145 protein-coding genes, 1 tRNA gene and 6 pseudogenes (1 of these 152 running past the window's edge) are annotated in these 164224 nt (G+C 33.2%); 103 read left to right on the forward strand and 49 right to left on the reverse strand.

Annotated features, from left to right (window positions below):
• The 3 genes from secY2 to AC2D8K_RS02190 form a co-directional block, all read right to left on the reverse strand.
• On the reverse strand, positions 1 to 580 hold the beginning of the coding sequence (gene secY2, locus AC2D8K_RS02180) for an accessory Sec system protein translocase subunit SecY2 (protein ID WP_484697928.1). The gene continues 632 nt to the left of window position 1, outside the view; 580 of the gene's 1212 nt are visible here — the first part of the coding sequence; its start codon is at positions 578 to 580; its stop codon lies beyond the left edge, outside the window.
• 122 nt (positions 581 to 702) lie between these two features.
• The gene (locus AC2D8K_RS02185) at positions 703 to 4527 is read right to left on the reverse strand and encodes a lectin-like domain-containing protein (protein ID WP_484697929.1); all 3825 of its coding nucleotides are present in this window, start codon (positions 4525 to 4527) and stop codon (positions 703 to 705) included.
• A gap of 108 nt (positions 4528 to 4635) precedes the next feature.
• The gene (locus AC2D8K_RS02190; RefSeq protein WP_398575063.1) at positions 4636 to 4887 is read right to left on the reverse strand and encodes a KxYKxGKxW signal peptide domain-containing protein; all 252 of its coding nucleotides are present in this window, start codon (positions 4885 to 4887) and stop codon (positions 4636 to 4638) included.
• A gap of 515 nt (positions 4888 to 5402) precedes the next feature.
• Between AC2D8K_RS02190 and AC2D8K_RS02195 the strand changes: the two genes are divergently transcribed.
• The 8 genes and pseudogenes from AC2D8K_RS02195 to AC2D8K_RS02230 all read left to right on the forward strand — a co-directional run bounded on the left by AC2D8K_RS02195 (position 5403) and on the right by AC2D8K_RS02230 (position 12179).
• On the forward strand, positions 5403 to 6092 hold the full coding sequence (locus tag AC2D8K_RS02195; protein ID WP_124228023.1) for a class I SAM-dependent methyltransferase: 690 nt from the start codon (positions 5403 to 5405) through the stop codon (positions 6090 to 6092).
• Entirely contained in the window at positions 6092 to 7645 is a 1554-nt protein-coding gene (locus AC2D8K_RS02200) for an ABC transporter substrate-binding protein (protein ID WP_124228024.1), read from the forward strand. Before AC2D8K_RS02195 ends, AC2D8K_RS02200 begins: the two co-directional genes overlap by 1 nt.
• A gap of 1 nt (position 7646) precedes the next feature.
• A complete protein-coding gene (locus AC2D8K_RS02205; RefSeq protein WP_484697931.1) occupies positions 7647 to 8606 on the forward strand; it encodes an ABC transporter permease in 960 nt (319 codons plus the stop codon).
• Positions 8599 to 9369, forward strand: coding sequence for an ABC transporter permease (locus tag AC2D8K_RS02210; protein WP_124228026.1), 771 nt, complete (start codon positions 8599 to 8601; stop codon positions 9367 to 9369). The genes AC2D8K_RS02205 and AC2D8K_RS02210 overlap by 8 nt, the downstream gene beginning before the upstream one ends.
• A gap of 8 nt (positions 9370 to 9377) precedes the next feature.
• Positions 9378 to 10121, forward strand: coding sequence for an ATP-binding cassette domain-containing protein (locus tag AC2D8K_RS02215; RefSeq protein WP_242238578.1), 744 nt, complete (start codon positions 9378 to 9380; stop codon positions 10119 to 10121).
• Positions 10096 to 10722 carry an ABC transporter ATP-binding protein gene (locus tag AC2D8K_RS02220; RefSeq protein ID WP_124228028.1) on the forward strand — a complete coding sequence of 209 codons (627 nt, stop codon included), beginning with the start codon at positions 10096 to 10098 and terminating at the stop codon, positions 10720 to 10722. The genes AC2D8K_RS02215 and AC2D8K_RS02220 overlap by 26 nt, the downstream gene beginning before the upstream one ends.
• A 125-nt stretch (positions 10723 to 10847) precedes the next feature.
• Positions 10848 to 11270: a MerR family transcriptional regulator gene (locus AC2D8K_RS02225; RefSeq protein ID WP_242238577.1), complete on the forward strand. Its 423-nt coding sequence runs from the start codon at positions 10848 to 10850 to the stop codon at positions 11268 to 11270.
• A gap of 61 nt (positions 11271 to 11331) precedes the next feature.
• Positions 11332 to 12179 (forward strand): annotated as a pseudogene (locus AC2D8K_RS02230) (aldo/keto reductase).
• 79 nt (positions 12180 to 12258) lie between these two features.
• On the opposite strand, the gene isaB (AC2D8K_RS02235) reads toward AC2D8K_RS02230, so the two are convergent.
• Positions 12259 to 12801: an immunodominant staphylococcal antigen IsaB family protein gene (gene isaB, locus AC2D8K_RS02235; RefSeq protein ID WP_124228030.1), complete on the reverse strand. Its 543-nt coding sequence runs from the start codon at positions 12799 to 12801 to the stop codon at positions 12259 to 12261.
• 340 nt (positions 12802 to 13141) lie between these two features.
• Between isaB (AC2D8K_RS02235) and AC2D8K_RS02240 the strand changes: the two genes are divergently transcribed.
• Positions 13142 to 13705: a PepSY domain-containing protein gene (locus AC2D8K_RS02240; protein ID WP_002466898.1), complete on the forward strand. Its 564-nt coding sequence runs from the start codon at positions 13142 to 13144 to the stop codon at positions 13703 to 13705.
• A 64-nt stretch (positions 13706 to 13769) separates the two neighbouring features.
• Here AC2D8K_RS02240 and AC2D8K_RS02245 read toward each other — a convergent pair whose 3' ends face one another.
• The gene (locus AC2D8K_RS02245; protein ID WP_002451435.1) at positions 13770 to 14126 is read right to left on the reverse strand and encodes a DoxX family protein; all 357 of its coding nucleotides are present in this window, start codon (positions 14124 to 14126) and stop codon (positions 13770 to 13772) included.
• A gap of 394 nt (positions 14127 to 14520) precedes the next feature.
• Between AC2D8K_RS02245 and pbp4 the strand changes: the two genes are divergently transcribed.
• The 3 genes and pseudogenes from pbp4 to AC2D8K_RS02260 all read left to right on the forward strand — a co-directional run bounded on the left by pbp4 (position 14521) and on the right by AC2D8K_RS02260 (position 17567).
• The gene (gene pbp4, locus AC2D8K_RS02250) at positions 14521 to 15759 is read left to right on the forward strand and encodes a penicillin-binding protein PBP4 (protein ID WP_242238576.1); all 1239 of its coding nucleotides are present in this window, start codon (positions 14521 to 14523) and stop codon (positions 15757 to 15759) included.
• A 626-nt stretch (positions 15760 to 16385) separates the two neighbouring features.
• Entirely contained in the window at positions 16386 to 16814 is a 429-nt protein-coding gene (locus AC2D8K_RS02255) for an Rrf2 family transcriptional regulator (protein ID WP_124228032.1), read from the forward strand.
• A 115-nt stretch (positions 16815 to 16929) separates the two neighbouring features.
• Positions 16930 to 17567: pseudogene (locus AC2D8K_RS02260) on the forward strand (NAD(P)-dependent oxidoreductase).
• Positions 17568 to 17623: 56 nt separating this feature from the next.
• On the opposite strand, the gene AC2D8K_RS02265 reads toward AC2D8K_RS02260, so the two are convergent.
• Complete coding sequence (locus AC2D8K_RS02265; RefSeq protein ID WP_124228033.1) at positions 17624 to 18289, reverse strand: M15 family metallopeptidase; 666 nt, start codon at positions 18287 to 18289, stop codon at positions 17624 to 17626.
• A gap of 338 nt (positions 18290 to 18627) precedes the next feature.
• Between AC2D8K_RS02265 and pflB the strand changes: the two genes are divergently transcribed.
• From pflB to AC2D8K_RS02305, 8 genes are all read left to right on the forward strand, one after another.
• Positions 18628 to 20874: a formate C-acetyltransferase gene (gene pflB / locus AC2D8K_RS02270; protein ID WP_484697933.1), complete on the forward strand. Its 2247-nt coding sequence runs from the start codon at positions 18628 to 18630 to the stop codon at positions 20872 to 20874.
• 20 nt (positions 20875 to 20894) lie between these two features.
• On the forward strand, positions 20895 to 21650 hold the full coding sequence (pflA, locus tag AC2D8K_RS02275) for a pyruvate formate-lyase-activating protein (RefSeq protein WP_124228035.1): 756 nt from the start codon (positions 20895 to 20897) through the stop codon (positions 21648 to 21650).
• Positions 21651 to 21855: 205 nt separating this feature from the next.
• Positions 21856 to 22728 (forward strand): hypothetical protein, encoded by an 873-nt coding sequence (locus AC2D8K_RS02280; protein WP_484697935.1) that lies wholly within the window; start codon positions 21856 to 21858, stop codon positions 22726 to 22728.
• Positions 22729 to 22868: 140 nt separating this feature from the next.
• Complete coding sequence (locus tag AC2D8K_RS02285; protein WP_124228037.1) at positions 22869 to 24263, forward strand: YfcC family protein; 1395 nt, start codon at positions 22869 to 22871, stop codon at positions 24261 to 24263.
• A gap of 257 nt (positions 24264 to 24520) precedes the next feature.
• Positions 24521 to 24802, forward strand: coding sequence for a lactococcin 972 family bacteriocin (locus AC2D8K_RS02290; protein ID WP_124228038.1), 282 nt, complete (start codon positions 24521 to 24523; stop codon positions 24800 to 24802).
• Positions 24803 to 24850: 48 nt separating this feature from the next.
• On the forward strand, positions 24851 to 26815 hold the full coding sequence (locus AC2D8K_RS02295; RefSeq protein ID WP_484697936.1) for a DUF1430 domain-containing protein: 1965 nt from the start codon (positions 24851 to 24853) through the stop codon (positions 26813 to 26815).
• A gap of 2 nt (positions 26816 to 26817) precedes the next feature.
• Complete coding sequence (locus tag AC2D8K_RS02300) at positions 26818 to 27138, forward strand: YxeA family protein (protein WP_124228040.1); 321 nt, start codon at positions 26818 to 26820, stop codon at positions 27136 to 27138.
• Positions 27135 to 27764, forward strand: coding sequence for a putative bacteriocin export ABC transporter (locus AC2D8K_RS02305; protein ID WP_124228041.1), 630 nt, complete (start codon positions 27135 to 27137; stop codon positions 27762 to 27764). The genes AC2D8K_RS02300 and AC2D8K_RS02305 overlap by 4 nt, the downstream gene beginning before the upstream one ends.
• A gap of 122 nt (positions 27765 to 27886) precedes the next feature.
• Here the strand turns inward: AC2D8K_RS02305 and AC2D8K_RS02310 are convergent, their stop codons facing one another.
• From AC2D8K_RS02310 to AC2D8K_RS02335, 6 genes are all read right to left on the reverse strand, one after another.
• Positions 27887 to 28789 carry a hypothetical protein gene (locus AC2D8K_RS02310; RefSeq protein WP_124228042.1) on the reverse strand — a complete coding sequence of 301 codons (903 nt, stop codon included), beginning with the start codon at positions 28787 to 28789 and terminating at the stop codon, positions 27887 to 27889.
• 22 nt (positions 28790 to 28811) lie between these two features.
• The gene (locus tag AC2D8K_RS02315; RefSeq protein ID WP_124228043.1) at positions 28812 to 29489 is read right to left on the reverse strand and encodes an ABC transporter ATP-binding protein; all 678 of its coding nucleotides are present in this window, start codon (positions 29487 to 29489) and stop codon (positions 28812 to 28814) included.
• Positions 29490 to 29504: 15 nt separating this feature from the next.
• Positions 29505 to 30425, reverse strand: coding sequence for an ABC transporter permease (locus tag AC2D8K_RS02320; protein ID WP_124228044.1), 921 nt, complete (start codon positions 30423 to 30425; stop codon positions 29505 to 29507).
• Complete coding sequence (locus AC2D8K_RS02325) at positions 30422 to 31588, reverse strand: ABC transporter permease (RefSeq protein WP_124228045.1); 1167 nt, start codon at positions 31586 to 31588, stop codon at positions 30422 to 30424. The genes AC2D8K_RS02320 and AC2D8K_RS02325 overlap by 4 nt, the downstream gene beginning before the upstream one ends.
• A 152-nt stretch (positions 31589 to 31740) precedes the next feature.
• Positions 31741 to 33225, reverse strand: a complete 1485-nt coding sequence (locus AC2D8K_RS02330) for a DUF6583 family protein (protein WP_124228046.1) — start codon at positions 33223 to 33225, stop codon at positions 31741 to 31743.
• A 103-nt stretch (positions 33226 to 33328) separates the two neighbouring features.
• Positions 33329 to 33940 (reverse strand): DUF5067 domain-containing protein, encoded by a 612-nt coding sequence (locus tag AC2D8K_RS02335; protein WP_124228047.1) that lies wholly within the window; start codon positions 33938 to 33940, stop codon positions 33329 to 33331.
• A 430-nt stretch (positions 33941 to 34370) separates the two neighbouring features.
• Here AC2D8K_RS02335 and AC2D8K_RS02340 point away from each other — a divergent pair, with 430 nt between their 5' ends.
• The 6 genes from AC2D8K_RS02340 to AC2D8K_RS02365 all read left to right on the forward strand — a co-directional run bounded on the left by AC2D8K_RS02340 (position 34371) and on the right by AC2D8K_RS02365 (position 37526).
• Positions 34371 to 34829 (forward strand): DUF1433 domain-containing protein, encoded by a 459-nt coding sequence (locus AC2D8K_RS02340; protein WP_124228048.1) that lies wholly within the window; start codon positions 34371 to 34373, stop codon positions 34827 to 34829.
• Between the two features lie 317 nt (positions 34830 to 35146).
• On the forward strand, positions 35147 to 35620 hold the full coding sequence (locus tag AC2D8K_RS02345) for a DUF5083 family protein (RefSeq protein WP_124228049.1): 474 nt from the start codon (positions 35147 to 35149) through the stop codon (positions 35618 to 35620).
• A 14-nt stretch (positions 35621 to 35634) separates the two neighbouring features.
• Entirely contained in the window at positions 35635 to 36009 is a 375-nt protein-coding gene (locus AC2D8K_RS02350) for a cystatin-like fold lipoprotein (protein WP_002451416.1), read from the forward strand.
• 17 nt (positions 36010 to 36026) lie between these two features.
• A complete protein-coding gene (locus AC2D8K_RS02355; protein WP_124228050.1) occupies positions 36027 to 36416 on the forward strand; it encodes a DUF4064 domain-containing protein in 390 nt (129 codons plus the stop codon).
• Between the two features lies 1 nt (position 36417).
• Positions 36418 to 36810, forward strand: a complete 393-nt coding sequence (locus AC2D8K_RS02360; protein ID WP_484697938.1) for a DUF5084 family protein — start codon at positions 36418 to 36420, stop codon at positions 36808 to 36810.
• A gap of 50 nt (positions 36811 to 36860) precedes the next feature.
• On the forward strand, positions 36861 to 37526 hold the full coding sequence (locus tag AC2D8K_RS02365; RefSeq protein ID WP_124228052.1) for a DUF5079 family protein: 666 nt from the start codon (positions 36861 to 36863) through the stop codon (positions 37524 to 37526).
• A gap of 209 nt (positions 37527 to 37735) precedes the next feature.
• Here the strand turns inward: AC2D8K_RS02365 and AC2D8K_RS02370 are convergent, their stop codons facing one another.
• Positions 37736 to 39199 carry an alkaline phosphatase gene (locus AC2D8K_RS02370; protein ID WP_124228053.1) on the reverse strand — a complete coding sequence of 488 codons (1464 nt, stop codon included), beginning with the start codon at positions 39197 to 39199 and terminating at the stop codon, positions 37736 to 37738.
• A 351-nt stretch (positions 39200 to 39550) separates the two neighbouring features.
• Here AC2D8K_RS02370 and AC2D8K_RS02375 point away from each other — a divergent pair, with 351 nt between their 5' ends.
• From AC2D8K_RS02375 to AC2D8K_RS02385, 3 genes are all read left to right on the forward strand, one after another.
• Positions 39551 to 40531: an amidohydrolase family protein gene (locus AC2D8K_RS02375; protein WP_124228054.1), complete on the forward strand. Its 981-nt coding sequence runs from the start codon at positions 39551 to 39553 to the stop codon at positions 40529 to 40531.
• A gap of 15 nt (positions 40532 to 40546) precedes the next feature.
• Positions 40547 to 41143 carry an isochorismatase family protein gene (locus AC2D8K_RS02380; protein WP_124228055.1) on the forward strand — a complete coding sequence of 199 codons (597 nt, stop codon included), beginning with the start codon at positions 40547 to 40549 and terminating at the stop codon, positions 41141 to 41143.
• Between the two features lie 143 nt (positions 41144 to 41286).
• Entirely contained in the window at positions 41287 to 42981 is a 1695-nt protein-coding gene (locus tag AC2D8K_RS02385) for an ABC-ATPase domain-containing protein (protein ID WP_124228056.1), read from the forward strand.
• Between the two features lie 83 nt (positions 42982 to 43064).
• On the opposite strand, the gene AC2D8K_RS02390 is transcribed toward AC2D8K_RS02385, so the two are convergent.
• The 3 genes from AC2D8K_RS02390 to AC2D8K_RS02400 all read right to left on the reverse strand — a co-directional run bounded on the left by AC2D8K_RS02390 (position 43065) and on the right by AC2D8K_RS02400 (position 44313).
• Positions 43065 to 43412 (reverse strand): hypothetical protein, encoded by a 348-nt coding sequence (locus AC2D8K_RS02390; RefSeq protein ID WP_124228057.1) that lies wholly within the window; start codon positions 43410 to 43412, stop codon positions 43065 to 43067.
• A gap of 198 nt (positions 43413 to 43610) precedes the next feature.
• Positions 43611 to 43964, reverse strand: coding sequence for a DUF4064 domain-containing protein (locus AC2D8K_RS02395; protein ID WP_484697984.1), 354 nt, complete (start codon positions 43962 to 43964; stop codon positions 43611 to 43613).
• Between the two features lie 175 nt (positions 43965 to 44139).
• Positions 44140 to 44313 (reverse strand): hypothetical protein, encoded by a 174-nt coding sequence (locus tag AC2D8K_RS02400; protein ID WP_185291338.1) that lies wholly within the window; start codon positions 44311 to 44313, stop codon positions 44140 to 44142.
• A gap of 151 nt (positions 44314 to 44464) precedes the next feature.
• Here AC2D8K_RS02400 and AC2D8K_RS02405 point away from each other — a divergent pair, with 151 nt between their 5' ends.
• The 4 genes from AC2D8K_RS02405 to AC2D8K_RS02420 all read left to right on the forward strand — a co-directional run bounded on the left by AC2D8K_RS02405 (position 44465) and on the right by AC2D8K_RS02420 (position 47814).
• Complete coding sequence (locus AC2D8K_RS02405; RefSeq protein WP_124228058.1) at positions 44465 to 45133, forward strand: response regulator transcription factor; 669 nt, start codon at positions 44465 to 44467, stop codon at positions 45131 to 45133.
• Between the two features lie 89 nt (positions 45134 to 45222).
• Entirely contained in the window at positions 45223 to 46131 is a 909-nt protein-coding gene (locus tag AC2D8K_RS02410) for an ABC transporter ATP-binding protein (protein ID WP_049425580.1), read from the forward strand.
• Between the two features lies 1 nt (position 46132).
• A complete protein-coding gene (locus tag AC2D8K_RS02415; protein WP_124228059.1) occupies positions 46133 to 46888 on the forward strand; it encodes a hypothetical protein in 756 nt (251 codons plus the stop codon).
• Positions 46889 to 46905: 17 nt separating this feature from the next.
• Positions 46906 to 47814, forward strand: coding sequence for a sensor histidine kinase (locus tag AC2D8K_RS02420; protein ID WP_484697941.1), 909 nt, complete (start codon positions 46906 to 46908; stop codon positions 47812 to 47814).
• 66 nt (positions 47815 to 47880) lie between these two features.
• On the opposite strand, the pseudogene AC2D8K_RS02425 reads toward AC2D8K_RS02420, so the two are convergent.
• Both AC2D8K_RS02425 and AC2D8K_RS02430 read right to left on the reverse strand, forming a co-directional pair.
• A pseudogene (locus AC2D8K_RS02425) lies at positions 47881 to 48542 on the reverse strand (ABC transporter ATP-binding protein).
• A 14-nt stretch (positions 48543 to 48556) separates the two neighbouring features.
• Complete coding sequence (locus AC2D8K_RS02430) at positions 48557 to 49606, reverse strand: ABC transporter permease (protein ID WP_107533073.1); 1050 nt, start codon at positions 49604 to 49606, stop codon at positions 48557 to 48559.
• 210 nt (positions 49607 to 49816) lie between these two features.
• On the opposite strand from AC2D8K_RS02430, the gene AC2D8K_RS02435 reads away from it, so the two are divergent.
• Positions 49817 to 50845, forward strand: a complete 1029-nt coding sequence (locus AC2D8K_RS02435; protein ID WP_107533072.1) for an SDR family oxidoreductase — start codon at positions 49817 to 49819, stop codon at positions 50843 to 50845.
• Positions 50846 to 50907: 62 nt separating this feature from the next.
• Here the strand turns inward: AC2D8K_RS02435 and AC2D8K_RS02440 are convergent, their stop codons facing one another.
• Both AC2D8K_RS02440 and AC2D8K_RS02445 read right to left on the reverse strand, forming a co-directional pair.
• A complete protein-coding gene (locus AC2D8K_RS02440; RefSeq protein WP_124228063.1) occupies positions 50908 to 51765 on the reverse strand; it encodes an SDR family oxidoreductase in 858 nt (285 codons plus the stop codon).
• A gap of 78 nt (positions 51766 to 51843) precedes the next feature.
• Positions 51844 to 52851, reverse strand: a complete 1008-nt coding sequence (locus AC2D8K_RS02445) for a HoxN/HupN/NixA family nickel/cobalt transporter (protein ID WP_124228263.1) — start codon at positions 52849 to 52851, stop codon at positions 51844 to 51846.
• 201 nt (positions 52852 to 53052) lie between these two features.
• On the opposite strand from AC2D8K_RS02445, the gene AC2D8K_RS02450 reads away from it, so the two are divergent.
• Positions 53053 to 53262 (forward strand): zinc ribbon domain-containing protein, encoded by a 210-nt coding sequence (locus tag AC2D8K_RS02450; protein ID WP_002466596.1) that lies wholly within the window; start codon positions 53053 to 53055, stop codon positions 53260 to 53262.
• Between the two features lie 193 nt (positions 53263 to 53455).
• Positions 53456 to 54358 carry an EamA family transporter RarD gene (gene rarD / locus AC2D8K_RS02455; protein ID WP_002451384.1) on the forward strand — a complete coding sequence of 301 codons (903 nt, stop codon included), beginning with the start codon at positions 53456 to 53458 and terminating at the stop codon, positions 54356 to 54358.
• A 69-nt stretch (positions 54359 to 54427) separates the two neighbouring features.
• Here the strand turns inward: rarD and AC2D8K_RS02460 are convergent, their stop codons facing one another.
• Together AC2D8K_RS02460 and AC2D8K_RS02465 are read right to left on the reverse strand one after the other, a co-directional pair.
• A complete protein-coding gene (locus AC2D8K_RS02460) occupies positions 54428 to 55846 on the reverse strand; it encodes an anion permease (protein WP_484697942.1) in 1419 nt (472 codons plus the stop codon).
• A gap of 201 nt (positions 55847 to 56047) precedes the next feature.
• A complete protein-coding gene (locus AC2D8K_RS02465) occupies positions 56048 to 56524 on the reverse strand; it encodes a DinB family protein (protein ID WP_124228065.1) in 477 nt (158 codons plus the stop codon).
• 196 nt (positions 56525 to 56720) lie between these two features.
• Here AC2D8K_RS02465 and AC2D8K_RS02470 point away from each other — a divergent pair, with 196 nt between their 5' ends.
• The 3 genes from AC2D8K_RS02470 to AC2D8K_RS02480 are packed head-to-tail and all read left to right on the forward strand — an operon-like array spanning position 56721 to position 58418.
• Positions 56721 to 57047 (forward strand): PadR family transcriptional regulator, encoded by a 327-nt coding sequence (locus AC2D8K_RS02470; RefSeq protein WP_002466587.1) that lies wholly within the window; start codon positions 56721 to 56723, stop codon positions 57045 to 57047.
• A gap of 2 nt (positions 57048 to 57049) precedes the next feature.
• The gene (locus AC2D8K_RS02475) at positions 57050 to 57829 is read left to right on the forward strand and encodes a hypothetical protein (protein WP_124228066.1); all 780 of its coding nucleotides are present in this window, start codon (positions 57050 to 57052) and stop codon (positions 57827 to 57829) included.
• Positions 57830 to 57854: 25 nt separating this feature from the next.
• Complete coding sequence (locus AC2D8K_RS02480) at positions 57855 to 58418, forward strand: tubby C-terminal domain-like protein (RefSeq protein WP_484697944.1); 564 nt, start codon at positions 57855 to 57857, stop codon at positions 58416 to 58418.
• Between the two features lie 52 nt (positions 58419 to 58470).
• Here AC2D8K_RS02480 and pcp read toward each other — a convergent pair whose 3' ends face one another.
• Entirely contained in the window at positions 58471 to 59109 is a 639-nt protein-coding gene (pcp, locus tag AC2D8K_RS02485; RefSeq protein WP_124228068.1) for a pyroglutamyl-peptidase I, read from the reverse strand.
• 173 nt (positions 59110 to 59282) lie between these two features.
• Here pcp and AC2D8K_RS02490 point away from each other — a divergent pair, with 173 nt between their 5' ends.
• From AC2D8K_RS02490 to ulaA, 4 genes are read left to right on the forward strand one after another with little or no spacing between them, the layout of a single operon-like run.
• Complete coding sequence (locus tag AC2D8K_RS02490) at positions 59283 to 61235, forward strand: BglG family transcription antiterminator (RefSeq protein ID WP_124228069.1); 1953 nt, start codon at positions 59283 to 59285, stop codon at positions 61233 to 61235.
• Positions 61236 to 61679, forward strand: a complete 444-nt coding sequence (locus tag AC2D8K_RS02495) for a PTS sugar transporter subunit IIA (protein WP_124228070.1) — start codon at positions 61236 to 61238, stop codon at positions 61677 to 61679.
• 1 nt (position 61680) lies between these two features.
• Positions 61681 to 61965 carry a PTS sugar transporter subunit IIB gene (locus AC2D8K_RS02500; protein ID WP_047211259.1) on the forward strand — a complete coding sequence of 95 codons (285 nt, stop codon included), beginning with the start codon at positions 61681 to 61683 and terminating at the stop codon, positions 61963 to 61965.
• Between the two features lie 12 nt (positions 61966 to 61977).
• A complete protein-coding gene (gene ulaA, locus AC2D8K_RS02505) occupies positions 61978 to 63330 on the forward strand; it encodes a PTS ascorbate transporter subunit IIC (RefSeq protein WP_124228071.1) in 1353 nt (450 codons plus the stop codon).
• Between the two features lie 68 nt (positions 63331 to 63398).
• On the opposite strand, the gene trhO is transcribed toward ulaA, so the two are convergent.
• On the reverse strand, positions 63399 to 64361 hold the full coding sequence (gene trhO / locus AC2D8K_RS02510; RefSeq protein ID WP_002451377.1) for an oxygen-dependent tRNA uridine(34) hydroxylase TrhO: 963 nt from the start codon (positions 64359 to 64361) through the stop codon (positions 63399 to 63401).
• Between the two features lie 333 nt (positions 64362 to 64694).
• Between trhO and AC2D8K_RS02515 the strand changes: the two genes are divergently transcribed.
• Positions 64695 to 65666, forward strand: coding sequence for an SMP-30/gluconolactonase/LRE family protein (locus AC2D8K_RS02515; RefSeq protein WP_124228072.1), 972 nt, complete (start codon positions 64695 to 64697; stop codon positions 65664 to 65666).
• Positions 65667 to 65726: 60 nt separating this feature from the next.
• Here the strand turns inward: AC2D8K_RS02515 and AC2D8K_RS02520 are convergent, their stop codons facing one another.
• Complete coding sequence (locus AC2D8K_RS02520; RefSeq protein WP_002451375.1) at positions 65727 to 66242, reverse strand: YceI family protein; 516 nt, start codon at positions 66240 to 66242, stop codon at positions 65727 to 65729.
• A 222-nt stretch (positions 66243 to 66464) separates the two neighbouring features.
• Between AC2D8K_RS02520 and AC2D8K_RS02525 the strand changes: the two genes are divergently transcribed.
• Both AC2D8K_RS02525 and AC2D8K_RS02530 read left to right on the forward strand, forming a co-directional pair.
• Complete coding sequence (locus AC2D8K_RS02525; RefSeq protein ID WP_124228073.1) at positions 66465 to 66995, forward strand: VOC family protein; 531 nt, start codon at positions 66465 to 66467, stop codon at positions 66993 to 66995.
• A gap of 49 nt (positions 66996 to 67044) precedes the next feature.
• On the forward strand, positions 67045 to 67857 hold the full coding sequence (locus AC2D8K_RS02530; protein ID WP_075778287.1) for an alpha/beta hydrolase: 813 nt from the start codon (positions 67045 to 67047) through the stop codon (positions 67855 to 67857).
• A 59-nt stretch (positions 67858 to 67916) separates the two neighbouring features.
• On the opposite strand, the gene AC2D8K_RS02535 is transcribed toward AC2D8K_RS02530, so the two are convergent.
• A complete protein-coding gene (locus AC2D8K_RS02535) occupies positions 67917 to 69482 on the reverse strand; it encodes a YfcC family protein (protein ID WP_075778286.1) in 1566 nt (521 codons plus the stop codon).
• A 246-nt stretch (positions 69483 to 69728) separates the two neighbouring features.
• Entirely contained in the window at positions 69729 to 71987 is a 2259-nt protein-coding gene (locus AC2D8K_RS02540; protein ID WP_454911767.1) for an ATP-binding cassette domain-containing protein, read from the reverse strand.
• A 380-nt stretch (positions 71988 to 72367) separates the two neighbouring features.
• Between AC2D8K_RS02540 and lip the strand changes: the two genes are divergently transcribed.
• Positions 72368 to 74611: a YSIRK-targeted triacylglycerol lipase gene (lip, locus tag AC2D8K_RS02545; RefSeq protein WP_484697946.1), complete on the forward strand. Its 2244-nt coding sequence runs from the start codon at positions 72368 to 72370 to the stop codon at positions 74609 to 74611.
• 302 nt (positions 74612 to 74913) lie between these two features.
• Positions 74914 to 75240 (forward strand): cell surface protein, encoded by a 327-nt coding sequence (locus AC2D8K_RS02550; RefSeq protein ID WP_484697948.1) that lies wholly within the window; start codon positions 74914 to 74916, stop codon positions 75238 to 75240.
• 107 nt (positions 75241 to 75347) lie between these two features.
• On the opposite strand, the gene AC2D8K_RS02555 is transcribed toward AC2D8K_RS02550, so the two are convergent.
• From AC2D8K_RS02555 to AC2D8K_RS02565, 3 genes are all read right to left on the reverse strand, one after another.
• A tRNA-Ile gene (locus AC2D8K_RS02555) sits at positions 75348 to 75437 on the reverse strand.
• Between the two features lie 113 nt (positions 75438 to 75550).
• Positions 75551 to 75682 (reverse strand): hypothetical protein, encoded by a 132-nt coding sequence (locus AC2D8K_RS02560; protein ID WP_002452383.1) that lies wholly within the window; start codon positions 75680 to 75682, stop codon positions 75551 to 75553.
• A gap of 50 nt (positions 75683 to 75732) precedes the next feature.
• Complete coding sequence (locus tag AC2D8K_RS02565) at positions 75733 to 75876, reverse strand: hypothetical protein (RefSeq protein ID WP_002452382.1); 144 nt, start codon at positions 75874 to 75876, stop codon at positions 75733 to 75735.
• A 379-nt stretch (positions 75877 to 76255) separates the two neighbouring features.
• Here AC2D8K_RS02565 and AC2D8K_RS02570 point away from each other — a divergent pair, with 379 nt between their 5' ends.
• On the forward strand, positions 76256 to 77425 hold the full coding sequence (locus tag AC2D8K_RS02570; RefSeq protein WP_124228078.1) for an MFS transporter: 1170 nt from the start codon (positions 76256 to 76258) through the stop codon (positions 77423 to 77425).
• A 52-nt stretch (positions 77426 to 77477) separates the two neighbouring features.
• Here the strand turns inward: AC2D8K_RS02570 and AC2D8K_RS02575 are convergent, their stop codons facing one another.
• Complete coding sequence (locus AC2D8K_RS02575; protein WP_124228079.1) at positions 77478 to 79013, reverse strand: bifunctional metallophosphatase/5'-nucleotidase; 1536 nt, start codon at positions 79011 to 79013, stop codon at positions 77478 to 77480.
• A 39-nt stretch (positions 79014 to 79052) separates the two neighbouring features.
• Positions 79053 to 80168, reverse strand: a pseudogene (locus AC2D8K_RS02580) (DNA-binding protein); the annotation flags it as partial.
• Positions 80169 to 80458: 290 nt separating this feature from the next.
• Between AC2D8K_RS02580 and AC2D8K_RS02585 the strand changes: the two are divergent.
• The 6 genes from AC2D8K_RS02585 to AC2D8K_RS02610 all read left to right on the forward strand — a co-directional run bounded on the left by AC2D8K_RS02585 (position 80459) and on the right by AC2D8K_RS02610 (position 85457).
• The gene (locus tag AC2D8K_RS02585; protein ID WP_002452378.1) at positions 80459 to 81415 is read left to right on the forward strand and encodes a phosphate/phosphite/phosphonate ABC transporter substrate-binding protein; all 957 of its coding nucleotides are present in this window, start codon (positions 80459 to 80461) and stop codon (positions 81413 to 81415) included.
• A gap of 175 nt (positions 81416 to 81590) precedes the next feature.
• Entirely contained in the window at positions 81591 to 82364 is a 774-nt protein-coding gene (phnC, locus tag AC2D8K_RS02590; RefSeq protein WP_075778281.1) for a phosphonate ABC transporter ATP-binding protein, read from the forward strand.
• A gap of 1 nt (position 82365) precedes the next feature.
• Entirely contained in the window at positions 82366 to 83166 is an 801-nt protein-coding gene (phnE, locus tag AC2D8K_RS02595; RefSeq protein ID WP_002452376.1) for a phosphonate ABC transporter, permease protein PhnE, read from the forward strand.
• On the forward strand, positions 83163 to 83978 hold the full coding sequence (gene phnE / locus AC2D8K_RS02600) for a phosphonate ABC transporter, permease protein PhnE (RefSeq protein ID WP_124228081.1): 816 nt from the start codon (positions 83163 to 83165) through the stop codon (positions 83976 to 83978). The genes phnE (AC2D8K_RS02595) and phnE (AC2D8K_RS02600) overlap by 4 nt, the downstream gene beginning before the upstream one ends.
• A 236-nt stretch (positions 83979 to 84214) precedes the next feature.
• The gene (locus AC2D8K_RS02605; protein ID WP_107546415.1) at positions 84215 to 84982 is read left to right on the forward strand and encodes a tyrosine-protein phosphatase; all 768 of its coding nucleotides are present in this window, start codon (positions 84215 to 84217) and stop codon (positions 84980 to 84982) included.
• A 133-nt stretch (positions 84983 to 85115) separates the two neighbouring features.
• Positions 85116 to 85457 (forward strand): hypothetical protein, encoded by a 342-nt coding sequence (locus AC2D8K_RS02610; protein WP_124228082.1) that lies wholly within the window; start codon positions 85116 to 85118, stop codon positions 85455 to 85457.
• Between the two features lie 55 nt (positions 85458 to 85512).
• Here the strand turns inward: AC2D8K_RS02610 and AC2D8K_RS02615 are convergent, their stop codons facing one another.
• From AC2D8K_RS02615 to AC2D8K_RS02630, 4 genes are all read right to left on the reverse strand, one after another.
• A complete protein-coding gene (locus AC2D8K_RS02615; protein WP_075778279.1) occupies positions 85513 to 85839 on the reverse strand; it encodes a cysteine protease inhibitor staphostatin B in 327 nt (108 codons plus the stop codon).
• Between the two features lie 39 nt (positions 85840 to 85878).
• Positions 85879 to 87069, reverse strand: a complete 1191-nt coding sequence (locus tag AC2D8K_RS02620) for a C47 family peptidase (protein WP_484697950.1) — start codon at positions 87067 to 87069, stop codon at positions 85879 to 85881.
• Positions 87070 to 87157: 88 nt separating this feature from the next.
• Complete coding sequence (locus AC2D8K_RS02625) at positions 87158 to 88108, reverse strand: trypsin-like serine peptidase (protein WP_124228084.1); 951 nt, start codon at positions 88106 to 88108, stop codon at positions 87158 to 87160.
• Positions 88109 to 88392: 284 nt separating this feature from the next.
• Positions 88393 to 89265, reverse strand: coding sequence for a hypothetical protein (locus AC2D8K_RS02630; RefSeq protein WP_484697951.1), 873 nt, complete (start codon positions 89263 to 89265; stop codon positions 88393 to 88395).
• A gap of 282 nt (positions 89266 to 89547) precedes the next feature.
• Between AC2D8K_RS02630 and AC2D8K_RS02635 the strand changes: the two genes are divergently transcribed.
• Positions 89548 to 90024, forward strand: coding sequence for a peptide-methionine (S)-S-oxide reductase (locus AC2D8K_RS02635; protein ID WP_124228086.1), 477 nt, complete (start codon positions 89548 to 89550; stop codon positions 90022 to 90024).
• A 32-nt stretch (positions 90025 to 90056) separates the two neighbouring features.
• Here AC2D8K_RS02635 and AC2D8K_RS02640 read toward each other — a convergent pair whose 3' ends face one another.
• Entirely contained in the window at positions 90057 to 90416 is a 360-nt protein-coding gene (locus AC2D8K_RS02640; protein ID WP_124228087.1) for a hypothetical protein, read from the reverse strand.
• Positions 90417 to 90430: 14 nt separating this feature from the next.
• On the reverse strand, positions 90431 to 91483 hold the full coding sequence (locus AC2D8K_RS02645) for an LLM class flavin-dependent oxidoreductase (RefSeq protein WP_124228088.1): 1053 nt from the start codon (positions 91481 to 91483) through the stop codon (positions 90431 to 90433).
• 246 nt (positions 91484 to 91729) lie between these two features.
• Here AC2D8K_RS02645 and AC2D8K_RS02650 point away from each other — a divergent pair, with 246 nt between their 5' ends.
• Positions 91730 to 92905 (forward strand): MFS transporter, encoded by a 1176-nt coding sequence (locus AC2D8K_RS02650; protein ID WP_124228089.1) that lies wholly within the window; start codon positions 91730 to 91732, stop codon positions 92903 to 92905.
• Between the two features lie 163 nt (positions 92906 to 93068).
• Positions 93069 to 93755, forward strand: coding sequence for a flavin reductase family protein (locus AC2D8K_RS02655; RefSeq protein ID WP_002452037.1), 687 nt, complete (start codon positions 93069 to 93071; stop codon positions 93753 to 93755).
• 106 nt (positions 93756 to 93861) lie between these two features.
• On the opposite strand, the gene AC2D8K_RS02660 is transcribed toward AC2D8K_RS02655, so the two are convergent.
• The 6 genes and pseudogenes from AC2D8K_RS02660 to AC2D8K_RS02685 all read right to left on the reverse strand — a co-directional run bounded on the left by AC2D8K_RS02660 (position 93862) and on the right by AC2D8K_RS02685 (position 99687).
• Positions 93862 to 94236 (reverse strand): MFS transporter, encoded by a 375-nt coding sequence (locus AC2D8K_RS02660; protein ID WP_260390671.1) that lies wholly within the window; start codon positions 94234 to 94236, stop codon positions 93862 to 93864.
• A 73-nt stretch (positions 94237 to 94309) separates the two neighbouring features.
• The gene (locus AC2D8K_RS02665) at positions 94310 to 94882 is read right to left on the reverse strand and encodes a TetR/AcrR family transcriptional regulator (RefSeq protein ID WP_484697954.1); all 573 of its coding nucleotides are present in this window, start codon (positions 94880 to 94882) and stop codon (positions 94310 to 94312) included.
• A 212-nt stretch (positions 94883 to 95094) separates the two neighbouring features.
• Positions 95095 to 96021 (reverse strand): glycine betaine ABC transporter substrate-binding protein, encoded by a 927-nt coding sequence (locus tag AC2D8K_RS02670; RefSeq protein ID WP_049423205.1) that lies wholly within the window; start codon positions 96019 to 96021, stop codon positions 95095 to 95097.
• Between the two features lie 23 nt (positions 96022 to 96044).
• A pseudogene (locus AC2D8K_RS02675) lies at positions 96045 to 98538 on the reverse strand (MMPL family transporter).
• 246 nt (positions 98539 to 98784) lie between these two features.
• A complete protein-coding gene (locus tag AC2D8K_RS02680; protein ID WP_185291339.1) occupies positions 98785 to 98958 on the reverse strand; it encodes a hypothetical protein in 174 nt (57 codons plus the stop codon).
• A 300-nt stretch (positions 98959 to 99258) separates the two neighbouring features.
• On the reverse strand, positions 99259 to 99687 hold the full coding sequence (locus AC2D8K_RS02685) for an organic hydroperoxide resistance protein (protein ID WP_124228091.1): 429 nt from the start codon (positions 99685 to 99687) through the stop codon (positions 99259 to 99261).
• A gap of 231 nt (positions 99688 to 99918) precedes the next feature.
• Between AC2D8K_RS02685 and AC2D8K_RS02690 the strand changes: the two genes are divergently transcribed.
• A complete protein-coding gene (locus AC2D8K_RS02690) occupies positions 99919 to 101922 on the forward strand; it encodes a cell wall anchor protein (protein WP_124228092.1) in 2004 nt (667 codons plus the stop codon).
• A gap of 63 nt (positions 101923 to 101985) precedes the next feature.
• Here the strand turns inward: AC2D8K_RS02690 and AC2D8K_RS02695 are convergent, their stop codons facing one another.
• Positions 101986 to 104043 (reverse strand): amidase domain-containing protein, encoded by a 2058-nt coding sequence (locus AC2D8K_RS02695; RefSeq protein ID WP_462883325.1) that lies wholly within the window; start codon positions 104041 to 104043, stop codon positions 101986 to 101988.
• Between the two features lie 260 nt (positions 104044 to 104303).
• Here AC2D8K_RS02695 and AC2D8K_RS02700 point away from each other — a divergent pair, with 260 nt between their 5' ends.
• Positions 104304 to 107162, forward strand: a complete 2859-nt coding sequence (locus AC2D8K_RS02700; protein ID WP_484697955.1) for a YhgE/Pip domain-containing protein — start codon at positions 104304 to 104306, stop codon at positions 107160 to 107162.
• A 331-nt stretch (positions 107163 to 107493) separates the two neighbouring features.
• Here AC2D8K_RS02700 and AC2D8K_RS02705 read toward each other — a convergent pair whose 3' ends face one another.
• Positions 107494 to 107997, reverse strand: coding sequence for a hypothetical protein (locus AC2D8K_RS02705; protein WP_124228095.1), 504 nt, complete (start codon positions 107995 to 107997; stop codon positions 107494 to 107496).
• Positions 107998 to 108109: 112 nt separating this feature from the next.
• On the opposite strand from AC2D8K_RS02705, the gene AC2D8K_RS02710 reads away from it, so the two are divergent.
• The 7 genes from AC2D8K_RS02710 (at position 108110) to AC2D8K_RS02740 (ending at position 115573) form a co-directional block, all read left to right on the forward strand.
• On the forward strand, positions 108110 to 109345 hold the full coding sequence (locus tag AC2D8K_RS02710; RefSeq protein ID WP_124228096.1) for an ArgE/DapE family deacylase: 1236 nt from the start codon (positions 108110 to 108112) through the stop codon (positions 109343 to 109345).
• Positions 109346 to 109501: 156 nt separating this feature from the next.
• Entirely contained in the window at positions 109502 to 110068 is a 567-nt protein-coding gene (gene isaB / locus AC2D8K_RS02715; protein ID WP_484697957.1) for an immunodominant staphylococcal antigen IsaB family protein, read from the forward strand.
• Positions 110069 to 110173: 105 nt separating this feature from the next.
• The gene (locus tag AC2D8K_RS02720; protein ID WP_124228098.1) at positions 110174 to 111016 is read left to right on the forward strand and encodes a M23 family metallopeptidase; all 843 of its coding nucleotides are present in this window, start codon (positions 110174 to 110176) and stop codon (positions 111014 to 111016) included.
• A gap of 139 nt (positions 111017 to 111155) precedes the next feature.
• Positions 111156 to 112676, forward strand: coding sequence for a M4 family metallopeptidase (locus tag AC2D8K_RS02725; RefSeq protein WP_484697958.1), 1521 nt, complete (start codon positions 111156 to 111158; stop codon positions 112674 to 112676).
• Between the two features lie 314 nt (positions 112677 to 112990).
• The gene (locus AC2D8K_RS02730) at positions 112991 to 114061 is read left to right on the forward strand and encodes a CapA family protein (protein ID WP_462883323.1); all 1071 of its coding nucleotides are present in this window, start codon (positions 112991 to 112993) and stop codon (positions 114059 to 114061) included.
• A 267-nt stretch (positions 114062 to 114328) separates the two neighbouring features.
• The gene (gene argF, locus AC2D8K_RS02735) at positions 114329 to 115336 is read left to right on the forward strand and encodes an ornithine carbamoyltransferase (protein WP_124228101.1); all 1008 of its coding nucleotides are present in this window, start codon (positions 114329 to 114331) and stop codon (positions 115334 to 115336) included.
• Between the two features lie 24 nt (positions 115337 to 115360).
• Positions 115361 to 115573, forward strand: a complete 213-nt coding sequence (locus AC2D8K_RS02740) for a hypothetical protein (protein ID WP_124228102.1) — start codon at positions 115361 to 115363, stop codon at positions 115571 to 115573.
• A gap of 135 nt (positions 115574 to 115708) precedes the next feature.
• Here the strand turns inward: AC2D8K_RS02740 and AC2D8K_RS02745 are convergent, their stop codons facing one another.
• Positions 115709 to 117349, reverse strand: a complete 1641-nt coding sequence (locus AC2D8K_RS02745) for an alpha-keto acid decarboxylase family protein (protein WP_124228103.1) — start codon at positions 117347 to 117349, stop codon at positions 115709 to 115711.
• Between the two features lie 184 nt (positions 117350 to 117533).
• On the opposite strand from AC2D8K_RS02745, the gene AC2D8K_RS02750 reads away from it, so the two are divergent.
• The 3 genes from AC2D8K_RS02750 (at position 117534) to AC2D8K_RS02760 (ending at position 119963) form a co-directional block, all read left to right on the forward strand.
• On the forward strand, positions 117534 to 117983 hold the full coding sequence (locus AC2D8K_RS02750) for a MarR family winged helix-turn-helix transcriptional regulator (RefSeq protein ID WP_484697961.1): 450 nt from the start codon (positions 117534 to 117536) through the stop codon (positions 117981 to 117983).
• 236 nt (positions 117984 to 118219) lie between these two features.
• Positions 118220 to 119683, forward strand: coding sequence for a poly-gamma-glutamate hydrolase family protein (locus AC2D8K_RS02755; protein ID WP_124228105.1), 1464 nt, complete (start codon positions 118220 to 118222; stop codon positions 119681 to 119683).
• Between the two features lie 178 nt (positions 119684 to 119861).
• Positions 119862 to 119963 (forward strand): SE2200 family small protein, encoded by a 102-nt coding sequence (locus tag AC2D8K_RS02760; protein ID WP_484697963.1) that lies wholly within the window; start codon positions 119862 to 119864, stop codon positions 119961 to 119963.
• Between the two features lie 82 nt (positions 119964 to 120045).
• On the opposite strand, the gene AC2D8K_RS02765 is transcribed toward AC2D8K_RS02760, so the two are convergent.
• On the reverse strand, positions 120046 to 121500 hold the full coding sequence (locus AC2D8K_RS02765) for an alkaline phosphatase (RefSeq protein WP_124228106.1): 1455 nt from the start codon (positions 121498 to 121500) through the stop codon (positions 120046 to 120048).
• A gap of 254 nt (positions 121501 to 121754) precedes the next feature.
• Between AC2D8K_RS02765 and AC2D8K_RS02770 the strand changes: the two genes are divergently transcribed.
• The 23 genes from AC2D8K_RS02770 to AC2D8K_RS02880 all read left to right on the forward strand — a co-directional run bounded on the left by AC2D8K_RS02770 (position 121755) and on the right by AC2D8K_RS02880 (position 149115).
• Complete coding sequence (locus tag AC2D8K_RS02770; protein ID WP_002452059.1) at positions 121755 to 121913, forward strand: hypothetical protein; 159 nt, start codon at positions 121755 to 121757, stop codon at positions 121911 to 121913.
• A 21-nt stretch (positions 121914 to 121934) separates the two neighbouring features.
• Positions 121935 to 122600: a response regulator transcription factor gene (locus AC2D8K_RS02775; RefSeq protein ID WP_124228107.1), complete on the forward strand. Its 666-nt coding sequence runs from the start codon at positions 121935 to 121937 to the stop codon at positions 122598 to 122600.
• 5 nt (positions 122601 to 122605) lie between these two features.
• Positions 122606 to 123502, forward strand: a complete 897-nt coding sequence (locus AC2D8K_RS02780) for a sensor histidine kinase (RefSeq protein WP_124228108.1) — start codon at positions 122606 to 122608, stop codon at positions 123500 to 123502.
• Positions 123503 to 123605: 103 nt separating this feature from the next.
• Positions 123606 to 124352, forward strand: coding sequence for an ABC transporter ATP-binding protein (locus tag AC2D8K_RS02785; RefSeq protein WP_124228109.1), 747 nt, complete (start codon positions 123606 to 123608; stop codon positions 124350 to 124352).
• A gap of 5 nt (positions 124353 to 124357) precedes the next feature.
• Positions 124358 to 126364, forward strand: coding sequence for an FtsX-like permease family protein (locus AC2D8K_RS02790; protein ID WP_124228110.1), 2007 nt, complete (start codon positions 124358 to 124360; stop codon positions 126362 to 126364).
• A 122-nt stretch (positions 126365 to 126486) separates the two neighbouring features.
• Positions 126487 to 127488: a DUF4064 domain-containing protein gene (locus tag AC2D8K_RS02795; RefSeq protein ID WP_484697967.1), complete on the forward strand. Its 1002-nt coding sequence runs from the start codon at positions 126487 to 126489 to the stop codon at positions 127486 to 127488.
• Between the two features lie 343 nt (positions 127489 to 127831).
• Complete coding sequence (locus AC2D8K_RS02800) at positions 127832 to 129016, forward strand: hypothetical protein (RefSeq protein ID WP_049423172.1); 1185 nt, start codon at positions 127832 to 127834, stop codon at positions 129014 to 129016.
• The gene (locus AC2D8K_RS02805; RefSeq protein WP_002452066.1) at positions 129016 to 130131 is read left to right on the forward strand and encodes an MFS transporter; all 1116 of its coding nucleotides are present in this window, start codon (positions 129016 to 129018) and stop codon (positions 130129 to 130131) included. Before AC2D8K_RS02800 ends, AC2D8K_RS02805 begins: the two co-directional genes overlap by 1 nt.
• 243 nt (positions 130132 to 130374) lie before the next feature.
• Positions 130375 to 131151: a zinc ribbon domain-containing protein gene (locus tag AC2D8K_RS02810; RefSeq protein WP_002452067.1), complete on the forward strand. Its 777-nt coding sequence runs from the start codon at positions 130375 to 130377 to the stop codon at positions 131149 to 131151.
• A gap of 180 nt (positions 131152 to 131331) precedes the next feature.
• The gene (locus AC2D8K_RS02815) at positions 131332 to 132063 is read left to right on the forward strand and encodes a phosphoadenylyl-sulfate reductase (RefSeq protein ID WP_124228112.1); all 732 of its coding nucleotides are present in this window, start codon (positions 131332 to 131334) and stop codon (positions 132061 to 132063) included.
• A gap of 282 nt (positions 132064 to 132345) precedes the next feature.
• Positions 132346 to 134196 carry an assimilatory sulfite reductase (NADPH) flavoprotein subunit gene (locus tag AC2D8K_RS02820; RefSeq protein WP_124228113.1) on the forward strand — a complete coding sequence of 617 codons (1851 nt, stop codon included), beginning with the start codon at positions 132346 to 132348 and terminating at the stop codon, positions 134194 to 134196.
• A gap of 18 nt (positions 134197 to 134214) precedes the next feature.
• On the forward strand, positions 134215 to 135933 hold the full coding sequence (locus AC2D8K_RS02825; RefSeq protein WP_124228114.1) for an NADPH-dependent assimilatory sulfite reductase hemoprotein subunit: 1719 nt from the start codon (positions 134215 to 134217) through the stop codon (positions 135931 to 135933).
• 31 nt (positions 135934 to 135964) lie between these two features.
• Complete coding sequence (gene cobA, locus AC2D8K_RS02830; RefSeq protein WP_124228115.1) at positions 135965 to 136732, forward strand: uroporphyrinogen-III C-methyltransferase; 768 nt, start codon at positions 135965 to 135967, stop codon at positions 136730 to 136732.
• Positions 136733 to 136791: 59 nt separating this feature from the next.
• Entirely contained in the window at positions 136792 to 137409 is a 618-nt protein-coding gene (locus AC2D8K_RS02835) for an NAD(P)-binding protein (RefSeq protein ID WP_124228116.1), read from the forward strand.
• A 15-nt stretch (positions 137410 to 137424) separates the two neighbouring features.
• Positions 137425 to 138324: a sulfite exporter TauE/SafE family protein gene (locus AC2D8K_RS02840; protein ID WP_484697971.1), complete on the forward strand. Its 900-nt coding sequence runs from the start codon at positions 137425 to 137427 to the stop codon at positions 138322 to 138324.
• Between the two features lie 20 nt (positions 138325 to 138344).
• On the forward strand, positions 138345 to 139523 hold the full coding sequence (sat, locus tag AC2D8K_RS02845) for a sulfate adenylyltransferase (protein ID WP_124228118.1): 1179 nt from the start codon (positions 138345 to 138347) through the stop codon (positions 139521 to 139523).
• Between the two features lie 16 nt (positions 139524 to 139539).
• Positions 139540 to 140139 (forward strand): adenylyl-sulfate kinase, encoded by a 600-nt coding sequence (gene cysC, locus AC2D8K_RS02850; RefSeq protein WP_484697973.1) that lies wholly within the window; start codon positions 139540 to 139542, stop codon positions 140137 to 140139.
• Between the two features lie 176 nt (positions 140140 to 140315).
• A complete protein-coding gene (locus tag AC2D8K_RS02855) occupies positions 140316 to 141539 on the forward strand; it encodes an ArgE/DapE family deacylase (RefSeq protein ID WP_124228120.1) in 1224 nt (407 codons plus the stop codon).
• Between the two features lie 361 nt (positions 141540 to 141900).
• On the forward strand, positions 141901 to 142650 hold the full coding sequence (locus tag AC2D8K_RS02860; RefSeq protein ID WP_002452077.1) for a CHAP domain-containing protein: 750 nt from the start codon (positions 141901 to 141903) through the stop codon (positions 142648 to 142650).
• A gap of 321 nt (positions 142651 to 142971) precedes the next feature.
• The gene (gene nrdD, locus AC2D8K_RS02865; RefSeq protein ID WP_484697976.1) at positions 142972 to 144810 is read left to right on the forward strand and encodes an anaerobic ribonucleoside-triphosphate reductase; all 1839 of its coding nucleotides are present in this window, start codon (positions 142972 to 142974) and stop codon (positions 144808 to 144810) included.
• A gap of 2 nt (positions 144811 to 144812) precedes the next feature.
• Positions 144813 to 145376, forward strand: a complete 564-nt coding sequence (nrdG, locus tag AC2D8K_RS02870; protein ID WP_107546609.1) for an anaerobic ribonucleoside-triphosphate reductase activating protein — start codon at positions 144813 to 144815, stop codon at positions 145374 to 145376.
• A 450-nt stretch (positions 145377 to 145826) separates the two neighbouring features.
• On the forward strand, positions 145827 to 147119 hold the full coding sequence (locus AC2D8K_RS02875; RefSeq protein ID WP_185291340.1) for an anaerobic C4-dicarboxylate transporter family protein: 1293 nt from the start codon (positions 145827 to 145829) through the stop codon (positions 147117 to 147119).
• A 373-nt stretch (positions 147120 to 147492) separates the two neighbouring features.
• Positions 147493 to 149115 (forward strand): BCCT family transporter, encoded by a 1623-nt coding sequence (locus AC2D8K_RS02880; protein ID WP_124228122.1) that lies wholly within the window; start codon positions 147493 to 147495, stop codon positions 149113 to 149115.
• Positions 149116 to 149154: 39 nt separating this feature from the next.
• Here the strand turns inward: AC2D8K_RS02880 and cudC are convergent, their stop codons facing one another.
• The gene (gene cudC, locus AC2D8K_RS02885) at positions 149155 to 149709 is read right to left on the reverse strand and encodes a choline uptake/conversion transcriptional regulator CudC (RefSeq protein ID WP_124228123.1); all 555 of its coding nucleotides are present in this window, start codon (positions 149707 to 149709) and stop codon (positions 149155 to 149157) included.
• 342 nt (positions 149710 to 150051) lie between these two features.
• Here cudC and betB point away from each other — a divergent pair, with 342 nt between their 5' ends.
• The 10 genes and pseudogenes from betB to lqo all read left to right on the forward strand — a co-directional run bounded on the left by betB (position 150052) and on the right by lqo (position 164192).
• A complete protein-coding gene (betB, locus tag AC2D8K_RS02890) occupies positions 150052 to 151542 on the forward strand; it encodes a betaine-aldehyde dehydrogenase (RefSeq protein ID WP_002452083.1) in 1491 nt (496 codons plus the stop codon).
• A gap of 135 nt (positions 151543 to 151677) precedes the next feature.
• Entirely contained in the window at positions 151678 to 153387 is a 1710-nt protein-coding gene (gene betA, locus AC2D8K_RS02895; RefSeq protein ID WP_002452084.1) for a choline dehydrogenase, read from the forward strand.
• A gap of 145 nt (positions 153388 to 153532) precedes the next feature.
• A pseudogene (locus tag AC2D8K_RS02900) lies at positions 153533 to 154704 on the forward strand (M20 family metallopeptidase).
• 17 nt (positions 154705 to 154721) lie between these two features.
• Complete coding sequence (locus AC2D8K_RS02905; protein ID WP_145506352.1) at positions 154722 to 156110, forward strand: MFS transporter; 1389 nt, start codon at positions 154722 to 154724, stop codon at positions 156108 to 156110.
• Between the two features lie 140 nt (positions 156111 to 156250).
• On the forward strand, positions 156251 to 156460 hold the full coding sequence (locus tag AC2D8K_RS02910; RefSeq protein ID WP_049423144.1) for a sterile alpha motif-like domain-containing protein: 210 nt from the start codon (positions 156251 to 156253) through the stop codon (positions 156458 to 156460).
• A gap of 35 nt (positions 156461 to 156495) precedes the next feature.
• Positions 156496 to 156969 (forward strand): antibiotic biosynthesis monooxygenase family protein, encoded by a 474-nt coding sequence (locus AC2D8K_RS02915; protein ID WP_484697981.1) that lies wholly within the window; start codon positions 156496 to 156498, stop codon positions 156967 to 156969.
• 160 nt (positions 156970 to 157129) lie between these two features.
• A complete protein-coding gene (gene mbcS, locus AC2D8K_RS02920) occupies positions 157130 to 158719 on the forward strand; it encodes an acyl-CoA synthetase MbcS (RefSeq protein WP_075778477.1) in 1590 nt (529 codons plus the stop codon).
• 242 nt (positions 158720 to 158961) lie between these two features.
• Entirely contained in the window at positions 158962 to 161592 is a 2631-nt protein-coding gene (ppdK, locus tag AC2D8K_RS02925; protein WP_002452090.1) for a pyruvate, phosphate dikinase, read from the forward strand.
• Between the two features lies 1 nt (position 161593).
• A complete protein-coding gene (locus AC2D8K_RS02930; protein WP_002452091.1) occupies positions 161594 to 162418 on the forward strand; it encodes a pyruvate, water dikinase regulatory protein in 825 nt (274 codons plus the stop codon).
• Positions 162419 to 162692: 274 nt separating this feature from the next.
• On the forward strand, positions 162693 to 164192 hold the full coding sequence (lqo, locus tag AC2D8K_RS02935; protein ID WP_484697982.1) for an L-lactate dehydrogenase (quinone): 1500 nt from the start codon (positions 162693 to 162695) through the stop codon (positions 164190 to 164192).
• Positions 164193 to 164224 lie beyond the last annotated feature (32 nt).

Below are 164224 nucleotides of genomic sequence, written 5' to 3' on the forward strand. Positions count from 1 at the left end.
TTCCACCGATGATCATCGTTTGGGTATCCAACAATTGAAGATGCTTATTTTGAAACATTGATTTGATAATACTAACTAATACGATAGGTGTTGGACCTGCGATACCATAAACAGTATTTTGATCAGCTAACCACACGAGTAACATTGTTCCGGCTACTAAGATAAGTAACATTAAAGGGAAATTAGCGTGATGAATCATGCCCTTATTAATGTACTCACTTAAGATAAAATACCCTTGAATTAATGCTAATAAAATAGTGAAAAAACGTTCTTTATAGCTACGTTCTAGACGTGTTTGTTTTTGACCTTTCTCCATATTTCGATAGGTCAGTAATGTCATAATAATCATCGTTGTAAGCCAAGGACTTAATCCCAATGAGAATAGGTTGAGTGTTGTAATATCTCCACCGACATTTGAAATAGCTAAATCAAGAAATTGATTCGTATGTTGCGCTGATGATTTCATATCAGCAATTTTAATATTACTACCCAATATGTATATGAAAATGATCATTAGAGTGAAAAGAATACGTTTATATAAAATTTTATATTCGATATTTTTAATGTTTTTAATATTCATCAATTTCCCACACTAATCCTTTTCTTTAAATGATTATAAAGAGGCAAAAGCACCCATTATTTTTTGAGTAATCAATTGAGTACTTTAGAAATAACAATGCTTCTGCCTCTATTTTATTCTAATTAATTATTGTTATCTTCTTTGCGATCTTTTTTGTCTTTTCTAGATTTTCTAAATATAGCTAGACCGAAAATTAATGATAATAATCCTGATAGTAAACCTTTAGATTGATTGTCATCTTCACCAGTGTCAGGTAATGCTTCTGAATGAGGTTTGTTGTTGTCATGATGTTGTGCCTCAGAAGTTGGATGCATTGGTGAAACATTAGTTGATTCACTAGATGATGCACTCATGCTATGTGACATAGACTGAGATGTGCTGTCGCTTGTAGAAGCGCTTATGCTCTGACTATGAGATGTACTTTCACTTGGTGTTTCGGACGTAGACATTGATGCGCTATGACTGTTTGAATCACTGCCACTTACTGATTGACTAAATGAGTGACTATGACTTGGCGTATCCGATGTACTTACACTAGCGCTATCTGACGTGCTATTACTATTTGAGTCACTGTTACTTGTTGAATCACTAATAGAAATACTATTCGTATGGCTATGTGATTGACTATCAGAAGTAGACATGCTTGCACTATCAGATGTCGACGTGCTCGTTGAGTCACTTGTAGAAATACTGCTACTTTCTGAAGTAGAAGTACTAGTGCTAACAGAATCACTTAGTGAAGTACTACCGCTTGTAGATGAGCTATCAGAAAGTGACGTACTCGTTGAGTTACTTGTTGAAGTACTACTACTTTCTGAAGTAGAAGTACTAGTGCTAACAGAACCACTTAGTGATGTACTACCACTCATAGATGAGCTATCGGAAAGTGACGTACTCGTTGAGTTACTTGTCGAAGCGCTGTCGCTTAACGAAGTTGAAGCACTTGTACTTTCAGATCCGCTCAATGAAGTACTACCGCTTGTAGATGAACTGTCACTTATTGAAGTCGACGTGCTAGTTGAATCACTAGTTGAAGTACTGCTACTTTCTGAAGTCGACGTACTAGTACTTTGAGAATCACTTAATGACGTACTACCACTTGTAGATGAACTGTCAGAAAGCGAAGTACTATCACTTAATGACGATGATGCACTTGTACTTTGAGAATCACTCAATGAAGTACTACCACTTGTAGATGAACTGTCAGAAAGTGAAGTACTTGTTGAATCACTTGTCGAAGTACTACCACTTGTAGACGAGCTATCAGAAAGCGAAGTGCTAGTTGAGTCGCTCGTTGAAGTACTGTCACTTAATGAAGTTGAAGAACTAGTACTTTGAGAATCGCTTAATGAAGTACTGCCGCTTGTAGACGTACTATCACTTAACGAAGTCGAAGTGCTTGCGCTTTGAGAACCACTTAATGACGCACTTGTACTGCTAGAAGTCGAAGCACTATCACTTGCAGATGTACTAGAAGAAGTAGAATCACTCGCACTCGTCGAAGCACTTGCGCTATCACTTAATTTACTACTAGTACTTGTCGACGTGCTTGCACTTTGAGAACCACTTAATGACGCGCTTGTACTCTTAGAAGTCGAAGCGCTCGTCGAAGTCGAAGCACTTAAACTGTTGCTTTTCGAATCGCTCAATGACGTACTTGTACTGTTCGAAGCCGAAATACTATTACTGTTTGATGTACTGTTAGAGGTACTTGTACTAGTTATAGTAGACGTGCTTTCGGAGTTGGATAGTGAATCACTAGTTGCATTACGTTCTATATTCCATGTAAATGTTTTAGTTGTTGTATTGTTACTTGCATCTTTTGAAGTAACTGTCACAGTATAACTACCTAATTGTGATGGTGTACCACTTACTGTTTTAGTAGATGGATCATATGTTAATCCTGGAGGTAACCCAGTTACTGTGTCAGTCGTTGAACCACTATTATCACTTGTATTGATAGTGACATTGTTAATAGGTGTGAACACTTGATTAGACTGATTACCGATATCAATCACAGGATTAGTAGTATCTACGACATTGATAGTGAAAGTAGATGATGATGAATTACCTGCTTGGTCTACTGAAGTAACCGTCACCGTATTATTGCCTAATTGAGTTGGCGTACCTGTGATTGTATTTGATGTTGAATCATAAGATAATCCAGCAGGTAGTCCAGTGACAGTATTAGTTACTGTTCCGGTACCGTTATCTGTACTATTCACTGTGATTGGTGAAATAGGACTATTAATTTCTTTAGTTTGATTCGTCATATTAATTGTTGGCGCTTTAACATCTTTATAGAAGATGGTGATAGCTTGACCAGCATTAGTTAACTTAACTGTTTTATTTGTAGCATTGTATGTCGGTGCATATGTACTATCTACATTGACTAACTGATAACCCTTAGATGTTAAGTTACTTTGTTGATCATCAATGTTTACAGTATTATCAACATCTCCAGCCAATGTTTTAGGTGGAATGATTTCTTTACCAGTATTAGCATCAACATAGTGCACTTGTGCTGTAGCAGATTCTGTATAGGTGAATGAGTCAATTTGAACTTGTTGTAAATTTCTTACACCACCTGTAGAAGCAGTCATAGATAAAGAAAAATTGGTATTGTTACTTGCTTTAATCCAATCTGAAATGTTTCTTGTCCATGTTTGACCAGCATACGTGACTGTCATCACTTTTGTATCACCATTATAATCAATGACGAAATCTTGGAAGGTACCGTTAGGTTGTGTTGTTAATTTCGCTGCGTTTGCTGTCTTAGTGCTATCCGTATATGTCGATGCGACACCGCTTGAGTTGGTTGTTACAAATGCACCGAATGCGCCTCCGCCTGATACATTCGCAGGGTCTTTATTGGCACTAGCTGATGCGTTTGGTTGAGAGGTATTATGATAACTATCTAGTTTAAATCCGAACGCATTATTTAAGCCCCCGATACCTAAAGCTGCACCTTCTTTACCGATTTGGCCTAAAGTACCAGGTGAGAAAGCAAATCCAATTCCATCTCCGCCAGTAACGCCATCAGGACTAAAACCTTCATAACGCGTTCCTAAGTTAACTTTACCAGTGAAGTGGAAACTCTTATTGGAGTTGATTTTAGTACCAAGTGAAATGGCACCTTTTTGACTACTTGCATCAGGTGTCAGTGTAGCGATACCAGTGTTTTTATCAAAAGTTGCAGAACCAACTGTTGTGAAATGGTCGGTAAAGTTATTTTTATCAACAACAACTTGTGATGTTGTTGGTGCAATAGGTGTTGGTGTTGCAGCTGATGCTAAACGATTGACCGCTAATCGACTAAAAGCACGTACTTTAGTAGTATTAGTTGGTTTAGTAGACTCACTTGCAACGGGTGCTGTGACTACACTTTCAGAAGCAGTATGTGTCATTCTTTCATTCACATAGGACGTTTGATTTGTAATCGATTCACTTTTAACAATGTTATTTTGATTAGATGATGATTCACTAGTTGTAGCATTGTTTGGTGTTTGACTATCTTTACTTTGTGTTGATGATTGAGACTGACCTTCATTCGTATCTACTTTAGATTTACTAGACGTACTTTGTTGTTGGTCTTGTGAAGTAGATGCAGATTTCTGTGATTGTGTATCAGTTGATTTGTCGTTAGTAGAAGATGTTGTACTTTTAGCATCTTTACTATCGCCTTCACTTTCACTAGATGTCGTACTATTATGTTCTGATTGATCTTGCTTGGATGATTGTTCTGAGTGGCTGTCGTTATGTGATTGATCGGATTCACTTTGTTGTTCAGTTTGATCTTTCACACTCTCACTTGATTGTGTGTTTGATTGATCACTTTGACTATCTGTAGATTGAGTACTATCAGCATTGTTATTTTTTTTCTGAACTTTGTGTTTTTTCTGAGGAAACCGATTCGCTATTTGAAGGATTTTCGTTGGTGCTTGCATGTTTAAGTTCTGTTGAATTTTGATTTGCAACAGCTTCACTTTGCGTGGAAAGTTCTGAAATTATAGGCAATTCAGAAGCCGCCATAGCTTGATGATTATGTAACATATTCACTGTAAAAGCACCGCACCACCAGCTATGGTTGTAGCTTTTATAGCATTTCTTTTTACGAAATTACCTTTGTCTTGTGTTTCATCAGGACCTTCACTTGTGTGATTAGAAAAGATAGGTAATCCCATGATTTGCATGAGTTTAATTTCTTTGATACCTGATTTAATCCAGTGTTTGCCTGATTTATATAATTTAACCCGTGATTTTTCTTCTTCTAAACTGTGTTTTAAATTTCTTTGTCTTTTTGACATTGAACCATACTCCTTTTAAATGTTGCTTTGTAAGAATGGGTTAGTCTCAATGTAATAATACACTAATAAATAACTTCAATATTACAATACAAATATACCACATATAAAGAATAATAAATAATAATATTATTTGGAAAATAAATTTGTTACTTTTTGGTAACGAATAGAGCTAAATTAAATAATATTGTGTTAGCAATGTTTCTGTCGACAATTATAATTAAGCTAAATGTTTTTGAGAAAACTTATTTTTATAAATTTGCAAGTAAATAGGAAAATGTTTGATAAGGGCACACTCCGGTTTGTATGAGGTCAATCTGACATCGGTCTTAATGATTGTAATATAAAGATAAATGAACTTAATAAGTCTTCAAAGCCTAATTGATATGCTGTCATGCGATCAATTAGGCTTTTTTAATTAATTTAATTGTGGCTATAAATTTATATTGTATTATTTACTTTTTTATAGTAATCTTTAAAACGAAATAATTACGATTTGAAAGGTTAAGGATAATAATATGGGAAATACATACGATATTTGGTGGAAAAAGGGAGAAGAAACGGATGATGATATGGCAAGGGACCATCAAGAGTCTTGGCAAAGAATCATTCAGATGCTTGATCCAGTCCATATTAAGGGACAAACAATTTTAGACTTTGGTTGTAATCAGGGCGGCTTTTTACGCCAACTTTATCAAACATATGAATTTGATAAAGGAGTGGGTATTGATTTAGCTTACAACTCATTAGAAAAGGCGAACACATTAAAAGAACAACTCCCCCTCGAATACTTTTTAACGGATAAGCCTCAAACGACAGGATATAAGTTTGACACAGCTATAAGTACGTCAGTGTTATATCTCATTGAAGATGTCCCTCAACATGCAAGAGATTTAAAAGCTGTTTTAAAAGAAAAGGGTGTTTATTACGCCACATTTGCAGATCATACGAATAATCCAAGTAGATATTTTATGAAAGAAACCATCGATAAATATGGTGCGACGCCATCTCAAGATCATTCATTAAAACATATCGTTGATAGCTTTGTCGCAGAAGGTTTTGAAGTAGCAGTGATAAAAGAAAGCGTACCTGACGTTATCAATCTTACAAACTATAGTGATTTTTATTTATCTCCGAGTGACTATTTACGTACATTATTTGAAGAATCATTTTTAATTAAAGCTACATTGAAAGAAGGAACAAAATAATGAAAAAGGGAATATTATTATCGGTGGTAACTACAACGACGTTACTACTAGCGGGTTGTTCAAGTCATACTAAGGATGATCACAATATTAATGTGTCATTACCAACAGAGGCGAAAGCAGATAAATTAGATGCACAAGGTTATGATGCTGCGATGCCGGTTTATAGTGCAGTATACGATTCACTTGTTCAGTACGATAAGAAGAAAGGCATCAAAGCAGGTTTAGCAGATCGATGGAAAGTTGATAACTCAGGAAAAGAATATGAATTTCATTTGAAAGAAAATGTGAAATTCTCTGATGGGTCCAAACTAAATGCTAAAGCAGTTAAATTTTCAATTGACCGTGCTAAAAAGATGAATAAAGAAACAACTGTTGAAACATTAAAGCAATTAGATCAAGTGGTGGTAAAAGATTCACAAACAGTACAGATTAAATTGAAACAACCGTCTAATCAGGTGTTGAATGAACTAACACAAGTGAGACCGTTGCGTATTATGAGTCCGCATGCGGTTGAAGGTGGCAAGGTCGATGGCAAGTTTAAGAAGGCAATTGGTACTGGTGCATTCGTTGTAGACAAAGCAGGTAAGGAAAAAAACACAATGAAACCGAATAAGTATTACAATCACGAGCATCCAGTTAAATACGACTTATCTTTCCAAACGATAGAAGATGGTGATTCTAGAAATTCAGCTATACAGAGTGGTTTTGTAGATATTTCTGGTGGTTCATTAGGAATGTTATCAGACCAACAATTAAAACAAGATAAGAAAAATAAAGATTTAACAATAGAAGACCGACCAAGTACAGTTAGTCATTTTATGGCCTTTAATCCAGATCATAAGACATTAAAAGATACCAAAATAAGAGAAGCAATAAGTAAAGCCATCAATACAAATCAATTATCAGATCAACATATGCGCGGCATTTTCCAAAAGGATGTTCAATATGTAAATGATAAGAACCAACAACAGCATGACTATAATATTAAAGATACTGAAAAAATTCTTAAAGAAGAAGGCTATAAGAAAAATCATAACGGCATTTATGAAAAGGATGGTAAACCATTATCATTCAATCTTGTTATTCAAACTGCAGAATTTCCAAATTGGAAAGATAAAGCAGAACAAGTTCAAGATCAATTGAAAAAAGCAGGTATCGAATTAAAGATTAAAACATTAGATTCGCAATCGTATTATGACACGTTATGGACGAAAAAAGACTTTGATCTCATTTTCTATAGAACTTACTCAGATGCCTTAATGCCTTATAACTTTATGAATTCAGTATTTAAAAATATTGATGGTAAATCAGGGGTGCTTGCAAACGATAAAGTGTTATCAGAGAAGTTAGATGCTTACCCTAAAAAGATTAACCGTGATGAGCAACAACAGGCAATGGATGATATATTTAAACATTTTAATAGTAGTTATTATGGTGTGCCGATTGCTTATCCAAATGAAACATTTGTGACGAGTCATAAGATTGAATCATTTAAATTCTCAGGTCTTACTGATGCGCCTATCGACTATAAACATCTGAAAGTTAAGCAATAAAATGTTTAAACGTACTTTGAAATTATTGCTGTACTTATTTATGAGTTCATTCATTATATTTCTGTTAGTGGAAAAGACATCAGGAAATCCTGCCATCTTGTATTTACAAAGACATGGGTACACACATATTTCCCAGGAAAATATAGAAGCAGCACAACATCAACTAGGTCTAGGTCATCATATGATATTAAGGTATCTAGATTGGGTTGTACATGCTTTTACAGGGGATCTTGGTTATAGCTTTAGTACAAGTGAGCCAGTGACTTCTATGATTATTCAATCATTAACGCCTACATTGACATTAATGATAGTAGCAACGGCCATTTTATTACCGTTAGGATTCGCTATTGGTTATGTGGTTGGCGTCAATCCAGGTCATAAATGGGGGTTAATGCTTAGAAGTATCGCTCAAATCTTAACCTCAATGCCGGAATATTGGTTGGCGATATTATTCGTGTATTACTTTGGCATTCGCTTGCAGTTGTTACCTTTTGTAGGAAGCAGTACGTGGTTACACTTTGTGCTACCTGTTACAGTGCTAGTCATAGTAGAAGGTTGTCATATTATTCTAATGACAGCACATTTAATGGAAGGAACGCTTAAAAGTGATGCTTACCAATTAACCTTATTACGTGGTTTTAAACTAAAACATCGAATCTATGTGCAGATTAAAGATATTATCGCACCATTAATAACGATCATGATTAATAGTATGATTCATTTGTTTGGTAAGGTTGTTATCTTAGAAGTGATTTTTAGTATGTCAGGTATAGGCAAATTATTGATTACTGCAATCAATCAACGTGATTACCCAGTAATTCAAGGTATTATCATGATAGTAATTGTCGCAATTATGATTACGAATTACTTGGGAGATATACTAATGATTAAGAATGAACCTCGAATTCAGAACAAGCAATTAACTCAACCTAATATAGAAAGGGTGGGTAATCATGAATAAACATAAATCTGTATATATAATAGTAGGTTTTATATTCATGATGATTGTAGCTATAGTTGTTAGTTTGATACCACAACAGTTGAATGAAGCATTAGGATTACGTCCACCTAGTTTCAATCATTTATTAGGAACAGATCAGTTAGGTAGAGATTTTCTATTGCGTCTTATCCAGGGAAGTATCGTGACGATTGGATTAACGATAACAGTTATTGTGTTAAGTATCGGTATAGGTTTAATACTAGGATTAATTGCAGGTATAGAAGGACGTTGGTTTGATAAAAGTTGTATGTTTTTAGCGGATTTATTATTAGCTATCCCATCGTTTATTATTGCTTTAGTCGTTTTAAGTTTAGTGAGTGATTCAATGCTAGGATTACTATTTGCACTTACAATAGGATGGTTAGGACGCTACTTACGTTACTTTAGAAATTTAACTAGAGATTTACAAAAGCAACCTTTTATTACTTACGCAGTATTAAGTGGTAATTCTAAGATGAAAACAACATTGGTGCATACTATTCCTCATCTAATGAGTAATATACTAGCCCTAATTACTGCAGATATAGGTAAAATTATGTTAAGCATTTCAGGGTTAGCCTTTTTAGGACTAGGGATTAAGCCACCCACACCTGAATTAGGGACAATATTATTTGATGGTAAGAGTTACTTTAGTGCGGCGCCGTGGTTATTCTTCTTCCCGGGACTACTATTAGGAGGTTATGCTTTATTATTTCAAATGCTCAACAACAAAATAATGAAATAACTGACTTTGTGAGTGTCGATCGGTTAAGTGTTTTTAACAATGCGCGCACATTATTAAATTCAATTTCTGTAGATATTCAAAAGGGTGCGTTTCATTGTGTTATAGGTGAAAGTGGTAGTGGGAAGTCCTTGTTAATTCGTACAATATTAAATATGACTTCTTCAGAATTATCGTATCAAGGGCAAATTGATATCAATTTGGCCAATGTTGATGCAGTGTTTCAAGATACAACGAGTAACATGTTTCAAAATATTCCCCTTGATAAACACTTTGATATGTTATATCAAGCGCAATCATCGAAGTTGACCAAGTCAGAGCGACGTGTGCAGTTGATTGAAATGATGACAGCTTTTGGTTTAGAAGAACCACAACGCTTATTAAAATCTTATCCTTTCGAATTGAGTGGTGGTATGGCTCAAAGAGTTGCGCTAATGATGGCATTGATTAGCAAGCCTCAATGTTTAGTTTTAGACGAACCTCCAAGTGCACTTGATCAGAAAAATAGTCGAAAGGTAATGCGTTATCTTTCGAAGATAATGAAGGAAAAACAGATGACGATGATATTTATCACACATGATCTTAATTTAGTAGAAGATTATGCGACACATATTAGTATTATGAAAGAAGGTCATCTCATAGAAAATGGTACTGCTAAGGAGATACTTCAGCATCCCAAAGACGATTATACGAAGAAATTAATCGACATTGCGCATAGGAGAAAGCAATATGCTTACAATCAAACAACTGTCTAAAAGTATTCAACATCAACCAATTTTAAAAGATATAACATTAGATTTAACAGAAGGTCATTTACTGATATGTGGAAAAAGTGGTAGCGGGAAGTCTACTTTAGCGAAAATAATAGCTGGATTAGATTTAGATTATACTGGCCAAATCAAGTACAATGGCATTTCAAGAAAAGACACTCAAACGAAAAAATGGATGAAACAGATTCAATATGTACCACAATATCAAAGCAATACATTAGATTATCGAAAAAGAGTACGTGATATCTTATTAGCCCCGTTAAAAAATTATCATTTTGATCCGTCAACTTATCAAGAGAGAATCGCGGCAGTGCTTAAACAATGTATTCTACCTCAGTCTATTTTAGACCAACGTGTAAGTACATTGAGTGGTGGCCAATTTCAACGACTTTGGATTGCTAAAGCACTTATTATAGATCCGCAAATATTAATACTTGATGAAGCAACTACGAATTTAGACATTATTAATGAAGAAACGATTCTCAACATGCTAAAGGAATTAACACAAATTCAATTGATTTTCATCTCACACGATCCTTACGTGATAGATTATTTTAAGGGTCAGAGACTCGACTTGGATTTATAAAATTGATTGAGCCATATTGTAGTGAACATGATTCACTATGATATGGCTTTTTGTATGAAAAAAGGATTGCCCTTGAGCACGCTCCATAGTTTACAATGTTTGTAACAGAAGTGGAGGTCATAGTCATGAATACAAAAGAAGTTGTCGAATTGATGGATATTTCTCAAGATACTTTAAGATACTATGAAAAGGTAGGCGTGATTCCACCAGTTGAACGTGATAAAAATGGATATCGCATCTATCAAATGAAAGATTTAAATTGGATATACTTAGTTAAGCATTTAAGACAAGCTGGTGTAACGATTGAATTGCTCGTTGAATTTTGCAGATTAGGTCAATTACCTAAAGATGAGGCGGTTCAAAACCAACAGAAAGAAGTACTCAACAAACAACTTGAAGAATTAGATGAACATTTGAAGGCCATTCACAATGCAAGAGAATTATTAAAATATAAAATTGAAACGTATGATGACCATATTGCCAAAATCAATGATGAAGTGGCTCAAGAATATAATTTGAAAAAGATTTGGGAAAGTAAAAGACAATAAATTTGCTATTGAGTGCACTCCATAGTGTAGGGTGTAGTTATAAAGAGTAGAAGGTTTTCATATGAAAACAATTAAAATAAACGAAACAATTGAAATTCCGGCATTAGGATTTGGTGTGTTTCAAATTCCACAAGAACAAACAAAAGACGCCGTAGTTAATGCGATTCAAGCAGGATACCGTCATATAGATACAGCTCAAAGTTATATGAATGAAACAGAAGTAGGCGAAGGTATTAAAGCATCTGGTATTGATAGAAGCGAATTATTTGTTACTACAAAAGTATGGATTGAAAATGTTAACTATGAAGATACATTAAAATCAATCGAACGTTCTCTAGAAAGATTGCAATTAGATTATATTGATTTAGTATTAATTCACCAACCATATAATGATGTTTACGGATCTTGGAAAGCATTAGAAGAGCTACAAGAAAATGGAAAAATCAAAGCGATTGGGGTATCTAATTTCGGTGTTGATCGCGTTGTTGATCTAGGTATTCATAACAAAGTGCAACCTCAAGTGAACCAAATTGAAATTAATCCGTTCCATCAACAAGAAGATGAAGTACAATCACTTCAAAAAGAAGGTGTACTTGTTGAAGCTTGGGCACCATTTGCTGAAGGGAAAAAAATTTATTTAGTAACGAAACGTTACAAAATATTGGTGACAAATACGGTAAATCAATCGCACAAGTTGTACTACGTTGGTTAGTAGAAAGAGACATTGTTGTCTTAGCGAAATCAGTTAATCCAGAAAGAATGAAACAAAACTTAGATATTTTTGATTTTGAACTAACAGATGAAGATAAAGCACAAATCACAACATTAGATAGTAACGATAGTCAATTCTTCTCACATGCAGATCCAGAAATGATCAAAGCATTAACAAGTAGAAGACTCGACGTATAATATATACAAAAGAAAGGGACATCCTGAGAATGGGGATGCCCCATTTTTATATGCTTTTATTTTACTATTTATATATTAATTATGCGCCTGATCCGTCAAAACCTATTATTACTGAAGTGACTTGTCCATTTTTTTGTATAAAGGATACCGGAGTATGGTAAAAACCTGTTTTTGGACTTTTAAGTTCATAAGTGTCAGTGTCTGGATGTTTTTTACCTCGTACATCTGTCATTTCTTGAAGATCATTTCCATAAACAGATTTTAATTGTTTAATCGTAATATTATTGACTTTGATGTGTACAGATGTTGCTTGTTTTTTACCAGGTTTAATAGAAGAAAATGATTGGTCATATTTAGTGAAATAATTTATTTTAGACGTAGTGCCACTTAAACGAACAATTTTTGTACCATTGAAAGTAACATTTCCATATTTTACGGCATTTTTAAAGTTTTTATTTAGTAAGAATGATCCGTCATTATTAACATAACCTTTATAATTATAATAAGGTGTTGTAGCGGCATGTGCATCTTGATTAGGATTTACATCTAATGAGGCTCCGACTCCGAATACTGTTCCGATGGCTAAAGTTGATGAGACAATTGCTTTGGCAGTTTTATTCATGCGAATCTCCCTCTCATTTTTAGTTGAATCGTTAAAAAAGTAAAATGTTACGATTCAATGACGATATTACAAAACAATTACATCAATTTCAAATGTATAAATAAATTTGATTTTATACACATATATACATAGTTAACATAAGTGTTAATGGCATAATTTAAGGTATTAGTAAAATGTATAAGGGTAATAAAAAGAGAGTTTAAATCAAATAATGAATATTAATTCATTATTTTTTGTTTATTAACGATATTTTTACAATATATTAACAAAACTTTAAAAGAGGTTTCTTTATATTGGAAGCGGGAATGAAAAATTATCTAATATAAAGGAGAGATTAGTAATGAAACATACTAAAACAATAGCTTTATTATCATCAGCAGCCATTTTATTAGGTGCGTGCGGTAACGGTGGGAGTGATTCTGCTTCAAATAAGAAAGATGAAGGTACGAAAGACGCCACTGTAGCGGTTAAAGATATTAAGACAAAGCCTGAAGATGCAATTAAAAAGGCACAACAAACATATAAAAACCAAGATTTAAAAGATATTTCTTATGAGAAATCAAATGGTGACTGGGTCTATAAAGTAGAACAACAAGACACGAAAAATAATAAAGAGTCAGAAGTTATCATCAATGATAAAGATAAAAAAGTGATTCACAAAGAAACTGAAAAAGGTGAATCTAATCAGTCTAATGACACATTTAAATACAGTGATGTGAAGAATTATAAAGATGCTATTAAATCAGCGCAAAAAGACTTTGATGGAGATGTGAAAGAGTGGTCATTATCAAAAGATGATGGCAAATTAGTATATAACTTTGATCTACAAAAAGGTAAAGAAAAGCATGAAGTGACTGTCGATGCTAAAACTGGAAAAGTATTAGACAATCAAAAAGACGATTAAAATAAATCCTCTATATGAAGATCAATCCTGGGACATAAGTAAAATGTCTCAGGCTTCAATTTTTTTAATATATTTCCAATAATTTCTTCCAGTTATAAGAAACCATAACCGCAATGCTCATAACTAGTAACAAGATGACGAGTTCAGAAGCCATGTAACCTTGTGATAAGTGTACTGTAAATAGGGCGCCTAACATAATGACGATAAATCCAGCAGCAACGTAATTTGAAAATAATCCGATAATCATTAAAATACCACCGATAAATTCAAATAATCCTAATATAATTCCTAAAAATGCAGGGAATCCTAACCCAGACATCATTTCCATAGGCTCTTTAAATCCGCTAAATACCTTTTGTGATCCATGTATTGTAAATGTAATACCTAACATCAGTCTAATTAATAGTAATCCTAAGCGCATAAATACTTACCCTCCCTTTAAATATATTTTATATACTCGATATGGTTAGTATACTACAATAAGATTATTTTCAATGCAACCACGTATTTGATTTTTTGAAATAAATTCAAAGGCATTGCATATAGAAGTAGTAATAAAGCTTTTAAGAGGACGCATGATGTCCGGTTCAAATGATTAAATTAATAAAAACGAATAAATTTGATTTTGATTTTAAATTGGATATAAGTTTGCGTTATAATACTTATGCGTATGCAATATACATATAATTAATTTAATTTGAGGACTTAAAAGTGTTTTGTGCGAAAAACGTTAATGACTTCAGTAATGTATATTAATGCAACTTACATCTAGTTTTAAGAATGATTGCGTAAAGCAAACTAAAGGGGGAGCATCGTTGAAAAAAGTTTTTACCAGTTTAATGATGATTATGATGTGTTTAGTCTTAATATCGCCAACTGTTTTTGCTGAACAGTCTCCAGTCGATGTTGCTAAACAAGAACATCAAGATATTGATAAGCAATACAATCCAAAAGGGATGATCGTAACAACTAAAGATGGTCAAATACTTTATGATTATCATGGAAGTACTCAAGTTGATCCGGCATCTACTACTAAATTGATGACGATGAATTTGGTTTATGATGATATTAAATCAGGCAAAATTAAAATGAATGATAAAGTGAAAATTACATCACGATATGAAAAAATGTCAGAATTACCTAATTTAACTACATTTCCACTTAAAGAAGGAACAACCGTTACAATCAATCAATTATTGAAGCAAGCTGCATTAGAATCAAGTAACGCTGCGACATTAGTATTGGCAGAACATATTGATGGTAGTTCTTCGAAATTCACAGATAGAATGAATCAAAAAGCTAAAGATTTAGGTATGAAGGATACAACGTTCACGAATCCAAGTGGTGCTAATAATAAAATATTAAAACCATATGAGCCAAAAAGTTATAAAGATGATACAATTTCACATACAACTGCACGTGATATGTCATTATTAAGTAATCATATATTGAATGCACATCCAGATGTTTTAAAAATTACAAAACTATCTAAAGATAAGCAGTCAAATCAAGAATTACATAATACCAATACATCATTACCTAATGAAGCAGATGGTATGAAAGATGTTGATGGTTTAAAAACAGGCACAAGTGACAATGGATACAATTTAGAATTAACTGCTAAACGAAATCATTTAAGAATCGTAACAGGTATATTTAATGTTAAGCCGTACCCTGATGAACAAGCGAAGCATGCCCGCCAAAAACTGGCGAATGCTTTAACTGAACATGCATTTAAGCAATACGATTACCGTAAAGTCATTTCAAAAGGTGAGCATGAAATAGATGGTAAAAAATACGAAGTGAAAAAAGATTTATATGATTTAGTACCTAAAGAAAAAAGTAAATATCAATTAAAAGTGTCTGACGATAATCAATTATATGTAGATTACAATCGTCAATTTATGAAAGGACATAAAGCGCCTACTGTGGAAGTCAAACCTACGACACATTGGGGCATGATTTTTCTATACGTATGTATGGCAATTGCCGGACTTGTATTACTAGGTATGTTGACCATCATAGGTATCAAAATTTATTACAAAAAGTTTTAATCAAATGATGACGTATAAAACATACTAAGATTAGCTATGAAGAAATCTATGACAATAGATTTTTCATAGCTATTTTTTATAGTTATAGAGAGTGGGATAGAAATAATAAAGAACTACTAATCATTGATTATGTAGTGGTTCTTACGCATTAGCCACAGCTAATGTGTACTTTAAAATAGGAATACATGAGTGAAACTCATGCATAAGAAATACTAATTTCTAAAGAAAAAGTATTTCTTTATCGTTGTCCATCCCCAACTTGCATTATCTGTAGATTTTCTTTTCGAAACTCTCTACGTTTGGGGCCCGTCCCCACGGCAAGGTTGACTAGTAATGAAAAAGCTTGGTACATTAGACCGTCTTTGTAATTTATTACTTAGACGGTTTTATGCATGAACTTTAGTTCATGTATGCCTCTAAAGATTAATTTGAACACATGAGTCAATACGCATGTGTAAGTCATTCTAATTTCTATAAGAAAAAGAATGACTTTACAGTCAACTACTGCCTAAATATGAATGTAACTTGAAATATATTTATGTCCCAGCCTGTTTTTTAATTTAAAAACCATTCAAATTGACAAAAGATATAAGTGTAACTACAATGGTTACAGGAGGTTAATTCATTTGAAAATTAGTAGTAGATTTACAGTAGCAGTACATATATTATCTTTAATTCAAATAGAGTCCAATCAAGAGCTATCATCAAAATATATAGCTGGCAGTGTTAATACTAACCCTGTTGTTATTCGACGAATTATTGGCTATCTTAAACGTGCACAATTAGTAGATATGTATCGTGGCAATGGCGGTCTATACTTATTAAAACCGTTATCAGATATTACATTATTAGATGTATATCATGCTGTAGATGTGGTTGAAGAAGGACAATTGTTTCAGATACATGAAGACACGAACGTGAACTGTGTGGTAGGTGCTAACATTCAAGGGGTGTTAGAGATTATATTAATGCAAGCACAAGATGCTATGGAAGGTGTTTTGGCGAAAGTGACAATGAACGATATCGTTAATCAAGTATTGCAACATAACAAATAGCGTATTCGTTATTTGACTTTATGTAACTGTAACTGTTACAGTTACATTTACATAAACGATAAACATATTTCAAAATGTAATTAATCTTAAAAGAGATAAACGGAGGAGTTTAACAATGAAAATAGGAATTATAGGCGCTTCAGGTAAAGTAGGACAACTTGTTTTAAAAGAAGCTTTAGATAGAGGACATCAAGTAACTGCCATTGTAAGAAATGCATCAAAAATAACAAATACGGAATTAGAAGCATCGAGAAAGACATTCATGATTTAACAACTACAGACATAGCATCATTTGATGTTGTTGTTAATGCTTTTGGAGCACCATTAGGCGATTCAAAAGGACATATCAATGCAGGCCGTCATTTAATTGATATTTTAAAAGGAACAGATACAAGAGCGATTATTGTTGGTGGTGCCGGAAGTCTATATGTTGATGATGCACATATAGTTCAATTAATCGATACACCAGAATTTCCAGATATTGTTAAACCTACAGCAAGTGGTCAGGGACAAAACCTTGAAGAATTACGCAACTCAGAAGGTATAACATGGACATTCCTTAGCCCTGCTGCAGAATTTGATCCAGAGGGTGTTAGAACAGGTCATTACCAATCTGGTAAAGATCAATTAATTGTTAATTCTGAAGGAAATAGCTATATCAGTTATGCGGATTATGCCGTTGCATTAGTAGACGAAATTGAAAATCCTCAACACATCAATGAACGCTTTACTGTTGTGGGAGAAGCAAAATAATAGAATTAAAAAGGCTGAGATACTCATTCCTCATGAATATCTCAGCCGTATTTTTATTATTTTTTAGGATATAAACCTAAATAAGATTCTAAACTTTGGCCTGAATCTTTGACTTCTTTGGCTTTCTCTTTACCTAAATAGCGTAAATGCCATGGCTCATATTGATAGCCAGTTTCATTTTCTTTGCCTTTACCGTATCTAATAATAAAGCCATATTCATCTGCATGGCGTTTAATCCATTGACCTTCTTTGGTTTTACCAAAACTGCGGTATAGGTTTTTATCAGACCCTTGTGCACCCACATCGAATGATAAACCAGTTTGATGTTCTGAATGACCTGGTTTAGAGCTATATTTATTAGCTGCTTTTTCACCGTCTCTAGCTTTATAATTATTGAATAATTGAATTTGAGTTTGATAGCTTCTGAAGCCACTAATTTTGTATAGATTGATATGATCTTTTTTCGCATCAGCAATCATTTTATTTAGTGCTTTCACTGCTTTAGGATTTTCCCCAGGATTATAGTCTTTTGGTAATTTAATTTGCTTATTCACCATTAAGATACCGTCAACATAAGTTTTACCATCTTTTTTAACTTTCTTGTGAGATTGACTCTGATTACTATCTTGCTTGCTCGCTTCATTTTTACCTTCAGAATGATGATTTGAACATGCTGATAGTACTAGTAATCCCATCAATAGCACAGTCCACAACTTTTTCATATCACACAAAACTCCTTTTATATTGTTAACGTGATTTACCAAATAACCAACTAATTGTACACGAAATAAGTTTAACATATTTTATTAGTATAATAATGGTATATAAGAAATGAATTCATTTGATTTTTATGTAAGTATTTTAATTTTGAATTTATGATATTTATAAATCTGTTATGTAACAGTGAATAAAAATGTAATTCTGTATTAATTTAAGATACAGGTTCGCTAATCAGCCATATTTTAGTTGAAAATTAGTCATAAATAATGTGAAAATAATCACAATAAACATGCTACACTACATGTGAAAACGTTAACAAAACGAAATGGAGGCGAACAGTATGTTAGAAACAAATCATCATACTAGTGCTTGGCAAGGTTTTAAAAATGGTCGTTGGAATAGACATGTAGACGTGAGAGAATTTATTCAACTAAATTATTCATTATATGAAGGTGACGATACCTTTTTAGAAGGTCCAACTGAAGCAACATCAAAATTATGGGACCAAGTGATGCAATTATCTAAAGAAGAACGTGAACGCGGTGGTATGTGGGATATGGATACGAAAGTAGCATCCACAATCACATCACATGACGCTGGATATTTAGACAAAGATTTAGAAACAGTTGTCGGTGTGCAAACAGAGAAACCATTTAAACGTTCAATGCAACCGTTCGGTGGTATTCGTATGGCTAAAGCAGCATGTGAAGCATATGGTTATGAATTAGATCCAGAAACAGAAAAAATCTTTACAGACTATCGTAAAACGCATAACCAAGGAGTATTCGATGCATATTCCAGAGAAATGTTAAATTGTCGAAAAGCTGGAATAATTACAGGATTACCAGATGCATATGGCCGTGGACGTATCATCGGTGATTATCGTCGTGTGGCGTTATATGGTGTTGACTTCTTAATGGAAGAAAAACTTAAAGATTTTAATACGATGTCTACTGAAATGTCAGAAGATGTGATTAGATTAAGAGAAGAATTATCCGAACAATATCGTGCCTTAAATGAATTAAAAGAACTAGGACAAATGTACGGCTTTGATTTAAGTCGACCAGCTACGAACTTTAAAGAAGCAGTTCAATGGTTATACCTAGCATATCTTGCAGCAATCAAAGAACAAAATGGTGCTGCTATGAGTTTAGGACGTACATCAACATTCTTAGATATTTATGCTGAACGTGATTTGAAAAACGGTGACATTACAGAAAGTGAAGTACAAGAAATTATCGACCACTTCATTATGAAATTACGTATCGTTAAATTTGCACGTACACCAGACTATAACGAATTATTCTCTGGTGATCCAACTTGGGTAACTGAATCTATCGGTGGTGTAGGTATTGATGGTAGACCATTAGTTACGAAAAACTCATTCCGTTTCTTACATTCATTAGATAACCTAGGTCCTGCACCTGAGCCAAACTTAACTGTACTTTGGTCAGTAAGATTGCCTGAAAACTTCAAAATCTATTGTGCAAAAATGAGTATTAAAACAAGCTCAATTCAATATGAAAACGACGATTTAATGCGTGAAAGCTATGGAGATGACTATGGTATCGCATGTTGTGTATCAGCAATGAAAATCGGTAAGCAAATGCAATTCTTCGGTGCTCGTGCTAACTTAGCTAAAACATTATTATATGCCATCAATGGTGGTAAAGATGAAAAATCTGGCAAACAAGTAGGTCCAAGTTATGAAGGTATCCATTCAGACGTATTAGATTATGATGACGTATTTGAGAAATTTGAAAAAATGATGGACTGGCTTGCAGGTGTATACATTAATTCATTAAATATCATTCATTATATGCACGATAAATATAGTTATGAACGTATTGAAATGGCGTTACATGATACAAATATTATTCGTACGATGGCAACAGGTATTGCTGGATTATCAGTAGCAGCTGACTCTTTATCAGCAATCAAATATGCACAAGTAAAACCTATCCGTAATGAAGAAGGTCTAGTTACAGACTTCGAAATCGAAGGCGACTTCCCTAAATATGGTAATAACGATAGCCGTGTGGATGATATCGCAGTCGATTTAGTTGAACGCTTCATGACAAAATTACGTAGTCATAAAACATACCGTGACTCAGAACATACAATGAGTGTATTAACAATAACATCTAACGTTGTTTACGGTAAGAAAACAGGTAACACACCAGACGGTCGTAAAGCAGGCGAACCATTTGCACCAGGTGCAAACCCAATGCACGGTAGAGACCAAAAAGGTGCATTATCTTCATTAAGTTCTGTTGCTAAAATTCCTTATGACTGCTGTAAAGACGGTATCTCAAACACATTTAGTATCGTACCAAAATCATTAGGTAAAGAAGAAGACGCTCAGAATAAAAACTTAACAAGTATGTTAGACGGCTATGCAATACAACATGGTCATCACTTAAATATCAATGTATTTAACAGAGAAACATTATTAGATGCAATGGAACATCCAGAAGAGTATCCACAATTAACAATCCGTGTATCTGGTTATGCAGTTAACTTCATTAAATTAACACGCGAACAACAATTGGATGTCATTTCACGTACATTCCACGAAAAAATGTAGAAAAATAAGGTGGGAGCAAAATGCTTAAAGGACACTTACACTCCGTCGAAAGTATGGGCACAGTCGATGGACCAGGTATTAGATATATATTATTTACACAAGGTTGCTTATTAAGATGTTTATATTGTCATAATCCAGACACTTGGAAAATCAATGAACCATCTAGAGAAGTTACTGTAGATGAAATGGTTAATGAAATATTACCGTATCAACCTTACTTTGATGCATCTGGTGGTGGCGTGACCGTAAGTGGTGGCGAGCCATTACTACAAATGCCATTTCTAGAAGCGTTATTCAAAGAACTACAAGCAAATGGTGTGCATACGTGTCTTGATACCTCTGCAGGATGCGTCAATGATACACCAGCGTTTAACAGACACTTTGATGAACTACAGAAACATACAGATCTTATATTATTAGACATAAAGCATATTAATAATGAAAAACATATTAAATTAACAGGCAAACCCAATACACATATACTCAAATTTGCCCGTAAATTGTCAGATATGAAACAACCTGTTTGGATTCGTCATGTCCTAGTACCAGGTATCTCAGATGATAAGGAAGACCTCATCCAACTTGGAGAATTTATTAATTCTCTAGATAATGTTGAAAAATTTGAAATCTTACCCTATCATCAACTCGGCGTGCATAAGTGGAAAAATTTAGGCATCCCATATCAATTAGAAAATGTTGAACCACCCGACGATGAAGCGGTCAAAAGAGCCTACCATTACGTCAATTTCAAAGGGAAGATCCCAGTTACATTATAAAAAGATATAAACCCATAACACTAAACACCCTTCACAAACACATCAGTTCCTTATTGGAATTGGTGTGTTTTTAATTATTCAAATATCTTTGTAAAAAGAATAATATGTGAAGTTATTAAATACAATATTCTGAATTGTCTTGATATTAATAAGTGTTTTATTTACATTTATATTAATAAATATATTTTTGAAAGGAGTCATTTTGATGAAAAAAATTTTCGTATTAAGTTTATCAGCATTCCTAGTTTTGGCAGGTTGTCATTCAGGTGAAAAATCGAACGCAACAGATAAGAAAGAAGAAAACAAGCAAGCGTCTAAAACAAATGATAGTAATAAAGAAAAACAAGATAATAAAAATGAAAACAAAAGTACGTCAGTGACTCAATTATCAGAAAAGAAAAAATTAGCATTAGCATTTTATGCTAACGAAGCAGATCAATATATGTTAACTAAAAATGAAATCCTAACAGGCATTTATGAGTATAAAAAGGGATCTGAAGTTGAGAAAAAGCAAATGGAAGATCTAATGCTAGAGAAAGAGGATTCTATAAAAAATGCACCCGAAGGCATGAAGTTTTATCAAGTATATCCAACGAAAGGTCAGTTTGCTTCTGTTATTGGTGTAAATAAAAATAAAATATTTATAGGTAGTACACAAGGTGCATTAAATGATTATGCTTCTTTATCTAATGATGGTAAGGAACTAGATATTAATCAGTTATATAAAGCGAATAAAGATAATAGATCTTTACCAGAAATGGAAAAGAAAATACAAATCGTTGATAGTGGTGCAGCACAAAATGCAGATGATCCAGATAAAAACGCTGCTAATACGATGGCACATATGAGAAGCCAAATTTATAATGAAATCAGTGAATTTGATGGCGAATTAGATAATAAAACCTACCTTTGGGATAACATCCGTCTCGACAACGATGGTAATTGGACAGTGAATTATCGTAATCATGATGGGGAAATCATGGGTACATATAAGAGTGAGAAAGATAAAATAATTAAACTCGATCAAAATGGTAATAAAGTTAAAGAAAAGCAAATGAGTAATCAATCAGAAGAATAATGAATCGATGAAGCGTTTAGTGACATATCAAGGTTACTAAACGCTTTTTAAATTTCTAAATAAATTATTGTTAATTTTCTGAAAATAGGGTATCGGTATAAAAATATTAACTTCAATGATTTAAAAAGGGGATTAATTATATGAAAAAAGAAAAATCGAAGAAGTTCAAATTTAAAACACCTCATACGTATGCTTTATTATTAATGGTTATTATATTTGCTTGGATAATGACTTATGTGATACCAGCAGGAGAATATGCACGAGAAAAGAAAAGTGGTCAAACAGTAGTTGTTTCTGGTTCTTATCATGAAGTTGCGAATCAGCATTTATCATTTTTAGATATTTTTAGAGCAGTGCCAGAAGGTTTGGTAAGTGGCGGTGAAATTGTATTTTATGTATTTTTAGTAGGCGGTGCATTTGGGATAGTTCACCAAACAGGTGCATTTGAAAATGGTGTGAACAAAGCAATGCGTACATTAGGCAAAGCCAATTTTTTAATGATTCCACTGACGATGACGGCCTTTTCAATTTTAGGGTTTTCTATCGGTTTATCAGAGGAGACGATTATTTTTGTACCTATAGGAGTGTTGATTGCTCGTACACTTGGTTATGATGCATTAACAGGTGCAGCGGTAGTCATATTAGGAGCCGGAAGCGGATTTATGGGTGGTATGCTTAATCCGTTTACTGTTGGTGTTGCGCAAAAAGTAGCTGAGTTACCATTGTTCTCTGGTTGGGGATTACGTACGATTATATACGTCTTTATACTCACTGCAGCTATTACTACAGTCATGCTTTACGGTCATAAAGTTAAAAAGAATAAGTCGAAGAGTATTGTTTATGAGTTGGAAAAAGAAGAAGGACAACTTAATACAGAAATTGAATATCAACATTTTAGTAAGAGGCAAGCTTTCAGTCTAGCATTGATTCTTGGTGCGATTTTATTTAATGTATTTGGTATTTTTAAGTATGATTGGACGTTTACACAAATGAGTGCCAACTTTCTATTGGCTGGTATCGTAGCTGGATTAGTCGCTGGACTTGGATTTAACGGAACATTTGATGCACTAGTTAAAGGGATGAAAGATATTCTCTATGGTGCTTTAGTCGTGGGTATTGCTAAAGGGATTGTCGTGTTATTAGAAAATGGTAAAATCATCGATACGATTGTACATGGTATGACAACACTATTATCTGACGTACCTGCTTCATTAGTCATCATGGTGATGTTTGTTTTACAATTTATATTGAATTTCTTTATTCCGTCAGGCTCAGGACAAGCTTTAACAACAATGCCACTCATGATACCTATTTCAGATTTACTACACATTAATCGACAAATTACAGTGCTAGCCTTCCAATATGGAGATGCCATTAGTAATATTTTATTCCCGACATCAGCGACACTGATGGGTGCTTTAGCAGTTGCGCGCATTTCATATACACAATGGCTAAAATTTGCATGGAAACTCATTGTTGTATGGATCATTATCTGTGCAACAGCAATGTCCATTGCACTGATGATAGGTTATTAGATATTCTATAGTAATTGTATAAATTATGGATATAAGATGCATAGATAAATAATTATAGATACAGTACATGGAAGTCTGCGGGTTGTCTGTCGTAACACTTCGGATAGTCTATAAATATCGTCATTTGAGTAAGTGGGGTAGAATAAGCCCCACTTATTAATTTATAAGTATTACACTTATAGTAATTAAAATGTTTGCAATTATCAGAATATTCTGTATATTAAACATAGGAACATCTTAAGAAAGGGTGATTCAGCATGAAAAATAAAGTTTTAGGTCTTTCATTATATTTAAGTTTAGCACTAGGTATTTCAACAGTGACATATGCTACAGCATATGAATATGCTCATGGTGGTACATGGAGTCATGGTGTAGGTAGTAAATATGTTTGGTCTTATCATAGCAGTAAAGGTCATGGGTCGACTGCTATAGGAAAATATGAATCATATAGTGGATATACTAGACCAGGTATTAAAGCTAAAGCCTCAGCCACGAAAACATTTTGGGGTATTAATAAAGCATACTATAACGTCTATTAAGACATTTAAATTTAATAAAAACATTAATACATCATAAGAGGTACAACAATGAAATGGTTTAAGATCACATTAGACGGTACGATATTACTATTAATATCGACACTTTTGTTTTTGTATACATATAAAGAAAATGAACAATCGTTACCGAATAGTAAATATTTAGTTGAAGTGACTGAATGGAACCACAAATATAATAAACAAGACATTTTTAATACAATCACAAAGTTTGCTGAAAAAGAGCATATCGCCATATATAAAGTAATGCCTAATTATCAAAATAAAAAGATAAATAAAGATATATATGTTTTTAACCCAACTCAACAAACATCAATCCATTCCTTTAATTCTACACAAAAGTATAACTATATCAATGAACAAGCGCTTATTAAAAGAGATGTAAAAGGCGATTATATTATTACTGATCATCTGTTTAATGATAAAGAACTAAAAGGTATTTTGAAATCTAAAGGTGTCACTATCGAAACTTATCATCTTGATAGGGTAATGATGGTCATAGGATTTATCACTGAAATGAATTTAACTATTCCAATTATCGCATTATTGTTAGTTTACTTGCTTTATTATATTTATGACAAAAATATCCATTTTAAAGAATACGCAGTAAAAGCATTACACGGTTATACATTACCCAAAATGATTTTTGAAAATTTCGGATTAAAAAGTACTTATTGGATAATATTATTTATCATTCAAGTCATAATCACTAATACGATACTTTTATTATTAAATTATAATGGTAACTTAAAATTATACATGATACGGCTAAGTGTGATTACCGGTACTTTTATCCTTATAATCAGTTTAATCAATTTATGGACTTATCTCATTTTATTAAACCTGAATATCGCTAATATGATTAAAGGAGAGCAACATTTCAAAACAATACGTCTGATCAATACCTTTACCAAGGGTATTTTATTAGCACTATTAGCTATCGTCATTATTCAAAACATGGTTGTTATTACAGATTTGAATAAAATAAAAGAGATAGAAAAATATTGGAAAATATTAGATGATTATTACGCAATTGAATTTGCTCCTTCAGCGGGAAATGAAGATGTTCAAAACAAGAGAATGATTGCTTCACATCAACTTATCAAAGACAGTGAAAAGCACAATAACACCATTTTAGTTAAAGTAAATAATCCTCAAAGTGTTAAAAATAATTATTCTCCATATGAAGGTAATGTCATGTTTGTGAATCAAACATTTTGGAAGCTATATAACAAGTATTATCAAACGGGACTATCGTTACCAGATAATAAAAATATGGTAGAAATTTTATTACCTAATCAATATAGGTATTCATTAAAAGACGTAAAAAAGGAATATCAAGAGTGGTTCCATACTTTAAAAGATAAGCACAATAAAGATGGTAAGTTGAACATTTCTTTGACTAGTAGGGATAACTATCAAATCTTTTCCTTTAACAACCGTGAGATAAAAGATTTAATGCTTATATCTGCACCAATCATTATCAATGTTCAATCTACAGATTTATGGGATGATTTTTACTATGCCATGATGAGTCAAGGTGGTTATTTATTTAAGGATTATGATGCTTTAGTTAAAAGCATTAAAAAATATAACCTAGAAAATGATGTGAGTGGTGTTACGAATTACAAAGATATCATTATGGAAGAATATGGAGACAACAATATTAAATTAGTGATTTATCTTTTTTCTGAAATGATTATTGCCATTACTACCGTCATTATTATCATTTTTGATGTGAAGTATTACTTTGATCAAAACAAAAAGCGTATTTTAATTGAGAAAATTCATGGGTACTCGCCTTTGCGTTCCAATTATAAATATTTATGGGTAAGTAACTTATTTCTTATTTTTGTAGGACTCTTAACTTACTATTGTTTTAGTTCATTATATTTAATGCCCATATTTTCTCTCTTAATTGTCTTTCAATTATTATTACAATTATTCACTCTCCGTCATTTTGAAAAGCAATCACATCAAGTCATCAAGGAGTTATAATTATGAAGTATATTACTACATTATTGATCGTATTAATTGCATTTTGTATGATTGTGTTCACTTTTGTACACCATCCTATTATTGACCGATTTAATCCGTTACTCAACATGGAAGGCGACTATGCAAAAGTACCTAAAAATACACAGTATTATGAAAACATAACTGTATTCGATAAAGATGGTAAAAAGTTGGATTACAAGCTTACTTTCAATGGCTTTGATTCTGAAAGAGAATATGCAAAGGTAACACATAAAGGACAATATGTTAAAAAAATGACATATGTCAATGAAGCAAATGTTCCAAAAGAGGTTAAATCCCAATGACCATACGCATCAATCAATTATCAATAAGTAAAGGTAATCACCATATATTCGACGGTGTCGATTTAACATTCGAATACGGGAAATCATACGCTTTAATCGGGGCGAGTGGATGCGGTAAATCAACTTTGTTAAATGCTATTGCGGGTATTGAAAAAGTAGACAAAGAACAAATCATATTTGATGGTCAAGTACCAAAGTTCAATGCCAAATTTTATAGAGAACAACTAGGATATTTATTTCAAAACTATGGTTTAGTAGAAAACCTATCAATAGATGGAAATTTAGACATAGGACTTACCTATAAAAAGATGTCCAAAAAAGAAAAAGAGGCATTAAAATTAAAATATTTAAATCAATTTAGCCTAACAAATAATAGAAAAAGAAAGATATACACATTGAGTGGTGGAGAACAGCAACGTGTTGCTTTAATAAGGATGATATTAAAAGAGCCAAGCATTATTTTGGCAGATGAACCAACGGGCGCACTAGATTCAAAAACAGGACAAGCCATTATTAATACATTACTCAATTTAGTTGATAAGGATAAAGTTTTAATCATTGCAACACACAATATGAATATTGCCTCCCAATGCGATGAAGTGATTGATTTAACAAAATTAGCATAATTTGAAAATATTTCTAATGATTAAAGAAAATCCTCAACTTGAAATACAAGTCTCTCAGAACTAGTGAATCATACTAGTTACATGGGATTCTTTTAAAACAAGTTGAGGATATTATTATTATATTACTCGGCGTCTTTTATGCCTTCTTGCATAGCAATATAAGCACAGTTACCAAAGTCAACTTGAGCTTGTTGGAATGGTAAAGTATTGACACTAATGACTTTATGGTTTTTGTGTTTATCATGTATTAAAGGAGAGAAGTTATAATACGCTAAGTAGTTGGGATGTTCGTCATCTTTGCTACTGTCTAGAAACATGGAAACATTAGTGATTGGAAGTGCTTTGTATTTCATTTGAGCTACACTATAAGATACAGGGTGTGGATTTTCATGCGATATTAAATCGTTTAATTTCTTAATTTTTTCTCCGTCTTTCTGTGATATAGCATCTTTAAAAGAAACGTGGTATAAACCTGGTTCTACTGATGCATATACTAACTTACCGTCTTTGTATTTTGTTAAAATTTCTGTATAAAATTCTGGGTAATTTGTGTCACGAACTTTTTCTTTAGAACCGGTGACATACCAATAATTTACTTGTTTAATACCATCTTCACCTGAGTCGATTTTTTGTCGTTTGACACCTTTCTTATCTTTGAAAAATGCGTCAACGTCATTAACAGATGAGCCTTTAGACTCCTTAGTATATTTATAATCAGCGAGTTCAACTTTATCCATTAATTTTTTATAGTCTTTCCAACCTTGCATACCTTTTTCATTAGTGAACGTTTTTTCTGTCATTATTGGATCTAATTTATCAAGGATTGGCACAGATTGATATTTACTATATTTTTTCTGAGCTATTTTATAAGCTTCGGTATTATCATCGTATTCTTTAAAACGTTCACTTTTACTTTTAGCCTCAGATTTATGATGGTCTTCTTTGTTTTTTGAATCATCTTCATGACTACAACCAGTTAAACTCAAAGCAATTACCGAAATAAAAATACTCATTAATTTTTTCATAAGTTTTTCCCCTTTTATTAAGTTATGAATTGAGTGCATTTTCATCATTTTCATAAGTCATCCCTTTGTCTTCGAGAACATGTCGATAGAATGGATTTTGACCGATAATTTTAATGTGGTCAGCTAACACTTCAACCTCATCTAAATGATGTGTGGTCATAATAATTAAACATTGAGATTTTAATTGTTCTAATAAATGATGGATATCATATCTAGATTCGAGATCGATACCGACAGTTGGTTCGTCTAGAATTAAAATCTTAGGTTGGCTAAGTAGTCCGATTAATATATTGATTTTTCTTTTATTACCACCAGATAGCTTTGAAACTTTAGCTTTGGTTTCATCAAAATTAAGTTGTTTTAAATAACTTTGAATCGTTTCTTCTGATATTGGATGTTCACATAATGATTTGAAAAATTGAATATTCTCTTCAACTGTCATATGTTCAAATAATGCGATGTCTTGTGGTACATAACCCACTAATTGTCTGATTTGACGTTTAGTTAATGCCTTTCCAAAATATTGAATGCTACCTGCATCGACCTTTTCAATACCAGCAATTAAGCGTAATAACGTAGACTTACCTGCACCATTTTCACCTAATAGAATCGTGATGAGATTGTTCTGAAATGACATATTTAGTGAATCGAAAATGTGCTTCTTCTTATAATGTTTTGCTACGTTTTGAACGTCTATCATATTTATCACACTCCTTTATAATTGAATCCATATATAAATCACACTTAATATGATGGCATACACGATCGCCATAAATAGACGATGACTTAAGACATTTACTTTAAATAGAAGTAGTGCCATACCAAACTCGTAAACTACTAATATAATGATTGATTTCAAGTAAAACCATATACTCAAAGGTTGGTGCATTCCTATACTAATGAGCACTAATATACAAAATAGAATAATGACATGTGTAATGATATAGGTACTATAAAGTTTAAGTTGACTATGATGAGTCAGAAATAATCGATGAAGTGGTGCATCTTGCTTAAGACGTTGATGTAATAGAATTTGAATCACACTGACCCATATCACAACGGCAAATACAATGCCGATAGAGATAGATTGATTGGCATTATGATTGATGGCATGCGTAGTCATTTGTGATTTGGGTGTGTCTTTGTTGTATTGCTTTTGAATGTCTGACATTGTTTTAGGTTGTTTTGTATCACTTAAATGTTCATATATAATATTTGGAATTTGTTGTTCATATAAGGAACGACTTATGATTTCAATGGCTATACTACCTATGAAATCATCACGTCCATATAACGGCAAGGCAGCCTTTAAATTGTTGTCTTTAAGTTTGCGATCAAAGTCTTTAGGAATTTGTAGGCTTGCCATGACTTCCTTTTTCTTTACTAAATCATCGATATAAAAGTCGTCTTCATTTAGTTGACGAAGATCAACATATTTACTTTGATTAATTTGATGTATGAGTTGCTTAGATGATTGGGTATGACTCATATCTTGTACTGCGATTGGAATTTTAAACGTTTGGTTTGCAGATTTTTGACCCAACCATAAGGCAGTTAATGTTAAGACAATCGTCAATATCAAGATCAAATAAGCTAGCCATTGTTTTTTAATCACAAGTTGAATATAAGGTTTCATCGGCGATACCTCCAAACAAGTACAAGTATTAACATCACAATCAATACAACCAAACTAGAATAAAAAGCAGGGTGTGTATCTAAAATGTAATTATTTAATGTAATTTCTAGCATCTGATTAGTGACTAAACTAAATGGTTGACTGACTATCATATTATTAAATATATGTTGGAAGAAAATGGTTGGGACAGTGATACCAGAAAATCCAATAATTATGATGCTTAAACCGACTTTTAATAGTAGATTCAACCATGATTTAGCTAATAAATCGATTATGATTAAGCATAAAATTATCATTGTTACAAAGTATAGTAATTCAATAGTTACTGTAGGCCAATTGTAATTTCTAAAGGGACTATCTAGTGTATGATGAATCCAAATAAATCCTATAGCTGACCATAGTAACGTGTAAAACCAAGCGATAAACCCACGGACAAGTGTGAGTTTCTCATAGGAAAAGTGAAACATTTGTAATCGCTCTTTTAATGCAGATTCTTGGTTCATTTTAAGTACAGTATAGAGTGAGAGACATAGGATATATATTGAAAGTAAATAACCAGTCACCACATAATAACTACCAGTGTCATAGATATTGATAGGTTCATAATCGAAGGCACCAGTACGATTGAGACCTGTAAATAGCATGTCAGTCATCGTCATTAATGTCTCATTGTCAGAAGGCTTATCCGCAAGATGAGTGAAACTTAGAATACCTCCCATTGATAACATTAAGCGGTCATACACAGAATGAGTGAGTTGGTTAATTACTACACTTTTAGTGGACTGTTTGTCATATGTATAAACTGAAATAGGAAGACTGCCGTTTTTATAAAAAGCCTTTGTCATACCTTTATCAAAGACGAAATAGCCCTGTAATTTCTGTTGTTGCAACAATTGATGCGCTTGATGTTCATCATATTTTTTCAAAGAGACGTTTTTTCCTAAGTGACTCCCTTTACCTACAGACCCTAAAATAAGTTGCGTTTCTTTGGAGTGATCCTTGTCGACGATACCTATCTTGAAAGATGATTGATCTTGGTTAAGTTGTTGTAGAATTGTTAGTGTCGTGATTAAAGCTATAATCATCAGGAATAAATATAAAAATAAATACCACTTCTTCAATAAAAAAGAGTGGTAGATGTGAAACAATTTTAGTATTTTCAAATAACCACTCCTATCAAAAGATATTAAAATGGGGCGGGAATATATCCCACCCCGTATGGTTGTATTGGCTACGATATCCTATATTGAAATGGATAGGGGTATGAGCCAATCAATAGTTTGAAAATGCATTTGATATATCATTCTCTAGCTACCTAATCTTCTAATTTTTTAGTTATTTTTTTGAAATTATCTTTATAACTTTTATTGATTTCTTTGGCTAGTTTTTCTTTGTCTTTTTCAGATAAATCATTAAAATCTTTAGCACCTTTTGTATCAAAGTCAATTTTTTCTTTTAATTTGGTATCTGCATTTAAAATGATGTTAATAGGTTCATTTTCTATTTTAAACTCTACATTAAGCTTCTGTTTTTGTTGATTATTCTTTGTATCAGTATCTAAATTATTTTCATAGTCAATATCATAGTTATCTGTACCATCATCTATAGTTACAGTACCAGCATCTTTACGTTTTGAATCACTTTGGGTCTCTTTATTGTCGATATCAAGTGTATAGCGATCATAGTCAATACTGCTTGTTAATGTGTATTTATCTTTGTAAGTATCATCTTTTTTCTTAGATGTACCTTTAATTTCAAAAGTATTATCATTACCAGACACTTTGTAATCCACTTTTAAATCATCATCAATTTTATTTGTACCTTTGATAGTGATTTTTTTGTCATCTGAATCAGTAATAGTAATATCTCGTTTTAATATTTGGTGCTTTTCTTGATAAATTTTAGATTCGATTTTAGGGAAATCTTTATCTTGAGCATCCTGTGCATCTTTGAGTGCATCTTTTATTGATTTGTTATACTCTTTTTCATTCATGTTTGAAAGTCGTAAAAGTTCTTTGTCATTCTTTGCTTTTTTTAATGCGGCTACTGTTATTTTCTTAGCTTTTTCTCTACTAATAGTTAATGTGACAGGTTTAATCTTTTTAGATTCGCCGTCAATTTTGACCTTTCCTTTATCGCCTTTTTTGAAATCATCTTCATCTAGCTTATCCGCGATTAAATCTGTATAGCGTTTAGTTATTTTGTCAACATCATCTTGTCGAGTTTGCAATACACCTAGTTGATTATTCAGGTTGAAATTAACATTTGAATAGCCTTTATCTTTAAGTTCGGATGCATCAACATCTTGTAATTCAGCTAATCCATCAATGATTTCGGAGTTTTTGATACTATAAGTATCTTTGAAGAACGGTGATTGATAATATTGATTTTTATCATCAGCACTAGTTTGGAATTTACCGATTTCTTCATCAACGATTGTAGGTGACAAACTGACAGTACTTTTCTTACTTTTAGGATCATGACCAACGGTACCTTTAAGTTTTGTACCATCTACTACAGATTTAGGTAATCCAAGATCTTCGATAAAATCTTTAGAGGCATCTGCAGTAACCTCGAATTTAGATAAGAATGAATTATCGTTATATTTTTCTTGGAATTTCATTTCATTTTCGAAACGATCATTTACATATGAATTTAAGTTCTTAGCTGTTTTCTTTTCACTTAATAAATATGTATTCTTGGGTGTATTAGTAATAAAAGCATATACGCCCCAAGCTATTCCCAGTACAAGTAATAATCCGACCACGATAGGTAAGATGATTTTAAGTTTCTTCGACATATCGTATCCTCCCAAAATTTGCTGTTATCCCCAATTAGAATTGATTTATTTAACAAAAGTGGCCAAATAATTGCGAACAATCTATCCAGCCACTTTACTTGTATTATTTTAACTTGATTTCCTTTTTAGCAAGATTATCGTTGCTATAATCGTTAGGATCTTTAACCTTTAGTGTTACAGGTGTTTTAGTATCTTTTAATTTGTAGAATTTAACTGCTTTAACTTTACCGCCTTTATTAATTTCGTCAGTATCGTTATCGCCGTATTTTTTATCTAATTCACTATCGTAAGCATCCCCAGATCTTAATTCTCTTTTAACATCTTTAGAATCTTGGTAAGCTTCAAAGCTTAGATCGAATGCTGATGATGCCGTTACATCTTCTTTATCAGTTTTCTTTTTAACACCATAAACAATAGCAATATTTGGTTTGTCATCTTCTGCATATTTACTTGCATCAACGATTTCAGTATCTAAAATTTCAATGTCAAAATCTTTACTCGTTAATTTATCATTTTCGAATTTAGAGTCAGATTTCTTTTTATCATCGTCAGAAGAATCAACTTTAACAGAATCAGTTTTACCAGAATCTTTCTTGCTTTCAGATGATTTGTTTGATGAATCACTATCTGATGAGTCTTTAGAAGAATCATCTTTACCACCACATGCGGCTAATACTAGTACTGACGCAAATAGTAAAGCTGGTAATTTTTTCATAATTAAACCTCCCAATATTATAAAATGAATAGTGTGTAATGAAAATATTCACTTATTAATATTAAATGAATAATAAAATAATGAATATTTATGGTAATTAGTATAGCATTTAATTGTTGCTAAAGTAATACTTTATTTCAAAAAAAATTACGTTAAAATATGTTTATAGACTGAATGAATAAAAATAAAATAATTAGTTTTATTTTAAAATATAATAATCGTTATTTTGAATTTAAATACAGTAAATTCAATAGCGTTAAATTTAATTTTGGGTAATGTAATTGAGGCATTTCTAGATAAATATCTAGATTAAAAAGATCATTCGTTATGTTGATAATTTAATAAGCTTAATACATTTAGTTGATTGCTAGAATGGTTTAAAAAACTTGTAAATATCTAATTATGATTTATTAATTCAAGGAGGATAAATATGAAAAGGTTCGCATTAATACTGAGAATATTTGCTATTTTAGTTCTCGTTGAAATTATCATTTTTATAGGTGCATTGTGTACTCATTTATATTTCCAACATCAATATATACAGAAAGAAGAGAAACGGATTGAATTGTTTTTAAAATATAACTTTAAAAATATTAATAGTACAACAGTATATAAGAGTAATAGTGATTCACCGCTAGGAAGTTATCATATTATCGTTCGTATTAATGGGGAGAAAAATAAAGAATTAAATTATGATGGTGAATGCGGGAACTATAAACCAAAATTCAATGGAGAGGAGTATATTTTAAACGGTAATCTAAAAAAGAAGAAAGCAAATAGAAAGATAAAATTAGTAAAAGATATATTAAAAGAAAAAAATACCAATTCTGTTAATGATGCCTTAAAGAAATTAAAATCGGAAGGTGAACAACATGAAGAGAATAACTAAGAGGAAGACATTAATGCTTATTGCTATTCTATCAACAATAATGAGCAGTTTCGTTATATTGATAACTGTGGGGAATATACTATTTATATTTGGTTGGGGATTATTTCCATATTGGACGCCTATTGCATCTACAATTGTTGTCTTCGGCAGTTTTATATTATCTTTTTCACTAAAATATATTAAACATAAATATCTAAAGTTTTTCTTTTCAATACATATAATCGCTAATTTTCTATTATTTTTTGTAAATATAATGTCAATTTGCTCAGTACAATTAATTTAAGCAATTTAAAAATATGATTTTTTGAGGGGATAATATGAAAGATATTAAAAAGATAAATAAAATGTTTTTTTCGTTTGAGATTATTCCTTTTATTATGTTTGTTTTGTTAATGTTTGCACCGATGTTAGCAGAATTAATGAATAATCGCTTGCAGTACGGTTGGGATTTTAGTGATAAAGTTGCTTTATATTCTTATATTTCAATTATGAGTGTATATGTTATTACCATATTGTTAGAAATTATTTTTTATTTTAAAATACTGAAAAATTATCAATATGATCAAACAAATGTTGAATTAGCCAATAGAGTTAAAGTCACAAAGGTATTGTCAATTTTATATATGATTCCAGGTTTATATGCGATTCCATTTTATTTTAGATTTTTACATGTTCGCTCATTTAGAGAAAATAAAAAGTCGGGACAACCTGCTTATCATTTTTGGGAATGCTTTATAAAACCTGATAGAAAACCATTTGAGTTGAAAGACATTTTTACCAAAAACCGTTGATTAAGGAGTTAATAATGGAAAAACTAATTTTAGGTGTTTTAGTTATATTGATAAGTATATTGAATAGTGGTTGTAGTGATAATCAAGAGGAAAACAAATATCAAAGTAAAATAAATAAAATTATGGAAATTCAGCAAGAAACACATAAAGAAATGGTAAAAAAAGATGATGAATTCATACCAGAATTTGATAAAGATAAAGTAAACACATACGTATTTGATGAAGGTAAACTTATTATAATAAGTTATAAAGCATTCAAAAATAGTGGTAATCTGTTTTTTATACCTTATGTATTTAAAGATGACAAAATATACTATAAAGAGCATTTCGACGCAGAAACATATGTTAAAGAACATAAAGCTGATTATAAAGATATCAAAGTAAACTGAATTATAGGAGAGAGAAAATGGAAAAATTAATTAAAGTGACGTCTTTAATTGGCGTTATCATTCAAAGCTTTTTAACATTATTGTTTTTATTATTTTTAATTTTATCAGCTACAGGCATTATACAACCGGATTTAACTACAACAGTTAATGGAAAGGAAACAGTACAAAGTCCAGAAACAGCTCAAGCAACATTCGTTACGGTATTTGCCGTTTTATTTGTTATTTCTTTAGTTTCAGATTTATTAGGTATTTTCGCTATGAAAAAGTTATTTGTTAATAATAAAATGAGCGGTATTTTGCATATTATTGGAGCAGTGATCAGTGCTAATCTATTAACATTTATTGTTTGGTTAATCAGTGGTATTTCTATCTTAAGTTATAACAAAACGAGAAAAGAAGTGTCGTAGTATGAAATATACTTGGTGGATACTTTTAACAATTGAAGGTATTTTAAGTTTAATAAGTGTATATGGATTTATTCTATGTGTAGGTAGCTTTGGAATGGTAGCACTGAATGTTATGTGGTTATTTGTCTACACACCACATAAAAATTCAAAAGCACTTGAATCTGTATCAAAACCAACGATATATTTGTCAATCATTGGAACATACGCTTTCATAACGTTGATGTCCATTCTATATTACTTTGTAATGAAGACTGATTTTATGGAAATAGGTTTAAAATTATATGGAGAAACATTTAATATATTAGGATTACCATTATTTATCATTGGCATTGTTTTATTTACTATTGGTACATGGTTTGTATATAAAATACAACAATCACGATTAAGACAATAAAATGAATAGAATGTGAATTAGGACGTTACATAGCATAGGGATGGAGAGAGATGGAAATGAATTTACAAAAAAGATCAATAGAATCAATTCAACATTCACATTTAATAGGATTATCATTAGTGAATTTCATTATTTTTGCATTTTACTATTTTATATATGCAGGTCCAGGTATAAAAGGGAATATGCCTTTATATATGAAAATATATTTAATAGGGTCATTACTATTATGGTTGCTTCTTTATTTACAAGAACGCGAATATATTTTTAAAGATTATAATCGAAAAAATTATAAGTTCAGAGTTGCAATATATATGACCATCAATTTGCTTTCAGGGTACAACATTCCATTTTTAATTAGTTCTGCTTATGCTTTTTATTTTGCAGATTCTCGAGAAGATACTTTTACTTATTGGTTATTAATTTGCGGACTCATAATAGTTTCTGCTATAGGTCTATTCTTCTTTTGTTTAGGAGAATTTGAAATGTTTGGTATCCAAAGCGGTAGTTTTATTAGAATGTTTGGAATTCTAGTTATCTTATTATCTTTTGGACTATTGTTATATGTATCATTAATTGTTCCGGTTGATTCTGAAGAAAATAGAACGATTTGGATGGGGATGATAATGCTCTTTTGTAGTCATTTGTTAATTGGACGAACATATTTTTATCTTGGTCTGTTAGAATATGATATTAAGGAAGAAGGATTAAATTTATAGGTATTATAATTATTAAATTTTGAATTCTCAAAGCTTTAAAGGTTAAAAATAGAGTTTTTTAATTAATACATTAACCCTCATACAATAAGAACGCCAACTACCACAATAAATCATGGTAGTTGGCTTTTTTGATATTTAACAATAGTAATTAAGACAGATTTCTCAATGATATTGTGGCATGGGAATAAGTTATGCTATTTTATTTCATTCTATGATGATGTGACGTCACTGCTAAAGAAGTCGAATAGGTTTTTAGGTTGATCTGTGTTATCGACATTGCCTTCTAAGAAGTCTGAACCTGGCCCGTATGCGTATGTGTTAACGTCTTCGCCAGTATGACCGTATGTTGTCCAACCTGTTCTTGATTTGTCGTTAATAGGTTTTTGGATAGAGTCTTGTAGTTTGCCTTGTTGTTTTTCGATTTTTGGATCGTCTTCGTTTTTGGCTTTATCTTTTACATCTTTTAATTTATCTGCTTCGTCTTTGATTTTATCTATTTGTTTAGACTTCACGTCAAAGCCATATCCGTTCTTGATGACTTTTTCTAAATCTTTACCCTCTGCAATTTGTTCTGTCATATGTGCACCTGATTTGTTCATTTTATGAATAGCATCAGGATTCCATTTATATTCTTCCCCACTACCAATTGTCATACCACCAGTTGAATGGTCTGCCGTTGCGATAACTAAAGTATCATCACGATTTTCAGCGTATGACATTGCATTTTCAAATGCTTTGTTGAAACCGTCCATTTCTGACATGACACCTGTGACATCATTAGCGTGGGCTGTTTTATCGATTGAAGCACCTTCTACCATTAAGAAGAAGCCGTTATTATTTTTCTCAAGTTTATTTAATGCACTTTGTTGCATATCAGCTAACATCGGATTTTTCTTAGGTGCATCGATTTGTAGTGGCATGTTCTCTTCTGCAAATAGACCTAATACTTGGTCGCTTTTAGACTTAGCTAATTCATTTTTATTTGATACGACGTCATAACCGTCTTTTTTGAATTTTTTATCTAGGTTTCCATTTTCTTTACCAAAGTATTTAGAGCCACCACCAAGAAGTACATCTACTTTATGTTGGCCGTTGATTTTATCATTGTAAAATTGTTTAGCAATTTCATCTTTTTTATCACGGTCGTCAACATGTGCAGCATATGCAGCGGGTGTAGCGTCAGTAATTTCCGCAGTCGAAACTAATCCCGTAGACTTACCGCTTTCTTTTGCTTGTTCTAATACTGTTTTTTGAGCTTGTTTGTTATTATCTACACCGATAGCACCATTAAATGTTTTCTTACCAGTACTAAGTGCTGTACCAGCAGCTGCTGAGTCGGTAATATTTTCTTTATCATCATCGTTATGTACGCGCATTGTTCCTTTAAGATAGTTGTCGAAAGCTGTTTTATCCATCTCTTTAGTTTTAGGATTATCAGCGTAGTAACGGTAGGCTGTATTAAATGATGGTCCCATGCCATCCCCAATTAAGAAGATTACATTCTTAGGATTTTTAGTATTACCCATGGCAATGGCTTCGCTATTGTTAGCATTTTGACTATCTGGTGCTTGACCACCTGCTGAAGCTAGTATTGGATGACTTGTGCTAAATAAAGTCGTCGTTAAAATTGAACCTGCAATAGTCATCTTTCCCCATTTTGAATTTAAAAACATATAAGCGTTCCTCCCAATATTATATATAATTGTTACATTAATAGGATAAAATAATTAAATTGATTTGAAGTAATTAAGTTAATGTTTTGTAAATTCATATTAAATTCCAAGGATGTAAATATACATTTGTATTAATGCATCATTTTATATTTGATGATTTTATAAAGAATTTCAATCGTTATAAATATGATTAGATCAATAATATGGACTACTAACATTTAGTAAAGTATTGAAAATTAAACCAACCCAATTATTCGCGTTATCATTGGGTAAGCGTTATAATTCATTTGATTTAAATATAAATGTAGTTTGAGGTGTTTTATATCTCTTGCTGTAAGGAGGCTTTTTTATATGACTCAATCTAAACCAGTCATTGCTTTTGAAGAACATTTTGTTATAGAGGAGTTAGATTCTTTTAAAGATGAAGATCCTAATGGTCCACATGCGAAAGCGGTAGCACCTATCATGAACCGTTTGAAGAACTTAGGTGACAATCGTATTGCTGAAATGGATGAAGCGGGTGTGGCAAAACAAATAGTGTCTTTAACTGCACCTGGTACACAACAATTAGAGAGAGATGAGGCAATCCAACTGTCTACTAAGGCAAATAATTTACTTGGTGAAGCAGTTCAAAAGCATCCTGAAAGACTTGCTGGATTCGCAACGCTACCCACCATTGAGCCAGAATTAGCCGCACAAGAATTAGAGCGTACTGTGAATGAATTTGGATTTAAAGGCGCGATTATAAATGGCCATACATTAGGAGAATATTTAGATCATCCTAAATTTGAAATAATCTTTGAAAAGGCTGAACAATTAAATGTACCTATCTATTTACATCCAGCCATTCCGCCTGACAATGTGATCGATACGTATTACAAAGGTAATTATTCAAGTGATGTTGCAATGCAATTTGCTTCTGCTGGATGGGGTTGGCATATCGAAACAGCTATTCACTTAATTCGCATCGTGTTGAGTGGTACATTTGATAAATATCCCAATTTAAAAATAGTGACAGGACATATTGGGGAAGGTGTATTATACGCACTTCAAAGATTGGATACTTTAATTCCACCACAATTGTCTCATCTAAAGAAAAAAGTCAGTGATTATCTTAAAGAGAATATTTATTATTCAATTTCTGGTTATACTTATGCACCACCATTTATGCAAATGTATGAACAAGTAGGTGCTGATCATATTTTATATTCTAGTGACTATCCATATGTTTCTATGAAAGATACATTAGATTTTGTTGATCAATTAGATATCAGTGAGGAAGATAAAGATAAGATTTTATACAAAAATGCACAGCAATTATTTAATTTATAGAGGAGTATGATATTAATGGATAATCAATTAGAGCCACTTAATCCTAAAAACGTAGCATTTATAGCTGTAGATTTACAGAAAGATTTACCGATGACGTATCACCCCTATCCATACGCTACAATCACTGAAAATGCGGGTAAATTAGCACGTGCATTTGAACAAGCAGGTGCATTGAATGTCTTTTTCAAAGTTGGTACTACAGATGGTAAGGATATGTTAAATCCAATTGCCGATAGAAGTATGGTGGCTAAAGGAGCTGCTGATATTGGTGACCGTCAAAAATTTGATCAGTTAACACCTGAATTAGATTGTATTAAGCATGCACTCCGTATTACAAAACATCAATGGGGTAGCTTTTATGGTACGGAATTAGATTTACAATTAAGACGTCGCGGTATAGATACTATTGTCTTAAGTGGTGTTGCGACAGGTTTCGGTGTAGATACAACAGCTAGAGAAGCGTATCAACATGGGTATCATATTATTTTTGCTGAAGATGCGATGGGCGCATTGTCAGCACAAGAATATGAGTATGAAGTAAACTATATATTCCCATTCATGGGGCGTGTACGTAAAACAGACGATATTATTAACGCAGGTTGGTCAGAATAACGTCAGTCTAAAATAGAATAATAGAATCAAAACAAAAGTCATTTTTAGTTTTATAGCTAAAGATGGCTTTTATGTGTTTAGTGGAAAATGGCTATCGGGTAGTATGAATGAATAGATGATTCAAATACTAAGGAGAATGATTAATGAAACAAGCACAAGACTTAAAAAAGACATTATTTCAATTAGATGGTCAAAAGTACGGTGCTTATAAACGTATTAAAAATGTCTATGATTTTAATGACTTTCAATTAGCCATTGATCATATACAAGTGGATCCATATGCGCCGCCATCTAAAATAAGATTAATCATTGATAGAGATATTGTAGGGATACCAGATAAATATTTAGATTCTGAAGATAAGCGTGTAGCTGTTGCTGACTTTTTAACAAGAAATGTCGCACATGTATTGAAATCGTTAGTTTCTAAATCAAAGGGACAACACAAATTATTGATAGATCGTTGCGGTCAAGAAATGTTGAAAAGAACATCAGTAGTAATTAACAACAATAATATAGAGGTGCGTCTTGAGGTAGGTCTTCCAGCTGCAGGACGCAAAATATTAGGCAAAGCTGCAGCAACAACACTGACCGAACTATTACCTCAGCTTGTATCTCAGGCACTTAACTATCAACAAATTGATCAAGCATCTTTAAAACAACAGGTTGAATTAAAATTAAATCAAACTTATATTAGAGCGCAACTTGAGCAACAAGGACTTATCGCATTTGTAGCTAATGGTGCCATATTACCGAGGAAAAGTGGTATATCTGATGGACCAATGTCCAAGGCTAAATCATTTATAAGTCCTAAGTCATTTGAGACGACTATGCATGCGCCGTATGGTGAAGCGGTGAAAGGTATGGGAATACCTAAAGGCATTACCCTTATTGTGGGTGGTGGCTATCATGGTAAGTCAACATTATTACAAGCGTTAGAGAGAGGTGTCTATGACCATATTGCAGGTGATGGACGAGAATATGTTATTACCAACGACAGTGCCATGAAGATTCGCGCTGAAGACGGTCGTAGCGTTGAAAAAGTTAATATACAACCATTTATTGATCATCTACCAGGTAAAAAAGACACAAGTCAATTTTCAACAGATAATGCAAGTGGTAGTACATCACAAGCCACCAATGTGATGGAAGCACTTGAAGCACAATCCAAGGTGATGTTAATTGATGAAGATACTTCAGCTACGAATTTTATGATTCGTGATGGCCGTATGCAAAAGTTAATATCGCTCGAGAAAGAACCCATTACACCATTTTCAAATAAAGTGAAACCATTATATGATGACTATGATGTATCGACTATTTTAATTGTAGGTGGATCAGGCGATTACTTTGAAGTTGCTGATCAAGTACTGATGATGGATGAATATATACTCAAAGATGTCACTGAAGAAGCTAAGGCAATAGCGCATTCCACTGGATATGAACGAGATATGATTTCACAACAATCATTTGGTAACATCCCGTCAAGAGTACCACTTACGTCAAGTTTTACTAAAAAGGGTAAAGACGGTCGATTAAAAGCAAAAGGCCAACATGCAGTGATGTATGGTAAAGAAGCGATTGATATATCTGGATTAGAACAATTAGTAGATGATAGTCAGACTAATTGTTTGGCAATGATGTTAGATTATATGCAACGTCATAAGGTGAATAACGAGCAGACGATTGTAGAGATAATCGATGCAGTTTATCAATTGATTGACGAACAAGGGTTAGAAGCTATGTCACATCATCATGGTCATCCAGGTAATTTAGCCTTACCACGTAAACAAGAATTGATAGGTACGTTGAATCGCTATAGAGGGTTGCGTATCAAATAGATAATATAAAAATAAGACAATGCGCATGTGTCTAGAAGTACGTGAAGTACTTAGATAACATGCGCATTAATGTATGATAGAAGTTATTTAATAAAAGGTTTGTTGTCATTATATTCTGCTTCAGTCATCAATCTACTTTTTCGTTGGATACCGTAATCTTCTTTGAAACAGTGCTCTCCTACTTTTAAATAGGGTACTACAGTTGCTCTGAATTTTACTTTTTTATAAAGAAGTGAAAAACCAATGTCATAATATTTTTGCCTCTCAAACAACCATATATGGTCAATCATAGCGCCATTAATTTGGACATCTTTGACATTGCGCAAATATGGAATATCGCGATTCAATTTATTTTTATAGCCCACATATTCAACTCTACCAGTGACTACGACATTTTTATTACGAAATGGTCTTAATTGTTCCCTAATCATCTATGTTCCCCTTAAAATATCACTTATTAATGAAATAATATCACAAAATTATAAAAAGTGATCAAATATCATTTGGTATAAATAAAAAAGTAGTGCTATTGAAGTGATTTGTGCTATTGATTACATTTGATGTTGTAGGGAATATTAAATTAATTAAAAAAACCTTCATCGGATAAGTTGATGAAGGTCAGTGCGTTGTTATTTTCGAATTAAAGCTAGAATACCAGCAACTAAAATTAAAATACCTGATAAGATACCAAAGAAACCGATAAAGATGAAGTTTAAAAGGCCACCAATAACTAATAAAACACCCATTAAAACTCTTTTCTTATTGATGATACAACTTAAGATTAAAGTGATAATACATGTAAGGATGACAGCGACACCTAGTCCGAAAACTTGTCCGCTATCTGAAGCTTCAAATTCATTACCGATACTACCCACCATAATCGCAAATAATCCACCAAGCATACCGAAAATACTTCCCATAATACCTAGAATCATTTCCGCTACTCGGTTTGTTGGTCTTTCAAACTGATAATTATCCGTTATGTCACCTCGTTATTTTTCATAACTTAAATATATACTATTAAAAAAATTAAATAAATAGTTTTGTAACAATCTTTTAAATATTAAATACTTAATTTTAACAAAAACATTCAAATCACAAAAAGAAGTTGGACGCATTTTAATAATGTGTCTAACTTTATTTGAAAAACGATTCGTTTTAACTATGATTGTCTTTAAACGCTCTAACAAAATAATAAATACTAATACATGCGATAATAAGAAATGGAATAAATACAGATAAACTAAAACCATGGATGATATTCCAAACAATCATGACAATTGCTAATAAACAGACAACCACACACGCTAACATTTCAATTTTACGTAGCATGATGTATAACCTCCAATGTATTTAAAACATGGTATTGTAAATATATAATGATTCTAATAGTTTAATTATAAAGTAATTTATAATGTTGTTAAAATAATTAAATATGAAAGATTACTCATTAAAAAGTTATAAAGAAAAGGTAGGTCTTAATATGTCATATAACGCATTAATCGTTGAAGATGATATAGATATAGCACATATTTTATCTTTAACTCTTACAAAGATGACGGTACATACAACTATTAATTATTCAGGTCAAGAAGCGCTTCAAACATTAAAAAATAATCAATTTGATTTAGTGATTTTAGATTTGATGTTACCAGAATTAAGTGGTGAAGAATTGCTCCCATATATAAAAGAAAATACATATAGCAAAGTTATAGTTATATCTGCTAAGACTGATGTAGAAGAAAAAGTAAAACTATTAGATTTAGGTGCAGATGATTATATGACTAAGCCATTCGATGCTAAAGAAGTAACAGCTCGTGTTTCAGTTCAACTGAGAAATTTAGATAACAAACCTCAAATGGAGCAACTTAAATGGAAAAATCTTACTTTGGACATTAGTAAGTATCAAATGTTCTATAAAGATACTGAAATTAATTTAACTAATTCAGAGGTCGAGATTATGAAGTTGTTAATGCAATATCCTGAGAAGGCATTTTCAAAGCAAAAGATTTATGAATCCATACAAGGTATTTATTTAGGTGATGACAATACCATCAATGTACATATATCTAATATTAGAAAGAAGATAGCGCTGCATACAACTGAAACATATATACAAACAGTGTGGGGGATTGGGTTTATGTTGATCTAAAATCTTTATGATTTCTTTATATTTTACTTAAAGGAACTTAAGGAATATTTCGTTATGTTAAGTGTAAGAATAGCGAAGGAGATGATTAAATGAATCCAGTCTTACAAACAAAGCAATTATCTAAAAAGTTTAAACATGACTATGGGTTACAACCTACCGATTTCAATCTTTATGAAGGAGAAATATGCGCGATTATCGGACGAAATGGCGCAGGTAAATCGACGTTATTTAAATTAATTGCGAATCAAATTCATCCTACGAGTGGTAGTATCAAATTGTTTGGAGAAGATGGCTATAATATTAATAATCAGGGGCGAAAAAGAGTAGGATTTATGATTGAAACACCAGAATTTATATCTAATTTTACTGCTTATCAAAATCTATACTATTTTAGTATTCAACGTGGTGTTACGAACAATGAAAAAATAGAAGAAGTATTAACGCTAGTGGGTTTGAAGAATATCACTAAAAAGGTAAAGCAATATTCATTAGGAATGAAGCAAAGGCTTGGTATAGCTTTGGCTTTATTGACAGGGCCAGATATATTAGTACTAGATGAACCGATTAATGGATTAGATGCACAAGGTATTAAACGTTTTCGAGATTTAATTTTAAAATTAAACGAAGAGAATGGAATTACAATATTAATATCTAGCCATATTTTAAATGAACTACAACAGCTTGCGTATCGATTTGTATTCATTGAAAAGGGTGAAATTATTGAAGATATAAGCAAAGAACAAATGCTCAGTAAAGGGAAGCGTCAATTGATAATAAAAGTTGATAAACCTGAAAGCGCAGTAAGAATATTAGAAGAACATATTGAAAATATTAAATATAAAGTATTGCATAATAAAGAAATTGTTATAGAACCACCCAATATAGAAAGTAGTGATATTAATCAGTTACTACTTAATAATAATATCGCAGTTGAAGAATTCAAGATTGAAACAACGAATTTGGAAGATTATTTCTTGAATAAGGGAGTGGAAAAATAGCATGATTAATTATATGAAAAGTGAGCTTTATAGAATATTTCATAGTAAAGGATTATATATATATTTAATTGTTTGTAATGTTCTAATGATACTTGCGGCACTCACATTATGTTATTTTGATAAAACGGAAAATAATTTTCCTTATGGTAATGCTAAGTTTTTCTATACTAATGTTATTACAGCTGGATTACTCATCTTGGTTATTGGTGCATCCATGAATATGTTAGTGAATAGTAAGCAAAACAAAGCTTTAAATAAAATTTCAATTTCTTTTGATACAGCAGTTGCATCTATTTATTGGGGCAAATTTATAGTTTATATCCTGAGTTTCTCAGTTTTATCTCTTATTAGTACTGTTGTAACAGTTATATTAGGTATCACATTATTTGATTTTGATCAAACAGCACTCACGAATTATTTAATAGCGTTAGTTAATATGGCTCCTATTGTATTTGGTGGTCTCGCTCTAGCCCATGCTATTAATAGTTTTAAAGCTAATCTTGCAATAGTTATCATTATTATTAGTATTTTTTACTATCAATCGGCAATGATATTACAAGTATTGACGATGATCAGTCATAAATTTGATGTTATTTATGATAATTCTCCAACAGAGCTATTTAATCAAAACTTTAAAGCATTTATGCAGGAGTCAAGTCAGTTTGGGATTCATTATTGGTTAATAGGTGTATTATTAGGATTGATGTTTTTAATGGTAGGTTATTTAATTTATAGAAATAAAGAGTTTATAGACTAATTTAAGGAAGTTATTAAATGATAATCAGTATTATATTAGCGCTCATTCTTGTTGTTATAATTTATAAATATTTATTGTTGAAATATGATATGACTCAATTAACGAAACAATTGAAATATATAAAACATCATATTAATTCGAATCAAATTATTCGAACTAATACTCATCATAAACATTCAGTTAACCTGATTAATGAAATCAATGATGTGTTAAATGCAAAGAGAAAAGAAGTTGTGAAATATAAGCAACAGGAATTACTGTTAAATCAAGAGATTACCAATATATCTCATGATATTCGAACACCTTTAACAGCTATTAAAGGATATGCTAACTTTATGCAGGAGATTGAAACAATAGATGAAGTCAATCGTTATGCTAAGGTGATTAATAGTAAAACAGATAACCTTATCAATATGGTGGATCTATTTCATGAAATGACTAAATTAAATTCAGGAGATTATGCTTTAAATATACAAGAAATTAATATTGATGAATGTTTAAAAGAACAATTTTTATCGTATTTCAACCAATTTGATAACAAGTCTATTAATGTATTATTTAATGAGGATGGTACGCACTTAGTCAAAGCTGATCGAGTATGTTTAGAACGGATTATCAATAATTTAATATCAAATATTCTTAAATATGGTAAGACATATGCGAAAATTAAAGTTTTCGATAACAAAGACAGGGTGCTTATTGAAATACAAAATGATACTGATGAACCATTAAGTGATGGTGATCAAACTAACTTATTCAAAAGATCTCAAACACTTGATGCCAGTAGACATAATGGTAGTACGGGATTAGGTTTATACATGGTTAAGCGATTAGTAGAAGTACAGAATGGTAGAATTACAGCTGCTTACCAAAATAATCAGTTCTATATATCTATTGAATTGCCAAGAGTAAATAGACAAAAATAATGAAAAGATGTAAAAATAAATTAAAACCTGTTCTCAACAACGTCGTTGGGAACAGGTTTGTTATTGTTATTGGGCTTGTAACACACCGTCTTGCATGTGATAGACTTTGTCGCAGAATTGGGTTAATCGCTCGTCGTGGGTAACGATGATGCATGTTTTGTTTCGCTGCTTTGTTTGATGTTCTAAGATTTTCATAACGGCCATCGCGTTGTCTTATCTAACGAAGCAGTGGGTTCATCGGCCAATATGATTGATGGGTTAGTATAGATTGCTTTGGCAATGGCAACACGTTGCTTTTGACCACCTGATATTTCACTAGGGAGTTGGTTCTCTATTTCGGTGAGGCCTAATTGATTTAGTAAATCTTTATATTCATCTTTATTGAGTACATCTTTTTTATACTTTTCAAGTAACTGAAATTGTTGTTTAACCGTTAAAAATGGTACTAAATTAGTGGATTGTAGAATAAATCCAATTTCTTGAATTCTAATACGGGCAAGGGCCTTTTGTTTTAATTGGGTAATATTTTGTTGATTAATCCATATGTCACCCGTAGTAGTTGTTTGTAATGCACCTGCCATTGTTAAAAAAGTGCTTTTCCCAGAACCAGATGGCCCTACAATGGCGATGAGTTCGCCTTGATTAAACGACAAATCAGTTGATTTAACAGCTTCTATCGTTTGGTTACCATCTTTAAATGATTTTGTGACAGCTTTAAATTGTAACATCTGCATACTCCTTTCTATCCAATTGCTTTCAATGGATCAATTTTTCTAATAGATAAGACTGAAAATAGACTTCCTAATAATGAAATAATGATGAGTACTACACCAAATATAAGTAGTGTAATCATATTAAACTGTATTGGAACAGCATCAGGCAGGATAGTGCTTGTTAATAATGTTAGTATCAGTCCAATTGCCGTACCAATCAGTGACAATATAAAGGTTTGTGCTAATACCATTTTAGCTAGATAGGTATTAGTGAAGCCTTGTGCTTTTAAGACGCCGAATAGATTTGTCTTTTGTAGCGTCATGACATATAAGAACACACCGATAACCGTTGCTGAAATCACAAATAGGAAAGAAATCATAAAGTTTAAAGTTAGATTTTGAGCTTTATAACCCGGTAAATTTTCAATAAATGCATTGATAGATACGCCTTCTAAATCACTATCGAGTTTATGATCTTTCCAATTTTTATCTTTCACGACAATGGCATTGGTTTTATCTTTTGATAGCGCTGGATTGATCTTTTCAATCGTTTTGTTATTAGAAAAAATCACTGGTGATGCATTGTACTTCGCACTTTCTGTAATACCTACGACCTTCAATTTTTCGTCTGATTGTGACAATGATAATGTATCGCCAACTTTGAATCCTTTATCTTTAAGGGTTTGGTCAATCACCACTTCATTGGTCTTTTTTACTTGATGCCCGTCAACTAATTTTGGCACTAAAAATGAATGAGATGTCACACCGAAGAGTAAGGCATTTTCTTCTTTTTGTTTATTAGAAACGATGACACCTTGTTGTTTCAATGGTGTTGCTTGTTTGAAGTCGTCTTTCACTTTGGATTGATCAAATACAGATTGTTCTACAGTTTGATTGGCATCTTTGTTTAAAATAATAGCGTCAGCATGCCATTTTTCAATGCCTTCTGTATTCATTTTGATTAACCCGTTTGCCAGTCCAGATAATAAAAATAATAAATAGCTAATGAGTACTAAAATCCCAATAATTAAACTGAACTTAAGTTTGTTTCTTTTAATTTCATTCCAGGCTAAGAACATTAGGTTGTATCCTCCTTTGTAAATAGATAAGGCCGTTGTATAGCTTATCGTGATTAGATTACTTTAAGATACCATTTTTTGCGCTTATTTCATAAAATTTCGGTTGATTTAAAATAATAACAAAACATTGGTAATATTCATATAATTAGTTGAATGTCATATAACCTGTTATAATCAAAGCTCAAATAAGTTAACCTGAGGAGGTTAAATATGAATGAACAAGTCTTGGTCACAGGTGGTAGCGGGTTCTTAGGAATGCGTATCATTAGTGAACTATTAAAAGATGGCTATGAGGTACGTACGACGTTACGTTCTTTAGATAAAAAGAAACAAGTAATTAAAACATTAAATGATCATCACATAAAAACTGAAAAGTTATCATTTGTAGAAGCGGATTTATCAAAGGATGAACATTGGAATGAAGCGATGAAAGATTGTAAATATGTATTGAGTGTCGCTTCACCAGTATTCTTTGATATTCCAGAAGATGAAACGGAAGTCATTAGACCAGCGATTGAAGGTATCCAACGAATTTTGAGAGCAGCGGAGAAAGCGAATGTGAAACGTGTAGTGATGACGTCAAACTTTGGTGCTGTCGGATTTAGTAATAAAGACCAATCTAGTATCACTACCGAAGAAAACTGGACAAACCAAGATGAACCGGGATTGTCAGCTTATGAAAAATCTAAGTTATTAGCAGAGAAGGCGGCATGGGACTTTGTTAAGAATAAAGATAATGATTTAGAATTTGCGACGATAAACCCTGTAGCAATGTTAGGCCCATCATTAGATAGCCACGTATCGGGAAGTTTTAATATTATTAAAAATTTAGTCGACGGGTCATTAAAACGTGTGCCTAATATCCCATTAAATGTAGTTGATGTCAGAGATGTGGCGCGTTTACACATTTTAGCGATGACTACACCTGAGGCCAATAACCAACGATTTATCGCCACGGCAGACGGACAAATTTCAATGCCAGAAATTGCCCAATTAATTAAACATCAACGTCCTGAATTAGCTACTCAAACATCTACAAAGAAATTGCCTAATTTTGTATTAGGTTTAGGTGCGAAGTTTAATAAAGAGGCTAAAGAAGGTAAATTGTTACTTGATATGAATAGAAATGTAAGTAACGAACACGCTAAATCAATACTTGGTTGGCGCCCAATTGGAACACAAGAAGAGGCAATTCTAGAAGCGCTTGATAGTATGGCTAAATATAACTTGATTAAATAAATTAAAAAAGCAGTAGTAGGTCAGTGTTTAAAATGACTTACTACTGCTTTGATGTTGTATATCTATTTTCCTAATAATTTAACAACACGACGTTGTTGTTCTTTACCCGTTGGATCAGCTTGTGTTTTGAGTTCGGTAAATGCTTCAGACCAGTCTGATGTACGAGTACGAATAGGTGGTTCTTCCATTTCTAACGTATTAAGTATGACGATAGCGACTTCTTCAGAAGTTTGAGAGGACCCCGTGCCATAATTCTCTTTAAGACCGCCTAAGTATGAATCAAGGATTGGCTTGTACTCATCATCTTTAAGACCACCCGTAGACTGTAGTTGTGCCATCACATTATTTGTGAATTCTGATTGAATGCCACCTGGTTCGATGAGAGTGAATTTAATATTGAATTCTGGTTGAACGTAACTAGCCATCGCTTCCGTATAACCTTCCACACCGAATTTAGTTGCACAATAAATTTCGTTAAATGGTTGGCCTACAAGACCGCCAACAGAAGATATATTAATGATACGTCCGTCTCTTTGATTTCTCATATATGGTAAGACTGCTTTTGTCATACGAATGACGCCCATTAAGTTTAAATTCAATTGCCACATGATTTCATCATCTGATGCGAGTTCCGTTGTTTTAACAAAGCCAGCACCTGCGTTATTAATAAGGATATCAATACGACCTTCAGTATTGATAATGTCAGTAACGACTTGATTGATATGATCTAAGTTAGTAACATCTAGTTGTTTGACTTCTAAGTCGATACCGTCTTGCTGTGATAATTGCATGAGTGCATCTTGCTTTTCTAAATGACGCATCGTTGCGTATACTTTATATCCTTTTTTAGCCAGTAGTGAAGCAGTTTCTAAGCCTAAGCCTGTTGAAGACCCAGTAATTAATGCGATTTTTTTATTCATGAACGAATTCCCCGATTGTTATTTTTTAAATCTTTAGTTGCGATAAGTTTACGTGGTTATCAATGGAATAGCAAAGATTTAAGACCAACGTTGCTCAACTTTTCCGAATTTCCAAATCAGTGTTGAAATCAACCATGTGATTAAGAACAAACCAACCAAAATATAACCTAAATAGTCAAATTGAATGGATTGAATTAGTGACCAAAAGCCACCTGATAACGCCAATTTATCAGCCATAATTTGTAACAACTCTATTAGGCCAATTATTAAAGCTGCGATAACTGAAATGGTTGTAATTGTAATGTTGTAATAGATTTTACGAATAGGATTAAAGAATGCCCAGTTGTAGGCAGATTTCATCACTACACCATCTAAGGTATCTAATAAACTCATACCCGCCGCAAATAAAATAGGTAATGATAAGATACCTATAAATGAAATAGCTTGTTGAGAAGCACCAGATGATAACGCGAGCAATGCAATTTCGCTTGCTGTATCAAATCCTAAACCAAAGAGGAAACCTAATGGTAATACGTGCCAACTTCTACTGATGACTTTGAAGTAAGGTCCTACAAATCGAGTGATAAAGCCTCTAGATTCTAATAGCTCATTCACTTCCTCATCATCAATGCCCTTTTGTTTACGTAATTTCATAAATAATTGAACTAGAGATACTAGAATAATTAAATTTAAGATACCAATTAGAACTAAGAAAAATCCGGAAACTAACGTGCCAATCGTACCACCTATGTCTTGGAAATGGGGTAATTCACTTTTAGCCCATTTGACTGAGATACCTAGTAATACAGCCATTAAAAATACGACTGTAGAGTGACCGATTGAAAAGTAGAAACCGACACCTACAGGATCGCGACGTTGTTGTAATAACTTTCTAACTGTATTATCGATAGCAGCAATATGATCGGCATCGAAAGCATGACGTAAACCTAACGTATATGCCAATATACCCATGCCAAATAAAATATGATGATCTTTACCTACAAACCATAAAAAGCTAAATCCAATAATGTGTAGTAAGATGACAATACTTATGTATGGTAACCAACTTAATGATTGTCGTTGCATTGATTTCAAAATAATACCCTCTTTCTGATAAACGCATAGAAAATTTTATTAGTGTAACAAAAATGTTATGCCGAAAATAAATTAGTTTTAATTATTATTTAATTGATATTACAACGAAATAAGGTTAATAGATTAAACGTTTGAATGATTATATTGTCAGGTATAGATTAATGACAAGTTTTTAAATAAGGGGGATGACAAATGGTTGAACATCAAGGGTGTGTTAAATGCGGACATACTGAAGTCGAAGAGGGCACACTTTCTGCAACTGGTTCAGGGCTCTCAAAAGTTTTCGATTTACAACATAATAATTTTATAACGATTACTTGTAAAAATTGTGGTTATACGGAATTTTATAAAGATGATAAGAATAGAAAATCAGATATCATTGATCTCTTTTTCGGTGGCTAGTGACTGACTATGAGTCCTTAAATATACTATCTTTAATCATTGATAATGAGTATATGAATGAACATCCCAATTGTTGAATTAAGCGTTCAATATGTTGGGGTGTATTTTTATAAACAAACTATTGTTTTTCTGATTCATTTATTAGTAGACTGATATTATTATAACGATTGAGATGTGTGAAGGGAGGACTTTGATGAATAATGAATATAAAAAAGGCATATTTTTCGCACTAGGCGCATATGTTTTATGGGGCATTTTGCCTATATATTGGGAACTGATTCATCATATTGGTGCATTTGAAATTTTAGCCTTTAGAATTATCTTTTCAGCGATATTCATGATTTTTATTTTAATCATTGGCAAGAATCAAAGGCAAGCATTTATTCGAGATGTGAATCAATTGGTGACACATCCTATACAACTTGTAGCCATCGTCGTTGCTGGTTATGTGATAACGATTAACTGGGGAACGTTTATATGGGCAGTGACGAATGGGCATGTATTACAATCTAGTTTAGGTTATTATATTAATCCGTTAGTGAGTATCTTATTAGCGCTTATTTTCCTAAAAGAACGATTTAATAAATTTGAATGGTTAGCGATTCTATTTGCATTTATTGGCGTACTATACATGACACTGAAAGTAGGAGAATTCCCAATCGTGTCACTCATGTTGGCATTTTCATTTGGGATTTATGGATTATTGAAAAAGGTCGTCCATATCGATGCGATTAGTAGTATTACAGTAGAATGTATTGTCACGGCTCCTGCAGGATTAATTTATGTAGGGTACTTATGGCAACAACATCAACTTAGCTTTGGTATGAACATGTCATCTTTCTGGTTATTATTCTCTGGTGCGATTACAGCGATTCCTTTAATACTATTCTCAGCGGGCGCAAAACGTATTCCATTATCTTTAACAGGGTTCATCCAATATGTTGGACCGACCATTATGTTTGTTTTAGGTATCTTCTTATTTAACGAACCGTTTGATATCAATCAGTTGATTACGTTTATATTTATTTGGATAGGTATTGTGTTATATAGTACATCTCAATATTTAAAAATGAAAAGAAGACCAATTACAGAATAAGAAAAATCATCACCTTTACCCAAGAAAATGTGGTATAGGTGATGATTTTTTAAATTGATATTGAATTGATTAAAATATACCGATTAATTTCATCCATAATGAGCCTAAGCCAATCCAGATGATAAAGTAGACGAATCCTAATACGATATTCATTGTCCACCAACGTTTTTGTGTGATATAGCCTGAGCCATAAAGAATAGGTGCTGGACCACTACTATAGTGTGTTGTTGACACTAATAAGTTACCGAAGAACCCAAGGATTAAAGCACTGAATAATGGAGGTGCTCCGGCTGCGACTGCCACGCCTAATAATGCGGCATACATTGCACTGACATGTGCAGTTGCACTTGCGAATAAATAATGTGAATAGAAGAAAAATAGTATAAGTAACACAATGACAATTGGCCAACTTAAACCATGTAAGCTATGTGCAATCAATTGACTCAACCATGGAATAAATCCTAGTTGGTTTAACTGATCTGCCATGAGTACAAGTACTGAGAACCAAACTAATGTATTCCATGCGCCTGTTTCATTTAAAATATCTTTCCATGTTAAGACACCTGTAAGTAACAGTAATGCTAACGCAATAAACGCTGTTAATGTTGCATCAACATGGATAAAGCTACCTGTTACCCATAATGCTAATGCTACGATAAAGATACCTGTCATGAATTTTTCAGCAATGGATATAGGTCCCATATTGGCTAATTCATTTTCAGCCCACTGTTTGGCATTGGGTGTTTCCTTTACAGTAGGTGGATACATTTTATAAATAATAAATGGAACGACGATTAAGGATACTAGTCCAGGTACAAGTGCAGCTAAAAACCAATTCATCCACGTAATATGTACATGCGCAGTTTTTTCGGCTAAGTTTTGAGCTAGTGGATTACCTGCCATTGCAGTTAAGAACATTGCTGCTGTAATGAGGTTACCTTGGAATTCAGTGAAGATGAGAAAGGCACCCATTTTACGTTCTGTACCGTCTTTAGGACTTGAACCAAATGATTCAGACAGTGATTTAATAATAGGGAACATAATACCACCGGCACGTGCAGTATTACTTGGTGTAGCAGGTGCTAATATTAAATCGACACCCACTAATGAATAAGCTAAGCCCAAGGTCTTTTTACCGAACAGTTTGACGAATTGCAGTGCGATTCGACGACCTAAACCCGTTTTAACAAAGCCTCTTGAAATGAAGAATGCCATAGCAATAAGCCATATACTATTATTACCGAAGCCTTGGACAGCGGTCTTAATATCTACAACACCAACCAATACGGTTAACGTAAATCCAATAATAGATACGGCGCCAATGGGCATAGGTTGTGTGATACAAGCGATGATTGTAGCGACAAATATCGCAAACATATACCATGCTTGAGCATCTAGTGCATCTGGTTTGAAGGGGGTTAATGCCCATATGAGTAAACCAACTACAATAGGAAGAATAAACTTTTTGTATTTTACATTATTTTCCAAGATGAGTTTCCTTCTTTCTTTCTATTAGGAGATTCATTAATACACCACTAGGATAATCCTATTTATAGTGAATGTACAGAGGGTTTGAGTAATTAATTGAGAATCATTTTCGGTGATTTAGGACATAAAAAAGGACCTCACTTAACAAGTGACATCCTTTAAATGGTGATAACCTGAACTGTTGATTTAAGTACCAGATTATCAAAAGTATTGTTGTTTTATAATACGTGCCATTTCTTCAATTTTACCAGCGTGAAGCGGGATATGAATGGCATTTAACATTAATAGACCTTCCACTGTGGAGAATCCTGCAATGGGTTGATCTAACGTTTGCGCCAATTGTTCATCTGTTAATTGTCTTGCACGTTTAGGAATAGTTTGAATATCTTTTAAAATCTCATCGATACTCGGCACACCACCTTCAATTTGAGGCCAGTCAGCTGGTTTAGATCCAGGCGCAAATAGTTGTCTATAGCGTTCTAAATCAACCACATGTTGATTGCCTTTAGATAATGCATTTTCAAAAACAGTTAATACATGACCGAATTGCCAATGTATATTATTAGGAAATACGTCACTATCTTGATCTAAAATATCTTCAACTTTCCAACTATCATACATATTTACTAAATAATGAACACCCGTATCTATAACATCATAAACCGTATTCGTCATCATCCATCTCTCCTATGTATAAAAAATATACTTAATCGTTCTAATTGTGTTTACCCAGAATCATCATATCTTAGACATTACAAAATGAGTGTGATTGATAGTGAATAGTATGAAATGACTATCTTTTATTGTAAGATAGTTGACAAGAATAGATTTATGACTATCTTATATTATAAGATAGTAGTCGGAGGCGTTGATGATGTCAGTATCAAATCAAATGATGAAAGGACTGCTAGATGGCGCAATATTAGGATTAATAGCTAAAGGTGAAACATATGGTTATGAAATATTAGAAAAATTGCATGCCCATCAATTTCCTGAAATTAGTGATGGAAGTATTTATCCTGTACTCTTACGTTTGAGTAAAAAAGGATACGTAGAAACAACAGTTCGTAAATCTGATAATGGTGGGCCTAAAAGAAAATATTATACGATTACAGAAAGCGGCAAAGTAGAGTTAGCAGCATTTCAAGAGAAGTGGAAGTATTTAAACTCAGGTATGAATAATTTATTCGGGAGTGAATAGTTATGTTGAGTAAAGAATCGGAAAATTTCTTGGACAAATTAAGAGTCGAACTTCTTTTTAGAGGAAAAGACGAAGATGAAGTGAACGAGATAGACGATGAATTGCGAGATCATTTACTGACTGCTGAACAAAATGGTGAAGATGTACGTCCTATTATTCAGACGCCTGTAAAATCATATGCAGATCGTTTTGCTAAAGAAATGACATTGACACAGGGATTATATAAATATGTGATGTACTTTATAGTATTCTTATTGGCCATTTTTATGATACCTAGAATGCTTGATCAAGGTACGTTTGATGTGTCAGTATCACTCCTGCTTTATATTATAGGTGTATTCATTTTAGGTGTGGTTGTACAACTCGTAGTGATGAGGAAAGCGTTAGTTCGATGGGGAGATAAGAAAGAATCTTACATTGTGATCATAGGATTTGGTATAGGTGTTTATTTATTGATGATAGCTGGCGAATATTTATTAAGGCATTATCCAATCTATACTATGATTAAATTATCTAATATACAAAGTTTAGCGATTGGAATCATTTTACTCATTTTGACAATGATTGGTTGCTTTATAGTTAAACAGAAGATTTTCGCATTTATTATTTTAATAGTGTCTGCACCTAACTTAATTGCGCACCTTTTCACTGGAAGTATGAGTGGTAATCGTGAAACATTTATTATTATTTCCTCGGTGATACTGTTAATGATTAGTTGGGGATTCATAGGTTATTATATTTATAAGCTCTGGAAATTAAGAAAAGAAGATAAACGTGAATAATTCTATTAAAAGAGGTGGCAGTAGGATGTATAAGTATAAAAAGAGGAATCCTTTTTCTACCCAATCATCTCTAGTTTATGATGAAGGGAACCAACATATTGTTGATATACAGAAAGTTTTTCGTAATCCATTTGAAAGAATCGTAAGTATTGTCACATTATCTTTAAGATTTAGAAGATATGAATTGAGGAATTCAGCAGGAGAAATCATTGTCGAAGCTAGTGCAAAGTCTGTGTTAGAGGGTAAACATTTCGAGTTGTATTATCACGACAAGGGCAGCACACAAAAGATTTTATTTGATAAGAAAAGTAGTGGAACAAAGGATACGTATGGCATTATCAAATTAAATAATCGAATTTTAAATATATATGCCGATGAAAATAATCAGACGCACATGAAAGATGCTAAATTAGATCGTGATATTGCATATTGGAAACAAGTTGGAGACTACGCAGAAATACGTGGTGGAGAAGATCGGTTTTTTGAAGATCATAAGATCTTGTGCATTGCGATACTTCATATCTTTGCAGTGAATCATGTCTATACACGTCATAAAGGATGGTCAATGATAGGACCGCCTACGATATAAAAATTAGCCAAGAATGATAGGAGTAGGTCATTCTTGGCTATTTTTATATGAATTAATGTGTCTCACCTAAAGGGATTTTGATGTCATCATTTCTGTCAATTGCTCCGATTGCTGCGATTAAACCTTTAACAATTGTGTCCAATGACAATGAGGGTGATTGAGATGTTGATTCGACTTGTTCAGGAATATAGGGCACATGAATGAATCCGAATAGCAGGTTTGGAAAGCGTGTAGCATTTAAGTAACCGAGTTGATATAAAATATGATTACATACAAACGTACCTGCACTGTTTGATAGTTTTGCAGGGATGCCTTGTTGTTTGATATTTTCTGTCATTCGTTTAACAGGTAAATTTGAAAAATAAGCTGGTGCACCCTTAGGTTGTATAGGAATATCGATAGGTTGTTGTCCTTCATTATCAGCTATTCTGGCATCATCTATATTGATACCGATACGTTCAGGGGTGATTTCGGCACGCCCACCGGCTTGACCTACTGCAACGACGGCGTCATATTCTCCGCAATCTAACGCTTGTTGTATGACATTCATCACTTTATGAAAGACAGTTGGCACTTCTAACTTTGTAATATCATGTTGTCCGATATGGTCAGGCAATTGCTTAACCGCCTCCCAAGAAGGATTAACTTGATTGCCCTCAAATGGATCAAATCCAGTAACTAGAATCTTCATACGCCCACCTCAATAAATTAACATTTATTAAATCATAACACGATTAAGTATGGTTTAAGAGTATTATAGAATGAGTTAAATCTGATATGCATAATTGCGGATTTGAATATGAAAAGAATTTCACATCTAACCCTAAAAGAAATCGCTTACAATATAGATAGGAGGATTAAATATTGTTAAGTAACAGACAAACTAAAATTTTGTATTTCTTGTTGAAAACAGAATCATTTGTATCAATTGCCAGGTTAGCTGAAATGTTTGATATCTCACAACGTTCTATACAATATGATTTACAAAATATTGAAAGTTTTCAAGACAATAAACAATTCGTATTAATGAGGCATAAGTCATTAGGCGTAAAAGCTAAAACATTGGATCAAAAAATTTATGATTCGGAACTTGATAATTTATCAGAAATAGTTCATTTAACTAAAAACGAACGTAAGACAAATATACTGATTACACTTTTTGAAGCGACACAACCATTGTCATCTAATCATTTAGCAGAATTAATGAAAGTATCGAGACGAACGATTGTGAATGACCTTAAATTAGTACAACAATGGTTGGCATCTTACCATTTAGAAATGAAGTATATTCAAAACAAAGGATTTATTATCAATGGAGAAGAAGAAGCATTAAGACAAGCTTATGCAAATATAGTTAAAAATTATTTCAAAATGACTGTGCCTTATTTTCAAGATAACTTATTTTCTGAAGAAGAGTTAGCGATTGTGAGAAAAACGGTCATAGAAACGTTAAACGAAGAAGATTATCGACTCGTTCAATCTGCAGTAGATGGTTTAGTTTATCATATTATCATTGCTATACACAGATTGAAATTAAATTACTCAATCGATGTTCCAAAAGAAGAATATGAAAAAGTATGTGATACGGTTCAATATCGTATTTCACAAAAATTGAAAAAGAATTTAGAAATTAAATTTGATATTCAATTCTCTGAATCGGAAGCTATTTTTATAACATTACATTTGTTGAGTTCCAAAATTTCTAGTATCAAGGAAAATAATATAAATACTGGAGAACTAGAACAATTTTTAAATGAACTTATTAAACAAGTTAGCGTAGAAATAGGTGTAGATTTAAGAGAAAATAGCAAATTATTAAATGGTTTGATTGTTCATATACAACCTGCAATTCATAGAATGAAATTTAATCTGGTTGAGAAGAATCCTTTGAAAGAAGATATTAAAAAACAATACAAAAATGTTTATGACATAGTGAAGAGAAATATCCATGTCATTGAAGAAGCTTATGACATATCATTTACAGAAGATGAAATTGCATATATGACAGTGCACTTTGTATCAAGTATAGAACGCATTTCCACACAAAAAAGTAGTTATATCAAAGTAGTATTACTTTGTGGCTCTGGCATTGGAACCTCTCAATTACTGAAAAGTAAATTAGGCAATTTGTATCCTGAATTTGACGTGATTGATGCATTTTCGATTTATCAAATTGATGAAGAAGAATTGTTGAAAAAGGGTGTCGACTACATTATTTCTACAGTAGATTGTCATTTTGATGAAATACCAGTTGTTACGGTTGATACCTTTCTTAATAAAAGTTCAAGAGATCAATTGAACCAAATTGTGAATCAATATAGAGAATCTAAAGTCGTTCAATTAGAACAAATAGGAGAAAACCTTAGAGAACTATTACCAGAACACAGAATAACTAAAACTGAACATATGATTAATAAAGATAGGGCGATATATCAAGTGTCTGATTTATTATTACAAGATAATATTATTAAAAGTAGATATGCAGATGCGATTATAAAGCAAATGGAATCGTTTGGACCTTATATGGTAATTAGTCCTCATATAGCATTATTACATTCTGATACCACTTATGTTCAAAAAGGTGCTGGATTTGCAATGACATATGTAGACAACGGTATTCCATTCGGTCATCAGAAATATGACCCAGTTAAGGTGATTATTGTCCTAGCAACGAAAAAACCACATTTACATCTCAAAGCATTAGGACAATTGAGCCAACTATTAACGGATGATATTAAAAAGAAAGCTTTTTTAGAAGGCAATATACAAATGATAAATCAATATATAAATGAAATTTCAGAAGAAAGGATGAATTGAGTGACTTTAGATATTTTGACAGAGGACAAAATAGTTATAAAGGAAAAAGTATCGACTTGGTCCGAAGCTATAGAAATAGCAGCACAACCTTTATTAGATAATCATAGTATTAATAATAATTATGTAAGTGCAATGATAGAAAGTGTGAATGAAATGGGACCATATATTGTTATTGCACCAGAGATAGCTATTGCACATGCAAGGCCTGATAATAATGTAAAAGAAGTTGGATTAAGTCTTTTGAAACTTCATCAACACATTAATTTTGCTGAAGATAGTCATTATGCTTCACTCATTTTTGTCTTGAGTGCAATTGATAATACATCACATTTAACTATATTACAAAGTCTAGCAAGCGCATTAGGAAACCAAGCAATTGTAAATCAATTAGTGCAAGCTGAAAACAAGGAAGACATTTTAAAATTATTAAAGGAGAATGATTAATATGAAAATTTTAGTAGTATGCGGACACGGTTTAGGAAGTAGTTTTATGGTTGAAATGAATGCACAAGAAGCTTTGAAGAATTTAAATGCACCTTCGGATATTGAAGTCGAACATAGTGATATTATGACTGCTAGTCCAGAAATGGCAGACTTATTTATATGTGGTAGAGATTTGGAAGAAAATGCAGAACGTTTAGGTGATGTATTAGTTCTAGATAATATTTTAGATAAAGAAGAATTACAAAATAAATTGGAAAGTAAATTGAATGATTTAAATATGATTTAGGGAGGTGGACATATGAAAGCCATATTAGATTTTATAGTAGATATTTTAAGTCAACCAGCTATATTAGTAGCGCTTATAGCATTTGTTGGATTATTAGTTCAAAAGAAATCTGCTTCAGCAATTACTTCTGGTACGATTAAGACAATGTTAGGTTTCTTAATTTTAAGCGCAGGAGCTGAAGTTGTTTCTAAATCTCTTGAACCATTTGGGAAAATATTCCAACATGCATTTGGTGTTCAAGGAATCGTACCCAATAATGAAGCTATTATTTCGTTAGCTTTAAAAGATTATGGAACTACTGCAGCGCTTATCATGGTATTTGGTATGATTTTAAATATATTAATTGCTCGTGTTACAAATCTTAAGTATATATTCTTAACAGGACATCATACGTTTTATATGGCAGCATTTTTAGCTATTTTATTAACTGTAGGTCATATAAAAGGATATTTAACTGTAGTGATAGGATCAATAATTTTAGGATTAATTATGGCTATATTACCAGCTCTTGCTCAACCAACAATGAGAAAAATAACTGGCAATGATCAAGTCGCATTAGGTCATTTTGGTACTATTAGTTATTGGGCTGCTGGTGAAGTTGGTAAATTATTCAAAGGGAAATCTAAATCTACAGAAGATATTAAATTTCCTAAAGGTTTGAGTTTTTTAAGAGAAAGTACAATAAGTATTTCCATTACAATGGCATTGTTATATTTTATTGCTTCTTTATTTGCTGGAGTAAACTATGTAAATAAAATAAGTGATGGACAAAATTTTATAGTGTTTTCTGTAATACAAGGTGTTACATTCGCTGCAGGCGTATTTATTATTTTAACAGGAGTAAGGTTGATACTTGCAGAGATTGTACCAGCATTTAAAGGGATTTCTGAAAAAATTGTGCCTAACTCTAAACCTGCATTAGATTGCCCTATTGTCTTTCCTTACGCACAAAATGCAGTATTAATTGGATTCTTTGTAAGCTTTATTACTGGTGTTATCGGTATGTTTGTATTGTTTTTATTTGGTGGTGTAGTTATTTTACCTGGAGTAGTTGCACATTTCTTTTTAGGTGCTGCTTCAGCAGTATTTGGCAATGCAAGAGGTGGTATAAAAGGTGCAATTGCAGGGTCAGCTTTAAATGGTTTGTTAATAACATTTTTACCATTATTATTCTTACCTTTCTTAGGAGAACTTGGACTTGCATCAACAACATTCTCTGATACCGACTTTTTAGCTGTTGGAATTGTATTTGGTAACATCGTCAAGTTTACTGGTATCATTGGGGCTATTATCTTTATCGTTGTTATTGCTACAGTAGCTATATTATTAAAAGGGAAATCAGATAAAAGAGTAGAACAGTTATAAACCCAATGACTCAATAAAAAAACAGGTCGTAAAACGTATCGTTTTACGGCCTGTTTTAAATATTTTAATTATGCGTGTGCATGTTCTGGAACGTCTTTGAAGTTTTCTAAACGACGTTCCCATTCTTCATCACTAATATCATGTGTTGCAACGTAACGGTTGCGTTCATGTTTTGCACAGTCGTATGAGCATGCGCCTAAATATTTTTCTTCATTTTCTTCTGAAACAAGGATTTGTTTGTTACATTCTGGGTTGGCACAATTGATATAACGTTCGCAAGGTGTGCCGTCGAAATGTTCTTTACCGACCACTGTTTTCTCAACTTGGTTAACATCTACGCTAATACGTTCATCGAAGACATACATTTTACCATCCCAGTATTGGCCTTTGGTTTCTGGGTCTTTACCATAAGTTGCGATACCGCCGTGTAATTGACCAACGTTTTCGAAGCCTTCTTTAACTAACCAGCCTGAGAATTTTTCACAACGAATACCACCTGTACAATATGTGACAATGTTTTTACCGTCTAATTTGTCTTTGTTGTCGCGGATCCAATCTGGCAAGTCTCTGAAACGTGTAATGTCTGGACGCACAGCACCACGGAAATGACCTAAATCAAATTCGTAATCATTTCTAGCATCTAAGATGACTGTATTTTCATCTTCAAGTGCTTCTTTGAATTCTTTTGGTGAGTAGTATTTACCAGTTGTTTCACGTGGATCTACATCTTCTTCTAAATCAAGTGCAACAATTTCTTTTCTTGGACGTACGTGCATTTTCTTGAATGTGTGACCTTCAGCTTCGTCAATTTTGAATGTCATATCTTTAAAACGTTCGTCTGCATGCATATGTTCAATATATTTGTCTGTATCTTCTTTAGTACCTGATAGTGTACCGTTGATACCTTCTGTTGATACTAAGATACGTCCTTTTAAGTTATTCTCTTTACAGAAGTCTAAGTGTTCTGCAGCAAATGTTTCGGGATCTTCAATCGTTGTATATTTGTAATATAAAAGTACTCTATAATCCATTTTCTATTCTCCTCTAATCTCTTAATCTATGTGTTTTACATCATTATTTATGCATTGTTAAACGTTTCATTAATGTCTACGTATTTTTACACCATTATAATATTGTACCAAAATTAGCAAATGATTCAATATCTAAGCTTATAAATCATTCAAGTGACTGAGTATTTAAATGTATTTTACTAAGATATAAAACTGACAAAATAAGGCAATAATGATTTGAAAATGTTCTTATGTCACAGTATCAGTAAATGGGTTATATCCCTCAATGACTTTAAATTTAATTTCAGATAAAATAGTGATGATATCATTATATATGAAAGAAGGGGTATGAAAATGGAAAATAATGGTTTACCAACATTAAAGTATGAAGGACTATCGGCTAGTGTGGCGCCGATTGTTTCGGAAAGTGAATTGCAAACAATAACAGCGGAACCATGGGTGGAAATCTCGGATAAAGGATTGCAACTTGAGGGCTTAAACTTTGATCGTGATGGGCAATTATTCTTACTCGATGTCTTTGAAGGTAATATCTTTAAAGTTAATCCTGATACTAAAGAAGTGACACGTCCATTTAAATCGAAAAAAGAAAATCCAGCAGCTATTAAAATTCATAAAGACGGTCGATTATTTATATGTTATCTAGGGGATTTCAAATCGACAGGTGGCATATTTGCTACAACTGACAAAGGAGAACAATTTGAAGAGATTATTTCAGAATTAAATACGGAATATTGTATTGACGATATGGTATTTGATCGTAAAGGTGGCTTTTATTTTACTGATTTTAGAGGTTATTCAACTCATCCGCAAGGCGGTGTGTATTATGTATCACCAGATTTTCAAAAGGTGATACCTGTGATTCAAAATATTAGTGTCGCAAATGGTGTAGCCTTAAGTACAGATGAACGTGTGCTTTGGGTGACAGAAACGACTACGAACCGATTACACCGTATTGAATTAGAGGAAGATGGTGTGACAATTGCACCGTTCGGCGCGACGATTCCTTATTATTTTACTGGTCATGAAGGTCCAGATTCTTGTTGTATTGATAGTGATGATAATTTGTATGTTGCGATGTATGGACAAGGAAGAGTCTTAGTATTCAATAAAAAAGGCTATCCTATTGGACAAATTTTAATTCCAGGTCGAGATGAAGGTCATATGCTACGCTCTACGCATCCACAATTTATTCCCGGTACAAACCAACTTATTATTTGTTCAAATGATATTGAAATGGGTGGCGGATCGATGTTATACACGGTAAATGGATTTGCGAAAGGTCATCATAGTTTTCAATTTCATTAAATAAGAGTATGAAAAAAACGGTTTTCTACGTATATGTAGAAAACCGCTTTTTAATATATATTAGTCTTGAATAGAAAATTCTGCTGAAACTTCGAATTTTACTTCTCTACCTAACATTACGCCACCAGTTTCTAATGCTTGGTTAAAGCTAATGCCATATTTTTCTCTATCGATTTTACCAGTTACGATGAAACCTGTTACTTGTTCACCGTTCATAGGATTTTTACTTACGCCATTATATTCAACGTCGAATTTTTCTTCGTGTGTTTCGCCTTTGATTGTTAAGTCGCCAACAACACTATTTTCACTTACTTCTTTAGATACGAAAGTGATTTTGTCGAATTCATCAGTACCGAAGAAATCGCCTGTTTTTAAGTGGTTGTCACGGTCTTCGTTACCAGTATTGATTGAAGCAGGATCAATTGTTGCAGTTGCTTTTAAAGTACTTAAATCGTTAATATCGCCTTCAACGTTAACGTCGAATTTTTCGAATGCACCTTTCACCTTTGAAACCATTAAATGTTTGATTTGGAAATCTAATGCACTGTGTACGCTATCGAATGTAAATTGAGTCATAATTAACTCCTCCGTTTTCTCTTTTTAAATATATCATTTATATTTGATATAAAGAATATACCATGTTGGTTATAGAAAAGCAAACTTTTTATGATTAAATCTTCAAAATGGCATACCTTTACTACTCTCGAGTATATTTAACTCTTAAATGTGTCGAATGAAAGCGTAATGGGAAAATTTATAAAGAATGGAAAATTATTATAAACAGGGGTGTTATTGAAGATGAGTATCACAAGAGATATCAATCATATTGGGTTAACAGTTCCAGACATTGAAGTAGCGACAGAATTTTTCAAACAAGGATTAGACGGGAAAGTGGCTTATGACAGTCAAACACAAAATGATAGCCCTAGAGAGGGTGAGTTTGTTGAAGAGGTGTTAGGTCTTGAGAAAGGTGCCAAAATTATTAAAAAAAGAATGATGGTTTTTGGTAATGGTCCAAATATTGAACTATTTGAATTTAAAGATGCATCACAACAACAAGCCGTATCTTTACAAGACATAGGTTTTACTCATCTTTCATTCTATGTAGATCACTTTGATAAAGCTTTGTCACAAATCAAACGTGCAGGTGGACAACCTATATCTGAACCTCATCTAAATACACGTTATGAAGATACGAAAGATAATCAAACGGTTTATGTTAAGACACCGTGGGGAAGCTTAATTGAGTTACAAACGATACCAAATGGTTATTATTATCCTCCTGATAGTGAAGCTGATGTATTTATTCCGAATAAAATTGATGATTGATGTCATTATTGTTCGAAAGTGGGTATAAGTGGACTAAAGGGGGATGACAATGAATTATATTAAATACATTCAATCAGCAGACGGTACTAACCTATATGCGAAGGTCAACGAGGTATCGGAACCAAAGGCCAATATCATTGTTGTTCACGGTTTAGCTGAACACCTTGAACGTTATGATCATATCACGTCATTTTTAAATGATAATCAATTTAACGTCATTCGTTACGATCAACGTGGACACGGTCGTTCAGAAGGAAAACCTGTATATTATAGTAATAAAGATGAAATTGTGGAAGATTTAGATGCAATGATTCAATTTGTGAAAGAAACATATAAAGGTAATGTTTATCTTATTGGACATAGTATGGGCGGATATACAGTTACATTATATGGTACAAAACACCCTGGACTTGTCGATGGTATTGTCACTTCAGGTGCATTAACACGTTATAACCTGAAATTATTTGGAGAACCTGACCGTAGTCAACCAGAAGATAAATATTTACCGAATGAACTTGGTGATGGTGTATGTTCAGATGAAGATACGATTCGAAAGTATGAATTAGACGATTTAGTAGCTAAAGATATCTCTTTTGGATTAATTTATACATTGCTTGATGGCGTCAAATTATTAAAAGCACAAGCAGCATCGTTTACTGATCCTATATTGATATTACATGGCAAGGAAGATGGACTTGTGAGTTATCAAGATTCTCTTGAATTGTTTAATGATATTAGTTCCGAACATAAATCAATGCATATTTATGATGGACTAAAACATGAAATATTTAATGAATCATCATATAATCAAAGTATTTTCCAGGAAATAGTAGACTGGTTAAACCATCATGTATCACAATAAAATGAAACCGGGATAGTGCTATGAGGGCACATATCCCGGTTATTTTTATATTAAATCGATTAATGTAATAAAACTTGTGCGACTAACATGCCACCACCAAATACAAGTACAAAGACGACAACAGGCCATACAAAACGGAACCAGTGAGAATAACGCATATTGAGCATTTGTAATGTTGCCATGACTAAACCTGTTGGTGCTAAGAATAGCATTGCATATTGTCCAAATTGATAGGCAGATACAATAGTATATCTAGGAATACCAACTGTATCAGCTAGTGGTGCGAAAATAGGCATCGCTAACACAGCTAATCCAGATGATGATGGAATAATAAATCCTAAGAAGAAGAAGATAAATAATAAAGCGATAATAAATAATGGACCTTGAATATGTTCTACGAGTGAAGAAGAAAAATGTAAAATCGTATCTGAAATGCGACCATTATTTAATACTAAGTTAATGCCACGTGCTAATCCGATAATGAGTGATACCCCAACTAAACTGGAAGCACCTTTGACAAATTCATCTACGACACCTTGTTCACCTAAACCATTAGGGCCAGTTGCAGTGAGTAGCATGATAATAATGGTAAAGATAAGGAATGCAGAAGCCATTGTTGGGAACCACCAACCTTGTGACATCACACCCCATACCATGACTGGGAAAGGTATCACAAAGAGTAGTAAAATTAATTTTTTACGCATTGTAAATGATTGTTGTGTGGTATCGTGCTGCATCACAGACCATTGTTGATCAAATTCGTCTTTGTCTTCGTAACTATAAGACGCGGTAGGATCTTTTTTAATTTTTTTACTATACCAATAGAGGTAACCAATAACAAATAGTGCTCCGATAATACAACCAGCAATACGCCAATACAAACCTTCAGTAAATGTCGTGCCGGCCGCATTAGATGCGATGACGACTGAGAATGGATTAATCGTAGAGAAGGTCGAGCCCATCGAACTTGCTAAAAAGATAGCCCCAACACAAACAATAGAGTCATAACCCATAGCTAAAAAGATAGGGACAAGTATAGGATAGAAAGCCACAGCCTCCTCCTCAATACCACATAAAGTACCACCTAGAACCATTAATATAGATACAAAGAAGATTAATAAAAATTCTCTGCCTTTAGTCTTTTTAGTTAGTGCTAGTAAGCCAGATTCAAATGCACCACTAGCTTGAACGACACCAATTAAACCACCGAGTACTAAGATGAATACCATAATATCAGCAGCTTCAATTGTACCATTTACCATACTACTCGTAATATCAGACAAATGAGCAGGGTGTTGATCTAAGCGCTCATATGTATTGGGAATGGATACAGGTTTATTAATTGCACCCGAAGTAAATTGGTCAATATCAATTTTGACACCCATTTTATCTAGTTCTTGCTGTGTAGCTTTGTGTGTTTCAACTTTACCTTGCGGACTTTCGACCTTTAATACATGATCATCATAAGATAATTTAGAATAAGAGCCTGCTGGAATCATCCAAGTTGCTAAAACAGCTAAAATCGTTAAGATGAATAAAATTGCAAATGCACCAGGCATTTTTAACTTAAACTTTCTTTTTGGTGAAGATGTATGACCATCGTTCATCGTGTGTTCCGTTTCCATTAAATCTCCTCCCTATACATACTTTGTTAGTGAATAATTATAAATAAATATACATATAATTTCAAACAAATTAAGCATAACATTAATTATGAAAAATAATGAGGAAAAATTAACATTTACAAAGAAAAAATAATTAAGAATTAATGAAACTCAATCCCTCTGACTAAGCTATTATTAAATCATGTTGCCTAAAAATAACCAGTACGTTTTTGTCTTCACGTACTGGTTTCGTCTGCCGTTGATATACTATTGTTCGATATATTTTCTTAGATGTTTAGCGGTTACAGATTGTTCAACATCAAGTAAGCCCTGTGGTTCGCCGCTATAAAGGAGTTGTCCGCCTTTATCACCTGCATAGGGACCGATATCAATAAACCAATCCGCTTGTGTCATCATCGTTAAGTTATGCTCGATTAGGATTACTGTGTTACCTTGATCAATCAAATGGTTGAAACATTCGATGAGTATTGGAAGGTCGTCTTCATGAAGACCTGTCGTAGGCTCATCAAAAATAAATATGGCATCATGTACCGTTTCTGTTAAATATTTACTCAATTTAACACGTTGTATTTCCCCACCAGAAAGCGTATCAAGAGATTGTCCTAGTGTCATATAATTTAAGCCAGTATTTGCTAAAGCTTGTAATGGTTGAACAATGTGTTTATCGTTTTTGAATTTTTCAATGGCTTCTTGGACAGTTAACGATAATATATCGGCGATAGAGTAGCCATCCACTTTAGCTTCTAGTACTTCGGGACGATACCTTGTACCGCCACACATTTCACATGTTTGAGAGAAGTCAGGCATAAATGCCAACTCCGTTTTAATAATGCCCTTACCGTGACATTCGGGGCAGGCACCTTCAGAATTATAACTGAACATACTTTTCTTAAGGCCAGTTTGTTGACTGAAGAACGCGCGCACGTCATCAAAGATATTTAAATAAGTTAGCAAGTTTGAACGGTTTGATGCGTGGGCAGGTTTTTGGTCTATGAAAATCGCATGGCTATCTTTTTCAAATGCTGATGTAATTAATGAACTTTTACCTGAACCTGCTACACCAGTTACGACAGTCATTGCATGTTTAGGCAATTGCGTTGTGATATGTTGCAAATTATTTTTAGAAATATCATTAATCTCTAACATATCATTGTTTGATCTAATGTCATCTTTTAAAGTATGTGTACGATGAAGTGCTTGGCCGGTACTCGTTTGAGATTTGAGTAAATCTCTATAAGTGCCTTCAAATGTAATCTCACCACCATCTTTACCAGCTAATGGTCCAATATCTATAACATGATCGGCGGTCTTTATAACATCAGGGTCATGTTCTACAACAAGTACTGTATTACCTTTATCTTTTAAAGATTGTATTAAGTCGTTAATACGTTGAATATCCTCAGGATGAAGTCCCACACTTGGTTCATCGATAATATAGACAAGGTCACTGAGTGGACTGTTCAAATGTCTGATGAGCTTAATTCGCTGTGATTCACCACCAGATAAAGATGTAGTTTCTCGTGATAAAGTTAGGTAGTTAAGACCAACATAGCTCAATGATTTAAGTTGTTGTTTGAGTGGTTCGATAATAACTTGTGCTTTGGTCGATTCAATCGTTTCTAAAAATGCTAAAGCATCATCAATTTGTAAATCGGTAAAATCAGCGATATTCATACCATTGATTTTACAACTTAATACTTTGTCATTAAGTCGTTTGCCTTGGCATGACGGACAAGCATGTTGACTTACAACACGTTCAATATCTTTCGCAAAACGCTTCTTTTCAAAGTTATCATTTAATAAAAAGGAACGTCTAAATCTATGAATTAATCCTTCAAACTTTGCAGTTCTAGGCCAATTAGCTGGCGGATTTTTAAGTTTTGTTGGTTCTGTGTATAAGAACGTGTCCAATTCTTCTTTAGTATAATCTTTTAATTTTTTATCATTATCAAACAAACCTGTATATAAATAACGTTTTCCTCTCCAACTGTCAGGACGAAATGATGGAAAGTTAATCGCATCTTCATTTAAAGATTTATCAAAATCAAGCAGTTCATTTAAATCAATATCTTCGACATAGCCTAAGCCTGAACATGTTTCGCACATGCCTCGTGTATTATTAAATGAAAAGACATCTGAGTACCCGACAAATGGCTCGCCAATACGCGACCATAATAAACGTACAGAAGCATAAATATCTGAAATTGTACCTACTGTAGAACGCGAATTTCCACCTAAGCGTTTCTGATTAATAATCATTGCAACGGGTAGATGTTGAATTTGATCAACTTCCGGTTTGGAATATTGGCTTAATTGATGTTGGATATAACTCGAATAAGTTTCATTAAGTAAATGTTCAGATTCGGCAGCTAATGTATTAAATACTAGGGAAGACTTACCTGAGCCGGAACGCCCTGTAAATACAGTTAATTGATGTTTAGGAATGGTGACATTGATATTTTTTAAATTATTTTGTCTGGCACCAATGACTTTGATATCTGACATGTGTTTCACCTCTTAATACGATATTACCCTAATATGTATTTTCAATTCGTTATGGATATGTATTCAAACACATTCATTTATCATTAGATCAAGTGTGTATAGTTACAAAAAGATAAAATTTGTATAGAATTGGATTTGATTATTGACTTTTCAGACAAATTTTTGTAACATTTTAATCAATTACTAGTTAAAGTAAGTGCAAATGATGTCGAAATTTTTTATTTTAATATTATTGTAAGCGCTTACCAATAAATGAAAGGATGGTTCTTATGAAAGCTTGGTTTACAAAATTAATTGAGTTTTTACACGTGCAATTGTCAATTTATTCATTTAGTTATTTAGGATTGGTTTAAAAATTAAATAAAATAGAGGTGCCGAATATGAAAAATAGAGAAAATAAATATAGTATTCGTAAATTTAGTGTAGGAACATCTTCCATTTTAATCGCAGCATTATTATTTATTGGTGGAGGTTCTGCTCAAGCAGCTGAAAATCAAGATAAGGGAAATGTTGATTCAGAAGCACAACAAGCACAATCTATTGGGGAACAACAGGGAAATGATGTTAAAAATGAACAAACAAATCAATCTAGTGAATTAAAAAAACAAAACGATAGCGTTGAAGCACAAAATGACAATCAACAAGATGCAACACCAACAAGCTTACATAAAGAAACATCTGAGAAAGATACTACACAAACGTCACAAGACAATATTGAAGAGAAACAACCAAAAGATGCAACAGTAGAAAGTGATCAATCAGTTGACCAAGTACAACAAGATGTTAAAACAGCACCTAAAGAAAAAACAACAGAAGATCAAGCAACAAAGTCTGTTGAAAAACCAGATACTACAACGCCAAATCAAAAAGACAAAGCTAATGGTAAAGCAGTAAAAGAAGAAACGCCAACGCCTAGTCCAAAGGCGCGAGATAAAGCATCATCAACTCAAACACATCAACATGATGTAGATCCAGAATTTAATAGCAGACATAAAGCTTCACAAGTGGATCCAGAATTTAGTCATAAGCAAGCGCAAAAGAAAGCTGATGTAGATTCAGAGTTCAATAAAAATCATAAAGCGCAACAAGTAGATCCGGATTTCTCTCGTCGTCATGCTACAGAAAAAGCGACTCATGCTACTGTGAATAAAGAAAAATCGGATGCCACAATTAATCAAAAAGATCAACATAAAGTGACAGCACAATCAGTTGATCAAACAGCAACAGCTCCGAATCAAACTGATTCATCTCAAAAATCAAAACAAAAGCAACCTGTCTCTCTTGATCAATTAGAAAAAGATTCACCATTATTATCAAAAGATAATCCAAGTAAAAAAGATAAGGAACAAAAAGACGGTTTACAAGCACTGAAATCAAACTCAGTTGCTACATTAAATAATCAGTCTAAAAATAAAGTAGCTGTAGCAGATAAAGATCAAACAAATAAGAAAGCCAAACAACAACAGTATAAAAATCATGATCCAATCATTCTCGTTCATGGATTTAATGGATTCACTGATGATATCAACCCAGCTGTCTTATCACATTATTGGGGCGGCGATAAAATGAACATTCGCCAAGATTTAGAAGAAAACGGCTACAAATCATATGAAGCAAGTATCAGTGCCTTTGGTAGTAACTATGACAGAGCGGTAGAACTCTACTACTATATCAAAGGTGGTCGTGTAGATTACGGTGCGGCACATGCTGCGAAATATGGACATGAACGATATGGTAAAACATATGAAGGTGTATATAAAGACTGGAAACCAGGACAAAAAGTACATTTAGTTGGTCATAGTATGGGTGGACAAACGATTCGCCAACTTGAAGAACTTTTAAGAAATGGTAACCAAGAGGAAATTGAGTATCAGAAGAAACATGGTGGTACAATTTCACCATTATTCAAAGGCAATAATGATAATATGGTTTCTTCAATTACAACACTTGGTACACCACATAATGGTACACATGCTTCAAATTTATTAGGTAATGAAGCGGTTGTAAGACAGATTGTTTATGATATTGGTAAAGCCTTTGGTAATAAAGATTCAAGAGTCGACTTTGGTTTATCTCAATGGGGCTTAAAACAAAAACCAAATGAATCATATATCGATTATGCTAAACGCGTGAAAAATTCTAATTTATGGAAATCACAAGACAATGGTTTCTATGATTTAACTCGAGATGGTGCAACAGACTTAAACCGTAAAACATCATTAAATCCAAATATTGTTTATAAAACATATACTGGTGAGGCAACGCATCCATCACTATTTGGTAGACAAAAAGCAGATTTAAACATGTTCTTACCATTTATTTTAACTGGCAATGTGATTGGTAAAGCAAACGAAAAAGAATGGCGAGAAAATGATGGACTTGTATCTGTGATTTCTTCACAACATCCATTTAATCAAAAATATACACAAGCAACAGATAAAAATCAAAAAGGTGTTTGGCAAGTAACACCAACGAAACATGATTGGGATCATGTTGACTTTGTTGGACAAGATAGTTCTGATACAGTAAGAACTAGAGAAGAGTTACAACAATTCTGGCATGGTCTAGCAGATGATTTAGTACAAAGTGATAAGCTAACATCTGAGCAAAAAGCACAAGCATAAACAAAAACGCTATACGTTAAATAGAGAAAGGAGCATACGCTATGACTGCAGATTTCTTCCAATTAATCGGATCATTCTTCAAAGTATTAAAAGAATTATTTAAGTAATATATAAGTAAAGTACCTAACATGCTTTATGAGCATGTTAGGTACTTTTTTAATGTAAAAAGCAATTGAATTTAAATATATAAATTTAAAAAAGTAAAAAATATGTAAAGAAATATAAAAATAAATGATTTAATTATAAAAAGTTGTTATGATAAAGATGTGTCAATAATTCACTTTTGGAAGGAGATTTTAAAAATGAAAAAAATGACAATGTTAGCAGGTTCGGTACTAGCAGGTACACTCGCAGTTGCAGGTGTATCTGGTGTGGCAGATGCAAGCTCAGTACATAAAACTGCCAAACATCAACAACAAACAACTCAAGGTGACCATCCTTATGGTGGTATTGCTCTTAAAGGTATGTCAGAGAAACAATATGAAGAATTAGAAAAGAGATTACCGAAAGCAAGTGAAGTATCAACTAAAGAATATAATCAATTACTTGATAAAGAAACACAACGCATTGCAGATAAATATAATGTGACGATTCATGCACCACAAAAAACATTCCATCCACATCAATAATTCATAAATAATAAGGCGTCTCGCACAATGCGAGACGCCTTTATTGGTAAATAAAAAAGAGCTGAGACATAAAGAAATGCCTCAGGTCACAATAATACATTCAGTAGCGGAGGGAGAAGGATTTGAACCAACGCGAGCACGAAGCTCCTACCAATCATAAATGATTGGCCTCTTAAGCCAGACTTGAGTATCCCTCCAAATCAATTAACAGTATATAACTATCTATAGTAAATGTAAAGATAAATAGATTAAAATATTAAATATTTGTAGAAACGTGCAATATTCTATAATAATCAATTTAATTTTATAGTTAAATCAATCCTTTAACTATACGAATCAAGCCATAAATGAGTTCAGGTATACTTTGAAATAGAATTTCATAGGTTGTCTCTTTTAGAATGTCCACTTTTCTTCTTTTACCATTTTTATTTTTTGTTGCCAAAATCTATCCCTCCAGTTAAGCATCATCATAATAAAAGTTAAATGCACACTTTAAAACAATGAACGAATTAGACGCATAAGACCACCTACCATTTCAGGTAAAAAGTTAAACATGTCTGCCCAAAATGAGTTTTTAGTTTGTTTTTCATCTTCCGCAATTACTTTTTCGTCTTGCTGGTCTTGTTGAGATGTCATTGTAGTTACCCTCATATTCATCGTCGTATTGCTTCCATTTCATTATAACGTTCATTTAGCATCTATCATAATAAGATGGGGTTATATGGGCTAGTCCAATCCATTTCATATTTGTCACATGATTGTCAAAATTTAATCATATACATGATGATGTATAGAGATTCAATTTACAATGAAATGATATTAAGACGATAGTGCTTTAGAATGCCTAATCCCAAATTGTCTTAATCTTAATATAATGAAAATGAAATGAAAGCTTATGAAAACTTGTATTGAAGAATTCGAGAAATTTCTATATACCTCTTCACGTTGTTCAAAATCTTTTGTAGTATAGCACTCATGTTGATTTTTTGAACGAAACAAAAAGAGGGAAGCAGTGATGAGAGAGAATAAAATGATGTTTTTTATTTTTATGTTAGGTACGTTTACTGTTGGTATGGCTGAATATGTTGTCACAGGATTGCTTACACAAATATCTGATGACATGCATGTATCTATTTCAAGTGCGGGACTGCTTGTGAGTGTTTATGCGATTAGTGTGGCAGTGATTGGTCCATTCATGCGTATATTTACGATGAAAGTCCATGCGCATCGCCTGTTACCTGTGCTTGTAGCTATATTTATCGTGAGTAACTTAGTAGGAATGTTAGCGCCTAATTTTAATGTGCTTTTATTATCAAGATTAATGTCTGCAGCTATGCATGCACCGTTCTTTGGCGTTTGTATGAGTGTAGCAGCGGCTGTTGCACCACCAGCTAAGAAACCGCAAGCAATTGCCTTAGTTCAAGCGGGTCTAACGATAGCAGTCATGATTGGTGTGCCGTTCGGATCATTTTTAGGTGGCTTGGCTAATTGGAGAGTTGTATTTGGTATTATGATTATCTTAGCAGTGATAACGATGTTAGGTATGATGAAGTTTACACCACACGTTTCATTAAGCACAGAAGCCAATATTTCTAAAGAATTAACCGTATTTAAGAACCCACACATTTTAATTGTGATTTCTATCATCGTATTTGGTTATTCAGGTGTGTTTACAACTTATACGTTTATGGAACCAATGATTCATGAGTATGCACCTTTTAAAATAATTGGATTAACCGTATGTTTATTCTTATTTGGACTAGGTGGTGTAATTGGTAATTTAGTTACAGGTAGTGTACCAGAACACGCTTTAACTAAATATTTATTCTATACGTTCTTCTTATTATTTATAACCATTATCTTATTCGTTACTTTTGTTCATTATGCAGTATTATCATTACTCATTTGCTTCTTATTTGGTTTTGGAACATTTGGTACGACACCACTATTAAATAGTAAAATTATTTTAAGTGCACATGAAGCACCATTACTAGCAAGTACGCTTGCTGCTTCCATATTTAACGTAGCTAACTTTATTGGTGCTATACTTGGTTCAATATTATTATCAATCGGATTACCATATATGACGATTACGTTCATATCTGGTGGCATTATTATATTAGGTATCATACTCAATACTGTAAATAATGTTTACGAGAAAAAGCACATATCATTTCATAACTAATTGAAAACCCTGTTCGACACATGATCGAGCAGGGTTTTCTCATATTTTATCATTACGTTTCAACTTTAAAATTGACGACCTCAGGAATATGAGAATTTGAATGTTCTTTAAGGTAATCGATAATTAATTGCGCACCGTCAATCTGGATATCTTTAACAACTGGTGCGTTGGTGTACATATCATATTGACCACCACCCACTGAACGATAATTATTCACACAAATTGTATAGGTCTTATCAAAGTCTAATGGTTCACCATTGAATTGAATATGTGCTACACGTTGTCCTCGGGGTTGACCAGCATGAATCGTGTAGCTTACACCAGCGAATATATCATAATTAAAATGTTGGGGTTTCGGTTCCATAAAATCTTTACTGATAGTGATTTCTTCATGAATAACATCAAAATATTCAGCAGAGCGCTCTATTGCAGCTTTAATATCGGCACCACTCACACGTAACACTTTAAATGTATTTGGGAAAGGATAATTGTTAATAACATCACGCATTGTAACGTGTTTTGTAAAACCAGTTGCTGAATCAAATAAGGCTGTACATGCCATATCGGCGCCACTCTTAGCTAATAAGACATAATTTAAAAAATTAATAAATGGATGTGGTGCTACACGAGCATAAAATGCATCATCCACAATCATTTCATTAGGTAGTTCAGCAATCTGGGTATCGAGCCAGTCTTCTAATTGGCTTCTTAAATAGCGATCATCTTCATTAATAACAAAGTCATCATCATCGCTAACCGGTAACAAACTACATGACGCAATGCGTTCATGAGTGTCATCGTTGAAATTCAGAACGACTTTGCCTATAGATCGACCTCGTGTACCAGGTTGGATGACTGCCGTTTGGTTGAATAACGTTGCGATATCTCTATGTTGATGACCTGTGATGAATATATCAATATCATCACAGAAGTGTTTTAAAATCGCATAACCTTCATTCTCACCTGTTTGTGCTTCGGTAGGGTCTCCAGTTTCTAAATCGTTTTCAAAGCCACCGTGATAACTCACGACAACGAAGTCTGATTGGCGGCGTACTTCGGGTAGCCAACGTTGTAATGTCGTTACGGCACTTTCAAAGGTGAGTGACTGGATGTGTTCAGGTTGTTCCCAATGAGGGATATACTGCGTCGTTAATCCAATCACGCCAATTGTTTTACCATTAACATCGAAATAGTGAATGCCCTGATGCGTGAGTAATTCACCATTCTCAAAGATATTAGCACATAACACCGGATAGTTTAGACGATTCAATGTATCTTTCAAATAAGGTAACCCGTAATTGAATTCATGATTACCTAGTGTACCAAAGTGAAAGGACATACGATTATAGAAATTGACTAGAGGCTGACTATTCTTGATATGAGAGACGAGATAATTACAAAATGGTGAGCCTTGTAAAAAATCGCCATTATCTATTTTAATATGATGTGCGTAATGTTGTTGGTCTTTTTCAATCAAATGATTAGCCAACAATAAGCCCATAGGTAGGTATTGGTCTCTTTTGGAGAAATCTGTTGGAAATATGTAACCATGTATATCGCTCACTACGTAAAACGCAAGTTGTTCCATAAAATATCACTCCTCTTGTTGATCATCTTATGCGGGTTAATCTGTTTGGGTATTGTGTTGATGTTGACTTCCATAACTGCCAGCTTTAAAGGTTGAAGGATCATACCATTTATAACCTGATGGTGGTTGAGACCAAGGTTCCTTTTCAGGTTCAGTTGACTGTTGAGGCTGTTCAAACTGATGTAACGTTGTTTTACGATCCAGTTTGATTATACTATCTTTTAAAGATGTTGAAGTATCTTCTTTACTCATCCATTGAGTAATGTTAGTTAATAATTTTCCATTATCTTCTTCATGAAAACCATTGTATGTTTTTTTATTTTCACCGGTATCTTCACGTTTGTATTTTGGTGAACGATCTTCTACTAAGGAGGAATCTCCGATAAATACTGCTTTTCCTTTACCTAGTTTAGAAATGGCAACATATGGACCTTCTTCAACACCGCCATTATTGTACACCCCTTGATCGACAGCATGGGACCATTTATGTTTAGACGATAAATGCGAAGGTGTGTACACGATACCTTTAGCTTTATTAGGGTCAGTAATAGCTAGTGTACAACCTGCATGCATCGATACAGAATCGATCCCTTTGGTAATGCCCATACTTTCGTCTGATGACACTATATTTTTAGTATTCATATCTCCAAGGGCATTATAGCGAAAACGTACACCAAATTGATTAGAAAGCCAATCAGAACTTTTAACATCTTGCATTGCTTTAGAATGCTTCTCGTCATTTGTCATACCTTTAGACATATCATCGAAAGCGCCACGTCGATAACCATTCATCGCTTCCGAAGAATCAATTCTATTTAAATTTCTATCTGCATTATAGTGGTCTGATATGAAAACAACTTTACCACCTTGTTTTACATAATTAGCAATAGCTTCTTGTTCGCTTGTCTTAAATGGTACATTTGCTTCAGGGATGACTAATATCGCTGCTTGATTTAATGTTTGTTCATCGATATTGGCTTGGCCATCAATGTCTTTAACTTGATAACCCTGTGATTTAAATGAATCAGCATAATCAGAAAAAGCACCGTCACTTGTCCAGTCAGCAGCGCCCGCTGTTTGTGCATGTGATCGATCAAATAATACTGTTGGTTCATCTTTAGACGTAGGATTGGTTTGAGCTAATGTCATAGGCATAGCAGTGAAGAGGCTGCTTGCTAATATGGATGAAACTACAATACTTTTATATATTTTTCTCATAAATGATACTCCTTTAATAATTTTTTCTAATTATGAATTATAGAATATCGACGTTTACATTGTGTGGTATTTAATAAAATTTACAAAACCTTTAAGCGTATTTAAAAATGTGTTATTAAAATTCATTTTAATATAATACAAATTTACTTTAATATGTGATAATCTATAAGTGTAATTTTATTATATACATATTACACCAAATACGTATAAGAAGGGACAGTTATTAGATGAAAAAATTGAAGTATTTATTGATTCTTGTTTTATCAGTCATTATGTTTACGGCAGCATGTGGAAATTCAAGCTCTTTAGATAATCAAAAGAGCTCTGACAAAGGTTCAGATTCTAAATCTGGAGATTATAAACCAAAAGAATTAACGGTACAATTCGTACCTTCACAAAATGCAGATAAATTAGAAGCGAAAGCGAAACCACTTGAAAAACTTCTGTCTAAAGAATTGGATATGCCAGTTAAAGTATCCGTTTCTACCAACTACAATACAATTGTAGAAGCCATGAAATCTAAAAAAGTAGATGTCGGCTTCTTACCTCCTACAGCTTACACATTAGCACATGATCAAAAAGCAGCAGATTTATTATTACAAGCACAACGTTACGGTGTGAACAAAGATGGTTCACCTAACAATAAACTTGTGGATGACTACAAATCAGAAATTTTAGTAAAAAAAGACTCAGATATTAAAAGTTTAAAAGATTTAAAAGGTAAGAAAATTGCTTTACAAGATGTAACTTCAACGGCAGGTTACACATTCCCATTAGCTACATTAAAAGAAGAAGCGGGTATTAATGCAACTAAGGATATGAAAATCGTGAACGTTAAAGGCCATGACCAAGCTATCATTTCATTATTAAATGGTGATGTAGATGCAGCAGCCGTATTTAATGATGCACGTAATATTGTTAAGAAAGACCAACCAGATGTATTCAAAGATACTAGAATTTTAAAACTTACGGATGCCATTCCGAATGATACGATTTCTGTAAGACCAGATATGGATAAAAAATTCCAAGATAAGTTGAAAAAAGCATTTAAAGATATTTCAAAAACTAAAGAGGGACACAAAATCATTAAAGAAGTATACTCACATGAAGGTTATACTGATACAGATGATTCTAAATTTGATGTTGTTAGAGACAATGAAAAAGCAGTTAAAGATATGAAGTAATGCATACAGAGACTACATTAATAAATGAAACGCGTCATATTGATGCAAATATAGTTCAAATGACTTAAACAAAGTACATGACTTTGAAATGCTAAGTGTTGAATTGGATAAATTATTGGGAGAGGATGATATTCAATTCACCTTAGTATTTCTTTGTAAAAGAAAGGTGTCAAACATGAGTCAAATAGAATTTAAAGATGTCAGTAAGGTTTATCCTAACGGGCATGTCGGATTAAAAAATATTAATTTAGAAATAGAAAAGGGAGAATTTGCGGTTATTGTTGGCTTATCTGGGGCAGGTAAATCTACGTTACTTAGATCAGTCAATCGTCTCCATGATATTACCTCTGGGGAAATTTTCATTCAAGGTCAATCGATAACGAAAGCACGAGGTAAAGAATTACTTGAAATGCGCCGCAACATTGGTATGATTTTCCAACATTTTAATCTAGTCAAACGTTCTAGTGTATTAAGAAATGTATTAAGTGGGAGAGTAGGCTATCATCCGACATGGAAAATGGTACTTGGGTTATTTCCTAAAGAAGATAAGATTAAAGCGATGCATGCACTTGAGCGCGTAAATATTTTAGATAAATATGATCAACGTTCGGATGAACTTTCAGGTGGACAACAACAACGTATTTCAATTGCGCGTGCCTTGTGCCAAGAATCTGAAATCATATTGGCAGATGAACCTGTAGCATCATTAGACCCCTTAACAACGAAACAAGTTATGGATGATTTAAAGAAGATCAATCAAGAATTAGGCATTACGATTTTAATTAACTTACACTTTGTCGATTTAGCAAGAGAATATGGTACTCGTATTATTGGATTACGCGATGGTGAAGTGGTCTATGATGGGCCTGCTTCTGAAGCGACAGATGACGTCTTTAGTGACATTTATGGACGAACAATTAGTGAAGATGAAAAGCTGGGAGTGAATTAGTATGACCGCACCAGTACAACAGAATTATGATACATATTTAAAGCGTAAAATGTCGCTCAAGACAAGTTTTACATTTGTATTACTCATTGTGTTAATTGTTTGGAGTTTTATTTATACAGGTTTTAATGTTGGGGACTTAATGGTTGGCTTACCTCAAATAGGTGATTTGTTTGCCCAAATGATTCCACCTGATATGAGCTACTTAAGTCAAATTACACAACCCATGTTAGACACAATTAGAATGGCGATTGTTAGTACTGTATTAGGAAGCATCGTGTCTATTCCAGTTGCATTATTATGCGCCAGTAATATAGTACAGAAGAAATGGATTAATATACCTGCACGATTTATTTTGAATATTGTCCGTACGATTCCAGATTTACTACTTGCGGCGATATTTGTTGCTGTGTTTGGTATTGGTCAAATTCCTGGTATTTTAGCGTTATTTATTCTAACGATTTGTATCATTGGTAAGCTATTGTACGAATCTTTAGAAACGATTGACCCAGGTCCTATGGAAGCGATGACGGCGGTAGGTGCAAATAAGGTGAAATGGATTGTTTATGGTGTAGTGCCACAAGCGATATCATCATTTGCCTCATATGTACTTTATGCATTCGAAGTGAATATACGTGCTTCAGCTGTGCTAGGTTTAGTAGGTGCGGGTGGTATTGGATTATTTTACGATCAAACGTTAGGTCTATTTCAATATCCGAAAACAGCTACGATTATTTTATTCACGCTGGTTATCGTAGTCATCATTGATTACGTTAGTACGAAAGTGAGGGAACAACTCGCATGACGACTAAAGAAACGCAATATCCATTACACACTAAAAATCATCGCAAAAAGTTGATTAAACAGTGGCTCATTGCAATTATAGTAGTGAGTATTATTATTTGGGCTTTTTCAGGTGTGCCTAGTTTAGAACTCAAAAGTAAATCTATTGAAATATTAAAAGCGATTTTTAACGGTTTGTTTCACCCAGATTTAAATTATATTTATATTCCTGAAGGCGAAGATTTATTAAGAGGGTTATTAGAAACATTTGCTATTGCAGTAATTGGTACTTTTATAGCGGCCATTATTTGTATTCCGCTTGCATTTTTAGGTGCTCAAAATATGGTGAAGTTACGACCTGTTTCAGGAATAAGCAAATTTATACTTAGTGTTATTCGAGTATTTCCAGAAATTGTCATGGCATTAATCTTTATTAAAGCAGTAGGCCCTGGCTCATTTTCAGGTGTTTTGGCACTCGGTATTCATTCTGTTGGTATGTTAGGTAAATTATTAGCAGAAGATATTGAGAGTTTGGATTTTAGTGCCGTAGAATCTTTAAAAGCAAGCGGTGCTAATAAAATGAAGACGTTAGTGTTTGCAGTTATTCCCCAAATTTTACCATCATTTTTATCATTAATCCTTTATCGATTTGAATTGAATTTACGTTCTGCTTCGATTCTTGGTTTAATAGGTGCAGGCGGTATTGGGACGCCACTGATCTTTGCAATTCAAACACGTTCTTGGGATCGTGTAGGTATTATATTAATTGGACTAGTAGTCATGGTAGCTATCGTTGATTTGATTTCTGGTGCAATACGTAAACGTATCGTTTAAATAAGCAGATAGGCTAGAGTTTCTCATTATGGGAAACTCTTTTTTTATGAAGCATTTTTTTAATAGAAAATCTCATTTAAGGATGAAAATATAGTTAGCAATCGAATATATATTCATAAGTCATCGTGGTATAATAATATTAAATAAATATTTTATATAATATGTTTTGATGTTGTAAGGATATACTAAATGTTTAAACACTATTATATATGATTAAATGACGGAGATGACAAATCATGATCGATATTCATAACCATATATTGGTTAATATGGATGATGGCCCAAAAACTAAGCAAGCAATGATTCAATTGCTTATTCAAGCTAAAGAGGAAGGTATCACAGGCGTTATAGCTACACCGCACCATCTAAACCCTAAATTTAACAATAGCTTTCAAAACGTTTCTTTAAAATTAGCAGAAATGAGAAAGATACCAGAAATTAAAGACTTAGGTATCGAATTATTTCCAGGTCAAGAGGTAAGGCTCACAGAAGCAATGATTAAAGAAATTGAGTATGGCAGTATACAAGGATTAAATAAATCACGATATTTATTGATTGAGCTACCGTTTGGTGATGTGCCTGATAATGCTAATCGACTGTGTCATGAATTGCAATCTTTAGGATATATACCAATCATAGCGCATCCAGAACGTAATAAAGCAATTGCCAAAAACCCTTATCTCTTATATGAGTTGATTTGTAACGGGGCATTGAGTCAATTGACAGCGAGTTCATTGTTAGGTGATTTCGGTAGAAGTGTTCAAAAATTATCATTACGTTTTATGGATTGCCATTTAGCACACTTTATAGCATCGGATGCACATTCTGTAGAGCATAGACCATTCGCCTTAAATCAATTGTTTGATGAACGAAAGTTAATACCTTATAGAAATAAAATAGAAGAAATGATTGAAAATGCCAAAGCCATCGTGAACAATGAAGTGGTTTATTCGGATAGACCATGTGAACCAGAGATGGTGAGACGATTTCTAAGATGGTTTTAAGAATAAATTTAAAGGAATAATGAAAAATAATGTAGACAATACTCATAAATATAATGTATAAGGTTAAACGAAGAGTGGTAAGGATGAATAACCTGGGAAATCAATTAACCTTTATAATGAAGAGGTGATCAAGATGGAAGATAATCAAAAAATAGTTAACGATAGAACAAGTAATGTATTGGGTTCATTAAGTTATTTAAGTATATTCTTTGCACCTGTACTTTTTCCAATTATTGTTTGGATCGTTGCAGATGCACCTGCATCAACGTACTCTAAAAAAGCGTTATTAAACCATGTTATGTCTTGGGTTTGTATGGTTTTAGCCATTATTTGTTTTGTAATGGTACCAGCAGTATACAACCAAAGTACTGTTTTAATGGTTATTTTGTTTATTTTGGGTATCGCATTTATCGTAGGATCAGGGGTATTATTTATTATTAATATCGTCAGAGGTATTCAATTATTAATTGATTAATTATTTATAAGGGAAGCGTCGTTCAATGACTTTGAACGACGCTTTAAATGTAGTATTAGATTTTTTCGTATCTTATGGGTCTTGATGTGCCGTACGAATCTTTAACTGACGTTTGTATGAAAATATGGTTTGTATCTTCATAGTCTAAAATATACATGAGTTGAGGATCTACTTCAGATGTCAGTTTAATACGTTGATGTTCGGTATCAATTTGAAGAATTTGATATTGATTGTGATTCGTATCAACGCCAGTTTGAATGCTAATAGATTTTTGAGCTGATGGGTTAATCCAATTACCCAAAAATAAGTGAATCGTGTCTTGCTGTGACTTTGTGAGTGTAAGTGCGTCGTCATTAATATGAATAAAGTGGAGTTGATACATAGCGTCGCCTGCCTTCAATCAATATCTATATTATGTTTATTAATAACCTATCATTGTATCGTCCCATGTATAGTCTCTGTTGAATGATAAATGAAGTAAATTAGAATCGGCATCTTGAATAGATAAATCAGTATCCCATGGATTCCAGAAAATCAGTTTTTCTTCGTTATTAATTTTAGCATTACCGACAACTGCCATCGCGTGACCGAGATGAGGGTCATTAGGATTATTTTCAACACTATGAGCTAATATCATAGCGCCCTTATTATCTTTAGTTAATTGGTCAACTTGATTATAAGAAGGCATACCACTTTGATGTTGAATATCTCTACCTTGTGAGTTACCGTACTTAATCATTTGTTGTGGGTTAGTTGAGAATTGTGGTAATTCTTCTTCGCTAACATTTGGATATAGCGTTCTCATAATATCGTGTGCATTATACTTATCGGTATTCTTAGTGGCATTCAGTAAGGCAGCCATACTAAATCCAGCACACCATGAATTATCAAATTGTTGTTCTCTTATTTTGAAGTTTTTTAATGTATTTTCATATTGAACTTGATTGTCTTGGTCGGCTTCAGCTGCTTGATTTTCATTTATTTTTGTTGGCTCAGATGTTGCTTTAAGTTGTTGTTTAAGATGAGATGACATATGTTGATTGTTTTCTTTGTCTTTGATGTTTGTAGGAAGCGGTGTGGCTTTAATTAATTTAACTTGTCCATTTTCTTCAAAGTAGAAACCTTTTTCATCAGTTAAAATAGTTATATTTGTGTGCTTGTCTTTGATAGCATCTAGATCTTTAGCGATGAAATTTGAGATTTTCACACTATAGTTTGCATTTTCTTTAGATTGTTTTAAATCATCTTCACTTTTAGGGCTGACTGTTAATGTATAAATGATTTTGCCATCTTTTAATACTGGATAATAATAACTATTATCTTCGTCACCATTAAATTTATAGATCTTAAATGCTTCGCCTAATTGATAGTCACCAGGTTGGCTATTTTTTTGTTTGTCTAGAGCTTGGGCATAGCCTTTATATTGTTGTTGTGCTAGATTCTGTACTTTTTGAGGGACTTTATCATTTTTAACGTTAATTTCTAGTTGATTGGACTTTTGTGCGGCATAAGATTTGTTAAGGTCAGTAAAAGCAATGGTTGATAATAAAAGTATGGCGAATAAGAGAATACTTATTAATTTAAATGATATATGTTTATATGAATGATGCATTTAACAACCTCCGATAATGTTTGATGATTGATTTATAAGTATACGTTGTCTGTTTATTCTGAATTTTTATATTAATATGTGTGGCAAGTTACGCTGCGTCTGGATTATCATAGTTATTATCGTCATCGTTATTATTATTGTTATTATCGTCTGTGCCATTATTGTTATCATTGTCGTCATTATTGTCGCTATTTGAGAAATTAATGTCTTCAATGTTTTGTTTTAAGAAGTTTTGTACATCTTTGTTGATAAAGACAGCGCCATTATAGCTATTGGCTGCGCCACCCCAATGAATACCAATGACTTCGTTACGGCTATTGAATACAGGTGAACCTGAATTGCCACCAGTTGTACTTAAGTCATAGGGCATATCTTCACCTTGTATTTGAGTTATTTTACCTCTACTTTCCCACATTGTAGCAAGCGGTTTATCTCCTGGGTAACCAGTAACGGTGATAGGTTGATTTTGATTTGTATCCGCATTGTCACTTAAAGTGGCTGGTGTAACAACTTCACCAATATTTTGATTTTTGTCATTAGGTGAGAATTTAACGATGGCTAGGTCAGCATTGCCTGGATATTTAGTGATTTGTTCTCCAGTAAAGCCACCATTTGGATAATTATTTTGATTAACTGCAGAAGGGAAGGCTTTTAAAGCGCGTGGATTTCCGTGAGTCGCATCTACAACATGCTTGTTAGTTAAAAGTTTGTCTTTACCAACAACAACGCCTGATGCAATAAATGTACCTTCGTTTGATTGAACTTGAACGAAAGTAACAGGAGCATAGTGACCTAACGTTGTATCATTAATTTGATGTCGATCATTGTTAGGTAGTATGACATTTGCGCGTTCTTTCTTTTCAACAGGTTTGACGTTATTACCTTTATCAATCTTCGGTGTCTTTTGTTGTTGAGATTGTGTGGTTTGTTGGTGATTATCGGTTGATGATGTCGTTTCTGCATGTGCTGGATTAATTAATGTCGCTGATGTCAAAGTTGCAATTAACAAAGAACTTGCTGTTAAAAACTTAACTTTCATTTTAAAACCTCCTAAAAATAATATTTCCAACACAAATATAACACCAAAAATTTTTAAGTCAATACAAATATATAAAATAATTAAAAAAGTTTTGTAGAAAATAGTGTTTTATGAAATGTTTTCTATAAGATTGAATTAAATATCGTTTTATATTATTTAATTGTGCAAAAATGGATATTAACCATATAAAAAGCACCGGCTAAAACTATGAAATAAATAGTAATTAGCTAGTGCTTCTATGTATTATATATTGTAATGAAATTAAAAGTGTTTAAATGGTGAAACTATTTTTTAGCAGATGATTTTCTTAATAAAATAAAAGCTACACCTAAAACGAGTGTGATGACAAAACCGATGTATGGTGAACGTGTTCTTTCTTGGCCGGTTGCAGGTAATGATTTTGATTGGTGATGAGTTGTTATAGCTGATTGCGATGATGTAGAATCATGTGATTGTTGCATTGAACGACTTATCATTGCTTGGTTGTTAGCATGAATAGGTTGTCCAACTGCATCATGGTTAAAGCCAGCATCCACATTATCATCCGCAACAATCGCATCGCCATTTTGGTCATGATTGAAGTTGCTATCTACGCTATTAGCTGTCATTAAAGGATTACCGTCTCCATCATGGTTGAAGCTAGCATCTACATTATCCTCAGCAACGATCGCATTGCCATTTTGGTCATGATTAAAGTTGTTATCGATATTGTTATCAGAAGCAATAGGATTACCGTCTTGATCGTGAATAAAGTCACTATCTACACTATTAGCTGTCACTAGAGGATTACCGTCTTCATCATGGTTGAAGTCAGCATCCACATTATCCTCAGCAACGATAGCATCGCCATTCTGATTATGATTAAAATTGTTATCAATGTTGTTATCAGAAGCAATAGGGTTACCATTTTCGTCGTGATTAAAACTGCTATCGATGTTATTTTCCGCAGTAATAGGGTTACCATTTTCGTCGTGATTATAAGTTGAATCTGTTTGATTAGCTTGAGTGATGGCATTACCATTCGACTGATGGTTAAAACCTTGGTCTACTTGATTATTTTCTATAGTTGCAGCTGAAGCCTCGTGATGTGATGTAAGAAATAAAGCAGAAGTAGTGATAGTTGCGCCGATTAAGTATTTGATAGAATGATGAGTCAAAAAAATCTCCCCTTGAATATATTTATTTATACAGTAAAGAAATTTTATCTAAGTTATTGTAGTTAACTCATAAAGTTAAATGTTTAGTTATCAAAACTTCGTTATGTACAATCTAAATATAGTATCAAATCATTTGAAAGCCCTATGAATCAGGTGTCAATGAAATAACAGTTTTGTCACTCTAATCATCAATCATGTAATAACACTTAATATTATCTAACAAAGTAAGTACTTTTGATCAGGCTTTATGTTATGTAGAATACATATAAAGAGGTGAGAACGATGGAAATAGTATATGTCGCTGGCGGTTGCTTGTGGGGCGTGCAAGCTTTTTTCAAAACAATACCAGGTATCGTATCAACTGAAGCTGGAAGGGCGAATGGAACAACATCAAATTTGAATGGTGAATACGATGGTTATGCCGAATGTGTAAAGTTAACGTTTGATCCGGATAGGTTGTCTATTCGGAACATTATGTCATATCTTTTTGAAGTGATTGATCCATATAGTTTAAATCAACAAGGTCAAGATATAGGTGAGAAATATAGAACAGGATTATATAGTGAAAATATGCAACATTTGAAGGAAGCACAAACTTTTATTGATGAGCGTGAAGATAGTGATTATATTGTAGTGGAAGTCTTACCTCTGTCTAACTATGTAAAAAGTGCGAACGAACATCAAGATAGATTGGAAAATTATCCTGAAGATCATCATATGTGTCATATTCCCATGTATATGTTAAATAAATATAAATAAAAAGAGGTCACTTAATGTGACCTCCGTGTTAATTATTTGCGTTTACCGTCAAAAGTATCGAATAAGCTTAATGTTGCTAAGCCTAATAAGTCTAATGCATGTTGAGCACCTTTTTTACCATGTCCAGCTTCGAAGTGTTTGTATGCTGCTACACTTAGTACTGAAATTGTAGCTACTGAGCCTAAACGTGAAGCAGTTTTACTTAAGAAACTTACTGCGAATAAGCCTGCAGCAGCTGCTTCAACTGTACCAACTAATTTAACTGATTTCTCAGGTAAACCGAAGACATTTGTGAATGTATCAGACATACCTTGGTCACCTTGTAATTTGGGTTTTGATGCATCGTAAAGTTCTTTAGCAAGTTTTAAATTTGTAGCATAACGTAATATCATAAAAATATTTCCTCCTATTTATCTTCAAAATATTTATCTACTATAGGTTTAACCTTTTCCCCAAAAAGACGGATGGAATGCATTGTTTTTTCATGAGGCATTGATCCGACTGGAGTATGAATCATAAAACGATTAAGACCTAGAGTTTCTACAGTTTCAATAATTTTTTGTGCGACTGTTTCAGGGCTACCTAAGTATATCGCACCTTCGCTTCCAATTTCTCGTTCAAAAGATTGTTCATTGAAAGGTGGCCAACCACGTTCTCTACCAAGTACATCTTGATGTGCTTTTAATGAAGGGAAGAACTCACGTTTAGCTTGCTCGTCAGTGTCAGCAATATATCCCCAAGAATGTACAGATATTGGTAATTGAGATGGATCATGTCCATATGATTCAGCAACAGATTTGTAAATTTCTATATTACGTGCGAACCGTTTAGGATTACCACCAATAATAGCATAAGTGATGGGTAAACCAAATGCACCTGCTCGTAATGATGATTCAGGTGTACCACCTGTAGCGATAGAAATCGGTAATTCGCCATGTTCTATTCTAGGATAAACACCTGTGTTTTCAACGCTAGGACGTAATTTACCTTCCCAATTGATGATTTCATGCTTATTAATTTTTAATAGCATTTGAAGTTTTTCATTAAATAAATCTTCATAGTCATTTAAGTTGTAACCAAATAATGGGAAAGATTCAATAAATGATCCTCTACCTATCATTACTTCAGCGCGACCATTAGATACAGCATCTAATGTTGAGAAGCGCTCGTATACTCTGACTGGGTCATCAGATGATAAAACAGTAACAGCTGATGATAGTTTGATATGTGAAGTACGTGCAGCTGCAGCAGCTAACACAGTTACTGGATCTGACATAGCATAATCTTTACGATGATGTTCGCCTAAACCATAGATGTCTAAGCCTAGCTGATCTGCCAATTCTATTTCTTCTACTATATTTCTAATTCGTTGTGCATTTGAAATAGGAAGTTCTGAACCTTCCGGCATATGAATTGCACTATTATCGGCAAATGAAGTTAATCCTAATTCAATTTTCATAGTTGCCACCTCAAATATAATTTTTGTATTGGATATATTATATATATCGTTGTTAGTTGAAAGTCAATACGATTTGTTCGCCTCATTATTGAGGCTATTTTCGGGGTAAAAAAGCATATTTGTTATAACAATTTAATTTGCCGTAAATTTAAAACTTTTTGAAAATTAAATAGGTTCTTTAGTTTTATTGGATAAAGTGTAATAATAGTTATCGTTATCATAAATAGAAAGGGAGTATCGGTATCATTGGAGGAACAACGTCATTATAATCTAATCACTACAATTCTATTTTTCTCTGGAATTATCGTTATGGGTAGCTTATATACTGCACTTCCACTTACAGCAGCATTTGCGCATTCCTTTCATATACCTCAATCGGTAGCAACATTAAATGGAGTTATTTTTTCAATTATGTATTCGATAAGTTGTTTGTTTTATGGAACAATTTCTGACAAATATGGAAGAATAAAAACCATATTAATAGGTTTAAGCGGCTTGACCATCATTTGCTTTATTATCGGGTTTGTACAATCATTTTCACTATTACTCATTATGCGTGCAATACAAGGTATATTCGCTGCAACATTTTCTCCAGTAGCAATCACGTATACGACGGAAACATATCCAGCTAAAAAAAGAGTTACTGCAATTAGTTTTATTAGTACTAGTTTCATGTTATCGGGGGTATTAGGGCAGAACTTAAGTGAACTCATTGTTCATCATCTTAACTGGCATTGGGTATATTTCACTTTAACTGTATTATATTTGTGCTTAATATTTGTTATTTACCGCTATGTACCAGAAAACCCACGTCGAAATGCGGATGTACAATTACTTAAATTCTTTAATAACTTTAAAGACTTTCGCGATAATTTAAATGTTTTATACTGTTTATTTATCTCATTTACGTTATTAATTATGTTTATCAGTATGTATGCCATTTTAAATTTATATATCTTATCAGATAAAGTGAATGGAGATATGTCTACAGCATCATTAGTGAAATTGTTTGGTGTGATAGGAATGCTAGTATCGTTGTTAGGAGGTCGTTTAAGTGGCCGGATAGGTATTAAGCGTGTCATCTCACTTGCCTTACTAACAAGTACGTTATCACTGATACTGATGGGGATTACGACAAATATTATTTGTATTACAATATTTAGTGTTACATTTGTTGCTGGTATTGCATTTGCGATTCCATCAGTCATTTCGAAGGTGGGTATGACTGTTAAACATAATCAAGGATTCTTCTTATCAGTTAATACTGTTATATTATTTATGGGTACAGCTATTGCACCTATACTAATGATTTATATCGCTAAATTACCACAATATTTCTTAATGTTTGCTTCAATCGCATGTATTGGACTTATTTCATTTATTGTATCGCTATTTATGCCTAAAGATGAAAGTGCACATTAAATAAAAAAACATAATGAATGACTTGGTTAATAGATATGATATATATTTAAACGATTTATTTATAGTGTATGACTATAAATGAATCGTTTTTTTAGTATTAGAATTATATACATAGCTATTATATGATTGAAGAAATACAAATATTTAATAGGGGTGAGAAACGATGAATTATTCACCAAAGCAAGGCACTAAATCTCATGGATTGCCACATGATCCGTTTAAAAGTAGTACAGTACCAAGACCTATCGGTTGGATATCTACAGTTTCGAAAGATGGTAAAGATAATCTAGCACCTTATAGCCAATACCAAAATTTAACTTGGGATCCACCTATGGTTATGTTTGCGGCGAATCAGTCTGTATTAGGTGATCACGAACGTAAAGATACTGTGAAAAATGCCGAAGAGACGGGTTGGTTTGTATGGAATATGGCTACGTATGATTTAAGAGAGGCGGTTAATTTATCATCTAAAGCATTAGCACCCGATGAAGATGAATTTGACTATGCTGGGGTCACTAAAGAATCATGTATTGAAGCACCTGGCTACAGAGTAAAGGAGTCTCCAGTACATTTCGAATGTGAATATGTTCAAACAATTCGCATACCAACTGGTGATCCTGTATCCACAGTAGATATTGTAATTGGACGTGTTGCTCAAGTGCATATCGATGATAAAGTCATCACTGAAGATGGAAAATTAGATATTCCATCAATTCGTCCAATCGCACGTTTAGGATATTATGATTATACAGTTGTTGATCAAGTATTTGAAATGAAAGCACCTCATGCTTCTAAAGAAGAATTAGCAGGATTAGAAGGTAGAAACTTCGATAATAAAAATGATGATTAAGGTTAATAGCACTTTCGTAATTAAACATTGAATATAAAATAATAGCCAGTCGATGCGGTGTTAAAAACCACATTGACTGGCTATTATAATTTAGACATATTGATAATTATATTAAATCTTTATTCACTTTTTGTAGTTCTGTATAGTCGCCATCAATGTGTACGTTTGGAGGTTGTACATCAACTTTTGGAAATAGTAATAAAGCGACTAAACCTATTAAACCATATATAATAAAGGTCATTGTATAACCTAAATCTTCTATAAATGGTCCTGCTACAATTGAGCCCAAAACTTGCCCAACGGCTAACATTAAAAATGGAATTCCGATACCTAATGACGCATTTTTCACAAATATCTTCACACCCCAAACGAGTAGTACACCTGTAATGAAAATATAACTCACACCAAAGATTAATGATGAAAGGAAGGGCACTATCCACACGATAGGCGTTAAAGCTAAGAGAATAGAAGCAGCTGACATTAAGATAACCCCAAAAAAAGTAGGCAGATTGAATATCTATTGATCAATGATATGACCAGAAATACCACCAAATTTAGGTGGTAGAAACATGATCGACAGGGCTAGAAAAATCAAGTGTATCGTGTAATGCTGATAAAATTTCTGCTTCAGAGTAATTGTAATTATTCTCTACCCATCTTCTTATAATTTCTATAAGCCCACTACTATAAAAATCAGCAATTAATTGTGGATGATCGCTGTTCATAATTTTATGTGCTAATAAATCGTTATTACACTCAGCACCTTCTAATATTTTCTCACTACAGAATTGAGTCAAGCTGCGAAAGACAGCGTCTTGTCTTGATGCGACAAGTAAATGTTTAAATACAGGTTTATGTGTATTGATGAATGAGATAAATGATTCTAATGCATCTGTTGAACCGTGCTGATGTAAAGAATCTAAATCGAGTGCTTCTTTCATATATTCTGTTAATGAATAAAGTAAGTCATATTTATCTTGGAAATATCGATAAAATGTACTGCGATTAATTTCAGCAGCGTTACATATTTTCTGTACAGTGATGTCATCAAAGTGATAGTCATTTAATAATTCAAAAACTGTTTGATTAATATGTTTTATCATACGTTTTTGTGTAGATGTCGTCATAAGCAGGACTCCCCGAATAGTCATTTTATTAAGATAAGATTGATAGATAATTTATCATAGACGTTGTTATTTTACCAAATATAAATGCTTTTTACATGGAATACCCATTATTGAATTGCGGAGACAACACAAAAAAGCAGGACTTGTGAATAGATAGCTCAAGTCCTGCTTACATGATTGTTACTCGGAGTTATTAGATTTTACTAGAAGAATTAATGATCAATACCTTCTAACCATTCATCTACTTTATTATCGTTGTCATCAACATAGTCTTTGGCAACTTGTTCTGGATTTTTCTGGTCTTTGAAGATTTTCTTAGCTAATTGATCTTCGTCTTTTTTGCTCCAGTCGTCTGACATACGCGTTGCAATTGTGTATGCTGCTGGATGATTAGCTTTGAATTCTTTATTAAATACTAAGTTAATATGTTGATCTTCTTTACCATAGATTTTGTCAGGATCTTTTAACATTTTAACGCCTAATTCTTTAGAGAACCAACTAGAATCCATTGCTGTAAATAGAATTGGTTGTTGTTGTTTATAAGCTTTTTGAACTGCTTTAAATTGATCTTGGTCAGAAGATTCTTTTAGGCTATAACCGTCTAGATTATCTTCATCAAGTTCACTTTTAGTTTGTTTCATGACACCATTTCTAGCGTCTGTACCTTGAATTTCTTTATCAAATTTCTTGCTATCTTTTAAGTCAGCAATTGAGTCGATATTTTGTTCATATTTTGGTACAGCTAAGCCTACTTTAACATCATCGACAAGGTTCTTTTTGTCGTAAACGGATAATTTGCTTTTATATTGATTGTAGTAACTTTTATCTGTAGATGGGAAAATACCAGACGCATGGAATGAATCTGCATTTTCAGCTACAGATGCATATAATGGACCACTTGCTTGTACAGGTGTAGTTGTAACGTCATAACCCGCTTTTTTAAGAACTTCAGCTATGACTAATGTACGTGGCGCTGAGTTATCACTAGCAATATATGGTAATTCGATTTCTTTATTGCCTAGGGAAGTATTGCCATCTTTTGATGAACTTCCGCCACCGTTACCACACGCGCTTAGCACGATAGCTAAGGCAATAGTGGCAAACAGGCCTAACAGTTTGAAACCTCTTGTTTTAAACATTCAGCATATCCTCCTTTTTAAGATTAATATCTATCATCGTCATGACTGAAATCGGTACGATGTTTGTTGTCAGTATGATTTGAATATTGATCGTATACATCTTTACTATTTTCTCTTGCATATAACATTAATGCATTAAATAGCATGGTTAGGTTCATTGGATGCAAATCGTGATACGTGTGATTCGCTTGTATAAGTTGAACGGTGTGTATCATCTTGATAACGTCGTTCATCTTCATCACGATGATATTGACGATCTAAACGTGATGGGTGTTCACTTTCAAAGTTTCTGCCATCTCTTTCACGACGATCAGTAGCGTAAGCACTATGACGATCTTCATTGTTAGATGCATGAGATTCAGCTTGATGTGAATCTTGTTCTAATGCTTTACCTTCGATATCTAATTCTGGGAGGATGCTGCCTAACCATTTAGGTAAATACCATGATCCTTTACCAAATAATTTTGTTAATGCTGGAATTAATGTCATACGTACGACAAAGGCATCAAATAATACCCCAAATGCTAGTGAGATACCCATTGATTTGATTTGCATATCGTCTTGGAATACAAAGGCGATAAATACACTGGACATAATCAATGCAGCTGCCACTATAACAGGGCCACTTTCTTTAATACCTACTCTAATAGAGTGGTCATTGTCACCAGTTTTACTATATTCTTCATGCACACGTGTCATTAAGAATAGTTCGTAGTCAATGGCTAAACCGAATAGTAAACCAATTGTAATAACTGGTAAGAATGCTAATAGTGGACCAGTGTTTTCTACACCGAATAGGCCACCAAGGAAGCCATCTTGCATGACCAATGTTGTGAATCCGAGTGTTGCCATTAATGATAATACGAAACCAAGAACGGCTTTTAATGGAACAAGGATTGAACGGAATACGAATACTAATAATACAAATGCTAATAATACGATAACACCAGCAAATACTGGGATAGCATTATTTAATTTTTCAGCCATATCGATGTTGATCACGCTTTGGCCTGTTACTTCTGTATTAAAGTCGTATTTTTCTTTGGCTTGTTTATTATAATCACGTAAATCATAAACTAAATCGCTTGTTGATTGCGCATTAGGTCCATCTTCAGGAATGATAGAGATTAATGCATAATGGTTATTATCATTTAATTGAGGTTTTTCGACAGTATCCACATTATCCATATCTTTAAGATCTTTTCGCATGCTATTTAGATCAGATTCAATGTCTTTTTTACTGCCACCGTCTTTAGTATTTACAAGCATCGCAATTTGACCGTTATATCCGGCACCAAAGTTATCGGTAACTAAGTTATACGCTTTGTGTGCGGATGAATCGTTAGGTTTTAAGCTATCGTCTGGCATACCTAAACGCATTCCAGAAATTGGTATAATAGCTGCGATTAAAATAATTAAACTGATAATAATAGCTAGTACTGGTTTACCAACTACAAATTTAGCCCATGGATGATTTTTAGGGTCTTTACTTTTTTCTGGTTTGTCTTTGATTTTAATACGTTTATGGAAAACACTAATTAATGCAGGTAATAATGTTAAAGCGGCAAGTACCGCGAATAAAACACTAATTGCAGATGCGAATCCCATAACAGCTAAGAAATCAATACCTACTAATGAAAGACCACAAACGGCAATCATAACTGTTAAGCCGGCGAATATAACTGCGCTTCCTGCTGTACCAACAGCTAAGGCAATGGATTCAACAGGTGGGGTACCTTTTTTCCTGATTTCTTTGTATCTAAATAAGATGAATAGAGAATAGTCGATACCAACAGCTAATCCAATCATTACGGCTAGTGTTAATGTAAAGTTTGGAATATCGAATACGTTTGTTAATAATGCAATGATACCAATGCTTGAGCCTAGTCCTATGATGGCGCTGACAATTGGCATACCTGCTGTGATTAATGAACCAAATGTAATTAATAAGATGATAAATGCAGTGACAATACCAACTAATTCTGAATTACCACCTGGTTCAGAACCACCGCTACCACCTTGAGCTTGTTCGATTTGAACATTGTGGTCATCTTTCACATCTTTCATTTCGCGATTGATAATTTTCTTAGAAGAATCTTTTAATGATGTTTGGTTGACTACATAATTGACTGTAGCAATTGCAGTATCATTATCATCATTGACTGGATTTGTTTCATATGGATTACTTACGTTTTGTACGTAATCATCATCTTGTTTAATATTATCAAGTGCTTTTTCGATATCTTTCTTAGTGCTTTTATCTGTAATACCATCCTTTTTATCAGAATGTATTACAATTTTCATAGATGCTTTTTCACTATCTTGATGGAACTCTTTTGACATCTTGTCATTTGTATCTAATGATTTAAGACCATTCATTGTAATATTGCTATCAAATTTAGGTGCGCTAATCAATAATGGTGTAATGATAACGCCTAGAATCAAAAGCCACGCAATGATACTGACCCATTTGTGCTCAGCAATGAATTTGCCTAATTTGTATAAAAGTTTTGCCAAGACATTTCCTCCTATTTGTTTTTTTTATTCGTTAACTTGTGACAGAGCTATGAAGTTGAGCTCAATTTAATTGAGAGAAATCTGTGGTGTTTTAAAGTTACAATTATTAATTTAACAAGATTCAACAGCTTGAAACACCATTAATTTTATTGAGTCGTTGAAAAATGAAACAGATTGTAAGAATTGTTGGACATTTTATTGAAAAGATAACTAAGAAGCGTGATTAATGTGTTGTTATAGCCACTGTTAACTTGTGACAAAATGACCAATGAGAATTAAAATACCTATCAATACTAAACATAAGCCAGGTAAATAAAATTTCTCTTTTAACTCATGGCGTTTTTCGTCAGTATATATCACAATTTTAGAAATAATGATTAAAATTATGCCTAAAATAATAAGTATGATAGATAAAGACATGTGGATGCCTCCTAACAGTATGAAACAAAAAATTTGATGGGGCGAAAGTCAGATAAAATTAAAAAGTGCTTATTATAAGTTTCATTCCCTGTATTCAGTTAAATAATAAGCTAAATACACAGTTTTAATAAAAAAGATCGAAATTGGGATGACTATGGCATGATTCCCCCCATGATGCGTCGAAGAGTTAAAACTTTATATAAAAAAAGTGGGGCAAGTTAGATACTCACCACCACTTAATAGGTATTTAGGCGTTATTCATTAATCAAACGAAAGAGTTCAATAAATAATTGAATACAATTATTGTGCGTTGGCTTTTAAGTTAACATCAATATTGCCACGTGTTGCTTTAGAATATGGACAGAATTGATGTGCTTGTTCTACATATTGTTCAGCTTCTTCTTGAGATACATTTTCTAACGTAACCTCAATGTCTGCAGCTAATTTGAATCCATTATCTGTAGCGTCTTTCACTAATTCAATCGTGATTTCCACTTCTGGGTTTGCGTCATTAACTTTATGACGAGATAAAATTAATGATAGTACACTGTTAAAGCATGCACTATAACCTGCCGCAAATAATTGTTCAGGGTTAGTATCGTTACCACCTTGACCGCCCATTTCTTTTGGTGTTGCTAAATTTTGGACAAACGTATTATCTGGACTAAATACACGACCATCACGGCCACCATTACTAATCATTGTAGTTGAATAAATTGATTCTGCCATTTCAAAAACTCCGTTTCTAATTAAATTAAGTTAAATTATATATTTGAATTAACTAATTTAACTTGATTGAATTATAAGGGGATATACATATAGTTACAAATTATTTGTTTATTAAGATTGACTGAAAAGATAAATAGATGCTATTAAAAATGCGAAGTGTAATTTTATAGCACTTTGTTATATAATGGAGATGAATTTTAAAACGGCAATTGATTAAAGGAGATTGAAAACATGAAAGATATACAATTCGACAAAGTCAGCATGTGTTTGAAATTATCTTGTTCAGCACTTTTAATCAGTGGGTCAATGATAGGTTATGGTTTTGCTAGTGACATGACAGCACAAGCAAAAGAAACCTCATCTTCATTTCATACATCTGAATCAAAAGATGAGTCATTGAAAGATAAAATCGATGACGCTAAAGATGACATTGATCGACTTACACATTTAAAAGAAGATTCAAGAGAGGATTACCACAAACAATTAGATGATGTATCTGATAATGCAACATTGGATAAGATAATAGAAGATGCTAAAAAAGAAGATCGTAAATTAAAATTATTAGATAAAGAAACACATCAAACAACGAATTCAGATAAAAACGCGTCTACTGAAAAGAATAATGAAAATGTAAAAGACACTAAAGACAATGATGATGTTACTAAAGACCTAGACAAAATTTTGGCGGATTTGGATGTATCTTCAGAAAAGGTTGATAACCCTCAACAAAAAAGCGATAAAACGAATCAGGTACCAAGTCAAAGTAATGTACGTGATACGCAGCAAACGTCAAATCTTAACCAAACGTCAGTGCTCAATGATTTAGATAAAATAAAACAAGATACAACATTAGATGAAGATGTAAACGTGACAAATACACAAAAGGATTTCAACCGTGTATCTAACCAACGTCAAGATGCACAACAAGATTCTAAAGATCAATCGCAAGATACTACTAAAAAACTGCCTCAAACTAACATTAAAGAACAACAAACATTAGATGATTTAAAACACATTGCAAACGAAGCGGATGTGAAACAATCTGATCATAAACAAGATGAACATGTAGGAAAGATTACAAAGGAATTAGAGGGTAGTGACAAAATAGATCAAGCGATTTCTAGTCAATTAGCTTCTAATAAAATGAATGATGATCAATACATTAATAATAAAAGGGATACACTTAAGGCACTAGAAAAGGATGTCAATCAACGAAGTGATTTTAATAAGCAACGTAAACAGGCTTTAAAACAAGATATTCGTCAAACAGAACAACGCATGAATCAACAACATGATTTAATACTTAATCAGTTGCAACAATCCAAAGATAAAAATAAAGTGGCTCAATCCATTTTGGATACAGTGATGAGTCAAAATGAAGCGAAACAAGCAATGAAACACGTAAAGACGAAAGGAAAGACAGATCAACAAATTGCCAATCAAATTGATAAGCAGTTGGATGGACTTGCACATACATCATCAGATAATATTTTAAAATCAATGTTAGATCAATCTAAAGATAAGCAACAATTAATTAAGCAACTACTTGCTACACGATTAGGAGATAAAGAAGCACAACGTATTGCGAAACAATTAGCAAATGGTCAATTATCAAACCAACAAATTGTAGAGCAAATTAAACGACACATTGATAAACAAGGACATGTGAGCGCGGATGACATTTTAAATGATGTATTAAATAATGCAAAAGATAAACGACAAGCGATTGAAACTATATTAGCAACGAGAATAGAACAAGGAAAAGCAAAGGTGTTAGCAGATGTCATTAATCGCATACAAAGTGATAAAGCAAGTGCTTTAGATTTAATCAAGTCTGCCATTAACGGTAAAGCTAATGATTTATTGCAATTGCAACAAAAGATGGACAGTGCTAAGAAAGATTTAGACTATATTGTTTCTCCGATCAAAAATAGACCAAGCATTTTTGATAGAATGAATCAACAATCCAATCAAGGCTCTCGTTTATTAGATCAACTTAATTCTGGTGGTAGTCTATTGGATAGTATTCCTGATATTCCAACGCCAACACCTGAAAAAAGCCTAACGCTTGGTTCTAATGATGGATTCCTAGATGGATTGTTTAATGATGATGGTAATCTATCATTACCTGATGCAGGTCAGGCAGTTAAGCAACATTGGATACCTATAGCATTAGTTATAGCCATTATCGGTGGTAGTATAATCTGGTATAGTAAACGTAAAAGATCAAAATAAATTAAAACAAGCGAGACAAAGTTAACTTTGTCTCGCTCTTTTTAATGGTGTAATCCGAGTGATTTATTTACCCGTTATATAATCCAATTGTGATGCATCATCAGCATCAATCGTTCTATATGAGATAACGCCTAATCCTTTCACATTTGATTCTGAAATGATAATTGAACCATCAGCGTTAACTTTTTCTACGAATGCAACATGACCATATTGTGTATCCGCACCTAATTGACCAGCTTCAAAAACGACTGCTGTATGTTTTTTAGGTGTTGAAGATACTTGATAACCTTCCCGTGCTGCACGATTATTCCAATGATGTGCGTCGCCTAAATTACTATGAATATATTGACCAAATTGTTTCATACGCTGATCCACATACCATGTACATTGTCCTTGTGGATAGCTTGAACTTCCTTTGTTTTCTTCGAATGGTTTGAAACTTGATTGTGATTGATCATCGCTATGAATCGTATGATTATATTTATCCAAACTTGGCATTTCTTTCTTATCAAAATCAGTTAAATGATAATGTTTTATAATACTATTTAATTTCTTAGCATAATTAGGATCAGTCGCATAAGTACGTGATAAATGAGAAGTTGCTGACTGGTAAGTAGACGCTTCGCTCTTCCATGTTGGACGGTAAATGTTAGGGTTACCATCTATACCTTTTTTAATTAAACGTGCGTAATCTTCGAGTGATGCTTTTGTATCAGGATATTTACGGAAACCAGCTGTAATATTAAACATGTTATTTGTACTATCAGCTTCTAAAGTATTAAATGAAACAGACTGTCCTTGATAAGTTCCTTTAATGCCAAATAGATTAAAATTAGGTTTTTGTGCTAAAGCGCTATTACCAGAATCAGATTCTAAAATAGCTTGTGCCATCATTACTGAGGCATAGAGGTCTTCTTTTTGACCTATTTGATGTGCATCTTTGGCAATCGTTTTAATAAAATCTCTCGTACTTTTACTATCAACGATATTGATATCACCATCTGTTAAAGTACTGTTTTCTATTTTAGGTAATTGTTGAAACAATCCAGTGGCACGTGTATTTGATTGTTTAAAATCACCTTCAAATGATTGTGCGGGCTTTGTTTTATGTTTTAATTCATCCGGTGTTGGAAGTTGAGGATTGACGTCTTGATGTTTTGTATTGTTTGGTGTTGTATCTTGTTGTTTTTCATCTTGAGTGTGTTTATCTTTAGATGTTTGATACTGCTTTTGCGTTTTCGTTGCATCTTCACTATACTCATCTAAAATTGAATCAATTGCTGAGTCGGAAATGCTTTGATGTGATGTTGACTTGTCATTCTCATTAGAACCATTCGATTGATTTGAAGCATGATCTTGTTGATTGTTATCGCCTTGTTGATGATCTTGAACTTCATCACTTTGTGAATGATGATCTTGGTCTGTTAGGTTGCTATTTTCATCTTCGTTATTATTAATAGATTGGTTATCTTTAATAGACTCGTCTTGTTGTGGATCCTTTTCAGAGCTATCGCTATTATCTGTATCTTGACCATTATCAGTCATCGCATCATTATTATTCGATTGTTCATTTTCAGACGTTACATTTGTATCATCTTCTTCATGAGAAGGTTGTTCATAGTCTGAAATATCAGAGTCAAAATGAAATAGATTTTGAATTAAAGTTGTTAAACTAAAACTATTGTCATATTGGTCTGGAGACCATAATCGATTAAAGTCAGATTGATGCGTGGATAATCCATCATAAAATTGATTAATTAAATTTGTTGATTGATGTGATTTTTTATAATTATCATCTGTAACAGATGTTTGTGTTCCGTGATGATTTTTTTGTTGTTGCGCTTTGTCTTGTTCATCCATTTTAGTGTCTTCACGTGATGGTTTCTTAGTTTTTTCATGCTTTTGTTGTGGTGTGTCCATTTCATCATCGTCTTGTGTGCCTTTAGTACGTTTATTATTATTGTTTGTTGAATCATTGTCACTTTGAGTATTACGCTGTTGTGATGATGAAGACGGCGTTGTTGAGTGGTCATCTGCAGCATTAGCTATGGGTGCTGTTGAGAAAGATGGCACAATTAATGTAGTTGTAAGTAAATATATCAAGAATTTATCTTTAGACATCTGTGATTAGCTCCCTTAAATATTTGAAAAATGATTGAGATACATATTGGACATTTGTTATAATTTAACTTATGACATTTATAGTTGATATGTATCAACAAATTGAAATAATCTAGTAAACTTAATTATACTAACCTTTATCAGAAAAATAAATTGTTTTTGGAAAAATGTAATCTAACATTTGGTAAAATAAGTATAAATATGATGGCGATATCAATAATAGATAGGAAAGTTAATCAATCGTTTTTAGGAGTGTGACAATGAAAAACGCACTAAAGCTGTTTAAAACAGATTTAAAGAAAATTGCTAAAACACCAGCAGTTTGGATCATATTAGCGGGGTTAGCCATATTACCCTCATTTTATGCGTGGTTTAACTTATGGGCAATGTGGGATCCATATGGAAATACAGGCCATATTAAAGTAGCGATTGTCAATGAAGATAAAGGTGACAAAGTTAGAGGGAAAGAGATTAATGTAGGTAATAAAATGGTACAAACCCTCAAGAAAAATGATAGCTTTGATTGGCAATTTGTTAGCCGTGAAAAAGCAGATCATGAAATTAAAATGGGGAAATATTATGCAGGCATATACATACCGAGCAAGTTTACACATCAAATTACGGGAACATTAAGGAAACACCCTGAAAAAGCGGATGTCGATTTCAAAGTCAATCAGAAAATCAATGCGGTTGCGGCGAAATTAACAGATACAGGTTCTTCATTAGTGGTAGAAAAAGCTAACGAACAATTTAATCAAACCGTGACGAGAGCATTACTTTCAGAGGCGAATAAAGTAGGTCTGAAAATTGAAGATGAAGTGCCAACAATTAATAAAATCAAAAATGCGGTCTATGCAGCAAATAATTCTCTGCCAGAAATTAATAAGTTTAAAAATAAAATCATCTATTTAAATGAACACCAAGATGACCTTGATCGCTATGCGAATCAATTTAGAAATTTAGGTAATTATAAAGGTGATATTTTAGATGCACAAGAAAGATTAAATCAAGTTAATTCATCAATACCAGCATTAAATGAAAAGGCCAAATTAATAATAGCGCTGAATAATTATATGCCTGATATTGAAAGAGTACTAAATGTAGCAGCGAATGATGTACCGGCACAATTTCCTAAAATCAATAGAGGTGTCTCTATAGCGGGGCAAGGTATTGATGCTGCGAACGACCAACTCACAGATGCTAAAGGATTTTTAACACAAGTTCAAAATCGAGTTGGTGATTATCGTGATGCAGCAGGACGTGCCCAAAATGTAAATAATGATGTTAACCAAGGTTTACGTCAGAAAGGTGCGCGTCAACAAAGTGCTCATAATAAACAACACGACGAGGGAAATAGTTATCAATCTGGAATCAAGACGCAATCATTAAGTACTTCCGGTGATAATGAAAGTAACCAGTCAAATGAGCTAGTAAGTTCAAATGATGTTAAATCAATGAATACAGCATTGACTGAATCATTATTATCACTTTCTAATTTAAGTGATGTTCAGGCCAAAGCATCTCAAAAAGATATGGATGCATTGAAACATATCTCATACGGTATTTTGGCATCAGACAAACCGACTGAGTTTAAAGAACCGTTAGAAAATGTATCATCTCGTTTAGAAAATGCTACGAAATATAATCAACAATTTGTTGATATATTATCAGAGCTTGAGAAAAACGAAGATGTTGATTTATCAAAAGAAATTAAGCAAATAAAAACAGCCAATAATCAACTCAATGATCAGTTGAAAACAACCAATCAATTAATCGATGCCTTATCAAATGGTAGTTCTGGTAAATCAGAAGCGATAAATGTGTTGAATAAAATTGGTGATACGAATAAGACATTAAGTCAATTCCGTACTTATGTTAAGAAAGAATTAAATCAAAGTTTATTAAACATTTCGAATGATATTACGTCACAATTGGCATCAGGTCAACAAGCATTATCAACCGTTCAATCTAAATTAAATTCAATCAATCAGGTGATTGATTCAGGACAAAGTATATTAGATAGTGGTAAAAAACGTATTGATCGTATTCAAACAGCATTACCAGGTATAGAACAAACGTATATTAGCGCAATGAAAACAGCGCAAGATTACTTCCCTACAGTGAAGAAAGATGTAGCTAAAGCGGCAGACTTTGTGCGTAATGACTTACCTGGATTAGAACAACGTCTAGCGAATGCTACTCAAGCAGTCAATGACAATTTACCATCATTATTTAGTAAATATGATAATGCGGTGAATTTATTAGATGAGAACCAACCAAGAGCTAAAGAAGCACTGTCAAATTTAGCGGATTTCTCAGAAAATAAATTACCAGGTGTTGAGAAAGATTTGAAGAAAGCCAATAAAATATTTAAACAATTAGATAAAGACGATGCGGTAGATAATTTAATCGATGTATTGAAAAATGATTTGAAAAAGCAAGCTGATGTCATTGCACATCCAATAAATAAAAAGACAACGGACGTGTTCCCAGTTAAAGATTATGGTTCAGGAATGACACCGTTTTATACAGCCTTATCCATATGGGTAGGAGGATTGTTAATGGTTAGTTTATTATCCGTAGATAACAAACATGAGTCTTTAAAATCAATACTTAGTCCTAGAGAAATCTTCATGGGTAAAGCAGGCTTCTTCTTCCTACTAGGTATAGTGCAAGCATTAATTGTATCAATTGGAGACTTAGTTATATTAAAAGCAGCCGTCGAGTCGCCAGTATTATTTGTGACGATAGCAGTGTTCTGTTCACTGGTATTTAACTCAATTATTTATACTTGTGTATCGTTATTAGGAAACCCAGGTAAAGCGATTGCGATTATTTTCTTAGTATTACAAATCGCAGGTGGTGGAGGTACCTTCCCAATTCAAACGACGCCTAAGTTCTTCCAAGCGATATCGCCATATTTACCATTTACGTATGCGATTGATGCTTTACGTGAAACGGTAGGGGGTATTGTTCCAGAAATATTAATTACAAAAGTGATTATCTTAGCATTATTTGGATTAGGATTTATCATAGTTGGTGTTATTTTAAAACCAATCACAGATCCATTGATGAGAAAAGTTTCATCTAAAGTTGATGAAAGTAATGTAACAGAATAAAGTGAATGAGTTTCTAGCACTTAGGCATTATATGTATGCCTTAAGTGCTAGAATTTTTTTATGTAATATACATTAAGACACGAGTTATACACAAAAAATATATTCTTGAGTGATATTATAATAAGTGAATACATTTAAGGAGCGTGTGTAGTATATTACTGGACAAACAATTATCGTTGATGGTGGTATGAGATTCCACTAGATTAGTTAAAGGTATTTAGAAGAAATTTTGATTCAAATCAGACTCATGAATCATTGAGTGTTTAATAAAAAAACAGGATAAGGCATTCAGCTCAAGTAAGAGCCAATGAGAATGACTTAATCCTGTCTTTTATATTATTCTGATTTGCTTTGTTTGTTTGTTTGAAGTGCTATTGTTTTGAGCTGAGCGATTTGCATTATTATTGTTATTTGATCCTTGGCCACCTTGACCGCCTTGACCTTGTGCTGATTCAGTACTTGCCTTTGGTTTATTTACTGGTTCAGATTGTTGTGTACGTGCCGGCTGATTTGACGGTTTAGATTGAGCTGATTGGCTAGGTGATGTCTGATGATTAGCCTGGGATGATTTTTGAGTTGGTTGTTGATTAGCTGAATGATTGGAACTGTTTACATTATTTTGTTGTGAATTCGTAGGCTCAGCTTGAACAGATTCTTGATTTGTTGTAGTTTTTTCCGCTTTATCTTTTGATGCTTTCTTTTTATCTTTTTCCTCAGTTTTGTGTTCGGCTTTATGAAGAGATGATTTATTTTGGTGTGTCAAAGCTGCAAAAACAGAAAATCCTAAAGCTAATACAAGTGCAAAAATAACAATGCTTGCTAGTAATTTCTTCAAAAGTGTATCCTCCATTAACTTCGATAATCATTAACTATATTATAATCAAATTTTTGAATAAGAACACAACATTTAACGATATTTTAAAATAATAGGAAAGTAAGTGACATATATGAGTGTATTAACTAATGAACAAAAGGTCGAAATTTTATCAGAAATTGTGGCTATCCCTTCAGTCAATGATAATGAATTAGCTGTAGCACAATATTTAGCCCAATGGCTTAATCAATATGATATTGACACACACATTGATTATATTTCAGGTCAACGTGCAAATCTCATCGCAACCATAGGGTCTGGTAAACCAGTCGTTGCAGTATCAGGACATATGGATGTTGTAAATGAAGGGAACCATGATGATTGGACATCGCCACCATTTGAATTGACTGAACGAAATGGTCATTTATACGGACGAGGCGCTGCGGATATGAAGTCGGGATTGGCTGCCTTAGTCATCGCAATGATTGAAATTAAAGCAAGTGGACAATTAAAAAATGGTACCATTAAATTATTAGCAACTGCTGGAGAGGAAATGGAACAAGCAGGATCAGAACAATTATATCGTAAAGGTTACATAGATGATGTCGATGCCCTAGTCATCGCAGAACCATCTTATCCAAGTATTGTATATGCTCATAAAGGATCAATGGATATTAAAATCACATCTAAGGGTCGTTCAAGTCATAGTTCTACACCTTTTATGGGAGAAAATGCAATTACACCACTTATTGAATTGATTCAAAATATTAATCAAGCATATGAAGACATTACCCAAAGTATAAAAGGGACGGCGCTAGATTATGGTAATATGGTCAATCAGATGGCTGATCAATTGCCTAGTTTTGTAAGTAAAGACGAAGTTCAAACTAGAATTCAAGGACTTGTGATGACCAATAGCATGATTAATGGTGGTTCTCAAGTCAATTCTGTCCCTGATCATGCAACTGCAACATTCAATGTTCGTACGATTCCAGAATATGATAATACAAAAGTTAAAGCACTATTCGAGAAATATATCAACGAAGCGAATCAAAGAGGGGCACATCTAACTCATGACATCTATTTAGATCTTGACCCAGTTGTAACAATGGGCGACAATCACTTATTTAAATTAGGGCATCAACTGGCTCAAACATATTTTGATTCTTCTGCTTTGATAGATACACCAACAGTTGCCGTTACGGATGCATCTAATTTATTAAAAAGTAAAAGCGAAGCATTTCCATTCTTAATGATAGGGCCAGATCAAGGACCACATCAAATAGATGAATGTGTTAATAAAGTTCATTATTTAAAATTTATCGATTACTATATTGAATTATTACTGACTTATCTAAATGAAAATTGATAAGACGTGTAAGATAAAATATTAAATTCAATCATAAATTAGATATGACAAAACTGTAAGGGCTATCACTTTTAATTGTATGTCTTTAGTTGATGACGTATAATTTAGAAGACCCATAAGCAAAGAAGCTGTGGGTAAAGAAAGAGAGGATACGTTATGAATAAAAAGACAAAATCAATCATTGCGTCTACATTAGCTTTCGGTACATTATTAAGTGCATCAGCGAGTGTAGCGCCAGTAATAAATCATACGGCACATGCATCAACAACACAGCAACACCAATCAGCTTACTATACTTATAAAGGTAACGCAGGTTATGATGCGAAGTTTACTTTAGATAAAAATTTCAAAAATGCGATTAAAGCTGGCAACGTTACATTTAATGGTATTAAAATTGCACCAACTCAATCAACTCAAACAGTAATCAAATCAGACCAATTATTCCGTCAATATGATAAAAAATCTAAAAAAGCTTCATTAGTCGATATTCCATTGAAAAAGCAATTGAAGTTAACAGATTTACAAAAATCTTATGGTAAAGATTTAAAAAAAGTAGATAATGGTAAAAATAATACAACTGGTATTTATTACTACCAACCTAAGAAAAATGGCAAAGCAGTATGGTTCGATGCATCAAAAGGTAAAATCGACCGCATTGTCATTGGCTATGAAAAAACCAAAGTAGCGATTCAAAAAGATAAAACGATGGATAAAATTAAATAAGATAGAATGATATGAACAGACGTCCTTATATAGGATGTCTGTTTTTTGATAGATTTAATTATGATAGATTGAAGTTAACGATCACTACAAAGGAGGTTATTTATAGTGATTTTTAAAGGCTTCATGAATATGATTGAACAAAATGATTATGAAACACTTTATTCATATTTTACTAAAGAAATGAAAAAGCAAATTTCCAAGAAAGCATTAAAAAAATTGATACAAGACTACAATAGATTTGCGCATCAACACAAATGCTTTGTAGACATTGGGACTGAAAAGTATGATGAGAATGTTTGGTTAGATGCATTTGAAAACTATGGTGTTTCAATCCATGTCACTCACGGAAAAATATCGGCACTTTTGTTTAAACCGTTGTATTATTTTAAAGATAAACACACAACTTTAACATATCAATTTCCATTTAATGATGAATGGTTTGTTTATTGGGGAGGCGATAACGAACTATTCAATTATCATTATCCTTTAGAAACACAAAGGTATGCATATGATTTTATAAAGATAAATAAAGACTCAGGAATGAGCTATTTTGAAGATGGCATGCGATGTGAACACTATTATGCCTATAATACTCCAGTTTATGCACCATTAAATGGCGTGGTTGTCGATATTGAAAATAATATAAAAGATAATCGTATAGGGCAAACGAATCAAAGACAACCACTTGGAAATTATGTCATGATAAAGCATTCGACAAATGAATTTAGTCTAATTGGACATTTAAAACAACATTCGATCAAAGTGAATATTGGTGATGAAATAACGGATAACGTTATGATAGGTCTTTGTGGAAATTCAGGTAATTCGTCAGAGCCTCATATTCATTTTCAAGTTAGTAATCAACCTAGTTTATTAGAAGGGCAATCACTCAAAGTTAATTTTGAAAATAATAGGACACCTATCAAAGGTGAAACGATTCGCAGATAAAAAGTTTGGTAAATTTAATATATTATATTACAAAACACAACGTATATGTATTGAATTTTATGTAATTTTCATTTACTTTTTACAAAAATATAAATAGTATGAGTAGAGGTTAAAATTTAAACATATACGGAGGATTAATATGAAACGATTGTCTAAAACTATCATTTCTAGTATTTCAGTAATAGCTATAAGTAGTTCATTTTATAGTGGACAAGTAAATGCAAAGAATGATCATTCAACAAATCAAAATAAATTAGAAATTAAGGATAAGAATAAAGCATTTCAGGCATTAAAATTATTACCCAATGATAAAAATGCTAAAAAGCAATTTAAGCATTATAAAACAGTCGACGTCAATACAGATCAATTAGGCTATACACACTATACATTACAACCAAAGTTTAAAAATGCATATGTTCCTGATAGAGAAGTTAAAATACATACTAATCCTCAAGGTAAGGTTGTACTTATCAATGGTGACACAGGTGGTAGTGAAATAAAACCTAGCAATACTGTTCAAATCCATAAAAAGGAAGCTATCGATAAAGCATTTGAAGCTATTTCAATGTCATCTGACAAAGCTAAAAACTTTAAAAATGATGTTATTAAAAAGAATGACATTCAAATTAGTGGTCAAAATAACAAATATGTTTATCAGGTTGAAATTGTAACGACCTCTCCAAGAATATCTCATTGGACTATTCAAGTTGATGCTGAGACTGGTGAAATCGTTAATAAACTAAATAATATCCAACATGCGCATACTGAAGGTAATGGTAAAAGCGTATTAAACAAAACGAAAAAAATTAATATTAATAGTAATGATGATAGCTATGAATTGAAAGATGTGACACATAAGGGAAATATTTCAGCTTATGATTATAATGATGAGGATAGCAGTTCAAAACTAATGACTGATAAAGGTAAAGATTTCATAGACAAGTCACAACATGCTGGTGTTGATGCGAACGATTATGCTAAAGATGTGTATGATTACTATAAAAATAAATTCGGTCGAGAATCATATGATGATAAAGGGAGCCCTATCGATTCATTAACTCATGTGAATCAATTTGAAAATGAAGATAATCGTAACAATGCTGCTTGGATTGGCGATAAAATGATTTATGGAGACGGAGACAATGATAATTATTTACCATTCTCTGGTGCTAAAGATGTGGTAGCTCACGAAATTACACATGGTATAACTCAAGAAACAGCCAATTTAGTTTATGAAAATCAATCCGGTGCATTGAACGAAAGTTTCTCAGATGTCTTTGCATACTTTATTGATAGTGATAATTTCTTAATTGGTGAGGATATATACACACCTAATGTTAAAGGTGATGCATTAAGAAGTATGTCTAATCCTGAAAAGTATGATCAACCTGCGCATATGAAACATTACTCTAAAACACAAGAAGATAATGGTGGCGTGCATACTAATTCAGGTATCCCTAATAAAGCTGCATATTTAACGATAAAACGTATTGGTAAAGATAAAGCCGAACAAATTTATTATAGAACGTTAACACAATATTTATCTTCTAATTCAAATTTTGCAGATGCTAAAAAATCATTACATCAAGCCGCACTTGATTTATATGATAAATCTACAGCAGATAAAGTTAATCGATCATGGGAAGATGTTGGCGTTTAAACTATCAAGCCTTTCACTGAGATAAGCGCAGTGGGAGGCTTGTTTTATGGGGTGACACTTAGGGTTGTCTAACGTTAGACAACGAGCAGTCTAATTTTTGGGAGATAATTAATAGTCAAATGATTAAAATGCACTACCTTATTTGTTTTGCAAAATAATAATTTACATAAATTTAAAATTAATAACATTGTTTTTGTTCATGAATATAGTAATGTTGTATGTATATTGTATATGAGGAGATACAACATTGAAAAAGTATTATTTAATATCGATTTTGTCTTTTATTTTTGTTAGTTAGCACGATGGTATATCGGATGGATTTAAAGCAAGAGGCACAAGTTGTAGCGGTAGGCGATAATTTAATACATCCTAATGTATATAAGGATGCACTTGAATCAGATGGTGTTACATATCATTTTAACCCTATGTATCAACATATAAAAAAAGATATTCAAGCGGCAGATATTGCTTTTATCAATCAAGAATCTCCAATTGGTGGAGATCATCGCCCTTATCATGGATTTAAACGATTTAACACACCTAGGGATATTTCAGATAGTTTGGTAGAAACAGGGTTTAATTTTATTAATGGAGCTAATAACCATGCATTAGATCAAGGTGACGAAGGACTGAAATATCATATTCAACAATGGGATAAATATAAAAGTAAAGTGTTGTTTACAGGTGTTTATGATTCGCAAAAGGATCATGATCAGGTGGCTGTCAAAAAGATAAACGGTATCAATATAGCACTGCTTAGTTATACATTTGGTACTAATGAAATTAAGCCTAAACATCAATACGAAATCAACTATTTTGATGACAAACAAATTAAGAAGGATATACAACAAGCCAAAGAAGTAGCGGATGTCATATTTGTATCGGCACACTGGGGGAATGAAGGCGCTCATCAACCTAATCCAATACAACGAAAATATGCAAAGTTATTTGCTGATGAAGGGGTGGATGTTGTACTAGGTACACATCCTCATGTTATACAACTAGTTGAATGGATTAAAGGTAAGGATCATCATCGCACATTAGTGGCTTATTCCCTAGGAAATTTTTTGAATGGACAGGAAACTGGAAATGAAAGTAATGACTTACTCGGTAGAATAGAATTTAAAATAATGCAAACGCCTAAAGCAGTAAAAATCGAAAACGTTAAATGGCGAAGTATGGTTAATTATTATGAATTAAGTAATATATACAACAAAAACAGTAAAGTGAACTTTAAAATATATCCATTAAAGGATATTGATGAACGTTTAATCAGTAAACATGATCGAAATTATGACCCGAATTCTGAAATGAGCAAATTGCGATTACAACAAATAACTAAAGAGGTTATTAATGAAAGATTTTTAGATGAAGACAGTTTATAAAAAATACGTTAGCTTCTGAAAACAATTGTGTTACTAGAAATATTTAACACACTGTTACCTAACAACATCGTTAAATGTTTCATGAGAAACATTGTAAATGATATTCATTATATTAATGATGTATACAACAATAAATCATTTTTACTCCTTTAATGCCCATAAAATCAATAGAATGGGTAATAGGATCATATTAATATAATGCATAAATAAACAATTTATTGAATTTATATTTACTATGTTGTAAGATGTTATCAAGGAGTTGATGACATGAGCAAGTTTAACTTTGAAGGTAAATGTTTATTAAAATCGACCGATTATTCTAAAGATGAATTGAATTACATCATAGATAAGGCACAACAATTAAAAGCAGAAAAGAAAAATAATCAATCACATCAATTATTAACAAATAAAAATATAGCCATTATATTTGAAAAACCATCTACACGTACACGAGCAGCCTTTAGCGTTGCGGCCCACGACTTAGGTGTTCAAGTAGATTACTTTGGACAGGGAGAGATTCATTTAGGTAAAAAAGAGAGTATATATGACACGGCAAAGGTTCTAGGAAGTATGTATGATGGTATCGAATTTAGAGGACATGATCATAATGATGTTGAAACACTAGCCCAACATGCAAATGTACCTGTCTGGAATGGTTTAACTAATGAATGGCACCCTACACAAATGTTAGCGGACTTTATGACACTCAAAGCAGAGTGGGGGACGTTAAAAGGTAAGACATTAACATATATTGGAGACGCTCGAAATAATGTAGCGAATGACTTATTAGTTACAGGGGCGTTATTAGGCATCAATATGAATATTGTGGCTCCAGAATCTCGCTTGCCGGAATCGCATGTGGTAACGATGGCTAAAGACTATGCGGAACAAACAGGCGCAACGATTCAAATCAGTAGTGATATTGAAAAGACTGTTTATCAAACGGATGCTATTTATACGGATGTTTGGTTTTCAATGGGAGAACCAACAGATGTTATAGAAGAGAGAGTTAAGACATTACAACTTTATCAAATCAATATGTCATTAATTCAAAAGATACAAAATCCTGATGTGAAAGTACTGCATTGTTTACCAGCTTTCCATAATACACAAACGCAAGTAGGCAAAGATGTCTACGAAAAATATGGATTATCAGAAATGGAGATCACAGATGAGGTCTTTCATAGTCCTTATTCTATTGTTTTTAAACAAGCAGAAAATCGTTTACATTCTATTAAAGCCATAATGGCATTAACTTTAGGTGGCATAAAATAAGAGATTACAAATGAGGTGTTATGCATGATTATAGAAGTCTCTAAAGCATTAAAGTCATTTCTTTATGAAAACTATGAAATAGAAATAGGCGAAATAGCGAGTAAGCAAATTATTGATCACATCTATCCTATGATAGAAAATGAAATACACGAAGATATGAAGACAGAGATTCAAAACGAAACTATTAATGATGTTATAGCAAAGTTAGAATCTGAAAAGATAATTAATCAAAAATGAATAAAGAGGTTGAGACAAAAGTGTTTAGGATTTGAGCAGAACCTAACGATGAGCAAAATGGTTTTCCCAATTTTGTCGAATCGTGAGCGTTCCTAGAGCACCAAAAATTTGCGTCTCAACCTCTTTTATGTTCTATTATTTATTTTGTGAAGCAAATGCTTTAGCAATATCACTTAATTTAGTTGGCGCGTCTTCAACTGCCATTTTCATTTCAACAAAGTGCATGCAATCACTATGTGCATTGATCTTTTCAAATGTTTCTTTAAGTTCATGTGATGTATTAACATCATGGACGACTACTTTATCTCCGCCAAATACTGCAGGGAGCGCTTTGTAATCCCACATATGAATATCATTATACGGTTCTTTCATACCATGAATTAAACGTTCCACTGTATAACCATCGTTGTTAACTACAAATATAATCGGTTTCAATTGTTGTCTAATCATTGTTGATAACGATTGAACTGTCAGTTGCAGTGAACCGTCTCCGATAAGTAAGACATTACGTCTATGCGGTGCAGCGATTTGTGTACCTAATGTTGCAGGTAAAGTGTAACCGATAGACCCCCATAATGGCTGACCAATAAAGGTATTGTCTTTATATAAAGCTAAATCATAAGCGCCAAAGAATGAAGAACCTTGTTCAGCGATTAAAATATCGTCTAGTTGTAAGAAATCTTGCATCATCTTGAAATACGTTGCTTGAGTTAATGGTTCATGATCAACTTGATAGTCATGTTCTTGTGGTCGTTGATACTTTGGAAACTCAGATTTGTTTTTATAAGAAATTGTCATTAAGCCATTTAAAAGATGAGGTAGTGCAACTTGTTCAGTGATTGTTTCATTCATTTTAAAATAGTTATGATTAATCATCACAACATCATCGATATCAAATTCAAATGAGAAACCGGCTGTCGCTGAGTCAGTCAATTTCGCACCTATATTTAATATGGCATCACTTTGATTAACATAGTTTTTAACATTTTCTTCGGCGATACTGCCATCGAAGATACCAAGATAATGTTCGTTTTCTTCATTAAAAGCGCCTTTACCAAGAGAAAGTTGTACGACAGGAATATGAGTTTGATTTACAAATTGTTCTAATTCAGAATGCAAACCAAAGCTATTAATTTCATGCCCTGTAATAATCACAGGTTGTTTAGCAGAATGTAATTTATCTTCAATCATTTGAATATAGCGAGATACATCTTGATCATCACGTGTTTCAGGTTGGAAAGGCTTAGCCACGTCGATTTCAGTCATTGCAACATCGATTGGCAAATGTAAATGAACTGGACGACGTTCGTTGATCGCTGCTTGAATAAGTCTAGGAATTTCAGTTGTTGCATTTTCTGGCGTAATATATCCTTGCGCAGTTGTTATTGGTTCAAACATTTTTCTATAATCATCAAATGTACCTTCACCTAAAGAGTGATGAACATATTTTCCAGCTGACTCAACAGCACGAGTGGGTGCACCAGTAATTGCAATGACAGGTACGCGTTCAGCATAGGATCCAGCAATGCCGTTAACAGCACTCAATTCTCCGACCCCAAACGTAGTAACTAATGCACCTAATCCATTAATTCGAGCATAACCATCGGCGGCATAGCTCGCATTTAATTCGTTAGTATTACCAATCCACTCTACTTGGTCATGAGAAATAATATCGTCTAAAAAGGCTAAATTGAAATCACCAGGGACACCGAATATTTTATCTACCCCTGCAGCATTAACTGCATCCATTAAATATTGTCCTACACGTTGTTTCATTATGCATACCACCTTTGTTTATGTATTTGCATTTTACAATTAAAAGATAACTTTTTGTGGAAATAAAGTCAATCAACTTGACCTTTTAGAAAAGTTTAGCATGACTAAAACATGACTAAAATATGACTAAAATAGGAAACTTTATTATAATGAACCTTAAATATTAGAAAAGGAAAGAAAGTACATGTCGACAAATAAAAATGATTATGAACATATGTTATTTTACTTTGCTTATAAAACCTTTGTTACGACAGCGGATGACATTATCGAACAATATGGTATGAGTCGCCAACATCACCGTTTCTTATTTTTTATCAATAAATTACCGGGAATTACGATAAAAGAGTTACTTCAAACATTGGAAATATCAAAGCAAGGTTCTCATGCCACACTGAGAACATTAAAAGAAAAAGAGCTTATTATAGAGCAAATATCCGAACAAGATCGTCGTGTTAAACAGCTATTTGCTACAGAAAAAGGTAATGCGTTAATTAATGAGCTCAATTACGCACAAGATCATCTATTACAAATGATTCAACAAAAAGTAGGAAACAATTGGTACGATATCATGGAAGCGTTAGCCAACCAAAGAGATGGCTTCAAACATATTGAACATTTAAAAACACAAGATTAACTTATACTTTTACTAATTTTCCCTGTTGCATATGATGCAATAGGGGATTTTTATGAAATGTAATGAGAAAGTCTAAATGTTAAGTAATAATGTTGGAAATATTAACATCATACATACTCTTTTTTAAATTTTTGTTAATAATGTAATAAATAGTTGTTATATTAAATAAAATTATTGCTATTTACAATGGATAAGTTAACATAGGATAAAAGCATTTTATTTTAAGGAGTTTATGAATGAAAAGATATGTAACTAAAAAAGCTAAACCAATTGTTAAAATTACGTTAGGTTTAATCACTGCGTCAATTAGTTTAGGAACAATAAGTGTCGTGACTCAACAAGCCACTGCCCATGCTTCTACTTTACAAACGACTTACAACCATACGAGTGCTCAAAATCAAACACGAACATCATCAACAACACCTCATATATCCCAGTCTAAGAAAGCTGTGAAACGTGTCACAACAACAGTTAAGGCGCCAACTACAGTGAAAACGACGACTAAAGTAGCAGCTATTAAGCAACCAACTCAAACAGTCAAAGCGGTATCTGTTTCAGCTCCTAAAACAAATCAAACATCTACGATTAAAACAAGCACGAGTCATACACAAAAACCAACATCAGCAAAAGCACCTACGTCTATACATCCTAAAAGTGGAACCACAAGTACGAAATCCTCAACAAACCATGCGACAACAAAATCACCTATAACAAAGCCAACAGTATCAAAGACATCAACAACGAAACCAACAAATACGACACAACATACAACTACAACACCATCAAAATCAACAACGTCAACGAAAACATCTACAACGACGCGTCCACCGAGCCAGACATCGAAGACGGTATCCAAGACATCAACAAGTACTGCCAAAGCACCTACGACATCTACATCACGATCAAGTACTAAACCGTCAACGATGACTGTTTCATCAACGAAACCAGTAACATCGACAACATCAACTACAACACCAAAAAGCGCAAATTCGAAAGAAACTACAATACCTGCGATAGGTACAAATACGGATGTTAAACCTATCAAACCGATTGAAAGTGCACACAAAGATTATTACACTTCAATGACCCAACTTGAACGAGAAACTAAAGAAGGTATAGATTGGAAGAAAGAAACCCGTGACCAAGGTAGTCAAGTTCTGATAGTAGCACCTCATGGAGGTAATATAGAACAAGGTACGTCTGAGTTAACAAAGTTACTTGCACAACAAGGTGGTTATGATTATTTTTCTTTTGAAGCTATAAGACCATCTAATAATACACAATTGCATGTGACGTCGACACATTATGATGATCCAACTTTACATCAAATGGTTGAAGGACGATCGGCTACCATTTCCATACATGGAGCTAAAGGAGACGACCCAATTGTATTCTTAGGCGGCGCTAAGTCTGACCTAAGAGATGAGATTCAATCACAATTGGAAAGTAGAGGTTTTACTGTACAAGTTCCACCTGAATATTTAGGGGGATTAAATGAGAATAATTTCATTAATAAAAATGAAAATAGTACTGGCGTGCAATTAGAGTTAACGACCTCATTACGAAAAGCGTTATTTAATAATCAAGATATGAGTACATCATCACGAAAAAATGAAGATAATTGGTCGCCGTTAATGTATCAATTTGCAGATGCTTTGCATATGGCAATATCTAAAACTACGGATACATCAACACATTAAAATCAACGTGTTGAGTGTATTGAAAAAAGAATGTTGGCGATATATATTAAATTTAATTTATGTTTTTTCAATCCATTGATAATAAGGTTTTTAAAATTGTTGAAAAAAAGTGTATAATTATGTCATAAGAATTTCAAAGCGATAGTTGAAATGAATAATCGAAAAAGGAGTTTTTATGATGAAAAAATTCGCTATATTATTAACTTTAGTCGGTGCAGGCTACTATGGATTTAAAAAGTATCAAAACCATGTAAACCAAGCACCTAATATTGAATATTAATATGTATCATGAATAAATAGATGCATACATTAAAATAAACCGAGATGAGTCACGCTCATCTCGGTTTATTTAATATCAAAGCTTATTTTACGTCATTAGCAAAGAAATCAAAGATGTTTTTCGCACTATCTGTATTTTCTTTATTTCCTTTGAATTGATTAGATCCAGGACCATAGGCATACGTATTTACATCTTCACCAGTATGACCGTAAGTAGTCCAACCTGTATGAGATGCATCATTGATTGGTTTTTGAATTGCATCTTGAAGACGTGTCGTTTGTTCGACAACTTTTGGATCTTTTTCATCTTTGCCTGATTTTGTTAATTTCTTCAGCTTTTTAGCTTCTTTTTTAACTTTATCAAGTTGTTCTTTAGGGAAGTCAATGCCATAGCCATCATTGATTACTTTTTCAGGATCTTTACCAGTAGCAATTTCTTTTGTCATATACATACCAGAATGTTTCATTTGATGAATTGATTGAGGATTCCATTTGTAATCTTTACCTTTACCGATGGTCATACCACCTGTAGAATGATCTGCTGTTGCTACAACAAGTGTATCTTTATGTTGTTTAGCATAGTTAATCGCGTTTGAGAAAGCTTTATCAAACCCTTGCATTTCAGACATTACACCCGTAACATCATTTGGATGTGCAGCTTTGTCGATAGATGCACCTTCTACCATTAAGAAGAACCCTTTATCATTCTTTTCAAGTTTACTTAAAGCGCTATTTTCCATATCTACTAATAATGGGTTGCTTTCTGGCGCATCAATTTGAAGTGGCATATCTTTCTCAGAGAATAAACCTAACACCTGATTGCTCTTTGATTGATTCAGTTCATTTTTATTAGAAACCACATCGTAACCATCTTTTTTGAATTTTTGATCTAAATTCCCATTTTCTTTGCCAAAATATTTAGAACCGCCACCTAAAATGACATCTACTTTATGTTTGCCGTTAATTTTATCGTTATAAAATTGTTTCGCAATTTCATCTTTTTTATCACGAGAATCAACATGAGATGCATAAGCTGCAGGGGTTGCATCAGTGATTTCTGCTGTAGATACAAGGCCCGTAGATTTACCTTTTTCTTTTGCACTTTCTAATACAGTTTTCACATTATTTTTATTAGCATCGACACCAATGGCACCATTGTATGTTTTATGACCTGAACTAAACGCTGTAGCACCTGCCGCAGAATCTGTCACGTTTTCTTTAGGGTCATTAGGATAAGTACGGTTAGTACCCTTTAAATATTTATCAAATGTAGTGGGTTTCATCGATTTAGCTGAGGGATCGTTTTGATAATAACGATACGCAGTGTTAAATGAAGGACCCATTCCATCGCCAACTAAGAAAATGACATTTTTAGGGTTTTTAGTATTACCGAAAGCAATAGCTTCATCATTACTTTGTTTCTTATTGTTATCTGTATTTGTACCAGAAGCTAAAGATACATTCGTACTACTTAATAATGTTGCAGCAACGATACTACCTGATAACAAGTATTTAGTATATTGATTAAATGATTTCATTTAAAAAGCCCCCTAATATATGTATAAACGTATTACAATTTAAGTATAAGCAAGGCATTTTGATTAAATGTGTGGTTCTTGTAAATAGATTGTAAACATGAATAAAAGGGGATTTTATGAACGGATGATTCATAACAAATGTACTTTTAATAATAAACATGTAAAATAGATATTAAATAGAGTATAGCAAGAGAGAAATTGGAAGACATTTTGACACCATGGAAACTCATGCTTAAAATAAACGAGGTGAAAAAATGATATTTGTTATGTTATCTCCGTTATTCATCATAGGTTTTATTGCATTAAGTATTTATGAAGAAAAAAGAAGAAAGAAGAATGAAGCTGCTAAAAAAGCATCAAATGATACTCAAACTGATTCAAATCAATCACAACATCAAGATAAATCTATGTAACGCAACGAAAGGTGTATCTCAATGAAGATTTTGATAGTAGAAGATGACTTAGTCATTGCAGAAAGTTTAGCAAATGAACTTAAAAAATGGAACTATGACGTTAAGTTGGCAAAACAGTTTTCTCATATTTTAGATGATTTCAAAAGCTATCTACCTGACTTAGTACTACTAGATATTAATTTACCTACTTTAAATGGATTCCATTGGTGCCAAGAAATTAGAAAAATATCAAACGTACCTATTATATTTATCAGTTCACGGACGGATAATATGGATCAAATTATGGCGATTCAAATGGGTGGCGATGATTTTATTGAGAAACCATTCAATTTATCGTTAACAGTTGCAAAAGTACAAGCTTTATTACGACGAACTTATGATTTAGCTGTATCCAATAACGAATTAAATGTTAAAGGATGTCAACTGATTGCTGATGAGGCAAAGTTAATGTTCCAAGGTGAGGTGACACAACTGTCTTTAACGGAACTTCAAATCATTAAACTGTTGTTTCAAAATGAAGGGAAATTTGTGAATCGAACAGCTCTGATTGAAAAATGTTGGGAATCAGAAAATTATATTGATGATAATACTTTGGCAGTGAACATGACACGATTACGAAAAAAATTAAATCAAATTGGCTTAACAGATTTTATTGAAACGAAGAAAAATGTGGGTTATAGGGTGTAAATAAGATGTTACTAACGTTTATTAAATCAATTAAAAATGAAATAGCGATTGTTACTTTCATATCCTTACTATTTGTACTCATTTTCTTCGTTTTTTCACTCCCTAAAAGTGCGTTAATACTAGGTGTAGCAATCATTTTATTTATTATGTGTATTTATTGGTGGATCAGTTATTTAGGTTTTCAAAAAGAAGAAAGACTTAAAGAAAAAGTAGTGTCACTCGAAGAAGAACTATTTGAAATGAAAAACAAGCAAATTGAATATCGTAAAGATGTTGAAAGTTATTTCTTAACCTGGGTACATCAAATCAAAACGCCTATCACTGCATCGCAACTATTACTAGAGCGTAATGAACCTAATGTTGTCAATCAAGTGAGACAAGAAATTGTACAAATTGATAATTATACCCGCTTAGCACTCAGTTATTTAAAACTACTTAATGAAGCGTCTGATATGACAATCACCGAGGTGACTATAGATGATTTAATTAAACCCTTAATCATGAAATACCGTATTCACTTTATAGAACAACACACTAAAATTCATTACCAATCTATTGATAATAGCGTCTTAACAGATGCACAATGGACTTCAATATTGATAGAACAGATACTAAATAACGCATTAAAGTATGCACGTGGAAAAGATATATGGATTGACTTTGATTCAACTTCTCAACAATTATGTATTAAAGATAACGGTATTGGTATTAGCCAAGCAGACTTGCCGAAAATCTTTGACAAAGGATATTCTGGTTACAATGGTAGCCTTAATGAATCCTCAAGTGGCATTGGATTGTTTATCGTTAAACATATTGCGCAACATCTGAATTTAAATGTTGAAGTGACACCAGAATTGAATAAAGGTACACAATTTACAATTAGCTTTCCAATGCAAAGCTAACTTTCAAAATTGTAAGATGGCCAACAAGATTTGTAAGAAATTATAAATGTTGTTGGTCCTTTTTTAATATAAAATAGAGTTGGTATTAGAAAGGAGCGTCCATATGTTACTAGAAGTCAAACATGTCAAAAAGGTATTTGGAAAGGGTTTAAATAGAACTGAAGCCTTAAGCGATATGAATTTATTAGTTGATACTGGTGAGTTTGTAGCCATTATGGGTGAATCAGGATCTGGTAAATCTACATTATTACAACTGATTGCTACATTTGATCAATTAACGGAAGGTACCATTCAATTGAATGGTCAATCCCTAGCGTCATTGAAACAAAGAGATATTGCTCAATTTCGACGAGAACAACTAGGATTTGTCTTTCAAGAATTTAATATTTTAGAATCAATGACAAATAAAGATAATATTTTAATGCCGTTGGTCTTAAGTAATCAAACTGTTCATACGATGCAAGAACGTATAGAGAAAGTGAGTCGACAACTTCATATTAGTGACATCTTAAATCAATTTCCAAATCAAATTTCTGGTGGACAAAAACAACGCGTTGCTATAGCACGTGCGCTTATTACACACCCTAAACTTTTATTAGCGGACGAACCAACGGGGGCGCTTGATTCAAAAAGTTCGAAACAGTTAATGCAATTATTTCAACACCTCAATCAACAACAACAAACGATTTTAATGGTTACGCATTCTAATATTGATGCGTCATATGCCAACCGTGTTGTTTTTATTAAAGATGGCCGTTTATATCACGAGATATATCGTGGCGAAGAAAGCCAGATAGCATTTCAAAAGCGAATTGCTGATAGTTTAGCAATCATAAATGGAAGGGAGTAGTTAACGTGCCCCTAACAATGATTTGGATAATTGTTAAACGCCATTTTGTAACGCAACGGCATATCATCATACCATTTATTTTGTCTTCAAGTACGATATTTGCGATTGAATACATACTATTATCATTAACCACTAATACATATATTCAACAACATCATCAATTACTAGGTGTTTTTGCAATAATTGGAAATGTATTTATGTCATTATTAGCTATCATATTTATCATTTATGCGAATCAATTTGTTATAAAACAACAACAAAAGACATATTCACTTTATATTATTTTAGGTATGGAAAAACGTCATCTTAGCATCATGATATTCATAGAATCCTTCGTAAAATATTGTATTATCTCATTATTGAGTATCGTTGGAGGATATTTATTCGGTGCACTATTATTTATGTTCATTCGTAAGGTAACGACAGGACGGGAAGGGTACCTAAGTGCCTATCCATTTGATTTTAAAGCTATGTGGATAACATTGCTATTATTGTCAATTGTCATGATATTTTTATTAATTATTAATATATTTAAAGTCACTATGCAAAATCCAATGCAAATAATGAATGAGAAGGCATATCGTGATTATCGATTTCAAAATGTATTCAATTATAGTTTATTAATGATCGGTGTTTTATGTGTTGGCAATGGTTATCGTATAGCCTTGCAAAATAATGCGCCAATAGAGTCGATTTTGGCATTATTTGCTGCTATCTTTTTTGTGTTTATAGGTACCTATTTATTATTTATTTCATTAAGTGTTTTACTCATTGAAAGGTTACAAAAGTTGCCTAAGTTTTACTATCGACCTAAACGATTCTTTTTGATATCAGGATTAAGGGCACGTATGAAATCGAACGCAGTAGGGTTAGCAAGTATCGCGATTTTATGCACGTTTTTGATTGTTACTTTAGGGATGACCGTCACAACATACAGAAGTATGGGTGAGAATGTTCGTAATATGTGGAAAAATCAATACCTTACCAGTGTTGAAGGTGATTTTCATCATGATGAAAAGGTAGCTCAAAAGGTTAAAGCAGTAACCAAAGATATTAAACAAAATGTACATTCAGATACACCGAAAATCTATACTCAATCCATGTTTAATGTGCTTTTAGATAAGCATTCGGATTATCGGCGTTTACTCAAACCAAGTAACACACCAAACAAGTTCAATATTGATCCTTGGAGTACTAAAAATGTGTTTATTACGATTATGACATTGAATGATTATAATCAATTTAATCGCCCACTACATTTAAAATCAAATGAAATAGGTGTGAACACGAGCATGCAAATGCTGGATTTGAATGACAAATTAGTACTAAGAGGAAGATCCTTTAATATTAAACCAGTTGAAGAAACCAATGTGAATTCTATAAGATTTAGTGAAAACATTAATTTAATCGTTAAAAATGACAAAGAACGCGATCAAATCATCCAATATTATACTAAAACATCATCCAAAGCTGACGATCAAGTGACTCACACGATGGTTGAATTTAATGCGTATGATTTAAAAGGGAAAGACACACCGGATATTCATAAAATTGAACAAAAATATCATATTAATATCACTAGCTATGAATCATTTCGTAAAATGTTTTATAACTTCAATGGTGGCTTAATATTTGTTGGAAGTTTAGTTTCTTTCATTTTATTGATTGGTATATTCTTAATGATTTACTATAAGCAAGTATCAGAAGCACAAGAAGACGTTGATCATTATGTCACAATGGCACATCTAGGATTAGATAATGATGATATCAAACAAATATTAGATCAACAGTTAATTTGGTTATTCAGCGTTCCGTTCATTGTAGGTATACTCCATACAGTGGTTGCCTCAAAAATAATATATAATGTACTCGGATTATTTGGAGAAGTTAGTAGAGGTATATTTATAATTAGTTTTTTAAGTGTGGTAGTTATAGTAAGTTTACTTTACCTATTTATGTATAAAGTGACTTCCTATTTATACTTAAATTATGTAAATCAATTAAAAAAATAAAACTTATAAACTACTGGTATAATAGGAAAAATAAAACTATTAGCGATTTAATTTTATAATTTAAGCATACATGGTATTTCAATTGGGTAATGATAAAGAAACAAAAAAAGAGGTGTCATTTAATGAAAAGGACAATTGAACGGATCCTTGCTTGGTTAGGGATTATTACTCAATTATTTATATTATTAGGTTTAGGCATTGGTACCATGTTTGGTGGTACAAGCGAAGTGCAAAAAGAAATTAAAAGACAGGCTAAAGAACAGGCGGCTTCAAATCCAGCCGTGGACTCATCATCACATATGTCTGAGTTATTACCATCAATACTTAAAGTTGGACTTATTTATGGTTTAGTTATTTTAGTAATTGCACTTATTGCAACATTACTAATTAAGAAAAAAGCGAAATTAGCAGGTATTTTACTCATCATTGCTGCTGTACTTTCATTAGTAATAAACTGGATTGCTGCTTTATTCTGGATTATTGCAGGTATTATGTTATTAGTTAGAAAAAATAAAGATAATCATGATATCAAGGATAAAGACAGTGCCCATAACAAACATTCAAAGGATAAGCATCATGATAAAGCAGACCATTTAAATGATGACAATCGTAAACATCATCACGATGTAGAAGATAGACATGATCGTGATGTAGAAGGAAGAGACGCACGTAACGGATTCGATGCAGACCGCAGAGATGACAATCGTCGTGGTACAGACCACCATGATGTAGACCGTCGTGATGCCAATCATCAAGACACAGATCGTCGATTCGAAGATACAGAAAGAAGACACGATGATCGTAACGTAGAAGGAAGAGACGCACGTAACGGATTCGATGCAGACCGCAGAGATGACAATCGTCACGGAGCAGACCATCATGATGTAGACCGTCGTGATGCTAATCATCAAGACACAGATCGTCGATTCGAAGATACAGAAAGAAGACATGATGATCGTAACGTAGAAGGAAGAGACGCACGCAACGGATTCGATGCAGATCGCAGAGATGACAATCGTCGTGATACAGACCATTCTCAAGACCATTTTGAAAATGAAACACATAATAAAGATGACTTCGTTGATAAAGTAACACGTCGCTTCAAGAATGATGATAAGAAATAACTATAAGTAGTAGATTTTATGCTTTACCTTGAAGGGAACATTTCATTGTTCCTTTCAAGGTTTTTTATTTGAGGAACAATTTCTATATGCGCAACTAATTATTTTAAAAAAGTAATTGTGAATACATGTTATTTGTCAAATGTAATCAATATCGTTATTATGAATTGATATTGATTTTTTTCATTGAAAAGGTTTGAAATTTCTTTATAAGTCTATAATATAATTTGCGTGCAAATTATTATGAAAATATCAAAGATAGATAACATGATTTTAAACATTGTAAAAAAGAGATGATTATATTGTTTTTTTGAATCATATATTTTAAAGAAAGGAGGATTCATTGATGTATACAGTAGGGTTGGTACCATCGCCTGGTGTTGCGCATGAGCATGTGACGAAGATTATTCCCAAAATCAAACAATTGCTGACAGAAAGGATTAATGATGATAGTCAGTGGAACTTTGATGTTCAAGAGGATTTAATTATCGGTTCAGCAGAAGATGTACACGAGAGCGTTGATAAAGCTGAACAAATTAAAAATGAAAAACATTGGGATTTCGCAATATGTGTTACGGACCTTCCTAGTATTTCTGGGAAAAAGGTAGTCGTTAGTGATTTCAATAACGAAAAGCAAGTCGCAATGTTATCATTACCTTCATTGGGTGCGATTGATTTAAAAAGAAAGTTGATTAGTAGTATTACTACGATGATTGAACAACTTTATTATAATGAACCATTATCAAAGACGAGCACCCATCCATTCATTCATTTAAAATCGGTAGAACCCGAAGAAGACGAATCTCCCAAGAGGCGATATATTAATACATTAATGATTATAAGTTGGATTCAGTTAATTTGTGGTTTGACGCGTGCTAATAAACCATGGAAAAATATTTTTAATTTCAAAAAAATTATTTCAGTTGCCTTTGCTACAGGGACATATGTGTCTATTTTTTCTATGCCGTGGGAGCTTAGTGTGATTTACTCACCTATCAGATTTATTGTATTAATGATTATTTCTATTGTAGGTATGGCATGTTGGCTGCTATATGCGCATAAATTGATTGAAAGAAAAACAGCCAAATCGCAAAGAACGTATAGATGGATATACAATGCCACAACGATGTTGACACTGATTGTGATTACGCTAATCAATTATTTCATATTGTATTTATTATTAATTATAAGTATCACATTATTTGTACCAGTGAGTTTATTTAATAGTTGGACTAGTGCACAAGCAGAATTTACTTTTATGAATTATGTCAAATTAATTTGGTTTGTATCATCACTAGGCTTATTAGCTGGAGCAATGGGATCTACAGTAGAAGATGAAGAGAAAATAAGAAAGATTACGTATTCATACCGTCAATACCATCGTTATAAGGAAGCACAAGAAGAAAAAGAAGAGCAAGAACAACAACATGATCCATCACAACAAGAGGTTGAAAGACAGTCTACTAGTGATGATAGTGATGACGATGTATATGAAGAAAAGAAACAAGACCATAGAGAGGAGGGGCATTAATGTCTGAAAGAAAGGTCATTGGTTTAGTTGTAGCACCTGGTGTTACTGAAAAACTAGCAGAGAATTTAATGGAAGATATACCTGACATTTTATCAGAACAACACAATAATCAAATTGAATGGGAAATTGATTTAGTTGTTGACCCTCTAACCGGCTATGCGGAAAGAGTAGAAGAAATATTTAAAAAGGTACAAGCGTATCATGATGAACGAGAATGGGATTACGTATTAGCTATTACAGATTTACCGATATTTCACCACAGACGCGTCATGGCACTGGACATTAATATGAGAAACGGTGCAGCTATCTTCTCATATCCTGCGTTTGGTTGGAGACCAGTTAAAAAAAGATTTAAAAACGCGATTGTTACAATCATTAATGAAGTCCATCATGCAGAGCAAGACCACCGTAATTATGATGATAATGATTATATCGAACAAAGTGTTAAACAACAGTTCCCACTTTCTAAAATAGACAAGACACAAGTGTATTTAGATGACACAGATTCAAAACATATACGATACTTATCTAGTTCTAGATCAAGAGGCATGTTTAGATTAGTCAGTGGAATGACATTTGCCAATAATCCGTTAAATATGATGGCGAGTTTAAGTAACATTGTTGCCATTGCTTTTACTACTGGTGCGTTTGGTTTAATATTTACAACAATGTGGCAAATGGCTAATAATTTCTCAATGTGGCGATTATTTGGGATTTCTATTATTGCGATACTAGGTATGTTGCTATGGGTTATGATGTCACATGACCTATGGGAATCCACAAAGCAGAGTAGTAATAAAAGAATTACACTTTTATATAATTTAACTACAGTGATGACACTCTTGATTGCAGTTATCATTTATTATATTATCCTGTACTTAATGTTTTTATTTGCAGAATTAGTTCTTTTACCAGCCGATTTCTTAGGCCAACAAATTAGTCTTAAAGGACCAGCTGGCCCTGACTTATATCTAAGTATTCCATGGTTTGCAGCTTCAATATCAACTGTAGCAGGTGCCATTGGTGCAGGTTTACTTGACGAAGAACTAATCAAAGAAAGTACGTATGGATATCGACAACGAATTCGATATGAAGATACACATAAAAAGCAATAATATATAACCTGGGACATTTGGTATGTCTCAGGTTATTTTTTATAGAATAGATTTATTTAGAAAACCATACCTTACTATTTCACAACCTTCACCTAATTATTTCTTTAAATATTAAAATATTAAATTTTAAAAATTGTATTGAAAAGATAGTCTTTTTAGAAAAAGTAATTTAAAATATTGGTTAACAATATTTTTTAGAATCTAAAAATGTACAAACATTCATTATGAAGGGAATGGTGGGAAATGAAATATTGTCCTAACTGTGGCAATGAAGTAAAACCTGGACAAGCATTTTGTAACAAATGTGGTAACACATTAAAAAAAGAAAACAAACAAGCGGAAACGTCATCACAAGGGAAACAAGCGACTCAATCCAAGCAAACATATCCAGATCGTAACAAATATACTCCTCAACAAAAGAACAAAAATAAGAAGCCAATTTGGATTATAATACTCTCAATTATTTTTATTTTATTAATTGGTGCATTACTTTATGGTGCTTACTACTATTACAATAATGTAATTAAAGACAATGATAGTGATAACCAAACTACTGAGACACAAAATAAATCTAAAGATGATAGTCAGTCCAAAGAGTCATCCTCTAGTGAGTCTAATTCATCAGAGAAAGCACCAACAATCGATGTATTTAGTAATAACTTTGATCAAGGCTATATGAAATCTGCATCGACTGAAGGCTATAAAGGTATTTATAAGGATATGACTAGAAAAGAAGTAGAAGCTAAATTTGGTAAATCATCAGGCAAAGTTGACGGTGGTCAAACATATTATGAAAAATATGGTGATTTAGCGGTGCTGTATTCTGGAGATAAAGTAGATCGTGTAGGTGTTGCACCTTCTAATGTTACTGAAGATGAATTTTTAGAACATTACTATGAACCTGATGATCGAAAAAGTGATGAGTTAATTTATGATAGTAACAAAGATAATGACTTCTCAGTTATAGCTCACAGTAAAAAAGGTAAGATTACGTTAATTGAAAATATAGATCAATTATAAAGAGAGGAAACGATCAGTTAATACTGGTCGTTTTTTTATTTAAAACATTAATTTTCTGATAACTATTAAAAAATGGGTTGACTTTAATTTTAAAAATAGTTAGAGTATTAACATATTATTCTGACAATTCAGATATGTTTTGATGAGGATGAAATAAAAATCGATCGGGGGATGATAGAGATGTCAGTCAAAGCGATGACATACGATAATTTTACAGGCGATCCTTTTATAAACTCCCTCAACACTGATAACGACACTAGGGGCGCATATCAAATATTAAAATGGGCGTATGATCAATATGACGATGAATTAGTTTATTCATGTAGTTTTGGTGCAGAAAGTATGGTATTGATTGATTTAATCCATCAAATCAAACCGAATGCAAAAATTGTCTTTTTGGATACTGACCTACATTTTCAAGAAACATATAACTTAATTGATGAAGTAAAAGCAACATATCCTGAATTACACATCGAAATGAAGAAACCTGATTTAACATTGGAAGAACAAGCTAACCGATATAACCCTGCGTTATGGAAAAATAATCCTAACCAATGTTGTTATATCAGAAAGATTAAACCACTGGAAGAGGTCTTATCTGGGGCTAAGGCTTGGGTATCAGGGCTGAGACGTGCACAATCTCCGACGAGAGCACATACTAATTTTATTAATAAAGATGAACGGTTTCATTCAATCAAAGTTTGTCCGCTTATATACTGGTCTGAAGACGATGTTTGGCAATATATTAAACAACATCAATTACCTTATAATGAATTGCATGACCATCATTATCCAAGTATTGGTTGTATTCCATGTACGTCACCAGTATTAGACTCTGAAGATTCTCGAGCAGGACGTTGGTCAAATTTTGATAAAACTGAATGCGGATTACATGTTCCTGACAAACCTTAAATAAGGTTAAAAATTTTATATACAAAACCTAGTATTCCGATAAGAATTTTGCAAAATGTAATAGCGTTATATTTCGTTTACTCATTTAACAGTTTGGTACATAATTAAATTAATCGAATCTGGGAGCTAGATCATGAATGGAACGTAAAGGAAAATAAATAACGCAGAGTTAACTATGACTGGATTGAACAAGTATGATGTTGAGGTCAAAATATAGGATAGATTGCAACATACGATACCCAGACTTTCAAATTTAGGATTGAAGACAAGAGGTGGAAAATAGTGAATATTAACATCACAAATAGTCCTTTCAATGAGGAACAAGCAAAACAACTTAATGAATTACTACCAACTTTAACACCTGAACAAAAGCTTTGGTTAAGTGGTTATTTAACAGCGAGTCAACAAGCTGAGACCAATGAATCAGTGACGTCGAATCAAATAGCACAACAAGACCAACAAACTGAAACAATGCTTGCTGATAAAGAACCTGAAGTTACACCAGAAACTCGTGCCATTACAATTTTATATGGGTCAGAGACAGGAAATGCCCAAAGTTTGGCAGAAATCTTTGAAGAACGTCTTGTAGATATGGGTAACAATGTGACCTTGAAATCTATGGAAGACATTAAACCTAAAGATATTAAAAAAGTTGAAGATTTATTTATAATCACATCGACACATGGAGAAGGTGATCCACCTGATAATGCTATTGAATTACATGAATACTTACATGGGCGTAAAGCACCGAAACTAGAAGGTGTGAGATTTTCTGTACTTGCTTTAGGTGATCAATCATACGAATATTTCTGTCAAGCGGGTAAAGATTTCGACTTTAAATTAGCCGAATTAGACGCTGAGCGATTATATGATCGTGTAGATTGTGATATTGATTACGAAGAAGACGCTGAAAAATGGATGGCCAACGTCATTAATGCTATAGGCTCCAAACCCAAAGATACTGATAGTGAGCAGGTTGTAAGCGAATCGATTAAATCAGCAAAGGAGCGTAAATATTCTAAATCCAATCCATATGAAGCAGAAGTATTAGAAAACATCAACTTAAATGGTAGAGGATCTAATAAAGAAACAAGACATGTTGAATTATTATTAGATAATTTTGGAGAGGAATACGAACCAGGTGATTGTATTGTGGTATTACCACAAAATGATCCGTCTATTGTTGAATTATTAATCAGCACATTAGGATGGGATTACGAAGAGCAGGTACTTATCAATGAAGATGGTGATACATTAAACCTTGAAGAGGCATTAACATCGCATTTTGAAATTACTAAACTAACGAAACCATTATTAGAGAATGCAGCAGTACTATTTGATAACGATGAATTAAAGGAAAACGTTCAAGATAAAGCATGGGTTCAAAATTATATCGAAGGACGAGACCTTATCGATTTATTAAATGATTTTGATACGACTGAACTTCAACCCGATAACCTATATCAACTATTGAGAAAGTTACCACCTAGAGAATACTCTATTTCAAGTAGTTATAAAGCGACACCTGATGAAGTACATATTACAGTTGGTGCGGTAAGATACCATTCTCATGGTCGAGATCGAACAGGTGTCTGCTCAGTTCAATTTGCAGAACGTGTGCAACCCGGCGATACGGTACCGATTTATTTAAAACGTAATCCAAACTTTAAATTTCCACAAGAAAGTGAAGTGCCAGTCATCATGATTGGACCTGGTACAGGCGTCGCACCTTTCAGAAGTTATATGCAGGAAAGAGAAGAGTTAGGATTTAAAGGTAATACTTGGTTGTTCTTTGGTGAACAACATTTTACAACGGATTTTCTATATCAAACAGATTGGCAAGAATGGTTAGATAAAGGTTATTTATCAAAGCTGGATGTTGCATTTTCTAGAGATACTGAGCATAAAGTGTATGTGCAACACCGTATATTAGAAAATAGTAAGCAGTTTAATGAATGGATACAAAATGGTGCCGCGATTTTCGTATGTGGGGACGAAAAGCAAATGGCTAAAGATGTACACCAAACAATTAAGGAAGTATTGATGAAAGAACAAAACTTATCCGACGAAGATGCTGAAGCGTATCTTAAGCAAATGAAGAGAGAGAAAAGATATCAAAGAGACGTCTATTAACAAGAAAGGGTGTCAAACATGGTTAAATCAAATCAAAAACTGTCAGATGAATTAGATGATCATCTAGATCAAATGGAATATTTGAAGGCAGATAGCCAGTATTTGAGAGGAACCATCGAACAAGGGTTAGCTAATCCTATTACTGGTGCGATTTCTCAAGATGATGCGAAGTTATTAAAGTTTCATGGTAGTTATATGCAAGATGATAGAGATCTAAGAGATGAACGACGTAAGCAGAAATTAGAACCTGCTTATAGTTTTATGATTCGTGTTCGTGTTCCAGGTGGCAAAGCTACGCCAGAACAATGGATTGCCATGGATGATATTTCCAATCAATATGCTAACCACACCATCAAATTGACAACGCGTCAAGCATTCCAATTTCATGGTATTTTAAAACGAAATTTAAAACAATCTATGAAAGATATTAATCAATCTGTACTCGATTCGATTGCGGCCTGTGGTGACGTTAACCGAAATACAATGTGTAATCCCAATCCATATCAATCTAAAGTACATGCTGAAGTAAATGATTATGCTACAGCTATTAGCAATCATTTACTTCCTAGTACAGGTGCATATCATGAAATATGGTTAGACGGTGAGAAAGTATTAGATTTAAGTGAAGAATCAGAACCCATTTATGGAAGTACCTATTTACCTCGAAAGTTTAAAATTGGTATTGCAGTACCCCCGTCTAATGATATTGATGTTTACTCCCAAGACATTGGTTTGATTGCCATTATTGAGCAAGGTGAATTAATAGGCTTTAACATTACTATCGGTGGTGGTATGGGTATGACGCATGGTAATAAAGAGACATACCCTCAGTTAGGTCGATTAATTGGTTTCATTCCTAAAGACCAAGCGGTTGATGTATGTGAAAAACTATTAACGATTCAACGAGATTATGGTAATAGAGAAAATCGAAAAAATGCACGTTTTAAATATACTGTTGATCGTTTAGGTGAAGCCTGGGTGACTGAAGAACTAAATCGACGCTTAGGTTGGGAGATTGAGCCTGCAAAAGATTATGAGTTTGACCATAATGGCGATCGTCTTGGATGGATAGAGGGTGAGAATAATTGGAACTATACGCTATTTATTCAAAACGGACGTGTAAAAGATACTGAAGATTATCAACTTAAAACAGCACTTCGTGAAATTGCAGAGACACATACTGGAGATTTCAGATTGTCACCTAATCAAAATTTGGTCATTGCTAACATTTCTCCAGAAAAGAAAAACGACATACAACAAATTATAGATAAATATCAACTTACAGATGGTACTTATTATACTGGATTAAGACGTAATTCAATGGCTTGTGTAGCATTTCCTACATGTGGTCTTGCTATGGCAGAATCAGAACGTTATTTACCTTCACTCATTTCTAAAATTGAAAATTTACTTGATGAAGCGGGTGTTCAAGAAGAAGACATTACGATTCGAATGACAGGCTGTCCAAACGGTTGTGCTCGACCAGCTTTAGCAGAAATTGCATTTATCGGTAAAGCACCAGGAAAATACAATATGTATTTAGGCGGTGGATTTAAAGGGGAAAGACTCAATAAATTATATAAAGAAAATATTGATGAAAACGAAATTTTACAAACGTTAAGACCATTACTCATTCAGTATGGAAAAGAAAAATTACCGAATGAACATTTTGGTGATTTTGTGATACGCACTGGTGTGGTGTCAAAAGTTAACGATGGAAGAGATTTCCATAGTTAAAAGATAAAAAGGCGTTAGGGGTTGAGTTTCTATGGGCAAAGTTTATTTAGTAGGTGCAGGACCAGGAGATCCTGAATTATTAACGATCAAAGGACTTAGAGCAATTAAAGAAGCAGATGTTATTTTGTATGACAGACTAATTAATAAAGACATATTAGATTATGCTAAGCCAAACACCAAGTTTTTCTATTGTGGAAAGGACCCATATAGACATTCGTTACCTCAAGAAGAAACGAATCGTATGATGATTCAGTTAGCCAAAAAAGGACATACAGTTACACGGTTAAAAGGCGGCGATCCATTTGTATTTGGTCGTGGTGGAGAAGAAGCGGAGCAATTGGCGACTTATCATATTTCTTTTGAAATTGTCCCAGGTATTACATCAGGGATAGCTGCACCAGCATACGCAGGCATCCCAGTAACACATCGAGATTATAGCTCATCTGTGGCGTTTATCACTGCTGTTAATAGACCGGGAATGGATAAGGAAGAATATTGGCAACATTTAGCGCATGGTCCTGAAACCTTATGTATTTATATGGGCGTCAAACGATTACCGGAGATTTGTGAGTTACTAGTTAAATTTGGAAAGGATCCACAAACGCCAGTCGCACTTGTACATATGGGTACATCCACATCACAACATACAGTGACTGGCACATTGCAAGATATCACAAATAAGGCGAGTAACATTACTAATCCAGCGATGATTGTAGTTGGAGATGTAGTGAATATGAGAGACAAAATCAGTTGGTTTAAAGAGCAAATCTTTAAAGAAGATGTCAATTTGGCTAAGTAAGATACACTTAATTTTTAGAATATTAAAATAATTATTTAAATAGGAAAGGTGACGAGCGCATGCAAATGCCAATCATGATTAATTTATCACAAATGAATGTTGTGGTTATTGGAGGTGGTCGAATAGCGACACGACGTGTGGAATTGCTACTTGAGTATGCCAAACAGATTCACATAGTAAGCCCTCAAATAACGGAACATTTAAATGAGCTTATCCAACAACAACAGGTAACATGGCATCAAAAGGAATTTGAAGCCTCAGATGTTGAAAATGCAGATTTAGTCATCGCTGCTACTAATGACGACCTAGTGAATGACGAGGTTAAACAACATCTAGGGTCTCGCACATTATTTAATCATGTAGGTAATGCAAAAGAGGGTAATATCACATTTCCTAATCAACTTAGAAGAGGCAAGCTCACTTTAAGTGTATCAACAGATGGCGCAAGTCCTAAACTAGCTAAGCAAATCATACAAAATTTGGCACAAACTTATGATGAATCTTATGAAGACTACATTGACTTTTTATATGAATCTAGACAACTTATTAAAGAAAAGGCACTCACATCATCTGAAAAGCAAAGCTTACTTCAAGATATTTTAACTGAAAAATATAAACATCCCAACGCACAGCAGTCTTTTATAAACTGGTTGAAAACACTGGATTCATCCAGATAGGGGGCAAGATCATATATGCGGAAATTACTTGTTTTTGCGTTAGCAGGATTTTTAGCACAATTAGTAGATGGATCACTTGGAATGGGATTTGGTGCGTCATCATCCTCTATTCTATTAACATTTGGTGTGGCACCTGCGATTGTCTCAGCTACAGTTCATTTTTCAGAAATAGCGACTACCGCAGCATCAGGAACCTCACATTGGAAGTTTGAAAATGTCCATTATCCAACGATGTTGAAATTAGCTATTCCAGGTGCAATTAGTGCATTTCTAGGTGCAGCAGTATTAACAAGAATTAATGCTAATGCAATTAAACCACTGATTGCTTTATTTCTATTGTCGATGGGCGTTTATATATTATATCAATTTATATTTAAGCATACGAACGAGGAACATCATTATTCAGGCCAATTTGGCCGAATTAGAATGGTGTTACAAGGTGCTATCGCAGGCTTTTTAGATGCTATAGGTGGAGGCGGATGGGGACCTGTCAATACACCGTTACTTTTATCTAGTAAAAAGATGGAACCACGTTATGTGATTGGTACAGTCTCAGCAAGCGAGTTTTTCGTCACACTGTCAGCATCTTTAAGTTTTATCGTCTTCTTAGGTATGACGCATATCAATTGGTTGGCAGTGATAGCGCTGAGTGTAGGTGGACTGATTGCAGCACCTATTTCCGCATATCTAGTTAAAATCTTACCGATTAATATTTTAGCAATATGTGTTGGAGGATTAATTACTTTCACTAATAGTAATGCATTACTTAGTTACTTTGTTGAGGACGAGGTGTTATCTAACATTGTGAGAGTCATCATTATCGTAGTTGTGTTAAGTCTACTTGTTATCCAGGTCATTAGAAATAGAATACTGAGTTTTTCTTACAATAAAAGCCGAGTAAACAAATATAATTAATTGGAAAAGGAGATTTAAATATGTCAGAGCATAAAACGTATACAAATGATACTATTCGCCCACATGGTGGAACATTGGTCAATCGTATTGTAAAAGGTACAGAAAGAGAACAACTGATTGAAAATGCGAAGTCTTTACATTCAATTATATTAAATCAATGGAGCTTATCGGATCTAGAATTAATAGGCATTGGTGGGTTCAGTCCATTAACTGGTTTTATGAATCAAGCTGATTATGAAAGTGTCGTAGAACATGTTCATCTAAAAAATGGTCATGTTTGGAGTGTGCCAATTACATTGCCAGTAAGTCAAACAGAGGCTAACAATTTAGAGATTGGCGAACAGGTAGCACTATATGGAGAAGATGGTACATTGTATGGTGTGTTAGATTTAGAAGAAAAATATACTTATGATAAAGAAAAGGAAGCACAACATGTTTATGGTACAACAGATAATGCACATCCAGGGGTAAAAAAGGTTTACGAAAAAGGTGAGTATTACTTAGCGGGGCCAATACAATTAATTAATCGTCCACAACATGATGCATTTGTAGATTACCATCTTGACCCATTAGAAACGAGACAGCTATTTAATGAATTGAATTGGAAGACTGTTGTAGGATTTCAAACTAGAAACCCAGTTCATCGTGCCCATGAATATATTCAGAAATCAACATTAGAAATTGTAGATGGATTACTATTAAATCCATTAGTAGGTGAAACTAAATCTGATGATATTCCAGCAGAGGTAAGAATGGAAAGTTATCAAGCCATACTTAAAAACTATTTCCCAGAAAATCGAGCGCGTTTAGTCATTTATCCAGCTGCGATGAGGTATGCAGGTCCAAGAGAAGCCATTTTACATGCGCTAGTAAGACAAAACTATGGTTGCACACACTTTATTGTTGGTAGAGACCATGCAGGTGTTGGTGACTATTATGGCACTTATGAAGCACAGGAATTTATTTCTCAATTTGAAAATGAATTAGATATACAAATTTTAAAATTTGAGCATGCCTTTTACTGTGAAGCATGTGGCAATATGGCTACAGCTAAAACTTGTCCACACGATGCTTCGAATCATTTACATTTAAGTGGTACGAAAGTGAGAGAGAAATTACGCAACGGAGAATCATTACCAAAAAAATTTTCAAGACCAGAAGTGGCAAATGTGCTAATCAAAGGATTAAAAGAGAAATGACAAAGGGTGATGTTAAATGAGTGAAACAAAACATATTACATGGCACGAATCTGAAGTCACAAAAGCACAACGACAAACGCGTAATGGTCATCAAAGTGTATTAATTTGGTTTACTGGTTTATCAGGATCAGGTAAATCTACGGTATCGGTTGCTTTAGAAAAGGCATTATTTGAAGATGGCAAACAAACGTATTGTTTAGATGGAGATAATGTCAGACACGGTTTAAATAAAAATTTGGGATTTTCTCCTGAAGATAGAAAAGAGAATATTCGACGCATCGGTGAATTAGGTAAGCTAATGGTAGATTCAGGTGCAATTACAGTTACAGCTTTTATATCACCGTACAAACAAGATAGGCATAATGTTAGACAATTATTTGAGGAACAAGAATTTATCGAAGTTTATACACAATGTAGTATTGAGACTTGTGAGCAACGTGATCCTAAAGGCTTATATAAGAAGGCACGTACAGGTGAAATACCTGAATTTACAGGTATTAGTGCACCATATGAATCACCTGAAAATCCAGAGATTATCATTGATACTGAAGATAATAGTGTCGAGGCTTCAGTTAACCAAATATTAAACTATTTGAAAGAACATCGTTATATTTAAAAATACGAGGTAAAGCGTGTATTGAAACTGATTCAATTTTCATACACGCTTTATTTTTTATGGAATAAGATAGTTATCAATATGAATCGAAAATTAAATTAATGTTTGAACATCTACTGATTGTGAAATAATAAATAAGAAATAAGTAATTATACACATAAAATGAAGGTGATAACATGAGTGTCTTTTTTAAAGAGGATAAAATTCAAATATTGTCAGATATGATTGAGATCAATACTGAAAATGATAATGAACTTGAAGTATGTAAATATCTTAAATCATTATTGAGCAAATATGACATAGATTCAAAAATTCTAGAAGTGGATGATAATCGTGCTAATTTAATAGCTGAAATTGGTGATGGGTCGCCGAAGCTTGGTATCTCAGGGCATATGGATGTTGTTGATGCTGGGGATCATAATGAATGGAAGCATGATCCATTTAAATTAACAGAAGAAGATGGTAAATTGTACGGTCGAGGTACGACTGATATGAAGGGCGGTTTAGCAGCATTAGTTATTGCTATGATTGAAATTAAAGCGTCAGGTCATCTACAACAAGGTTCAATTAGATTAATGGCTACTACAGCAGAAGAAAGAGAAATGTCAGGGGCAGAGAAACTTAAAGAACAAGGCTATGTTGATGATTTAGATGGTTTAATTATTGCCGAACCGTCAGATGGCTTCGTATTTTACGCCTCAAAAGGGTCCATGGGATTAAAAGTAACATCTAAAGGCGTGCCCGCACATAGCTCATTACCATCACTGGGACATAATGCGATTAATACCCTCATTGAATTTATTCAAAAAATTAAAGAAAAGTATTATGATGATATCAAGAAAAACGAAGGAACACATGCACTTGATGTTCACCCATTTATAGATGAATTTTTTGGAGACCAAGTTGACGATAAGACGGAAGAAAAAGTTGAAGACGTAGCAGCAGGACTGGTTATTGTTAATTCGATTATACGAGGTGGAGAACAATTTAATACAGTTCCTGAAGAAGCCTATGCTGAATTTAATGTGAGAACTGTACCTGAATATGATAATCGAGCCATTGAAAAATTATTTAAAGATACGATAGAAGAGGTTGATAGTGACAGACTTTCTTTAGAAGTGACTGTCGATCATCAAACCGTATATTCTCAAAAAGATAACACGTTAGTACAAAGCTTTTTAGATTATAATAATGAATTTAAAGTATCTGGTTTAGTTGGGGCGACTGATGCAGCAGAATTATTAGTAGATAAAGATGAAGACTTTGATTTAGCTATTATTGGCCCAGGTCATATGACTATGGCACACAAAACAGATGAATATGTTTATAAATCAAGATATTTAGACTATACAGATATGTATCAACAAGTAATGTTGAATTATTTAAACAAAAGCAAATAAAGGAAAGTGAGATGAACTAAGATTATTGTGGGAATGAAATGCAATAATCTTAGTTTTTTTATGCTAAAAATTGTCAGATAAATTACATACGTAGTAATAATTAATATGAACAAAATGATTAAGTTGCATAGCTACCCTTTTGAAACCCATTACAATGATAACCCAACAATTTTACAAAAAATGTTGAATTATTATGATTCATTTACAAAATCTTAACATTGCCCACAAAATCTTGTTTGTTTGTTAGAGTGTGTCTTGTCGTTATTTAACGAAGAAAAAACTTATATGTTTATAGAAAATTGAAGGTAGCCACGAGATAGTAAACAAAAAAAGCTTTATCATTCTTAGGAGGATATTTAAAATGAAAAAAATCGCTACAGCTACAATTGCAACAGCAGGTTTCGCAACATTTGGTTTAATGCAACATGATGCAGATGCAGCAGAAAACAATAACGGATATAATCCTAATGACCCTTATTCATATGAATACACATATACGATTGATCAACAAGGTAACTACCACTATGATTGGAAAGGTAATTGGAGTCCTAGCCAACAACAAGGCAATAACAATAGTTATTCATATGGTAACCAAGCTACTCAAAACTACAATTCAAATAACGCTACAAACAATAATCAAAATACACAATCTTACACAACTGACAATACCAATAATCAAGGTGGCGGATTAGGTGCTGATTATTCAACATCAGATAAAAACATCAAAGTGACTACACAAAATGCGCCATCTTCAAATAACTCAACTGCATTTTCTGGACAATCAGGTTCTGGTTCAAATGCGTATACTGCTGGTCAATGTACTTATTATGTATATGACAAAGTTGGCGGTAAAATTGGTTCTAATTGGGGTAACGCAAGTAACTGGGCAAACGCAGCAGCACAAGATGGTTATAATGTAAGTAATTCACCTAAACAAGGTGCAATTATGCAAACATCACAAGGTGCATTTGGTCACGTTGCCTATGTTGAAAATGTAAATAGTGATGGTTCAATCAAAGTTTCAGAAATGAACTATAATGGTGGACCAGGTAACGTTTCAACTCGTACAATTTCAGCTAGCCAAGCTGGTTCATACAACTACATTTCATAATGATATATGTTTAAATGCGAACTCGAAATAATATTTAATATTATTTCGAGTTCTTTTTTTGTTTTGGATTAAATTTTTAATGTGTATGACATATTTGTCATGCTATTAAATTCGTGCATCCATGGGGTTTTATTATTATTTGACATACTTCAATTTTCAAAACAATGATTTCAAAAATTGAATGATTATTTTTATAGTTGTTCATGAATTAGTAATAAACTTATGACAGTTTAGTTAAGTCATCGATTATACATTGTAATACTATATGTTGTGTTTTAAATTTTAAATAAACACTATATATATATAGAAAAGAGTGGTAAGATGAATCAACTAGAACAATCATTGACTGGATTGATTGAGAAGGATCCAACTATCGTAAATGAGAATGCTAATAAAGATAGCAATACCTTTTCGACTATGCGTGATTTAACGGCAGGTATTGTTTCAAAATCATATGCTTTAAATTATTTATTGCCTAAACATATTGCTGAGGCGCATCAAAATGGTGACATTCACTTTCATGATTTAGATTATCATCCATTCCAACCATTAACAAATTGTTGCTTAATTGATGCAAAAAGTATGTTGAAAAATGGCTTTGAAATAGGTAATGCCAATGTAACCTCCCCAAAATCTATTCAGACAGCGTCAGCACAACTTGTGCAAATCATTGCTAATGTCTCTAGTAGTCAATACGGCGGATGTACAGTGGATCGTGTAGATGAATTGTTGAGTGAGTATGCACAACATAATGAACGACATCATCGTGAAGTAGCACAGGCCTATGTTAAAGCTGAGCAGCTAGAAACATATGTAGAGCAACAAGTTACTAAAGATATTAATGACGCCATTGAAAGTTTGGAGTATGAGATTAATACATTATATACCTCGAATGGTCAAACACCATTTGTTACATTAGGCTTTGGTTTAGGAACAGATACATTAAGCCGTAAAATACAACAGGCGATATTGAACACGAGAATTAAAGGGTTAGGTAAAGATCGTGTCACTGCCATTTTCCCTAAATTAGTATTTTCAATTAAAGATGGTATTAATTTGAAAAAAGATGATCCTAATTATGACATCAAACAACTTGCGTTAGAATGTTCAACAAAACGTATGTATCCTGATATATTAAATTACGACAAAATCGTTGAACTATTAGGCGATTTTAAAGCGCCGATGGGATGTCGATCTTTTTTACCAAGTTGGCGTAATGAACAAGGTGAAAATAATGGCCGTTGCAATTTAGGTGTTGTCACTCTCAATTTACCAAGAATCGCGCTTGAATCACAAGGTGACATGACAACGTTTTGGAAAAATTTTTATCACAAAATGACGTTGATGCACGATGCTTTAGTATATAGAATAGAGCGATTAAAAGAAGCGACAGTTAATAATGCACCTATCTTATATAAAAGCGGTGCGTTTAAATATAAACTCGATGATCATGAAGACGTAATGGCGCTATTTAAGAATAAAAGAGCTACGATTTCCATGGGATACATCGGATTATATGAAACTGCTACAGTCTTTTATGGTCCTAATTGGGAACATAATGATGAAGCCAAAGCATTTACAATTGAAATATTAAAAGAAATGCAACGTCTTCAAAAGCAATGGACAAAACAATATGACATTTGGTTCAGTATATACAGTACACCTAGTGAGTCACTGACTGATCGCTTTTGCCGTTTAGATCAAGAACGATTTGGAGATATTCCAGATATTACAAGTAAAGGTTATTATCAAAATTCATTTAATTATGATGTAAGAAAAGATATTACGCCATTTGAAAAATTAGATTTTGAAAAAGATTATCCCTATTATGCGAGTGGTGGCTTTATCCATTATTGTGAGTATCCTAAATTAAATCATAATATTAAAGCACTAGAAGCGGTATGGGATTATGCTTATGATAAGGTAGGATATTTAGGTACTAATATTCCAATAGATCACTGTTATGAATGTGGATTTGATGGAGATTTTAAATCAACACCACAAGGCTATCAATGTCCTGAATGTGGTAATGATAACCCTGAAACGGTCGATGTTGTTAAACGGACATGCGGTTATTTAGGTAATCCAGTACAACGACCTGTGATTGAAGGACGTCATAAAGAAATGTGTGCTCGTGTGAAACATATGAAGGAATCTTAATCATGACATCTATATTAGGAATAGAACATGGACAGGGATATATAGCCAAAATTGAAACACATAGCTTTGTAGACGGTGAGGGTGTACGGTGTAGTGTGTATGTTTCGGGATGTCCATTCCAATGTCTAGATTGCTATAACAAAGCGGCACAACATTTTAAATATGGTGAACCATTTACAGAAAAAATATTACAAGAGATTCTCTCATATTGTGAACCGGGTTATATTAGTGGCTTAAGTATTTTAGGAGGCGAACCCTTTTGTAATTTAGATGTGACATTGAGACTCGTGCAAGCATTTCGACAAAGATTTGGACAGACCAAAACAATATGGATTTGGACTGGGTTTCAATATGAATATCTTTCACAAGATAAGGGGCTACGTTTTGAATTATTAGAATATGTAGATGTGTTAGTTGATGGCATGTTTATCACTCAGTTATATCGTCCTAATCTACCTTACAAAGGTTCTTTAAATCAAAGAGTGATTGATGTCAATACATCATTACAACGACACCAATTGTGTGAATACATTTACAGTGGTCCATCGACGAGTCACAGTTTTTAATCATGTTATAAATCGATATAAAAGAGAAATGTAATTATAAGAGTAAAGATTCAATATAGAGAAGGTGAGACAGTATGTGGTTATTAATAGGTAAATGGATGATTGCCATTGGTCTTATCGTAGGTTCCATTATTGAAGAAACGATTTATAAAAAACGTCGACAAGCACGTAAAACACAACAATAATAAGACAATGAATCATATGGGCAATAACTACAATGTGTAGTGTTGCTCATATATTTTTTTGATGTAAATCTAATTTATAATTGTTAACAATTTTTGACGATGTTGAAATACTAGATATATCAGTCTTAAAGACTCGTTTTGATTGATGAAATAATACTTTTGATTTTGTAATCAAATATGAAAATATATACTTATCACATGTTTAAGTGATAAAATATCAATGTTACTAAAAATTAACATCATAAGAGAGTTAGGAGTTCCTAAATTGCTACTGTTTATAATAGAAATTATGATTATGATTTTAGCGGTGTTACTAGGTTTAAGAACAGCCGGAGCACTTGGTTGTGGCATATTTGCCATTGTAGCGCAACTGATTATGATTTTTGGCTTTCAATTACCACCTGGTTCGGCACCTGTCACAGCTGTGTTAATTATTCTTTCAATAGGTATTGCAGGTGGCACGTTGCAAGCTACTGGCGGTATAGACTACCTTGTATATATTGCATCTAAAATCATCGAGAGATTCCCAAAATCAATTATTTTTATTGCACCAATGATTGTGTTTGTCTTTGTCTTTGGTATTGGTACTGCCAATATTGCTTTATCATTAGAACCTATTATTGCTAAGACAGCTCAAAAAGCAAACATACAACCTAAAAAAGCACTTACTGCATCAGTACTCACTGCGAATTTAGCACTTTTATGTAGTCCAGCTGCATCAGCAACAGCTTATATTATTTCTGTATTAGCTGGTTACGATATTTCTATGGGTAAATATTTAAGTATCGTATTACCAACTGCGATTTTGAGTATGCTTTTATTAAGCGTATTCTGCACATTTGTTGGCAAAAATGATTCAATATCATCACAAAAGTTAGTTGAACTGCCAGAAGAGACTTTACCTAGTGAATTTTCTAAAAATGTGAAATTCGGTGTATTAGCATTCTTGATATGTGTGTTAGGTATATTAACATTTGGGATATTCCCTCATTTAATGCCATCTTTTAATGTAAATGGTAAAACGGTCAATGTTGAAATGACAGATATTGTACAATTCTTTATGTATTTAAGTGCCGCAATTAATCTATTATTATCAAAAATTAATACGTCAGATATTCTAACATCACATATTTCTCAATCAGCATTTGGCGCATTGTTTGCAGTATTAGGTCCTGGTTGGTTAGGCGCTACTATATTTAACGCACCTAATAATTTGAAAATATTAAAAAATGATATTGGCCAAGCCATTAGCAGTGTACCTTGGCTAGTCATCATTCTCGTATCAGTAGTAGCGATGATCGTGATTTCTCAAACAGCGACTGCATCCATTATGGTGCCAATTGTAATGAGTCTAGGTATTCCACCTATTTATTTTGTCGCCATGGTTCAAACACTTAACGTTAACTTTGTGATCCCAGCACAACCCACTTTATTATTTGCAGTTGAATTGGACGAAACAGGCAGAACAAGACCTACAAGTTTTATTATTCCAGGATTCTTTGTCATTATCGTATCAGTTGTGATTGGTTTTACATTGAAATTATTATTAGGATACTAACCATTGATGATTTAAACTATCTTTCACGAATTAAGTGAGAGATAGTTTTTTTGTTGTAATAAAGCCCATTTATTAAAAGAAACTGAAATAAATAAAAATTCTATTTGAATGCATAAAAATTCATAGTTTTAATGAAGTTAAGTTTGTTCAATTCGTTAAATCTAAATTTAACACTGTTGTCACAACAATTGATTGTGAAAGAATAATCGTCAGAAATTATATAATTATTCAATATTGGGATTGTATTTCTTTGTATGTAATTTGCATTATTATTAAATGTTCGTTATTGTCAATTTTGTGAATCAATTATATTTGAACGTGGAACTTAAGAACATCAAGATTCATAAATCATTTAGTATTAGGGGGATCACGATTGAGAAAAGAAAAAGTTATGGACTGGACGACCTTTATAGGTGTAGTCATAGTGTTACTTTTAGCTGTTATACCTATGATGGTTTTCCCGAAAGCAAGTGAGACAATTATTACAGATATCAATAGTGCAATTTCTAACTCGATTGGTTCTGTTTATTTATTCTTAGGATTAGTTATTTTTTGTTTCGTTTTATACATAGCATTTGGTAAATACGGTAATGTTACTCTAGGTAGAGCGAGTGACAAGCCGGAATTTAACACATTTACTTGGGCAGCCATGTTATTCTGTGCAGGTATTGGTTCAGATATTCTATATTGGGGTATAATTGAGTGGGCATTCTATTATCAAGTGCCACCTAATGGCGCTAAAAGTATGTCCGATGAAGCACTACAGTATGCGACGCAATACGGAATGTTCCACTGGGGTCCGATTGCATGGGCGATTTATGTATTGCCAGCATTACCAATTGGTTATTTAGTGTTCGTTAAAAAACAACCTATATATAAAATTAGCCAAGCGTGTAGACCTATATTAAAAGGACAAACAGATAAGTTTGTAGGTAAACTTGTTGATATCTTATTTATCTTCGGATTATTAGGCGGTGCAGCGACCTCACTTGCCTTAGGTGTACCTTTAATATCAGCAGGTATTGAAAGACTTACTGGTCTGAATGGCGAGAATATGATAATGCGTTCAATTATTTTATTAACTATCACAGTTATATTTGCCATTAGTTCATATACAGGATTGAAAAAAGGGATTCAAAAGCTGAGTGACGTCAATGTATGGTTATCATTTATCTTATTAGCCTTTGTCTTCATTATTGGACCAACTGTATTTATTATGGAAACTACAGTGACTGGTTTAGGGAACATGATGCGAGATTTCTTCCATATGGCCACTTGGGTTGAGCCATTTGGTGGTATCGGTCATCGTAAAGAGACACATTTCCCTCAAGATTGGACGATATTCTATTGGTCATGGTGGCTAGTGTATGCACCATTTATTGGTTTATTTATTGCTCGAATTTCAAAAGGTAGAACTCTAAAAGAAGTCGTTCTTGGTACAATGATATATGGTACATTAGGTTGTGCATTATTCTTTGGTATATTTGGTAACTATGCCGTTTATTTACAAATTTCTGGTCAATTTAATGTGGTTGATTTCTTAAATCATCACAGTACAGAAGCGACTATCATTGAGGTAATGCATCATTTACCATTCCCAACTATAACAATTGTCTTATTCTTAATTTCAGCATTCTTATTCTTAGCGACAACATTTGATTCTGGTTCTTATATTTTAGCAGCTGCTTCTCAAAAGAAAGTGATTGGGGAGCCATTAAGAGCGAACAGATTATTCTGGGCATTTGCGTTATGTTTATTGCCATTCTCACTAATGTTAGTGGGTGGGGAACGTGCACTAGATGTACTTAAGACTGCATCGATACTTGCGAGTGTACCATTAATCGTCATATTTATATTTATGATGGTCTCATTCTTGATTACTTTAGGACGAGATCGAATCAAATTAGAAACACGTGCTGAGAAATTAAAAGAGGTTGAAAGACGTTCACTACGAATTGTTCAAGTGAAAGAAGAAGAACAAGACGATAATTTATAACATATTAAAAAGGCTAAAGGATTGATATCCTTTAGCCTTTTACTTATCTTCGTATTCTGGAATAGGGAAGTATTTAAAGATTTCTCCTGTTTCTAAAGCTTCGCTAAGTTGTGCTAACCATTCGTAATACACCTTTGAATGATCGAGTTTTGCTTTCACTTTATCAATATCTTGTCTTTCTTCATCAGTTAAATCACTGTTGTTTAAGAGAGGATTTAAAATAGCTTCAGCATCTTTAACTGCTTCCATGTTTGTATCGATTTCTCGTTCCCATTTTTTTGTGAAGAAATTGTGGAAGAAAGTAAAGAAGTCTTTTTCAGCAATGAAATGTTGCTTTCTGCTACCTCTTGTAAATTGTTGTTTAACGATGTCATATTCTTGTAGTTTCTTTACACCTGCACTCATGCTAGGTTTACTCATTTGCAGTTGTTGTCTCATTTCATCTAGTGTCATACTTCCTTCAAACACCATGATACCGTATAAGTTACCAACACTACGATTAATGCCATACAAGTCCATTGTTTCGCCAATGGAATTAATTACCAAGTCTTTGGCTTCTTCGACTTGAGATGTGTAGTTTTCCGAACGTGTCATGACTGTACCTCCAAAAAGAATTATTTCATTTTACCACGTCTCAACATAAAGTTAACATGATTTCATCTTTTATATGCTAATCAATTATATAATTTTATTTAAAAAAATGAAAAGCAAGGTTTTAGAAAAATTATTTTGTTTTATCTCGTTGTAAGAGCGCTGTTTGAATCAGTTCAAAAGGAACACCCTAGCTAAAGCTAGTGCGTAAGAATCACTAACTTAATAAAATTAAGAGTGATTCTTTATTCTTCAGACCTTTTGACATGTTTTCGTTTTATATGCTAACATATTTCTGTAAAATTCGTTAAATAAAAATTTAACAAACTTAACGGAGGTATTTTGATGGAACTTGTAAAGCGCTTGTCAAATCGTCAATTCATTGATGGTGAATGGGTAGATAGCTCAAATAAAAACACGAGAGATATAATCAATCCTTATAATCAAGAAGTTATTTTCACTGTAGCTGAAGGAACAAAAGAAGATGTAGAACGCGCTATTTTAGCGGCAAGACGATCATTTGAAGATGGTGAGTTGTCCTCAGAAACAAGTGAAGTCAGAGGTCAAAAAGTAAGAGCCATTGCAGATAAAATCAAAGAACATCGTGAAGAATTAGCAAAATTAGAAACATTAGATACAGGTAAAACGTTAGAAGAATCTTATGCAGATATGGATGATATTCATAATGTATTTATGTATTTTGCGGGATTAGCTGATAAAGACGGTGGCGAAATAATTAATACGCCAATTCCTAATTCAGAAAGTAAAGTCGTTAAAGAACCAGTAGGCGTGGTGACACAAATTACACCTTGGAACTATCCTTTATTACAAGCATCATGGAAAATCGCGCCAGCATTAGCAACTGGATGTTCACTTGTTATGAAACCAAGTGAAATTACACCACTAACAACGATTCGAGTATTCGAATTGATGGAAGAAGTAGGTTTCCCTAAAGGTACAATTAACTTAGTTTTAGGTGCTGGTTCAGAAATTGGTGATGTGATGTCAGGTCACGAAGAAGTGGATCTTGTATCATTTACAGGTGGTATTAAGACTGGTAAACATATCATGAAACAAGCAGCAGACCATGTAACGAACATAGCATTAGAACTTGGTGGTAAGAATCCAAATATCATTTTTGATGATGCAGATTTTGAATTAGCAGTTGATCAAGCATTGAATGGTGGTTATTTCCACGCAGGACAAGTATGCTCAGCAGGTTCAAGAATATTAGTGCATAACGACATTAAAGAGGACTTTGAAAAGGCACTCATCGATCGTGTTAGCAAAATTAAACTTGGTAATGGTTTTGATGATGAAACAGAAATGGGTCCAGTTATTTCAAAAGAACATAGAGATAAAATTGAGAAATATATGGAAGTTGCCAAAGAAGATGGCGCTACAATCGCTATTGGTGGTAAACGTCCTGAAAGAGAAGATTTACAAGCAGGCTTATTCTTTGAACCAACTGTAATTACGGATTGCGATACATCTATGCGTATTGTACAAGAAGAGGTATTTGGACCAGTTGTTACAGTAGAAGGATTTTCAGATGAAGCAGAAGCCATTCGCTTAGCTAACGATTCTATTTATGGATTAGCAGGTGCTGTATTTAGTAAAGATATTGGAAAAGCACAACGTGTTGCTAACAAATTAAAACTAGGTACTGTTTGGATTAATGATTTCCATCCATATTTCGCACAAGCACCATGGGGTGGATATAAACAATCAGGTATCGGTAGAGAACTTGGTAAAGAAGGATTAGAAGAGTATTTAACATCAAAACACATCTTAACAAATACTAATCCAGAACCAGTTAACTTTTTCAGTAAATAAAACATAGTAATGAAACAGAGGTTCGAGTGACACAAGTGACATGAGTTACTCAACCTCTTACATATTTCAGTACGATTCAAGATAACAATGAAAGAGATGTATACAAACAAAAATTGATTTCGGAGGTTATACGTGATGAGTAGAAAACACGATTCATATGATTACATCATTATTGGTGGCGGTAGTGCAGGATCAGTATTAGGTGCAAGACTAAGTGAAGATAAAGATAAAAATGTATTAGTATTAGAAGCGGGACGTAGTGACTATTTCTGGGATCTATTTATTCAAATGCCAGCTGCGTTAATGTTCCCTTCTGGTAATCCATTATATGATTGGATTTATCAAACTGAAGAAGAACCACATATGGGACGTAAAGTAGACCATGCAAGAGGTAAAGTATTAGGTGGTTCAAGTTCAATTAACGGTATGATTTATCAAAGAGGTAACCCAATGGACTATGAAGGTTGGGCAGAACCTGAAGGTATGGAAACTTGGGACTTTGCACATTGCTTACCATACTTTAAAAAATTAGAAACAACATATGGTTCAGCGCCATATGATAAATATAGAGGACATGATGGCCCAATCAAATTGAAACGTGGTCCAGCAACAAATCCATTGTTCAAATCATTCTTTGATGCAGGTGTTGAAGCAGGATATCATAAAACACCTGACGTGAATGGTTTCCGTCAAGAAGGATTCGGTCCATTTGATAGTCAAGTACATCATGGACGCCGTATGTCAGCATCAAGAGCTTATTTACGTCCAGCTATGAAACGTAAAAATTTAGATGTGGAAACAAGAGCATTTGTAACTAAAATTAATTTCGATGGTAGAAGAGCAACGGGTGTCACTTACAAGAAAAATGGTAAAGAAAGAACAATTAATGCCAAAGAAGTTATTTTATCTGGCGGTGCTTTCAATACGCCACAATTATTACAATTATCAGGTATTGGTGATTCAGAATTCTTGAAATCTAAAGGTATTGAACCTCGTGTTCATTTACCTGGTGTTGGGGAAAACTTTGAAGACCACTTAGAAGTTTATATTCAACATGAATGTAAAGAGCCTGTATCATTACAACCTAGTTTAGATATTAAACGTATGCCATTTATCGGCTTACAATGGATTTTCGCACGTAAAGGTGCTGCAGCTTCTAACCACTTTGAGGGTGGTGGTTTCGTACGTTCAAATAATGAAGTGGATTATCCTAATTTAATGTTCCACTTCTTACCAATTGCAGTACGTTACGATGGTCAAAAAGCACCTGTCGCACATGGTTACCAAGTGCACGTAGGTCCAATGTACTCTAATTCACGCGGTAGCTTGAAAATTAAATCTAAAGATCCATTTGAAAAACCAAGTATCATCTTTAACTATTTATCAACAAAAGAAGATGAACGTGAATGGGTAGAAGCTATTCGAGTTGCAAGAAACATCTTATCTCAAAAAGCGATGGATCCATTTAATGCTGGAGAAATTTCTCCAGGACCATCTGTTCAAACAGATGAAGAAATTTTAGATTGGGTACGTAAAGACGGTGAAACAGCGTTACATCCTTCATGCAGTGCGAAAATGGGACCTGCATCAGATCCAATGGCAGTTGTAGACCCACTAACAATGAAAGTACATGGTATGGAAAATTTACGCGTTGTTGATGCATCAGCAATGCCTAGAACAACAAACGGAAATATTCATGCACCAGTTTTAATGTTAGCTGAAAAAGCTGCTGACATTATTCGCGGTAGAAAACCATTAGAACCTCAGTATGTAGATTATTATAAACATGGTGTTCATGATGAAATGGCTGGCGCTAAAGAAAACGACCCATTTTATAAACATTAATTATTTCAATCAATCACTTCGGTATGACATATTCATATCGAAGTGATTTTTTATATTGTCATAATCATATCTTTAACAATGTAAAGTGTGACACAACAATAAAGTGGCATATCGTATTATAATATAGATAAAAGGAGAGGATTTTATGAGTAATACTTTAGTTGAACGTCTACGTGAAAAAGAAGATAGAATGATTGAGATTAGAAGATATCTTCATCAACATCCTGAATTATCATTTAAAGAAGTAGAAACGCCTAAATATATCGCAGACTTTTACAAAGACAAAGATTGTAAAGTAGAAACGAATATAGGACAAAATGGTGTGAAAGTAACGATTGATAGTGGTAAGCCTGGTAAAACACTTGCGATTCGTGCTGATTTTGATGCGTTACCAATTAAAGAAGAAACTGGGTTACCATTCGCCTCTAAGAACGAAGGCGTTATGCATGCGTGTGGTCACGACGCACATACTGCATATATGTTAATTTTGGCTGAAACGCTTATCGAAATGAAAGACCAATTTAAAGGTAAAGTTGTTGTTATTCACCAACCAGCTGAAGAAATGCCTCCAGGTGGTGCACAAGGTATGATTAAAGATGGTGTCTTAGACGGCGTTGATCATGTATTAGGCGCACACGTGATGAGTACAATGGAAGCTGGAAAAGTCTTTTATAAAGAAGGATTTGTTCAAACAGGACGTGCGTATTTCAAACTTACTGTACACGGTAAAGGTGGTCATGGTTCATCACCTCACATGGCAAATGATGCGATTGTTGCGGGTGCTAACTTTGTGACAACAGCACAAACTGTGGTGTCTAGACGCTTAAGTCCGTTTGAAACAGGTGTTGTTACAATTGGTTCATTTGATGGTAAGGGTCAATTTAATGTTATTAAAGATAGTATTGAAATTGAAGGTGACGTGCGTTAACAGATGATACTAGAGATACAATTGAAAAAGAATTAACGCGTCTTGTTAAAGGATTAGAAAGTACATTCGGTGTGACATGCGATTTTGAATTTAATAAGGACTATCCTGCCTTATATAATGATCCGGAATTTACATCTTACGTTGCAGACACAATTAATAATGCAGAAGACAATGATATTAAAGGTGTTGAAGAATGTGAACCACAACCCCCTTCTGAAGACTTTGCATTTTATGCAGTAGAATTGCCAAGTACATTTATTTATTCAGGGGCAGCACCTGAAGATGGTGAAATTTATCCACATCATCATCCTAAATTTAATATTAGTGAATCTTCTATGTTAGTTGCAGCTGAAGCAGTAGGAACTGTCGTGCTCGATTACTTGAATTAAAGGAGTTTAATACAACTATGAATCAACAACAAGAATTTAAAGGTAATAATAGATTATTAATTGGTATCGTATTATCGGTATTAACATTTTGGTTATTTGCGACATCATTAGTTAACGTGATCCCGACATTGACACAAACCTTTCATAGTCGATTGGAGACAATCAGTATAGCCGTCAGCCTAACAGCACTCTTTTGTGGAATGTTTGTTGTAGGTGCTGGCGGTCTTGCTGATACATATGGACGCGTTAAATTAACGAATATCGGTTTATGGCTTCATATCGTAGGGTCATTACTTGTTATTGCAACATCTTTTGTTCCGTTGCTATTAATAGGAAGAGCGATTCAAGGTTTGTCAGCAGCAGCTATTATGCCGGCGACTTTGGCAATAGTTAAAACATATTATCACGGTAAAGATAGACAACGTGCATTGAGTTTTTGGTCCATAGGGTCTTGGGGCGGTTCAGGATTAGCCTCCATATTTGGTGGTGTAGTGACCACATTTTTAGGATGGAAATATATTTTTATATTTTCCATTATCGTAGCACTCACAGCGTTGTTTCTTATTAAAGGCACGCCTGAAACAACTGCACATCAAGGGAATGAGAAGAAACGCTTTGATGTTATAGGTGTAGGATTACTTGTTTTAATTATGCTAAGTATTAATATCATCATTACGCAAGGTTCGAAGATGGGATGGTTGTCTATATTTATCATATGCTTGATATGTTTTTGCATTATGATGGCCATTGTATTTTATTATTTTGAAAGAAAATACACGCATCCATTAATAGACTTTAATCTTTTTAATAATAGATTATATTCGGTTGCGACGTTAGCTAACTTTTTATTAAATACAGTGGCAGGTACACTCATTGTTGCAAATACGTTTGTACAACAAGGATTAGGCTTTTCTGCTTTTAAGGCAGGTATGTTATCAATCACATATTTAGTTGCTGTGCTTTCAATGATAAGAGTTGGCGAAATGCTATTAAGAAAAGTAGGGCCAAGACAACCCATGTTGCTTGGTACGTTTACAACCATGTTAGGCGTGTTACTCATGTCGATGACTATGCTCTCAGTTACAAGTTACATTGTAGCCTGTATATTAGGATATCTGTTATTTGGATTGGGATTAGGTTTGTTTGCAACGCCATCTACAGATACGGCTATTTCCAATTGTGCAGAATCTGAAGTCGGTGTGGCAGCAGGTATATATAAAATGTCATCATCATTAGGTGGCGCATTTGGTATTACTTTAGCTGGTACCATTTATAGTGTAACAGCAAGTACATCTTCTATTGCTACTGGTGCTATGATAAGCTTCTGGTTTAATGCTTTAATGGCATTAAGCTCATTTTTAGTTGTTTGTTTAGCTTTGCCAAAATTAACACATCGTTCAAAATAATATCACTTATGTTTATAGGCTTACATATGAGTTGGTATAATTTTGAAAAACTAAAAAATTTAATACTATTTGATTGATAGTGATGTTTTATGACGCATTTCGTGATAGTATAGTAGCAATAAGTAAGATGAGGTGATAACGTGACGTTTTATGAATTTATACAAGGGTTTACAGGGGACCAAACACCTCTAGGTGAACTTGCAGCATGGGTAGATAAAGATATACAGTTTCCCAAAGAAGAAAAGTTAGCTGACAATATATTATTATATTTTAATCAAGTATCTAATTTAGATGATGAAAAATTAGAAATAGTTAAAAGATCACTCTCATTATACGAACAAGCTGTATAAATAAATGTAAAAATGAACTAGGATGAAGGTATAACATGTTATTAAATGATTACTATAAAACATATAAAATGAACGAATCAGAAGATACATTTATGATTGAAAAAAATAATGATGCTCAGTATTATGACATCTTAGAATCGATCAATGAGCTATCAAATGATACATTTTGTGTGCTCAATCATTTATATGTCAATGAAGATAAAGAATCTCAATTTGAAGATAAATTTTTAGGACGTCAAAAGCATTTGCAAGATGTACCGGGATCTAAAGCGTTACGTTTTCTTAGACCTCAAGCGAAACATAAACATTATATTATAGTGACTTTATGGCAATCGAGACAAGCTTTTTACGATTGGCAAAAGTCATCAGCATACGCGCAAACACATCGTAAGCGTGGAACAAAACGTGGGGTAGATAACCTAATCGTAAATCGTGATTTATCATATAATATTAGAATAGAACTTGAAGATATGACCAATCAATTTCTAAATTACGAAGATATTTTTTAACATATATAAAGAAACGATACAGAAATTAATTCTGTATCGTTTTTTTGATAACTATGAAAGTCATAATAGTTTGGTCATCCGTCAATAAAGAGTAAAATATACCAATGTGATAATACATTTGATAAAATTAAAATGAATGACATGGAAAGGGAGTAAAAATATGCAAAAAACAGATTTACTTGCACCTGAAAAGTATAATATTACATCAGCAATAGAACAATATGCTACAGATGCAACTAAAAAAGCAATTATTTACAGAGATTCAGAACATGATCATATTGAAGTGACTTATCAAGAATTGATAAAAAATGCGAATAAAGTAGGTAATGTTTTCAAAAAGCATGGCTTGAAATATGGTGATAAAGTATTAATCATGATGCCTAGAGCTATAGCTACATATGAATTATATATTGCAGCATTAAAATTAGGTATTGCCATCATTCCAAGTTCTGAAATGTTACGTACCAAAGACTTACAATATCGAGTAAGCCATGGTGAAATTGATGCAGTAATTTCATTTGGGAAATTTATTAAGGAATTTGAAGGTTTAAAAGAATATCAAAACCTTACTAAATTTATTGTTGGTGATACACATCCAGATTGGATTTCAATTGAAGAAGAAAAAGCCAATGCAAGTGATGAATTAGAAGCGGCTGATACTTCTCGAGAAGATGTTGCTATTTTATCATACACGTCTGGTACTACTGGTAATCCCAAAGCCGTTACCCATACACATGGCTGGGGTTATGCTCATTTACAAATGGCGCCTAAACATTGGCTATGTATTAAAGAAGATGATCTTGTTTGGGCTACTGCAGCACCAGGTTGGCAAAAATGGGTATGGAGTCCATTCTTATCAAGTTTAGGTTCAGGGGCAACAGCGTTTGTATATAACGGTCGTTTTAAACCAGAAACATATTTAGAATTATTACAAGAATATCAAATCAATGTTTTATGTTGCACCCCAACTGAATATCGTATGATGGCCAAATTACAAAATCTAGATGATTATCATTTAGAACATCTGCATAGTGCGGTGTCAGCGGGTGAACCATTAAACAGAGAAGTCGTTGAACAATTTAAGAAGTATTTTAATATCACGGTGAGAGATGGGTATGGTCAAACAGAAAGCACATTATTAATTGGCTTCTTAAAAGACACAGCATCTCGTCCAGGTGCAATGGGTAAATCCATTCCAGGTAGTTACACAACCATTATTGATGATGATGGAAATGAAGTAGAACCAAACGTCAAAGGTAATATTGCTGTGCCATTAGACTTACCAGCACTATTTAAAGGTTATTTCAAAGAACCAGAACGCACTGCAGCTGCAAGATTAGGCGACTACTATGTGACAGGTGATTTAGCTCATCAAGATGAAGATGGTTATTTCTGGTTTGAAGGTCGTAAAGATGACATCATTATTAGTTCAGGTTATACGATTGGACCTTTTGAAGTTGAAGATGCACTAACTAATCACCCTGCTGTTAAAGAATGTGCGGTTGTTGCAAGTCCACATGAATTAAGAGGTAATATTGTTAAAGCATTTATCATTCTTCAAAATGGATACACAGGTGATGACGAGCTAATTAAAGAGCTTCAAACATTCACAAAAAATGAAGTAGCACCTTACAAATATCCACGTGCTATAGAATTTGTAGAAGATTTGCCAAAAACAAATTCAGGTAAAATTAGACGTGTGGAATTAAGAGACGCAGAAGTAGAAAAATATAATCAAGAACATGAATAAAATATAAAGTATAAAGAACCTGAGCATTGAATCTATGCTCAGGTTCTTTTTTAATTAGTATGACACATTGTTTGTGATTATATGGCTAAAACAACTATAGGTTTTTAGCACAAATATTTAGATAATTTGTGTCAAAAATAAAAAATGTGCGTAATCGTTTTCATATCATACTTGTATTTTTCTTTTTATTATGACATACTCAAAATTAATTAGTATGACATAATAAAAAGAGGTGCTTACTTATGACAAAATTGATTTATGCATTTGATGAAGGACAAAAATCGATGAAAGACTTACTAGGCGGAAAAGGTGCCAATTTATCAGAAATGAAACGATTGGGTTTACCTGTTCCGGACGGTTTTACAATTACTACAGAAGCTTGTATAGATTATTTAAAACAAGGTGAACGTTTATCTGACGATGTAAAGGCACAATTACATAAGCATTTAACAGCCTTTTCAAATAGAACAGGTAAATCTTTTTCATCACATGATCACTTATTACTTGTATCAGTACGTAGTGGTGCGAAAATATCCATGCCAGGTATGATGGATACTATATTAAATTTAGGATTAAATGATGAGAATGTAGAAAAACTTGCTACTAAAACAAATGATGCTCGATTTGCGTATGATTGCTATCGTCGTCTATTACAAATGTTTGGCGATGTTGTTTATGGCGTAGCAATGACTCATTTTGATACATATTTTGAACAATATAAAAAAGAACATCAATATGACTCTGATGCTGATATTACTGCTGAAGGGTTAAAAGAAATTTGTGAACAATATAAAGATATTTATTTAGAACATGGTCACCAACCCTTTCCTCAAGATCCGCTTCAACAATTAGAAGAATCAATTGAAGCTGTATTTAAGTCTTGGGATAATGATCGTGCTCGTGTCTATAGAGATTTAAATGATATTCCACATGATATTGGTACAGCTGTGAACATTCAGGAAATGGTGTTTGGTAATAGTGGTGAACGAAGTGGTACAGGCGTGGCATTTACTAGAAACCCTGTGACAGGAGAGAATCAATTATTTGGAGAATATCTATTAAATGCTCAAGGTGAAGATGTCGTAGCAGGTATTCGTACACCAAAGGATATCGATACATTGAAGGAACAAATGCCAGACGTGCATCAACAATTTGTCAATGTGACGAAACAATTAGAAACGCATTATAAAGATTTACAAGACATTGAATTTACAATTGAAAATGGAAAACTGTATTTATTACAAACGCGTAATGGTAAGCGTACAGCACGAGCAGCTATTAAAGTAGCCGTTGATTTAGTTAACGAAGGACTCATCACTAAAGAAGAAGCTGTCACACAAGTTGATGTAAAATCAATTGAGACATTACTACATCCTAATTTTAAAGAAGAAGCATTAAAACAAGCGACGGTTATTTCGAAAATGGGGCTACCTGCAAGTCCAGGTGCAGCGACTGGAAAAGTTGTATTTTCAGCTGAAGAAGCTAAAGTTCAAGCAGAGAATGGTGACAGTGTTATTTTAATGAGACCTGAAACATCTCCGGAAGATATCGAAGGCATGGTGGCTAGTGAAGCTATCGTCACTACACATGGAGGAATGACATCACATGCTGCAGTTGTCGCTAGAGGGATGGGGAAATGTTGTGTGACAGGTTGTTCTGATGTCGAAATTGATACAGTAAACAAAACAGTATATTACCCTAATGGTGATATGTTACATGAAGGGGATATCATTTCAGTTGATGGTAGCGCTGGAGATTTATATCTTGGAGAAATTGAAACAGTTAGCGCTGAACATAGTGATGAGTTCGAACAATTTATGGAATGGTCAGAAGAGATTGCACGATTACAAGTACGCATGAATGCAGAAACACCACAAGATATACAAGCAGGTTATCAGTTTAATGCTAAAGGCATTGGCTTAGTGCGTACAGAGCATATGTTTTTCGGTGCGGAGCGCCTTGTGGAAATGCGTCGATTTATATTAGCTTCTAATTATGATGAACGTGTAGAAGCATTAAATAAAATCAAGACATATCAAATCGAAGACTTTGAAGCCATATTTAAATTGTCATCTGGGCGACCAACAATTGTCCGCCTATTAGATCCACCGTTACATGAGTTCTTACCATCAACAGAAGAAGATATTGCTATGGTTGCAGACCAATTAAATGTTTCTACAGCACATCTAAAACGAAGAATCAATGATTTGAATGAAGTTAACCCAATGTTAGGACATAGAGGATGTCGCTTAGCTATTACTTACCCTGAACTTTATGAAATGCAAGTTGAGGCAATCATGACTAGCGTGTTTAACCTTAAAAAAGAAGGTATGACATCTCAACCAGAAATTATGATTCCGCTTGTGTCTACAGTTGAAGAATTCACAACATTAAAAGCACAATTAGTATCAACTATTCAGGATTTAGAGAATGCTATGGAAGATAAAGTACATTATTTGATTGGCACTATGATAGAAACGCCAAGAGCATGTTTGATTGCAGACCAATTGGCACAACATTGTGACTTCTTTAGCTTTGGAACGAACGATTTGACGCAATTAACATATGGGTTCTCAAGAGATGATGCAGGCAAATTTATAAATGTGTATACTGAAAGTAATATATTACAGCTTGACCCTTTCCAAACGTTAGATCATGATGGCGTAGGTCAACTGATAGACATAGCGGTCACAAATGCTAAACGCGTTAATTCGTCTATTAAAATAGGTGTTTGTGGAGAATTAGGTGGAGATGCTAAATCAATACGTAGATTTAACCAATTGGACATTGATTATGTTTCATGTTCACCATTCCGTGTACCTGGAGCAATCCTAGCTACAGCTCAGAGTCAAGCTGAAGAAAGTGAGAGATAATGTGAAAGAACAACAAGCACAACAATTAACGATTTACATCGTTTCTGACTCTATAGGGGAAACAGCACAACGGATGATACATGCGACATTAACTCAATTTCCAGACTTAACCCAAATAGAAATTAAGAAGTTCCCATATATTAAAGATGAAAATGAATTTCTTAATGTATTAGAATTAGCACATGAAAAAAATGCGATAGTGGTTACAACACTGGTTAGTGAATCCTTCAATGCACTTGGTCATCAATATGCAAAGGAACATCAAATATCATATATAGATTATATGTCGGAATTAATTACGATGATCGAGCAACATACGCAATCTACACCGTTGATGGAAAGTGGCGCATTACGAAAAATGAACACAGAATATTTCAAACGTATAGAAGCCATAGAATATTCGGTGAAATACGATGATGGTAAACACTTCACTGATATTGGAGAAGCAGACGCCCTAATCGTTGGCGTATCTCGAACGTCTAAAACACCATTGAGTATGTACTTAGCCAATAAAGGCTATAAAATAGCGAATATACCATTAGTGCTAGAAGTGACGATTCCCGAAAGTGTTTTCCAACATAAAGGGTTAAAGGTATTCGGTTTAACAGCAAGTCCTAATTATATCGCTAATATTAGAAAAAATCGTGCCGAAGCGTTAGGTATTTCAAAAACGTCAACATACAATAGTTTAGATAGAATTAAGAAAGAATTATCCTATGCTGAAGAAATATTCAATAAATTAAATGCTACCGTTATTAATACAGAATATAAATCTATAGAAGAATCAGCATTTTATATCGAGAAATTTTTACAACAAAATGATTAAAGTATAATCAAATTAAATATTATTCCGCAGTGAATTAATGTGACATATATATATAATTTCATGTATTTGTGGAAAAAATATAATCACCTTCTAAATCAATTTCTATTATTATAAAGAATAATAATTTACTTTTATCAATGGTTGATTTAACATAAGAATAGAAGACTAGTTTACGAGATGAAATGTTAGAAAAATTGTATTAAATCCTGATTTAGTCAATAAAATGCAATTTTAGTGGACTGGTGTAAGTATTTATTTTGGAGAGGTGAACAACATGGCAAAGTCTGACAAAAAAGACGTAATTTTAATTGGTGCCGGTGTACTTAGTACAACTTTCGGATCAATGTTAAAAGAAATTGCGTCAGACTGGAATATTCATTTGTATGAACGCTTAGACCGTCCTGGTATTGAAAGTTCTAACGAACGTAACAATGCAGGTACAGGTCATGCTGCGCTTTGTGAATTGAACTATACTGTTCAACAACCTGATGGTTCAATTGATATCGAAAAAGCGAAAGAAATCAACGAACAGTTTGAGATTTCTAAACAATTTTGGGGTCATTTAGTTAAATCAGGAAATATTGAAGACCCACGCGCATTTATTAATCCATTACCTCATATTAGTTTTGTAAGAGGTAAAAATAACGTTAAATTCTTAAAAGATCGTTATGAAAAAATGAAAGCTTTCCCAATGTTCGATAATATCGAATACACTGAAGATATCGAAGTAATGAGAAAGTGGATTCCGTTAATGATGAAAGGTCGCCAAAATGATGGTGGCTACATGGCAGCAAGTAAAATTGATGAAGGTACAGATGTAAACTACGGTGAATTAACACGTAAGATGGCACAACACCTTCAAGAAACTGATAATGTAGAAGTAAAATATAATCATGAAGTGGTTGATTTTACACGTTTATCAAATGGTAAATGGTCAGTAAAAATTAAAAACCGTAACACAGGTGACGTGTTTGAACAAGAAACGGATTATGTATTTATTGGTGCTGGTGGTGGCGCAATTCCACTATTACAAAAAACAGGTATCCCTGAAAGTAAACATTTAGGTGGATTCCCAATCAGTGGACAATTCATTGCATGTACCAACCCAGAAGTAATCAAACAACACGATGCCAAAGTATATGGTAAAGAACCACCAGGCACACCACCAATGACTGTACCTCATTTAGATACACGTTATATTGATGGTGAAAGAACATTACTATTCGGACCATTTGCGAACGTAGGTCCTAAATTCCTTAAAAATGGTTCAAACTTAGATTTATTCAAATCTGTAAAACCATACAATATTACAACTCTACTTGCATCTGCAGTTAAAAACTTACCATTAATCAAATATTCATTTGACCAAGTGATTATGACTAAAGAAGGTTGTATGAATCATTTACGTACATTCTATCCAGAAGCACGTGATGAAGATTGGCAAGTTTATACAGCGGGTAAACGTGTACAAGTCATTAAAGATACAGAAGAACATGGTAAAGGTTACATTCAGTTTGGTACTGAAGTAGTAAACTCACAAGACCACTCAGTGATTGCATTATTAGGTGAATCACCAGGTGCTTCAACTTCAGTATCTGTAGCATTAGAAGTTCTTGAGAAAAACTTCGCTGAATATGCTGATGAATGGAAACCATTAATTAAGAAAATGATTCCATCATATGGAGAATCATTAATTGAAGATGAACAATTAATGAGAAAAATCCGTAAACAAACTTCTAAAGACCTTAAATTAGGTTTCTATGGAGAAAAATAATTAAAAATTAACTCAACCAAAGCGTCAAAAAC

It is taken from the genome of Staphylococcus sp. 510, from assembly GCF_057219715.1.

Coding starts and splice junctions, on each gene's coding strand:
- AC2D8K_RS02185 (WP_484697929.1), bottom strand. CDS start 4,527: ATGCAAGCACCAACGAAAATCCTTCAAATAGCGAATCGGTTTCCTCAG.
- AC2D8K_RS02190 (WP_398575063.1), bottom strand. CDS start 4,887: ATGTCAAAAAGACAAAGAAATTTAAAACACAGTTTAGAAGAAGAAAAA.
- AC2D8K_RS02195 (WP_124228023.1), top strand. CDS start 5,403: ATGGGAAATACATACGATATTTGGTGGAAAAAGGGAGAAGAAACGGAT.
- AC2D8K_RS02200 (WP_124228024.1), top strand. CDS start 6,092: ATGAAAAAGGGAATATTATTATCGGTGGTAACTACAACGACGTTACTA.
- AC2D8K_RS02205 (WP_484697931.1), top strand. CDS start 7,647: ATGTTTAAACGTACTTTGAAATTATTGCTGTACTTATTTATGAGTTCA.
- AC2D8K_RS02210 (WP_124228026.1), top strand. CDS start 8,599: ATGAATAAACATAAATCTGTATATATAATAGTAGGTTTTATATTCATG.
- AC2D8K_RS02220 (WP_124228028.1), top strand. CDS start 10,096: ATGCTTACAATCAAACAACTGTCTAAAAGTATTCAACATCAACCAATT.
- AC2D8K_RS02225 (WP_242238577.1), top strand. CDS start 10,848: ATGAATACAAAAGAAGTTGTCGAATTGATGGATATTTCTCAAGATACT.
- isaB (WP_124228030.1), bottom strand. CDS start 12,801: ATGAATAAAACTGCCAAAGCAATTGTCTCATCAACTTTAGCCATCGGA.
- AC2D8K_RS02240 (WP_002466898.1), top strand. CDS start 13,142: ATGAAACATACTAAAACAATAGCTTTATTATCATCAGCAGCCATTTTA.
- AC2D8K_RS02245 (WP_002451435.1), bottom strand. CDS start 14,126: ATGCGCTTAGGATTACTATTAATTAGACTGATGTTAGGTATTACATTT.
- AC2D8K_RS02265 (WP_124228033.1), bottom strand. CDS start 18,289: ATGAAAAAGTTGTGGACTGTGCTATTGATGGGATTACTAGTACTATCA.
- pflB (WP_484697933.1), top strand. CDS start 18,628: ATGTTAGAAACAAATCATCATACTAGTGCTTGGCAAGGTTTTAAAAAT.
- pflA (WP_124228035.1), top strand. CDS start 20,895: ATGCTTAAAGGACACTTACACTCCGTCGAAAGTATGGGCACAGTCGAT.
- AC2D8K_RS02280 (WP_484697935.1), top strand. CDS start 21,856: ATGAAAAAAATTTTCGTATTAAGTTTATCAGCATTCCTAGTTTTGGCA.
- AC2D8K_RS02285 (WP_124228037.1), top strand. CDS start 22,869: ATGAAAAAAGAAAAATCGAAGAAGTTCAAATTTAAAACACCTCATACG.
- AC2D8K_RS02290 (WP_124228038.1), top strand. CDS start 24,521: ATGAAAAATAAAGTTTTAGGTCTTTCATTATATTTAAGTTTAGCACTA.
- AC2D8K_RS02295 (WP_484697936.1), top strand. CDS start 24,851: ATGAAATGGTTTAAGATCACATTAGACGGTACGATATTACTATTAATA.
- AC2D8K_RS02300 (WP_124228040.1), top strand. CDS start 26,818: ATGAAGTATATTACTACATTATTGATCGTATTAATTGCATTTTGTATG.
- AC2D8K_RS02305 (WP_124228041.1), top strand. CDS start 27,135: ATGACCATACGCATCAATCAATTATCAATAAGTAAAGGTAATCACCAT.
- AC2D8K_RS02310 (WP_124228042.1), bottom strand. CDS start 28,789: ATGAAAAAATTAATGAGTATTTTTATTTCGGTAATTGCTTTGAGTTTA.
- AC2D8K_RS02315 (WP_124228043.1), bottom strand. CDS start 29,489: ATGATAGACGTTCAAAACGTAGCAAAACATTATAAGAAGAAGCACATT.
- AC2D8K_RS02320 (WP_124228044.1), bottom strand. CDS start 30,425: ATGAAACCTTATATTCAACTTGTGATTAAAAAACAATGGCTAGCTTAT.
- AC2D8K_RS02330 (WP_124228046.1), bottom strand. CDS start 33,225: ATGTCGAAGAAACTTAAAATCATCTTACCTATCGTGGTCGGATTATTA.
- AC2D8K_RS02335 (WP_124228047.1), bottom strand. CDS start 33,940: ATGAAAAAATTACCAGCTTTACTATTTGCGTCAGTACTAGTATTAGCC.
- AC2D8K_RS02340 (WP_124228048.1), top strand. CDS start 34,371: ATGAAAAGGTTCGCATTAATACTGAGAATATTTGCTATTTTAGTTCTC.
- AC2D8K_RS02345 (WP_124228049.1), top strand. CDS start 35,147: ATGAAAGATATTAAAAAGATAAATAAAATGTTTTTTTCGTTTGAGATT.
- AC2D8K_RS02350 (WP_002451416.1), top strand. CDS start 35,635: ATGGAAAAACTAATTTTAGGTGTTTTAGTTATATTGATAAGTATATTG.
- AC2D8K_RS02355 (WP_124228050.1), top strand. CDS start 36,027: ATGGAAAAATTAATTAAAGTGACGTCTTTAATTGGCGTTATCATTCAA.
- AC2D8K_RS02360 (WP_484697938.1), top strand. CDS start 36,418: ATGAAATATACTTGGTGGATACTTTTAACAATTGAAGGTATTTTAAGT.
- AC2D8K_RS02365 (WP_124228052.1), top strand. CDS start 36,861: ATGGAAATGAATTTACAAAAAAGATCAATAGAATCAATTCAACATTCA.
- AC2D8K_RS02370 (WP_124228053.1), bottom strand. CDS start 39,199: ATGTTTTTAAATTCAAAATGGGGAAAGATGACTATTGCAGGTTCAATT.
- AC2D8K_RS02375 (WP_124228054.1), top strand. CDS start 39,551: ATGACTCAATCTAAACCAGTCATTGCTTTTGAAGAACATTTTGTTATA.
- AC2D8K_RS02380 (WP_124228055.1), top strand. CDS start 40,547: ATGGATAATCAATTAGAGCCACTTAATCCTAAAAACGTAGCATTTATA.
- AC2D8K_RS02385 (WP_124228056.1), top strand. CDS start 41,287: ATGAAACAAGCACAAGACTTAAAAAAGACATTATTTCAATTAGATGGT.
- AC2D8K_RS02390 (WP_124228057.1), bottom strand. CDS start 43,412: ATGATTAGGGAACAATTAAGACCATTTCGTAATAAAAATGTCGTAGTC.
- AC2D8K_RS02400 (WP_185291338.1), bottom strand. CDS start 44,313: ATGCTACGTAAAATTGAAATGTTAGCGTGTGTGGTTGTCTGTTTATTA.
- AC2D8K_RS02405 (WP_124228058.1), top strand. CDS start 44,465: ATGTCATATAACGCATTAATCGTTGAAGATGATATAGATATAGCACAT.
- AC2D8K_RS02410 (WP_049425580.1), top strand. CDS start 45,223: ATGAATCCAGTCTTACAAACAAAGCAATTATCTAAAAAGTTTAAACAT.
- AC2D8K_RS02415 (WP_124228059.1), top strand. CDS start 46,133: ATGATTAATTATATGAAAAGTGAGCTTTATAGAATATTTCATAGTAAA.
- AC2D8K_RS02420 (WP_484697941.1), top strand. CDS start 46,906: ATGATAATCAGTATTATATTAGCGCTCATTCTTGTTGTTATAATTTAT.
- AC2D8K_RS02430 (WP_107533073.1), bottom strand. CDS start 49,606: ATGTTCTTAGCCTGGAATGAAATTAAAAGAAACAAACTTAAGTTCAGT.
- AC2D8K_RS02435 (WP_107533072.1), top strand. CDS start 49,817: ATGAATGAACAAGTCTTGGTCACAGGTGGTAGCGGGTTCTTAGGAATG.
- AC2D8K_RS02440 (WP_124228063.1), bottom strand. CDS start 51,765: ATGAATAAAAAAATCGCATTAATTACTGGGTCTTCAACAGGCTTAGGC.
- AC2D8K_RS02445 (WP_124228263.1), bottom strand. CDS start 52,851: ATGCAACGACAATCATTAAGTTGGTTACCATACATAAGTATTGTCATC.
- AC2D8K_RS02450 (WP_002466596.1), top strand. CDS start 53,053: ATGGTTGAACATCAAGGGTGTGTTAAATGCGGACATACTGAAGTCGAA.
- rarD (WP_002451384.1), top strand. CDS start 53,456: ATGAATAATGAATATAAAAAAGGCATATTTTTCGCACTAGGCGCATAT.
- AC2D8K_RS02465 (WP_124228065.1), bottom strand. CDS start 56,524: ATGATGACGAATACGGTTTATGATGTTATAGATACGGGTGTTCATTAT.
- AC2D8K_RS02470 (WP_002466587.1), top strand. CDS start 56,721: ATGTCAGTATCAAATCAAATGATGAAAGGACTGCTAGATGGCGCAATA.
- AC2D8K_RS02475 (WP_124228066.1), top strand. CDS start 57,050: ATGTTGAGTAAAGAATCGGAAAATTTCTTGGACAAATTAAGAGTCGAA.
- AC2D8K_RS02480 (WP_484697944.1), top strand. CDS start 57,855: ATGTATAAGTATAAAAAGAGGAATCCTTTTTCTACCCAATCATCTCTA.
- pcp (WP_124228068.1), bottom strand. CDS start 59,109: ATGAAGATTCTAGTTACTGGATTTGATCCATTTGAGGGCAATCAAGTT.
- AC2D8K_RS02500 (WP_047211259.1), top strand. CDS start 61,681: ATGAAAATTTTAGTAGTATGCGGACACGGTTTAGGAAGTAGTTTTATG.
- ulaA (WP_124228071.1), top strand. CDS start 61,978: ATGAAAGCCATATTAGATTTTATAGTAGATATTTTAAGTCAACCAGCT.
- trhO (WP_002451377.1), bottom strand. CDS start 64,361: ATGGATTATAGAGTACTTTTATATTACAAATATACAACGATTGAAGAT.
- AC2D8K_RS02515 (WP_124228072.1), top strand. CDS start 64,695: ATGGAAAATAATGGTTTACCAACATTAAAGTATGAAGGACTATCGGCT.
- AC2D8K_RS02520 (WP_002451375.1), bottom strand. CDS start 66,242: ATGACTCAATTTACATTCGATAGCGTACACAGTGCATTAGATTTCCAA.
- AC2D8K_RS02525 (WP_124228073.1), top strand. CDS start 66,465: ATGAGTATCACAAGAGATATCAATCATATTGGGTTAACAGTTCCAGAC.
- AC2D8K_RS02530 (WP_075778287.1), top strand. CDS start 67,045: ATGAATTATATTAAATACATTCAATCAGCAGACGGTACTAACCTATAT.
- AC2D8K_RS02535 (WP_075778286.1), bottom strand. CDS start 69,482: ATGGAAACGGAACACACGATGAACGATGGTCATACATCTTCACCAAAA.
- AC2D8K_RS02540 (WP_454911767.1), bottom strand. CDS start 71,987: ATGTCAGATATCAAAGTCATTGGTGCCAGACAAAATAATTTAAAAAAT.
- lip (WP_484697946.1), top strand. CDS start 72,368: ATGAAAAATAGAGAAAATAAATATAGTATTCGTAAATTTAGTGTAGGA.
- AC2D8K_RS02550 (WP_484697948.1), top strand. CDS start 74,914: ATGAAAAAAATGACAATGTTAGCAGGTTCGGTACTAGCAGGTACACTC.
- AC2D8K_RS02565 (WP_002452382.1), bottom strand. CDS start 75,876: ATGACATCTCAACAAGACCAGCAAGACGAAAAAGTAATTGCGGAAGAT.
- AC2D8K_RS02570 (WP_124228078.1), top strand. CDS start 76,256: ATGAGAGAGAATAAAATGATGTTTTTTATTTTTATGTTAGGTACGTTT.
- AC2D8K_RS02575 (WP_124228079.1), bottom strand. CDS start 79,013: ATGGAACAACTTGCGTTTTACGTAGTGAGCGATATACATGGTTACATA.
- AC2D8K_RS02585 (WP_002452378.1), top strand. CDS start 80,459: ATGAAAAAATTGAAGTATTTATTGATTCTTGTTTTATCAGTCATTATG.
- phnC (WP_075778281.1), top strand. CDS start 81,591: ATGAGTCAAATAGAATTTAAAGATGTCAGTAAGGTTTATCCTAACGGG.
- phnE (WP_002452376.1), top strand. CDS start 82,366: ATGACCGCACCAGTACAACAGAATTATGATACATATTTAAAGCGTAAA.
- phnE (WP_124228081.1), top strand. CDS start 83,163: ATGACGACTAAAGAAACGCAATATCCATTACACACTAAAAATCATCGC.
- AC2D8K_RS02605 (WP_107546415.1), top strand. CDS start 84,215: ATGATCGATATTCATAACCATATATTGGTTAATATGGATGATGGCCCA.
- AC2D8K_RS02610 (WP_124228082.1), top strand. CDS start 85,116: ATGGAAGATAATCAAAAAATAGTTAACGATAGAACAAGTAATGTATTG.
- AC2D8K_RS02615 (WP_075778279.1), bottom strand. CDS start 85,839: ATGTATCAACTCCACTTTATTCATATTAATGACGACGCACTTACACTC.
- AC2D8K_RS02620 (WP_484697950.1), bottom strand. CDS start 87,069: ATGCATCATTCATATAAACATATATCATTTAAATTAATAAGTATTCTC.
- AC2D8K_RS02625 (WP_124228084.1), bottom strand. CDS start 88,108: ATGAAAGTTAAGTTTTTAACAGCAAGTTCTTTGTTAATTGCAACTTTG.
- AC2D8K_RS02635 (WP_124228086.1), top strand. CDS start 89,548: ATGGAAATAGTATATGTCGCTGGCGGTTGCTTGTGGGGCGTGCAAGCT.
- AC2D8K_RS02640 (WP_124228087.1), bottom strand. CDS start 90,416: ATGATATTACGTTATGCTACAAATTTAAAACTTGCTAAAGAACTTTAC.
- AC2D8K_RS02645 (WP_124228088.1), bottom strand. CDS start 91,483: ATGAAAATTGAATTAGGATTAACTTCATTTGCCGATAATAGTGCAATT.
- AC2D8K_RS02655 (WP_002452037.1), top strand. CDS start 93,069: ATGAATTATTCACCAAAGCAAGGCACTAAATCTCATGGATTGCCACAT.
- AC2D8K_RS02660 (WP_260390671.1), bottom strand. CDS start 94,236: ATGTCAGCTGCTTCTATTCTCTTAGCTTTAACGCCTATCGTGTGGATA.
- AC2D8K_RS02665 (WP_484697954.1), bottom strand. CDS start 94,882: ATGACGACATCTACACAAAAACGTATGATAAAACATATTAATCAAACA.
- AC2D8K_RS02670 (WP_049423205.1), bottom strand. CDS start 96,021: ATGTTTAAAACAAGAGGTTTCAAACTGTTAGGCCTGTTTGCCACTATT.
- AC2D8K_RS02680 (WP_185291339.1), bottom strand. CDS start 98,958: ATGTCTTTATCTATCATACTTATTATTTTAGGCATAATTTTAATCATT.
- AC2D8K_RS02685 (WP_124228091.1), bottom strand. CDS start 99,687: ATGGCAGAATCAATTTATTCAACTACAATGATTAGTAATGGTGGCCGT.
- AC2D8K_RS02690 (WP_124228092.1), top strand. CDS start 99,919: ATGAAAGATATACAATTCGACAAAGTCAGCATGTGTTTGAAATTATCT.
- AC2D8K_RS02695 (WP_462883325.1), bottom strand. CDS start 104,043: ATGTCTAAAGATAAATTCTTGATATATTTACTTACAACTACATTAATT.
- AC2D8K_RS02700 (WP_484697955.1), top strand. CDS start 104,304: ATGAAAAACGCACTAAAGCTGTTTAAAACAGATTTAAAGAAAATTGCT.
- AC2D8K_RS02710 (WP_124228096.1), top strand. CDS start 108,110: ATGAGTGTATTAACTAATGAACAAAAGGTCGAAATTTTATCAGAAATT.
- isaB (WP_484697957.1), top strand. CDS start 109,502: ATGAATAAAAAGACAAAATCAATCATTGCGTCTACATTAGCTTTCGGT.
- AC2D8K_RS02725 (WP_484697958.1), top strand. CDS start 111,156: ATGAAACGATTGTCTAAAACTATCATTTCTAGTATTTCAGTAATAGCT.
- AC2D8K_RS02730 (WP_462883323.1), top strand. CDS start 112,991: ATGGATTTAAAGCAAGAGGCACAAGTTGTAGCGGTAGGCGATAATTTA.
- argF (WP_124228101.1), top strand. CDS start 114,329: ATGAGCAAGTTTAACTTTGAAGGTAAATGTTTATTAAAATCGACCGAT.
- AC2D8K_RS02740 (WP_124228102.1), top strand. CDS start 115,361: ATGATTATAGAAGTCTCTAAAGCATTAAAGTCATTTCTTTATGAAAAC.
- AC2D8K_RS02745 (WP_124228103.1), bottom strand. CDS start 117,349: ATGAAACAACGTGTAGGACAATATTTAATGGATGCAGTTAATGCTGCA.
- AC2D8K_RS02750 (WP_484697961.1), top strand. CDS start 117,534: ATGTCGACAAATAAAAATGATTATGAACATATGTTATTTTACTTTGCT.
- AC2D8K_RS02755 (WP_124228105.1), top strand. CDS start 118,220: ATGAAAAGATATGTAACTAAAAAAGCTAAACCAATTGTTAAAATTACG.
- AC2D8K_RS02760 (WP_484697963.1), top strand. CDS start 119,862: ATGAAAAAATTCGCTATATTATTAACTTTAGTCGGTGCAGGCTACTAT.
- AC2D8K_RS02765 (WP_124228106.1), bottom strand. CDS start 121,500: ATGAAATCATTTAATCAATATACTAAATACTTGTTATCAGGTAGTATC.
- AC2D8K_RS02770 (WP_002452059.1), top strand. CDS start 121,755: ATGATATTTGTTATGTTATCTCCGTTATTCATCATAGGTTTTATTGCA.
- AC2D8K_RS02775 (WP_124228107.1), top strand. CDS start 121,935: ATGAAGATTTTGATAGTAGAAGATGACTTAGTCATTGCAGAAAGTTTA.
- AC2D8K_RS02780 (WP_124228108.1), top strand. CDS start 122,606: ATGTTACTAACGTTTATTAAATCAATTAAAAATGAAATAGCGATTGTT.
- AC2D8K_RS02785 (WP_124228109.1), top strand. CDS start 123,606: ATGTTACTAGAAGTCAAACATGTCAAAAAGGTATTTGGAAAGGGTTTA.
- AC2D8K_RS02795 (WP_484697967.1), top strand. CDS start 126,487: ATGAAAAGGACAATTGAACGGATCCTTGCTTGGTTAGGGATTATTACT.
- AC2D8K_RS02800 (WP_049423172.1), top strand. CDS start 127,832: ATGTATACAGTAGGGTTGGTACCATCGCCTGGTGTTGCGCATGAGCAT.
- AC2D8K_RS02805 (WP_002452066.1), top strand. CDS start 129,016: ATGTCTGAAAGAAAGGTCATTGGTTTAGTTGTAGCACCTGGTGTTACT.
- AC2D8K_RS02810 (WP_002452067.1), top strand. CDS start 130,375: ATGAAATATTGTCCTAACTGTGGCAATGAAGTAAAACCTGGACAAGCA.
- AC2D8K_RS02815 (WP_124228112.1), top strand. CDS start 131,332: ATGTCAGTCAAAGCGATGACATACGATAATTTTACAGGCGATCCTTTT.
- AC2D8K_RS02825 (WP_124228114.1), top strand. CDS start 134,215: ATGGTTAAATCAAATCAAAAACTGTCAGATGAATTAGATGATCATCTA.
- cobA (WP_124228115.1), top strand. CDS start 135,965: ATGGGCAAAGTTTATTTAGTAGGTGCAGGACCAGGAGATCCTGAATTA.
- AC2D8K_RS02835 (WP_124228116.1), top strand. CDS start 136,792: ATGCAAATGCCAATCATGATTAATTTATCACAAATGAATGTTGTGGTT.
- AC2D8K_RS02840 (WP_484697971.1), top strand. CDS start 137,425: ATGCGGAAATTACTTGTTTTTGCGTTAGCAGGATTTTTAGCACAATTA.
- sat (WP_124228118.1), top strand. CDS start 138,345: ATGTCAGAGCATAAAACGTATACAAATGATACTATTCGCCCACATGGT.
- cysC (WP_484697973.1), top strand. CDS start 139,540: ATGAGTGAAACAAAACATATTACATGGCACGAATCTGAAGTCACAAAA.
- AC2D8K_RS02855 (WP_124228120.1), top strand. CDS start 140,316: ATGAGTGTCTTTTTTAAAGAGGATAAAATTCAAATATTGTCAGATATG.
- AC2D8K_RS02860 (WP_002452077.1), top strand. CDS start 141,901: ATGAAAAAAATCGCTACAGCTACAATTGCAACAGCAGGTTTCGCAACA.
- nrdD (WP_484697976.1), top strand. CDS start 142,972: ATGAATCAACTAGAACAATCATTGACTGGATTGATTGAGAAGGATCCA.
- nrdG (WP_107546609.1), top strand. CDS start 144,813: ATGACATCTATATTAGGAATAGAACATGGACAGGGATATATAGCCAAA.
- cudC (WP_124228123.1), bottom strand. CDS start 149,709: ATGACACGTTCGGAAAACTACACATCTCAAGTCGAAGAAGCCAAAGAC.
- betB (WP_002452083.1), top strand. CDS start 150,052: ATGGAACTTGTAAAGCGCTTGTCAAATCGTCAATTCATTGATGGTGAA.
- betA (WP_002452084.1), top strand. CDS start 151,678: ATGAGTAGAAAACACGATTCATATGATTACATCATTATTGGTGGCGGT.
- AC2D8K_RS02905 (WP_145506352.1), top strand. CDS start 154,722: ATGAATCAACAACAAGAATTTAAAGGTAATAATAGATTATTAATTGGT.
- AC2D8K_RS02915 (WP_484697981.1), top strand. CDS start 156,496: ATGTTATTAAATGATTACTATAAAACATATAAAATGAACGAATCAGAA.
- mbcS (WP_075778477.1), top strand. CDS start 157,130: ATGCAAAAAACAGATTTACTTGCACCTGAAAAGTATAATATTACATCA.
- ppdK (WP_002452090.1), top strand. CDS start 158,962: ATGACAAAATTGATTTATGCATTTGATGAAGGACAAAAATCGATGAAA.
- lqo (WP_484697982.1), top strand. CDS start 162,693: ATGGCAAAGTCTGACAAAAAAGACGTAATTTTAATTGGTGCCGGTGTA.